Below are 230,686 nucleotides of genomic sequence, written 5' to 3' on the forward strand. Positions count from 1 at the left end.
GGTCACCGGTGACGATCTCGGGCGCACGCAGCAGCCGTTCCTCGACCGCTTGGCCCGTCTCCGGGCCGAACGGGGCCCTCGGGCGAACGATGTCGTGCGCGACGGCGGAGGGGCGGGGAAGGAGGGGGCGCCGGGATTCGGTAGGCTTGGTTCTCGTGTCAGACTCGCCAGCCATCACCGACGCCTCCGTCGAGGGCGCCGTCGATGCCGCCCTCGCGGCCATCGACCGGGCCACCACCGTCGCCGAGCTGAAGTCGGTGCGAGGCGAGCACATCGGTGAGGCATCGCCCCTGGCCCGGATGAACGCGGGGCTCCGCGATCTCCCGAACGACCAGAAGGCCGCGGCCGGCAAGCTCATGGGCGGGGCACGCGGTCGTGTCAACCAGGCCATCGCCGCTCGCGAACAGCAGCTGGCAGCGGCCGAGGAGGCCGCCCGGCTCGAGTCCGAGCGCATCGACGTCACAGCCCTGCCTCTCCGGCGTCGCCAGGGGTCCCGCCATCCGCTGAGCCTCTTGCAGGAGAAGATGGCCGACGTCTTCATCGGCATGGGATGGGAGCTCTCCGAGGGCCCCGAGCTCGAGCACGAGTGGTTCAACTTCGACGCGCTCAACTTCGATGCCGATCACCCGGCCCGCGCCATGCAAGACACGTTCTTCGTCGACCCGGTCGACCGGCACCTGCTGCTCCGCACCCACACCTCGCCGATCCAGATCCGCACCCTGCTCTCCAAAGACCTTCCGGTCTACAACGTCGCCCTCGGCCGCGTCTTCCGCACAGACGAGCTCGACGCGACGCACACTCCCGTCTTCACGCAGATCGAGGCCATCGCCATCGACAAGGGCCTGACCATGGCCAACCTGCGCGGCACCCTCGAGCACCTGGCGCGTCAGATGTTCGGCGCTGAGGCGCAGATCCGGCTGCGGCCCAACTTCTTCCCGTTCACCGAGCCGAGTGCCGAGATGGACGTCTGGCAGCCGCACGCCAAGGGGGCGCGCGCTGGGTCGAGTGGGGCGGGTGCGGCATGGTCAACCCGAACGTGCTGCGCGCGGCCGGCATCGATCCCGACGTCTATCAGGGCTTCGCCTTCGGCATGGGGGTCGAACGCACCCTGCAGTTCCGCAACGATCTGAACGACATGCGCGACATGGTCGAGGGCGACGTGCGCTTCAGCGAGCAGTTCGGGATGGTCGTCTGATGCGCATCCCCTCTCCTGGCTCGGCGAGTACGTCGATCTGCCCGAAGACGTCACGCTCGAGCACGTGCACGCGGCGCTCGTCAGCGTGGGCTTCGAAGAAGAAGACGTCCATCTCTCCGAGGTCACCGGTCCGCTCGTCGTCGGCCAGGTGCTCGAGTTCACGCCCGAGCCGCAGACCAACGGCAAGACGATCAACTGGTGCCGTATCGCCGTCGGCCCTCATCCCGACACCGACGAGGCCGACGTCCGGGGCATCGTGTGCGGCGCTCACAACTTCGGCGTCGGCGACAAGGTCGTCGTGAGCCTGCCCGGCGCGATCCTGCCCGGCCCGTTCCCGATCGCCGCTCGCAAGACGTACGGGCACGTGTCCGACGGCATGATGGCGTCGAGCCGCGAGCTCGGGCTGGGCGACGAACACGACGGCATCCTTCTCCTCAAAGACCTCGGGCTCGACCCCGTGGTCGGGGCCGACGCGATCCCGCTGCTGGGGCTCGACGACGCCGCCGTCGAGATCAACGTCACTCCTGATCGCGGCTATGCGCTGAGTATCCGGGGCGTCGCGCGCGAGTATTCGCACGCGACCGGCGCGGCCTTCCGCGATCCGGTGAGTGCTCAGGATCCCGAGACCCGACAGGGCTTCCGGGTCACCGTCGCCGACGAGGCACCCGTTCGCGGTCGTATCGGCGTCACCACCTTCACTACGGCGGTCGTTCGAGGCATCGATCCCACTCGGCCGACGCCTCCCGCCATGCGCTCGCGCCTGCAGCTCGCCGGGATCCGATCGATCTCGCTTCCGGTCGACATCACCAACTACGTGATGCTCGAGTTCGGTCAGCCCCTGCACGCCTACGATCTGGACACCGTCGCGGGCGGCTTCACGGTCCGCCGCGCCACCGCGGGGAGAAGCTCACGACGCTCGACGGGGCGGAGCGCACGCTCGACACCGAAGACCTCCTGATCACGGACGACGACGGTCCGATCGGACTCGCGGGCGTCATGGGCGGCGCCCGCACCGAGGTGAGTGCCTTCACCACCGACATCGTCCTCGAGGCGGCGACCTTCGAGGCCGTCAGCATCGCCCGCACGGCGCGCCGCCACAAGCTGCCGAGCGAGGCATCGCGTCGCTTCGAGCGCGGCGTCGACCCAGCTGTCGGCCGATTCGCGGCCGAGAGAGCCGTCCACCTGCTCGTCGAACTCGCCGGAGGCGTGGCCGACACGCTCGGCTCGTTCCTCGACGACTCCGTCGCACCCGGCCCGATCTTCCTTCCCGAGGGTCGCGCCGCGAGCCTCATCGGCGTCGACTACACGTCCGCCGAAGTCGAAGAGAGCCTCCTCGCCATCGGCGCGACCGTCGAGGCCGTGACCGATCCCGAGGCCGGCGACGGCTGGAACGTCACACCTCCGACCTGGCGAAGCGATCTCGTCCACTCGGCGGATCTCGTCGAAGAGGTCGCCCGCATCACGGGCTACGACCGCATCCCGTCCGTCCTGCCGGTTGCGCCCTCCGGCCGCGGCCTGACGCGCGAGCAGTCGCTGCGTCGAGCAGTCTCTTCCGGCCTCGCGGCGGCCGGTCTGACCGAGGTCTTCGCCTACCCGTTCGTCTCCACGGCTCGTAACGCCGCCTTCGCGCCCACGGTCGAGGTCTCCGGTCGCGTCGTGCCGGCCGAGCCGGTCCGCCTGGCCAACCCGCTCGACTCCGATGCTCCCGAGATGCGCATGTCGCTGATTCCCGGGCTGCTCGACACCGCGCGCCGCAACCTGTCCCGCGGGCTCGTCGACCTCGCGCTGTACGAGACGGGCTCCGTCTATTACACCGAGCCCGGCACAACCCTCGGCACCGACTTCATTCCGGTCGGGGCCGCGCGTCCCGGCGACGACGTCCTCGATCGTTTGGGCGAGAGCCTGCCCACGCAGCCGCGCCACCTCGCCATCGTCGCCACCGGCGCCAGCATCGACCGGCAGCCCGGCCAGGCGTCCGCAGCGGTCGACCTCGCCGACGTGCTCGACGACCTCCGAGTCGCCGCGCGCGGAGTGGCCGCCGAGATCACCGTGCGGCAGAGCCGTCACGCCTCGCTGCACCCCGGCCGGACGGCCGACGTGCTCGTGGGCGACGAGGTCATCGGTGTGGCAGGCGAGCTGCTTCCCGCCCTGGCCCTCGACCTCGACCTGCCTCGCACCGTCGTCGTGGCCGAGATCGATCTCGACCGGCTCATCGCGCTCGGCCGGGTCGATCCGGATCCTGCGCCCATTTCCGGCTTCCCCGCCGCGACACAAGATCTCTCCCTCGTCGTGGGCGTCGACGCGCCCGCCGGCGAAGTCCTCGACACCGTCGTCGTCGGTGCCGGCGAGCTGCTCGAGCACGCGCGCCTCGTCGACGACTACCGCGGTGAAGGCCTCGAAGACGGTTCGAAGTCCCTGACGTTCGCGCTGCGATTCCGCGCGACCGACCGCACCCTGACCGCGGCGGAGGCTTCCGAGGCGAAGCAGGGCGCCGTGCGCCTGGCCGGCGAGCGATTCGGGGCGACGCTCCGCGACTAGTGTCGCGCGGCGCCGCCGCCCCGATCCCGTCCAGCCGAACATTAGGGTAGAAGCATGCCTTTATCCGTCGCCGTCGCAGGCGCAAGCGGTTATGCCGGTGGAGAGCTCCTCAGAATCCTCGCCGCGCATCCAGAATTCGACGTGACGACCGTCACGGCGTTCACCAACGCCGGGGTGCCGCTCATCGCGGCCCAACCCCATCTGCGCTCCCTCGCGCACCTCACCCTCCTCGAGACCAACGCCGACAACCTCGCGGGCCACGACGTCGTCTTCCTGGCGCTCCCGCACGGAAAGTCGGGCGAGATCACGGCCCAGCTGCCCGACGACACCCTCGTCGTCGACTGCGGAGCCGATCACCGCCTGACCGACGAAGCCGATTGGGCTGCCTTCTACGGCGGCGAGTTCTACGGCGCGTGGACCTACGGCATGCCGGAGCTGATCCGCGCCGATGCCACGCGGCAGCGCACCGACATCGTCGGTACCAAGCGCATCGCGGTGCCCGGCTGCAACGTCACCGCCATCACGCTGGGGCTCGCCCCGGGGTCGAGGCCGGCTTGGTCGGGGTCGACGACATCGTCTCCGTCCTCGCCGTCGGGCCTTCGGGTGCGGGTAAGTCGCTCAAACCCCACCTGCTCGCCAGCGAGCTCATGGGGTCGGCCTCGGCCTACGGAATCGGCGGCACGCACCGCCACATCCCCGAGACGCAGCAGAACCTCCGGCTCGCCGGCGGCAGCGACGTCCGGCTCTCCTTCACCCCGGTGCTGGTGCCGATGTCGCGGGGGATCCTCGCGACCACCACGGCCAAGCTCGAGCCGGGAGTCACCGAGACCGACGTCCGTCGCGCCTGGGAGGCCGCCTACGCCGACGAGTCCTTCGTGCACGTCCTGCCCGCGGGGAGTACCCGCGGGTCGCCGACACCATCGGTGCGAACACCTGTCTCATTGGGGTGGCCGTCGATGAGGCCGCGGGTCGGGTGGTGGTCATCAGCGCGCTCGACAACCTCGTCAAGGGCACCGCGGGCGCGGCCGTCCAGTCGGCCAACATCGCGCTGGGGCTGCCCGAGACACTGGGCCTGACCGCGAACGGGGTGGCACCGTGAGCGTCACCGCGGCCAAGGGCTTCGTCGCCTCCGGTGTCGTCGCCGGCCTCAAGTCGACCGGTCTGCCCGACGTGGCGCTCGTCGTCAACCGGGGGCGCAGCGCTGCGGCGGCGGGCGTCTTCACGTCCAACCGCTCGAAGGCCAATCCCGTCATCTGGTCGCAGCAGGTCCTCGCCGACGGTGCGGCCCGGGCCGTGATCCTCAACTCCGGAGGGGCGAACTGCTTCACCGGAGCCTTCGGATTCCAGACCACGCACTCGACGGCCGAGACGGTCGCCGAAGCGCTCGACGTGTCGGCGGGCGACGTCGTCGTCTGCTCGACGGGGCTCATCGGCGTCGGCGACCAGGTCTTCCGAGACAAGGTGCTCGCAGGATCCCGCGCAGCGGCGTCCGAGCTGAGCCCCGACGGCGGGCTCGCTGCGGCGTCGGCCATCATGACGACCGATACCCATCCCAAGCAGGCGGTCGTCCAGGGTGACGGCTGGAGCGTCGGCGGCATGGCCAAGGGCGCGGGCATGCTCGCCCCGGGTCTCGCCACCATGCTGGTCGTGCTCACGACCGACGCCGACCTGCCGTCAGGCGCTCTCGACGCCGCGCTCCGCGAGGCGACGCGGGTCACGTTCGACCGGCTCGACTCCGACGGCTGCATGTCGACCAACGACACGGTGGTGCTGCTCGCCAGCGCCGAGTCGGGTGTCACCCCGACGCAAGCGGACTTCGCCCGAGCGGTCACTGCGCTCTGCGCCGATCTCGCCCGGCAGCTGCAAGGAGACGCCGAAGGGGCGTCGCACGACATCACCGTGGAGGTGATGGGTGCCGAGACCGAGGACGACGCGGTCGACGTCGGCCGTTCCCTGGCCCGCAGCAACCTGCTCATGGCAGCCGTGTTCGGCAACGACCCCAACTGGGGCCGGGTTCTCGCCGCGATCGGCACGACGAACGCCGTTTTCGATCCGTACGACGTCGACGTGTCGTTCAACGGCGTCCGGCTCTGCGCGAAGGGCGCTCCCGACCGCCCCGTGACCGACGTCGACATGACTCCGCGAGCGCTTCACATCCTGCTCGACCTTCACGCGGGGCCCGCGACGGCGACGATCCTGACCAACGATCTCACGCACGACTACGTGCACGAGAACAGCGCGTACTCGAGCTGAGGCGGGTGACGATGGATACCGAGCAGGCGATCGCGGCCGTCAAGGCTGCCACGCTCATCGAGTCGCTGCCGTGGCTCAAGAACTACGCCGACAAGGTCGTGGTCGTGAAATTCGGCGGGAACGCCATGATCAACGACGACCTCAAGCGTGCCTTCGCCGAAGACATGGTCTACCTGCTGCGGGTGGGGCTGCACCCTGTCGTCGTGCACGGCGGCGGCCCGCAGATCTCGGCCGCTCTCAAGGCGGCGGGGATCGAGTCGGAGTTCCGCGGCGGCTACCGGGTCACGACGACGGAGGCGATCTCGGTCGTCCGCGACGTCCTCGCCGGCGAGGTGAACGCCGAGATCGTCGACCTCATCAACCAGCACGGCGACCTCGCCCGCGGCGTCTTCAGCGACGGCACCGACGAGGCCAAGCTCTTCGAAGGTCACAGGCGCGGGGTCGAGATCGACGGCGAGACCTTCGATCTCGGACACGTCGGTGACATCACGGCGGTCGATCCGTCGCGGGTGCTCGCCGAGATCGAGGCAGGCCGGATCCCGGTCGTCTCGTCGATCGCCGTCAACGAGCTCGACGCCGACGCGGCCCTCAACGTCAACGCCGATGCCGCGGCCGCCGCTCTGGCAATCGCGCTCGACGCCTCCAAACTGGTCATGCTGACCGACGTGCCCGGGCTCTACGCCGACTGGCCCGACCGGTCGTCGCTCGTCGCCCTCATCTCGGTCGACGAGCTCACCGAGCTGCTCCCGCGGCTCGAGAGCGGCATGATCCCCAAGATGACCGCCTGCCTCGACGCCGTCGTGGCAGGAGTCGGGGGTGCGACCATCATCGATGGCCGGATCCCGCACTCCATCCTCCTCGAGATCTTCACCCAGCGCGGTGCGGGCACCGAGGTGGTACCCAATGGGAAGCCGAGCACCTACGTCCGGCTCAGTCCCGACGAGCAGAAGAAAGGACAGTCATGACCACGACCACCCAGACAACCGAAGGCACGTGGCAGCGCCGATTCGGTGACTCCATCATGAAATCCCTTTCGACGCCGAAGGTGATGCTCGCCCGTGGGGAGGGCTGCTCGGTCTGGGACGTCGACGGCAAGCGGTACCTCGACTTCCTCGCCGGAATCGCCGTGAACGCCCTCGGCCACGCGCACCCCGTGCTGGTCGACGCCGTGTCCAAGCAGGCCGCCACGCTCATCCACGTCTCCAACTACTTCGCCTCGCCCTCGCAGGTCGAGCTGGCCGAGCGGCTCAAGCGCATCACCGGCGCGGGCGACTCCGGCCGCGTGTACTACGGCAACTCGGGCGCCGAGGCGAACGAGGCCGCGTTCAAGCTGCTCCGGCTGAACCGCGGGCCCGACGGCAAGAAGACCCGGATCCTCGCTCTCCAGAGCTCGTTCCACGGGCGCACCATGGGTGCGCTCGCACTGACCGGCAAGCCTGCGCTCCGAGAGCCCTTCGAGCCGATGCTGCCCGGCGTCGAGCACATCGAGACGACCGTGGAGGCGCTCGAACAGGCCATCGACGATCGCGTCGCTGGCATCATCATCGAGCCGATCAAGGGGAGGCCGGCGTCGTCGACCTTCCGGAGGGTTTCCTGCAGGCCGCGCGGGATCTCACCGCGAAGCACGGGGCGCTGCTGATCCTCGACGAGATCCAGACGGGTGTCGGTCGCACGGGCTCGTGGTTCACGTTCCAGCAGTTCGGAATCGTTCCCGACGCGATCACGATCGCCAAGGGCATCGCGGGCGGCATTCCGATCGGTGCTCTCGTCACCTTCGGAAGCACCTCCGATCTCTTCGAGGCCGGCCAGCACGGCTCGACCTTCGGCGGCAACCCGTTCGCGACGACCGCTGCCAATGCGGTGCTCGGCGAGATCGAGGATTCCGATCTCGTCGCCAACGCCGAAAAACGCGGCCACCAGATCCGTGCGGCCATCGCGGCCATGGACTCGCCTCACGTGAAGGAGATCCGCGGTCGCGGGCTCCTCATCGGGGTGGGGCTCCACGAGCCGATCGCGGAGGAGATCTCGGCGAGGGCTCTCGCGGCGGGCCTGATCGTGAATGCCGCGAACGACTCCAGCATCCGGATCGCCCCGCCCCTGATCGTGGGTGACGCCGAGATCGCGGAGTTCACCGAGATCTTCGCGTCCGTCCTGAAGGGCCTCGCATGACCCGGCACTTTCTCCGCGACGACGACCTGAGCCCCGCCGAGCAGTCGGCCATCCTCGATCTCGCGGTCACGCTCAAGGCCGACCGGTACCAGGCGCGCCCGCTCGAGGGGCCGCAGACGGTCGCGGTGATCTTCGACAAGTCGTCGACGCGCACGCGGGTCTCGTTCGCGGTGGGCATCGCCGATCTCGGCGGCGTCCCGCTGATCATCGCGACGGCCTCCAGTCAGCTCGGCGGCAAGGAGACCCCGAGCGACACGGCTCGCGTGTTAGAACGTCAGGTGGCGGCCATCGTCTGGCGCACGTACGCGCAAGTCGGCCTCGAGCAGATGGCGGAGGGGGCGCTCGTCCCGGTCGTGAATGCGCTCAGCGACGACTTCCATCCCTGCCAGCTGCTCGCCGACCTGCTCACGATCCGCGAGCAGAAGGGCGATCTGAAGGGCCTCACCGTCGCATTCGTGGGAGACGGCCGCTGCAACATGGCGCAGTCCTACCTTCTGGCCGGAGCGACGGCGGGCATGCACGTGCGAATCGGCGCCCCCACCGAGTTCGCCCCCGACGCCGCCGTCGTCGCGGATGCGGAGCGCATCGCCTCGTCGACCGGCGGCTCGGCCCTCGTCGTGACCGACGCGGTCGAAGCCGTCAGCGGCGCCGACATCGTCGTCACCGACACCTGGGTCTCGATGGGCAAAGAAGACGAGAAGGCCCACCGTGTGGCGACCTTCGGTTCGTACAAGGTCGATCAGGCGCTGATGGCCCACGCCGACGACGAGGCCATCTTCCTGCACTGCTTGCCGGCCGATCGCGGCTACGAGGTCGAGGCCGACGTCATCGACGGTCCGCGCAGCGTCATCTGGGACGAAGCGGAGAACCGCCTCCACGCCCAGAAAGCCCTGCTCACCTGGCTGCTCTCGCACTAGCGAGAAGCCCCGCGGCGACGGCGAGACCCGTCGCCGCGGGGCTCCGGCAGCCCCACGAACTCGAAACACACGAACAAGGAGAAACATGGCGGAACGCGTGGTCCTGGCCTACTCGGGCGGACTCGACACCTCGGTCGGGATCGGCTGGCTTCACGACGCCACGGGCAAGGACGTCGTGGCGCTCGCCGTCGACGTCGGGCAGGGCGGCGAAGACATGGAAGACATCCGCCGGCGTGCCCTCGACTGCGGTGCGGTGGAGGCTGTCGTCGTCGACGCCCGCGACGAGTTCGCCGACGACTACCTGGTACCGGCCCTCAAAGCGAACGCGCTGTACCAGAAGCGATATCCGCTCGTGTCGGCGCTGAGCCGACCGGTCATCGCCAAGCACCTCGCGCGCGTCGCGAAAGAACTCGGCGCCGACTCGGTCGCCCACGGGTGCACCGGCAAGGGCAACGATCAGGTCCGCTTCGAGGCCGCCGTGGCGGCGCTCGCTCCCGAGCTGACCAGCATCGCCCCGGTCCGAGACCTGGCGCTGACCCGCGACAAGGCGATCGTCTACGCGAACGAGCACAACCTCCCGATCCGCCAGAGCGCGGCGAACCCGTACTCGATCGACAAGAACGTCTGGGGCCGCGCGGTCGAGACCGGCTTCCTCGAAGATCCGTGGAACGCACCCGTCGAAGACCTCTACGAGTACACGCAGGATCCCTCGGTTCCCCGCGAACCCGACGAGGTCACCGTGACCTTCCAGGCCGGCGTCCCCGTCGCGCTCGACGGCGTCGCCCACTCGGTCCTCAGCATCGTCGAGAAACTGAACGACCTCGCGGGCAAGCACGGTGTCGGCCGCATCGATGTCGTCGAAGACCGCCTGGTCGGCATCAAGAGCCGCGAGGTCTACGAGGCACCCGCGGCCATGGCCCTGATCGAAGCGCACGAGGCTCTCGAGAGCCTCACCCTGGAGCGCGACGTCAACCGCTACAAGCGGGGTGTCGAATCCGAATGGTCGAACCTCGTCTACGACGGCCTCTGGTTCTCCGGACTCAAGCGCTCCCTCGACGCCTTCATCGACGACACCCAGAAGTACGTCTCGGGCGACATCCGTCTCAGGCTGCACGGTGGCCGCGCGACGGTCACCGGCCAGAAGAGCGCGCAGAGCCTGTACGACTTCGAGCTCGCCACGTACGACACCGGCGACACCTTCGACCAGTCGCTGTCCAAGGGGTTCATCGAACTCTGGTCGCTGCCGTCGAAGATCTCCGCTCGCAGAGACCTGGTGCAGTGACCATGGCCGACATGCAAGGGTCCTCCCGGGCCGGCGAGGCGGGCTCCCTCTGGGGCGGGCGCTTCGCCTCCGGGCCGAGCCCCGAACTCGCCGCACTCAGCAAGTCGACGCAGTTCGACTGGCAGCTCGCTCCCTACGACATCGCAGGATCCCGCGCGCACGCCAAGGCGCTGTCGGCCGCCGGCTACCTCGATGAGTCCGAACTCGCCGGTATGCTGGCAGCCCTCGACACCCTCGAGCAGGGTGTCCTGGACGGCAGCCTGACCGCGGCCGAGACCGACGAGGACGTCCACTCCGCACTCGAACGCCACCTGATGTCGATCGCCGGACCCGAGCTGGGCGGCAAGCTCCGCGCCGGCCGCAGTCGCAACGACCAGATCGCCACGCTCGTCCGGATGTACCTGCGCGACCACGGTCGAGTCGTCGCCCGCCTGGTCACCGAGTTGATCGACGCCATCGCGGGGCAGGCCACCCGGCACGAGCACGCGGTCATGCCGGGCCGCACGCACCTCCAGCACGCCCAACCCGTGCTCCTGGCGCACCACCTCCTCGCCCACGCGTGGCCGCTGGTGCGCGACCTCGAGCGTCTTCGCGACTGGTCGGTGCGCGCGGGAGCCTCGCCCTACGGGGCCGGGGCTCTGGCGGGGTCGTCACTCGGTCTCGATCCTGCGCTCGTCGCTCGTGAGCTCGGCTTCGACCGCACCACCGAGAACTCGATCGACGCGACGGCGTCACGCGACGTGGTGGCGGAGTTCGCCTTCGTCACGGCTTCCATCGGAATCGACCTCTCACGGTTCGCCGAAGAGGTCATCCTCTGGAACACGCGCGAATTCGGGTTCGTCAAGCTGCACGACGGCTTCTCGACCGGATCGTCGATCATGCCGCAGAAGAAGAACCCCGACATCGCCGAGTTGGCCCGCGGAAAATCAGGCCGCATGATCGGCAACCTGACCGGCCTCCTGGCGACCTTCAAGGGCCTGCCCCTGGCCTACAACCGCGACCTGCAAGAAGACAAAGAACCCGTCTTCGACACCGTGACGCAGCTCGAGATGCTCTTGCCGGCCTTCACCGGAATGATCGCGACGCTCGAGTTCGACGAAGAGCGCCTCGCCGAGCTGGCGCCGCAGGGCTTCTCCCTCGCGACCGACGTCGCCGAGTGGCTGGTCAAGCAGGGCGTTCCGTTCCGCGATGCGCACGAGATCAGTGGTTCCCTGGTGCGCTTCTGCGAGGAGAATTCGCTCGACCTCGATCAGCCCACCGACGAGCAGTACCGCTCCGTGTCGGAGCACCTCACGCCTGGCATCCGGGCCGTGCTGACGGTGGAGGGTTCCATCGCCAGCCGCGACGGGGTGGGAGGCACCGCGCCCGTTCGAGTCGCCGAACAGCTGGCGGCGCTCACGGCCCGCGTCGCTAAGCTCGTAGCCCACTTCGACCCCGAAATGATGTGACGACATGGCCGACGATGCGAACAAGCCCCCGCGCCGCTACCCGTGGCTCCTGCCCCTCGTGATCGTGGTGGCGGTGGTCGTCGTGGTCGCGGCGATCGTCTACACCTTCGCGACGGGCCAGAAGTTCTTCTGACGCGATCTCCGTGACCGTGACCTCACCGCTCGACCGCCCCGTCCTCGAGGCGGCGCCCCTGCTGCTCGGTGCGGTGTTCCGGTCGGGTGAGGTCGCGGTGCGCATCACCGAGGTCGAGGCCTATCAGGGGCAGGGGCAAGACGCGGGATCGCATGCGCACCGGGGGAGAACCGCCAGGAACAACAGCCTGTGGGGGCCTCCCGGAACCCTCTACGTCTACCTGTCCTACGGGATTCACCGCTGTCTCAACCTCGTCTGCGGCCCGGAGGGCACCGCCTCGGGGATCCTCCTCCGCGGGGGCGAGGTGGTCGACGGGCTCGAGACGGCGCGCGCCAGGCGACCGACGGCTCGGCGCGACGTCGAGCTGGCGCGCGGCCCCGGCCGACTCGGGACGGCCCTCGGCGTGGAGCTCACCGACGACGGCTCGTCCATCGAGACACCGCCGTTCTCGCTGACCTTCCCGATCGCACGACCGGGCAGGATCACGACGTCCCCGCGGGTGGGAGTGTCCGGGCACGCAGGCACCGACGCCTACCCCTGGCGCTTCTTCCTCGACGGAGAACCGACGGTGTCGGCGTATCGAGCCGCGGCCCTCCGGCGCCCTCGCTAAAGTTGTCGGGTGACGAGTCAAACCACGGCCGACCTCCTGGCCACGCAGAGCAACGATTCCTCCTTCGAGAACGTCTGGGACGAAATCGTCTATCGCGGGCTCGTGCACGTTTCGACAGACGAAGGCGCTCTGCGCGAGCTGCTGGCGGGCCCGCCCATCACCTTCTACTGCGGATTCGATCCGACGGCGCCCAGCCTGCACCTCGGCAACCTGGTGCAGCTCCTCCTGCTTCGGCGACTTCAGCTCGCCGGTCACAAGCCGCTCGGGCTGGTCGGCGGTTCGACCGGGCTGATCGGTGATCCGCGTCCGACGGCCGAGCGCGTGTTGAAGACGCGCGAGCAGACGGCCGAGTGGGTCGACAAGATCCGCGTCCACGTCGAGAGGTACCTGTCGGCGGCGGGCGAGAACGGCCTTCGCGTGGTCAACAACCTGGACTGGACCGAACCTCTTTCCGCCATCGAGTTCCTGCGCGACATCGGCAAGAACTTCCGGGTCAACACGATGCTGAAGAAAGACGCGGTCTCGGCCCGACTCAACTCGGATGCCGGCATCAGCTACACCGAGTTCAGCTACCAGATCCTGCAGGGGCTCGACTACCGAGAGCTCTACCGCACGTTCGACTGCGTGCTCCAGACCGGGGGCAGCGACCAGTGGGGCAACCTGACCAGCGGCACCGAGTTGATCCGGCGGACGGAAGGCGTCACGGTTCACGCCATCGGGACGCCGCTGATCACGAACTCGGACGGCACGAAGTTCGGGAAGAGCGAGGGCAATGCCGTGTGGCTCGACGCCACCATGACATCGCCGTACGCGTTCTACCAGTTCTGGCTCAACCAGGAAGACACCGACGTGATCGACCGGCTCAAGGTGTTCACCTTCCTGTCGAGGGCCGAGATCGACGCGCTCGCGGTTCAGGTCGCAGAACGCCCGTTCGCGCGGGAGGCCCAGAAGCGTCTCGCCCTCGAAGTGACCTCGCTGGTGCACGGGACGGACGCGGCGCGGGCTGCCATCGACGCGTCGGCGGCGCTGTTCGGCCAGGGCGACCTCACCGTGTTGCCGGGCGACGTGCTCGAGGCGGCGATTGCCGAGCTTCCCCACGCCGATGTCGACGGTACGACGACGGTATCGCAGGCGCTCGTCGCGACCGGCCTGGTCGCCTCACTCGGCGCCGCTCGCCGGGCTGCGGCCGAAGGCGGCGTCTACGTCAACAACGAGCGGGTGTCGGACGACTCCGTGACGGTGGCGTCACTGGCGCTCGGCGGAAAGCACGCCGTCCTTCGCCGCGGCAAGAAGACGCTCGCCGGCGTGACCGTCGCATCCTGAGGCACTCTGGCCCTTCGCCGTCGCGGGCCCTGAGTCTCGGGCTCGAAGATCACGACACGCCCGGGATGGCGCAGCAATTTGGCAAGACCAGGATCCCCACGTAATGTTTCTTCTTGTCAGCCCAAAGGAACGGACGGGCCGCCTCGAAGAGCTAAGGCTCTTGGAGAGCAGCTAACCTTCCTCAAGTGGTGACACCTTCTCCCCACGGCCTCGCTTGCGAGCAGCAGTGGTTGTGAGTAGGATTGCAAGTCTTCACCCTCTCAGCTCGTCTGAGGTGCCGACGACCTTCAGGTCGGCGGAAGTCTAGTCACTCAGCGTTTTCAACGCGGTTTGACAGGGCCCGTTGGGGTGGATAAGGTTTGAAAGTTGCCTTCGGCGAAGATCACTTTTGTGGTTGGGTTTGGGGTGCGTTTGGTCCTTGAGAACTCAACAGCGTGCACATTGTCAAATGCCAATTTATACTCCGGCATTCGATTGGTCTTGTCTCCTTTGTGGGGGTGGGGTTGGTTGGGTGTTGGGTTTCTTTGAGATTGAAATGGACAACAATCGTCAGATTGATTTGTACCTTTTGGTCAGTATCAAACTTGCTGTCAGCTGCCTATTCCGGTGGTTGGTGGTGTTTTTCTTTTACGGAGAGTTTGATCCTGGCTCAGGACGAACGCTGGCGGCGTGCTTAACACATGCAAGTCGAACGATGATCTGGAGCTTGCTCCAGGGATTAGTGGCGAACGGGTGAGTAACACGTGAGTAACCTGCCCTTGACTCTGGGATAAGCGTTGGAAACGACGTCTAATACCGGATATGACCCCTGCTGGCATCGGCTGGGGGTGGAAAGATTGTTTGGTCAAGGATGGACTCGCGGCCTATCAGGTAGTTGGTGAGGTAATGGCTCACCAAGCCGACGACGGGTAGCCGGCCTGAGAGGGTGACCGGCCACACTGGGACTGAGACACGGCCCAGACTCCTACGGGAGGCAGCAGTGGGGAATATTGCACAATGGGCGAAAGCCTGATGCAGCAACGCCGCGTGAGGGATGACGGCCTTCGGGTTGTAAACCTCTTTTAGTAGGGAAGAAGGGAGCTTGCTCTTGACGGTACCTGCAGAAAAAGCACCGGCTAACTACGTGCCAGCAGCCGCGGTAATACGTAGGGTGCAAGCGTTGTCCGGAATTATTGGGCGTAAAGAGCTCGTAGGCGGTTTGTCGCGTCTGCTGTGAAATCTGGGGGCTCAACCCCCAGCCTGCAGTGGGTACGGGCAGACTAGAGTGCGGTAGGGGAGATTGGAATTCCTGGTGTAGCGGTGGAATGCGCAGATATCAGGAGGAACACCGATGGCGAAGGCAGATCTCTGGGCCGTTACTGACGCTGAGGAGCGAAAGCATGGGGAGCGAACAGGATTAGATACCCTGGTAGTCCATGCCGTAAACGTTGGGAACTAGATGTAGGGGCCATTCCACGGTTTCTGTGTCGCAGCTAACGCATTAAGTTCCCCGCCTGGGGAGTACGGCCGCAAGGCTAAAACTCAAAGGAATTGACGGGGGCCCGCACAAGCGGCGGAGCATGCGGATTAATTCGATGCAACGCGAAGAACCTTACCAAGGCTTGACATATACCGGAAACGTCCAGAGATGGTCGCCCCGCAAGGTCGGTATACAGGTGGTGCATGGTTGTCGTCAGCTCGTGTCGTGAGATGTTGGGTTAAGTCCCGCAACGAGCGCAACCCTCGTTCTATGTTGCCAGCACGTTATGGTGGGAACTCATAGGAGACTGCCGGGGTCAACTCGGAGGAAGGTGGGGATGACGTCAAATCATCATGCCCCTTATGTCTTGGGCTTCACGCATGCTACAATGGCCGATACAAAGGGCTGCAATACCGTAAGGTGGAGCGAATCCCAAAAAGTCGGTCTCAGTTCGGATTGAGGTCTGCAACTCGACCTCATGAAGTCGGAGTCGCTAGTAATCGCAGATCAGCAACGCTGCGGTGAATACGTTCCCGGGCCTTGTACACACCGCCCGTCAAGTCATGAAAGTCGGTAACACCCGAAGCCGGTGGCCCAACCCCTTGTGGGAGGGAGCTGTCGAAGGTGGGATCGGTAATTAGGACTAAGTCGTAACAAGGTAGCCGTACCGGAAGGTGCGGCTGGATCACCTCCTTTCTAAGGAGCATGTACTGCCCGGTCTGTCTACAGCCGGATGATGCAGTCAAGTCAGTCCACAGCGAATGTCTGTGGGTGGCGCTCATGGGTGGAACATTGACAGTGGCCTTCACACGAAGGCTTCGTGCTTAGTACAGCTCCTTTGGGGGTTCGGAACGGTTGCGGGGTCGGGTGGTGGGGGCGTGCACGTTGTTGGGTCCTGAGGGACCAAGCCGGCCGGCGCTCGAGTTATCGGGTGTGGGTGGTTGAACTCCTCTTGCGGACTTTGAGGTCGGGCATCACTTGCTCGGGTTTCTTGGTGTCGCCCGTTTTTTGAGAACTACACAGTGGACGCGAGCATCTTGGATGCGCTCTTTGAGTGTCATCCGAGTGCAATTTCTTCCCCAGTCGGTCTTTGGCCGGGTGGGGTAACGAGATAACACTGATATGCCGCGCGAATGGGTTCTGTCTTCGGATGGGGCCGTATTTGTCGTGGTTCTTTGTGGTCAAGTTTTTAAGAGCAAACGGTGGATGCCTTGGCATCTGGAGCCGAAGAAGGACGTAGAAATCTGCGATAAGCCTCGGGGAGCTGATAATCGAGCTGTGATCCGAGGGTCTCCGAATGGGGAAACCCCGCCAGGCGGCGTGCTGACCTGGTGACTCCCGCCTGAATATATAGGGCGGGTAGAGGGAACGTGGGGAAGTGAAACATCTCAGTACCCACAGGAAGAGAAAACAACAGTGATTCCGTGAGTAGTGGCGAGCGAAATCGGAAGAGGCTAAACCGGTCATGTGTGATAGACGGCGGTCGTTGCATGGTCGGGGTTGTGGGACGTGTTTTTCAAGTCTGCCGGCTTGGAGCAGTTACAGCGCATTATAGGCGAACCGCATTGAAAGGCGGGTCATAGAGGGTGCCAACCCCGTAGCCGAAATGGTGTTGCTGGCTGGATGCGTATCCCAAGTAGCACGGGGCCCGAGAAATCCCGTGTGAATCTGTCAGGACCACCTGATAAGCCTAAATACTCCCAGATGACCGATAGCGGACAAGTACCGTGAGGGAAAGGTGAAAAGTACCCCGGGAGGGGAGTGAAATAGTACCTGAAACCGTTTGCTTACAAACCGTTGGAGCCTCCTTAGTAGGGGTGACAGCGTGCCTTTTGAAGAATGAGCCTGCGAGTTAGCGATATGTGGCGAGGTTAACCCGTGAGGGGTAGCCGTAGCGAAAGCGAGTCTGAATAGGGCGATTCAGTCGCATGTCCTAGACCCGAAGCGAAGTGATCTATCCATGGCCAGGTTGAAGCGACGGTAAGACGTCGTGGAGGACCGAACCCACTTCAGTTGAAAATGGAGGGGATGAGCTGTGGATAGGGGTGAAAGGCCAATCAAACTTCGTGATAGCTGGTTCTCTCCGAAATGCATTTAGGTGCAGCGTTGCGTGTTTCTTGCCGGAGGTAGAGCTACTGGATGGCCGATGGGGCCCAAAAGCTTACTGACGTCAGCCAAACTCCGAATGCCGGTAAGTGAGAGCGCAGCAGTGAGACGGTGGGGGATAAGCTTCATCGTCGAGAGGGAAACAACCCAGACTACCAACTAAGGTCCCTAAGCGTGTGCTAAGTGGGAAAGGATGTGGAGTTGCAGAGACAACCAGGAGGTTGGCTTAGAAGCAGCCACCCTTGAAAGAGTGCGTAATAGCTCACTGGTCAAGTGATTCCGCGCCGACAATGTAACGGGGCTCAAGCACACCACCGAAGTTGTAGATTTCATATTTTAGACAAGCCTTCGTGGTTCAGTCGTATGGAGTGGTAGGAGAGCGTCGTGTGGCGAGTGAAGCGGCGGTGGAAACCAGTCGTGGACGCTACACGAGTGAGAATGCAGGCATGAGTAGCGAAAGACGGGTGAGAAACCCGTCCTCCGAAAGACCAAGGGTTCCAGGGCCAGGTTAATCCGCCCTGGGTAAGTCGGGACCTAAGGCGAGGCCGACAGGCGTAGTCGATGGACAACGGGTTGATATTCCCGTACCGGCGAAAAACCGCCCAAGCTAATCCAGTGGTGCTAAGAGTCCTAACCCGGCTGAGTGGATCCCTTCGGGGTGATGCCGGCCGGTCTAACGCTCGACCCCATGCTGGTGCGGTTAGCGTATTAACAGGTGTGACGCAGGAAGGTAGCTGAGCCAGGCGATGGTATCCGTAAGGTGAACCTGGTGTAAGGATGTAGGGCTGACGATAGGCAAATCCGTCGTCAATGCGCCTGAGATCCGATGCGTACCCCTCACGGGGGAATTCAGTGATCCTATGCTGCCGAGAAAAGCATCGACGCGAGGTTTTAGCCGCCCGTACCCCAAACCGACTCAGGTGGTCAGGTAGAGAATACCAAGGAGATCGAGAGAATCGTGGTTAAGGAACTCGGCAAAATGCCCCCGTAACTTCGGGAGAAGGGGGCCGGAACCGTGAACGGATTTACTCCGGGAGCGGGAAAGGCCGCAGAGACCAGTGGGAAGCGACTGTTTACTAAAAACACAGGTCCGTGCCAAGTCGCAAGACGATGTATACGGACTGACGCCTGCCCGGTGCTGGAAGGTTAAGAGGAAGGGTTAGCGTAAGCGAAGCTCAGAATTTAAGCCCCAGTAAACGGCGGTGGTAACTATAACCATCCTAAGGTAGCGAAATTCCTTGTCGGGTAAGTTCCGACCTGCACGAATGGCGTAACGACTTCCCAGCTGTCTCAACCGCGAACTCGGCGAAATTGCACTACGAGTAAAGATGCTCGTTACGCGCAGCAGGACGGAAAGACCCCGTGACCTTTACTACAGCTTGGTATTGGTGTTCGGAGTGGCTTGTGTAGGATAGGTGGGAGACTGTGAAGCTCGGACGCTAGTTCGGGTGGAGTCATTGTTGAAATACCACTCTGGTCACTTTGGATATCTAACTACGAACCGTGATCCGGTTCTGGGACAGTGCCTGGTGGGTAGTTTAACTGGGGCGGTTGCCTCCCAAAAAGTAACGGAGGCGCCCAAAGGTTCCCTCAACCTGGTTGGCAATCAGGTGTCGAGTGTAAGTGCACAAGGGAGCTTGACTGTGAGACTGACAAGTCGAGCAGGGACGAAAGTCGGGACTAGTGATCCGGCAGTGGCTTGTGGAAGCGCTGTCGCTCAACGGATAAAAGGTACCTCGGGGATAACAGGCTGATCTTGCCCAAGAGTCCATATCGACGGCATGGTTTGGCACCTCGATGTCGGCTCGTCGCATCCTGGGGCTGGAGTAGGTCCCAAGGGTTGGGCTGTTCGCCCATTAAAGCGGTACGCGAGCTGGGTTTAGAACGTCGTGAGACAGTTCGGTCCCTATCCGCTGCGCGCGTAGGAAATTTGAGAAGATCTATCCCTAGTACGAGAGGACCGGGATGGACGAACCTCTGGTGTGTCAGTTGTTCTGCCAAGGGCACCGCTGATTAGCTACGTTCGGAACGGATAACCGCTGAAAGCATCTAAGCGGGAAGCCGGCTTCGAGATGAGATTTCCATCCCCTTCGGGGGAGAGGCTCCCAGCTAGACTACTGGGTTGATAGGCCGGATGTGGAAGCGAGGACTAACGACTCGTGGAGCTGACCGGTACTAATAAGCCGATAACTTGACAACACCCCCAACCCCGTCGTTCTGCGGGTTGGCAGTGATGCTTGCGTCCACTCTGTGGTTCCCGAAACACGGTCGATGACTGGTTCGTGGAACAGATAATTCAATACTGAGCGAAAGCTCCGTGACATGACTTCAAGCCGGCAGACCCTGATGGGTATGTACTGCTTGACCTAGTGTTTCGGCGGCCATAGCGAGAGGGAAACGCCCGGTCACATTCCGAACCCGGAAGCTAAGACTCTCAGCGCCGATGGTACTGCAAGGGGGACCTTGTGGGAGAGTAGGACACCGCCGGACTCCATTTAGAAACACCAAGAAAGCCACCTCCAGAGGTGGCTTTCTTGCGTTAACGACCACGGCGGATCCTGCAGCCCTGGCTGTTAGGCTGGCTGCACAACACCACAGCAGGCCCCTCCGCGGGTGAGCGCCGGCCTTCGGGCGCGAGCAGCTCCCCGTGATTCCGGCACCCAGACTTTCCCCTAAGGAGTAACCCCGTGAGTGATCGCGACGACGACCAGCAGAAGCGTCCTCGACGCGACGACGACTCACGGGGCGACACCTCGCGGTCGTCGCGTGGCGGAAACGGGGCCGGCGATCGTTCGTCGGATGGCCGATCGGGTGGGCCTGGTTCCGGCGGCTCCCGCTCGGGCGGAGCCGGGCAAGGCCGGCGCGACGGTGACCGCGGCCCTGCCACACCCCGCGGAGACTCTCGCGACGCCTCCCGCGACGGTGGCTCCCGCGACGGTGCCCGGGGTGGTCGTCCGGCGCAGGGCGATCGTCCGTGGTCGAACGCCCCGCGAGGGGATCGCCCGCACGGCGGACGTCCCTCCGTCGACCGGCCGTACGGGGATCGCTCGCAGGGGGCCGTCCGCAGGGCGACCGACCCTCCGGCGGTCGTTCCCAGGGCGACCGTCCCGGCGGCAGCTTTACTCCTCGGGGGCGCGACGACCGCCAGCAGGGGGACCGGCGCCCGTACAGCGGCGGCGGCTCGGGTCGCGACCAGCGACCCGCCGACCGGGATGCGCGCGGCCAGAGTGACCGCTCGTGGAGCCCTCGGCCCCCGCGGGGCGGCTCCGACCGCCCGAACCGTCCGTGGCAGGAGCGCTCCGGCCAGGACCGACCCGGCGCCGGCCGCCCGAGTTCGGGGCGACCCACCGGAGACCGCAGCGGCTCGAGCCGCCCACCGCGTGGGGACGGCCCCTCGGGAGCCGACCGCCCCTTCCGCGGAGATCGCGACCGCGGCACGCGCCCCGACTCCGCACGCTCCGAAGGCCGCGCGCAGGGAGGGCGTCCGGCGGCTGGTCGACCGACGTCCGGTCGCCCCGACCGCGGTGCGCGCCCCGACGACCGGGGGAGTCGCGCAGGCAGGGACGCGCGCGACGGCGGCGGCCAGTGGGAGGATCGCGATCCGCTCGGCCTGCGCTCCGTGCGCCCTCGCCAGTTCGAGCCGCACCTGCCCGACGAGGTCGAGCCTCGACAGCTCGACAAGGTCGCCCGTGCCGAGCTGAAAACGCTGAGCAAGGAGAACGCCGACTTCGTGGCTCGCCACCTCATCATGGCCGGCGAACTGATCGACGACGATCCGCAGCTGGCGCACCAGCACGCACAGGCCGCCGGTCGTCGTGCGGGCAGGATCGCCGTGGTCCGCGAGACGATCGCGATCACCGCCTACGCGCTGGAGGATTACGCGCTGACCCTGCGCGAGCTGCGCACGTACCGTCGCATCTCCGGCCGCAACGACCAGTTGCCCCTGATGGTCGACAGCGAGCGCGGTCTCGAGCGGCCCGACCGGGCTCTCGAGCTCGGACGATCCGTCGATGCGGCGACCCTCGACGTTCCCGTCCGGGTGTCGCTGGCGATCGCCATGTCGGGCGCACGGCTCGACCTCGACCAGAAGGACGGCGCGCTTCGCGAGCTGGAGATCCCGCAGCTCGATCGCACCCGCGCCTTCAGCTACAGCCCCGACCTGTTCGACGCGTACGCCACCGTGCTCGAGGAGCTCGGACGCGAGACGGAGGCCGCCGAGTGGTACGGCCTCGCGCGTCGGGCGCGAGCGGCACTGAACACGTTGGACATCGAGGAGGACCGTGAAACTGTCGAGATCGTGGAAGAAGAAGTCGAAGGATTCGACGGAGACGACGTCGCCCTCGACGACGAGCTCGCCGGCGACGGCGACGTCGTCGAACCGGACGACTACGAGCCCGACGGCATCGAGCCCGACGGAGACGTCTCACCCCGCGACTGAGCCAGGCCGCCCGCTCGACGGCGTGGACGTGATCCTGGCGGACCTCGACGGGGTCGTCTACACCGGGAAGAACGCGATCCCCCACGCCGTCGACAGCCTGAACACGGCGGCCGAAGAGCACCGGATCGGCTACATCACCAACAACGCCTCGCGGACGGCCGACGTCGTCGCGACGCAGCTGACAGGTTTCGGGCTGACGGTCACCGGCGACGAGGTGGTGACGAGCCCGCAGGCGGCGGTGCGTCTGCTGGCGACCGTCGTCGATCCGGGTGCCACGATTCTGGTGATCGGCGGCGAGGGGCTCACCACGGTGGTCGAAGCGGCAGGATTCCGTCTCACGCGGTCCGCCGACGACGCTCCGGCCGCGGTGATCCAGGGCTTCGCACCCGAAGTCGGCTGGAAGGACCTCGCGGAGGCCTCCTACGCGCTGGCCGCCGACATCCCCTGGGTGGCGACGAACCAGGACTGGACCATCCCCCAGGAGCGAGGCATCGCGCCGGGCAACGGTACCCTCGTGTCCGCGGTCCACACGGCGGTCGGCAAGCTGCCCCTCGTCGCGGGCAAACCCGAGAAGGCCATCTTCGACGCAGCCGTCGAACGCTTCGGCGCGACCTCCCCGCTGTTCATCGGCGATCGGCTCGACACCGACATCGTCGGCGCGAACAAGGCCGGGATCCCGTCGGTGCTCGTGCTCACCGGCATCGACAGGGCCAAGCAGGTGCTGGCCGCGCCGGCGGACTCGCGGCCCAGATACATCCTCGGCGACCTCCGCGAACTGCACGAGGCGTACCCGGCGACGAGCGAGGCGCAGGATCGCGATGGAGCCACGATCTATACCGTCCGGCATGCGAAGGTCAAGCTGCACGGCAACGTCGTGAGCGTCGTCGACGCCGGAGCCTCGCCGGTCGATCTGCTGAGGGCGGGAGCCGCGGCGGTCTGGGGCAGCGGGCTGATGATCTACGGAATGGTCGTCGATCCGGCGCTGTACGAGTAGCGGCCTCCGGAGCCGCCACCGTGCTCCCGGCGGCTGTGGAGAGCCTGCGTCGCGTGTCGGTGGCAGCGGTTAGGGTGGACCGATCATGAGCGAAGAGAACGAAGTCGTCGACGGCCTGATCTCTCGGCTGACGGTGATCGACCAGCAGCCACTCGAGCGTCGAGCCGTGGCCTTCGCGCAGATCCACGACGAACTCCGCGCCGTCCTCGACGGCACGGGGGCCGACGGCGCCGGGCCGGGCGTCCCGTCGAGGCGCTGATGGCGGCTGCCGCGCCCGGCGACGCCGACGTCGCTCGACTCGACATCGCCCTGACCGTGCGGGGCCTCGCCCGTTCACGCACCCACGCTCATCGGCTCCTGGCCGACGGCCTCGTGACCGTCGACGGCAAGCCCGTGCTCAAGGCGTCCTTCCCGACGCGCGTCACCCAGACCATCGAGGTGGCCGGCATCGACCACTACGTCAGCCGGGCCGCCCACAAACTGATCGGCGCTCTCGACGCGTTCGGCATCGACCCCGACGGGCGCTCGGCCGTCGACGTGGGCGCCTCCACGGGCGGTTTCACCCAGGTTCTGCTCGAGCGTGGTGCCGCGTCGGTGATCGCGCTCGACGTGGGCCACGGGCAACTCGTTCCCAGGCTCCGAGGCGATGACCGGGTCACCGTCGTCGAGGGCGCCAACGCCCGCTATCTCACGCGAGAGGCGTTCCTCGCGTACTCGCCGTCCGCCGAGCGCGTCGACCTCGTCGTCGGCGATCTCTCCTTCATCTCGCTGACCCTGGTGCTGCCGGCGCTCGTGGCCGCCGTGGGGCCGACCGCCGATTTCGTGCTCCTGGTCAAGCCGCAGTTCGAAGTCGGTCGGCAGGGCATCCGCGAGGGCATCGTCCACGACGCCGGTCTCCGGTCCGACGCCGTCCAAACGGTGCTCTGGGCGGCGCACGATCTTGGGCTCGGCACGGTGGGCGTCATCCCCTCGCCCATCGTCGGCACGAACGGCAACCGGGAATACTGCGTGCATCTGGCGGTTCGGGACGGGGTGAATCCGACAGAATGGATCACACGGGTCGATGACATGACGAGAGGGTGAGCCACCATTCGCAACCACACGGTTCCGACGAGCGGGGTGCTCTTCCGATGAGTGCCGCGCGCCACATCCTGATCGTCTCCCACACCGGACGACGCGATTCCCTCGACGCCGCTCTCGAGGTGTGCAGCCTCCTCGCCGCCGTCGATCTCGTGCCGGTGCTGCCGCGAGACGAGTTCGACGACATGCGCGCCGCCGAGCCGACCTTCTCCGGGGTCGACGTTCTGGGCGAAGACGTCAAGGTCGACGACGTCGAGTCCGTGATCGTCCTCGGTGGCGACGGCACGATCCTGCGCGCCGCCGAACTCGTGCGCGGCACCCGCGCACCGATCGTCGGGGTCAACCTCGGGCACGTCGGTTTCCTCGCCGAGAGCGAGCGCGACGATCTCCACGACACCGTCCAGCGCGTCCTGTCGTTCGACTACGAGGTCGAGGAACGCTTCGCCCTGCAGGTCGCCGTGCTCGTGGACGGCGCCACGGTCTACGAGACGTGGGCCCTCAACGAGGCCACCGTCGAGAAGGCGGCTCGCGAGCGCATGCTCGAGGTCGTCATCGAGGTCGACGGGCGGCCGCTGTCGTCGTTCGGCTGCGACGGCGTCGTCATGTCGACCCCCACGGGCTCGACGGCCTACAACTTCTCTGCGGGCGGCCCCGTCGTCTGGCCCGAGGTCGAGGCGATGATCCTGGTTCCCCTCAGCGCGCACGCGCTCTTCGCCCGACCCCTGGTCGTGGGCCCCGACTCGTCGTTCGCGGTGGAGGTGCTGAGCCGGACCGACGGTTCCGGCGTGCTCTGGTGCGACGGTCGCCGCGCGCACACGCTCGAGCCGGGCGCGCGGGTCGTCGCCCGGCGCTCTTCCCAGCCGGTGCGCCTGGCACGCCTCCGTCGGGCACCGTTCACCGACCGACTCGTGGCCAAGTTCCACCTGCCCGTCACCGGCTGGCGCGGCCCTCAGGGCCCGCGGACCGACGCGCTGTGAGCCGCCCGTGATCGAAGACATCACCATTCGAGACCTCGGCGTCATCGGCCAGGCGACGCTCGACCTCGGCCCCGGCTTCACCGCCGTCACGGGCGAGACCGGCGCCGGCAAGACCATGGTCGTCTCCGCCCTCGGCCTCCTGCTCGGGCAGCGCGCCGACGGCGGCAGCGTCCGTTCCGGCAGCGCGCAGGCGGTCGTCGACGGCCGCTGGTCCGTGCCCGACGACGGCCCCGTCGCCGAGCGGGTCCGCGACGCGGGCGGCGACGTCGAAGACGGTGAGCTCTTCCTCAGCAGGATCGTCTCGGCCGAGGGCCGAAGCCGCGCCGTCGTCGGAGGGCGTACCGCGCCCGTCGGGGTGCTCGGCGACCTCGCCGACCATCTCGTCGTCGTGCACGGCCAGTCGGAGCAGATCCGGCTCCGGTCGGCATCGGCCCAGCGCGCCGCGGTCGACGCTCACGGCGGTTCGGGTCTCGCCGAGGCGCTGGGCGCGTACCGGGCGGCCTTCGACGCATGGAAGTCGGCCGAGACCGAGCTCGCCGAGATCACCGGCGACCGAGACGCGCGCGCGGCCGAGGCCGAGCGGCTGCGCGCGGCCATCGACGAGATCGAGGCGCTCGCACCCGTCGCCGGAGAAGATCTCGAGCTCGACGCCGCGGCAGAGAGGCTCAGCAATGTCGAAGACCTCCGGCTCGCCGCCGGGCTGGCCCACGAAGTGCTCTCGACCGATGCCATCGACGGCACGCGCGACGTTCTCGGCCTCGTCGACGAGGCCCGCCGTCAGATCGAGCGCGTCGCCCAGCACGACCCCGAGCTCGGCGCCATCGGCGACCTGCTGACCGAGGTGAGCCTCCAGGTGTCCGAGACCTCGGCACGCCTGTCGAGCTACCTCGGTTCGCTCGACGCCGACGTGTCGCGCGAACTCGAGTCGGTGCAAGAGAGGCGGTCCGCTCTCGGCTCCCTGGTGCGCAAGTACGGGCCGACCCTCGACGACGCCATCGACCTGCTCGACACCGGCTCGGCCAGGCTGATGGAGCTCGACGGCGACGACGACCGGGTCGAGGCGCTCGCCGCCGAGGCCGCAGCCCAGCACGAGGAGGCGCGGCGCAGAGCGGGCGTCCTCAGCGACCTGCGCCGAGCGTCCGGAGAGGATCTGTCCAGGCGGGTGACCGACGAACTCGCCGCGCTCGCCATGGCCGGCGCCGAGCTGGTCGTCGAGGTGGGTCCGCGCGACGACCTCGGGACGTCCGGCGCCGACACCGTCGAGCTCCTGCTCAAACCGCACTCGGGCAGCGAGCCGCGCCCGCTCGGCAAGGGGCGTCGGGCGGCGAGCTGTCCCGAGTCATGCTCGCGATCGAAGTCGTCATGGCGGCGTCGAGCGACGTCCCGACCTTCGTGTTCGACGAGGTCGACGCCGGTGTCGGCGGCTCGGCCGCCATCGAGATCGGTCGACGGCTCGCCCTCCTGGCCGAACGCGCCCAGGTGATCGTCGTGACGCACCTCGCGCAGGTCGCCGCTTTCGCGACGAACCATCTGCGCGTCGTCAAAGACGCGACAGGCGCCGTCACGGCGTCGAGCGTGCAGCAGCTCACCGGCGACGAACGGGTCGCCGAGATGGCCAGGCTGCTGTCCGGGCTGCCCGACAGCGAGAGCGGTCTGGAGCACGCCCGTGAGCTCCTCGAGCTGGCGACGACACGCGCGGGCACGCCCACCGATACACGCTTGTAACGCGAGACGCTTCGAGGTGAACGATGAGTGACGTAGGATGGAAGCCCGTGGTGGTCAATCAGAACTCGGTTCCCAGCGGCACGCGTGTCGGTCAAAACGACACATCGAAAGTCACGAAGCACATCTTCGTCACCGGCGGCGTCGTCTCCTCTCTCGGCAAAGGCCTCACGGCCGCCAGCCTCGGCAATCTGCTCACGGCGCGCGGGCTGCGGGTCGTCATGCAGAAGCTCGACCCGTACCTCAACGTCGATCCGGGCACGATGAACCCGTTCCAGCACGGTGAGGTCTTCGTCACCGACGACGGCGCCGAGACCGACCTCGACATCGGGCACTACGAGCGCTTCCTCGACATCAACCTGAACCAGGGCGCCAACGTCACGACCGGTCAGATCTACTCGACCGTCATCGCGAAGGAGCGCCGCGGCGAGTACCTCGGCGACACCGTCCAGGTCATCCCGCACATCACCGACGAGATCAAGCGTCGCATGCGCCTGCAGGCGTCCGACGAACCGCAACCGGACGTCATCATCACCGAGGTCGGCGGCACGGTCGGCGACATCGAGAGCCAGCCGTTCCTCGAATCGGCTCGCCAGGTGCGCCACGAGCTCGGCCGCAAGAACGTCTTCTTCGTGCACGTCTCGCTGGTTCCCTTCATGGGCGCCTCCGGCGAGCAGAAGACGAAGCCGACCCAGCACTCCGTCGCGGCCCTCCGCGCCATCGGCATCCAGCCGGACGCCCTGGTGCTCCGCAGTGATCGCCCCGTCACCGAGTCCAACCGTCGCAAGATCGCCCTCATGTGCGACGTCGATGAAGACGCCGTCGTGAACGCGCGCGACGTGCCGAGCATCTACGAGATCCCGGCCATGCTCAACGAGCAGGGGCTCGACGCCTACCTCATCGAGCACCTGGGTCTCGACAAGGCCGGCGCCGTCGACTGGAGCGGCTGGAGCCCGATCCTGTCCGCCGTCCACGACCCCAAGCACGAGGTGACCATCGGCCTGGTCGGCAAGTACATCGACCTGCCCGACGCCTACCTCAGCGTCACCGAGGCCCTGAAGGCCGGGGGCTTCGCCCAGCAGACGAAGGTCTCGCTGCGCTGGATCCCGTCCGACGACTGCGAGACTCCGGAGGGCGCCGCGAAGGCGCTCGGCGAGCTCGACGGCATCTGCGTGCCGGGCGGCTTCGGCATCCGCGGCATCGAGGGCAAGCTTGGCGCACTCCGCTTCGCTCGTGAGAACGGCGTCCCCGCCCTCGGCCTGTGCCTCGGGTTGCAGTGCATGGTGATCGAGTACGCCCGCAACAAGGTCGGCCTGAGCGACGCCTCGTCGTCCGAGTTCGACCCCGACACCGACTACCCCGTCATCGCGACGATGGCCGAGCAGGTCGAGATCATCGCCGACGGCGATCTCGGCGGCACCATGCGCCTCGGGCTGTACCCCGCCGCGCTCCTGCCCGGGTCGCTGGCCGCCGAGGTCTACGGTTCCGAGCTCGTCGAAGAGCGTCACCGTCACCGCTACGAGGTCAACAACCACTACCGCGAGCAGATCGCCGACGCCGGCATGGTCTTCTCGGGCACCTCGCCCGACGGCCACCTCGTCGAGTACGTCGAGCTCGACCGAGCGGAGCACCCCTACTACATCGGCACGCAGGCGCACCCCGAGCTGCGTTCGCGTCCGAATCACGCGCACCCGCTGTTCGCCGGCCTCGTCTCGGCCGCGCTCGAGCGCCAGAACGCGACGCGCCTGTTCGAGGTAGCCGACAGTGCCCGCTGAGTCGCAGGATCCCGTGTCCGGCCTTCTCCACGACGACGACTTCGACGTCACGATCACGTCGTCCGACGTCGTCTTCCAGGGCGCCGTCTGGAGCGTGAAGCGAGAAGCGTTCCAGTACGGCGACTCCACGATCAAGCGTGAGTTCGTCGCGCACACGGGAGCCGTCGCCGTCCTGGTGCAAGACGACGACGGGCGCGTCCTGATCATCAAGCAGTACCGGCATCCCGTGCGGTCGCGCGACTGGGAGCTCCCGGCCGGGCTGCTCGACATCCCCGGCGAAGAGCCGCTGGTGGCGGCGAAGCGCGAGCTCGCCGAAGAAGCCGATCTCGAGGCGTCCGACTGGCAGCCTCTCGTGACGTTCAACACGACGCCGGGCGGCAGCAACGAGCGCCTGTTCGTGTTCTCGGCGACCGGAGCCTCCGCGACGTCGGAGGCGTTCGAGCGGGAGGCCGAGGAGGCCGACATCGAGAAGCGCTGGGTCGAGCTCGACGACATCGTCACGGGCGTGCTCGAGGGGCGCCTGCACAACTCGATCCTGTCGATCGCCGCCCTGGCCCTGCAGGCCAAACGCTCTCGGTCCTAGTGCGCAACACGCCGCTCACGGTCGGTTCGAACGGCTGTGTGCGCATGACGAACCTCGCCGGGAAGGAGAGCGGAGCGAGACCGGGAGTCACGCTCTAGCCTGGGGCCATGACCTCTCTGGCCGACGCCGTGAGCCGCTATCTGCGGCACGTGACGGTCGAACGCGGGCTCTCCCCGCACACGGTGGCCGCGTATCGGCGCGACCTCGCGCTCTACGCGACGTTCCTCGAACAGCGCGGGGTGCAGGATCCTGCCGGGGTCACCGGTGCGGACGTCGCCGAGTTCCCGACGGCCTTGGCCACGCGCGAATCTCCCCTCGGGGCCTCGTCGATCGCGCGGGTGGTGTCGAGCGTCAAGGGGTTCCACCGCTTCGTCGCGGAGGAGGGCCTGGTCGACGACGACGTGACGACGACGACTCGACCACCCAAGCTTCCCGCGCGGCTTCCCAAGGCGATCTCGATCTCGCAGGTCGAGGCCCTGCTCGCGGCGACGGACGGTGACGAACCGACGCGGCTCCGCGACAAAGCACTGCTCGAGCTCCTGTACGCCACCGGTGCGCGCGTGTCGGAGGCGGTGTCGTTGAACGTCGACGACGTCATCGAGGGCGATGTCGTGCGACTCTTCGGCAAGGGCAACAAGCAGCGGATCGTCCCGCTCGGCAGCTATGCGCGCCGGGCCATCGACGCGTACCTGGTGCGCGTGCGGCCCCTCTTCTCCGCGCGGGGGAGCGCCACGCCCGCGCTCTTCCTCGGCACGCGCGGCGCGCGTGTCTCGCGGCAGAACGCGTGGCTCATCATCCAGGCCGCGGCGTCGCGCGCCGGCCTGCCGATGGAGGTCTCGCCGCACACCCTGCGCCATTCGTTCGCCACGCACCTGCTCGAGGGCGGCGCCGACGTCCGCGTCGTGCAGGAGCTCCTCGGCCACGCCTCCGTCGCGACCACCCAGATCTACACGCTCGTCACCGCCGACGCCCTCCGAGACGCGTACGGGCAGGCGCACCCGAGGGCCCGCTGGCGGCCGGGGGAGCGCGAGGCGCGCGCGGTCGACGAGGCCCGTGCTACCGAGGCCGGCGCGACAGCACCCACCGCCTGACGGAGCGAAACGAGACGGGCCGGAGGAGTGCCCGGGGCGGACGGACGCACGCCGGTACGATAGCGGGGTGAGTACGACGCCGAACCCGAGCACCGACGACCGCGCGGCACAGGCCCCGACGGCCCTGGGGCCGACCGGTCGACCCGTCACGCGTTTCCCCGTGCCCGCCGAGCTCGACAGCACGGGGCCGGCACGCATCATCTCCCTCTGCAACCAGAAGGGCGGCGTCGGCAAGACGACGACCACCATCAACCTGGGCGCATCCCTCGCCGAGTACGGCCGCAAGGTGCTCGCCGTCGACTTCGACCCGCAGGGCGCCCTCAGCGCAGGCCTCGGTGTCAAGACGCACGACGTCCCCACCATCTACGACCTCGTCATCGGCACCGTCAAAGACCCTCGCGAGGTCATCCAGGGCACGGGAGTTCCCGGGCTCGACGTGATCCCGGCGAACATCGACCTGTCGGCGGCCGAGGTGCATCTCGTCAACGAGGTCGCGCGCGAGCAGATCCTGGCGCGCGTTCTCCGCAAGGTCCGCGACGACTACGACGTGATCCTGATCGACTGCCAGCCGTCGCTCGGCATCCTGACCGTCAATGCGCTGACCGCTGCCCACGGCGTCCTCATCCCGCTCGAGTGCGAGTTCTTCGCGCTCCGCGGCGTCGCGCTGCTCGTCGAGACCATCGACAAGGTGCGCGATCGGCTCAACGAAGACATTCAGCTCGACGGGATCCTGCCGACCATGTACGACTCGCGCACGCTGCACAGCCGCGAGGTGCTCGAGCGGGTCGTCGACGCATTCGGCGACAGCGTTCTCGAGACGGTCATCACGCGCACCGTGAAGTTCCCCGACGCCTCCGTCGCGGCATCGCCGATCAACCAGTTCGCGCCGTCGCACCCGGCCGCCGAGGCCTACCGCCAGTTGGCGAGAGAGCTGATCGCCCGTGGCGCCGCAGCCTGACGCGTCCCGCGGCCTCGAGAGCGGCGTCGACGTCGCCGCCGACGTCGAGCCATCGACCGACACCTCCTTCACCGTCAGCCTGAGCAACTTCTCCGGCCCGTTCGACCTGCTCCTGTCGCTGATCACCAAGCGCGAGATGGACATCACCGAGATCGCCCTGAGCGCCGTCACCGACGAATTCCTGTCGTACCTGCGAGGCCTCGACTCCGATGAAGAGCTCGACAAGGCGAGCGAGTTCCTGGTCGTCGCCGCAACGCTCCTCGACCTCAAGGTCGCGGGCCTGCTGCCCCAGGGCGAGCTCGTCGACGCCGAAGACGTCGCCCTGCTCGAGGCGCGCGACCTCTTGTTCGCGCGACTGCTGCAGTACCGCGCGTTCAAGCAGGCCGCCGAGTGGTTCGCCACCCGAGGCGAGGCCGAGGGCGACCGTCACGCCCGCAGCGTCCGGCTCGAGCAGAAGTACCGCGTCTCGACACCCGAACTCGTCTGGACCCTGTCCGTCGACGACTTCGCCGCGCTCGCCGCGATGGCGATGACGCCGCGCGAGGTGCCGACCGTCGGGCTCGACCACCTGCACGCGCCGCTCGTCAGCATCCGTGAGCAGGCCGCGATCGTCGTCTCCATGCTGCGCCGCGGCGCCGTCATGAGCTTCCGCGAACTGGTCGACGGGATCGACGTGAAGGGCGTCGTCGTGGCGCGATTCCTCGCGATCCTGGAGCTCTATCGGGGCGCGTCCCTGAGCTTCGAGCAGCTCGAGCCGCTCGGCGAACTCAGTATTCGCTGGACCGCCGAACACTGGACCGAAGAGAACCTCGCCAACCTGGGGGCCGACTATGACGGATGAACAGGATCCCGGGGAGGGCGCGACCGGCGCTCCCTCGACGCCCCCACCCGGCGTGCCGATCGCACGCACCCTCGAGGCGATCCTGATGGTCGCCGACGAACCGCAGAGCCTCGTCTCGCTCGCCACCGCCATCGGTGCTCCCGTGCCCGCGGTCCGCCAGGCCGTGGAGACGCTCGTGGCCGACTTCGACGGCGTCGACGGCGGTGACGGGCAGCCTGGCATCCGCCGTGGCTTCGAGCTCCGCGAAGTCGGAGGCGGCTGGCGCTTCTACGTGCGCGAAGAATTCGACCCGATCGTCCGCGACTTCGTGCTCACGCAGAACCCCACGCGCCTCTCACAGGCCGCGCTCGAGACGCTCGCCGTGATCGCCTACAAGCAGCCGATCACCCGCGGAGCGATCGCTCAGATCCGGGCCGTCAACGTCGACAGCGTGGTCCGCACCCTCCTCGGCCGCGGTCTGATCACCGAGTCCTTCACCGACGCCGAGACCGGCGCGATCAACTACGAGACGACCGAGCTTCTGCTGACGCACCTCGGAATCAACTCCATCGACGAGCTGCCGCTGATCTCACCGCTGCTCTCCGATGGTTCAGGAGGCTTCGGCGATGGCAGCGAATAGCAACGACAAGGGCCCGCAGGATCCCGCGCCCTCCCAGGGCGAGCGCCTCCAGAAGGTCATGGCCGCGGCCGGTATCGCCAGCCGCCGGGTCTCCGAAGACCTGATCGCCGCGGGCCGCGTCACGGTCAACGGCGTCGTCGTCACCGAACCGGGCCGGCGCGTCGACCCCGCGGTGGATCAGGTGGTCGTCGACGGCCAGGCGGTCCAGCTCGACCCGTCGCGCCGCTACCTCATGCTCAACAAGCCCGTCGGCGTCGTGTCGTCGCTGCGCGACGAGCGCGGGCGCCCCGACCTCACCGAGTTCACGCGCCACTACGAGGAGCGACTGTTCAACGTCGGCCGCCTCGATGCGGAGACCAGCGGGCTCCTCATCCTCACCAACGACGGCGAGCTGGCTCACGTCCTCGCCCACCCGTCGTTCGGCGTGCTCAAGACGTACATCGCCAAGGTCGAGGGCTCGATCACCCCGGCGACGGTCAAGAAGCTCATCGCCGGCATCGAGCTCGACGACGGTGAGATCCACGCCGACTCCGCGCGCATCGTGGACCGCGGCTCCGGCAGCGCCGGTGGCACGAGCATCGTCGAGATCACCCTCCACTCCGGGCGCAACCGCATCGTCCGTCGCATGCTTGACGCCGTCGGGCACCCGGTCGTCGACCTGGTGCGCCGCCAGTTCGGCCCCCTGCACCTCGGCAGCCTCCGGATCGGCGAGGTCCGCGACCTGACCCGCGACGAGCTGGGCGAGATCCTGACCATCGCTCGCGATGCCGGGCTCGGTTCCGTCACGATCACGGCCGCCGTCCAGGAGTCGCAAGACGACACGGGAGTCGAACTCGTCGCGGATGTCGACGACGACGTCGCCGAGTCGGAGAAGGAGTACTACGACGAAGACGACGACGAGTACGAACCCGAACTCGACGCCCGGGACGAGAGCCGCCGCGGGCGTGCCGAAGGCGGCGACCGGGGCGGGCAGGATCGCCGCGTCCCCAAGAAGCAGTACGACAGCAACGGTGAGCGTCGCGTCGCCGTCAACGGCGATGTGACCGGTGGGCGGGCGGTCAAGGGCGACCAGGCCCCGAGCCGCCGCTCGCAGGTGCGGAAGCAGCAGGAGCAGCGCCGGCGCGGGAACGGCCGATGACGGCCGGCGAGCCGCGACGCATCGACGGGACCGTCCGCATCGTCGGCTCCGGCCTCCTGGGCGCGAGCATCGGCCTCGCTCTGAGGCGCCAGTCGGTCGACGTCATCCTCGACGACGTCTCGCCCGCGGCGCGGAACCTGGCCATCGACTACGGTGCCGGGCGCGCCCCGGCCGAGGGAGACGATCCTGCGCTGATCGTGGTCTGCGTCCCACCGGACGTCACCGCCGACATCGTCGAGCGCGAGCTCGCGGGCTACCCGAACGCCCTCGTCACCGACGTGGCCAGCGTGAAGGTCGCACCTCTCCGCGAACTCCGGCGGCGGGGAGCCGACGTCTCGCGCTACGTCGGCTCGCATCCCATGGCCGGGCGCGAGCGCGGTGGCCCGATCTCGGCGCGCGCCGACCTGTTCGTGGGCAGACCGTGGGTGATCGCCGGGCACGACGGCATCAGCTACAAGAAAGCGGCGCTGCTCGAAGACCTCATCCTCGACCTCGGCGCCACGCCGATCGAGATGGCCCCGGAAGAGCACGACGCCGGAGTCGCCGTCGTGTCCCACTCGCCGCAGGTGATCGCGTCGCTGATGGCCGCACGGCTGCGCGACGCCCCCGACGCGGCACTCGGCCTCGCCGGGCAGGGCGTTCGCGACGTGACCAGGATCGCCTCGAGCGATCCTGCCCTCTGGGTCCAGATCCTCGGGGCGAACGCCGCGACGGTCGTCGACGTCCTGCGGGCCTTCCGCGGAGACCTGGATCGCGTGATCGACGCGCTCGAAGCGCCCGCGGATCCCGGCGCCCTGCGCACCCTGGCCGAGAGCATCGGGGCCGGCAACGCGGGGTCGCCCGGCTTCCGGGCAAGCACGGGCAGTCGAAGGTGTTCGCGCAGGTCGTGGTGCTCGTCGACGACACCCCGGGCCAGCTCGGTCGCCTCCTCACCGAGATGGGTGAGATCGGCGTGAACCTCGAAGACCTGCGGCTCGAGCACTCGCCCGGGGCGCAGTTCGGCCTGGCCGAGGTGAGCGTCGTGCCCGAACACGAAGAACGATTGATCGACGACCTGATCCGGCGCGGCTGGACCATTGCAGGAGCGGCATGACGAACGACCCTCTCTTCCCGACGTCCCGAACACGGCGGAGGGCATCGCCGACTTCACGGGCGACCTCTACGACCGGTACCGCGCGAGCGATCTCTACAAGCCGGTCGTGGTCGCCGTCGACGGCCCGGCGGGCAGCGGCAAGTCGAGTGTGAGCCGTGCCGCGGCCAAGGCCCTCGGCTTCGACTACCAAGACACCGGGGCCGCGTACCGGGCCTTCGCTCTGCACGCCGTCCAGCAGAACGTCGATCTCGATGATCCTGCCGCTGTCGTGAAGACCCTGCCGACCTTCGCCTACGAGATCGGCATCGACCCCGACGACCACTACGTCAGGGTCGACGGCGTCGACGTGACGGACGAGATCCGGACGCCGCGCGTGACGGCGTCGGTGGCGCACGTGGCGAAGCTGCCGGAGGTGCGCCACTACCTCGTCGACCTGTTCCGGGGCATCATCGCGGGGACGTCGAAACCCGGCATCGTGACGGAGGGCCGCGACATCACGACCGTCGTCGCCCCGAACGCCCAGGTCAGGATCCTGCTCACCGCCTCGGAAGAGGCTAGAATGGCCAGGCGTTCCGCGGAGATCACGGGGCAGAGTGCCGAAGAAACAGCCCGGCAGCTGTCGAAACGAGACCAGCAGGACAGCAAGGTGGTCGATTTCATGACAGCCGCAGAAGGCGTCACGACTCTCGACTCCACCAATCTCGACTTCGATCAGACGGTTCAAGCCGTCGTCGAGCTCGTGCGTTCCATCGCCACGGCGCCTGTCGCCGAGGGCTGAGGGCCCGAGCCAGAACACTTAGAGGAGCCCACCGTGGCAAAAGAAGACGACTTCCCCGAGTTCGACGACTCGATGGCCGACCGCTTGGCGACCCTCGACGACGTCGACGCCGAACAACGCGCCAGCGCCCTCAAGCAGGGCCTCGGCGACTACGAGCTCGACGACGAAGACATCGACGTCCTCGAGGGTGCCGAATGGGACCCGAACGCCGTCACCTACTCGCCTGCGCTGCCCGTGCTGGCAATCGTCGGGCGCCCGAACGTCGGCAAGTCGCAGCTGGTCAACCGCATCATCGGTCGCCGCGAGGCCGTCGTCGAAGACAAGCCGGGCGTGACCCGTGACCGCGTCTCGTACAAGGCCGAGTGGGCCGGGCGCCGTTACACGATCGTCGACACCGGCGGGTGGGAGCCCGACGCCATCGGCATCGACGCCTCCGTCGCCATGCAGGCAGAGATCGCCGTCGACCTGGCCGACGCCGTGCTCTTCGTCGTCGACGTCAACGTGGGCGCCACCGCGACCGACGAGCACGTCGTCCGCATGCTGCGCGCCACCCACAAGCCCGTTCTGCTCGTCGCCAACAAGACCGACGACGACCGGAAGGCCATCGAGGCCGCCGAACTCTGGAGCCTCGGCCTCGGCGAGCCGTTCCCCGTCTCCGCCCTCCACGGGCGCGGCGTGGCCGACCTGCTCGACAAGGCCATGACCATGCTTCCCGCCGTGTCGAACGTCGCCAAGGAGGAGATCGGCGGCCCCCGCCGCGTCGCGATCCTGGGGCGCCCGAACGTCGGCAAGTCGTCGCTGCTCAACCGCGCCGCGGGCGAAGAGCGCGTCGTTGTCAACGAGATCGCCGGCACGACCCGCGACCCCGTCGACGAGCAGGTCGAGATCGGCGGCCGCATCTGGACCTTCGTCGACACCGCGGGCATCCGCAAGCGTGTCCACCTGCAGCAGGGCGCCGACTTCTACGCGTCGCTCCGCACGTCGGCCGCCCTCGAGAAGGCCGAGGTCGCCGTCGTCGTCCTCGACGTGACCGAGCAGATCTCGACGCAAGACCTCCGCATCATCGACCTCGTCCTCGAGTCGGGCCGGGCGCTGGTCCTGGCGTTCAACAAGTGGGACCTCCTCGACGACGACCGGCGACGCTACCTCGAGCGCGAGATCGAACAGGATCTCGACCATGTCAGCTGGGCGCCGCGGGTCAACATCTCCGCGAAGACCGGCCGACACCTGGAGCGCCTCGTCCCCGCACTCGAGCTCGCCCTCGAGTCGTGGGACACCCGCATCCCGACCGGCAAGTTCAACGCCCTGCTCGCCGAGCTCACGCAGGAGCACCCGCACCCCGTGCGCGGCGGCAAGCAACCCCGCATCCTGTTCGGCACCCAGGCGGCCAACCGCCCGCCGACGTTCGTGCTCTTCACGACCGGGTTCCTCGACCCGCAGTACCGGCGGTTCATCACTCGGCGTCTGCGCGAGATCTTCGGGTTCGAGGGGACGCCTATCACCGTCAACATGCGCGTGCGCGAGAAGCGCAAGCGTTCGTAGCTCGTGTCGTCGGCGCCGCAAGACGTTTCCCGGACAACGAGACCGGCCGCGGCCGGTCGAAGTGTCCGGGAAACGTCTTGCGGCAGGGCTCTGAGATAATCGGAGCATGGTCAACGCCGCGTCGACGCCGCCTCCGGGCACTCTCGGGGCGTTCGTAGACGGGCTGTTCCAGACGTTCCGGGTCGATCGGCTCGCGGGCGGACGCCAGCACTCCGTCGTCGCGCGCGAAGACAGGCGGGAGCACCCGCGCACCGTGCGCGCCTTCCAGCGCATCCGGTGGCTGCTGGTCGGCGAAACGGTCGTCGGCCTGACCGCCGTGGTGATCGCGGTCCTGCTCGCCCTCGACGGGGTGCCCGTTCCGTGGGCGGTGTGGTTCCGTTCGACGGTCGTGCTGCTGATCACGCTGTCGCTCTACGTGTTCGCCTGGCGGGCGCAGCTCGGCTACTCCTGGGCGTTCGCGCGGCTGCGTCTCTTCTCGCGGATCTTCCCGCTCGTCACGATCGTGGTGGCGAGCCTGCCCGGCCTCTACCCGTTCTGGATGGTCGTCGAGCAGTGGGTCTTCTCGGTGCTGATGGTGGGGATCGCCGTTGTGCTGTCGAGCGGGCACCTGCGGGCCGTGTTCCCGGCACCGCCGCGGCGGGTTGCTCGCTGAGTGCTGCTGCCCGGCGCGCGCTGCCGCTGCCGGCTCGCCGCGCGGTGGTCGTGCGCACAGGACGGCGTGTGCGGAAAGCGAGCGGCGTGTTGTGGACGACCACGGGGTTGGCCGGGCAGGGCCGGGCCGCCCGGGCCGGCGGAGCCGGCGGCTAGGCGGGCTCGCGCCGGGAGAGATGCACGGCGCCGGGAGCGACCTCGCGGCCGTCGGGGTCGACGAAGGCCAAGCGGAGGGCGGCGCCGGAGTCGGGGTCGGTGTAGGTGATCCGGGATCCTGCGTCGACCGGCCGGTGTTCGACGCCCCAGGCGTTGAGGGCAGCCAGCACCGCGGAGAGTTCGCGGCCCGCGTCGGTGAGCAGGTACTCCTCGCGCTCGCGCTCGCCGGGCTCGCGGTAGGTCTGCCGGGTCAGGACGCCGAACTCGACCAGCGACGCCAGCCGCGCCGTCAGGATGTCGGGGGAGACGCCGAGGTGCGACCGGAACTCGGAGAAGCGCGTGCGCCCCAGCATGGCGTCGCGGATCACGAGCAGCGCCCAGCGCTCGCCGAGCACGTCGAGGCTGCGGGCGATACCGCAGGTGGGATCGGGGCAGGATCGCGAGGTCATGTCGTTCAGTGTAGCTCAGTTGGGTTTTCCTATCCAGGGTGCTATCGTCGGGCGCATGCCAACTCAGAACCGCCTCGCCTTCTGGACCTGCGCCGCCGTCCTGGCCCTCGCGCTGTGGACGAGCGGCGCCGCCACACCGGTCTATCCGCTCTACTCGGCCGACTGGCACCTCACGCCCTTCCTGACGACGTCGATCTTCGCGGTGTACCCGCTCGTACTCGTCGTGGTCCTTCTCGTCTTCGGAGACCTGAGCGACGCCATCGGCCGTCGGGCGTCGATCCTGCTGGGGGTCGTCTCCTCGATCGTCGGCGTGCTGCTGTTCGCGTTCGCCCCGGACGTCGGCTGGGTGCTCGTCGGTCGGGCCTTCATGGGCCTCGGTGTCGGCCTCTCGCTCAGCCCGGCAACGGCCAAGATGATCGACATCGCGGGTCCGTCGAACTCGGCTCGCACCGGAGCCATCAGCACCGCGTCGACCGCCGTCGGCCTCGTGTTCGCCACGCTGCTCGGCGGGGCACTCGTGCAGTACGCGCCGTTCCCGCTGCACCTGACCTACTTCGTGCTGCTGGCCGTCGAACTCGTGGTGCTGGTGCTCGTGTGGCGGCTCGATCGCGACCGTGATCCTGCCGCGCGTCGCTGGAGACCGCGCGGCATCTCGGTGCCCCGTTCGCTCTGGGGAGCGGTCGCTGCGGCCGCCGTGTCGATCAGCGCGTCCTACGCGCTCGGAGCCGTCGTCCTCTCCCTGGGCGCCTCGATCGGCAAACAGCTGATCGGCAGCGACAACGCGTTCGTCACGGGGGCGATCATCGCCGTGTCGATGGTCGTCATCGGGGTGGTCGCGCTGGCATCGCGCAGGATCCCGCTCGTCGTCGCCCTGCCCATCGCGTTCGTGGCGACCGCCCTCGGCTTCACCTCCCTCGTCCTGGCTGCGTCGGCGCACTCGCTCGGACTGTTCCTGGCGTTCTGCGTGCTGGCCGGAATCGGCTACAGCCTCCTGTTCGCGGGCGGCCTCCAGATCGTCGGCCGGTTCGCGCCGGCCCACCACCGCGCGGGGACCCTGTCCGCCGTGTATCTGGTGGCCTACCTCGTGCAGGGCGGGACGGCTCTCTGGCTCGGCAGCGAGGCGACCGCCGGCGGCCTGGCGCACGCGGTCGACGTGGGCGCACCCGTGATCGTCGGGCTGGCGCTGCTCGCCCTGGTGTTCGTGGTGGTGCTGGTGCGGCCGCGGCGGGGCGCGCGCTCGGCGGCACCCGTGGCTGTCGAGTAGGGCCGGCGTCGTAGGGGGCTTCGTGTGCGTCGTGCCTGGTGGTGTGGCCGACGTGCCGTTGCGGCCGGGCGTCCGGCCGTCGTGCCGGGCGTCCTCCCGTCGTGCCGGGCTCGTTCCCGTCGTGCCGGGCTCGTTCCCGTCGTGCCGGGCGTCCTCCCGTCGTGCCGGGCTCGTTCCCGAAATCGAAGGGGATTCTGCTACGGGCTAGGCGTTCATGCGGATCCCGTGGGCGTCCAGCGAAAATCCCCTTCGATTTCGGGAGGGGGCCGGGATCGGGGTGACCGGGGCGCCGGGAGGGGGCCGGGATCGGGGGGACCGGGGCGCCGGGAGGGGGCCGGGATCGGGGTGACCGGGGCGCCGGCAGGGGGCGCGCGGGACGGGAAGCCCCGGGCGGGGTCAGGCGTGTGCGTCGAGGAAGGCCAGCGTCGACGTCCAGGCCTCGGCGGCGTAGCCGGCGTTGAAGGCGTGCGGGTTCTGGTCGTTGAAAAAGGCGTGGCCCGTGCCGGCGTAGACGACGGGGGTGAAGTCGACGCCGGCCGACTCCATGGCGGCCGTCACCTCGGGCAGCGAGGTGATGAGGCGCTCGTCCTCGTCGCCGTAGAACGCCAGGACCGGGGCCGAGATGCGCGCAAGGTCGGCCGACGCGGGCGGTGAACCGTAGAACGGGACCGCCGCCGCGATGCGGGGGTCGGCGGCGGCGAGGGCGAAGCTGTAGCTTCCGCCGAAGCAGAAGCCCGTGACCGCGAGGTGACCCGAGCATCCTGGGATCTCCTCGAGGTGGTCGAGGACCTTCTGGAGCGCGCCGACGGCCCACACCGCGAACTCGGGCGAGCGCATGGGCGCGGACGCCTCGCGCATGCGCGTCTGCGACTCGTTCTTGGCCTGGTCGTCGTCTCCCGCTCGGATGGCCATCAGTTCCTCGCCGAGAGCGGGCTGCATGCCGCCGCGGCTCAGCACGTCCGGTGCCGCAGCGACCCAGCCGGCAGCGGCGAAGCGGTCGGCCACGCTGCGGATCTGATCGACGAGACCCCAGATCTCGTGGATCACGACGAGGCCGCCCTTGACCGCGACGCCGTCGGGCGGCGTGGCGAGGTAGACGTCGAAGGGTCCGTCGTGGTCGAGCTGCAGAGTCGTTGACATAAGGGCAGTCAATCACTCCGTTCCGGCAGTGCCGTGATGTCGGAGGTGACCACTACCTTCGAGGCATGCCGACGCATCCCCTCGAGCCCCTGTCCGCCGACGAGATCGCCGGGGTGTCCGCGATCCTGCGCCGTGATCGGGCACTTCCGGGCACCTCGCGCTTCGTCTTCATCGAGACGTTCGACCCGCCGAAAGACGTGGTGCTCGCCTGGCAGCCGGGCGACGAGTGGGATCGCCAGGGTTTTGCGGTCCTCCGCGAGAGCGCCGAGCACAAGACCTACGAGGCCGTCGTGTCGTTGACGCACGACCGCGTGGTCTCCTACGAGCACATCGAAGGCGTGCAGCCGCCCATCACCGTCGAAGAGTTCGACCTGTCGGAGGCCCTCGTGCGGAACGACCCGCGCTGGCAGGCGGCCATGCGGCTTCGCGGCGTCGACGACTTCGACTCGGCGATGATCGACAAGTGGTCGTCGGGTTACACCGGCCCCGGCGATTCCGCCGAGCGTCGCCTGGCCCGGCTCCTGACCTTCGTGCGAGCTGGCCAGTACGACAACGGCTACGCGCACCCCGTCGAGGGGCTCATCGTGACCATCGACATGGACACCTGGGAGGTCCTCGAGGTCACCGACCACGGCGTCGTGCCGCTCCCGCCGACGACCGGCAACTTCGAAGAGGCCCTCTGGTCGAAAGACACCCAGTACCCGCCGCTGTCCGGCTCGCGAGAGCCGATGAAGCCGATCGAGATCACGCAGCCGCAGGGCTCCAGCGTCGAGCTCGACGGGCACTCGCTGTCGTGGGGCCCGTGGCGCCTGCAGATCGGCTACACGCCGAGGGAGGGCGTGATCCTGCAGGATGTCCGCTATCTCGACCACGGCAAGCTACGGCCGATCCTCTACCGCGGCTCCGTCTCCGAGATGTACGTGCCCTACGGTGACCCCGCCGCGACGCACTGGAACAAGAACGTCTTCGACGAGGGGGAGTACGGGCTCGGGGTGCTGGCGAACTCGCTCGAGCTCGGCTGCGACTGCGTGGGCGAGATCCTGTATCTCGATGCGGTGGTGAACGACCAGGAGGGCGGAGCGGTCACGATTCCGAACGGCATCTGCGTGCACGAAGAAGACGCCGGCATCGGCTGGAAGCACACCGAGTACCGCGACGGTCGCGGCGAGGTGCGCCGCAATCGTCGGCTCGTCATCTCGTTCTTCGTGACGGTCGGCAACTACGACTACGGCTTCTACTGGAACATCCACCTCGACGGCTCCATCGAGCTCGAGGTGAAGCTGACCGGCATCATCTCGACGGGAGCCCTGCAGCCGGGCGCCGTCGCACCCGGTGGCGAGCCCGGCTTCGGCACGCTGGTGGCTCCAGAGCTCTATGGGCCGCACCACCAGCACTTCTTCAGCGTCCGGCTCGACATGCAGGTCGACGGTCCGCGCAACAACGTCGACGAGCTGAACTCCGCCGCGGTGCCGGCCGGCCCGTCGAACCCGTGGGGCAGTGCATGGCAGGTGGCTCGAACCCGCCTCACCTCCGAGGCGGACGCCGCCCGCGACGCCTCGTCGTCGACCGCCCGGTCGTGGCTCGTCACCTCATCCGACACCGTCAACGGTGTGGGCGGCCGGCCTGGCTACCTCATCGAGCCGGGCACCGCGGCGCCGTTCTTCGCGCAGCCGGGGTCGCAGCAGCGCTCGCGCGGGGCCTTCGCGACGAAGCAGCTCTGGGTCACGGCCTACTCGCCGCGCGAGCGGTACGCGGCCGGCGAGTACATCGCGCAGCAGCCTGTCGACCAGGGCGTCTCCCGCTTCGTCGAGGGCGATCGCCCCCTCGTCGACGCCGACCTCGTCTGCTGGTACACGGTCGGGGTGCACCACGTGGTTCGCCCCGAAGACTGGCCGGTCATGCCGGTGGCCAAGGCCGGGTTCCATCTCAAGCCGGTCGGCTTCTTCGACGGCAACCCCATGCTCGACCTGGCTCCCGAGCCCCTGGGCGACCACTGCGCGCACCACAGCGAGGGCGGCCACGCGGCGCACGGGTAGGGAGCGGGGTGCGGGTGTCGGGGTGGGGCGTCGCTGGGGAGGCGCGTGATCGGTGGTGCGTCGTCGATGGGGGAGAAGGGGCAGGATCACGTCCCGTCGCGAGGAACCGCGGCCCGCGACTCCAACACCGCTGACCAGCCTCGGCGTCGGACGAGCTGCGCGGGATCGGTGCCGCCCAGCGAGAATGCCGCCAAGCGGGATGTCGCCCAGCACGCCATACGGTTGTCGCATGACGAGGCAGACGGAGCAGGCGTGGCGCACGACGAACCGAGAAGAGGTCTACCGGGGTCGTGTCCGGTTGGTCGATCACGCCGTGGAGTTCGCCGACGGCACCCGATCGCACTACGAGGTCGATGAGAGCATCCCGTTCGCCGTCGCTACCCTCGTCATCGACGGTGATGCGGTGATCCTGACCCGGCAGTATCGCTACCCGATCGACCGGTGGATCTACGACCTGCCCGGAGGCGCGGGAACAGACGGCGAAACTCCGGCGGAAGCCGCGAGTCGGGAGGTGGAGGAGGAGCTCGGGCTCGTCCCCAACGAGCTCGTGTCGCTGCACACCTTCTACGTGAACCCGGGCCGCGCTGCGTGGCCCGTGCACGTGTTCGTCCGCGACTCCGGAACGCGGAACGGCACGCCGGATCGCTCGGACCTCTCGGAGCAAGTCAGGCTCGTTCGATTGAGCGTGCGTGATCTGGACGCCGCGATCACGAGCGGTGAAGTTGTCGATCCGGCCCTGTTGGTGGCCCGTGCGGCCGCGGCGGTCCGGGGCTTCCTGCCGCCGTTGACCCCTGCGGCAGGCTAGGGCGAGCCTGCTCGAACCGGGAGCCGGGCACCTCGGCATCCTGCGCTGCCGCTAGTGGACGCTCGGCGCCTTCGTCAGGGTCACGAGCTTCTTGCCGCGCTGAGTCAGGTCGATCGTCTTGCCGTCGTTGGTGAACTTCGCGGTGTACTTCTCGGAGTACCCGGTCTCGGTGACCTGCAGCGTGTAGCCGCCGCCGTCAGCGGTGCCGATGATGTGGCACATGCCCGGCTCGGCGATGGCCGTGAACTTCCCGCTGCGGTAGAGCATGCTCGTGCAGTTGCCGTCGTCGCTGATCGTCTTGTTCGGTGTTCCGTCGGAGGCCTTCCAGACGCCGGCGATATCGGGATACCCGGTCGAGCAGCCTGTGAGGGCAAAGGCGCAGGATGCCACGGCGACCGCGACGAGAAGGCGTTTCACTTCTCCAGCCTACGACGGGCTCGAGCGCGCGCTTCGCGTCACTCCGCCCCGGCCCCTCACCCGCAACGGGACGCACTCGATGGTTCGTGGCGAGCCGTCGAGTCGGGTATGCTGTTCAGGTTGCCTCGGTCGGGGCAACACCAAGATCTGCCGGTTCTCCGGCGCGCAGCCTGGCTGCAGATCTCGGGCTGTGGCGCAGCTTGGTAGCGCACTTGACTGGGGGTCAAGGGGTCGCAGGTTCAAATCCTGTCAGCCCGACCAAATCATAAAAGGTCGCCCTCGGGCGGCCTTTTCTTTGGTCGCGCTGACGGACGCGGAGTTGCGCGTGGGCCGGGGTTCGGCTTCGGACCTCGAGACATCGGCCCACGGCGGCAGTCGCGATCCAGCCCAAGCCCGATTAACCCTGCCCGATGTGCCACGACGGCAAGAACAAGACGTCGCCCGACCAGCTCTGTTCGGACGTCATGTCCCTTCGGACGATCGCCGCGAGGATCCCGGGCATGACCTTCGACAGGACGAGTGAGCGGGGAGTTCGTCTGCCGAGCGCCAACCGGCACCGTATCCGAGGTGATCCATGGTCGTGAACCGCAGGTGCGTCAGCACCGCCGTCACTTCTTCTGACGACAGCCAGATGGGCGCGGAGAGCTGTGGCGAGATCGTCCGCCAGACATCCAGCTTTGTTCCTCTGAACGTTGGCTCGGCGAGGATGGCTCGAGCCACCGTCACTCGGTCGGCCAGGCCGTCAAGGTAGGAGGCCCACTGTTTTTCCACCTGATCGGAGAAGAGGGCGGTCAGTGTCCGGCCGATCACCGAGGACTTGGCCTGAAGGGCGCGGCGGTACTGCGCGATGAGCACGGGATCATCCAGGCCCTCGATGCTCTGATCGATCTTCGGGGGGACACCTCGATTTCGACGTGCCTTCCCTCGACCGCGGCTACGACGGCGCGACCCACGAGCCGAGCGAAGTCTTCCTCGGTTGCGTCGGGTGTGAAATCGCTGCGCACGTCGAATCTGATCCGCTCAGGCGCACGACCTGGAGACGAGGGGGCAGACACCGCCACCGCTGCTTCCATCCGACGCGCCACGTCGTCGGGCAGGTCACGAACAGCTCCGAGCATCTGGCCGACAACGCGCGACACCGCAACCCGATTGGCGACCGGGTCGGATTCGTACCAGGTCGATACGAGGAACGCGATGGATTCTGACAGGGCTGCCAGATAGGCCCGAGTATCGGCCGATGCGTTCCGCGCCTCGGCCTGATCGGCAGCTGACATCTCGTCGCGAACGAGACGCGCCATGGCTGATGGTCCGACCAGGCTCTCTCGTATGATCTGTTGCCGCGGGTCCGATGCGAGCTTCGAAAAGGTTCGGGTGAGGACGTCCTCCGCCCACTCGCGATCTGCTGGAGCGACCGCCGTGAACTCGGCTGCCGAGCGGTGTGCCAGCTCCTCGTTGGCGCGGCTCACAAGAGATTCGATTTGGACTCCGCGCAGATCTGTCACGTCTCCGATCGCATCGGCGAGATCGGAACCGCCGACGAGCCGCAGTGCAGCCTTCAGCAAGGTGATGCTTATTGCCGGCGAGTTTTTCCCGGGTAGTGCAGTCGACATTCATGGTCCCCTCTGTTCAGCCTTCCCCTGCGCATCACCATAAGGGAGCCTCATCGCGCCGCGTTGCCTCTGGGGCCCCTGCGTCGCGAACCAGACTGAGACGGTGTTCTCGGCAGCCAAGCGTGCCCCGCGCCCTGGCGCGAGCGTCAGGATCGTCGCTCAGGCGGATTTCGCACCGGCGCACCCGCCCACCGGCTCAGAGCGGCGGTGAGGCCGATGCCGGCCTCGGTGGGGTCGGTGGCTTCGGTCGCCCAGGCGATGATGCCGTCGGGCCGGACCAGCAGGCCGGTCAGCGTCCGATAGGCGTCGGGGCACGCGACTGTCGCTGCGTCCTCGATGACGGTCGACACGCGCTCCGGCCAGCCGTCCGCGATCCTGGTGAGGTTTCCCTTCAGGCGGTCGATCAGGACGAAGCTCGCGGTGTGGAAGTGGTCGGCGAGCCGGCCGCCGTCGGTGAGCGGCGCATCGCCGACGAGCCGGCCGACGAGCGCGTGGCAGGGCTCCACGCCCGTGGCGGCCTCCGGTGCGACGTCGTACCGTTGGGCGACGCCGACGGTCGCGAGGACCAGGTGGGTCGTCGTGGTCGTGTTCGACAGGAGATCCTGTTGCACGATGCGGCGCAGCTGGATCGTCTTGTCGTCGCCCCGCATCAGGGCGACCTGGGCGCGAGTCCAGTCCAGAACCTGAGCGCCGATGGGGTGTCGCTCGGTGGAGTAGCTGTCCAGCAGTCCCTCGGGCGCCCAGCCGTTGACGGTCGCAGCGAGTTTCCAGCCGAGGTTGATCGCGTCGCCGGCGCCGAGGTTGAGGCCCTGCCCGCTGAACGGCGAGTGCACGTGCGCCGCATCTCCGGCGAGGAGGACGCGGCCGGCGCGGTAGGTCGTGGCCTGTCGGGCGTTGTCGGTCCACCGGGTCGCAGAGCCGTGGATGGCGCGGACGGTGACGTCGCGACCGGTCACCAGTCGGATGCTGGCCTGGAGCTCCTCCGTCGTCACCGGCTCGTCACGGACCGCCCGGTCGGGGGCACCCGTGAATTGGACGGTGAGAATTCGGCCCGGGATGGGCCCGAGGCAGTACACCCCGGTGGGCGTGTGGTTCCAGCCCCGGCCGAGACCCTCGGTGCCTTCCAGATCGGCGATGGCCTGGTAGCCCGTGATCTCCGGGTCCGTGCCGACGAAATCGATGCCGGCCAGCCGGCGGATCCTGCTGCGCCCGCCGTCGGCCCCGACGACCCACGCGACGCGAATCGGGCAGCGACTGGTCGTGAGCGTCATCCCCGTCTCGTGCCCCTGGTCGTCGACGACGGACTGCATGCCCGTCACGTCGACGCCGCGCGCGACCTCGACTCCGAGGGCTGCGGCATGTGCTCCGAGCAGCGCTTCGACCTCGCTCTGTCGCACCATCGTGGAGCCGGCGGCCCCCGAGTGAGCGGCGATCTCGGGATCGGTCTGGTCGACGAGGTCGGGACGGAAGAACATCCCGGCGAAGTGACCCGTGCTGGGAAATGTGGGGCGTCCGTCGACTGCGGACGGACCGCCGGTCGGCGGCAGGGAGGTGCCGTTGGCGGCAGCGAACGCCCGGAGCTCCTCGAAGAACCGTTGTTGCGCGGCCTCTGCAGCCGGGCGCAGTCCACGACGGTCCAGGATCTCGGCCGTCGCCACAGTGATCGACCCCGCCTTGATCGTCGGATCTGGTGATTCGTGCCGGTCCAGCACGACGACGCTGACCCCGGCCGTGGCGAGCTCGGCCGCGACGAGGAGCCCGGTCGGCCCGGCGCCGATGACACCGACCTGGTAGTCGACGTCGGCGACCGCTTCGAGCGGAGGGATGCTGCTGTCGGACGTCACGGCGTCCTCCTCAAAAACTATCGGTGAATGGGAACTTCGCCATCATCAGCTATCACTGATAGTTTTGTCAAATGGTCAAAATCAATCGAGACGTCGTGATCGGTGAAGCGCTCGAACTGCTCGACGAGGTCGGCCTCGACGCCGTGAGCACGAGGCGGCTCGCTCAGCGGCTCGGTGTCGAGCAGCCCTCGCTGTATTGGCATTTCCGCAAGAAGAGCGACCTCCTCAGCGGGATGGCCCAGGCGGCGATGCTCGGGCATGCCGAGGCACCGCTCCCCGACGACTCCGACGAGTGGCAGGCGTGGTTCGTGGAGAACTACCGCAGCTTCCGGCTCACCCTCCTGCACCACCGAGACGGCGCGCGACTCCACGCCGGCCTCCTTCCCGGACAAGCCGACTACGAGCGGATCCTGCTCAAACAAGCCTTCCTGGTCGCGTCAGGAGTCCCGGTGAGAGACGCTCAGATGGCCATGCTCGCCGCGAGTCGCTTCACGGTGGGCAGCGTCCTCGAAGAACAGGCCGACCCCGAGAGCGACCTCGGAGAGCGAGCGGCCGTGGAGCTCGGGGCGCCCAGGATCGATCACGAATCAGCTTTCGAGGACGGGCTCAGGCTGATCGTCGAGGGCCTTCGCGCGCGGGTCGAGAAGGAACCGGGATAGTTCGGGGCGTCAGCCCTTGAGGCGCATCACGACCGCGGCGGCGATCTGGTCGACGACGTGCGGATATCGCCGGACGCCTTCTCCTGACGTCGCCGGGGTCAGGTCCGTTCGTCGCGCAGGATGCTGAAGATCTCGGAGTCTCGCCATCCCTCGGCGAGACGGTGGGTGTGGCGCAACCTGCCCTCGTAGGTCATGCCGATCCGGCGAAGGATTTTCGCCGAGGCACCATTGCGGGGGTCGCAGGTCGCTTCAACGCGTTCGACCCCGAGAGTGTCGAACGCCCGGGAGACGAGCAGCTCTCCGATGGCCGAACCGATGCCCCGCCCCCAGAGGGCGACGTCCACCGCGTACGAGATCTCTGCGCGATGGGAGCTGTGGATCCTGAGCTCGCCAAGACCGGTGACGAAACGGTGAGCATCCTCGGCAACCCAGATCCATCTCGACTGAGGGCGGGTCTCCCATGCCGAGAGGGCGTGGTCGACGAAGGCCGCGGTGTCTGCTTCGGTATTGGGCCCCCAGGGCTGAAACACGGAGGCTTTCGGGTTGGCGGCCCACTCGTGAATTCGCGGTGCGTCGGAGGGTCGAATCGGCCGCAACGTCAGGTCTTTCGCCTCGACGTGTTGCATGGCCCACAGCCTAGGCGCCCCAGGGATTCGGGGACGTACGAGCGCCGTCGGCGGAGCCGCCCGTAAACTCAGCCGGGTGATAACCGCGAGCGCCATCGTCTTCGATCTCGACGGAACCCTGTTCGACCATGCGACGTCGGCGCGGCGGGGCCTTCGCGCGTGGCTGGCGTCAGCGGGCGTCGAGTCGACCAGCGACCTGGAGGCCGCGTGGTTCGCCGCGGAAGCCAAGCATTTTCGGTCGTGGCGTGACGGGGTCGTCACGTGGAGCGAGCAGCGTCGCCTGCGGCTCCGGGAGTTCCTGCCCTTGATCGGCGACACTGCAGGCTCTGACGACGACCTCGACGCCGCCTTCGAAGACGGTTACCTTGCCGCGTATCAACGATCGTGGGTCGGGTTCGATGACGTGGACGAGGGTCTCTCCGAGCTCGCTGCCCTCGGGTTTCCTTTCGCCGTTCTGACGAACGGCAGTGAGCAGCAGCAGCGGGACAAGCTCGCGCACCTCGGCCTGCAGGATCGACTCGGCCCTCTCTTCACAGCGGAGAAGCTCGGTGTCGCCAAACCGAAACCCCAAGCGTTTCACGCGGTGTGCTCGGCGTTGGGCCTGCCGCCGCACGAGGTCCTCTACGTGGGCGACGAGTACGAGACCGATGTCGAGGCGTCCCGCGCGGCTGGGCTGCAGGCGATCCACCTCGACCGCACCGGACCTCGATCGTCTCCCAGCGACGATCGGGTCGAGACGCTGGCCGAACTGGCGCGCGTCGTCACCCGCGGGGATCTCCGGTAGAATGACCGAAAGAAATCCTCCACCGTTCGGTGGAGGTTTTTTTGTATGACGCCTTCCTCTTCGCTCACCATCTCCCTCGCCACCGAGTCGCACCGAGTCGTTCTCGAACGGCTCTGGACGATGTTCCGCCACGACATGTCGGCCTACTCCGGCACGCTCCCTGACGAGAACGGTGGATTTCGTCAGGAGCGACTCGACAACGCTCTGACCAGAGATGGGTGGGACGGCTACCTGATCGGTCTGAAGTCGCGGCCGGTGGGTCTCTGCATCGTTCGCCACGTGGGCTCAGCGGAGCAGATCATCAGCAGCTTCTTCCTCGTGAACCCGGCACGCCGCTCCGGCCATGGACGCGCCGCGGTCCGCGCCGTGATGAATCGGCACCGAGGGCACTGGGCTGTGGCGTTCCACGAGGCCAACACGGCAGCGGCCGCTTTCTGGCGAACCATCGCTGCCGAGGCCGATCCTGCTTGGACGATCGAGGAGGCCGATGCGCCGGGTCGCCCAGACCTGCCGCGCGACTCGTGGATCCGCTTCCGTGTCCTGTGACGGAAGCCTCACCATTCGGCCAGGATCACGTTGGTGCGGCATTCAACGGAGCCCGACCGTCAGGCTCAGAGGCGCCGTGTCCGGGTGGGTACCGCCTCTTCTGGAAGGGGCGCTACCCACCGGCGCGACCCACGGACTGAGGAACGCGGCCCGAGGACTCAGGAGGGTGGCCCGAGAACTCACGCCGCACTCAACCGAGGACGCTGGGCTGTCGCAGTCAAAGGGAGGTCGACTCTCCGCGAGTTGTTCGGCCCTCACACGAGGTCGACGGCGCGGAGGCGCTGGCCGACCGACCCTCGCAACGACACCAGAGTCAGCGCCCTGATCGTCAAGACATCCGCCTCGTGAACGTCTGCCGCGGGACCGATCGTGGCGTGCGGACGGTAGCCCCCATCCCAGGACGAAGGCGCGGCCGCCACGAAGCCCGGCATGCGTCGCAGCCGAGCTGCAAGCTCTTGGTGCACCTGATGGAAGACCGGGTGGGAGGCGAGGAGCACCGGGATGTCTCGTCCTGGGCCGAATCCGTCGCCCGGACCGAGGCCGACCGAGAAAGCGCCGACGTCGGCTGCTACCGACTCGAGTACCGTCGCCACCGAGGAGTCGTGCCCGTCATCGACGCGGAAGTTGCCCGCAACCGTGACGTGGACGGGCCAACGGTTTCGCTCGACGACAGCCGGGAGGTGCACCGGAGTCGCCACGATCACGAGCAGCCGGTCCGCTTCCACAAAACGAGACTAGCCGCCCGTTCCGGACGGACCGCGGGCCCGAACCGGGTTTCCCATCGAATTCGTCCCGAAGACGGATACCGCACCGCACTGCTCTCTGTCACGCTGACCACGTGCGGAGAAGAGTCGTCGTCGTCGCCGCGGCCGTGCTCCTGGTCGGCGGTGTCTCGGGGGCTCTTGTCCACCACCTTCGAGCACCGCGGGGCCCGATACCCGTAGCGTCCACCCCCGTGGCGACGGTGGCAGCGACGTACCTCGCCGCCGCGAAGAACCAGGACTGCGGTCTGACTCGCGCATTGGCTGCGAAGGACGGCACCTGGTCGTGGTGCAGCGACCCGCGCCTCCTGAGCTACACCGACGTCGGTCGTCCCTTTGCCGTGGGCAAGCACAGCTCACCGGTTCCGCAGGAGTGCGTCCGCTTCACGATGACGACCACCGGCAGCAGTGACGGCAGCATGCCGGTCGGCGAAGAGCCCTGGAGCCTCTGCTTCGTCCACGCGGCCGAGGGCTGGCGCCTCTACGACCAAGGGCAAGGGTGACGAAGCCAGGAAACCGTCCCCGAGCGCTCGGCTCATCGACTCGGAGCCGGCGATGCCTCGAGGTCCCGGAGTGCGCGGCGCTCGGGCATGGGACGCTAGCCGAATGACCACCGATGAAGACACGCAATCCTCGCCGCATGCGGCGCGAACTGTATGGCGTTCGTGATTCCTTGCACCGCGACTTCGGGTGGATCGACGGGATCGGATTCGCGCTCCTGGCCGACGAATGGATGGCCGCGCGGAAACCGGCATCGGCGCCTACGGCAGTCGATGACTGATTCGAGCGTAGGATCGCGTCACATCGGAGAGAAATCCACACGGGAGGGCTCGCATGCGATGGATAGCTGTCGGCAGACATGTCGCGGGCGTCGTCGTGTCCACCCTCGGTCATCTGGCCAGTGCAGTGACCGCTGCGCAATCCGGCGCCGTGCCGCCGACGGCCGGCGCGGATCCGACCTTCGCCAAGCGGGACGAGTACCGCCCGTAAAAGCCGCCGACGCAGTCTGATCGACGGAGAGGGTCCGCGCGGCAGCGGCGACCGCACCGCGCCCGCACTAGGCGTCGTCGACAGCGTTCCCGGCAGCACCTGGGAGCGAGTCCCCGGCCGCGTCCGCGCCCGCATCACCGCCATCCGCGTCCGCCACGGCCCGCGCCCGCACGTTGAGCACATGTTCGCGCATCGCTTCGGTCGCGGCCCCCGGCACGCCCGAGCGGAAGGCGGTGACGATGCGGCCGTGCTCGACCAGGGCCTCGGCGACGTCGATGTGGTGGCGCAGGACGGTCTGGCGCATGCGGTGCACGTGGGCGCTGAGGCTCTCGGAGAGCTCGAGCAGGAATCGGTTGCCGCAGTTCTCGAAGATGACGCGGTGGAAGGCCCAGTCGGCGTCGAAGTACTCGCGGAAGACGGACACCGGTACGTCGCCGGCCTCGGCGGCCCGGAGGAGGCGATCACCCAGGATCGCGTGGCGGTCTTCCGCCAGCGAGAGGGGCGTGAGCAGAGACGAGGCGGTGACGGCGGCTCGTTCGGCGGCACTCGTCTCGAGCACGAGTCGCGCGTCGAAGAGCTCTTCCATCTGGCCTCGGTCGAGCGGGGGAGCGACGCGGTAGCCCTTCAGGGCCTCGCGCGTCACGAGGCCGGTGCGCTCGAGCTGCACCAGCGCTTCGCGCACCGGCGTCGGCGAGAGCCGCAGGCGCTTGGCCAACGCGTCGATGGTCAGCCGCTCGCCCGGGGTCACGACGCCGTCGAGGATGAGATCGAGCAGGACCGCGTAGACCCGGTCGCGGAGCCCGCTGCGGTCGACGGTGGCGGAAACCGCGGAAACCGCGGAAACCGCGGAAGCCGCGGTAGCCGCAGAAACCGCGGAAGCCGCAGAAACCGCGGGAGCAGCAGGCGATACAGGGGTCTCTGGCATGGGTGACCACGGTACCGCGCCAGAGCGCGACACCGGCCGGACGCCGCCGGAACTCACGACGAACCTACTTCAGACTTCCGACGCTGAGCCCACCCTGCCAGTACCGCTGCAGCAGCAGGAACGACACCACGAGCGGGATGATCGAGATCAGCGAACCGACGACGATGAGGGGGAACAGCGGCGTGTCGGTCGCGCCGTTGGAGTTGGCGAGGCTCTGCCACTGGCCGATGCCGACCGTGACCGGGTAGAGCTTCTCGCTCGACAGCACCGTCAGCGGCAGGAAGTAGTTGTTCCAGGTGGCGACGACGCTGAGCAGGAGCACGGTCACCACCGCCGGCCGCAGCAGCGGCAGCGCGACCTGCACGAAGGTGCGGAGTTCGCCCGCTCCGTCGACCCGGGCGGCGTCGAGGAGCTCCGTCGGCACCGCGTCCGTCGCGTAGACCTGCATCAGGTAGACGCCGAACGGGCTCAGGAGCGAAGGCAGGATCACCGACCAGACGGTGTCGATGAGGTGGAACTGGGCCATGAGCAGGAAGGTCGGGATGACCAGCGCGGTGAGCGGCACCATGACCGACCCCAGGAGCAGGGCCAGCGAGATCCTGCGCCCTCGGAAAGCGAATTTGGCGAACCCGTAGCCGGCCAGGACGGCGAGCACGGTGGCTCCGACGCCGCCGGTCAGCGCGTAGAGGAACGAGTTGCCCAGCCAGCGCCAATAGATGCCGCCGTTGTACGTGAAGAGCTGTTTGACGTTGTCGAACAGGGCGAACGTCTTGTCGAACCAGAGCGCTCCGCCCGTGCCGGAGAAGAGGCCGTGAGAGTCCTTCGTGCTCGCGACGATGAGCCACCACAGCGGGAGCAGGAAGTAGACGATCAGGATCACGAGGAACGCGTGGGCGAGCACGTTGCGTCCTGCTCCGGGCCGCCCGCCTGCGGAGGAGGATCGGCGAGTGGTTCCGCGACGGGCGGCACGCGCCGGTGCGGCCTCCTGATCGCGGACGGGGCGGACGCTGGCAGTCGAGCTGGACATCAGAGGATCCTGCCTTTCTTACGAGTGGCGAAGAGGAAGATGTAGACGGCGATGAAGACCACCGCGCCGAGGGCGAACGACAGGGCCGACGCGTAGTTGAACTGCGTGTACGAGAAGGCCTGCGTGTAGGCGTAGATGTTGGGTGTGAACGACGGCGTGATGGCCCCGTTCGACGCGGCGGTCAAGATCTTCGGTTCGGTGAAGAACTGGAAGGTGCCGATGAGGGCGAACACCAGGATCAGCACGAGGGCCGAGGCGACCATCGGAACCTTGACCCGGATGGCGATCTGCCACGAGTTCGCCCCGTCGATCTCGGCCGCCTCGTAGATGCTCGAGTCGATGCCCCGGAGCGCCGCGTAGATGATGATCATGTAGTAGCCGGCCCACTGCCAGTTGACGACATTGATCAAGCCGCCGAAGACGTTCCGGCTGCTCAGGATGTTGGGCGCCGTCTGGTGGAAGACGGAGAACAGGTCGGTCAGCGGGCCGAACTGCGGGCTGTAGAGGAAGCCCCACATGAGCGCCCCGATCACCGCCGGTACGGCGTACGGGACGAAGATCATGAGCCGGGAGAAGTTCGCCAGCCTCGTCGTCAGCGAGTCCAGGACCAGCGCGGCCGCCAGCGACACCGCCATCTGAACGGGGATCAGCACGACCGAGAAGAGCAGGACGAAAGCGACGCCCCCGAGGAAGAGCGGGTCGGTGAAGGCCTGGGCGTAGTTGGCGAGCCCGTCGAACGAGGTGCCGGTGGCGAGCTTCTGGGTGAACAGGCTGAGGCCGAAGGCGTAGGCGAGGGGCGCCACCAGGAACGCCAGGAAGACGATCCCGAAGGGGGCGATGAACAACCAGCCGATCCACTGGCGCCTGCCGCTTCGGCCGGTCCTGACGCGGGCGGTGCCGGCGGAGGTCGTACGGACACGGATCGTCGTGCTCATTTCTTCACCTGGAATCCCTGGCCCTCGGCGTAGGCCACTGTGGTCGACTGCAGTTTCTCGAGCGCCGCGCCGACCGGCTTGCCGGCTGCGACGGCGATCATCGCCGTGGTGACCTGCGCGTAGTAGAACTGCTGGAACGGGCTGTAGACGGTGCCCTTGTACCCGGACGACGCCGGGATCCAGACCTCTTTGTTGGCCTGCTGGAAGGCGAAGAAGGGATCCTTCGCGGGGGCGAACCACTTCTGGCTCTGCGTCGGCACGTGCTGCGGGAAGTGCGCGCCGATGGTGGTCGGCGTCTCGTGCGCGAAGAGGTTGATGGCGACCTCCGCGGCGAGCTTCGGGTGCTTGCTCTGCGTGGTGACCGTGTAGGTCGACCCGCCCCAGTTGACCTGCGCGTCGTCGCCGGCGCTCCACTGGGGGAGCGGTGCCACCCGCCAGGGGCTGCCCTTGCCCGGTGCGAAGCCGTTTCCGGTGAGGTGGCCGGGCTCCCACGAGGGCGCGATCATCGTGGCGTACTTGCCGCCTCCGAGTCCTGCCGTGTAGTCGGTGGTCTGCTGGCCCGTCGTCCCGACCAGTTTCTCGTCCACCATCTTCTGCCAGAAGGTGAGGACCTTCTGCCAGGCCGCGTTGGCCGTGTCGATGGTGATGTCGGTGCGATTGGCGAGCGAGTACTCGAACGCCTTCGAGCCGGCCTGGTTCGCCAGCGCCTGCTGGAACTGCGGGGTGTCGCTCGGGAAGTCGGCCATCAGGGGCCGCCCGCGGCCTTGAGCTTCTGGGCGTCCTGCTCGAACTCGGCCCAGGTCGTGGGGATCGGCAGGTGGTATTTGTCGAAGATGTCCTTGCGGTACATCAGGGCGACCGGGCCGCCGTCGTCCGGGATGGCGTAGATGTCACCGTCGCTCGAGATGTCCTTCAGGGTTCCGGGGGAGAAGTCGCCGCGGACCTTCTCGGCTCCGTAGTCCGAGAGGTTGACGAGGGCGTGCCGGATCTCGAAGCTCGGCAGGTACTCCGTCTCGATCATGGCGACGTCGGGAGCCCCGCTCCCCGCGGCGATGGCGGTGTTGAGCTTGTTGTACTCGTCGGTTCCGGCGCCGACGTTGGCCACGCAGGCCTGGACGTCGTCGTGCGATTTGTTGAAGGCGTCCGAGGCCACGCCGATGGTCGGCGACCAGGCCCAGACGGTGATCTTCACGGCGTCCGGCTTGAAGATCGTGTTGCTGCAGGTCGCCTTCGAGTTGTACTGGCTGCCCGCCGAGGTCGCGCAGCCGGTCAGGGCGGCGACCGTGGCGATGACGGCCGCGAGTGCGATCGTCCGGTGGCGGGCCCGTGTGCGTCGAATGAGCACTGGTCGTCCTTTCCTCCGCGGAACGTCGTCGTTGCGACGCGGTGCGACCAGCATCGACGCGAGCCGACCACTTTGTCAAGGAAAGATTGTTAACAAAATTTGGGTCACGCGGGATCGCGTCGCCCCGACGCTGCGATCAGTCCGGGTCGCTCTCGTGATCGGCGAGGAGCCGGGAGAGCGTCCCCCGACGTGGTCGACGATCGCGTCGGCCGCCGCCCCGGGTCTCCGGCGACGAGGACGTCGCGGATCTGCCGGTGCTCGGCGTAGCCGACGGAGACGAAGTCGGGGTGGGAGCGGTTTCGCACCTGGAGGAAGAACGAGACCTGGCTGCGGATGTAGCGCCACGACCGCATCAAGCGGTCGTGGTCGGCCGCCTCGTACACCAGGTCGTGGAAGTCGAGGTCGAGGGCGACCGCCTCCGAGGCGGGAGCGTCGGGGGAGACGTGCTGCATGGCGTCCAGCACCTCGTTCATCCGAGCGAGGATCGCCGGTGTGATCCGGGTCGCGGCGCGCTCCATGGCGAGCTGCTCGAGAGCGATGCGAAGCGAGTAGACCTCTTCGATGTCGCGGCGCCGGAGCGTGGTCACGAAGGCTCCGCGGTGCCGGCGGAGCTCGATGAACCCCTCGTTCTCGAGCTGCTGGAAGGCCTCGCGGATCGGGCCGCGGCTCACGCCGAGGGCGTCGGCCAGCTCGCTCTCCTTCAGGTGCTCGCCCTCGCCGACCGCGCCCGAGGCGATCATGGCTCGCAGGGCGTCGACGACGTTCCGCGACAGGGCAGGGCTGGAGGCGAAAGTGATCTGGTCGGGCAGCGCCATCCTGGCTCCAAACAAAGATTGTTAACAATTATTCCTTGACAATGTCCCGGCGACGAGACGAGAGTCGATGCCACGAGGCTACCGCTGTCGCCATCCCGGAGGTGCTTTCACCCCGATGCCGAGTCGGTCCGCCTCGTTCCCAGGACCCCGACGGAGAGGACCACAATGACCATCGCAGAGGACAAGAACCCCGGGACGGCCATCGCTTCCGGCGTCCCGCAGTTCGCCCCGCACGACCCCGACGCGGCGCACGTGACATCGGCCCGGGTCGCGATCGACGCCGGCGCCGCGGGCACGGCGCTCGAGCCGATCTGGGAGAGCCTCGGCTACGACGAGATCAACTGGACCTACACGCCGACGGGCAAGACGCTGCTTCGCACGATCGGCGAGACGTCGAGCACGGGATTCCACGTCCGTCCGCACTACGTGTTCATCAGCGGCACCGGGTTCGGCCTGCCGCACTGGGGCAGCGGCAACGTCTACCACGAGGACGCAGAAGGCAACCCGGTCTACGACTTCGCCATCGTCGACGACACCTACGACGCGATCGTCGGCGCCGGACACCACGTGCTCGTCGAGCTCGGCTTCACGCCGCGCGACCTGCTTCCCGACCGCGCTCTCACCGAGCACACGATCATCGACAGCCCGACCGTGTACAGCGCGTACGAGGCCGGTCAGTGGTCGTACCCGCCGAAGGATCTGACGAAGTGGGGCGACCTCGTCGCAGCCCTCGCTCAGCACTCCGTCGAGCGCTACGGCGAGGCGGAGGTGTCGACCTGGCTCTGGGAGCTCTGGAACGAACCCGACATCTTCTACTGGCGGGGCACGCACCAGGAGTTCTGCGAGCTGTACGAAGCCACGGCCGCCGCGGTCCGGCGCGTTCTGCCGGACGCGAAGGTCGGCGGGCCGACGGTCACGGGTGGCCCCGACGGCGCCGAGTTCCTGCGCGGGTTCCTCGCCTTCGTCGAGGAACGAGAGCTGCCGATCGACTTCGTCTCGTTCCACACCAAGGGCTCGCACTTCACCCCGTGGCGCACCTACGGCGTGCTCGGCGCCGAGGCGCCCGAGAAGCAGTCGCCGTCGACCGGCAAGATGCTCTACGAGATGCGGACCCTGCTGAGGGTGATGGCCGAGTTCCCGCGCATCGCCTCGCTGCCGGCCATCGTGGACGAGTGCGACGCCGGTGTGCCGGCTCACTGGGGTGTCTACGACAACGCCAACTTCGCCTTCCAGAACACCGAGTACTACCCGGTGTTCCAGATCAACCTCATGAAGAAGATCCTGGACCTCAACGAGCAGGAGGTCGCCAGCGTCAACCGGGCGACGACCTGGAGCTTCTACTTCGAGGGCGAGCGGTACTTCGAGGGAACGCGGTCGTTCCTCACCGCGGGAGGCATCGAGAAGCCGTTCCTGAACGCGTATCGAGCGCTGGGCCGCCTCGGCGACCGACGACTTCCGGCGGTCTCCGATGCGGCCTGGCGCGTCGACGAGCTCGATGAGACCCTGACGTCCGGTGCTCCGGAGGAGGTCGACGCTCTCGCCTCCCGCGCGGACGACGGTCGGGTCGCCGCTCTCGTCTACCGGCACGCCGACGACCAGTACCTCCAGGACTCGCGCGAGGTCCCGGTCGCGGTCGCTTTCGCCGGACTCGCCGCCGGCTCGTACCGCCTCGAGCACTTCCGCATCGACGGCAGCCACAGCAACTCGCACACGGTGTGGCAAGAGCTGGGCAGCCCGCAGGATCCGACGCCCGAGCAGCTGAAGGCGATCCGCGCGCGCGAGGGGCTGGAGCTCCTCGAGGCGCCCTCGACCGTCACGCCGCAGGCCGGGTCGATCGAGGTGACCGTCTCGCTCCCGCTGACGGCCGTCTCGCTGCTGATCCTCACTCCCGAGGCGGCTCAGTGAGCGCGTCCGCCGACCCCGATACGGACGGCATCAGGATCGCCGACGGCGTCGTCGTGCCCCGGGTCGGCTTCGGCGTGTTCCAGATCCCGCCGGACGACGCGCAAGCGGCCGTCGAGGCCGCGCTCGAGGTGGGCTACCGCCACATCGACACCGCGGCCGCGTACAACAACGAGTCGGGTGTCGGAGCGGGCATCCGCGCGAGCGGGGTGCCGCGGGACGAGATCTTCGTCACGACGAAACTCCGCAACGGCGACCAGGGCCCGGACTCCACGCGACGCGCCGTCGAGCGGAGCAGGACCACTCTCGGGATCGACCGCATCGACCTCTACCTGATCCACTGGCCCTCGCCCGCCCGCGACCTGTACCGGCAGAGCTGGGCCGAGCTGGAGTCCGCCGTGAACGACGGCGAGGTCCGCGCCATCGGCGTCTCCAACTTCCTCGCCGAGCACCTCGAGCGCCTGCTGCAGGGCTGCTCGATCCCTCCCGCCCTGAATCAGCTGGAGATCCACCCGACCTACCAGCAGCGCGCCCTCCTCGAGTTCTGCGACAGCCACGGAATCGCGGTCGAGGCGTACAGCCCCTCGGGCAGGGCGCCGACCTCGGGGCGCCCGTCGTCGTCGACCTCGCCGGGAGGCTCGGTGCGAGCCCGGCGCAGGTGATCCTGGCCTGGCATCTCGCTCACGGTCGGATCGCGATCCCGAAGAGCGTTCGCAGGGATCGCATGGTCGAGAACCTCCGAGCGGCGTCCCTCCGACTGAGCGACGAGGACGTGAGAGCCATCGACGGCCTCGAGACAGGGGTCCGGATCGGCGGGGATCCTGCGACCTTCGAGATCACCCAGATCCGCTGACCCGCGGTCGGCGCCACAGCTTCATCAGAAGAGAGAACCGAACATGACAGCGTCATTCCCCACCACACCGACCGTCGTCGTCACCGGAGCGGCGTCGCCGCGCGGCATCGGCCGCGCGACGGCGACTCGTTTGGCCGGCCACGGCTGGAACGTCGGGCTGCTCGACCTCGACGGCGGCGCGTGCTCGGCGCTCGCCGCCGACCTGCACGAGCGCTTCGGGATCGCCGCCTACGGCGTCGGCGCGGACGTCGTCGACCGCGACGCGGTCCGCTCGGCTGTCGACGAGCTGGAGGCCGCGTTGCCGCCGCTCGTCGCCCTGGCCAACATCGCGGGCGTCAGCTCGCCCGTGCCCTACCTCGACCTCGATGCCGCCGAGTGGCACCGGGTGCTCAGCATCAACTTGGACGGCGTGCACAACGTCTCGCAGCGCGTGGCCGAGAGTCTCGTGCGGAACGGGGTCGGGCGGATCGTCAGCCTGTCGTCTGTCTCGGCGCAGCGGGGCGGCGGGACCTTCAGCAAGGCGCCCTACTCGGTCGCCAAGGCCGGGGTCATCGGCCTGATGCGGTCGCTGGCTCGCGAGCTGGGGAGTTCGGCGTCACGGCCAACGCGATCGCGCCCGGTCCGATCGACACCGACATCATGGGCGGCACCCTGACCGACGAGCGGAAGGCGGAGCTGGCGGAAGACCTCCTCATCCGGCGCGTCGGCACCGTGGACGACATCGGCGCGGCGATCGAGTTCCTCATCGGGGCCGAGTCGGGCTGGATCACCGGGCAGACCCTCAACGTCGACGGCGGCCTCTACATGCACTGAGGCTCCTCGTGATGCACGAAGAACCATCTTTCCTATAGGATCGAGGAGTCGATCGCCAACGGAGGACACGTGAGCCCACGCACCAACGACCAAGACTGGGATCCCGCGACCTGGTCGTCCGAGACCTGGCCCATCGCCACCTGCCTCCACGGGTTCGCACCGATCGACTCGCGGGGAGTCCCCCTCCACGACGCCGCGCCCGAGGTGTGGGACGACCTCTTCACCCAGATCGAAGACGTCGGCTTCACACTCGCCGAGATGGCCGACAGCCACATCCGGCCGGCCGACCTCGAGGCCACCAGGCGAGACGAACTCCTCTCCATCGCGGCCTCGCACGGAGTCGGCATCCCCTCCGTGCATCTCCAGCGACGGAGCGTCATCCAACCCGGGCACGAAGACGAGAACCTCGCCTACGCGCACCGCACCATCGACGGGGCGGCCGAGTGGGGCATGCAGGTCTTCTCGACGGGCCTGCACCAGCCGTTCAGCGAAGCCCAGCGTCGTGCGCTCTGGTTCTGGACCGCCGACGGACCGAAGGATCCCGCCGATCCCGACGTCTGGAACAGAGCGGTCGCCTCGATCCGCGAGCTCGGCAAGCACGCCGCCGACGTCGGGCTGCCGCTCGCACTCGAGATGTACGAAGACACCTATCTCGGCACGGCCGAGAGCGCCGTGCGCTTCGTCGAAGACGTGGGGCTCGACAACGTCGGCCTCAACCCCGACGTCGCCAACCTCATCCGCCTCCATCGCCCGGTCGAGAACTGGCGCGAGGTCTTCGAGGCGACGCTGCCCTACGCGAACTACCTGCACGTCAAGAACTACACGCGCGACGAGGCGGGCGACGGAAGCTGGGCCACGTCGGTCCCGTCCACGATGGAGACCGGGCTGATCAACTACCGGCAGGTGTTCCGCGAGGCCGTCCGGGTGGGGTTCCGGGGCATCATCATGACCGAGCAGTACGGCGGCGACAGCCTCGGCGTCTGCGCCACGAACCAGACCTACATCCGCGGCCTCCTCCCCACGGTGCCGCAACCCGCCGAGGCGTCGACGGCGCGCTGACGCGCCGCCGACGAATCGACCGAGAAAAGGAGAACCCGACGATGAGTTCACTCACGACAGCAGTGGTCGGATCCGGCTACATGGGCGGCGGGATCGCGCAGATGCTGGCGCTCTCCGGCGCTCACGTCGCTCTGGCCGACGTGTCGGCCGAGATCGCCTCGGCCAACTACGAGCGCCTGATCGACGAGGCCAGGCAGTTCGTCGCGGACGGACTCTTCCCGAGCGACGCCGTCGAGCGCATCGCATCCCTCGTCGAGCCCGCCGAATCGGTGGAGGCGGCCGTCGCCGACGCCGACTTCATCGAGGAGGCGGTGCCCGAGAAGATCGCCATCAAGCACGAGACCCTGCGGCGCATCAGCGCCGCCGCCCGGGCTGAAGCCGTGATCGGCTCCAACACGTCGACCATCCAGATCGGTGCTCTGGCCGAGGCCGTGCTCCGGCCCGAGCGCTTTCTCGGAGTCCATTTCTCGAATCCGGCGCCATTCATCCCGGGAGTCGAACTCATCCCGCACGAATCGACCGACGAGTCGGCGATCTCGCTCGCCGAGAACGTCGTCCGTGCCACGGGCAAGCAGACGGCGCGCGTGAACGACAGCGTCGGCTTCGTGCTGAACCGCCTGCAGTACGCGCTGTTCAGCGAGGCGACCGCGATCGTCGACGAGGGCATCGCCACGGCAGAGGACGTCGACACGATCGTGCGAACGACCTTCGGGTTCCGACTCCCCGTCTTCGGCCCGTTCGCGATCGCCGACATGGCAGGGCTCGACGTCTACGCCTTCTGCTACGAATCCCTGCAGACCCGGTGGCCGGAGCGCTTCGCGACGCCGCCGTCGCTTTCCGAGCACGTCGCCGCCGGGCACTTCGGCACGAAGACCGGTTCGGGCTACCTCGACGTTCCGGCCGACCGGACGGCGGAGCTGGTCGCCTACCGCAACCGCGCCTACGTCGCCATGGCCACGATGCTGGCGGAACTCGGGCCGGCGCCGATCGCCTGAGGCGTCCGGCCGTCGCACAGAATCAGCGGGTCGAGTCGAGCCGCGACCTCTCGCGCACCTTCTCGATGTGGACGCGCATGGCGTCGGCCGCCGCGCGCGGGCCGGCATCGAGGGCCGTGATGATGGCGCGGTGCTCGACGATCGCGTCGTCGGCATCGCTGATCCCCGTGTGCAGCGTCTGGCGCATCCGGTGCACGCGGGTCGAGATCGCCTCGGACATGTCGAGCAGGAACGGATTGGCCGTGGCTTCGAAGATGACGTGGTGGAAGTTCCAGTCGTCGGCGAAGTAGGTGCGGATCACTTCGACCGGAAGGTCTCCGAGCCCGGACGCGGCCTTGACCCTGGCGGCGGTCTCGGCATGGCGAGCGAGAGCCCGTTCGAGCAGTGGCGCGAGCGAGGCCGAGTGGACGGCGGCCAGCTCGGTCGCACCCCCTTCGAGAAGGGCTCGGGCGTCGAACAGGGCGTCGAGTTGCTCGGCGACGAGCGGGGGCGACACGCGGTAACCCTTGTTGGCGACGCGGGTGACCAGGCCGGTCCGCTCGAGCTGGACCAGCGCCTCGCGGACCGGCGTCGGCGAGACGCCGAGCTCGCGGGCGATCGAGTCGATGGACAGCCTCGTGCCCGGCTCGACCGTCGGGCCGAGGAGCACGTCGAGCACGCGGTCGTAGACGTGGTCCCGTAGGCCTCGACGCTCGAGGGAGCGGACGGCCGTGAGGGGGAAGAGGGGGTCGCTCATGACGCCCTCAGCCTATGCACCTCGTCCAGGATGCTCCGGACGGCAGACGGGTCGTGAGCGAATCGGCCGAGGAAGAGTCCGTCGACGTGCTCGTCGATCTCGGTGAGCAGACCCGGCCCCGCGCTGCCGCCGTAGACGACCGGCGAGCCGCCCCGGTCTGCGAGCTGCCCGAGGCGGTCGCGCAGCCCCTGGCAGACGAGGGCGACGTGCTCGGCGGGAGCGGGCGCCGGCCTGCCGATCGCCCAGACGGGCTCGTACGCGACCATCAGCGCGCCGGAGTGGCCCCGTTCGACGGCGAGCGACAGGGCCGAGTCGAGCTGGGCGAGGCAGACGGCCAGGGCTTCCTCGGGCGAGCCGTGCTCCTCCTCCCCGACGCACACCAGCGGCGTGAGACCCGCCCGGAAGGCCGCGGCCACCTTCTCGCTCACCACTTCCGGCGTCTCGCCGAACAGGCGTCGCCTCTCGGCGTGCCCGATCTCGGCGATGCTGCAACCGATCTCGGACAGCTCGACCCCGCTGACCTCGCCGGTGAAAGCACCGGCGTCGTCGGTGGCGAGGTCCTGCGCGCCGACCGCGACGATCGGCGACAGGATCTCGACGGCGCCGGCCAGGGACGGGAACGTCGGCAGCACGAAGAGCCGGGCCTCCCCGCTGCGGACGGCGTCGTGATCCTGAGCCAGCCGCCGGATCTCCCGGCACCACTCGAGCGTGCGGGCGTGACCGAAGTACATCTTCAGGCTCACGCCGATGACGGTCATCGGGAGGCCGTCACTTGGTCTCGTAGGCGCGGATCTCCTCGACCTTGTCGTTGGAGGCGCTCGACGGATCGAACTCGTAGGTGAGCCACTCGCGGACGTTGCGCCGCGCGACTTCGAGGCCGACGACGCGCTGGCCCTGGCAGAGCACCTGAGCGTCGTTCGACAGGATGCTCCGTTCGACCGAGTAGGCGTCGTGCGCCGTCACGGCACGGATGCCGGGGACCTTGTTCGCCGCGATGGCCACGCCGAGGCCCGTACCGCAGAACAGGACGGCGCGATCCGCTTCACCGGCGGCGACGAGCTCGGCGGCGTGGGTCGCGACGGTCGGGTAGTTCGTGCCGCCCGAAGCGTCGACGCCGACGTCGATCACACTGACCACGAGCTCGTTCGCCTCGAGGTCTTTCTTGACCGCCTCCTTGTAGTCGTATCCGGCGTCGTCCGAACCGATCACCAACCGCCACGTCGTCATGGTCTCTCCCTCTCGTCGTTCTCTTCGTCTGTCGTGGGTGTCACTCGGTCGAGGCGGCGAGCACCGCCTGGACGGAGCCGGCAAGGGCCGCGAACGAGACGGCGCCGGGATCGGGGATCCCACCGCCTTCTCGCCGTGCGTCTTCGCTCGCCCGAGCTTCGGCATCAGCGCTGCCGTCGACTCGGCTCCGCGCGTGGCGGCGTCCGTCGCGTCGGACCAGGCGCCGGCGAGGGTGCACCCTCCCCGACCCGCTGCGCCAGGGTGTCGGCGAAGGGGACGAGGGCGTCGACCATCGTCTTGTCGCCGAGTTCGGCGCCGCCGACGCGCATGACGGCGTGACGGCCCTCGTCGACTCCGGCGACGACCTGCGCGGCCGTGGGACGCGCCGTGTCGGAGAGCTGAGTCGCCAGACTGCGCAGGATCACGCCCCAGAGAGCACCCGAGGTGCCGCCGGCTCGGTCCGCCCAGGCGGCCGCGGCCCGTTCGAGGACCGTGCGCGCTCCGGCGCCCTCGGCGAGGGCCGCGCTCGCGGCTTCGCGCGCGGCGGACGCCCCGCGCCGCATGCCGATGCCGTGGTCGCCGTCGCCGGCGACCGAGTCGAGGTGGCCCCACTCGGCGGCCGATCGGTCGGCCGTGGCGTCGATCGCGGCGAGAACGGCTTCGATCCGCTCGGCCGCCCTGCGCGAGTCGGCCGACGCCTCGGGAACCGCGGCCCCGGTGTCGTCGAGAACGTCGGCATCGGGGGAGCGGTCGGCCGGGGGCAGAGCCGTGACGGAGCCGCGCCGGAACGCGGGGGTGTCTGCCGCCGCCGTCCAGAGACCCTCCAGTTCGTCGTCGACCCAGAGAAGGGTCAGCGAGGCGCCCGCCATGTCGAAGCTGGTGCAGAACTCGCCCACCTGCGGATCGACCAGCGTCACCCCGCGCTCGCCGAGAAGTAGCGCCAGGGAGCGGTAGACCACGAAGAGTTCCTCGCTCTTGACGGAACCGAGCCCGTTGAGGATCGGAACGCAACGTGCCCCGTCGATCGTGACGCCGTCCGGGATCTCTCCCGGCGACAGCAGGTGCTCCACGAAGAGCTCGGCGAGACCCTCGGCGGTCGGGATGTCCGTCTCGTCGATGCCGGGCTCACCGTGGATGCCGAGGCCCACGGCCATGCGGCCTTCGGGCACCGAGAACAGGGGTTCGTCGGCTCCGGGCAGCGTGCAGCCCGTGAAAGCCACCCCCATCGACCGCGTGCGCTCGTTGCCCTGGCGGGCGACGCGCTCGACCTCGTCGAGGCTCCGGCCCTCCTCGGCAGCGGCGCCCGCGATCTTGAACACCGTGAGGTCGCCGGCGATCCCGCGCCGGGTGTCGCGGGCGTCCGGTGGCGCGCTGAAGATGTCGTCGGTGACGAGGACCGTGCGGCAGTCGATGCCGTCCGCGCGGACCGCCTCCTGGGCGGCCGTGAAGTTGAGGACGTCTCCCGCGTAGTTGCCGTAGCTCAGCAGGACTCCGTCGCCGCGGTCGCTGGCTCGGATGACCGACTCGATCTGTGTCGTGGAGGGTGACGCGAACAGGTTGCCCATCGCCGCGCCGTGCGCGAGACCGGGCCCGACGAGGCCGGCGAAGGCGGGGTAGTGGCCGGAGCCGCCGCCGATGACGAGTGAGGGACCCGGCTCGGGTGACCGCGTCGAGCGGGTGACGCCACCGCGGACCTTCCTGACGTAGCCGGCGTTCGCGAGGGCGAAGCCGTCGATCATTTCGTCGACGAATCGCTGCGGGTCGTTCCAGAGACGTGTCACGTGTGCTCCTCCATTGGACCATCTGTGTCGTCGTAGATCCTACAGGATCGAGGAATCGAGTACATCGTCCAGACCGAATCGCGGCGGGGTCTTTACAGACGGAGAGAACAGGCTCATGATCGAGACATCCACTAGACAACGTTGTCTGCCGCTCATTCGGGGGTCGTTGACAACGCTGTCACCATTGAAAGGTCCTTTCTATGGCTGTTCGACCCCGGCGGCTCGCACTCGGTGTGACCGTCTCCGTCATCGCGGCGGGCGTCTTCGTGCCGGGGGTGGCGGCGCAAGCCGCGACCACCGCGTACGTGCAGAACCCCGCCTCTCTCGTCGATCCGATCATCGGCACCTCGGGTGCCGTCGACGACTTCCCCGGCGCCGACGTGCCCTTCGGCATGGTGCAGTGGAGCCCCGACACCCCGTCCAGGCCCGCGGGCGGAGGCTACGAGTACAACGACAAGAGCGTCACAGGCTTCAGCCTGACCCATGTCTCGGGCCCCGGGTGCGCCGCGTCGGGCGACATCCCGATCCTGCCCACGTCCGGCGCCATCGGTGCGGCGCCCGGCAACGCCACGCTGCCGCTCGACCACACCGCCGAGACGGCACAGGCGGGCTACTACAAGCTGGCCGCCTCCGGAATCACGACCGAGCTGACGAGCACGCAGCGCACCGGCGCCGCGCGCTTCACGTTCCCGAAGGCCGATCAGTCGAACCTGACGTTCAAACTCTCCGACAGCGCTGCCGGGTCCTCGAACACCCGGTTCCAGGTCGTCAGCCCCACCGAGGTGACCGGCTCGGTCACGAGCGGCAACTTCTGCGGAGCCACCGACACGTACACGGTGTACTTCGACATGACGTTCGACCAGCCGATCACCGGCTACGGCACCTACCAGAACTCGTCGGTGCAGTCGGGCGCGAAGTCGCTCGACGTGACGAAGAACCTGGCACCGCGCGTGAAGCAGCAGGCGACACCGCAGACGAAGTCGTCGAACGGTGTGACCCGCACGCGTCCTGACGTTCAGGGCAAGGCCACCCCGAGCGCCGGAGCGGCGGCGCCGAAGCAGAAGGCGGTCGTCTCACCTCCCGTGACCGGTTCGGACGGCGCCTACGTGAGCTTCGACACCGCGTCGAAGCAGGTCGTCCAGGCGAACGTCGGAATCTCCTACGTCGGAACGGCCGGAGCGAAGCTCAACCGGACCACGGAGAATCCTGCGTTCGCCTTCGACAAGACGCGCACGGCTGCCACCGCCTCGTGGAACTCGATGCTCTCGAAGATCCAGGTGGGCGGCGGTGACGTCGCTGCGCAGAAGACCTTCTACACGGCGATGTACCACTCGCTCCTGCACCCGAACATCTTCAGCGACACCAACGGGCAGTACGCCGGATTCGACGGGCAGACCCACAAGGCGGCGAAGGGACACGTCGAGTACGCCAACTACTCGGGCTGGGACATCTACCGCAGCCAGGTACAGCTCGCCGCCATGGTCGCGCCACAGGAGACCAGCGACTCCGTGCGCTCGATGCTCAACGAGTACGACCAGACCGGGCAGCTGCCGAAGTGGGCGCTGAACAACGGCGAGTCGTACGTCATGGTGGGTGACCCGTCCGATGCCATCATCGCCGACGCCTACGCCTTCGGTGCGCGCGACTTCAACACCGCCGCCGCGCTCACCGCGATGGAGACGGAGGCGACGACGCCGAACAACGTGCGGCCCGGCCTGACCGACTACCTCGACACGGGCTACCTGCCGCTCGACGGGTCGTACGGCTGCTGCAACTTCTACGGCGCCGTGTCGACGCAGCAGGAGTACAACACCGCCGATCACGCGATCTCGTCGTTCGCCTCGGCGCTCGGCAAGAAGTCGGTGGCGTCGACCTATGCCACGCGCGCGAACAACTGGCGGAACGTGTTCAACCCCGCGACGAACTACCTCGAGCCGAAACTGGCCTCCGGAGCGTACGCCGCCGGTTTCACCCCGACGTCGTCCAACGGGTTCGTCGAAGGGTCGAGCGCCCAGTACACGCCGATGGAGCCCTTCGACATCAAGGGTCTCGCGGCAGCAGCCGGCGGCAACACGGCCTGGATCGCGAAGCTGGACGCGCTGACCTCGACGATCAAGAACCCGACGGCCGCGAACGCGGACTTCGGCAACGAGCCCAGCATCGAGATCCCGTGGGAGTACGACTACGTCGGCGCCCCCTACAAGACGCAGTCGACGGTCCGCAGCATCCAGCAGCAGATCTTCACCAATGCGCCCGCGGGCATCGCCGGCAACGACGACCTCGGCACGATGAGCGCCTGGTACGTGTGGAGCGCCCTCGGGTTCTACCCCGAGACGCCCGGCACGACCGACCTGGCACTCGGCAGCCCGGTCTTCGCCAAGGCGGCCGTCCATCTCCCCTCTGGCAAGACGCTGACGGTCACCGCTCCGGCGGCCGCCACCGCCACGCCCTACGTGCAGTCGATGACCTCCGCCGCGACCGGGGCCTCTGCCGCGTCGTGGTCGAAGGCCTACCTCCAGCCGGGTCTCATCACCCGGGGCGGCAAGGTGAGCTTCGCGCTCGGCTCGACGCCGAACACGTCGTTCGCCTCGGCCGCTGCCGACGCACCGCCGTCGGACACGTCGGGGCTCGGCACGGCGCTCGGCTTCAGCAAGCAGGATGTCGTCGTCACGGCACCGGGTACCCCGGCCACCGTCACGATCGGCGCCCGCAACCTGACGGCCAAGGCGCAGTCGGTCTCGTGGACCGCGTCCGGCGACTCCGGCGTCTCGGTCGGCCCGGGTTCCGGTTCGCTGCTGCTCACGAAGAACGGTGATGCCACCGCAGCCGTCTCGGTCACCGCGCCCAAGGCGGAGGGCCGGTACCACGCGACCTTCAGCCTGCGGGACGCCACGGGCAACCCGCTTCCCAAGGTCGTCGTCGAGATCGACGTCGCGAAGCCCGGCTCGCTGTGGCCGTTCTACAACGACGCCGGGATCGCGTCCGACGGAGCGTCCACCTCGGGCAGCTTCGACGGCGAGGGCTGGTCGTACTCGCAGCAGGCGCTGGCCGCAGCGGGCGTGACCGCCGGATCCACGGTCTCCTCGAACGGTCTCGACTACACGATGCCGACACCGACCTCCGACGGGCTGGACAACATCCAGGCCGGGGGCCAGGTCATCCCGCTGGCCGGAACTCCGGGCGCGACCCGCTTCGGGATCCTGGGGGCCGCCGCCAACGGCAACCCGGGCTCGGAGGGCGACTACGTGATCACCTACACCGACGGCACCACCCAGACGCTGCGCCTCGGATTGAGCGACTGGACTCTCAACGGAGGAGCGCGACCGCGCCGGCCGACGGCAACGCGATCGCGGCGACGACCGCCTACCGAGACACGTCGTCCGGCGGCCGGGACACGGTCAAGGCCTACCTCTTCACCGCCGATGCAGCGCTGACCGCGGGCAAGACGGTGGCCAGCGTGACACTGCCGAGCACGGTCACGAACGGGGCGTCGCACGTGTTCGCCTTCTCGGTGGGAACACCGAAGGGCTGATCCGCGCGAGGTACGGCGGGCGGCTCGGATCCTGCGGGATCCGAGCCGTTCGCCGTGTCCGCCGCGCCACGGGACCGGCGATCGGTGGGGCCGGCTCAGCGGCCACCTGCGACGGCCGATCCGAGGTGCGGGACGACCGCGGACGCGAACGCATCGGCGACTCGAGCGGCGACGGTGTCGACGTCGTCGTCCCAGATCGCCTGGTTGAAGATCTCGACCTCGATGTCGCCGTCGTACCCGGTGGACAGCACCGCCTCCGTGATCCTGCCGAAGTCGATGACTCCGTCTCCCGGGTAGTGGCGCGCCAGCAGGACGTCGAGCGGGAGAGGCGTCTTCCAGTCGCAGACCTGGTAGCTCGCGATGCGCCCCGCGGCCCCGGCCCGGGCGACGTCGGCCTCGAGCGACGGATCCCACCAGACGTGGAAGGTGTCGACGACGACTCCGACGATCGCGGGATCGAAAGGCTCTGCGAGGTCGAGCGCCTGACCGAGCGTCGAGACGACGGCGCGGTCGGACGCGTACATCGGGTGCAGCGGTTCGACGGCGAGCGTCACGCCGACCGACGCCGCGTGGGGGGCGAGCTCGGCGAGCGCCTCGGCGACCGCGGCGCGAGCCCCGACGAGGTCTCGAGACCCCTCGGGCAGGCCGCCGACGACGAGTACCAGGGCGGGCGCGCCGATGGCCTCGGCCTCGTCGAGGGCACGGCGGTTGTCGTCGATCGACAGGCGGCGAGCGGCGGGGTCGGTGGCGGTGAAGAATCCGCCGCGGCAGAGGCTCGAGACCCGGAGGCCGGACTCGTGCACCAGGCGTGCGGCCGTGGCGAGCCCGACCTCCGCGATCGGCTCGCGCCAGAGCCCGATGCTCTGGTAGCCGGCCTGTACGGCGGCGTCCAGGGCGCGGGGCAGCGACGCGTACTTGATCGTCGCCTGGTTGAGGGAGAGCCGCGCGTGCGGAGTCGCGGAGGAGGCAGCTCGGCCGGTCGGGGTCATCGCGCCACCGCCGGCGGACGCGTGACACCCGAGAGGGTCAGCAGCTGGTGCCAGCGGGCGGCGGCCAGCTCGGGCCGTTCCAGGGCTCCACAGGCGTTGGCCAGGCGCGCGATCTCGGACAGGTGCGGAAGGCTGCGCGCGGCGTGCAGGCCGCCGACCATCGCCGGGCTCGCCTGGTGGCCGTTCAGCCAGGCCAGGAAGGCGACGCCGGTCTTGTAGTACTGCGTCGGCGCCGCGAAGACCTGCCGCGCGAGGGCCTCGGTCGGGCCGAGCGTCGCACGGTAGGCGGCGGCGTCGCCGCGGTCGAGGTGCTGGACGGCGGCGGAGGCCAGCGGGCCGAAGGCCGCGAACGCGCCGAGCAGGGCGTCGGAGTGCCGGATGACCCCGTCGTCGTCCGACTCGTCGTCGATGAGCCGGACGAAGTTGTAGTCGTCGCCCGTGAACATGGCCACGCCCTCCGGAAGCCGCGCACGCAGCCGCCGCTCCGCGCTCTCGTCGAGGAGCGACATCTTGATGCCGGCGACGCGGTCGCGGTTCTCCGAGATGATGCGGACGACCGTGTCGGCAGCGACGGTGTCCGCATCGCCCCCGAAGTAGCCGTCGAGGACGGCGTCGAAGGCGGCACCCAGCCAGTGGAGGACGACCGGCCCGGTCGCCCGCTCCAGCACGGCGCGATACACGCGTTCGTAGTCGGCGGGATCCTGCGCCGCTCGCGCCAGATGCCGGCTGGCCATCAGCACGACGCCGGCACCGGCGCCTTCGGCCACCTCGAGCTGCTCGACGTAGGCGTCGATCACGCGCTCGATCGGGACGACGTCGTCGTCGAGCTGGTCGGTGTTGACGCCGACGACCAGCCGGCCGGACACCGAGGCCGCCTCGGCCGCGCTGCGCTCGATGAGTTCGCGCGTGGCCGTCCAGTCGAGGCCCATGTTGCGCTGGGCGGTGTCCATGGCGTCGGCGACCCCGAGCCCCCACGACCAGAGGTGGCGGCGGAACGCGAGCGTGGCGTCCCAGTCGACGTCGGCGGGGCTGCCCGGTGTGTTGTCGGCGGCGACGCGGGGCACGACGTGGGCCGCCGCGTAGACGGTGCGGCTCGAGAGGGGCTGCGCGGCCGGGTCAGGTTCGGAGCCGCGGCGAGCTCGACGGAGGACGTCGAGCCGTCGGGGGAAAGCAGGAGCAGCTCGGTCATGCGCCGGCGGTGGTGAGGTCGTGGGGCAGGATCACCGGTGATCCGGAGTCGGGAGCCGTCAGGTCGATCCTGCGCCCCGTCTCGGAACTCCGCAGCCCCTCTTCGGCCAGTTGAAGCCCGCGCGCGCCGGCCCAGAAGTCGTAGGGGTGTTCGCCGTCGCCGACGACGTAGCGGAGGAAGTCCTCCCACTGCGTCTTGAAGCCGTTCTCGAACACCTCGTTGGTCGGAAGCTCCTGCCAGTCGCCGGAGTAGTCGTGGGTGTCGGGCAGATCGGGGTTCCAGGTGGGGCGGGGCGTCGCCACGCGCGGCTGCACCTTCGCGCCGAACAGGCCGACGACGGCGCTGCCGAGGGTGCCGTCGACCTGGAACTCGAGAAGCTCCGGTCGGTCGACCCGGACCGCCCACGACGAGTTGAGCTGCGCGGTGATCCCGCCCTCGAGCTGGAAGACGGCATAGGCGGCGTCGTCGGCGGTCGCGTCGTACCCCTCGCCGCGTTCGTCGACTCGCGCGGGGATGTGCGTGACGGCCTGCGCGTACACCGACTCGACGCGGCCGAAGAGGTTCTCGAGCACGTAGTTCCAGTGCGGGAACATGTCGACGATGATGCCGCCGCCGTCCTGCTTGCGGTAGTTCCAGCTCGGACGCTGGGCGTCCTGCCAGTCGCCTTCGAACACCCAGTAGCCGAACTCGCCGCGCACCGAGAGGATCCGGCCGAAGAAGCCGGAGTCGATCAGGCGCTTGAGCTTGCGGAGGCCGGGGAGGTAGAGCTTGTCGTGGACGACGCCGTGCTTGATGCCCCGCGCGTCGGCCAGGCGGGCGATCTCGACAGCGTCGGCGTAGCTCTCGGCGGTGGGCTTCTCGGTGTAGATGTGTTTGCCGGCCGCGATCGCCTTCGTGATGGCGGGGACACGCGCTTTGGTGACGAGGAAGTCGCTGTAGATCGACCAGCGGTCGTCGGCCAGGGCGGCGTCGAGGTCGGTGGTCCAGTGCTCGAGGCCGTGGCGCTCGGCGATCTCGCGGAGGGTCGCTTCGTTGCGGCCGACGAGGAGGGGCTCGACCTGCACCCGGGTTCCGTCGGAGAGCAGGACGCCGCCCTGCTCCCGGATGGCGAGGATCGATCGGACGAGGTGCTGGCGGTATCCCATGCGGCCGGTTGCGCCGTTCATGATCACGCCGATGGTCGGATTCGACACGGTGGCTCTCTTTCGAAGGACCCGCAGGAGGCTCGGAACGAGCCGGTCTCGGCGAGACCGCTCCGGTGCGGGAAAACGCTTACCCCGACAGTAGGACGAAACCGGCGGTGCCCGCAAGGCAGGACGTCTCGCCGAGGCGGACGGTGCGCGACTCAGCGTCGGGGTGTACTGGCGCGAACCACCACGGTCGTGGGAACGGCGTCGACGCTCGCCCGGTCGAAGTCGTCGCCGAGCGCGAGCCGCACCGCGCGCTCGCCGATGTCGACGAGGGGAGCCCGCACCGTCGTGAGCGCCGGAGTGACGTCGCGGACCGTGGGGATGTCGTCGAATCCGGCGACGGCGATGTCGCGACCCGGTTCGACTCCCGACTCGCGGAACGCCGCCATCGCTCCGAGCGCCATGACGTCGGTCACGGCGAAGACGAGTTCGATGTCGTCGAGCCCCCGCTCGAGCAGGCGCCGACCGGCGTCGTAGCCGCCGTCGCGCGTGAACTCGGTCTCGACGACCACGGTCTCGGAGTCCACTCCGGCGGCGAGCAGCCCGCGACGGAACCCGTCGACCCGGTCGAGCGAGGTCCGGACGTTGGCGGTGCCCGCGATCACGGCGAAGCGCCGGTAGCCGAAGCCCGCCATGGTCGTCGCCAGCTCGAAGGCGCCGTCGTCGTTGTCGAGCGACAGCGTGGCGAACGGGAGGTCGCGCTGGCTGATCATCACGACCCGGCCGCCGGACGCCTCGAACGACTGGAGCTCTCCGATCAGGGCGTCGCGAACCGCGGAACCCTGGCTCCGGCTGCCGGCGAGCAGGATGATGCGCGGACGCTGCCCGCGGAGCGTGCGCACGATCTCGAGTTCCCGCTCGGGCGAGCGGCCGGTGACCGCCATCGTGACGACGAGCCCGGACTCTTCTGCCACGCGCATCGCTCCGGCCGCGATCGAGGAGAAGTACGGGTCGGCGATGTCGCTGACGACGAGCCCGACGGTCATCGTCGATCCGCGCGCGACGGCCTGCGCCGACAGGTTCGGCGAGTAGTCGAGCTTGGCTGCGGCGGCGAGCACGCGGTCGCGGTAGGCGTCGGCGACCCTGCGGGTGCTGCCGTTGAGCGACCGGGACGCGGTGGCGAGCGAGACGCCGGCCTCGCGCGCGACGTCGTGGAGGGTGGCGGGGGCGGCCGGGCCGACCGGCGCGGGTGCGCCCGTCTTGTCGGCGGGATTCTCGACGGTGCTCACGAGCCCGACCCCGCCGGCGGGACGAGGAAGGCGGGACGCCAGGTGATCGTCAGCGCGAGAAAGGCGGGAACCAGGCCGAGGCCGATCAAGCCGAGCGTCGGCAGGCGCGAGAGCAGCAGGAGCCAGGTGGCCATCAGGATCACGCGCCCGGCTCCGGCCAGCGGGTGGAGCGTGAGGACGCCCCATCCCGCTCGCGCCAGTTCGCGGGGCCCGGCGTCGTCGGGCAGTCGAGGTGCGGCGGCGAGGATGGCGAGGTAGAGCGCCAGGGCGAGGCCGCCGAGGGGGAGCAGGATCACGAGGGCGGCGACTCCCGGAGCGCCTCCCGCGGAGGTCCAGAACAGAAGGGCGACGACGTACATCACGACGACCGCTGCGCCGACGACTCCGACGAGCCACAGGCGGCGGAACGCTGCGGCGAGATGCCTCGCGTAGAGCCGGGTGGGAGCGGGCCGCCCGTCGACCAGGACGTCGTGGAGCGTGCGCTGCAGCGCGGAGGTCGCCGGCCCCAGGGTCACCACTCCGAGCGACGTCACGAGCCAGAGCAGTTCGAGGAGCAGGACGTCGCCGACGGCCGTCGTGGCCGAGAAGACCCGGCCGCCGACCTGGGGGTGGGCGGCGGATGAGGAGATGGACGAGTTGCTCGTTCCACGATCGTGCCTTCCGTCGTCGCCGCGCGGATCGGCGGTGATTCGCCCATGGTAACCAGGACGATCCTCTCCGCGCGAGCAATCGGGAAACTGCTTTCCCGCGCGCCCTTGACCACCCGGCCGAAACGCACCTAGAGTCTGGATAGCGCTTTCCCAGTCGCTCGTCGTTCGTCAAAGGAGACAACAATGAAACGCAGTGCCATCTTCGGGGCCGTGGCCTCGGTAGTCGGTCTCACCGTCGTTCTGAGCGGCTGCTCGGCCGGCGGGTCGAACGGCCAGGCGGAAGGGGAGACCCCGCCAAGGCCACCGGCACCATCCGTGTCCTCACCCCGGCCTACCCGCCGAGCACCGAGGGGAAGGCCGCCTTCCAGGCCGTCGTCGACGACTTCCACAAGACGTATCCGAAGGTGAAGGTGCAGCCCGACCTGGCGACGTACGCCACCCTCAACGAGAAGATCTCGACCTCGATCGCCAGCGGATCCGGCTACGACGTCCTGGTCACCGGCGTCGGCTGGGTGCAGCCCTTCGCGGCGAAGAACGTCTTCGAAGACCTCGCCAACCACGGGGTGACCAAGAAGACTCTCGGTGACAAGACGACGCCGGCGATCACACCGGCGACGACCTACAACGGCAAGATCTACGCCTGGCCGCTGACCGCCGACGCGCGCGCCATCGCCTATCGCAAGAGCGCCTTCGTCAAGGCGGGCCTCGACCCCGACAAACCGCCGACCACGCTCGCGGGCATCAAGGAGGCGGCCGAGAAACTCACCATCCGCGACTCCAAGGGCAACATCACGCGCCCCGGGTTCGACTTCAACACCTCGCCGGGCAACTACCGCCAGGCCTTCGTCCAGCTGCTCGGCGCCGAGGGCAAAGACCTCTACGTCGACAACAAGCCGAACTTCGACAACGCTGCCGGCGTCAAGACGCTCGACTGGATGAAGAGCATGATCGGCAACGTCCAGAAGTTCGGTCAGCAGAACGCCGCGCAGAAGCCGATGACCTACACGGGAGAATCCGCGATGGGCTTCGTCGGCGGCAGCATCGACTGCTCGTCCGCCGGCGTCGGCAAGGCGAACTGCGACGACCTCGGCTACTTCCTCCTCGACGACAAGAGGCCGGTGGAGTACCTCGGCGGCAACCTCGCCTCGGTCGGTTCGACGAGCAAGGACAAGGACGCCGCCTGGGCCTTCATCAAGTCGATGAGCACCGACAAGGCGCTCGAGGCCCAGGCCAAGCTGAACAACCAGATCCCGGCGACGTCGAACGCGGCCGACTCCGAGATCGTGAAGTCGAACGACCTCAGCAAGTTCGTCGCGAAGAACCTCGACAAGGCGCTGTTCGAGGGCGGCATCCCGAACTGGCTCGAGGTGCGCAACAACTTCAACTCGTCCGTCGACGACGTCCTCCTCGGCAAGCGCGACGCCAAGGCCGTCCTCGACGAGTTGGCGCAGCAGTCGCGATGACGACCCTCACACAGAAGTCGCGGCCGGCGGGGCGGAGCATCCCGGCCCGCCGCCGCGGCTCGGTGCTGTCGCGGCAGCGCCGGGCCGGCTGGTGGATGATCGCCCCTGCGCTGCTGCACTCGCTGGTCTTCATCACGCTCCCGACACTCGCCGCCATCGGCCTGGCGTTCACCGACTACAGCTTCGGCGGCACCCCGCACTTCATCGGGGGCGGCAACTTCGCCGAGCTGTTCGGCGACGTCCGGTTCCAGGCGGCGCTCAAGAACACGATCCTGTACGTGATCGTCGTGGTGCCGGTCAGCATGGCCATCGCGCTGCTGGTGGCGATCGCCCTCAACCAGAAGATCCGCGGTCTCGGCGCGTTCCGCACGGCCTACTACATCCCGGTGGTCACCGCGACGGTGGCCGTCGGAACGGTGTGGCTCTGGATCTTCAACCCGGGTTCCGGCCTCGCGAACGGCGTCCTGTCGCTGCTCGGCCTGTCACCGGTCGGCTGGCTGACCGACCCCGGCCTCGCGCTGCCGTCGCTCATGGTCGTCGGCATCTGGCAGGGCCTCGGCTCGAAGATGATCATCTACCTGGCGGCGCTGCAGGGCGTCTCGCCGCAGCTCGTCGAGGCGGCGAACCTCGACGGCGCCGGGCGCTGGCAGGTGTTCCGCAACGTGACCTGGCCGGCGATCGCGCCCGCGCAGTTCTTCGTGCTCATCACGTCGATCGTCGGGACGTTCCAGGTCTTCGACCTCGTCTACGTCACCACCAAGGGCGGCCCGGGTCTCGCGACCAACGTGCTCGTCTTCGACGTCTACAACAACGCATTCCAGAGCCTCCGCCTGGGGTACGCGTCGGCCGAGACGGTCATCATGATGATCCTCATCGGCGCGTTCATCCTCATCGGACGCCGACTGCAGGGAGCGAACGCTCGTGACTAGTCAAGACACCCGCCTCACGGGGCGCAGGATCACCGCGGCTCCGCCCCGGAGCACCGACACCGCGACCGCGGCCAGTCGCGCGCGTCGTCCCAAGAAGAAGATCACCGTCGGCCGCGTGCTGCTCTACGTGGTGCTCACGGCGGGAGCGATCGCGATGATCGCGCCGTTCCTGTGGATGATCCTCACGGCCCTGAAGAGCGAGCTCGAGGTCTCGACCTTCCGTTGGCTGCCCGGCGAGTGGCGCTTCGGCAACTTCGTCGAGGCCATGCAGACAGCGCCGTTCCTCCGCTACTTCCGCAACAGCCTCCTGATTGCCGTCGGCGAGACCGCCGTGACGCTCGTGATCTGCACGATGGCCGGCTACGTCCTGTCGTCGATCCCGATCCGCGGCGCGAAGTTCTTCCTCGGGTACTTCATCACGCTGCTGATGATCCCGTTCCAGATCATCCTCGTGCCGCTGTTCATCATCGTGAAATCCATCCCGCTGTTCGGCGGCAACGACCTCCTGGGGCAGGGCGGCACCGGTTGGCTCAACTCGTGGTGGGGCCTCATCATCCCGCTCGCCGCGGCGCCGCTGTTCACCTTCCTGGCCCGGCAGTTCTACGTGTCGCTGCCGGCGGACCTGGCCGACGCGGCGCGGATGGACGGTGTCGGCGAGTTCGGCATCTTCCTGCGCATCATGACGCCCCTGGTGAAACCGGCCCTCATCACGATCGCCGTGTTTCAGATCGAGGCCGCGTGGAACGGGTTCCTGTGGCCCCTCATGATCACGAGCTCGGACGACCTCCGACCGCTGCAGCTGGGTCTGGCGATCTTCTCGCAGAACCCGGCCAGCATCCAGTGGCCGTACCTGATGGCCGGAACGACGCTCGCTACGCTGCCCATGGTGCTGCTCTTCGTCTTCGCGCAGAAGCGCTTCGTCGAGGGCATGGCCAGCGCGGGCCTGAAGGGATAGGAGAACGATGCCGAAACTCCGGCTCGCTTTCGCCATGCGCTCGGACGAGCTCGCGGCGACCGTGTTCAGCGACGAGGCGAAAGAGCGGCTGGCGGGCGTGACCGACCTCGTCCGCCCGGACGTCCTCACCGAGTTCGAGAGCGACGAGGCGCTCGCCGTGCTCGGGTCGATCGACGTCCTCGTCACAGGGTGGGGAGCCCCGTGATCGACGCGCGAGTGCTCGACGCGGCACCGCACCTGCGGCTGATCGCGCACTCCGCAGGCACCGTCAAGGGCCACCTCGACCGCGAGGTGTGGCGCCGGGACATCGCGGTGACGACGGCGGCGCAGGCGAACGGCGTTCCGGTGGCCGAGTACACGCTGGCTTTCATCCTGCTGTCGGCCAAAGGCGCCTTCCCGGCGGCCGCCGGCTTCCGGCGGCTGCACGACATGCGCGCCAAGGAGGCCATGCCCGCGCACGTCGGCAACCTCGGCAGCACGGTCGGCATCATCGGCGCCTCGCGCATCGGCCGGCTCGTGCTGGAGATGCTCCGGCCCTTCCACCACCGCGTGCTCATCGCCTCGCCCGACCTCACCCCCGACGAGGCGACCAGGATCGGAGGCACGCTCGTCCCGCTGGAGCGCCTGCTCGAGGAGAGCGACGTCGTGTCGCTCCACGCGCCGATCCTGCCCCAGACGATCGGGATGATCGGCCGCGAGCAGTTCGCCCGCATGAAGTCCGGGGCCACCTTCATCAACACCGCCCGCGGCGTGCTCGTCGACCACGACGCCCTCCGCGACGAGACGTCGAGCGGCCGCCTGTCGGCGATCATCGACGTCACCGATCCGGAGCCCCTCCCGCCCGACGACGTCCTCTACACGCTCGACAACGTGATCCTGACGCCTCACATCGCAGGATCGATGGGCAACGAGCTCCCGCTGATGGGCGACTCCGCCACGACCGAGGTCGAGCGGTTCGCGCACGGTGAACCCCTCGTGTACCCGGTGACACTCGACGACCTCGACAGGATGGCCTGACCATGACCCGACTCACCGCTTCGACGCTCGGCGCACCCGACGAGGACCTCGACGCCGTCGTCGACGCTCTCGCGCGCTCGCACGTGACCCACGTCGAGCTGCGCGTGAGCGGCGGCCAGATCGTCGATCCCGCCATGACGGCGCGCGAGGTGGCCGGGGTCCGGTCGCGATTCGACGCGGCCGGCATCTCGATCTCCGGGCTGGCGAGCTACGTCCGGATCGCGTCGGACGCCGGTGACGAGATGGTCGTCGGAGCGCTCGCCGAAGCCCTGCGGTTCGCCTCCGACCTCGGAGCGCCGGTCGTGCGCGTGTTCCCCGGGGCACCCACGCACCCGAGCGACTACTCGGCGGTTCCCCGCCTGCGCGAAGAGGCCGGCGTCGCCGACGAACGAGCGGTTCGGCGGCTCGACGCCGTGGCAGGGCTGGCGGGAGACCTCGGCGTCTCGCCCGTGCTCGAGACGCACGACTCCCACCCGCGAGGCGCCGACATCCTGCGGATCCTCGAGCGGGTCTCGGGGCCAATCGGCGCGGTGTGGGACCTCATGCACCCGTGGCGGGTCGGCGAACCCCTCGAGACCACCTGGGGGCTCCTGCAGCCCTGGATCGACGGGGATCGCGGCTCGGTCCAGGTGAAGGACGCGAACCTGCCGGGTGATGCCACCCCGGTCGAGATCGGTCGCGGCACCGTCCCCACCGCCGAATTCGGTGCCCTCCTCCACGGGGCGGAGTTCGACGGGACCGTGTGTCTCGAGTGGGAGCGCACCTGGTACCCCGAGGCTCTGCCGCTCAGCGACGCGCTGGTCTCCGCGCGCGCGTGGTTCGATCGATACTTCGAGGAAGGTGCCTGACATGACGGATCATCTGGACCGCCTGGCGGAGGACGACCTCCGGCTCGACTACAACGGCTGGCTCTTCTGGCGCGAGGCCGGCCCCGAGGCGCAGGATCGCCAACGCGCCCGGCAGCAGGACCTCCGCGTCCGCACCGGCGCCGTGATCGACGAGACCGCCTTCGTCTCCGACCTCGCGATGGTCGCTCCCGACACCTTCCGCATCGGGGCCCGCAGCTACATCGCCGCCCACGCCTACGTGACCGGCGACGTCACCTTCGGAGACGACTGCACGGTCAACGTCTTCACTGTGGTGCGCGGCCGGGTGCACCTCGGAGCCGGTGTCCGGATCGGCGCCCACACGTCGATCCTCGGGTTCAACCACTCGATGGACCCCGAGCTCCCGGTCTACCGGCAGCCCGTCACGGAGAAGGGGATCGTGATCGGCGACGACGTGTGGGTCGGCTCCAACGTCGTGATCCTGGACGGGGTCTCGGTCGGATCGCACGCGGTCGTCGCTGCGGGAGCGGTGGTGACCAAGGACGTCGCCGACTGGGCGATCGTCGCCGGCAACCCGGCGAGGGTCGTGCGCGACCGGCGCATTCCGAAGGGGACGAGCCCGTCGGCCGCCCGGTTCGACGCTCTCGCCGATCGGCTGGCGACGTTCGCCGACCGGGCGCGCGCCGAGGCGGACGCCGTCGTCGAGCGAAGCTGGGAGTCCTCCGGCGCAGCGCCGGACGGCACGCTCTCCGGGCGCTGGGTCGACGCTCCGGGGGCCGCTCCGGCCAGACGACCCCACGCCGACGCGGTCGAGATCAGCATGCTGCTCACGGGGCGCCCGCCGGTGCAGCTCGACCGGGACGAGCACATCAGGCGGTTGCGGTTCGGCCAGGATCCTGCGACCGGCCTCACTCCGGAGGTCGACGAGACGGGACGCCACACCGCGACCGCGACCTCCTACGAGAGCGGTGACGAGCAGTACCACGTGCTCAGCCTCGGCTACGCGCTCGACGTGCTCGGCAGCCGCCTGGAGCACCCCGTGCGAGCCGTCGCCGCGATGTCGCCGGACGACGTCCTCGCCTTCTGCGAGACGCGGCCGTGGCACGAGCAGGGGTGGTCGGCCGGTGCGGCCATCGACAGCCTCGGCACCGCACTGCTGTGGAACCTGCGCTACGGCGAGACCGACCCCACTGGTACCCGGCGCAGCGTCGACGCGCTGATCGGGTGGCTGACCACCCACGCCTCGCGAACGACCGGCCTGTGGTCGCAGGCGCGGCTCTCGGACGGTCTGCTGCAGCCCGTCAACGGGTTCTACCGGGCCTCGCGCGGGACGTTCGCGCAGTTCGGCGTTCCGATCCCGTACCCGGAGCGCGTCATCGACGAAGCTTTCGAGCAAGTCGCGGATCCGCGCCACTTCGGCCCCGGCCGCACGACGGCCTGCAACATGCTCGACGTCGCGCATCCGTTCTGGCTCGCGGTGCGGCAGACCGCCCACCGGCGGGACGAGATCCGCGAGTTCGCGGCCGCCGCCCTCGACCAGGCTCTCGTGCAGTGGGTGCCGGACGCGGGGTTCCCGTTCCGGTTCGCACCGTCGAGCGGGCCGACCGCCGTCGACCAGGTGCCCGGGTTCAAGGGCACCGAGATGTGGCTCTCGACCGTGTGGTACCTCGCGGACCTCGCCGGTGTCTCCGAGTCGCTCGGTTACCGGCCGACGGGAGTGCATCGCCCCGAGCCCGCCTGGGACCTCGCGCGAGGGGTGCCCGCGGTCTGACGCGTCGAGCAGCGCCGTCGAGCAGCGCTGTCGGCGGGCGCTGTCGGCGGGCCCGCGCGGTTCAGGAGCGGGAGGAGCGCTTCGAGCCATTCGCCGAACGTCTGCGCGCCTTCGTCGTGACAGCCCACCGGCAGCAGCGTCCCGTCGCGCAGGGCTCTGCCGAAACCGCCCGGCACCGGGATCTGCACGAGGCGTCCGCTGCTGCCCGTCCTCGCGACGTACCGCTCGACCATGTCGATCATCCGATGCTGCTCGGGGCCGGCGAGGTCTCGGACCCGCCCCTGCGGTTCTCCGACGGCGAGCTCCAGCAGGCGCTCCGCGACCTCCCGGGCCGCCACCGGCTGAGACCTCATCGACGGGATCAGGACGAACGGCCCGAAGCGGTACTGCCCGAAGACCTGGGCGGCGAACTCGTGGAACTGGGTGGCGCGCAGGATCGTCCACGGCACCGGCCCGGCCTCGACCCTCTCCTCCTGGGCGACCTTGCCGGCGTAGTAGCCGAACGGCGCCAGGTCGCTGCCGACGATGCCGAGGGCCAGGTGGTGGGCGACCCCCGCGTCCCGTTCGGCGTCGAGGAGGTTCCGGGTGACGGCGCCGAAGAACGCCCGCGACTTCGCGGACGACTGCGTCTGGACGCCCGTGACGTCGATGACGGCCGCGACGCCGTCGAGGGCAGCCGGCAACCCGGCCGCGCTGACGAGATCCGCGCCGGTCGAGCGGGACAGCACGACGACCTCGTGGCCGCGCTCTCGGGCAATGCCGGTGAGGTGGTTTCCGACGGTGCCGGTGCCTCCGGCGATGGCGATCTTCATCGGTGGTTCTCCTTCTGAGTGGTGGTTCGGCGACGGTGCGGTCGAGCGGCGGTCAGGCGGGCGGTCAGCCCTGCCACGCACCGAGCTTCTCGGGAGTGACCACGAGCCAGACGTCGGTCACCAGGCCCGCCTCGACGCGCAGGTTCGTGATGCCGTAGACCCGATCGCCGAGGCGCATCGAGTAGCCGAGGCCATCGGCCGTCGCCTCCTCGACGAAGTCCAGCGCAGCCTGTTTGGCGAGCACCCCGAGCACGAAGCGGGCGACGTTCGAGGGACCGTGGACGGGATTGATCGCGGCGCGCACGAGACCGCCGCCGTCGGACCTCAGCGTGACAGCAGGATCGAGCAGGGCCATGAGCGAGGCGAGATCGCCCTCGCGGCACGCCCTCCCGAATGCGGCGACGACGGCGTCGTGCTCCGAGCGCTCCACCGGCACCGCCCGTCCGTCCTGCACGCGACGGCGGCCCGAAGTCGCCAGCTGGCGGACCGCCGCGGGGCTCCGCCCGACGATCTCCGCGATCTCCGGGAACGGGACGGCGAAGACGTCGTGCAGGACGAAAGACACCCGTTCGGCGGGCGTCATCGCCTCGAGCACCACGAGGAGCGCCATGCTGACGGCGTCGTCGAGGGCGACGGCGTCGAGCGGGTCGGCCGCGACCGGAGTGCCGAGGAACAGGTCGGCCGGTACCGGTTCGGGCAGCCACTCGCCGACGTAGTTCTCGCGGCGCGCTCGGGCCGAACCGAGGACGTCCAGGCAGATCCTGCTGACCACGCGCGTCAGCCACGCCTGAGGGTTCTCGATGGCCGCCCGGTCTGCGTCGTCGAGGCGGTACCACCGGAAGTACCCCTCCTGGACGGCATCCTCGGCGTCGCCCAGGGTTCCCAGCATGCGGAACGCGAGGGCCATGAGCTGTCGTCGCTCACTCATCACCTCGGCCAAGTTCTCTCCATCGGTCGACACGCGTTCCTCCTCGGTGATCATCCCATCCCGTCGGGACCTCCTGGGAGACCGACGACACAGGCTCGAGCGGTGTGAGGTCCGGCCGACGACCGCCGTCGCCTCACAGTCCGGGATCCTGCGTCGTCGGTGTGTCGGAGGCGGATGACCGCCCCGTCACCTGAAAGGAAACCCATGACCACGGTCGACATCGGCACCACCTTCCCCGCGTCGTACAAGGCGATGTACGCGCTCAGCACCACGGCCGAGGAAGCGGCCACGACGGCCGGACTCGACCCCAAGCTCGTCGAGCTCGTCAAGATCCGCGCCTCCCAGATCAACGGCTGCGCGTTCTGCCTCCGGATGCACGTCCGCGACGCGATTCGCCACGGCGAGACGGCGGATCGGCTCGCGGTCGTCGCGGGCTGGTGGGAGTCGCAGTACTTCGACGCCGCCGAGCGCGCAGCCCTCGCGATCGCCGAGCGCGTCACGTCGATCTCCGAGAGTGGCGACGCCCACGAGTCGCCCGCCGAGGGTGCTCTCGACGACGCTCAGATCGCCGCGGTGACCTGGCTGACCATCGTGATCAACGCCTGGAACCGCATCGCGATCTCGAGCCACTACGCCGTAGCGCCCTGAGTCGCGGCTCTCCGGCGGCCGCACCCGGCCCCGCCCCGGGTACGGTCGACGCATGCCGACCACGCCCCTCGATCGATTCTTCGGCTGGCTCTTCGAGTTGTTCCCGGTGCGGGTCTTCCTGGCGTTCGGGAGCAAGAACGGGTTCGTCCTCGCGGCCGGACTGGCGTACCAGGCGCTGTTCGCCCTCTTCGCGGCCCTCTGGTCGGGATTCTCGGTCGCCGGGCTCGCACTGTCCGGGAGCCCTGAGCTCCGGGACTCCCTGTTCGACGTCATCAACACGTCGGTGCCGGGGCTGATCAAGTCGGGAAACGACGCGACCGGAGCGATCGACGCGACCAAGCTGCTGCACGCGGGCATCTTCGGTTTCACCGGGGCGGTCGCCGTCGTCGTCCTGGTCTTCACCGCCGTCGGCTTCCTGGGCTCGGCACGCGGATCGGTGCGGGCCATCTTCGGTGTTCCGCAGTCGACGGAGGATTTCTTCGTCCGGAAGGGGAAAGACCTCGTCCTCGGACTCCTGTTCGGGGTCGCCGTGCTGCTCTCGAGCGTGCTGTCGCTCATCAGCACCTCGTCCGTGCGGTTCCTGCTCGGCCTGCTGGGAGCGGACGTGTCGACGTTCGGCGGGACGATCCTGCTGCGCGGGGTCGGCCTCGTCATCGTCTTCGCCTTCGACACCGTCGTGCTGATGGGCCTGTTCAAGGTGCTGTCCGGCCTGTTCATCCCGCGTCGCCGCCTCGTCGCCGGCAGTCTGCTCGGGGCGGCGGCGCTCGGCGTGCTGAAGGCCGTCGGCGGAGTGCTCCTCGGCCACGCGACGACGAATCCGCTCCTGGCCTCCTTCGCGGTGATCGTCGGACTACTGATTTTCCTCAACCTCGTGTGCCAGGTCCTGCTCCTCACCGCCTCCTGGATCGCCGTGCAGATGGCGGCGGACGGCGTCCTCGCCGACCCCGTCGCCGAGCGGGCGCGCCTCGCGAAGCTCGAGGCGGAACGACAGGCACTGATCAGGAGCCGCGCCCTCCGCGCGCAGCCGCGGTGGGTGCGCGCTGCCTCGAAGCTCCGGGCTCGGCTGCCGCGCCGGCGCTGATCCTGTCCGCCGCGCCGGGCGGCCCCTCGACGAGGCCGCCGGCTTTCGACCGGTGGGCCCAGGCGCCGCCGGCATGACGATGACACGTTCGGCCGCGCCCTCCGTGTAGCTTGTCGCCATGCGTATCGTGAAGGGCCGCTACAAATTCCTCTACGTCGTGGCCTTCCTCCTCGGGCTCGGAGCGCTCACCGAGGTGTTTCAGCGAGCGGGGATACCCGGCGCCGTCGACTGGGTGGGCGCGCTGGGGTTTGCGCTCCTGACGGTGATCGCCGTCCGGATCTTCCGAGTCCCCGAAGAAGATGTTGCAGCGCCGCGCCCGCTCTGGCGCATGACCGGTCGTCCGACGGCGGGTTTCCTCCTGGGCGGCCTCAACGCCCTCAGCGCGGCGACGGTGATCTGGGCACTGGTCTACTCGCGCGTCGTCGAGAGGCCGTCCGTGGTCGCCGCCTCGTTCCCCGGCAGTGGCCTCACCGTGCAGATCGTGAGCGTGGTCGTCGAGGCGGCGCTCGCGGTCCTGTACCTGCGGTCGTCGTTCCGGCTGGCTCGCCGCGTGCCTGCGCCGTCCTGGGTGCGGTAGCGCACCGGCCGACCCGGGCGCGGTAGCGCGCGGGCACCGAGCGCGCGCGCCGACCGCCCCGCGCCCTCAGCTGAGATCGGCGGGAACCTCGTCGGGGGCGGCGCGCTTGCCGAGGCGACGGACGGCGAACGTCACGCCCCACAGCACGACGCCGATCGCGAGGAGTGCCCCGGCGATTCCGTACTGCTCCGCTCCGCGGCCGGACGACCAGGGCAGGACGAGCCAGAGGCAGGCCAGGATGCCGACGATCGGGAGGATCCTGCCCGCTCTGAAGTGGCCGTGCGGCACCCGGTCGCGACGCAGGACGAGAACGACGAGGTTCACGACGGCGAAGACGGCGAGCAGCAGCAGCGACGTCGTGCCGCCGAGTACCGCGACGATGGGCGACTCCGGCGACAGCGAGACGTAGCCGATGAGCAGGAGGCTGAGGCCGGTGGTGAACAGGATCGCGGTCCAGGGCGTCCGGTTGCGCGAGTGCACCTTCGACAGAAAACCAGGCAGGACGCCCTGCTTGCTCATCCCGTAGAGGAGGCGGCTCGCCATCATCATGTTGATGAGCGCCGAGTTGGCCACGGCGAACATCGAGATGAACGGAAGCAGCGCTCCGATCGGGAAGCCCGGCGCTGCGGTCTCGACCACCGTCACGAGCGGTGTCTCGTTGTCGGCCAGCTGACCGATCGGGACCACCGCGACGGCGCACAGCGACACGAGCACGTAGATGACGGCGGTGATGCCGAGACCGGTGAGCATGACGCGCGGGAAGATCCTGCTCGGATCCTTCGTCTCTTCGGCCATGTTGACGCTGTCCTCGAACCCGACCATCGCGAAAAAAGCCAGCGAGGTCGCGGCCGAGATGCTGAGCAGGAGGGCCTTGTCGCCCGGCGTCTCGAAGAGCACGACGCGCGAGAGGTCGGCGTTACCGCCCGCGATGGCCCAGAACCCGATCAGGATCACCAGGACGAGACCCGACAGCTCGACGAGCGTGAGGACCACGTTGGCCTTGACGCTCTCGCTGACGCCTCGGAAGTTGACGGCCATCACGAGCAGCATGAACCCCATCGCGACGAGCATGATCGTGCCGTTCCCGAGCTCGACCTCGATGCCTGCGGCGAGGTTGGCGGCGAAGGCGCGCGCGGCCGTCGAGGCCGACGTGATGCCCGAGCACATGACGATGAACGTCACCAGGAACGTGACGAAGTGGACGCCGAAAGCCTTGTGCACGTAAAGGGCGGCGCCCGCGGTCTGCGGATACTTCGTCACGAGTTCGAGGTACGAGAACGCCGTCACCAGGGCAACGCCGAACGCGATGAGGAAGGGAGCCACGCCGCACCACCCACTTCGGCGGCGACCTGCCCGGTCAGCGCGTAGACGCCGGTGCCGAGGATGTCGCCGACGATGAAGAGCAGGAGGAGCTTCGGCCCGATGGCCCGCTTCAGCTCGGTGGGCTGATCGGTGCCGGGTGTCGGGGTCGTCGTCGTCGATGCCATGGGAGCCTCCGTTGTCGTGACGTGCGGTGTCGGTCTGCGGTGGGTTCCCGTCATCCTGCCCGCTTCACCCGCTCTGCGTTAGAGGAGCGCAGGATCTTGCGCGGCACGTAACTATGCGCGTCGCGCAGCAACTCGGGTCATTCTCGGTCGGGGGCCCGGCTCGGTCGTACTATCGGGCTCAGCGGGCTCACCACCCCGCGGAACGGGTCGGGGCGGCATGTCGAACGAGACACGGACGGCGACGCGCGGCGTCAGCGGCAGGTTCGGCGTCAGCCGCTGGGTGTTCGGCCCCGCCGCCGTCATCGTGCTCGGGTTCGTGGTGTTCGCGCTCATCGCCCCCGGCAGACCGAGGCCGCGTTCGCCGCCCTGCAGGCGAACATCGTCCGCGACTTCAGCTGGTACTACGTGCTGGTCGCGGCGGCGTTCGTCGGCTTCGTGCTGTGGATCGGGTTCAGCCGCTTCGGCGACATCGTCCTCGGGAAGGACGAGGACAAGCCGGAGTTCTCGACCGTGTCGTGGTTCTCCCTCCTCTTCGCCGCGGGTATGGGCATCGGCCTCGTCTTCTACGGCGTCTCGGAACCCCTCAGCCACTTCGCCTCGCCGCGGCCCGGCGTGACCGGGACGCCGGCGCACCTCGCTCAGCAGGCCCTGACGCAGACCTTCCTGCACTGGGGGCTGCACGCGTGGGCCATCTACGTCGTCGTCGGGCTCGCGCTCGCCTACGCGATCCATCGCCGCGGGCGTCCCGTGTCGATCCGCTGGGCACTCGAACCCCTGCTGGGCACACGGGTGCGGGGCGGCTGGGGCAACGCCATCGACGTGATCGCCCTGGTCGGCACGCTGTTCGGCGTCGCGACCTCGCTCGGCCTCGGGGTGCTGCAGATCAACGCCGGGCTGGCGGCGATCGGGGTGCTCGAGAACTCGCTCGGTGTGCAGATCGTGTTGATCGTGGTCGTCACCCTGGTCGCGATCGTGTCGCTCGTGACGGGTGTGTCGAAGGGCATGAAGATCCTGTCGAACTTCAACCTGTTCCTGGCGGCCCTGCTACTCGTGTTCGTGCTCGCCGTCGGGCCGACGCAGTTCTTGCTGCGGGAGTTCGTCCAGACGATCGGCGACTACCTGCAGAACTTCGTCGGGCTCGCGTTCGACGTGAGCGCCTTCAGCGGAGCGCGCGGTGAGGCCTGGCAGGGGGCGTGGACCACGTTCTACTGGGGCTGGTGGATGTCGTGGGCACCGTTCGTCGGCATCTTCATCGCCCGCATCTCGAAGGGCCGTACGGTGCGGCAGTTCGTCTTCGGAGTGCTGCTGGTGCCGACGCTGCTGACGTTCCTCTGGTTCGCCATCCTCGGCGGCGCGGCCCTGCAGGCGCAGATGTCGGGGCGGGTGTCGCTCGTCGGCCCGCACGGGGGCGTGGACGTCGAAGGGGCGCTGTTCCAGCTCCTGGGCTCGCTCCCGGCCGGTACTGTCCTGATCGCCGGCGCGATCCTGTTGATCGGCGTCTTCTTCGTGACGTCGGCCGACTCGGGCGCCCTCGTCATGTCGATGATCGCGACCGGAGGGCAGCTCGAGCCGAAGGCGTGGATTCGCGTGTTCTTCGCCGGGGTGACGGCGCTCGTGGCGATCTCGCTGCTCGTGTCGGGCGGACTGACCGCTCTCAAGACGGCGGCGATCACGACCGCTCTGCCGTTCAGCGTGGTCATGATCCTCATGTGCTGGGCGACGGTGATCGCCTTCACCCGGGAGATCCGGGCCTACCGCGCCGCCGAGCGCGCGGTCCTGCTGGAGGAACTCACGGCGCACTACGAGCAGGAGGTCGAACGGCCGTCGCAGGTCGACCCGAGGACGGGCCCCATCGCGCTGCTGCGGAGGCGCTTGCGCCGCTGACGCGACGGCCGGTCGTCGCTCGTCGCGAGAGCGCGCAGGCTCAGCCGACGAGAGCCAGCGCGAAGGGCAGGACGGCGGGAGCCCCGGCGCGGCGAAGGGCCCGGCCGGCCACGGTGAGGCTCCAGCGGCTGTCGACCAGGTCGTCGACGAGCAGGACGGGGCCGCTCTGGCCGGCGAGGGCCTCGGCCAGCGAGGGGCTCACCTCGAACGCCTGCCACACGTCGGCGAGCCGATAGACGCTGTTGGCGCCGCCACGGGCGCGCCCGGTCGTGGAACCCGGGCCGGTGGCCGTGAGGGGCGGGAGCAGCGTCAGCCGCCCGACCGAGCTGAGCGCCTCGGCGAGCGAGGAGACGAGCTCGGGGTGGGAGGTCGACGGCATCGCGACGACCGCGGTCGGGCGCTCGGCCCACGGCCACTCCTTGAGGACGCGGACACAGCCGTCGAGAAGGCCCCGGGAGAGCGGGGCGTCGGGGGATCCGGCGGCGAACACCTCGCGGAGCGTCGTCCCCCAGCCCAGGTCGGTGAGGCGCGCCAAGGCGCGGCCCGACTCGACGCGCTCTTCGGGAGGGATCTTGCCCGTGAGCGAGACGCCGGCGCGGTCGGCGCCCGCGGGCCACTGCGCACGCGGCTCGACCTCGACGCCGACGCGGTCGAGAGCCGTGGTCGCGCGGCCGGCGGCTTCGGAGGCGACGTCGGTCGGGTACCAGACCCCGGCGCAGATGTCGCAGCGCCCGCAGGGGGCCGCGGCAGGATCGTCGAGGTCGGCCTGGAGGAGCTGCATGCGGCAGGTGGTGGCCGACTCGTAGCGGAGCATGGAGTCCTGTTCGGCGACGCGGGCCGCCGCGATGCGCTCGTAGCGCTCGCGGTCGTACCGCCAGGCCAGCCCGGTCGACACCCAGCCGCCCTGGACCTTCTGCACGGCGCCGTCGACGTCGAGCACCTTGAGCATCAGCTCGAGCGGCGTGCGCTTGAGGTCGACCCGCGCCTCGAGCGCGGGCGTGGAGAGCGGCGTGCCGGAGAGCTCGGCCAGGACGGCCTTCGCCCGCGACTCGGACGGCATCGACGCGGTGGCGAAGTACTGCCAGATGTCGGCGTCTTCGCGGCCCGGCAGCAGGAGGACGTCGGCGTTGTCGGTGGCGCGGCCGGCGCGGCCGATCTGCTGGTAGTAGGCCACGGGGGACGACGGGGCGCCGAGGTGCACGACGAAGCCGAGGTCGGGCTTGTCGAAACCCATGCCGAGGGCGCTGGTCGCCACCAGGGCCTTGAGGTCGTTCGTCTTGAGCCGCTGCTCGAGGACCTCGCGCTCTTCGGGGTCGGTGCGACCCGAGTACGCGGCGACCTCGTGGCCGGCTTCGCGAAGGAGCCGGGCGGTGTCGTCGGCGGCGGAGACGGTCAGCGTGTAGATGATGCCGCTGCCGGGGAGGCTCACGAGGTGCGACAGCAGCCAGCCGAGTCGCTCGCGACTCGTGGGGAGGGTCAGGACGCCCAGCCGGAGGGAGGCGCGGGCGAGGCTGCCCCGGATCGTGAGAACGGGCGTTCCTGAGCCGAGCTGCTCTTCGACGTCGGCGACGACGCGTTCGTTCGCGGTGGCCGTCGTCGCCAGCACGGGGATCTCGCCGGGCAGGGTGCGGATCAGTTCGGCCAGACGGCGGTAGTCGGGCCGGAAATCGTGGCCCCAGTCGGAGATGCAGTGGGCCTCGTCGACCACCAGCATTCCCATGGTGCGCATCAGCTCGGGCATCTGCTCGTCGCGGAAACGCGGGTTGTTCAGGCGCTCGGGTGAGACGAGGAGGACGTCGACCTGCCCCTGGGCGATCTGCCGCTGCACGTCGCCCCACTCGTGGGCGTTCGCCGAATTGACGGCGGCGGCGCGGACGCCCGCCCGGGCCGCCGCGGCCACCTGGTCACGCATCAGCGCCAGCAGCGGGCTCACGAGCAGGGTCGGGCCGGCGCCGCGACGGCGGATCAGAAGGGTCGCGATGAAGTACACGGCGGACTTGCCCCAGCCGGTGCGCTGGACGACGAGGGCCCGACGGCGATCGTCGACGAGGGCGCGGATCGCCTCGAGCTGACCGTCGTGGAACACCGCGTCGGCCCGGCCGGTGAGTGCTCGGAGGAGGTCGAGCGCTTCGGCGTCGAGGTCGGTGCTGGTCGTCGTCATGCGGCCACTCTGCCAGGCGCGGGTGACACCCAGCCCCGAGTTGACGCGGACCCGCTCCGGGCGGTAGACCGAACCTGCAGACCCGGACCCCGTCTGGACCGCGAGCGACGCCTCTCACGCGTCACCAGCTCGCGCGACCGGATCGGAACTCCGTGCGGGATCACCTCACCTCCCTCTTTCGCCCCTTCATGCGGCTGCGCCTTCGCCAGCGCGGCGCCCAGTTCCCGAACGTCCCGACCCCGCTCGATGCGCCGCAGGCGCACGTGGCCGGCCCGGACCCCGATCGCGTCCTCGTGTTCGGCACTCCGGCGACGATCGGGTCCGGCGTCCTGACGCACGCCCTGGGGCTCCTGGGCCACGTGGCCCGCGAGCTCTCCCGCCGCACCGGCCGCGGCGTGGACGTCGACCTCCACGCCGACGCCGACCTGCGGATCGAGACCGCGGTGCGCGCGACCGCCGGCCTGGACGTCTGGCGGTACGACGCGATCCTGCTCGTCCTCGGCGGAGCCGACGCCCTGCGGCTCACCCCGGTCGACGTCTGGCGCCGGGAACTCGGCGTGCTCCTCGGGGCGCTGGCGATGGAGAGCTCGGCGTCGACCCGGGTGTTCGTCGTCGGGATCCCGCCGCTGCTCGACGTCCCGACCTTCGGCGGACCGTTCGGCCGCGTGGGCGACCGGCACGCGCGCCTCCTGAACGCCGCGACGGCCGGAGTGTGCACCGCCTACGGCGCCGAGTTCGTCGCGCTCCCGGCGCAGGAGCCGACCGGCTCGCGGTACCGCGCCCCGGCCGACTACCGGGTGTGGGCATCGATCCTGGCCGAGCGGGTCGCGAGCGTGATGGCGGCCGAGACGCAGGATCGCGACGACCGCGCTTCGGTCGAACGGGCCGCCCCGATCGACATGGTCGCCATGTACCGCACGCTGCCCGACGAGACGGCCCGGGTCCGGCGCGACGAGGCGCAGCGGGAGGACGAACGCCAGGCTGCGCTCGACGCGCTCCGCATCCTCGACACGGCCCCGGAGGTGGCGCTCGACGCCGTCGTCGGGGCCGCCGCGTCGGCGTTCGGGACCCGGTACGCGGCGTTCACCCTGATCGACCACGACCGCCAGTGGGTGAAGAGCCGCATCGGATTCGACGACGTCGAGGGTGATGCGGTCGACGAACTGTGCGTCCGCACGATCCTGCGAGGATCCGCGCTCGTCGTACCCGACCTCGGCCGCGACTCGACGAATCGCGCGGCGGAGGAGCCGGGCAGGCTCCGGCAGTGCGCTTCTTCGCGGGACACCCGGTCGAGAGTCCTTCCGGGCATCGCATCGGCGTGCTGTGCGTCTTCGACCCGGAGCCGCGCGATCCGGGGTCGCTCGAGCAGACGCAGCTCGCCGCGTTCGCGCACGCGATCCAGGAGGAGATCTGGCGGCGCGGCACCGACTGACGAACCGTCGAGAGCACGCCTACTCGAGCAGGCCGCGGATGTCGTCGGCGGTGAGCGCCGCCCCGAACGCCTGCTCGTCGTCGTCCATCATCGCGTCGAAGAGCTTGGCCTTCTTCTCCTTGAGCTGCATCACCTTCTCTTCGATCGTGTCGTTGGCGATCATGCGGTACACGAAGACGCCGCGCGTCTGACCGATGCGGTGCGTGCGGTCGATCGCCTGCGCCTCGGACGCCGGATTCCACCACGGGTCGAGCAGGAAGACGTAGTCGGCCTCGGTGAGGTTCAGCCCGAAGCCGCCGGCCTTCAGGCTGATGAGGAAGACCGTGGAGGTTCCCGACTTGAAGCCGTCGATCACCTCGGAGCGGCGTCTGGTCGAGCCGTCGAGGTAGTCGTACGTGATGCCCTCTGCATCGAGGCGGGCGGCGACGAGACGCAGGTACGACGTGAACTGGCTGAAGACGAGGGCGCGGTGACCGCCGGCGATCACGTCGGCGAGCTCCTCGACGAGGACGTCGAGTTTCGACGACGGAACTCCGGCGTACGCCTCGTCGTCGACGAGCGTGGCGTCGAGGGCGAGCATCCGCAGGAGGGTGAGCGACCGGAAGACGATGAACCGGTTGCGGTCGAGGTCGTCGACGAGGTCGAGCAGTTTCATGCGCTCGCGCTGGAGGAACAGGTCGTACAGCTTGCGGTGCGCGGGTTCCAGGTCGACGCGGAGCAGCTGCTCCTGTTTCTCGGGCAGGTCGCTCGCAACCGTCTCTTTGGTGCGGCGGAGCATCAGCGGTCGGATTCGGGTGCGGAGCCGCGACAGCAGTTCGGGGCGGTCGTGCTGCGAGATCGGCTTGACGTACTCGTCGGTGAACCGCAGACCGGTCGACAGCAGGCCGGGGAGACCACGTGGAAGAGCGACCAGAGATCCATCAGGTCGTTCTCCATCGGCGTGCCCGTGATGGCGAGCTTGAAGGGCGCCCGGAGGTCGGCCGCGGCCTTGTGCGCCTTCGACTGGCGGTTCTTGATCATCTGCGCCTCGTCGAGCACGAGTCCGGCCCAGGCGACGGCCTGGTACTTGGCGAAGTCGATGCGGAACAGGGCGTACGACGTCACGACGACATCGACGTGGCCGGCGAGCTCGTCGAGGTTCAGGCGACCCTTCGCAGCCGTCGTCGTCACCGCCCGCACGCGAAGCTCGGGTGTGAAGCGGGCCGCCTCGGCCGCCCAGTTGGAGACGACGGAGGTGGGAGCGACGACCAGGAACGGGCCTCGGGAGGTCTGCGTGGTGTTTGCGGTGTTTGCGGTGTTCGTGGTGTGTGCGGTGTCCTCAGCGTTTGCGGTGTGTGGAGCGTTCGCGGCCCTCGCGTGCTCGAACAGCGCGAGCGTCTGCAGCGTCTTGCCGAGCCCCATGTCGTCGGCCAGGACGCCGCCGAGCCCGTGGTCGTGGAGGAAGGCCAGCCAGCGGAAGCCGTCGAGCTGGTACGGACGGAGGGTGGCCCTGACTCCGTCGGGCACCGGCGTCTCATCGAGACTGTCGCCGCGGGAGATGCGGAGGAGGCCGCCGACAGTGCGGCTCCAGGCCTCGCTCTGCCGGGTGGCGTCGGCGAGCTCTTCGAATTCCGACCAGAGACTGGCCTGGTAGCGGTTGAGGTGGAGTTCGCCGGTCTCCCATTCGTCGAGGGCGGTGGCCTCGGCGATGAGCCGCTTGAGCCCGTCGAAGATCGGCTGCCGGAGCGACAGGTACGACTTGTCGACGAGCAGCAGCTTGTCGCGCCCCTTCGACAGTGCCGTGAACAGCGGCGCGAACGGGATCGATCGCCCTTCGACGGTGACCAGGACGCCGAGGTCGAACCAGTCGCGCTTGTCCGTCTCGACGGTCGTCACCTCGAGGGTCGGCTCGGCGGTGAGCTCACGGTAGTCGGGGCGCTCGCCGACCTGCTCGACCCGGACGTCGTCGCGCGCTTCGAGAACGGGGAGGACGCGGTCGACGAACTCTGCGGAGTCGAGACCGTGCAGGGTGAGCGCGACCGGTGGGGCGCCGAGGTCGGCGATCAGCCCGGGCGGCAGCGGGTACGTGCCGAGCTTCTCGCGGCGGCCCGCGTCGAGCCACGACCAGGCGAGGTCGAGGCGATCGCCGGCGCCGAACGTCACCGTCAGGACGAGGACGGGCGGCAGGATCTCGGGAAGACTCACCGACGAATCGGTGCTGACGACCTCGACGACGCGCGACAGGCGCGGATAGAAGTCGCGAAGGAACTCCGCCGAGTCGGACGCGGGCACCTCGATCGGCTTCTGGGAGGTGACGAGAGCGCGTTGTTCGTCGGTGAGGGGACCGGTCGGAGCGAGGACCAGGTGCAGAGCGGGGCCGAAGCGCCAGGAGTAGACGCCGTGGTCGGCGATCACGCCGATGGAGGCGGCAGGATGTGCTCGGCCGTCGATCTGCACCGCCGCCGTGAGCTGCAGGTCGGCGGCGGCCGGCGCGGGAGTCTGCGGGTCGCGCGCGGCGTCTGCGGCTGCTTCGCGGGCGGCGTCGGCGGCCGCCGCGGCGACTGCGGCCGCTGCTCGCGCGCGGGGGCTCGTCGGGCGGTCGGTGGTAGTGGTGCTGGTGCTGGTGCTGGTGCTGGTGCTGGTGCCGGTGGTGGTGCTGGGCTGCGGCTGGCTGGCGGGCCCCGGGGCTGGCGGCGACGACTCGGCCTCTCCGGTCCGCTCTGCGGATGCCACGTCGATGGTGACGGCGGCGCGCTCGGCGACGACGACGTCGATCTCGCGCTTGCCGGTCACGAGCGTGATGCCGAGCCGTGCCCCCTCGGCCAACAGCGGCCAGAGCAGGGGCTGGCGAACTCGTCGAGGAAGAGCCACTCGGAGTCACCCGGCACGTAGGCGTCGCGCGCCGACTTGTGCAGCGCCTGGAACTGCCCGAACCAGCGGTGCTGCTCGGGGCTGGCGCCGAGGCGGTTGAGGGAGAAGGGCAGCGTTGTCCACGTGAGATCGCCGCGGACCCAGTTGCCGGTCGCGCTCTGCGTCACCGGCCGCACACCGAGCCGGAAGGTCGCTCCCGCGGCCGCGCTCGCCGCCGTCCCCGCGCGGGACTTCGGGGCGCCCCAGCGGGCGCTCTGCGACCGAGTTCGCTCGCGCAGTTCGAAGAGGAGCCCCATCGTTGTGGCCGGCGTGCGATCGCCGGCAGGAGACCCGGCGAGGGCGTCGAGAGCGTCCTTCCAATTCGAGGAGGCCGTCGAGGCGGAGCCGGTGCGCACCGGCTTCTGCTGTCGAGCGATGGTCTCGGCATTGCTCTGCAGCAGGACGGCCGCGACGTGCTTGCACTCGCTGCCGACATAGCAGGTACAGGAGCTGTCGGCGGGCCGCGCGTTGTCGCCGCGGGTGCGCGCCAGGAGGACGCTCGCCTCGTAGGGCTCGGGCTCGCTGCCCTGCACCATCCCCTCGAGCACGAGTGCGTCGGCGTCGAAGCGCACACCCGTCACCCGTCGCTCGCGAACGAGAGCTTTTGCACGATCGAAGGCCCCCGGCCCGACGAGCCGGATGACATCGGTCGCGTCGACGAGAGGAACGGCCGGCGGCATGCCTCCAGCTTGTCACGACCCCCCGACACCGGCGGCCCTGTGCTCCGCCCTGCCCCCACCCCGCCCCCGCCCCCACCCCGCCCTGCCCCCACCCCGCCCCCGCCCGCCGCCCCCTCGCGCCCGCCCCCTCCAGAAATCGAAGGGGATGTGCGCAGATGGCGACTGCCCATGCGGATCCGAGGGCCGTCGCGCAAAAATCCCCTTCGATTTCCGGAGGGTGGGACGGGACGGGGCGGGGCAGGAGGGAGGTGAGGGGACCGGGGATCAGCGGCGGCGGGCGTGCAGGACGGCGTCGGAGCCCGGGCGGGTGGGGTGGGGACGGGATTCGGCAGCGACGACGTCCCAGTCGGTGGGGGAGAGCAGGTCGACGAGTGCCTCCGCCGTGAAGAACAGGTCGGGGTCGAACGCCGGGCGCTCGCCGTCGGCGAAGACCGCCCCGTGGCCGGCGTCACCGTCGTGCGAGTCGCCGTCGGCGTCACCGTCGTGCGAGCCGCCGCCGGCGTCACCGTTGTGCGAGCCGCCGCCGTGCGCACCACCGTGCGAGTTGCCGCCGTGCGCACCAAAGCCATGCGCACCAGCACCGCGCGCAGCGACCCCGTGCACCGCAGCCCCGTGCACCGCAGCCCCGTGCGACGGCGCACCGTCCGGGACGCCGCGGTGCTCCGAGTCCGCGTGCCCGACGACGAGGAGCGTGCCGCCCGGGCGCACCGAGGCGGCGAGCGCGGTGACGAGGGCGCGCATGTCGGGCGAGGGCAGGTGCATGTACTGCGACGAGACGAGGTCGAAGCTGGAGGCGGGGGAGTCCACTCGAGCAGGTCGACGTGCTGCCACGTGATCCGGGCGACCGTGGCCGGATCGTGAGCGCCGGCCTCCTGCGCCCTCGCCAGGGCGACCGTCGACAGGTCGACGCCGGTCACGCTCCAGCCGCGTCCCGCCAGCCAGATCGCGTCGCCGCCCTCGCCGCTGCCGACGTCGAGGGCGGTGCCCGCTCGGAGGTCGGTGGCGACCGTGACCAGGTGCGGGTTGGGGCTGCCGCTCCAGAGCGGGGCGGTGCCGTAGAGGTCGTTCCAGAAGGCTTCGTCGAACACGGGGGAGGTCATGGGCTCAGCGTGACCGATCCGCGCGCGACGCGCCGAGCGTTTTTGCCGGGGTGGCAAGCCCGGAACCCGCAGCATTCGCCCGGCCTTCGGGCCTACTCTGGCGCCCATGACCCTGCGCCACGCCCCCGCCGCCGAAAGCGGCCGGGCGGCCGCACCTAGCGACGCACCCGGCGCGCGGGCGGCGCGCATCCTCGCCGGCGCGTCCGGCCTCGTGGCGCTCGCCGGGTTCCTCGCCGGTGCGGAGGTCGTGGCCGTGTTCGTCGGCGCCGGTTCGAGCCCGCTGGTGGGGGTCGGGTCGGCGGTGATCGACCTCGCCCCGCCCGGCGCGAAGACCACGATGGTGGGCTTGTTCGGCACGGGAGACAAGCTGGCCCTGTTCGCGCTGATGGGGATCCTGCTGGTTGTGATCGCAGCCGCTGCGGGGTTGCTCGAGCGCTCCCGCGCGCCCTGGGGCCGCAGCATCTTCGGTGTCGGAACCCTGCTGGCCGTCATCGCCGTCCGCACCCGCGCCGACGCGACCGATTTCGACATGGTGCCGAGCGTCGTCGGGGGCGTGGTCGCCGTCGTCCTGCTGCACGCGCTGATCGGGCGCCTGTTCCGGTGGCAGGCGGCTGCTGCCAACGCTGCCGCCGAGGCCCGCGGCGACGAGGTCGTGCAGCTCACTCCGCCGCTGCGGCAGACGCCCGTCGAACGTCGCGCGTTCCTGAGGCTGGGCCTCGTGTCGGCGGCCGCTTCGGTCGTCCTGGGCGCCGGGGCCCGCGTCATCAACGCCTCCGCCGTCAACGCCGCAGCCCTCCGGGGCGCGGTCCGTCTGCCGCGGGCTGCCGTGAAGGCGCCGGCGATCCCCGCCGGTTCCTCTCTGCGCATCGCCGGGCTCGCCCCGTACGTGACGCCCAACGCCGACTTCTACCGGATCGACACGGCGCTCTCCGTGCCCCAGGTCGATCCCACCACCTGGAAGCTCGAGATCACCGGTCTGGTCGACACCCCGCTGACGCTCACCTGGAAAGAACTGCTCGACCTCCCGCTCGTCGAGCACCTCGCCACCCTCAGTTGCGTCTCGAACGACGTCGGCGGCGACCTGATCGGCAACGCTCTCTGGCTCGGCTATCCGCTCCGTTCGCTGCTCGCCAAGGTCGGCGTTCACCAGGACGCCGACATGGTCCTCTCCCGGAGCATCGACGGCTTCACCGCCAGCACGCCGCTGTCGGTGCTGCAGGATCCCGGAACCCAGGCCCTTCTCGCGATCGGCATGAACGGCGAGCCGCTTCCGATCGAGCACGGCTTCCCGGTGCGCATGGTCGTGCCCGGCCTCTACGGATACGTCTCGGCGACCAAGTGGGTGACGTCGCTCCACGTGACGAGGTTCGCCGACGAGAAGGCCTACTGGACGACCCGCGGGTACACGGCGCGCGGCCCCGTCAAGCTCGAGTCGCGCATCGACACTCCGAGCCCCGGATCGACCGTCGCGCCGGGAAACGACGGAACGGTGCCTCTGGCCGGCGTGGCCTGGGAACCACACACGGGGATCGCCTCCGTCCACGTGCGGATCGACAGCGGCCAGTGGCGCGAGGCCACGCTCGCGAACTCGGTGTCGGACGACACCTGGCGGCAGTGGGTGTACCGCTGGCCGGTGACGTCTGGCACGCACCGGGTGCAGGTGCGGGCGACCTCCAAGGACGGCACGACGCAGCCCGCCAAGTACGTCTCGCCCGCGCCGAACGGAGCCGAGGGGTGGGACGAGATCTCGGTGACGGTTCGCCGCTAGCAGATTCGGCGGGCGGGTGAATACTGAGGTCATGACTGACCTGCAGCTCGACGAGCACTCCACCCCCGTCCGCGGAACGTCTCTCGCCTGGACCGAAGAGGGGCACGGCCCGACCGCGATCTGGGCCCACGGCCTCAGCTCGTCACGTGACGCGCAAGAGACGCAGGGCATGTTCGACTGGGCTCCGGTCGTCGCGTCGGGGCACCGGCTCGTCCGCTACGACGCCCGCGGGCACGGCCACTCGACGTTCACCGGCGCGTCGTCCGACTACGAGTGGAAGAACCTCGCGCACGATCTCCTGGCCCTCCTCGACGAGGTGGCACCGGGCGAGCGCGTGGCCGGCATCGGGTCGTCGATGGGAACGGCGACGCTGCTTCACGCCGCCGTCCTCGATCCTGATCGCTTCTCCGCTCTCGTCCTGACGAGCGCGCCGACCGCCTGGGAGACCCGGGCCGGGCAGGCCGGCGTGTACACCCAGCTGGCCGATCTCGTCGAGCAGCAGGGGGTGGCCGCCTTCGAGGCGATGATGGCCGATGCCCCCGAGCAGCCGCCGGTCTTCGCCGAGGTCGACATGCTCGGCGGCGAGCTCGGGGTCACCGCCGAGGCGATGCCGACGATCTTCCGTGGTGCGGCTCGCTCCGACCTGCCGTCAGCGACAGCGATCGCGGCGGTCGACGTTCCGACGCTGCTGCTGTCGTGGGCCGGCGACCCCGGGCACCCCGTCGTGACCGGTGCCCTGCTGGCGGAGTACCTCCCCGACGCCGCCCTGCGCGTCGCCGCGACCCCCGCTCAACTCGCCGCCTGGGGTGGCTACGCCGCCGACTTCCTAGCCTCGCGCTGAGGGTGTTCGGGGTTCGATGGCCGTTCGTCGTGCGCCCCTGACCGCCTCACCCGAAGACGAGCGTCGAGTTCTGCACGATTACGGGGCTGTCGGCCGGTCGCGCCCCGGCCTCACCAGAGCGTCTCGAACACGGGGAGGAAGGCCTTCCAGGCTTCGCGTCGCTTCCGCCGGGGATCCTGCTCGACGCGGTCTTCGGAATCGATGATGAGGGTCTCGCGATCCTGCTCGGAGTAGGCCGGCCACGACGCAGGGAGGGTGCCATCGGTGGCGAACCGGAGCCAGGCGAGGCGCATGCGCTGGCCGGCGGCCGCGTACTCCTCTCGCCCTCCGAGCGACGTCATGGTGCGGACCAGCGGCAGGTCGAAGCGGTCGAACAACGCGAACATCTCGACGCCGTGGGTCGCGTCCAGGCCGGCCAGGCGGAGGAGGCGCGGAGCGAAGTCGAAGCGGTACGCGTAGGTCGCCGCGTGGCGGGAGTGCCAGTCGGCGAGCACCGTGCTCGGGTACCAGAACCCGTAGTCGCCGCCGAAGTCGCGGGCGTCGCGACGCCGGTGGCCGAGCTCCGGGTAGACGTCGAGCATCGCCTGCTTGGCCGAGCCGGGGGCCCGCGCGAACATCGCGCCGATGCGCGGAGCCGTGGTCGGCAGGATGTCGAGCGGGCCCCGGAAGACGGCGCCCTCGCGCGCGTTCGAACCGATGATGAGCGGCACGTCGTTGCCGCGCCCCTCCCGGATGGCGCGCATCGGGTGCTCCGGCACGAAGTCGCCGTCGACCGTCGGAGCGAGGCAGAAGGTGCCGGGGTAGGCGTCGGGCGAGTCGCGCTGAAGCTCGGTGCACGCCGCGACGAGGTCGGCTGGATCGGAGGTCAGCAGGAGGTCGACGGCGTCCCGTTCGCTGTTCGACACGTCGACCGCGGAGGCTCGCCGGCGCAGGATCTCGACGAAGTCGCCCGCCCACTCCGCCGCCAGCCGGGCTCGGAAGACCGCGGACGGCGGCGAACTCTGGGCGATGGCACGCGCGAACAGGCCGCGCCCGGCCGGGATGCCGAGCAGCGTCGTCACCGCGCTCGCCCCCGCCGACTCGCCGAAGACCGTGACGTTGTCGGGGTCGCCGCCGAACGACGCGATGTTGCGCTGGACCCACTCGAGCAGCGCGACCTGGTCGCGCAGGCCGAGGTTGCTCTCGATCGGGCGCTCCGCGGTCGAGTAGCGGGTGAAATCGAGATAGCCGAGGGAGCCGAGGCGGTAGTTGAAGCTGACGTAGAGCGCCCGTCCGGTCAGGACGAAGCTCTCGCCCTGCCCGGAGAAGTCACGGGAGGATCCCGCGCTGTACCCGCCGCCGTGGATGAACACGAGCACGGGGAGCCTCTCGTCGTCGGGGCCGAGCGTGGGCGCCTGGACGTTGAGGGTGAGGCAGTCTTCGTCGGTCGTCGTGAGCGAGGGGCCGATCTGAGCGCGGCGTCGGATCGTCTGCGGGGCGATCGGGCCGAAGTCGGTCGCGTTGCGGATGCCGTCCCACGGCTCGACGGGCGCGGGGGCTCGGAAGCGGCGGTCGCCGGTCGGGGGTGCCGCGTACGGGATACCGCGCCACGCGCGGATGCCGCCGGAGCCGGCTGCCTCGGAGCCGGTGCGGAAGCCGCGGACGGTTCCGCCGGTGACGTCGACGATCAGGTCGGCGTCGGTTTCTGTGGGTGTGTCGGTGGTGCGCGGGGACTGGGCGCTTGTGGACATTCCTCTCCTTTTGCTCTCTCCAGCCAACGCCTGTTGCGGGGCCGATGTTCCCCGCCCGCGCGAAGAGCGGTCAGGCGCGAAGACCGGGTCGTGCGGGGAGGAGCGGTCAGGCGGGGAGATAGAGCTGGGCCGGCTTGCCGACGGTGCCGCGCGACACCCCCGCGACGGGACGAAGCAGCGGAAGCATCGCTCGGCGGAAGGCGTCTCGGAGGAGGGGGTGCCGGCGACGGCCTCGTGCACGCGGCGGAGCTGGGTGAGGGTGAACGGCTCCGGCGGGAGGAGGCCGGACGGGTCGGGTCGGACGGCGTAGTCGGTGCGGAGGGCCTCGGCAGCGGCGGCGATGATCTGCTCGTGCCCGAACGGGAGATCCGCCTCGGCGAGCGAGGCGACCGGGGCGATGCGTGTGCCGGCGGAGTCTTCCGGGAGGCTCGGGAACGGGACGGCGTCGAGGTGCGCGACGGACAGCACCCAGCCGCGCTCGTCGCGATCCGGGTCGTCGAAGACGTGGAGCTGACGGGGCGCCAGGCCGGTCACCCCCGCCTTGTCGCGGAGCGAGCGCAAGACGGCGTCCGACAGGCGCTCGCCCTCGTGGAGGAAGGTCCCCGGAAGCCGCCAGCCCTCGGTCGAGCGCTCGGCCCGGACCAGCAGGACGCCCAGCTCGGCGGCGGGCGTCACGGTCAGCACCGCCGTGTCGACGGCGACGGACGGGCGCGGGTAGTCGGCCAGGGTGAATCCTGTGGCGTCTCGATACAGGGGCATGACGATCAATTTACGCGAATGTGCACAAATCGGTCGCAGACGCGCTAGAGTGCATTTACGCGAAAGCGCGCAAATAGCAGGATCACCAGGCACCACCGCAGACGAGCAGGCAGGAGAACCGCATGAGCACACCACTCACCAGCGAACAGAGGGATCGCGCCGCGGGAGTCCTGCTCGGCACGGCCTGCGGCGACGCGCTCGGGGCCGGCTACGAGTTCGGGCCGCCGCTGTCCGACGGCACACTCGTTCGGATGCTCGGGGAGGAGCATTCGCGTGGGAGCCGGGCGAGTGGACCGACGACACGAGCATGGCGATTCCGCTGGCTCGCGCCGCGGCCCGCGGCGACCGGTTCGACGAACCGGAGGTGCTGGCCGGCATCACGCGCGAGTGGGTCGCCTGGGCGGACGACGCACCCGACGTCGGCACCCAGACGCGGCAGGTGCTCGGGCGCCTCGGGGGAGACGCGACCGAGCAGCGGGCGAGGGACGCCTCGCAGGCCGTGCACGCGAGCGCGGGCCGTTCCGGGGGAACGGCTCGCTCATGCGCACGGCCCCGCTGGTGCTCGCGTTCCTGGGGGAGGGACGCGAAGGGGCCCTCGCGCTCGCCGCGCGCCGGATCAGCGAGCTGACGCACTGGGAGACCGACGCGGGCGACGCCTGCGTCCTCTGGTGCCTCGCGATCCGGCACGCCGTTCTCAGCGGGGAGGCCGACCTCGGCGTGGGCATCGAGGGGCTGCCCGAGTCGCGCCGCGATCTCTGGGCCGAGCGGATTCGCGTGGCGGAGGCCTCGCAACCGCGCGACTTCGGCAGCAACGGCTGGGTCGTCGAGGCCCTCCAGGGGGCGTGGTCCGCGATCGTCGCGGCGACGACGTTGCAGGACGCCCTGGAACGAGCCGTCCGCGGAGGCCGTGACACCGACACCGTCGCGGCCATCGCCGGTGGCCTCGCCGGTGCGCTCTACGGCGCGTCGGGCGTGCCGTCCGAGTGGCGGGCCGTCGTCCACGGCTGGCCGGGCCTCACGGCCTCCGACCTCGACGCGCTCACTCTCGCCGCCCTCGCCGCCTGACCTCACCCCCGGGCCGAGACCGGGAGGATGTGGATTCCCCGGGGGCCGTACCTGCGGCGAGCCCGACCGACTACCTTCGAGAAATGAGCGCAGAGCTGACCCTCGGGGCGGAAGAAGAGCTGCACCTGATCGACCTCGAGACGAAGCGGCTGTCGGCGCGCGCTCCACAGCTGCTGTCGAAGCTGCCGGGCGATCGCTACGGGGCAGAGCTGCAGCGCACGACGGTCGAGACCAACGTGCCGGTCGTGACGAGCCTGAGCGATCTCCGCCGCGAGATCCTGCTGCTCCGGAAGGATCTCGTCGACGTCGCGAGCCAGAGCGACCTCGCCATCGCCGCGGCCGGCACCGCGCCCCGCTCGGAGTTCGCCGACTTCGAACTGACGACGACCGGCCGCTACGGCCGCATGCAGGAGCAGTACCGCCTCCTCGTCGACGAGCAGCTCATCTGCGGCCTCCAGGTGCACGTCGGCGTCAGCGACCGCGACCTCGCCGTTCAGATCGCCGGCCGCGTCGCACCGGTCCTGCCGGCCCTGCTCGCGCTCAGCGCCAGCTCACCGTTCTGGAACGGCCAGGACACCGGCTACGCGAGCATCCGCTCGATCATCTGGCAGCGCTGGCCCAGTGCCGGCGCGACCGGCCCCATGCGCAACGCCGCCGAGTACGACCGGATGGTGCAGGATCTGATCGGCTCGGGCGTGATCGCGGACGCCAAGATGGCCTACTTCGACATCCGCCCGTCGTCCCACGCGCCGACGCTCGAGCTCCGCACCTGCGACGCCTGCCCCATCGTCGACGACGCCGTCCTGATCGCCGGGCTCTTCCGGGCCGCCGTGCGCAAGGCCGAGATCGACATCGTGGACGGCAAGCGCGAGGTGGTGCGGGCGGCGCCGATCCACCGGGCCGCGATGTGGCAGGCGGCCCGCGGCGGCCTCGCCGGCGAACTGCTCGACCTGGGCGCCCACCCCGAGCGGCTCCCCGCGGCGCAGGCCGTCCGGCAGCTCGCCGCGGTGCTCCGCCCTCAGCTCGAAGAACTCGGTGACTGGAACGACGTCGAGGGCCTCCTCGAGCAGACTCTCGCCCGCGGCAACTCGGCCGACCGTCAGCGCGCCGCCTACGCCGAACGCGGCTGGCTCGACGACGTCGTCGACCTCGTCGTCAAAGAGACCCACGGCCCCGCCGCCGGAGATCTGCCGACGCTGCCGACCCTCACCGGCTACCGCTTCCGCGCCGGCGATGAGGCCATCGGCCCCGGGCTCCGCGCGCGCCCCGCCTACTCGGGCGTCGCCGAATTCTTCCGCAGCCTCGACGCCGCCGAGATCGAGCGGCGCTGCGAACGTCGCGACACGTTCGCCAGAGAGGCCGGGCTGAGCTTCGTGGTCGACGACGAACTGCGCGGCTTCGGTGTCGACCTCGTGCCCCGCATCGTCACCCACCACGAGTGGAAGCAGCTCGCCAAGGGCCTCACCCAGCGGGCCCGGGCGATCGAGTCGTTCCTCCAAGACGCCTACGGAACCCGCAGGATCGTCGCGGACGGCGTCCTCACCGAAGCGCAGGTCGTCGACGCGATGGGCTGGCGCGTCGAGGCCACCCTCCTGCCGAACGGCACCGTGCGCGCACCCGTTCAGGGCTTCGACCTCATCCGCAACGAGTTCGGCGGCTGGCGGGTGCTCGAAGACAACGTGCGCTCGCCCAGCGGCGCCGCCTACGCCGTCGCAGTCCGCACCCTGCTCGACCACGTCGTCCCGGAGGCTCCCCGGCCGGCCGGGTTGCTCGATCCTGCCTCGGTGTTCGAGCTCCTTCACGACACGCTTCTCGCGCACACGGGCGACTCCGGCGTGGCGGCCGTCTTCAGCGGAGGTCCGGAGAGCTCCGCCTGGTACGAGCACAGGGCGCTCGCGGAGGGGGCGAGACTGCTGCTCGTCACGGCGGACGACCTCGAGGTGCGGGATCAGCACGTCGTGGAACGCACAAGCGGCACGGTGATCGACGCGCTCTACCTGCGACTGGACGACGAGCTGCTCGACGTCCGCGCAGCGCACTCCGACGATCTCGGCGTCCGGATCATGGACGTCGCCTCGCGCGGCAACGTCTTCCTGGCCAACGCCCCGGGCAACGGCCTCGCCGACGACAAGGCGATGTACGTCGCCGTGCCCGACCTGATCGAGTACTACCTCGACGAGAAGCCGCTGCTCGAGTCGGTTCCGACCTACCGCCTGTCCGACGAGGCGGAGAAGCTGGCCGTGCTCGACCGCGTCGGGGAGCTCGTCACGAAACCCGTCGACGGAGAGGGCGGCGTCGGCGTCCTGATCGGCCCGAGCGCCCACGCCTCGGAGGTGGCGACGCGCCGGGCCGAGATCGCGAGGGATCCTGCCCGCTGGGTGGCGCAGGAGGTCGTCACGCTCTCGTCGCACCCGACGCTCACCCCGACGGGAATGGAGCCGCGCCACGTCGACCTCCGTGCCTTCGTCTATCTCACGGGCGTCGGCCCCACGCAGAGCCGACTCGCCGACTTCGCCCTGACGAGGGTGGCTCCCGAGGGCAGCATGGTCGTGAACTCGTCCCGGGGTGGTGGCGCCAAAGACACCTGGATCATCGGCCCCGAACCGGCGGAAGAGGGCAGCTGACATGTGCGGACTCGCAGGCGAACTCCGATTCGACGGCCGTGCCGCCGACGCGGCCGACCTCGCGAAGATGTCGGGCTGCCAGGTGCACCGGGGCCCCGACGGCGACGGACTCTGGACCAGGGGTCCGGTGGGGCTCGCCCACCGCCGTCTCTCGATCATCGATCTGAGCCCGGCCGGCGCCCAGCCGATGGTCGACGCCGAACTGGGGCTGACGATCGCCTACAACGGCATGATCTACAACTACCAGGGGCTCCGTGACGAGCTGCGCGCCGCGGGTCACCACTTCTTCTCGTCGTCCGACACCGAGGTGATCCTGAAGGCCTACGCCGAGTGGGGTCTGCGATTCGTCGACCACCTGCTCGGCATGTTCGCCATCGCGATCTGGGAGCATCGCACGGGCCGGCTGATCCTCGCCCGCGACCGGCTCGGCATCAAGCCCCTCTATTACACGCAGAACGCCTCGCGCCTCCGGTTCGCCTCGACCCTCCCGGCTCTGCTGGCCGGAGGCGGTGTCGACACGTCGATCGACCGCGACGCCCTCGCCGAGTACATGACCTTCCACTCGGTGGTGCCGGCGCCCCGGACGATCCTCAGCGGCGTCAAGAAGCTTGCTCCGGCGACCGTCCGCGTGGTCGAGCCCGACGGGGCCGCGCGCGACGAGACGTACTGGGAGCCGTCGTTCTCTCGGGATCCTGCACTCGCCTCCCTGACCCCGGAAGACTGGCAGGACGCCGTCCTCGACAGTCTCCGCACCGCGGTCAAGCGGCGCATGGTCGCCGACGTGCCCGTGGGCGTGCTGCTGTCGGGTGGCATCGACTCGAGCCTCGTCGTGGCCCTGCTCGCCGAAGCGGGTCAGCAGGATCTCGCGACCTTCAGCATCGGGTTCGACTCGGCCGGTGGAGAGTCGGGTGACGAGTTCGAGTACTCGTCGATCGTCGCCCGTGAGTTCGCGACGGATCACCACCGCATCCCCATCTCGTCCGACCGGCTGCTGCCCGGCATCGACGGAGCCATCGCCGCGATGAGCGAGCCGATGGTCAGCCACGACTGCGTGGCGTTCTACCTGCTGAGCCAGGAGGTGTCGCAGTCGGTCAAGGTCGTGCAGTCGGGTCAGGGGGCCGACGAGGTGCTCGGCGGCTACGACTGGTACCCGCCGCTGGCCTCCGTGCCGCGGAACCGTGCTGCCGCGGCCTACGCCGACGTGTTCTTCGACCGCCGCTGGCGAGAGATGCCGCGACTGCTGCGGCCCGAGTGGCTGGCCGACGACGACGTGCCGTCGGCGTTCGTGACGGCTCACTTCGCCCAGCCGGGCGCCGACACCGCGGTCGACGCGGCCCTGCGCCTCGACACGACGATCATGCTGACCGACGACCCGGTCAAGCGCGTCGACAACATGACGATGGCCTGGGGGCTCGAGGCGCGGGTGCCGTTCCTCGACCACGAGTTCGTCGAACTGGCCGGCCGGATCCCCCGGCGCTCAAGCTCGACGACGGCGGCAAGGGCGTGCTGAAGCGGGCGTCGCGCGGCATCGTCCCCGACGCCGTGATCGATCGCACGAAGGGGTACTTCCCGGTGCCGGCCATCCGGCAGCTCGAGGGGCCGTACCTGCAGAAGGTGCGTGACGCCCTGCTCGATCCTGCGGCCCGAGAGCGCGGGCTGTTCCACCCCGCTACCGTGGAATCGATGCTCGCGAACCCCAACGACGCCCGGACCACGCTCGGCTCCAACGCGCTCTGGCAGCTCGCCACGCTCGAGCTGTGGCTGCAGGCGCAGGGAGTCTCGTCGTGAGTTCGGCCCCCTCGTCCGTCGAGACGTCCCCCTCGTCGACGACCTGGTCGGAGCCTGGGGCTCGTGGGGTCCGACGATGACCCGCAACGCCCGCCGCGTCGCTTTCGTCAGCGACCGGTTCGGCACGCCCGAGGTGTTCGTGCAAGACGTCGTCGTCGACGCTGCGCCTCCCGTTCCCACGCGCATCCCCGTGAGCGACGATCCGGTCATCAGCGTCTCGTGGTCGGCCGACAGCGCCTGGCTGGCCGTCGCGGTCGCCACGGACGGCGGCGTGCGGCAGCAGGTCTGGGTGGTCCGGCCCGACGGCAGCGACGCGCAGAGAATCGCAGGATCACGAGACCAGCACGCCGAGCTGGGGCCCTGGTCGCGTTCCGGGCACCGGGTCGTCGTGACACTTCCGTCGACCGAGCCGGAGCAGCCCGCCCGCGCCTACCTCGTCGACCCGGAGACCGGCTCACGCGACGACCTCGCGGTCGGCGAGCTGATCCACATTCTCGACGTGTCGGTGGAGGAGCGCCTCGTCGTGCTCCGCGACGGCGGCCGCGGCCGCGAGTTCGTGGTCGTCGTCGATCGACTCACCGATGACGACCACCCCTCTTGACCGAACCGTGGGCGGGATCCGCGGAGACCGCCCTGATCCGCCCCTCGCCGGAGAGCGAGTCGAGCCCGCTGATCGCCTACCTGTCGACGGAGGCGGGTCTCGCCAGGCGCTCGCTGGTCGCGATGCCGATCGGTCCGCACGGCTGGCGCGGCACCTCCCGGGTGCTCGCGGGCCGAGACGACGCCGAGCTCGAAGCGCTGGACGCCGACGACGCCGGGCGACTGCTGCTGCTCGTCTGGAACGTGGCGGGCCGGAGCTCCGTGGAACTTCTCGACACCGCGTCCGGCGTCCGGTCCGAGGTCGAGGGAGTACCGGGATTCGTCGTCACCAACCCGGTGATCTCGCGCGACGGACGAAGCGTCCTGCTGACCGTGGAAGGCCCCGCCAGGCCCGCGAACTCTGGCGGCTCGACACCGTGTCGCGCTCGTGGTCGCGGGTGACCGCCGTGCCGTCGCTGCCCGAGGGCCTGGTCGAGCCGACGCTCGAGACGTTCGCCGCGCGTGACGGCCTGGATGTGACGGGGTGGCTCTACCGTGCCGGTTCGGGCTCCGCCGGCGGCGGCGCCGGTTCGGGCCGCGCCGTCGGGAGCGCCGGCTCGTCCGCGGGGCCTGCGCTCGTGCACCTCCACGGCGGCCCGGAGTCGCAGGAGCGCCCGACATTCTCGCCGCAGCACCAGGCGCTGGTTGCGGCGGGCATCACCGTGTTCGCCCCCAACATCCGCGGCTCGTCCGGCTTCGGCAAGGAGTTCGTGCACGCCGACGACCTCGAGAAGCGCTGGGCGGCGCACGACGACGTCGTCGACTGCGCGCGGTTCCTCGTCTCGACCGGCGTCGCCGATCCTGCCCGTATCGCCGTGACCGGACGCTCCTACGGCGGCTACGCCACCCTGGCGGCGCTCGCCTTCAGCCCCGACGTCTTCGCCTGCGGCATCGACATCTGCGGCATGAGCGACCTCGGAACCTTCTACCGCGACACCGAGCCCTGGATCGCCGCCGCCGCCACGACGAAGTACGGCCACCCCGTCGACGACGCCGAGCTGCTCGCGGCGCTGTCGCCGCTCGGTTCGGCGTCGTCGATCCGGGTGCCGCTGCTGGTGGTGCACGGCGAGCTCGACACCAACGTCCCGATCGGCGAAGCGCACCAGATCGTCGAGGCGCTGACGTCGCGCGGTGCCCCCGTCGAGTACCTCGAGCTCGACGGCGAAGGCCACGAGTACCGCCGCCTCGCTTCGCGTCGGAAGCTCATCGCGCGCCTGGTCTCTTTCACGCGGGCGTCGCTCGGGGTGTAGCCGAACACGCCGCCGCAGCAGAACGGCCGGCGCCGCCCTACGGTGCCAGCGTCACGCTGTCGAGGTCGACGTCGCCCGCGCCGCCGGAAGCCGCCGAGAGCAGAAGCTCCACGGCGTTCGAGCCGTAGGGCAGCTTCACCCAGACGGACGTCGTGCGCCAGCCGGTCGACTTCGGGAGGGTGAGCGTCGCAGCGGGCTTGCCGTTCACCACGAGCTGGCGGGTCGCGGATCCTGCCGGGGCCGCGTAGCGGATCGCGAGGCGGTGGAGTCCGGGGCGCGCGACGTTCGTCGGGAAGGTGACGCTCGAGGCCTCACCCCACCCCGAGACGTAGCCGCGGCCGGTGTACCCGGGGAGCGTCGACGAGTTCGCCACGCCCACGCGGCCGGCGTTCTCCGCCTCGTAGACGCCCGTGCCCGTGACCGCGCTCGACCGGTAGTCGGGGCGGGCCTGCTCCTGGATGGCCACCGATCCTGCAGCCGCGACGCTCTGCTGCGGGGTCGTGGTGATCGACGGGGCGGGCGACTGCCAGTCGGTGCCCGCGATCCCGGAGGCGTCGAGGTGGTTCGCCGCCTGCGAGCCGTTGAGTGTCAGGAGGCGCTCGTACTGCCGCTGGTGGGCGTCGTCGATGAGGTTGCGGATGCTCCGGGTCAGGATGGCCTTGAAGGCGCCGGTGTCGTTGTTGCCCTCGTCGAGGTAGGTCCCTGATTCGGTGAGGTTGGCGGCCGACCAGTCGACGGCCTGGCGGGCCTTCTTGAGGTAGGTCGAGTCGTGCGTCACGACGTAGAGCTGCGTCGCGGCATCGGCGAAGTCGCCCTGGTTGTAGGTGAAGTCGAAGTTGCGCAGGGTGTTGGTGCCGAGGATGTCGTCCCCGAGGTGTCCGTTCACGTTGAAGGTCTTGTCGAGCCACGCGAAGAGGCGCTTGGCCGTGTCGAGGTATTTCTTGTCGCCGGTGGCCTTGTAGAGGTTGACGGCTGTCGCGATCGCCGGGCCGTTGGTGGCGACGTTCTTCTGGTTGAGGTCGCCGTTGCCGACGTTGATGTTCTGCCACCAGATGCCGCCGCCGTACGTGGTGTCCTCGAACTGCGAAATGTAGCCGAAGATCGTCTCGGCCTCGGTCAGGAACCGCTTCTCCCCGGTGAGCTGATAGGCCCGGATGCTGCCCTGGGCCCACCAGCCCATGTCGTCGTTGAAGTCGTTCTTGCGGAAGTCGGGGTAGGCCTTCTGCCACCCGTCGAACACGGCGTCGATCATCTTGCGGCTGGCCGGGTCGTGCGAGCGCTCGTACTTGTCCATGACCATCTGCCAGTTCTGCGCCTCCCACCAGTAGTCCGAGTAGAGGCCGCCCTGCGGGCCGAACGCGTGCTCGGGATGGATCTTGTGGTCGCTGTACGTGTAGAAGTACTGCGCCTGCGGATCCCAGTACTGCTTGATGAACGAGTTGTACGAGGTGTCGGCCTGCCTGGGGGAGAGGGCGCTGGCCTTCGTGGTGGTCCCGAAGGCGCTGACTCCGACGAGGCCTGCGGTGAGCGTGGCCGTCGCGGCGAGGCCGGCGACGAGGCGTGATCGTTTCATGGGGTTGTCCCTAACTCGGCGTTGAGTGACACGCCTGCGTGACCACGCAGGCGCAAATAAACATAATCAAATGGCTTTCAAGCGATGAAAACCATATGAATATGCTTACCCCTCATCCGGGTGTCGCGCCAGCCGACGCGCAGGCGCGGTCGACTCCGCCAGGACGAACGCCGACGGCACCTCGATCTTCGCCACGGCGGTGCCGGTACCTCCGCCGATCTGCTCGAGCAGCCGCTGCACCGCTCGGCGGCCGAGCTCCGGCTGATCCTGCTCGACATGCGTGAAGCGGAACAACTCGCGGTCGGAGAACGCCGTCGGGTGGTCGAAGCACACGATCGATACGTCGTCGGGAACCGAGAGGCCGGCGCGCAAGCACGCCTCGCGGAGCATGACGGCGAGGTTGTACTCGGTGACCAGGTAGCCGGTGGTCGCAGGATCCGCCCGCACGAACCCGGTCAGCCGGTCGATCTCCGCTTCGACCTCCGCCCGCGGCGCCACCGAGCCGGGCAGCGTCGAGGTGAGGTCGGTGAGCTGCCGCGCGGCATCGAGCGGGACGTGCCGCACCGCGTGGGCGCGGACGTAGCCGCCGTGGCGCTCCGACGTCGTCGACACCTCGCTGGCCGAGGCCACGAACCCGAGGCGCGTGTGCCCGAGGTCGACGAGATACTCCGTGGCGCGCTGGGCCGAGGCCGCGTTGTCGGAGAAGACGGCCGACACCGGCACGTCGGCGTAACTCCGGTCGAGCACGACGACGGGGAACTCGCGCATGACCAGTTCGAGAGCGGCGGGCGGCAGGAACCGCGTCGTGCTCGGAAGCAGGATCAGCCCCGCGATCCCCGCCTCGACGAGCGCGCGGATCAGCTCGTTCTCGCGCTCGACGCTCCCGTTCGACGCCTTGACGACGACGTGCGTGTCGGCGCCGGCCTCGTCGAGGAGCCCCTCCAGCACCCGCGTGCCGAAGGTGTCGTCGAAACTGGTGACGACGCAGCCGATCAGGGTGGCGCCGCCGGGGGCGGGCGACCCCGAGGGGCAGGATCCGCGCTGACGACGAGGGTCCCCACGCGCGGGCGCCGGGTGATGTAGCCCTCCCGGCGCAGGAGGTCGAGCGCGTGCTTGACGGTGATCACGCTGACGTCGAAGCGCTCCGTCAGCTCGACCTCGGACGGCAGGCGCTCGCCGACGGCGGGCAGACCCGCGCGGATCTCGTCACGGAGAGCGTCGTACACCTGGCGGTAGAGCATCGGCGTTCCTCTCGCGCGGATCGAATAAGCATATTCAATCCCGGCGGCGGCGCGCAGCCGGATTCCGAGCGCCGGCGGAATGCGACCCCGACACCGGCCGGTCGCGCGTCAGACGCGCGTGAGGGGCGCCGTCGGCGTCGGATCGATTGCGGGTGCCGTGGGCCCGATCGGCAGGAGAGCGTCGGCGGGCTCTCGCGCCGACCGAACGAAGGCGATCCCGCCGAGGATCAGCGCACCGCCGACGAGCTGGGCGAACGACAGGTCTTCGCCGAGCAGGATCCAGGCGTACAGGGTTGCGGCGACGACCTCGAGCAGACCGGTGAAGGACGCCAGCCGCGAGCCGAGCATCTCGCTCGCCGTGATGTTGGTCGAGTACGCGACCGCCGTGGCGACCACGCCGACGATCAGCATCGGGATCCACCAGGCCACGGTCGAGCCGAAGAGCACGGTCGGTGCCGTCGAGACGGTGAACGGCACCAGGCCGGTCAGCCCGACGACGCCGAGCGCGATCCCGCCGAGAACGAGGCCGGCGGCCGCCAGCGCGACCGGAGGAAGATCGCCGCTCGAGTCGGCGGCGACCACGTAGTAGATGGCGCAGCCGACCATGGCGATGACGCCGAAGACGAGGCCGATCGGGTCGAGGTGGCCGCCGGCGGCAGGGCCGACCACGAGAACCAGCCCGGCCACGGCGACGACGGTGCCGACGATGACCACGACCTGGGGGACCTTGCGCGTTGTCACCCAGGTGAGACCGACGAGCAGGACGGGCGCCATGTACTCGAGCAGGATCGCGGTGCTCACCGGGATGTGCTCGATGGCCGAGAAGTACGCCAACTGGGTGCCGGCGACGCCGATCAGCGCCATCAGCAGCACCCGCCACTTCGCGCGCCAGAGCGACGCCCAGCGCCCGCGGAGCAGGATCACCGCGGCCGGCGTCAGCACGATCCCGCCGACGAGGGCCCGCACGGTGACCGCGGCGGCGGGGCTCCAGCCCGCCTCGAGGAGCGGCTTGATGAAGGCCCCCGACATGCCGAAGCTGAACGCTGCGACGACGGCGATGACGAGCCCGGCCGACGTGCCGGAACGGGGGCTGGTGGTCTTCATGGACTGACGATAACCTCGTCATGAGTAAGGAGTCAATTTGCATTTTGCCCCTGACACTGACGAGGCGCTGGCGTTCGCCGTCGCCCTGGCCAACACCGTCGCCGGAGCGAGCCGATCCGGGGTCGACGAGCTCCCCGATCCTGCCTCTCTCACGGCCCTCCTCGACGCCTACTCGTACACGGGCCGGTTCGATCGCGACGAGCAGGAGCTCGCAGCCGTCCGCGACACCCGCGACCTGCTGCGGTCGATCTTCTCGATGGACCGCGACTCGGCCGTGGCCGCCGTCAACGGCATGTTGCAGGACGCCAAGGCGCTCCCGCAGCTGGTCCGTCACGGCGCGTACGACTGGCACCTGCACGCGACCGAACCTCAGGCTCCGCTCGACGAGCGCGTCCGGGCCGAGATCGGGCTCGCCCTCGTCGACGTGCTCCGCTCCGACGAGCAGGGGCGGATGCGGCTCTGCGCCGCGCCCGACTGCGACGGCGTCTTCGTCGACCTGTCGCGGAACGGATCGAAGCGGTTCTGCAGCGTGCGGTGCGGCAACCGGATGAACATGGTCGCGTTCCGGTCGCGGGGTGGCGGCGACGGTGCGGGGGCTGGCGGTGTGGGCGCTGGCCGTGCGGGCGGCGACGGGGCGGGCGCTGGCGGTGTGGGTGTCGACGGTGCGGGCGCCGGCGGTGTGGGTGTCGATGGTGTGGGCGCTGGCCGTGCGAGCGGCGACGGTGCGGGCGCTGACGGTGCGGGGGCTGGCCGTGCGGGTGTCGACCGGAAATCAGTGGCGCACGCACAGACTCCGGGAAGACAATAGAGGAGCGCGGGGCGTCAGCCCGGTGCACGAAGGACCCAATGGAAGCCGTCAGTTACAGCGTGTCGATGGTGCTCTTCGTCGTGATCGTGGCGGAGACGGGTGTCAGCGTGCGCGCTCGACGAGCCGTCCGGGGGTCGCGGGAGCGCTACGTCGCCATGACCCAGCGCCGCATCCTCAGCTGGACCGTCAACATCGGCTTCGCCGTGCAGGGCGTCTTCGGCCTGATGCAAGGGCAGTCGTTCGCGTTCGTGAGCCTGCTGTTCGCGATCTACCTCTCGTACATGGAACTCAAGAACCACAAAGACGACGACGACTGGTTCAACGGCCGGATGAAGAAGATCTGGAAGGGCGTCAGGAGGCACCTCGCCGCCGTGTCGCGCCCGAAGGCTCCGGTCCGGATTCCGGCGCCGTCGCCTGTTTTCGGCTGAGGCTCGGTCGCGGCGGGTCGCGGGCGATGCGCAGTGCGGGGTGGGTGGCGCGCGGCGCGCAGTGGGTGGCGCGCGGCGCGCAGTGGGTGGCGCGCGGTGCGCGGTGCGCGGCGAGGCGGAGCGTCTCGCCGTGCCGGTCGGGCGTCGAGCGTGCTCAGCGTGCCGGTCAGGCGCTGAGCGCGCTCAGCCCGAGACCGCTGAGCACGGCGATGAGAACACCCCAGGTCACCATCGAGATCAGCTCCCAGGTGATGACCCTCGCGCACGGGATCCCGAAGCCGATCATCGCTGCCGACGAGAACTGCGTCGGGTGGCCGAGCAGGGCGACGCCGGGCACGCCGAACCGGTCGACCATGCGGCGCACGCGGCCCGGCCTCGCGGGCTCTTCGGCGGCGTTCCGGCGGGCTCGGTTCCGGATCCGCTGGGTCAGCAGGACGATCAGGATCATCGCGACGGCGTTCCCGGAGATGGCCGCGGTGACCGCCACGGCGGGGTGCAGTCCGATGGCGACGCCGATGAGGGTTCCCGTGTACGACTCCACGAACGGGATCATGGCGACGAGCGCGACCGCGAGCCACTGGAGCCACTCGGGGAAGGCCTGGGTGAAGTGCTGCAGATTCTCGATCATGACGCCCAGTCGACCGTGTGCCCCTGGGGCACGGTCAAGAACTTGACTGTGCCCCAGGGGCACGGTTTGTAATGCTTGGTGAGCCTGATCGGCATCGCGCACCTCGCGCGACAGCGCATCGGCAGGAGGAGATCATCGCGTGACCACGACCTGGGAGTACCAGATCCTCAAGCAGAAGCTCACGATGAAGGGCTTCGACTATCCCGCCATCGAGCAGCAGTTGAACGACCTCGGCAAAGACGGCTGGGAGGCGTTCGACACCGTCACCCCGAGCTTCGGCAACGGCCAGTCCATCGACATCGGCGTGCTCCTCAAGCGTCCGCGGCCGGCCGGGGCGTGATCCTGCGCGGCCGTCCCCGATGGTGACCGGCATGTGGAGCACCCGCCAGCTCGCCGACCTGGCCGGAACCACCGTGAAGGCCGTCCGGCACTATCACTCGATCGGCCTGCTCGACGAGCCCGTCCGCGCCGCCAACGGCTACAAGCAGTACGGCGCTCGCGACCTCGTGCGGCTGCTGCGCGTCCGGCGGCTCGTCGACCTCGGGATCCCACTGGCCCGCGTGGCCGACCTCATGGCCGTCGACGCCTCACCCGTCGAGGAACTGCGCGTCGTCGAGACCGAGCTCGCCGCTACGGTCGACCGGCTCGACCGCGTGCGGGCGGAACTCTCCGCCCTCGTCGAGCAGGGCGGAGCTCCCGACCTTCCTCACCCGTGGAGCGTCGCGGGCGCCGAACTCGGCGACGCCGACCGCGCGTTCCTGCTCGTGTCGTCGCGCGTGCTGACTCCGGCCGCCAAGGAAGCCCTCCGGGCGATGCTGCAGGATCACGAGCGCACCGCCGAGGATGTCGCCTTCGAGCGGCTTCCGGCCGAGGCGGACGAGGCCACGCGGCAGCAGCTCGCCGAGCGGTGGGCGCCGCAGGTCGAACGTCTCACGCGGAACTACGGGTGGATCGCCGAGCCGGCCGCGCTGGCAGCCAACGGCTCGCGGCACGGGGACGTGCTCGGTCGGTCGCTGGGCGAGCTGTACAACGCGGCGCAGCTCGACGTCCTCCTGCGGTTGTCGTTGCTGGTGAGGCGGGGTGAGGGCTGACGGTGTGCGGGCTCGCACCGCCGCGGGCGGGCCCGCCGGTGTGGGCGGGTTCGTGCGGCCGTGGGCGGGTCGGCGCCGACCCGCCGATGGCTGCGGGCGCCCCCGACGCGTGCCGGATGGCGGCGCGTGCCGGGTGGTGGCGCGTGCCGGGTGGTGGCGCGTGCCGGGTGGCGGTGTGGGCGGGTTCGTGCGGCTGTGGGCGGGTGCGCGCGCACCCGCCGACTGCCCCTGGTACCCGCCGACACGGCTCAGGCACGACCGGGTGCCCGCGCGAAACTGCCGTCGCAGCGCTGGCAGGCCGGGCGCTCGTCAGCGCGCGACGAGCAGAAGCTGGGCGAAACCGACTGCGGTCACCCCGGCCACGCTGCACGCGGCCACGGTGATGCCGGTCACGATGCGCTCGCGGTGACGCTCGGCCGCGCGGCGAAGGCGGCGGCTCTCGGTTTCGGCGGCGACCTCGGCGGTGATGAGGTCCGCCAGGATGCGGGCTTCTCGCTGCGCCGGCGCCGGAGTGGCGCTCGGCAGGACGGCGGCGTTCCGCGGAGCTGTGGGGAAGGCGACGATGCTCATGGGTCCCAGATCCTTCTGTGCGGCTGAGGTGATCACAGGATATTCGGAGCATTCCTCGTGAAGGTTTGGTCCGCTGATCCTGCACTCCGCCCGATGGAAGAGGCGAGCGAGCCTCTGGTTCGCGGCTGGGCGGCAGCCGTACAGTGGGCTATGGCAGTCCAGAATGCAACGATCGTGGCCGTTGTCGGCGAGGGATCCGCCGAAGTCATCACGGGTCTGAGCGCGCTGCGCGGGGTCGACGCCCTGAAGCTCGGCGAGGCCGACGCCGACGGCACGAAGCGCATCAGCGCCTCGCACGCGCCGTACGTCGTGCACGACGCCGACCCCTCGGCCACGTCGCGAGCGCCTGGGTGGAGTTCTACGACGATCGCGCCAGCCTGGGCACCCTCGAACTCGAGGTGTCGCTGGCGCTCTCCGCTTTCGCGGCGGGGGAGCGCGTCATGCCCGACTACTACGTCGTGCTCGACCCCGAGTCGATCGAGGGCACCTGGAGACACTGGTGGTTCGGGGCGCTGGGTTCGCATGCGCCGCGGCGGGTCGTTCCGCAGCCGTCTGCGCCCGGGGCCGTGCGGCGGTTGCTGCGGCAGCTGCCGCAGGCTCCGGGCTGGACGGCGCCGCGCGAGTGGTTGCCGGGATTGCCGTTCGTGGTGCCGGATCGGGTGGGGTTCGAGCACTAGGTGCTCGCGACGCCGGTTGCTCTGCGAGTCTCTGTCTCTGTTCGTCCGCGTCATTCCCTCGTCATCCGTCCTGACGAACTGGCACGTGAATCTGCTCGGCGCAGGCAGTTACAACACTCGTGTAGGTACCGTTATCTTCGCCACGCGGTGCTGCGGCGAGCCAAATCTTTCCTGGCTCGCGTTCGGGGACGAGATGTGTCGTCGCACTTCGGCGACTGCCCTACGGGGATTTGCTCCGCCTGAGCCGAGCCTGCTCCTGTTTCTGCAACGCCTCCGCCCGCACGAAAAAATCCGTCATCGTTCCCAGCTCCGCCACCGAATACCGACCCAACAACTCCCCGCCGCGCTCCACCAACGGCCGATGCAACTCCCAGGCCGTCGCCCGCAACGACTCCGTTGCAACGACAACGACTTTCCGCCCATCCTCCGGATGTGGCCTGCGCAGCGCGTGCCCAGCAGCAACCAGCCGATCAACCATCGTGGTGACGCTTCCGCTCGTCAGCCCAAGAGCAGCGCCCAACTCCGCCGGCGTCGCACCGGAAGCGAAGTCGAACATCAGCAGCTCGACGCACCGTGCGTCCGTCTGATTGATCCCCAGAGCGCGAGCGACCTCACGATCGAAGTCGTCGACCGACGCCTGGTAGCGACGCAGCGCCTCGCCGAATGCAGCAACAGCTTCACCCGTTTCTCTTGACAATCAAGACACCTTCCCGCAGGATCGAACTTGCTTGATTTTCAAGATAAACCACATATGGCGAGAAGCGGGAGCGACACAGTGAAAGTCATCATCATCGGTGGGGGAGTGGGCGGACCGATCCTGGCCCTCGCCCTGCAGCGGGCCGGCATCGAGTCGGAGGTCTTCGAGGCGCGAGAAGCGGAGGCGGAAGAGCGCGGCTCGTGGCTCAACTTCCAGGCGAACGGGATGGACGCGCTCCGTTCCATCGACGCCGCGGGCCCCCTCGAAGACGCTGGGTACGAGGTCGACACGATGTCCTTCGTCAACGGCAAGGGCCGCAGTCTCGGGCAGCTGCCGATGGCGGCGCGACGTCCGGACGGGCTCACGTCGCGGATGCTGTCTCGGGATGCACTCGCGCGAGGTCTCCGCACGCTGGCTGAGGAGCGCGGAGTCACGATGCACTACGGGCGCAAATTCGAGACGGCTCGACTTGATCCTGCGGGGGTTTGCGCTGTTTTCGACGATGGGTCGGAAGCGCGCGGCGACCTCCTGGTCGGGGCCGACGGCGTGTGGTCGAAGGTGCGGACACTCATCGATCCGCACGCGGCCATTCCGCGGTACGTGCCGGTGCTCAACACGGGTGGGTTCATTCCCGGGTTGACGGTCGATGTTCCCGAGAAGGAGTTCCGGATGCAGTTCGGCACGCGATGCTTCTTCGCGTGGATGCCCACGCCCGACGGCGGCACGGTCTGGTTCGCGAACCCGCCGCGGCGTCATGAGCCGGAACGCGGTGCGCTCGAGGCCATCGACGACGCTTCGTGGCGAGCTTTGCTACACGAGCTGATCGGGCAGGATCACGGTCCTGCGCACGAGATCATCGACGCGGCTCCGGGGCCCGTCGAAGCCTGGGCGACGTACGACCTGCCGACCGTTGCGCACTGGCACGACGGAGGCCGGATGGTGCTGCTCGGCGACGCTGCGCACGCGGTCGCGCCGTCGGCTGGACAGGGCGCGTCGATGGCGCTGGAGGATGCGGTGACGTTGGCTCGGTGTCTGCGGGATGTTCCGGGTGGGGTTTCCGGGCTGCCGGTGGCGCTCGCGCGGTACGAGGAGCTGCGGCGCGGCCGGACGGAAAAGATCGTCGCGCACGGGCACCGGTCGGCGAACGACAAGGCTGCGGGGCCGGTCGGGCGTGTCATCAGGGATGCGATGTTGCCGGTGATTTTTCGGCGAGCGTCGCGGGACGGTGGGGCGTCGATGATGTGGTTGCAGGGGAGTCATGTGGAGTTCGAGGAGCGCGTCGCTTTTTGACGTCGGACGTGCGCGCGATGACCACTGATGTTCGACGGGCCGAGTGCAGGTGGCCCAAAAGTGGGGGTAGCCACAAGCGAGGCTCAAGGTGGTGCCAGGTTGGATCCCTGCCTTAGGTTCAGATAACAACGAATGAGTGGGGGCGAACGATGGAGTTCGAAGAACGTCTCAATGCCATTGCGACAAAAGTACGCAATCAGCGTGAGGCAATCGTGACCGAGGAGGCGACGAAAAATGCTTTCGTGATGCCGTTCATTTCGTCGATTCTCGGATACGACGTCTTCAATCCTCTCGAGGTTGTGCCCGAGTTCACCGCGGATGTCGGGGTCAAAAAGGGCGAGAAAATCGACTACGCCATCATGCGCGGCGGCGAAGTTCAGATATTAATCGAATGCAAGAAGTCGACAGAGCCTCTGAAGATCGAACACGCTTCGCAGTTGTTCCGCTACTTCGCCGTGACCAATGCGCGCATCGCAGTCCTGACAAACGGTGAAGTGTATGAGTTCTATACCGATCTTGATGCGCCGAATCGCATGGATGCCAAGCCATTCCTCGTGCTTGATCTAGGCGACATCGACGATTCCCTGATTCCGTCACTGCAGAAGCTGAGCAAGGAAGTTTTTGATCTCGACTCGGTCATCAACGAGGCCGAAGAACTGAAGTACGTGGGATCACTCAAGCGGGCAATCGCAGCCGAGTTTCGCGAACCGGCAGATGACTTCATCCGCCTCTTCACCTCGCGAGTGTATGAGGGGTCAATCACCATGAAGGTCCGGGAGCAATTCACCGGGCTGGTTACAAAGGCATCGAAGCAATTCCTGAATGATCAGGTGAATGACCGACTGAAGACGGCCTTGGGTACTCCGGGTTTTGCTTCGACCACGAGTGAGATCGAGGCGAAGTCGGTGAGCAGCCATGAGGCGGCCGCGGACGATCTTGACCGGGACACGGAAATCGTCACAACGGCCGAAGAACTCATGGGGTACCAGATCGTGAAGGCAATCGCGTGCAGCGAGGTGAAGCCTGAGCGCGTGGCCCAACGAGACTCGAAATCGTATTTCGCAATCCTTCTCGATGACAACAACCGGAAGCCGATCGCGCGCTTGCATTTCAACGGTAAATCCACGAAGTACCTTGGGCTCTTCGATGCGGACAAGAACGAAACGCGCCATGCGATCGATTCGCTCGACGAGATCTACCAACATGCAGATAACATCCGGGCATCCATTCGCAGCTACGCCTGAAGCCCGATTGGAAGATCTTCAGCGGCTCGGGACTGGAGTCGTCACCGTTCCCCGTAGCGGACTACTTTCAACGCCGAGCCCAGGACCGACCGAGGTCACAAAGCAGTGTTCACTCTTGGAGCGCTGATCGCCGTTCTTGCGATGCCGCTCGGGAGGGGCGATCCGGCGCAAAGTGCCAGACTTACCCCGTGACCCTCGCCGACCTCCCCTGGATCTTTTCCGACCAACGCCCGCACGGCGTCCTCACGTACGACCACGACGACGTCGACTGGGTCGACGCTGAGGGCAAGTCGCCCCTCGGCGCCGTCCAGGATGTGGTTGTCGGAGCCGAGTTCGAGGTCAGTTTCGTCGTTCCCGGCAATGTCGAGCCGACGTCCGACCTGCTCGACTCGGCTCTGCCCGATCTGAACCTGCTGCTCGCCTACGAGTTCGGCGGAGCCCCGTCGGAGCTCATCGTCACGCCCTCCGTCGAGTCGTCCGAGAACGACATCACCGCGTCGTGGTCCGGAGACGGGCCGGTCGCCCTCGACGGCTTCGCAGACGCTGCTGCCGAATTGAAGTGGACCGACGAACAGGCGACGGAGGTCGAACGCTGGATCGGCTCGACCGTCGACCTGGCGCGACGCCTACAGTCTCACATCGAGCTGACGGCCGAGCGCATCGAGGACGACATCGCCCACGGCTTCACGGTCTCGATGCCCTTCGGTGACAACGAGAACATCGACGGCGGCTACATCGCCACCTTCCTGTTGCCGACCGACACCGAAGACGACGAACTCGACCCCGACGCGGTCAACGACCTCGGTCTCGACGGTGCCCGCGCGTGGGCTGCGGTCAGTACGCACTTCCCGGCGCAGTTCGTCATGGAGGCGTGCGGCTACTTCGGGTTCGACGTCGTCGAGTAGGGCGCCACCAGCAGGCGGCACAAATCGGGCCGCCGGCTTGAGCAGGCGCAGTTGCAAGGTGTCGATTTATCCCGCCACGTGAGACGCGAGCTGGGGTTCGCGCGTGGCCGAGCGAACGCCCCGGCGATCCAGGCGATAGAACAGGATCGTGATGGCCACGGCCACGAGAATCGCCACCGGCGCGCAACCTGGGCCGCCTTCGAATTCGACGCCGCCGCCCGGGCTCGAATCGACGGGGGTCGTCTCCAGGAGGAACGGAATCGTCAATGGAACGCCGGTCATCCAGACGATGACGAGTACCCCCAGCATGCTGTCGACGAGCAGGAGGGAGTCAGCACCGCGGCTCCCAGCAGAGACTGACACGCACTCCTCCACGCCGCGCGTCGCCGGCGCGCCGGACGCGACCGGGCAGCAGTCGAAGAAGGTGACGACGACGAGGACGGAGCCATCCCTCAAGTCTAGGTGGTTCAGAATGTCGTTCAGATATTTTAGCCGCCCCGAACGCGACAACCAGCCGCCCTCACTGTCAGAGGCCACCGCTAACGTCGTCTGCACGCCACGAACCACTGGGGGAGCACTTGTACGTCGATGCCGAGGGCGACCACGTCGTCACCAGCCCGTCCGATCTGAGCACGTGGGCGGCCTGCGAGTGGGCTTTCCTCCGGCGGCTCGATGCAAAGCTGGGCAGGATCGAGAGGGCGAAAGACGTGCCCGATGCGATGCTCGATCGCACTGCCGCGTTGGGCATCGCCCACGAAGTGCGCTACCTCAACCAGCTCCGCGAGCGGTACGGCACAGCGAACATCCTCGAGTTCGCCGACCGACCGGCTCCGGCAGAGTACGCGACGGCTGCAGCCGCCGCCCGCGACGCCATGCTGGCTCGAGTGCCCGTGCTGTACCAGGCCACGTTCTTCGACGGGTGGTTCCTCGGCTTCTCCGACTTCTTGATCCTGAACGATGCCGGCGACTACGAGGTCTACGACACCAAGCTCGCGCGGCACGCGAAGATCCCGGCCCTGCTGCAGCTCGCGGGGTACGCGGAGCAGATCGCCGCCCTTGGCATCCCCGTCGGCGACCGGGTGCACCTCGTGCTGGGCGACAACACCGTGAGCTCGCACGCCCTCAGCGACCTCCTTCCCGTCTACCGTGTGCAGCTGGCGCGGCTGCGGGCGGTGCTCGCCGACCGGCTCCTCGCGCCGTCACCGGTGCCCTGGGGCGACCCGCGATTCCTGGCGTGCGGCCGCTGCACGGCCTGCACCGAACAGGTCGAGGCTCACCGCGACCTCGTGCTCGTCGCGGGCATGCGGCTCGAGCAGAGGGCGAAGCTGCAGGAGGCTCAGATCACCACGATCGATGAACTCGCGTCGTCGGCCGGGCCGGTCGCCGGGCTGAGTTCCTCGACTCTGGCGAAGCTTCGCGCTCAGGCGCGCGTCCAGGTCGGCAGCGGCGAACTCCCGTTGGTCGAGGTCGTCGACCGGGAGGCGCTCTTCGCGATCCCGGCTCCGGACGCCGGAGACATCTTCTTCGACTTCGAAGGCGATCCGCTCTATACGGAGGGCGATCCGGCGCCGGGCGAGAAACGCGAGTGGGGGCTCGACTACCTCTTCGGGCTGGTCGAGTCCGACTCGACATTCGTGGCGTTCTGGGCACACGACTTCGCCGAGGAGCGAGTCGCTCTCCGCGACTTCCTGGCGTATCTGGCCGCACGGCGCGCGGCCTACCCCGACATGCACGTCTATCACTACGCGGCGTACGAGCGCACGCACCTGCTCTCCCTGGCCGCGCGGCATGCTCTCGGCGAGGAGCAGGTCGACGACCTCCTGCGCGACCACGTGCTGGTCGACCTCTACCCGATCGTGCGCAACGCGCTGATCATCGGCTCGCACAGCTACTCGCTGAAGAAGCTCGAGCCGCTGTACATGGGGTCCGTCGCGCGCGAGAGCGACGTCAAGACGGCCGCCGCGAGCATCGATGCGTACGTCGAAGCGATCACCGAGTTGCGCAACGGCGACCCCGCCGAAGGGCAGCGGCAACTCGACCAGGTCGCCGAGTACAACGAGTACGACTGCCTGTCGACACTGCGGCTCCGCGACTGGCTGCTGGCGCTCCTGCCGCCGTCCTCCCGAGAGCGACCAGAACCACCCGTGCCCGAAGAGCTCGTGCTGAACGAGCCCGACCCGGTATCCGTCGAGATGTCTGCTCTCGTGGCCGGTCTCGATCCTGCCGAGAGAACCTCCGAGCAGACGGCGCTCGCCCTCGGAGCCGCCGCCATCGACTACCACCGCCGCGAGAACAAGTCCTTCTGGCAAGAACACTTCGACCGGCTGACGGCACCGCTCGACGAATGGGCCGACACTCGTGGTGTCTTCGTCGTCGAGAGCGGCGAGGTCCTGCGCGACTGGTCGAAGCTGCCGAAGGCGAGAACGTGGTCGCGAGAAGTGCGTCTCTACGGCCAGCTCGCCCCCGGGAGCCGCCTCCGCGTGAGCAAGAACGCGGGGCCGTTCGCCCTCTACGAGCCGCCCGCGCCTGCGGCAGCACGACAGCTGAATCGTTTCTCTCGCTCAGCCGTGGCCGTGACGCTGGTGGAGGTCGACGACCTCGGCGAGTCGCTGGTCATTCGTGAACGGGTCGGCGACGAAGCCGACGCCTCCTCCGAACTGCCCGTGGCGCTGACACCGCCGCCGCCGCCGTTCGCGAAGCCGCAGCCGGAGGCGATCTCCGAGTGGGGTCGCGGAATCATCGACGTCCGGCCCACGATCAAGCCTGACGCAGCGTTCGATCTGCTGCGACGCGAGCCACCGCGCGGAGGAGTCATGCCCGTCGAGGGCACCGACACGATCGGCGCGGTCGTCACCACTCTGCTGGGCCTTGATCGCTCGTATCTGGCCGTACAGGGCCCTCCCGGCACCGGCAAGACCTACGTCGGTTCACACGTGATCGCGCGCCTCGTCACCGACCACGGGTGGAAGGTCGGCGTCGTCGGGCAGTCGCACGCGGTGGTGGAGAACGTGCTCGACGCCGTCATCGCCACGGGAGTGCCCGCGTCGCGCGTCGGAAAGGTACCCGCTGCCGACGCCTCGCCGGACGACACCGCCGTGGTCGAGTGGACCGTGATGAAGAACGACCAGATCCGCGGCTTCCTCTCCGAGCCGGGTGGCCGTGTGATCGGCGGCACAGCCTGGCTGTTCGCCAACGCGGACCGGATCGACAGGCTGGGGCTCGACCTGCTCGTGATCGACGAGGCGGGCCAGTTCTCGCTCGCCTCGACCATCGCGTCGTCGGTCGCAGCGTCCCGCCTGCTGCTGCTCGGCGACCCGCAGCAACTGCCCCAGGTGAGCCAGGGCATCCACCCCGAGCCCGTCGACGAATCGGCACTCGGCTGGCTGGCCGCCGGCCACGACGTCCTGCCGGCAGAGTTCGGCTACTTCCTCTCGCGGACGTGGCGCATGCACCCCGCCCTGACGCAGCCCGTGTCGCGCCTTTCGTACGCCGGAGCCCTGGAATCCCAGGCGGCATCTCGCACCCTGACCGACGTCGAACCCGGGCTTCACCCGGTGCCCGTCGTGCACACGGGCAACACCACATCGTCGGTTCTCGAAGCCGAACGTGTCGTGGCTCTCGCGGTGTCGATGATCGGTCGCCAGTGGACCGACGAAAACGGCTCGCGCCCCCTGACAGACGACGACGTCATCGTCGTAGCTCCCTACAACGCGCAAGCCGACCTGATCCGGGCCGGGCTCGACGACGCCGGGCTCACCGGAACCACGGTCGGCACCGTCGACAAGTTCCAAGGCCGCGAAGCCGTCGTCGCGATCGTGTCACTGGCCGCGTCGTCGGGCGCCGACATCCCGCGCGGGCTCGACTTCCTCCTGATGCCGAACCGGCTGAACGTGGCTCTGTCGCGCGCGAAGTGGGCGGCGTACCTCGTCTACTCGCCGGCCCTCGTCACAGGGATGCCGACGTCGGTCGCGGGGCTCGGGTTGCTGAGCGGGTTCATCGGGCTAGTGGGGGCCGACGGGTTCGAGAGCGCCGGAGACGCCGGCGTCGCGGTGATGTGACGCGGTTCGGCCGATTGCGTGCGCCGCGGCCGGCGCCCGTTCCGCGTCGGCTTGCCGCCTGCCGGCGACCAGACGACGATCGGCCGGGCGCTAGTCGGGCCCCGAGCGCAAACCCACGACCCACCGCGCACGCCACCACGGAAGTCAAGGGGAAGACACCGCCGCCGGCGGTCCCCTAAACTCCGGAACGATCAGGGCCCGCACCCGAAGATCCGGAGACTTGCAGTGCCCCACGACGACGCACAGCCGCGCCCGAACCACCCAGAGCCCTCGGGGCGTCACGAAACCGGGCCGCTGCGGGTACCGGGCTCCGCACACCGAAACTCCTGGCAGCGCGCCGGCGGAGGGCCGGTCGTGGTGGGCGCGATCCTGCTGGCCGTTGCCACCTGGATCGAGTACGTCGTGCTCGGGCCCGGCGCCCCGCTGGAAGTGTTCGTCCTCTTCCTGGTGCTCTTCGGCGCATCGATCGTGCTGTTCGCGGTCGCAGCCTTCGCGCTCGCGCACTACGGCATCGTCGGCACGTCACCCGGAGGCCGCTTCGCCCTTCGTGCCTACGGACTCTGCTGGGTGATCTCGCAGGCCGCATACCTCGCCTACAAGTACGTCCTCCCGCCCGCGACCTCGAATTTCTACGCGGTCCTGCTGTCGACCCTGTTTCTCGCACTGACCTTCGTGTTCGGGGTGGTCGCGGCCGCCTTCATCGCAGCACGCAGGATCGCGTGGGGTCCAGCCCGCTGGAGTCTCTTCGTCGCAATCGCGATCTCCGTCGGAGTCGGCCTTCTGACCTCCCGCTCCGACTCCCTGATCCTGCTCACCGTCTGGGAGACGATCTCCGCCCTCGGCCAAGTGTTCGTCGGCCTGACCTACTGGTTCGCTCGTGGTCGCGACCCCTGGATCAGCTGAGCCGTCCGCGTCGTCCGCGGGCGCAGCCCTGAACGGACGACGCCGACCCGGTCACGCCGCAGGGTGCCAGACGGCAATCCGGCTGCCGTGCGGATTGTCAGTGCATCCTCGTGTGTGCGTGGCCTGCGCCTTCGGTCGCGAAGACGTGCCGGGGTCGGCGGCCGGGCACGACCAGCGACGCGCGCGCTCGGTGAACTCCGAGCAGGATCAGCGCGCGCGACGGTGCATCGCGAGCAGCTCGCCGGTGCGCTGGGCGAGGACTGTCTGGCCGCGACGGGCCGAGAGGCTGAGGCGGGTGAGCGGGATCCTGCCCCCGAGCGCGAGGGCCTCGTCGCGCGGGAACGGGACGACGGAGCCCTGGCCGAACCGGTCGCGGAGCTCGGCGACGCCGCGCGTGGGACCGCGGGTGGCTCCGACCGGGCCGAGGGAGCCATTGGCGACGACGAGGAGGCGGGAGGTTCCGGCGGTGCCGAAGCGCGCGGCGGCGGTGCCGAGGAGACTGGCCGCCGAGGCGAGACCGGCGGGCGTGGACGAGGTCACGGCGATGACCAGGTCGTGGGGCGCCTCGAGGAGTCGACTCCGCCGGTGAAGGCGTGCGGCCCCAGGTCGTGAAGCGCCAAGGAGTCGTCGAGATCGGCGACGTCGTCTCCGTTGGTGAGTCGCACGCCGAGGTCTCCTCCGCTGTGGTCGTACAGGACGGGCGCGCCCTCCAGCGCGTGGCGCAGCGACTCGAACACCAGCGCGGCAATGGTGGTCGTTCCGGTGCCACCCGCCGTGCCCGCCAGGACGATCCGGACACCGCGGATCTCGCGGCGCGTGGGGAAATCGGTCACGACAAGCCCTCCGTCGGCGAATCCGGCGAACCGGTGTTGCCCGATGAACCGGCTGGGCCCGCAACGCCCGCAGCCTCGACGCCCGCAGCCGCGGCACCCGTCGGCTGGCCCGGCGACACGCGCACCGGCGCGGCGAAGTGCGCCACCTGGGCGACGAAGGCCCGCTCGCCGCGGCGCACGAACCGCCCTCGCCCGGGCACCATCGGCTCGGCATAGAGCTGCGGCAGGATCTGCCCCTCGCTGCGTTCGCCCGACATCAGGAACGTGCTGCCGCCCGTGTCGCGCAGCGCCTGGAGCGCGGGGTCGTAGAGCGCGCGCTGCAGCCCCGCCACCGGCCGCGCCAGGACGACGTGCAGCCGGAGGTCGCGGGCGGATGGCAGATAGGGCATCAGAGGACGAAGCGGCTCTGTGCCGCCGGAGGCCAGGATGTCGAGGTCGTCGGCGACGACGACGATCCGTGGGCCGCTCGAGCGGTCGGCGGAGCCTTGGCGCTTGGCCAGCTCTTCGGCGATCGCGGTCGACAGCTGTCGCGCTTCGATGGCGGACGACGCGTAGCCGCCGAGGTAGTCGTCGGGGCAGACGTCGCGGAGTGTGCCCCGGGCGTCCATCACCGCGATCACGAGCTCTTCGGGCGAATAGCGGTCGACGAGGCCCTCGGCGAGACCGCGGAGCAGCGTCGTCTTGCCCGAGCCGCCGTCACCGAAGACGGACAGGTGCTGGTCGGTGTGGGCCAGATCGACCAGCGCCGGCTGCATGGTGTCTTGCCGAAGGCCGATGGGCACGCGGTCGGGCTCCTCGAACGGGTCGGGCAGCTCGTCGGGTGCGTAGTCGGCGGGCAGCAGCCGGATCGGCGCGGCGCCGGGGCCGTTCCAGCTCTCGGACGCCCGCTCGGCCAACTGCGTGAGGGCGGCTGCGACCCCGTCGTCGTCGACGTCGTCCATGATCGGGAGCGCGATCTGGGCGAACAGTCGATCTTCGGTGACGACGCGACCCTTCTGCTCCGCCCGGATGGTCTGCGCGAGCTTGCGGTCGATCACCGAGTCGCTGGGGTCGTTCAACCTCAACTCGAGGCGTGTGCCGATGAGGGGCTGGAGGTTCATGCGGACCTCGTTCCAGCGGGTCAGCGACAGGATCACGTGGATGCCGAACGAGGAGCCGCGCGCCAAGAGCTCCGACAGGGCGGCGTCGAAGCGCTCGAACTCGTCGCGCACGGCGCCGTAGCCGTCGACGAGCAGGATCACGTCGGCGGACGGCAGCGAGGGCAGGTCACCGGCGGCGTGACGGGCTCGGAGCATGGCCAGCGAGTCGATGCCGTTGTCTCGGAATGCTCGTTCGCGCGACGCGAGCATGAGCTGCAGCTCTTCGAGCAGACGCTGGATGCGTGCGGGATCGGCGCGGGTGGCGACCCCGCCGACGTGGGGGAACGCTTCGATCCGGCTGAGCCCCCGCCCGACAGGTCGAGGCCGTACACCGACACCTGCCGCGGGGTCGTCGTGAGTGCGGTGGCCGCCGCCAGGGTGCGGAGAAACGTGGATCTGCCTGACTGCGGTGCGCCGATGATCGCCGCGTGGCCACCGCTCCGCGTGAGGTCGAGGTGCCACGGGCCCTGCCCCTGCTGGGAGGGGTCGTCGACGAGCCCGAGCGGCACGCGCAGCGCGTCGTCGAGCTCGCGCCGGTCGGAGACGACGCGCGAGAGCGCCAGCCGAGGAGGCAGCGGCGGCAGCCAGACCGGGCTCACCGTCCGCTGCGCCGAGCGGAGTCGGTCGACCGCTTCGTCGACGAGAGCCCGACCGACGGCGGGCCGCTCGAGCTCTTCTTCGGCAGAACCTTCGGCAGCGTCGCGCGAGGCGAGGGTGTTGAACACGGGCAGGATCAGTGGTTCGGGGCGTTCCCCGGGATCCTGCGCCGTGTTCGTGACCTGGTCGATGGGTGCCGACACGTATCCCGCACGGAAACGCTTGTAGATCGACGTGTCGACCTTGAGGTAGCCGTAACCGGGAATGGCCGGAAGATGGAAGGCGTCGGGCCGGTCGAGGATGGTGGACGACTCGGCCTCGGAGAAGGTGCGGAGCCCGATGCGATACGACAGGTAGGTGTCGAGCCCGCGGAGCTTGCCGGCCTCGATGCGCTGGCTCGAGAGCAGCAGGTGCACCCCGATGGAACGGCCGATGCGCCCGATGGTCATCAGGAGGTCGATGAACTCGGGCTCGGCCGTGAGGAGCTCGCCGAACTCGTCGATGACCAGCAGCAGGTGGGGGAGCGGAGGCAGGTCCGGTCGGGTCTGACGGAGTTCGCGGTAGTGGGTGATGGACGGTGAGCTGTCGGCGTCTCGGAGCACCCTCTGCCGGCGCACCACCTCGCCCGCGATCGAGGCGCGCGCCCGCTCGGTGAGGCCGGCGTCGTCTTGCAGGTTGTCGATGATGCCCGCGACGTGCGGCAACCCCGAGAAGGCGGCGAAGGCCGCACCGCCCTTGTAGTCGACGAGCACCATGCTGAGGTCTTCCGGCGAGTGAGACAGCCCGAGGCCGAGCACGAGGGTTCGCAGCATCTCGCTCTTGCCGGAGCCGGTCGCTCCGATGCAGATGCCGTGCGGGCCCATTCCGAGCTGAGCCGATTCTTTGAGGTCGAGCAGGATCGGCGCACCGAAGTCGTCGAGGCCGATCGGCACGCGCAGGAAGTCGCGTGGGGATCGCGGGGCCCACGCCGTCTCGGGCGAGACCGCCGTGACATCGTCGATGCCGAGCAGGTCGGTGACGCTGATGCCCTCGACCGACTCCGCCTCGTCCTGCGCCGTGAGGCTGAGCCGCAGGGGAGCGAGCGAGCGCGCGAGCGTCTCGAACAGCGACGTCGGAACCCTGTCGAGCCGGAGAGCCTCTTCGACGACCTCGCCGTTCTTCTCGACGCGGGCGTCGGTCACCGTGGCTGTTCCGCCGCTGGCCGTGACGCGGACGGTGACGTTCGACGGCTCGTGAAGGCGGTCGCTGAGAAGGTGCACGGCCGTGACCCGCAGGTCGGTGAGCTCGAGGTCGGCATCGGGGACCGGGAGACCGCTGGCCACGTGCCCGTAGTCGTCGATGAACACGATCAGTCGAGACTGCTCGGCCTGGTCGCTGGACCCGGCGCTCCGTTTGGCCGTCGCAGCGAACTGGGCTCGATCCGCGAGCTCCCCTCCGATCACCCGGAGCAGCGCTGTCGTGTCGGCGGCGATTCGTCGAGCGGGGATCGGGCCGTCGAGGAGATCGTCGTCGACGACGTGCGGCAGCAGGTCGAAGCCCTGCCACGCGGCAGCCGACTCTTCGGGGAAGGACGCCGCGAGGTGGACGTCGTCCGGCGAATGGAGCGCGGCGAGCTGCATCACGAGTGCGCGAGCGGCCGTCAGGACGTCGTCGCGATCCCCGATGATCGCGACGTGGCCGGCTCGGTCGAGGTCGACGGTGACGGGCATGCCCGCCACGGTGGAGTAGTGATCGACGACGGTCTGCGCTTCGCCCTGCATGATCGGGTCGAACGGCTGCACGGGATTCTCGTCGCGAGGAAGCGCGAGATCGAACCAGCGGACGTCACCGAGCCCCAGCCGGACGGCGAGGAAGTCGTCGTCGCCGCGTCGGCGTTCCCAGAGGCGAGCAGGATCACGGACCAGCTCGGGCAGCGCACCGGGCTCGGGGTTGAGCGTGGCACCCTTCGCGCGCACCTCGCGCGCGCGCTGCCGCATCCGGCCCCGCGTCTTCTCGAGGAAGTCGAGGTAGCGCTCGCGCTGGGTACGCCTGGTCCGCGCCGCATTGCCGCGCTGCGACAGGGTCATGCCGAGACCGCCGACCAGTGCGACGACCAGGACGAGGGCGCCGACGACCATGAACACGGGGTTCGCGTTGCGCAGCACCACGATCATGACGATCGACGAGAGCGACCCGACCACCGGCAGCAGGGTCTGGATCGGGATGCCTCCGACGGGGCCGTCCGTGAGCGCCGGCGGCGGAGCGAGCTGTTCCTCTTCTTCGGCTCGGAGCGGTCGACTGACGCGCGTCGGCCGGTGGACGAGTCGGCGGGTCATCCGGAGACCCCCTCGAAGAGACTGGTCGGGGCGACCCCCGCCGTGGGCCGCAGGGGCGGCATGAGTTCGGCAGCCAACCGCGTGTGAGCCATCCTCGAGCGCGTCGAGAGGCGTCCGCTGGCCACGGGGGCGGCTTCGGAGCGCCCAGGATCGAAGGGGACCCGGACGATCACGCAGCTGTCGTTCCAGCGCACCGCCTCGAGGGCGCGCCCCGCCGTGTGACCGAGATCGACTGCCGCCACGACCACGTGGGGGCGATTCTCGAGGTCGCGGAGAGCGGCGGTGACGGCGACGGCCTCTTCGAGGGACGAACGATCGGCGCGCGCGACGAGGCAGACCGTGTGGCTGCCCGCCGCGACGCCGCCGAGGTCGAGCTCGGGACGGCGGACGCCCCAGTCGGTGCAGACCACGTCGTAGAAGCGAGTGATCGGCGCAACCGGCGTGGCCCAGTCGGCTTCGGTCGCGGCGATGCCGGTCGGATCGGCGCGGACGTCGAGCGTGTAGAGGCCGCCCGCCGTCCGTTCGAGCGACGCCGACGCATCGGCGAAACTCGTCGGTCGCAGGCGGCGGGGGTCGATGTCTCGGCCGACCTCGGAGGCACGCCGACCGGGCAGACCGGACGATCGCGTGCCGCCGATCGCGTCGCGCGAGGCGTGTTCACGCGGGTCGGAGCCGGGGTCTCCAGCGGGTGCCGGGTCGTCGGAACCGGTCAGGCCCGCGTGCCAGAGCAGCGTGCGCCGACCGCCCGAGGCATTGACGCCGAGAACCGGGCCCTGACGCCGGTGAGCCAGAAGGCCGGCGACGTACGCGGCTACCGCGGACGCACCGGCTCCACCGGACAGTTGTGTGAAGGCGATGCGGTGGCTGAGAGCCAACGGGGCTCGGATGACACGGTCGGCGCGCTCGAATTCTCGGGCCCGGGCGGCGGTCGACGAGAAAACGGCCGTCGGGGCGGCGGCCACAGCGCTTCGGAACCTGCTCATCAGCTGAATGACCCGAGGAGCTCGCCGTAGACCCCGAAACTGCCCATCAGCAGCGGGATGAGGGCGATGACGGACACGGTCTCGAGCACGTTCCCGAAACGCCGGAAGGACGCCCTCTGGTGGCTTGCCGGCTGCGCCGTGACGAGGACGGCGACGACGACGGCGATGGCGGCGAGGCAGGCGGCGGCGAGGCCGGGCTCGCGGCCGAAACTCGTCACGCTCCCGTACAGCAGGGGTAGCAGGACGGCGAGCCAGAGGGGCCACGCTTGTGCTGCCAGGGGAAAGCGCGGGTGCGGAGCGTCGTGATGAGGGCGACGACGGCACCCAGCCCGAGGATCCACGGATCGGTGGTCAGCGTCGTGCCGAACAAAGCGGCACAGAGGGTGACTGCCACGGCGAACGTGGTCCAGGTCAGGGTGCGGTAGGCGTCGGCCACCGTCGACAGCACTCCGTCGCGGTCGGCCAGTCGGCCCGTCATCACCTGGTCGTCGAGACCCGTGAGCCCGGACGCGCTCATGGCGTACCAGGGAACGAGCCCGACGCCGATGACGGCGACGACCGAGACGATGGCAGCCGCTTCGGCGATCGCCAGGTGGCCCGCGATGAAGCCGAGGCCCAGCGCGAGGGCCAGCACGGAGCCGATGACTCCGACGCCGCTGCCCAGCGCGGCCGGACGGGAGCGTCGCCCGAGACCGAGGACGAGGAACAGGGAGAGCCAGGCGACGAGGAGCGCGGAGATGACGACCACCGACCACGTCGAGATGTCGTACTCGAGCCGGGAGGCGACGAACTGCTCTTTCGTCGCGACGATGCTTCCTCGGTCGCTCAGGACGAGAGAGAACAAGGGTTGCTGCAGCCACACGCCGACGGGCAGAGCGCACCCCAGCCCGACTCCGAGGAGCACGCGAGCCACGGCCCGCCGCCCGGCGAGGGCGAACCCGAGCCCAGCGAGCGAGGCGACGGCCCACACGACGATCGGGAGCGCGCCCAGCGACGGCGCCCGAAGCACCTGAAAGGAGGCGACCAGCAGCAGTGCGCCGATGGCGCCTGCGCCGAGTACCTGCCGGTGCTCAGCCGACCAGAGCCCCGCTCGCGACGACAGGGACTCGCTGACGGCGTCGGTCACGTCGCTCACCTCGGGAGGGGGCGGCGCCTCATCGAGGCGGAGGAGGCGCAGGATCTCGCCGTCGGAGACCGTCTGCTCTGCGGCCGACAGCGTCGCGTCGAGTTGCTCGCCCGTGAGACGGACCAGCGTAAGCGGGCGTGCGACCGAGGCCACCTGTTCGTCGAGGAGTTCCATCAGCCGGGGGATCAGAGCGCCGACGGACTCGTCGCTCGGAACGACGATCGTCGCGCGTTTGAGCGAGCCGACGATCGTCAGGCGCGTGAAATCGGTCATTTGGCGGTGGCTCCGGTCGATTCGGAGGTGGAGCCGCTCGTCGTGCTGGTGCTGCTTTGAGTGGCCTGAGCGTTGATGGCGTTGAGGACGAACGACGTGCCGACGCATCCCGCACAGATGACGGCGGCGAGGACCATGCTGCCGATCAGTCGGCGCACGTTGTCGTTGACGTCACGTCGCTCGGCGAGCTCACCGATCAGGAACGCGCCGCGGAGTCGAGCTCGGTGCGTCTTGACCGATTCGAGCAGGATCGCGTCGTTGTTCATGCCGCCCTTCTGTTCGTGCGGCATGCCGTCATGCCGGGCTCGGTAGTGTGCGGACGGAACGTGTCGCGCCCGCTCATGCCTGCTCTCCCGGGTGGATCTCGAGGGATCGTTCGCCCAGCTCCACGCGCCAGCCGACGGACGCGGCCGTGCGCAGCCCGGGGACCAGGGGGCGAACACCCCCGTCGGCGTCGACGATGGCGCTGCCGTTGGTCGTGTTGAGATCGGTGACCCAGAGGAGGCCGTCGCGCCAATCGAGCAGGGCGTGCGTGCGGGACAGGCTGCGTGAGAGATCAGGAAGGGCATGGACGGCCGTGCCACGCGCGTCGGTCTCTGGATTTCGTCCCACGAGGAGAGGGTGCCGGATGACCACCTCGTCGCCGGAGTCGAACACCAGGCGGGCGGAGACGTACGTCGGCCCCGAGACCTCGGCTGCGCTCGCCGCTCGAGCGCCATGTCGCCGGCGTCGAGGACCGACTCCCGATTGACCGGGCGAGCTTTCGACTTCGTTCCCGGTCGTCGGAGACGCAGGGCGTTCAGCGACGCTCGGGTTGACGCCCGTGGCCAAGCGCTGTTCGGCAAGGGCGACGGGGGCGTGGGCAGGAGTGAGGGGGTCGCGACCCCTGCGGAGGTCGGCGGTCAGAGAGGACCGTGGTCGCCAGCGGGCGATGCTGCTTGTGACAGTGGCGACCATGCCCGGTGGGAGGGCCGTGAGGTTGTCGACGTGACGCAGGTCGAGAAGGCGTAGCCCCAGGGTTCGCCCCGAGCGTCTAAGGGCGACGAGCTGGACGACGGCGACGGCTGCGGCCCCGACGACGGCGAGCAGGATCAGCGTGCCCAGAGAATCGACCTCGATCACCGAAGCTGCAAGGAGGGCGGCGCCGACGAGCAGAGCGGCCGTGTCGATCACCACGGCGAAGCGGCGCCGCGGAGCGGCTGCCTGAACGACGCCCGCGAGGAGGCCACCGGTCTGCGACAGAGCACCACCGCTCGCGGAGGGCAGCTGACGCGCGCCGCACGTGGTGCAGAACAGCTCGTCGGCGGGCAGGATCTGGGCGCACCGCGCGCAGCTGAGTGACCCCAGCAGTGCACCGCTCATGAACCCTCCCCGAACGTGTCGTCCCTGAGCCACCGATGTTAGTCGGCTCGACGGGCTCCTTTTCGTTGTCCACAGGTCGGGGACACGATGCTGACGGCAACCCGGGGGACAAAGTCCAGAGCGAGTTGCGATAGCTATAACGATCGCGCAGGATGGCAGGTGACCCCCGTTCCGGGGACACTCCAATGTCCTCGGTCCGGAGTAGAACAGGGGTCACACGACGAAGGGGAGATGCACCGTGAAGTTCGCGATGGGGGCCGACACGCTGGGCGTGCTGAGCAAGAAGACCGGAAGTGCCAACCAAGATCTCGGAGCGCAGGTGAAGTCGCTGCTCGCGGCTGCCGAACCGCTTCAGGGCAAGTTCAACGGTCAGGGCCGCGCAGCCTTCGACCGCTTCAAGTCGCAGTCCGACCAGGTGGCGAACGAGCTCAACGCATCGCTCGCCGCTGTCCTGCAGGGCATCGGGGGCATGAATACGTCGTTCGGGCAGGGCGACCAGCAGATGGCCGACGAGCAGTCCCAGGCGGCTGGGTCGGTCAACTTCGATGCGGCTCGCTTCGGCGGGGCCAAGTAAAGGGGAGACAGAATGTCCGGTAACCAGGCTGATCGCCGCGACTACGACGTCGCCGCTTCGCAAACGTCGCAAGACAATTTCAATCGCGTCGCGTCCCAACTCGAGGCGCTGATCGACCAGCGCGATGCCGACGTTCGCGCCGCCATGAGCGACTACCAGGCCGATGGCGTGTCCGACGAGTACCAGTCGAAAGAGCTGCGCTGGAAGAACGCCGCCGCCGAGGTCAAGCAGATCATCCAGACCCTGCGCACCTCGCTCGCCAGCAACGACGACACGGCCCAGGCGACGCTTCAGAAGGCGAAGTCGGCCGTCGACAACATCGGCTGACCCGTCCGGGTTGCGATCCGTTCCGTGGGGGTGAACTCATGACCTGGAAAGTCGATCCGAACGGTGTCAAAACCGTCCTCGGCAATGTGGAGTCCGCGAGCCAGCCAATCTTCGATTCGCTGGGCAAAATTGACGCCGAGGTGACCGGCGCTGCAAAGGGCGCCCAGTCGCAGATGATTCTGTCCGCACTGGGCGAGTTCTTCACGTCGATCGAGAAGTCCGTCACGACGATCGGCAATCGCGTGCCGGCCGCTTGCGACGGAGCGGCCGCCGCCACCATGGCCATCGTTCGCGGCGACGAGGAGATGGCTGCGACCGCCGAGCGCAACGCGCAGGCGTCCGCCCTCTCGGGGACCTTCACGGCGTTCGGTGGCGAGCGTTGAGCCTCATCGATCCATCGAAGCTTCCTGGCAAGGGTCTCGACGCGGAGGCAGTCGCGACGCACGCCGCGACGATCTCGACTCTGGCCACGAGCATCAGTGACGGCGGGGCGGCCACCCTGCGGGCGTGGCAGGCATTGCCGGCCTCGTACGAGTCAGACGGTGCCGATCACCTCTACGACGTCATGACTCCGGTCGGCACCGCCTCGACGACGGTCGGTGACGGCCTCACCTCGGTCTCGAACGCTTTGAAGGCCTATGCCGACACAGTCCGTCCGATCGAAGCCGACCTGAAGGCGCTCACCACAGAGGCGACCGCGTTCGTCGCGAAAGTCAAGAACTTCACTCCGCACGACGTCACGACGACCGACTTCTGGGTCAAGGCGAGCGGTGGCGTGATGGGCTTCATCGACCCGCCCAAGACCCACATCGACTCGTGGGACCAAGATCAGGGTCTCGTCGACAAGAACAACGCCCTGATCCGTCGAGGCGCCGAACTCACGGAACGCTGGCTCGAAGCCCAGCGCACGTGCGCGAACGCCATTCTGGCTGCGTCCGGCCAAGGCGTGTGCGCGGCCCCGGGTCAGGCCTCACCGGACCAGATCATGGCTCAGGCCGAGGCGATGCTCCCGTGGTCGGGCGACAAAGACATCCAGACACCGTGGGGATCGACGTCGAGCCGCAAAGAGTCCTGCGGTGAGAAGACGATGGGCTTTCCGGCGCACTTCGTCGGCGGCGTGTTCACGGGCGCGCTCGGGATGGTCAAGGGAGTCAGCTCCCTCGTGACCGGCTGGGACGGCAACGGCATTCCGTGGGAGGCCGAGCTGGCGGCCGGCTGGATCACGGGTCGCGGCGACCTCGCATCCGACGCCTGGAGTCGAGCTGGCAAGGGGTACGCGGGTGCGTGGCTGGGCATGGCGCACCTGGGGGTGTCGCTGGTGCCCGGCGCCGACTCCACTCTTCTCGCCCTCGGTCAGAGCCCCTGGGCGACTTCCTCGGGAAGGACACCCAGAAGAACCTCACCGACTGGGCGCACGACGACCAGACGGCACTTCTCGACACGGTCGGCGGCCTCGTCGGCCTGAAGCTCCCCGATCAGTGGTGGGACGCCAAGTCCTGGGACGGCTTCAACATCGCCCAGGCCTGGGTCGACGATCCCGGTGGGGCCGCGGGCTCGAGCGCCTTCAACATCGCGTCCTTCTTCGTGCCGGGTGCCGGCGAAGCCGGAGCCGGGGCACACGCGGCCGAGGCCGCGGGGAGCGTCGCCAAGGTCGGAGACCTCCTCGATGCCGCCGGCCACGTCAGCGGGTTCAGCAGCGACCTCGCTCACGGTTTCAGCGCGGCCGACCTCGCCAAGGTCGCCGACAAGGTCACCCTCACGGACGCCTCGCACGGTCTGGGCGACTTCCACGTCTCGCCGCTCGACTCGTCCGTGGGCAAACTCGACGCTTCGCTCGGCAAGACGATCGACGCCGCGGAGGCCCGGCTGGCCGACGTTCCCGCGCACCCGGCGCCCCTCACGCTCGAACGGATCCAGAGCGAGAGCTGGTCAGGCCACGACGCCCCCGCAGACATCGTTCCGCAGGGCGCGCACGCCGATGCACCTGCGGCCAGTGCGGCAGAGCACGCCACGGTACCCGAGCGAGAACTCGTCTCGGTCGGTTCCCCGTCGGAGCACGCGGTCGCCGGTGAGCACGGGGTGCCCGGCGAGCACGCGGCGCCCGGCGAGCACGGCACGACTCCGGGCGACGTCACGCGCGGCCCCTCGTCCGAGTACGGGAGCCCGAAGGACACCGGCGCGCTCGACACCGGCTCGACGAAGGCCGACCTCGGCCCGGGTGGTGGCGGTGAGAGCCACGTCCCGTCGGGCACGGACGGCGCCGGATCCGGCGCGCACGGCAGCTCCGGCACCGGGCACGGCAGCGGCGAGGGTTCCCCGCCGGCGAAGCCGGTCGTCCCGTCGAGAAGCCCGGTGACGACGGCAGCTCGATGCGCGATCCCGACCCCGCAGGCGGTACCGGCGACCACGCCCCCACGGACCCGGGCAACCCCGACCACGGCGGGCCAGACCAGAGCGGGCCAGACCAGAGCGGGCCAGACCAGAGCACGCCAGACCACGGCAACCCCGACCACAGCACGCCAGACCACGACACCACGGCCCCCGCTCACGATCCCGCTTACGTCCAAGCCGGCCACGACCTGGCGGAGCGGACCCACACCCACCTCGTCGAACTCGACTCGGGCACGAAGGGCAACTGGACCCACGAGCTCTATCACAAGAACGTCGAGGCCAACACGACCTACAGCATCGACGGCGGAAAGTACCTCTTCCAGACCGACGAGCACGCTCGGGTGGTCCACGCGGAAGGGCATCTGCACACCGTCGTCGACGCGGCGGACCGGGCGCGCCACAACGGCCAGCAGGTCAAGGCCGGCGGCGTCGACCGGCAGTGGTTCGACGACGGCGGGCACTTCTTCGGTACGGTGTTCGGTGGCCCGGGTGAAGGGGTCAACATCACAGCCCAGTGGAGCCACCTGAACCGCGGTTCGTTCCGCGATCTGGAAAGCTCGTGGGCCGACACGATCGATGAGGGTGGTGCCGTCCACGTCGAGATCGATGTGAAGTATCCGGGCGAGTCCCTGAGGCCGGAGGCCTACACGGTGTATCACCAGGTCGACGGCACTCCCGAATGGATCCGCACGCCGTTCGACAACGGCCCACCCGCCAAGTGAACCCCACTCGCGACGTGAACCCCACCCGCCGAGTGAGCCCCCACCGCCCGACTGAACCACACCGCCACGTGAACCGAGGAGACCCATCAGAATGAGTTCGGACACGCCCGGCGGTCGCGACGTTCCCGCACTCCAGGAAGAAGTCGCGCGGATCGCGGTCGGCGAGCTGGCTCGTGAAACCTGGGAGAGCGCGCGCTACTCCTTCCTGCAGGCCGGAAGCACGGGAAGTCTGACCAGCTACTTCGTCCGCGCCGACGGGTCGAAGGGCGGAGTCCGCGGCGGCGACGACCTCTTCCCCAAATGGGCCGAGCTGCGTGCGGCCATGGCAGGCCCCGACAAAGGCGCGTGGCTGTCGTCGGAGCTGAACCTCACGCGTGCCGGCGATTTCTCCTTCGACTTCAACTACGATCGTCGACCGATGGCGGGCCCCGTCGACGAGGTCCTCGCGCCCCCGGCAGGAAAACCTTCCGGCCCAGCGACGACTCGTGGGCGGAAGACCTCGCGAGGTTTCCGCGCTCGGCCGAATTCACGCCTCCGTGGCTGGCGGAGGTGGCCGCCGGTGAAGAGCCGATCGAGAACCCGTCGTCGAGCCCCTCCATCGAGAGGGCGATCGCGGCCTCCGTCGCGTGGCCCGAAGCCGAAGCCGCCCTGGCACCGGAGTGGGGCTGGCGCGACGTCTTCGCCTCCGTCTCCGACCACCTGGTGGAGCGCCTACGAAGCGGGGCGGGCTATGTCGCCATCCTCGCCGACGAGAGCAAGCGTGACCGCTGGCCTGCAGAGCTGGACGGTCTCTCGCAAGACGTCTATGCAGACGTCTACTCCGAGCTGCTCGAACGTCGGACGCTGGCAACTCTCATTCGCCTCTGGCAGTTCTACGCCTCCGTTCTCGGCAAGCCCAACCGGCCAGGAATCGACGACCTCGACCCGGACGCCCCGATCGGCCCCATCGGCGCGGACCTCCCCGAGGTCGCCGAATACCTGATGGATGACGTCGGCGACGTCCTGACCGCGGTCATCACCAAGCAGATCGTCGACCGCTTCGGCGTCGCGCCCGAATAGCTCTTCGGGCGCATCGCCGATCGGGCTCGCCGGCAGACCCGTGTATCAGCCGACCGGCGCCGCGCGATCCACGAGCACTCCGTCGAGCGACTCCGCCAGCGCGACGGCGACGGCGACGCCGCCGGCCTCCGCCGGGCCCCACGGAACGACGACGTCGGTCCACCAGAACCCCTCCGCCGGTGGAGTCGGGAGCGGGGGATGCGAGGGCAGGAGACGGTCGATCTCCGGACCGGACGTGATCCTGCGCGGGTGAAGCACCGTCACGAGCGGATCGAGCGCCCGCGTGTGGAACCGCGCCAGGAGGCCGCCCGAATCGAGAGTCAGCGACACCGGCTCGCCGGCGCTCGTCCCAGCCGCGCGGAAGGCGGCGTCGCCGGGCATTGCCGGCGACAGCAGCACGAATTCACGCGGCATCCGAGCCTCCTCCCAGCCGCAGTCCGGTGAGGAGTTCGAGTCGCTCGCGACCGAGCGAGTCGAGCAGCGGGTCGAGTCGCGGCCAGCCCGAGTCTCCGCGGCGGAGCGGAAGATCTCGGAATCCGTAGACGAGGGCCGGGACGCGCGGACGGCCCCCGCGACGGCGCCGAACTCCGCCGCCTGTTCGGCCGGGTCGAGGCCCAGCGCCCGGACCGCCGGGGCCCCGATGAGCAGGGCGACCGGCTCGGGATCCTGCCGCAGAAACGGCCGGGTCGTCAGGTCGCCGCGCCCCACCCGCGCGAAGATCGTGGCCACCAGGGGCAGCGCGGACGCGCACAACTCCAGCAGGATGCTCCGGCTCGCTTCGAACGCTCGCGTGACGTCCGCGGATCCCGGCTCCCCGACCCCGATGACGCCCGTGACGAGCTCTTCGACGCCCTGCTCGGTGCGCCGCGAGGTGATCGAGCCGCTGAACGGATGCTCGGGGGTGCCGGTGACCACGAGGCGCGTGTCGGCCGGCATGCGCGACCGGGCATATGCCGTCAGGACGCCTTTGTCCCAGGGGGCCTCGACGGGCTCGTGCGTGCCCCAGCCTCCCGGGGCCCGGGCGCCGCCGAGCGCCGCGAAGACCTCGGATGCGCGCCCGAGTCGGGTCTGCGCCGTCGGCCGGTGCCGGAGGGAGGCCGACACGACGAACTGCGTCTGGTCGGGCTGCTCCAACGCCAGGAAGCGCTGCGAGACCTCACCCGGACCGGGCGTGAGCGCGTCGGTGATGTCGGCCAGCTCGCGGCCCGTGATGCCGTTGCGGAAGTGACCGTCGCCGTCGCGGACCACCCATCGGCCGTCGGTTTCGGCGAGAACGTCGCGGTAGGCGTCGGTCAGGCGCGTCCACTCGTCGCTCACCAGGACGACGCGGAGGCCGGCGCGGGCCGCACGCACGAAGAGGTCGGCCTCGAGAGGCCCGAGGGCGACGACCTCGCTTCGCGTCTCGACGTGCACGAACGTGTCGTGCACCGCGTCGGCGAGCGGGTGGAACGGAGCCGTCACACGTGAAGGCTACTCGGTGTGCGGGGAGCAGAGCGCGCGCATCGCAGCGACGGTGTGCCGAACGGGTGCCGAGGATCCTGCCCATGCCAGGATTGGGCGAACGGACTCGGATCGGGGGAGCATGCCGCAGGGGATCGACGGACTCCGTCACATGCAGGCCAAGCAGCAGCACATCGTCGCCGACATCACGCGCTGGCTCGCCTCGGGGGCCTGGCAGACGGCGCGGTTCTCGTTCGCGCAGTGCTCGAGCCTCCACGACGCCAGGGGCTGATCCTCGAGGCCGACGGAACCCGCGTGACCGTCGCGGTGCCTCCGGCGCTGCAGGGAGACTTCCGAGAGCTACGCGCCATCATGGCAGCGCCCGAGACGGGCACCTGGTTGTCGACCGAGCTCGTGATGCAGCGCGACGGCGGCTTCGAGTGGGACTTCAACAACGACCGGCGTGTCTACTTCGGTGAGCCCGATCCGTTCATCCCGCCGCCCGAGGGCTGCGAGATCGTGCCCGCCGACTGGGTGTGGACGAGCGAACTGGCCCGCTTCCCGCGATCCGGCGCGAGCGTCGCCGCCTGGATGACGGAGTTGGACGAGCCGGACTACTCGGGCCGCCTCCCGGAGCGACTCGTCACCATCCTGAAGACGTTCGACGCCCTGCAGCCCGTGGCGGGAACCTTCTTCCACGGGTTGAGCGTGCCGATCCGTCCCACCGAGCCGTTCTTCTCGCGCGGAATCGTGCCGCTTTCTCGCGACATCCGGATCGCGACGGAGAATTTCTCGGTCCCGCAGCTCGCCGTCGTCGCCTGCCTCACCGGCCGCGACATCGAGCCCGCCTCGCAGTATCCCGAAGAGCACGAGGTCGTGATGCGGCCGAACACCTGGTACCGCCCGGTCGGCAGCCGTCACCTCGACCAGCCCGACCTCGATCTGATCGTCCTCGACGAGCTCGTCAGAGGACGCGCCCCTCGAACGTGGACGACTCAGCAGGTGGACGACCTGGTCGACTCGACGGCCCGCGTGGCCGAGGCGGCGAGCCGGATCGAGGAGGTCGAGATCACGACGCCGGGCAAGTTCGTCGACGAGATCTCGTAGCATCGCGGGGTGCGCGTGTCGTGCCTCCTGTCGCTGGCCAGCATCCCGGTCTTCGCGGGCCTGGTCGTGTGGCGGGCTTCGTGGCGGGCCTTCCCGGGAGGGACGCCGTAGGTCTCCCTGGCGCTCAGCGTCCTGCTGTTCGTCGTCTACGCCGTCGACGAGTCGGCAGCCCGTCACGGCCGACGGCGGGTGAGCGAACGCAAGCTGCTGCTCGTCGGAGCCGGACGGGGCTTCGGTACCCGGCGCGCGAGCTACTGCAGAGCCGCCACGACCTGCTCGGCGGCGGGCCAGTACTTCTCGTAGTGGTTCGGGTCGGCGTTGACCTGCACGTCGTGGGCCGCCAGCGTCGGGGTGAGGGTCTTCCAGCCGGGTATCCGCACCAGCTTGTCGAAGAAATGCGTCGCCGCCACGTACGGCGTCATCCGATCCGACAGGCTGCCCCAGGCGCCGTTGTCACGCTGCTGGAAGAGCCCTCGACTATCGGGCCCGGCCGTGTCGCCGTGGTCGATGTTGACGAGGCTCGACTCGCCCATGGCGGTCATGACGCCGATGGCCTGCGTGTGGGTGCCGATGCCCTGGGCGCGGGCCGCGTTGATGATGTGCGCGGCGTTGATCAGGCGATCCTGGCAGTAGCCGGCAACGGGGCCGGCCGGCACGAGGACGGTTCCGATCTGGACGGGCTCGGCCGCCGGGCAGCTCACGCTCGACCCGTTCGCGGCGGACCCGGCGGCCCCGGCCGCGTCGCCGATACGGCTGACGGCGCCGGAGGCCGCCAACACGATGGCGCTCACCAGGGCCACCACCAGCCCGATTCCGATCGCGACGCCGAACGACAGGGCGCGCGAGCGCCCGCTCGGCGACACCGCGCGGCGTCTGCGCGTTCCGCCGCGCCGTGCGGCGGCCGTGCGCCCGGAGGCGGAAAGACGCCTCTGGGTCGCGCCGCCCCGCGTCCGCCCGCTCCGGGTGCCGGCCCTGCCGGCTCGCGGGGACCCACCGCTTTTCGGGGGCTCGCGGGTCGGAGTCGGGCGGGTCGGCATCCTTCGAGGGTAGGCGATGCCGCCGACGAGGAGCCTCCACCGCCAGGGGGAATCGGTTCCTCCGCGGGGGTGAACGCCTCGGCGCGTGAACCCCGTCCGCGATTCCGCCGCCTGCGGGCTGCCGGCCGCCTGCGGGCTGCCGGCCGCCTGCAGGCTGCCGGCCGCCTGCGGGCAGCCGGCCGCCTGCGGGCAGCCGGCCGCGCGCCGGTTGCCTGCCGCGCTCAGGCACCCGGCGCAGGATGGTGCGATGACTCACGCACGCATCGAACCTGGGCCCGGCCAAGAATCCGTCTGGGACTACCCGCGGCCTCCGCGGGTCGAGCCGACCGCGGATCGCGTGGTCGTGCGACTCGGCGGGGAGACGATCGCCGACACCTCCGCGGCACTGCGGGTGCTCGAGACGAGTCACCCGCCCGTGTACTACCTGCCCGTGTCGTCCTTCGCCGCGGGAGTCCTGCATCCTGCGCCCGGGGCCAGCCTGTGCGAGTTCAAAGGGGCCGCGAACTACTACGACGTGACGGGCGGCGGCGTCACCGCACCGAAGGCCGCGTGGGGGTATCGGGCACCCTGGTCCGGCTTCGAGGCCCTGGCCGGGTACGTCGCCCTCTATCCCGGGGCGATGGACGCCTGCGAGGTCGCGGGAGAGAACGTCTCGGCGCAGGAGGGCGACTTCTACGGCGGCTGGATCACATCGCGAGTGGTCGGCCCGTTCAAGGGGGCGCCGGGCACCCTCGGTTGGTGACGCGCCCCGAAGTCGAGCGCGCCGAGCCGAAAGCTCAGCTGGCGCCGCGTGGGCTCAAAGCGCGCCGCGGACCTCCGCGGGCGTCGTGAAAGCTCAGCCGGCGGCGCCCTCGGCGTCGACCTCGGGTGCGGGAGCGCGGCGACCGAGTTCGATGACGGCGGCCGACGCGGCGAAGCCGCCGATGAGCGCGAAGAGCGTGCCGCCGACACCCCAGCTCTTGCGACCGATGACGGCGTCGAACGAGAGCTTGCCCGGCCCGGCTGCGATCACGCCGAGGGCGGCGATCAGCACGGCGTTGTACTCGTAGCCGCCGTCGCTGTTCCACGGACCGTTCTTGAGGTGCACGGTGCGGACCGCCGTGACCATGCTGCCGATCAGGCCTGCTGCGGCCAGAGGCGTCAGCGCGCCGAGGGCGACTCCGGCGCCGCCGGCCGTCTCGGTCGCGGCGGCCAGGAGCGCGTTGCGCTTCGCGGGCTGCAGGCCGATGCCGTGCATCATCTGGGTGACGCCTTCGATGCCGGGGCCGTTGAACGATCCGGTGAGTTTCTGGAGGCCGTGGCCGGCGAGGAGGCCGCCGACGGTGACGCGCAGGAGTGTTGTTCCGAGGCTCATGTCTCCGTTCTACGCCCGAAGGCCCGACCGTGGCTACTTCTCGACGCGTGTTGTCTGCGCGGCACCGCCTCGCGTCGCGCAGACCCGGCGGGCGGGCTCGGCCGGGACGTCGCGCAGACCTGGCGCCCGGACCCGGCAGGGAGAAGGATGGTCGGAGACACCCGACGAAGGAGACGGACATGACGACCGATACCTCACCCGTGGCCCGCGCCATGCGCGTGATCGACGCCGACCCCGAGCAGTGCTGGCGGGCCCTGACCGATCCCGACCTGGTGCGCGAGTACTTCTTCGGCACGACCGTCACGAGCGACTGGCAGGTGGGAAGCCCGATCACCTACTCCGGCGAGTTCGACGGCAAGCCGTACGAAGACCACGGGACCGTCCTCGAGGCCAACGAGCCTCTGCTCCTGGTGACCACCTTCTTCAGCCCGTCGAGCGGAAAGGCCGACGTCCCGGAGAACTACCAGCGCGTCACCTACAAGGTGCAGCCCATCGACGGGGGCTGCCGCGTCACCGTCGAGCAGACCAACAACGCCTCGGAGGAGGCCGCGGAGCACTCGTCGCAGAATTGGCAGGCCGTTCTCGACGGGCTCGCCACGGTGGCGCCCCAAGCCTGACGGCGGCGAAGAACGATCCGGGCAGGATCCCGCCCGCTCACGCCAGCAGGGCCCCGAGGTCGTACGCGGCCGGAACCTCGAGCTGCTCGAACGTGCACGAGCTCGCCTCGCGATCGGGTCGCCAGCGCTCGAACTGCACGGTGTGCCGGAAGCGGGAGCCCTCCATCTGGTCGTAGCGCACCTCGACGACCGCGGTCGGCGCGAGTTTCACGAACGAGGTGTCGCGGTTCGACGAGAATCGGTTGCGCTCGGTCTCGCCGGTGGCGGCCGACCCGTCGGACGACCGCACGACGAGCGGGGCGAGCTCGTCGATCAGCTCACGGCGGCGCGCCATCGTGAACGCCGAGATGCCCCCGACGTTCTGCAGCACCCCGTCCGAATCGTGGAGGCCGACGAGCAGGGAGCCGACGCCCTCGCCCGAGGCGTGGATGCGGTAGCCGAGCGCGACCACGTCGGCCGTCCTGTGGTGCTTGACCTTGAGCATCCTGCGCTTGCCCTCTTCGTAGACGCCGGCGCGCGGCTTCGCGACGACTCCGTCCAGCCCGGCCCCCTCGAATTCGACCAGCCAGCGGCGCGCGAGGTCGACGTCGTCAGTGGTCTGCCCGAGGTGGAGCGGGTCGGAGAACGCGGCCGCGAGATCGACGAGGGCCGCGCGTCGCTCGGAGAAGGCGACGCCGGTGAGGTCGAGGTCCGCGGCGGCGAGGAGGTCGAACGCGACGAACGAGGCGGGGGTCTCGACGGACAGCTTCGCGATGCGGGACGCGGCCGGGTGGATGCGGGCCGAGAGGGCCTCCCAGTCGAGCCGCTCGCCGGTGCCGGACGGCTGACGCAGGATGATCTCGCCATCGAGGACGCAGGATCCTGCGACCTGGTCCGCGATCGCCTCCACCAGCTCCGGGAAATAGCGCGTCAGCATCTTCGACCCGCGGCTGCCGATCTCGACCTGGCCGTCGTCGACGTAGACGAGGCCGCGGAAGCCGTCCCACTTCGGCTCGTACGACAGGCCGCCGTCGACGCTGTCGGGCTCCGGCACCGTGTCGACGGCCTTGGCGAGCATCGGCGACACGGGATTCTGCGCGCTGGGGATCATGACCAGAGTCTGGCCCGGCCGGGGCGTGGGTGCCCGCCACCGTGCACCCGGAGGGCTGCGGCGCTACGGTGAGGCATGGCGAGCGATGCAGCGGTGCTGACCGTCCCGGGGCCCGACGGCGACCGAGAGGTGCGGATCTCGAGTCCGTCGCGCGTCCTCTGGCCGGAGCTCGGCATCACCAAGCTCGACCTGGCGAACTACTTCGTCGCGGTCGGGCCGGCCTTCATCCGCGCCAACGGTGGGCGGCCCGTGTCGCTGCAGCGTTTCCCGGCGGGGGTCGACGGCGAGCAGTTCTTCTCCAAGAACCCGCCCCGCGGCACGCCCGACTACGTCCGCGCCGTCGATGTCACGTACCCGAGCGGTCGCGTGCACCCGCAGCTGGTGCTCGACGAGCCGGCCGCTGCGGTCTGGGGCGTGCAGATGAACACCGTCGTCTTCCACCCCTGGGCGTCTCGCGCCGACGCCCCCGACTTCCCCGACGAACTGCGGATCGACCTCGACCCGCAGCCGGGGACGACATTCCCCGACGTCATCGCCGCCGCCCTCGCGCTGCGCGACCTGCTCGACGAGTTCGGGCTGACGGCGTTCGTGAAGACCTCGGGCAACCGCGGGTTGCACGTGTTCGCGCCGATCGAGCCGTCGTTCGAGTTCCTCGACGTCCGGCACGGCGTCATCGCCGTCGCCCGAGAACTCGAACGACGGATGCCGGACGACGTCACCGCGGCCTGGTGGAAGGAAGAGCGCGGCGCACGGATCTTCCTGGACTTCAACCAGGCGAACCGGGATCGCACCATGGCCGGCGCCTACTCGCCGCGGGCGCTCGCCCGGGCCTCCGTCTCGACGCCGGTGGGCTGGGACGAGCTGGGGAGCGTGGATCCTGCGGCCCACACGATCCTGACGGTGCCCGAGCGTCTGAACACGGTCGGCGACCCGTGGGAGGCGTTGCACGAGGGGGCGGCGCCGTCGATCCAACCGCTGCTCGACCGCTGGGAGGCCGATGCCGAGTCGGGGCTCGGCGAGCTGCCGTTCCCGCCGGACTTCCCGAAGATGCCCGGCGAGCCCCCGCGCGTGCAGCCTTCCCGCGCGCGCAAGCCGTAGCCCTAGCGGAACAGGCGCTTTGACGCAGAACAGGCGATCCAGATCACCTGTTCCGCGTAAAAGCGCCTGTTCCCAGCACCACGCACGAAGGCGGGCGGGCTACTCGTCCTCGAGGAGCTGCGCGCGGTCGGCGAGGTAGGTCTCGAGCGGGCGGCGCTCGCCGGGGCCGGGCCCCCAGCGGAGGAGCAGGCGTTCGCCGTCGAACGACAGGGGGTCGGAGCCCTCGCCGAGCTCCGCGGGATCGTGGGCGATCTCGGTATAGCCGTAGTTGACGACGTCCCCCTCGACGAAGTCGCCGCGGCTCGCCGCCTGCCGATCGGCGCGGCGCTGCTCAACCGAGAGCGAGAGGTTCTGGGGCCAGCCCGTCGCTGTCGCGCGAGTGATCTTCCCGACGCTGTAGAGGCGCGCTCCGCGATCGAGCAGGATCACGCCGAGTCGCCAGGCGCGCCCGACCGGTTGCATCGAGGTCTGAGTCTTGAAGGGGCCGAAACCTCGCGGTTCCTTGACGACAGCCAGGGCCTCGTCACGGGCCTCCGCTCGATCGAGGCGGTCGATGGTCGCCCGCAGGGCGGAGCGGAGGAGGTCTGCCGGGTCGGCGCCGCCGTCGGCCACGACCTCAGGCCCAGAACGCGGCGACGGCGTCCGCAGCACCGGCCGCCTGCGCTCGGCCCGCCTCCGCCGACGGGACCCGGCTGCTGTCGGCCAGCGAGTTGGGGCCGAACGCCGCCAGGCTCACCTCGTCGGCGGTGAGGACGAGGACCTCGGAGGGAGCAGACCCGTCGGCGCCGGCTCTGAGAGAGGCGACGGCCGCGTCGAGCTGGGGGCCCATCGGGCTCGCGGGGTCTTCCGGTCCGCAGGCGAGGACGAGCACGCGGTCGTAGCCGGCGGCGACGTCGGCATTGGTCGCCGAGCGCATCCCGCCGTCGACGTAGGCGCGGCCGTCGATCGTCACCGGCGGGAACACCAGCGGCACGGAGCAGCTGGCCGCCACGGCGCGCGAGAGTTCCACGCCGCTGGCGCTGTCGAGGACGCGAAAGTCGCCGGTCTCGGCCTCGACGACGCACACGCCGAGGGGGCCTGCGGCCAGCCGTGCTCTTCCGGGAACTGCGCGGCGAGCTCCGCGAGCAGAGGCGAGTCGGGCGACCCCGCGGACAGCGCGACCGCTGCCCGGCCGAGCCGCGCCCTGGCATCCTGCGCGTCCTCGGCTCCCTGCAGGATCGTCGCGAGCTGCTCTCCGAGGGCGGCCATGTCGAACACCGGGGCGGTGGCAGCGTCGGCCCCGGGTCGGCCGGCGGCGTCGGTCGCTCGAGCATCGGCCGGCTGACGACCGTCGACACCGCCCTGCCCCTCGGCCTCCGTCTGCTGGTCGAACAGCCCGGGTGCCGCCGGGTCGATCTGGGCGCCGTACACGGCCTGGACCTGGCCGAAGCGCAGGATCGTTCCGGCGACGGAACCGGCGCTCGTCCCGACGACGAGATCCGCCGCGTCGACGTCGACACCCCGCTCGAGGAGTTCGGCGAGCATGCCGAGGTGCCACGCGATGCCGGCGACGCCTCCACCCCCGAGGACGAGAGCGCGGCGGGTGCGGGGCGTCGAGGCGTCGGTCATTCTCCGAGCTTATTCGCGAGCCGCCTGATTAGAGTTGTCGTCTCCCGCTCCTCCGACCCGAGAGACGCTCCATGAACGCTCGCACAGTCCTCCCCACCGTCGGCCTCGCCGCGCTCCTCGTCGCGGGGCTCGCCGGCTGCAGCCCGATCGGGCCGACCGAGTCGTCGTCGACGGCTGCAGCCCCGGCGTCGTCGGCTGCGGCCGCCCCCGCCACCGCTCCGGCCTCGTCGCAGACCAAGGGGCAGGCGTGCACCCTCCTCGCCTCGTCGATGGAGACCCTGTCGACGAAGCTGTCGTCGGAGTACACCTCGTTCACGAACGACCCGAAGGCGGCCGTCGCTGCGATCCAGGAGCTGTCGGCCACGTTCGCCGCCAACGTCCGGAAGGTCACCGAGCCCGGCGCCCTGGCGCTCGGGCAGAAGGCCGAGGCCGATCTCGCGACGTTCGTCACCGCCGCTCAGAAGGCCGTCGCGCACCCTGCCGCAGGCGTGGCCGCCGTGCAGAAGCAGGCGACCGCGCTGCAGAAAGACTTCACGCAGGTCGGCTCGTACTGCGCCTAGCGCCGCCGCACCTAGACCGCGGCGGGGGCCGAGAACGACGTGACGAGCTCGCGCTTGAGCACCTTGCCGCTCGCCCCGATCGGCAGCGCCTCGACCACGTGCACCACCCTCGGGTACTTGTAGGCGGCCAGGTGCTCCTTCGAGAAGGCCACGATCTCGGCGCAGTCGGCCGACGCGCCCGGGCGGAGGATGACGGCGGCGTGCACCTCCTGACCGTGCACGTCGTCGGCCACGCCGAAGACGGCGGCGTTCGCGATGCTCGCGTGCCTCATGAGGACGTCCTCGACCTCGCTCGGATACACGTTGTAGCCGTTTCGGACGATCATGTCCTTCTTGCGGTCGACGATGGTCACGACGCCCTCGTCGTCCTTGTGGCCGAGGTCACCGGTGTGGAACCAGCCGTCCACCATCGCGGCGTCCGTGGCCTCCGGGTTGCCCAGGTACCCCTTCATCAGGTTGTGCCCGCGCACGACGATCTCGCCGAGCTCACCGTGCGGCAAGAACTCGACGTGGTCTTCGACGTCGGGTCGGACGATCTCGACGTCGACGCCCCAGATCGGCTTGCCGATCGTGCCGGGCCGAGGGTTCGACAGCTCGTTGACCGTCGCCACCGGTGAGGTCTCCGTGAGGCCGTAGCCCTCCTGCACGACCGCGTCGAACGCCTCCTGGAAGCGCTCCAGCACCGCCACCGGGAGAGCGGACCCACCCGAGACCGCGTAGCGCAGCGGCGGCCGTGCGTCGGACGCCGCAGCGGCCGCCAGGAGTCCGATGTACATCGTCGGCACGGCGGTGAAGATCGTCGTCCCGGTGTCGACCATGAGCTGCAGGGCCTCGGCCGGGTCGAACTTGGGCAGCAGCACGATCGACGCCCCGCGCCGGAACACGGTGTTGAGCACCGAGGTCTGGCCGAAGGCGTGGAAGAAGGGCAGACCGCCGAAGACGACGTCGGAGCTCTGCATGTCGGTGCAGTCGAGCAGCTCGGCGCTCACCTGCTCGATCATCGCGAGGTGGGATCCGACAGCACCCTTGGGGTGACCGGTCGTGCCCGAGGTGTAGAGGATCGTCGCCGCGGCCAGCGGGTTGACCGACTCGTAGCGCTCGATCGGCGTCGCCTGGGCGGCCTCCACCTCGAGGCGCGAGATCGGGATCGGGGTCTCGGCTCCGAGGGGGAGCAGGACCGAGAGGAGCGGCACTCCGGCGCGGCCGGCAGCGGGAATGGCCTCGGCGAGCTGTGGAGCCGCGACGATGGCCAGCCGAGCGCCCGAGTCGCGGAGCACGTACTCGATCTCTTCCGCCTTGAAGAGCAGGTGGATCGGCACGACGATCGCGCCGAGCGACAGGACGGCGTAGTAGGCGCGGCAGAAGTCGGGCACGTTCGGGATGATCAGCGCCACGCGGTCGCCTGGGCCCACGCCGCGAGCACGGAGGGCGCCCGCGTAGGCGCGCGTCTCGTCCCAGAGCTGGCCGTACGTGGTCGTCTGGCCACGGAACTGCAGCGCCGGCCGGTCGCGGTGCCGGGTTGCGCTCTCGGACAGGATCGCGGCGATCGAGAGAGTACCGAGGCCGGGGCCGTCGAGGAGCTCCTGGGTGGTGAACGTCATTGTTCTTTCCTTTCATCGACAGTGACGAAGCGGGGGAAAAGCTGAGGCGCTAAGGCTGGGGAACGGCGAACGCCGTCTCGAGCGCGAGGCGGGTCCCGGCCGGTATCGGCACGGGACGGTGCGACTCGCCGTCGACGAAGACGGTCACGAACTCTCCGGTCGCGAGCTCCGCGTCGTCGGAGGCGCGGACGATCCGGGGCCGCCAGGTCACGCTCGTCCGGCCGAGCCGGCCGACGCCCAGCTCGACCGCGATCTCCTCCGGGAAGGACGCCGAGGCGCTGAACGAGCAGGACGAGGCGACGCAGTAGCCGAGGACGTCGTCGACGAGGGGCCGAAGACCCGCTTCCTCGATCATCCACGTGTTGATCACGGTGTCCATCGCGGCGTAGTAGACGGTGTTGTTGAGATGGCCGTACATGTCGTTGTCGTTCCAGCGCGTGGGCACGACTCGGCGATAGGACATCAGGACTCCCTCAGGACGTACTGGAAGGCGGCGCGGGCACGCTCGGCGCTGGGGCGCTCTCCGGTGATCAGGTCGGCGTAGGTGAACGACTCCGAGATGCGGACGAGGAGGTAGGCGAGGTCGTGGACGGACAGCTCGAACGTCATCCTGCCCGCCTCCTCTCGGCCGTCAGCATCGCCTCGACGACGGCGATGTAGCGGAGCTGGACCTGGCTCTCCTTCGTCGTCAGGACCCGGAGGGCTCTGGCGGGCTCCCGTTTCAGGAAGCCCTGGAAGGACGGCGCGGCGATCAGGGTGGCCACGAAGTCTCCCAGCACCGTCGTGATCCTGGCCGCACCCGTCGTCGCGGTGGCGCGCTCGATCCGGGTCAGGGTCGGCTCGGCCAGCGACCAGAGCACTTCGCTCACGAGGGCGTCGCGATTGCCGAGCCAGCGGAACAGCGAGGTGCGGTCGACGCCGAGCTGCGCGGCGAGCACGTTCATGTCGACGCGCTCGCCGGCGAGGAACGTGCGGCGGGCGAACACGAACGAGCGGACGGTGTCGGTGTGGTGCCCGGACGCGAGCCGACGGGACAGCTCGGACGGCACCCGGTCGACGGCAACGGTCGCCCACGCGGTGGGGGCGGCGGTCTGCATCGACATGCGAGCACTCTAAACGCTTTCCGAGAGCCCGTGCAACATTCTCAAGAATGATGCAAGATGGACTCAATCGGTTGTCACACGTCGATCAATGGAGCTCACACAATGACCACTGCCACGCCCACGGGCACCGCAACCCAGTACCTCACCAGCGACTTCTACTTCGCTCAAGACGCCCTGACCGCTCGCGAGAACGAGTCGATCCACGAGCTGCGTTCCTTCCTCGACGCCGAGGTGACGCCGATCATCGACGACTACTGGGAGCGCGCGGAATTCCCCATGCACCTCATCAAGCCGCTCGCCGACATCGGGGCGTACGGAGCGCTCTGGGAGGAGTCGCGCCAGTTCGAGAACTCGGCCAAGTACCGCGGCTGGGCCGCTCTCGAATCCGGACGCGCCGACGCGTCCGTGTCGACGTTCATCGGCGTCACGTCCGGCCTCGCGATGGGGTCCATCGGCGTCGGCGGCAGCCCCGAGCAGCGAGCCGAATGGCTGCCGAAGCTCGGCCGCGGCGAGATCGTCGGCGCGTTCGGCCTGACCGAGCCGTTGTCCGGATCCGACTCCGCCCGCGGCCTCCGCACCACGGCGACGCGCACCGGCGACTCGTGGACCTTGAACGGCTCCAAGCGCTGGATCGGCAACGCGACCTTCGCCGACGTCATCGTCATCTGGGCGCGCGACACCGCCGACAACCAGGTGAAGGGCTTCCTCGTCACGAGCGACACCCCCGGCTTCGTCGCCACCAAGATCGAGCACAAGCAGTCCCTCCGCGCCGTGCAGAACGCCGACATCACGCTCACCGACGTGGTCGTGCCCGAGGAGCGCCGCCTCCAGCGCGTGAACTCGTTCCGGGAGACAGCGCAGGTGCTGCTGCTGACGCGCGCCGACGTCGCGTGGCAGGCGATCGGCAACTCGATCGGGGCGTACGAGGCCGCTGTCGCCTACGTGAAGGAGCGCGAGCAGTTCGGCAAGAAGCTGTCGTCGTTCCAACTGGTGCAAGACCTGCTGTCACGCTGCCTGTCGAACATCTCCGCGTCGATCGCGCTCTGCATGCAGACGTCCGACCTGCTCGACCAGGGGCGTCAGACCGACGCCCACGCGTCGATGGCCAAGTCGTTCGCCACGTCGAAGATGCGCGAGACCGTCGGCTGGTGCCGCGAGGTCATGGGCGGCAACGGCATCGTCCTCGACTACGGGGTGGCCCGGCGGTTCGCCGACGCCGAGGCGATCTACTCGTTCGAGGGCACCCGCGAGATGAACTCGCTGATCGTCGGGCGCGCCATCACCGGCACCAGCGCCTTCGTCTCATGACCGAAGCCGTCATCGTCGCGACCTCCCGTACCCCGATCGGCCGCGCCTTCAAGGGATCCCTGCGCGACGTCCGCGCCGACGACCTCGCCGCCTTCGTCGTGCGCGACGTCCTCGACAGGGTGCCCGAGCTCGATCCTGCGACCATCGCCGACCTGATGATGGGGTGCGGGATGCCCGGCGGGGAGCAGGGCATGAACATCGCCCGCATCGTCGCCGTCGCGCTCGGCTACGACCACCTGCCCGGCACCACCGTGAACCGCTACTGCTCGTCGAGCCTGCAGACGACCCGCATGGCGTTCCACGCGATCAAGGCCGGAGAAGGCGACGTCTTCCTGTCGGCCGGCGTCGAGTCCGTGTCGCGTTCGACTCGCGGCTCGAGCGACTACATCCCGGGCGAGAAGCTCGAGAACCCGCTGTTCGACGAAGCCATCGCCCGCGCGGCGCAGCGCAAAGAGGAGGCGGAGGCGTCTGGCGCGACCCGCGTGACGACGACGAGCTCCCCGACCCGTACATCGCCATGGGCGAGACCGCCGAGAACGTCGCCGGGCTGAAGGGCGTCTCGCGCGCCGAGCAGGACGAATTCGCCGCGCTCAGTCAGAACCGCGCCGAACAGGCGATCGCCGACGGCTTCTGGGCTCGAGAGATCACGCCGTACACGCTTCCGGACGGCACGGTGGTGAGCGCCGACGACGGACCCCGCGCCGGCACGACCGTCGAGACGCTCTCCGGCCTGTCGCCCGTGTTCCGCCCCGACGGCACGGTCACGGCCGGCAACGCCTGTCCGCTGAACGACGGGGCCGCCGCCGTGGTCGTCATGAGCGACACCCGCGCGCGCGACCTCGGCCTGACACCGCTGGCGCGCATCGTCTCGACGGGCGTCACCGGTCTGAGCCCCGAGATCATGGGCCTGGGCCCGGTCGAGGCGTCGCGGCAGGCGCTGAGCCGAGCCGGGCTCACGATCGACGACATCGACCTCGTCGAGATCAACGAGGCGTTCGCCGCCCAGGTGATCCCGTCGGCACGCGAGCTCGGTGTCTCCTCCGACAAGCTCAACGTCTTCGGCGGCGCCATCGCCGTCGGCCACCCGTTCGGAATGACGGGCGCCAGGATCACGGGAACCCTGCTCAACGCACTCCGCACCCGCGACGCCCAGTTCGGACTCGAGACCATGTGCGTCGGCGGCGGTCAGGGCATGGCCATGGTCGTCGAGCGTCTCTCGTGACCACCGTCGTCCAGGGGTCGTGCTCGAGCGCAACGATGCCGAGAAACCCTTCGCAGGATCACACCCGCTCACGCTCTCGAGGCTGGAGCTGGACGATCCGGGGCCGGGCGAGATCCTGGTCCGCATCGAGGCCGCCGGTGTCTGCCACAGCGACCTGTCCGTGGTCGACGGCAACCGTCTCCGCCCGGTGCCGATGCTCCTCGGCCACGAGGCGGCAGGCATCGTGGAGGAGCTCGGCGCCGGAGTCGACGCTCTCGCGGTCGGCGACCGCGTCGTGATGACCTTCCTTCCGCGCTGCGGCGAGTGCGAGCACTGCCGCACCGACGGTCGTCTGCCCTGCAGCGTCGGCAGCGCGGCCAACAACGAGGGCTCCCTCGTGGGAGGAGGGACGCGTCTGCACCGCGACGGCGCTCCCGTCCACCACCACCTCGGCGTCTCCGCGTTCGCGACGCACGCCGTCGTGAGCACCACGTCGGTGGTCCGGGTCGACCCCGATGTGCCGGCCGACGTCGCGGCGCTGCTGGGCTGCGCCGTCCTGACCGGCGGCGGCGCCGTGCTCAACGCCGGCCGCCCCGCCCCCGCCGACGACGTCCTGGTGGTTGGACTCGGCGGTGTCGGCATGGCAGCCGTCCTCGTTGCCAGAGCGACCGGGCACCGGGTGATCGGCGTGGACGCTCTGCCGTCCAAGCTGTCGCTGGCGCTCGATCTCGGCGCCGACGCCGTCTACACGCCCGACGAGGCGCTCGAGAAGGTCGTCCGTGCGCCCGTCGTCATCGAGGCGGCAGGGCATCCCGCCGCTTTCGAGACGGCTTTCAAGCTGACGGCTGCGGGTGGCATCACCGTCACGGTCGGGCTGCCGCGACCTGACGCGCGCTCGTCGATCGCCCCGCTGACGCTCACCGCCGAGGCTCGCACGATCGTCGGAAGCTACCTGGGCTCGTCGGTGCCGGCCCGCGACATCCCGACCTACGTCGACCTCTGGCGTCAGGGCCGACTCCCGGTCGAGAAGCTCGTCTCGGCTCGCATCGGGCTCGACGGCCTCAACGAGGCGATGGACGCCCTGGCATCGGGCGAAGCCCTCCGTCAGCTCATCGTCTTCCCCCGACCACGTCCGCCTGAACCCGTGAAATCGGACATCGCTCCCGTCCGCGGACGAAAGCGATGTGCCGGGCCCCGGGGTCCGGCGACCGACCAGCTCGAACCGCACGCATCGAACGAAAGGAACCACCCATGGCAGAGCAACGAATCGCCATCGTCACCGGCGGAGGCCGCGGCATCGGCGCCGCCGTCGGCCGGAAGCTCTCGGCGGACGGCCTGGCCGTCGCCCTGCTCGACCTCAACGAGGAGGACGCCACGGCGACCGCCGCCGAGATCACCGCGGCCGGCGGACGGGCCATCGGCCTGAAAGTCGACGTCGCCGACGAGGAGGCGGTGGAGGCCGCCGTCGAGGACGTCGCCTCTCAGCTCGGCGCGCCGACGGTGCTGATCAACAACGCGGGCGTCCTGCGCGACAACCTCCTCTTCAAGATGAGCGTCTCCGACTGGGACACCGTCCTCGGCGTCCATCTCCGCGGTGCCTTCCTGATGAGCCGCGCCGTGCAGAGGTTCCAGGTCGAAGCGAAGTGGGGCAGGATCGTCAACCTCTCGTCGTCGTCAGCCCTCGGCAACCGCGGCCAGGCGAACTACTCGGCGGCCAAAGCGGGCATGCAGGGGTTCACCAAGACCCTCGCGATCGAGCTCGGACCGTTCGGGGTGACCGTCAACGCGATCGCACCCGGCTTCATCGAGACGGCCATGATCGAGCAGACCGCCGCCCGGATGAAGGTGTCGCTCGAGACATTCCTCGAAGAGGCCGCCAAGCAGATCGCCGTGCGGCGAGTCGGCCAGCCCGACGACGTGGCGGCCGCCGCCTCGTTCTTCTGCTCCGAGGGGGCCGGCTACGTCTCCGGGCAGGTCCTGTACGTGGCGGGCGGGCCGCTGTCGTGAGCGGGGGCCCGGTGGTCTTCGCCTCGCCCGCCGACCTCGTGGCCGACGGCGTGATCGGTACCGCGCTCGGCCCGTCGTCGTGGCTGAGCATCGACCAGGAACGTATCCAGGCGTTCGCAGACGCGACGGGCGACCAGCAGTGGATCCACACGGATCCTGCCCGCGCCGAAGGCGGCCCGTTCGGCGCCACGATCGCGCACGGCTACCTCACGCTGTCGCTGCTCCCGACGCTGACCGACGAGCTGCTGCGGGTCGACGGCAGCTCGGCGGCGATCAACTACGGCGCCGACAAGCTGCGCTTCGTGCAGCCCGTCGTCGTCGGGAGCCGAGTGCGTGCCGTCGGCTCCATCACATCGGCCGATGCAGGATCGTCCGGCGTCAAGCTGAGTTACCGGGTCACCGTCGAGATCGACGGCTCCGAGCGACCGGCGCTGGTCGTCGACACGATCACGCTCTTCGTCCCCGCCGGGTGACGGGGCCCGACGCGCCACCCATCCGGTGGCGCCCGGAGATTACAACGTTGTAGCCTTAAGGGGCACGCACCCGCCACGACCTCAAGGACGAGAGCCAATGACCACCGCCATCCCGCGCCCCGACTACCCCCGTCCCCAGTTCACCCGCGAGCAGTGGCTGAACCTCAACGGCCAGTGGCAGTTCGAGTTCGATCCGGGCGACTCCGGCTTCGAGCGAGGGCTGTCCGACGGTGGTCGGGCGCTCGGCCGCGAGATCACGGTCCCGTTCGCACCCGAGTCCGACCTGTCGGGCATCGGCGACGTCGACTTCCACAACGCCGTCTGGTATCGGCGCGAGGTCACGGTCCCGGGGAGTGGGCCGGCAGGATCCTGCTGCACTTCGGCGCGGTCGACCACGACACCACGGTCTGGGTCGACGGGCGCGAAGTCGGGCGCCACCGCGGCGGATTCACGAGCTTCACGTTCGACCTCACCGCCACGGCCGGGGTCCGCGCCGGCGACACCGTCGTCGTGACCCTGCGCGCCCGCGACTCGAAAGACCTCCCTCAGGCGCGCGGCAAGCAGTCGACCGAGTACGCCAACCACGATGCCGACTACACCCGCACGACCGGAATCTGGCAGACCGTCTGGCTCGAGCCGGTGCCCGAGATCGCCCTCAAGCGGCCGCGCATCACCCCCGACCTCGAGAGCGAGTCGTTCTCCGTCGAGGTCCCGCTGAGCAGCGGGCTCGCCGGGGGCGCGTGCGCGTCGTCGTCTCGGACGAGAACGGCAAGCTCGCCACCGAGGGCGCCCGCGCCGACCTCTCCCTGTCGCCGAGAGTCACCGTCCGCATCCCGGCCGACCGCGTGCGCGTGTGGTCGATCTCCGACCCGCACCTCTACGACGTCCGCATCGAACTCCTCGACGCCGACTCGCGCCTGGTCGACTCCGTCGGCAGCTACGCCGGCCTCCGGAGTGTTTCGATCGTGGGGCGCGCGATCCTGATCAACGGCGAGACCGTCTTTCAGCGGCTCGTGCTCGATCAGGGGCTGTACGCCGACGGCCTGCTGACGGCTCCGTCCGACGACGCCCTGGTCCGCGACATCCGGCTCAGCATGGAGGCGGGCTTCAACGGGGCGCGCCTGCACCAGAAGGTCTTCGAGGAGCGCTTCCTGTTCCACGCCGACCGGCTCGGCTACCTCGTCTGGGGCGAGTTCGGCGACTGGGGTTGCAAGACCACGGGGCCGAGCGACGACCGGCAGCAGCCGAACGCCAGCTACATCACGCAGTGGCTCGAGGCCCTCGAGCGCGACTACTCGCACCCGGCGATCATCGGCTGGTGCCCGCTCAACGAGACGCGCCAGCACATCTCCGACACGATCACGGTCCTCGACGACGTCATGCACGGGATGTTCCTGGCCACCAAGGCCATGGACACGTCCCGGCCCGTGCTCGACACCTCGGGCTACTCGCACCGCGTCTTCGAGACCGACGTCTACGACTCGCACAACTACGACCAGGTCCCGGCGACTTTCGCGGCCACCCTGGGGATGCTCGATCCTGCGACGAACACGGCCTTCCTCAACACGGAGGACGACCGCGACTTCCACCAGGAGGGCGTCACGCCCTGGAGCGTGCCCTACAACGGCCAGCCCTACTTCTGCAGCGAGTTCGGCGGCATCTGGTGGAACGCCGAGGCGGCCGCCGCGGCCGATGCCCCCGAACAGTCGGGCACGACGTCGTGGGGCTACGGCGTGAGAGTGCGCACCGTCGACGAGTTCTACGCCCGCTTCGAGGGCCTCGTCACCGCCCTGCTCGGCAACGAGCACATGTTCGGGTACTGCTACACGCAGCTGACCGATGTGTTCCAGGAGCAGAACGGTCTCTACGACTTCGATCGCGAAGACAAGTTCGACATCGAGCGGATCCGCGAGATCCAGACCCGCGTCGCTGCGATCGAGACGGCGGCCCGCGTGTCGGCGGCCCGGTAAACTCGGGGCGTGAAAGCCGTCGTCATCGAGAGTCTCGACGGGCCGAGTTCCGCCCGCCTCACCGAGTTCCCCGAACCGACGGGAAGCCACGAGCGCGCAGGCGGCCAGCGAGTCGTCGTCGACGTCCGGGCCGCCGGCCTGTCCGTAATCGACAACCTGCAGGCGCGCGGGGTCTACCAGTACCGCACGCCCCCGCCCTACGTGGTCGGAAGCGAGGTCGCCGGTGTCGTGAGCGAGGCGGATCCTGCGTCGGGATTCGCTCTCGGCGACCGAGTGGCCGGCATCGTCTTCTGGGGCGCGGCGGCCGAGAAGTGCCTCATCGCACCCGATTACTCGGTGAAGCTCCCCGATTCCGTCTCGTTCGCGGACGGGGCCGCGATCTACCTCAACTACTCGACGGCCTGGTTCGCGTACCACCGAGCCGAGGTGCGCGCAGGGCAGACGGTGCTGGTCCACGGCGCCGCGGGCGGCGTGGGCACGGCCGCCCTCGACCTCGCCGCGTCCTTCGGCGCGCGCGCCATCGCCGTCGTCTCCACGGAGGCGAAGGCCGAGGTCGCCCGTCGCGCGGGTGCCTGGGCCGTCGTCGCGAGCGGCGGCGACTGGCTCGCGGAGGTCCGGGAGCTCACCGAGGGGCGCGGCGTCGACGTCGTCTTCGACCCGGTCGGGGGCGACCGGTTCACCGACTCGCTCCGCTCGCTTCGGACCGGAGGCACCCTGGTCGTCATCGGTTTCGTCGGCGGCTCGATCCCGACGGTCAAGGTCAACCGCCTGCTGCTGCGCAATCTGCGAATCACCGGCATCTCGATGGACACGATGGACGACGAGTATCCCGGAACGCTCCGGATGGTCCGCGACGCCGTCCAAGACCTCCTCGCGGCCGGCCGGATCCACCCTCTCGTCGGGGCCACGTATCCGATGGCGCACACCCAGGAGGCGCTGCAGGCGCTGGAGGAGCGCTCGACGATCGGCAAGGTCGTGGTCGACGTTCCCTGAGGTATGGCAGGCGCTCACGAGCGAGCCGCGGTCGGCCGTGGGTGACCTCGGGCGCGGCGTGTGCCTGTCTGACCGGGCGCCTCGGTCGCCTACTCTGAAGTGTGGCTGACGCAGGAGACCAGACGATCGACAGCGGCGCTGCGGCGCCCGCGCACAGCCCCTACGCGCCGAGACACGCCAGGCGTCGACGGAAGCGCGTCCTGCCCTGGGTGGCCTTCGGGGTCGTCGCGATCCTGCTGATCGGTGGAGGCTACGGCTTCTACAACTATCAGCGCTTCGTCGGCGGGGTCACCAAGGTCGACGCGATTCCGGGCACTTCGGGTTCGGCCGCGCCGGCCGACGTCGACGGCAAGGCGCAGAACATCCTGCTCGTCGGCGACGACCACCGGCCCGCCGGCGTCACCGCGGAGCAGATGGCCGAGCTCGGCACCACCGACGACGGCGGCAGCCAGAACACCGACACGATGATCGTCATGCACATCGCCGGCGACGGGAAGACAGCGACGCTGATCTCGTTCCCGCGCGACTCGTACGTTCCCATCCCCGGGCACGGAAGCGACAAGCTCAACGCCGCGTTCTCTCTCGGCTCCGCGAACGGCGGGGGCGACGCCGGTGGGGCGCGCCTCCTGATCCAGACGATCCAGAACCTCTCCGGCCTCACGATCGACCACTACGTGCGCATCTCGCTGCTCGGCTTCTATCAGCTCGTCAAGGCGCTCGGCCCCGTGAACGTCTGCTTGAACAACGCGGTACAGGATCGCTTCTCGGGTATCGACCTGCCGGCCGGCCCGTCGACCCTCGACGCCAAGCAGGCCCTCGCCTTCGTGCGGCAGCGCCACGGACTTCCGCGCGGCGATCTCGATCGCCAGGTGCGGCAGCAGTACTTCCTGACGACCGAGGCGCGGCAGATCGTCTCCGCCGGCACACTCCTCAACCCGGTGAAGCTCGGGAACGTCATCAAGGCCGTGTCGAACTCGATGCAGGCCGACTCGGGGCTCAACTTCCTCACGCTGGCCAACCAGCTCAAGAACCTCCGACCCGACGAGATCAAGTCCGCCACGATTCCGGTGACGGGCACGCCGACGATCACGGTCAACGGAGCACCCCTGTCGATCGTGTCGGTCGACACGGTCGGCATGCCCGCGTTCATCCAGGGCCTGGTCGGGCCCCCGCAGGCCTACCTCGACGCCAAGGCCGCTCAGCCGGCGGCGACGACTGTCACCGTGGTCAACGGCAGCGGTGTCCAGGGGCTGCCGAGGCGGCGACCACGGCGCTGGCCGGCCTCGGCTTCACCACGGGCCCCGCAGGATCCACGGTCCAGACGACGCAGACGCTGGTCGAGTACCCCGCGGGTCAGGAAGCCGGCGCGAAAGCCGTCGCAGCCCGCGTGCCCGGGGCCACGGCGGTGCGGACCGGCTCGGTGAGCGGCATCACCGTCGTGCTCGGCACCGACGGTCGCCACGTGGCGACGCCGTCGACCGCGCCTGCCACCACGACTCCGCCGGCCGCTGGCGCCCGACGCCGACCCCGACGTCGTCGACCGGGGCCGACGTGCACAGCTACACGAAGTCGTCCTGCATCAACTGACGCCGGCGTCCGCGCGTTCCTGCTGCAGAATCGCGGCGATGCGTTCGCGCAGCAACTGCTTCGAGACCTTGCCGGTCGGCGTCATCGGCAGCGCGTCGACGGCTTCGATCCGCTCGGGGTGCTTCTGCACGGCGATCTTCTTCGACTTCAAGAATTCGCCCAGCTCGGCGAGCGTCGGCACCTCGTGGCCGGGCTCGGCGACGACGAAGGCGCAGGCGCGTTCGCCGAGGCGCGGGTCGGGCATCGCGACGACGGCGACGTCGCGAACAGCGTCGTGCGTGATCAGCAGGTCTTCGACCTCGCGGCTTCCGATGTTGATGCCGCCGCGGATGATGATGTCCTTGATGCGGCCGGTGATGCGCACGAACCCGTCGGCGTCCATGTGACCGAGGTCACCCGACCGCGAGAAGCCGTCGGGGGTGAACAGGGCTTCGGTCTGGGCAGGGTTCTCGTAGTAGCCGACCATGTGCGAGGGGCCGCGATAGGCGACGTCGCCGTCTTCTCCTCGAGCCACCTCGGATCCTGCGGAATCGACCACCCGGATCTCGGCGTCGGGAAGCGCACGGCCGTCGGACAGGACCGACTTTTCGGGTGCGTCTTCGGGGGCGCAGAGCGCCGTCGTCAGGTTCTCCGAGCGGCCGTAGAGGCTCAGCACGCTGAGGCTGCCGAACATGGTGCGCGCGCCCTGCACGATGGCACCCGGGATCGGGGATCCGGCGCAGATCCAGTACTTCATGCCGGACATGTCGTGGACGCCCGGTTCGTAGGTCTGCATGACCGTGGCCAGGAACGTGGTCGAGGTGACCGTCATGGTGCAGTGGTTGTCGCGGATGCGGTCGAGGCCGGAGGAGGGATCCCAGGTGGCCATGAAGTGCGTGCCGCCGCCGACGAGCAGCGGCACCATGAAGCCGGTGACGAGTCCGGTCGTGTGGCTCACCGGAGACGGGTTGAAGAAGACGTCGTCCTCGGTCACGTGCAGCCGGTCGACGAGGGCCTTGCTGCCGGCGTAGTAGGTGTTGAAGGTGTGGATGCAGCCCTTGGGTCGAGACGTCGTGCCCGAGGTGTAGACGATCACGAAGGCGTCGTCGGGGCCGACTCCCGCGCCCAGCTCGTCCTCGAGAGCGTCCAGGTCGCCGTCGACGAGAAGGCTCGAGTAGTCGAGCGCGGCACCGAGATCGCTGTCTTCTGCCGGTCGCAGGATCACGGCGTGCTCGAGGGTCTCGATCTCGTCCAGCAGTTCGAGGTAGAGCTCACGGTGGCTGAACTTGTGGAAGAAGTCGGGCCCGATGATGGCCTTGGCAGAGGAGTTGCGGAGATTGAAGCCGACCTCGTCGTGTCGGAAGATCGGCATGATGGGCAGCAGGATCGCGCCGAGCCGCGACAGCGCGACCGTCACGACGGTGAATTCGGCCCAGTTGGGCAGCTGCACCGCGACGCGGTCGCCGCGCTGGATACCGAGGCGCCGGAGTCCCGCCGCCAGCCGAACCCCGCGCTCGTACATCTCTGCGTACGTGAGGCTGAGGTCGCCGTCGGTGACGAAGACCTTGTCGCCGTATTCGGGAAGCCGGTCGGCGAGGAGCTGGTACAGCACGCGCTCCTGCCAGTCGCCCGCCTCGTAGTAGGTGCCGATGTCGTCGGCGGAGTAGGGACCGAAGGGCTCGATGGTCGTCGTCCCGGTCGCGGTGAACTGCGTCACGTTTCTCCTTCTCGAGGTCTTGGAGGAGAAGGTCGGGCGCCACATCACTATGGTGAACGGGCTGTGAGCCCGGCACATCTTCGCTGAGTGTTAAATTACCAGCGTGTCGTCATCTCCGCGTCAAGACCCGTACTCCTCTTCGTTGCTCGCTGGATCCCGGGTGCTCATCACGGGCGGCGGCTCCGGCCTGGGGCTGGCGATCGCGGGTTCGATCGTGGCCCACGGTGGGTCGGTGCTGCTCTGGGGCCGTCGCCCGGCGGTGCTGGCCGAGGCGGTGTCGGGGTTGGAAGCCGTCCGCGCCGGGAGCGCCGCGTCCGACGTGGTCGACGTCCGCGACGCGGAGGCGGTCGAGCACGCCGTCTCGCGCGCCTTCGACTCCGCACCCGTGACCGGCTTGGTCAACGGCGCCGCCGCCAACTTCATCGCCCCGACCGAGTCGTTGAGTTCGCGAGCGTTCCAGGCCGTCACCTCCACCGTCATGAACGGCTCGTTCTTCACCACGCACGCCCTCGCGAAGCGCTGGATCGCCTCCGGCTCGGGCGGTTCGGTCGTCTCCCTGCTCACGACGTGGGTCGACACCGGTTCGGCGTTCGTCGTCCCCTCGGCCATGGCGAAAGCCGCGGTGAATGCCATGACGATGTCGCTGGCCGTCGAGTGGGCCCGCTTCGGCATCCGTCTGAACGCCGTCGCGTCCGGCCCCATCCCGACCGATTTCGCCTGGGACGTCCTCGACCCCGGATCGTCCGACGTCGTCGGTGCGACGGACGTCCGCGGCATCCCGGCCGGAAGGCACGGAACCCCCGTCGAGCTGGCGAACCTGGCGATGTTCCTCCTCTCTGACGCCTGCGACTTCCTCACCGGCGAGACCGTCGCCATGGACGGCGGACAGCGCCTGGCCGGCCCCGGCACGTTCGCCGGTCTGACCGCCCTCGCCCCCGACGACTGGTCCGCGATCCGCGCGCGTGCCAAGGCCGCCGCCGCCGCCACCAAGGCCGCCCAAACCCCATCCCCCTGACCCCGTCCCCCTGACCCCGTCCCGCCCCGGGGGAGAACCTCCTCTCCCAACACGTTTTCCCTCTCGGTGAATTCACTCCAGGGCGAAACCAGACCCGTCTCGGCCCGCGATTTGCCTCCCGCGTGAATTCACCGGCAGGCAAAACGAGCCCCGTCTCGAGCCGGCGGTTTCCCTGGCGGTGAATTCCCTTCGGGGCGAAGTGAGACGAGCTGGGTGCCCTGGTTTCGCTCGGGGGTGAATTCACGCCGGGGCGAAACTAGGCACGTTCGGAGGTGGGGGTTTCCCCCTGGGTGAATTCACTCGGAGGGAAAGCCTGTGCGGGGAGGAGGTGCTTCTGCCGGCGGAGTCGCAATCGGAGCCGGAACCGGAGCAGGGCGGGAGCAGGCGCGCGATGAGGGCATGGCCGGGCGGGAGCAGGGGGAGGGCGGGAACGAGGGGAGGACGGGAGCAGGGGGAGGGGCGGGAGCAGGGGGAGGGGCGTGAACGAGCGGAGGGACGGGAACGAGGGGAGGGGCGGGAGCAGGGGGAGGAGAGGGGCGGGATCGGGGGCGGGGGCGGGGCTACAAGCCGGCGGAGCGACGCGCGGCGGCGAGGAATGCGGTGACGTGGGCGGGATCGGCGTAGTAGGGGTCGCCGTCGTCGGTCTCGAAGCGGCGGCGGCTGTACTCGTAGAGCACCGCGAGCTTCCAGTTGGCGAGGGCGATGTACCAGCCGGGGTCTCTCTGCGGGATGCCTCGGACCGAGAAATAGCGGGCGGACAGCTCGGCTGCCGAGGGGAAGCCGGGCGCCTGGGTGGCGCGACCCAGGGCTTGGACGGGAGTCAGGTCGCGACCAGGCTCGGCCCAGCTCGCGAGGAGGTAGCCGAGGTCGACGAGGGGGTCGCCGACGGTGGCGAGCTCCCAGTCCAGCACGGCGACCAGGCGCGGCTCGTCGGTGCCGAGCATCAGGTTGCCGAGGCGGTAGTCGCCGTGGACGATCGCGTGCGCGGACTCGGGCGGGGCGTGCTCGATCAGCCACGCGTCGACGTCGGCGAAGGCGGACGGCGGCACGCCGGACGGGTCGGCCACGAGTCGGGCGAGCCGGTTTCGCTGCCGGAGGTTGGCTCCTCCGGGCGACCGGGCACTCCCGTCGCCTGCCAGTCGATGCCGTGGAGCCCGGCGAGCCCGTCGACGACGGCGAAGCCGAGGTCGTGGCGCAACTCGGGCGTGCTCCAACCCGCCGGCAGCGTCTCGGTGACGACCTCGCCCCGTTCGAGCGACATGACGAAGAACGGTACGTCGAACACCTCGCCGGCCTCACCCGTCGCGAGGACGGCCGGGACGGGAACACCGCCCGCGCGCCCGACGGCGGCGAGCGTGGCGGCTTCCCGCAGGACGTCGTTGACGCCCGGCGGCAGCGGCGGGGAGGGGGACGCCGGATCACGACGCTTCGCGCTCCGTCGCTCGCCCGGTACGTGAGGTTGGCATGACCGTCGCCGATCCTGGTCAGGGTGACGGACGGCCCGGTCAAGCTGCGGGCCGCGAGGAACGTCCCGAGCGCTGCGACCTCCCCGTCGTCGGGAGTGGGATTCACGAGCGGTCGGCCAGTCGCGAGCGGAGCGCCACCTCGAACGACGCCGTCTCGCCGGCCGAGGTGAGGGTGCGCTTGCCGATGCGATCGTCTCGAGCGGGGTCGGCGAGATCCTGCGCCAGTTCGATCGCCGTGGAGAGCAGGATGCCGGGCTCGAGCACGCGATCGGCCAGCCCGATGCGCAGTGCCTCGTCTGCCGACACCGAGCGCCCGGTGAACGACAGCTCGGCGGCCAGTCCTGGTCCGACCAGCCGCGAGAGCATCCACGAGGTGCCGAGCTCTCCGACGGAGAAGCCGACGCGGGCGAAGGCGGCGCTGAAGCTCGCCGTGTCGGCGACGAGGCGGAAGTCGGCCGCGAGCGCGAGCGAGAGGCCGCCGCCCGCCGCTGCGCCGTTGACGGCGGCGACGACCGGGATCGGCAGGGCGTGGAAAGCCGCCACCGCCCCCGAGGCCGTGTCTTCGATGTCGAGGAACTCCTGCACGGTGGTCTGGAGCAGGCCCGGCAGCTCGGCGAGATCGTAGCCCGCCGAGAAGGCACGGTCGCCAGCGCCGGTGAGGACGAGCGCGCGGCTCCCGTCGCGGGCGACGACCCGGGCAGCCTCGCCGAGGGCACGGAAGGTCTCGTGCGTGACGGCGTTCATTCGCTCCGGCCGGTCGAGCGTGAGCACGCTGACGTCGCCCTCGTGCCGGTCGAGCCGCAGCCCGTTCCATGACGGGGTGCTCATCGGTTCGTGAAGCGCGCCGGCCGCTTCTCGACGAACGCGGCGAGGGCTTCCGCCATGTCCTCCGTGCGGGTGAGCAGCGTCTGGCCGCGATTCTCGAGTTCGAGCGCGGCCTGGTACGACGGCACCTCGAGGTTGGCCTGGAGCGCGCGCTTGGAGAGCCGGACGCCGGCCGGGGAGTTGCGGGTGATCTGCTCGGCCAGGGCGACGGCCTCGCCGAGGAGCTCGTCCGCCCCGACCACGCGGTTGACCAGGCGCATCGACAGAGCCTCGTCGGCGCGGATGGTGCGGCCGGTGAGCGCGATGTCGGCGGCGTGCGCCGGACCGACGAGGCGCGGTAAGAGCCAGGAGGCTCCCAGATCGCCGGCCGACAGCCCGATCTTCGAGAAGGAGGCGACGAAGCTCGCGTTCTCGGACGCGAGCCGGATGTCGGCGGCCAGAGCAAGCGACAGTCCACCCCCGGCTGCGGGGCCGTTGACGGCGGCGATGACGGGGATCCGGATGTTGCGGACCGCCTGCAGGGCGTCGGCTGCGCGCTCCTGCAGGTCGAGCATCTGCTTCGGGGTGAGCGAGGTCAGATCTCCGGCGAGGTCGAGATCGTAACCGGAGCAGAACCCCGGCCCGCGCCGGTCAGGATCACGACTCGCGCGGTGTCGTCTCGGGCGAGGTCGCGGCCCAGGTGCTCCAGGTCGTCGAACATCTGAGCCGTCATGGCGTTGAGCCGATTCGGGCGATCGAGGACGACCAGATCGACGCCGTCGGTCGGCCTCGAGACGGCGATGTCGCTCATTCCGCGGCCTCGTCGGTCGTCGCACCCGCCGCAGCCGCCGCAGCCGCCACGTCGGCCGCGGTGAGGGTCTGCTCGGCGCCGACGGCGTCCGGCAGCAGCACTACCTGAGCGGCGTAGGCGAGACCGGCCCCGAAGCCGAACTGGAGGGCGATCTGCCCGCCGTGCGCGCGACCCTCGCGGAGCAGCCGCTCCGTGGCGAGCGGAACGGAGGCACCGGACGTGTTGCCGGTGTCGACGATGTCGGTGGCGATCACCACGTCGTCGCGGAGCCCGAGCTTCTGGGCCATCCCGTCGACGATGCGGAGATTCGCCTGGTGCGGGATGAAGACGTCGATGTCTTCCGGACGCAGCCCCGCCGCCTCGATCGCCCGAGCGGCCATCTTCGGCATCTCCGTGACAGCCCAGCGGTACACGCTCGGCCCCTCCTGCCTCGCTGTCGGCCAGTCGATCTTCTCGTCGGGGGAGGCGTTCTTGTAGTCGAGCCAGGTGTGCGTCATCGTGATCGCGTCCGAGTGCGAACCGTCCGAGCCCCAGATGGTGGGGCCGATGCCCGGGACGTCGGAGGGGCCGACCAGCGCGGCTCCGGCGCCGTCGCCGATGATGAACGAGATCGACCGGTCGGTGGGGTCGGCGTAGTCGGAGAGTTTCTCCGCGCCGATCACCAGGACGTACTTCGCGAGGCCCGAACGGATCATCCCGTCGGCCTGGCCGATCCCGTAGCAGTAGCCCGCGCATCCGGCATTGACGTCGTAGGCCGCCGCACTCGGTGAGGCGCCGATGCGGTTCGCGACGATCGGGGCCATGCCCGGAGTGGGCTGCATCCACGACACGGTCGAGATGATCACGACGTCGATGAGAGCAGGATCCACGCCCGCGGCCTCGACGGCGGAGCGCCCGGCGCCCTCCGCGAGATCCTGCACGAGCACGCCCTGGGAGGCACGGCGTCTGCTCACGATGCCCGTGCGTCGCTGGATCCACTCGTCGGACGAGTCGATCGGCCCGACGAGATCGTCGTTGGGGACGACGTACTCGCCCCGCACGCCGCCGACGGCGAGGATTCGGGAGAAGGTGGACGGTTCAGCACTCCGCAGGGTCGGGGACACAGGGCTCCTTGTCGTTCGGGGCGCCGTGCTCGTGGCCGAAGCCCGACTGTCGAGCTTAGTCTCGCAGGGCTGACGACGCCGCCGACCCCGGCCCGATGCGCCGAGGGACGAGCTAGTCTTGTCCGGACAATAGGACACGTTAAGGGGAACGCATGCGAATCGGCTTGGTGGGCTACGGCGTCGGAGGACGATACTTTCACGCGCCCTTCATCCGGGCGGCCGAGGGCGTCGACCTGGTGGGGGTGGTCGCTCGATCGGCCGCCAAGAAGGCCGAAGTCGCAGCCGACCTCCCGGGCGTTCCGACCTACGACTCCCTGGCCGACCTGCTCGCTTCCGGCGGCGTCGACGCGGTCACCATCACGACGCCGCCCCAGACCCGGCGAGAGCTGGTTCTCGAAGCGCTGGCGGGCGGGGTCCACGTCGTGGCCGACAAGCCGTTCGCTCCGTCTGCAACCGCCGCTCAGGAGCTCGCCGACGCGGCCGACGCAGCCGGACTCGTCCTGAGCGTCTATCACAACCGTCGTTTCGACGCGGACATCCGCACCCTCGCCGCCGTCATCGCGAACGGCGAGCTCGGAGGGCTCTGGCGCGTCCACTCGCGCTTCGATCTCGACGACCCCGGCACCCTCGAAGCGGGTGAGACGGGCGGCATGCTCCGCGACATGGGCACGCACGTCGTCGACCAGATGATGTGGCTGCTCGGCGACGTCGCCGAGGTGAGCGCCGAGCTCGACTTCGTCGACCTGCCCGAGGGGCGCACCGATGCGAGTTTCGTCGTGACGCTGAAGCACACCTCGGGCGTCACGTCCTACGTGTCGTCGTCGAAGGTCAACCACCTGTCGGCCCGCACTCTGCGTGCCTACGGCGCCCTCGGGAGCTATGAGGCCTCGGGGACCGACGTCCAGGCGCAGGCGATCTTCGCGGGGCGGCGGCCCATCGACGACCGCGCGGGCTGGGGCTACGACGACGAGGCGCACTGGGGCACGCTGGCGACGGGCACAGGATCGCGGCGGGTCCCGTCCGAGAAGGGCGCCTACTTCGAGTTCTACGAGCGGTTCGCATCGGCCGTGGCCGGTGAGGGGCTCCCTCACCGGCCACCGCCGGCGTGAAGACGCTCGCGGTGCTCGATGCCGCCCGCCTCAGCGCGCTCGAGGGCGGCTGGCGCCGGCCCCGTTAGTCGGCGACGTCGATCAGGACCTTGCCGACCACGCTGTCCTGCACGGCCCGGTGTGCGGCGGAGGTCTCGGCGAGCGGGAAGCGGACCAGCGGCAGCCCGGCGGCCTCGCCGACCGGGAGAGCCCCGGCGATCAGTGCCTCGGTGATGTCTTCGGCCGCGGCCCGGAGCTGTTCCGCGCCCACGGTGTAGAGCAGGACGAACTGGTACCGGGTGTTCTTCGACATGTTGGGTCGCACCGAGAGCTCGGCGGTCGATCCGGCATCGTCGGCGTACATCGAGACGACCGCTCGTGGGCCGACGACCGCGGCGTCGAGCTCGGCGTTCTGCACGATCGACACCTCGACGACGATGTCGACGCCGTTCGGGGCGATCGCCTGGATCACCTCGGCGGCATCCTCGGTGCGGTAGTTCACGAGGTGGTGAGCCCCGGCCGTCCGTGCCAGCGCGGCCTTCTCGTCGCTCGACACCGTCGAGATGACGGTGGCTCCCGCCCACCGCGCGAGCTGGATCGCGGCGTGTCCGACGGCTCCGGCGCCGCCCGCGACGAGCACGACCTTACCGGCGAGTGCCCCGGCGGAGAGCCGTTCGGGGCCGCCCTCGAGGACGGTGAGAGCGCGATGGGCGGTCATGGCGGGCACGCCGAGCGACGCCCCGACGTCGAAGCTCACGCCGTGCGGCAGGGCGACGACGTGCGCAGCGTCGACGGTCGCGAATTCCTGGGCGGTGCCCGACGGGCGCTGGTACGCCGAGAGGTAGAGCCAGACCCGGTCGCCGACGCCGAGGTGGCCGACGCCCTGGCCCACGGCATCGACGACGCCGGCGCCGTCCTGGTTCGGGGTGACCTCGGGGAAGGCCGGATCGGTGTTGGTCCGCGACTTCCAGTCGGTCGGATTGACTCCCGAGACGACGAGCCGGACGCGGACTTCGCCCGGCCCGGGCTCGACGGGGTCACGGTCGACGAGCTGCAGGACGTCGGGGGAGCCTTTGTGCGTGTAGACGATGGATCTCATGTCACCAGTCAACTACCGGTGGCGAACATCCTGCCCTCGGGGTCGAGCCGGGTCAGCAGTCGGGCGCTGATCCGGCCCAGCTGTGACACCTGCTCCGGTGTCAGCGCGTCGATCACGGCCTGCCGGACAGTGGCGACATGACCGGGAGCCGCGTGGACGACCTTCGACCAGCCCACCGGCGTGAGAGTCGCGTTCGTGGCCCGACGGTCTTCGGCGCACGGGCTGCGGTCGACGAAGCCCTGGTCTTCGAGGCGGGACACGACCCGGGACAGCCGGGGGAGCGTGGCGTTGGTGCGCGCCGCGAGGGCGGTCATGCGCAGCGTGCGGTCGGGCGCCTCGGAGAGCATCGCCAGCACGAAGTACTCGAAGTGCGTGAGCTTCTCGTCGCGATCGAGCTGGGAGTCGAGGACGCCGGGCAGCAGCTCGAGCACGGCGGCGAAGCGCACCCAGGACTCGCGCTCGTGATCGCTCAGCCAGCGAGGTTCGCTCTCGGTCATCGGCTCAGTCTACCGAATGGTTGTTAGTACAAGTAAATCAGCTCTCTAGGGTGGCCGGGTGGAGGATCGGTTTCGCGTCGACGGCAGCGACCTCGGCGTCGACCGACGGCGGTCGCTCGCGACCCTCGGCCCCGACGGGGCTCTCGACGCCACGGTGGTCGCGGCAGGCGTCCCGTCGCTCGTCGCAGAGTGGGCGACGGTACCGCCCCGGATCCTGCTCGCTCGTGTCCCGCTGGGGTTCGACGGCGAGCGGTTCGGGGCGACCGTCGACCAGGCCCTGCTCGACGACCTGATGCTCGACGAGGGGTTCGCCCTCTTGGCGCTAAGTTCGCGCTTCGACCTGCGCGGCCGGCTGACCGTGCACGCGGGCGACCGTCTCCGCTTCGTCGGCGAGGTCGACACGCCCTGGGCGCCCGAGCCGGTGAGTCTCGACGTCTCGCTCGGGTTCGGCGGCCGCCGCCCCGCCGCCCTCTGAGGGAGGCCTACGCCGCCAGGAGCTGCAGGGTGTCAATGACGCGGTTCGAGAAGCCCCACTCGTTGTCGTACCAGGCGACGACCTTGACGTGCTTGCCGTCGACCCGCGTCAGAGCGGAGTCGAAGACGGCCGACGCCGGCCGGCCCGTGATGTCGCTCGACACGAGCGGCTCGTCGGAGTAGTCCAGGATGCCGGCGAGGGCTCCCGTCGCGGCAGAACGGTAGGCCGCGAGCACCTGTTCGCGCGTCACGTCGCGGGCGACGGTCGCATTGAGCTCCACGATCGAGCCGACCGGCACGGGCACGCGGATCGAGTCGCCTGACAGCTTCCCGTCGAGCTGCGGCAGGACGAGGCCGATCGCCTTCGCGGCTCCGGTGGTGGTCGGCACGATGTTGACCCCGGCGGCTCGCGCACGGCGGAGGTCGCGGTGCGGACCGTCCTGGAGGTTCTGCTCCTGCGTGTAGGCGTGCACGGTCGTCATGAACGCGTGCTCGATGCCGGCCAGGTCGTCGAGCACGGCTGCGAGCGGTGCCAAGGCGTTCGTCGTGCACGAGGCGTTCGACACGATGACGTGCTGAGCAGGATCGTAGTCACCCGTGTTGACCCCGTAAGCGAGGGTGACGTCCGCCCCGTCGGCGGGAGCGCTGACGAGCACGCGTGCTGCGCCGGCTTCGAGGTGCGCGCGGGCGGCGCCGGCCCCGGTGAAGCGCCCGGTCGACTCGAGGACGAGCTCGACACCGAGCTCGCGCCAGGGCAGGTTCGCAGGATCCCGCTCGGCCAGCACCTGAACGCGCCGGCCGTTCACGACGAGGACGTCGCCGTCGACCTCGACGGTTCCGTCGAAGCGGCCGAGCGACGAGTCGTAGCGGAGCAGGTGGGCGAGGGTCTCGGGTGCGGTGAGGTCGTTCACGGCAACGACCTCGAGGTCGGTCTCGCGCTGGAGGAGTGCGCGAAGGCTGTTGCGTCCGATGCGGCCGAAGCCGTTGATGGCGATGCGAGTCATGGAGGGGTCCTTTCGGTTCGTGTCCATGCTCGTCAACCTCGCCGTCGTCCGGAAGTGGCTCGAACGACAGCGTGCACAAGGATCACGCCAATCAGGACGGTGAGGTGGGCGAGGAGAAGGTGCGGCGGTACTCCGTCGGTGACGTGCCCAGGATGCGATGGAAGTGGAGGCGCAGGTTCGCGTCGCTCCCGAGCCCCACCCGGGCCGCGATCTGCTCGACGCCGAGGTCGCTGCGCTCGAGCAGCTCGCGCGCCAGATCCACCCGGGCCCGGAGTACCCACTGCATGGGCGTGTAGCCGGTGTCCTCGACGAAGCGGCGCGAGAAGGTGCGCGGCGACACCCGGGCGTTCCGGGCGAGGGACTCGAGCGTGAGCGCCTCCGCGAGATGCCCGAGCGCCCACTCGCGAGTCGATGCGAAGAGGTCGCCCAGTGGCTCGGGCACGCTGCGCGGCACGTACTGGGCCTGACCGCCGCTGCGGTAGGGCGCAGCCACGAGCCGGCGCGCCACGTGGTTCGAGAGCGCGACGCCGTGGTCGCGGCGCACGAGGTGCAGGCAGAGGTCGATTCCCGAGGCGGCGCCGGCCGAGGTGAGCACGTTCCCCTCGTCGACGAAGAGCACGTTCTCGTCGACCCGCACCAGCGGATTGCGTTCGGACAGGACGCGCGTGTAGTGCCAGTGCGTCGTCGCCCGCTTCCCGTCGAGCAGTCCGGCCTGCGCCAGGGCGAACGCGCCGGTCGAGATGGCCGCGATCCTGGTGCCTCGCTGGTGGGCCGCGATGAGGGCGTCGACGACGACCTGCGGAGCCTCCGTGTCAGCGGGCGAGCGGTAGCCGGGCACGAAGATCGTGTCGGCCCGGTCGAACGCCTCGAGTCCGTCGGCGACGTGGTACGAGAGACCGTCGCCTCCGGTCACGGGACCGGGTTTGGCCCCGCAGACGTGCACCTCGTACGGCATGCTCGGCCGGTTCGAGAAGACCTGCGCGGGGATGCCGACGTCGAGCGGCTTGGCGCCGTCGAGAACCAGGACGACGACGCGGTGCAGGGCAGGATCCATGCGGCCATCTTCGCAGGCGTGCTCATGGCGTCAGGGGCAGGACGCCAGCACGCGCGCCATCGCGGCGCGTTCCGAGCCGGTCACCCAGAGGTGGTACTTCGCCTTCACCTGGATCTGCCGGGTGACGTACGCGCAGTGGTAGCCGGTGCTCTCGGGGAGCCAGTAGGCGGCATCCTGCGAACCCTTGCGGTCATTCGAGGCCCCGTCGACGGCGAGCAGCTCGAGGGGGTCGTTGGCGAGCAGGATCCGCTGGGCTCTGGAGAGCTGCTGAGCACCGGTTCGCCAGGAATCGGCCAGCGCGACCACGTGGTCGATCTGCACGAGCTCGGACGTGCGCTCGCCCTTGACGAAGTCCACGCGAGCGCCCGAATACGGCGAGACGAGCGTGCCCGAGAGCACCTTGCAGTTCGCCGCGCGACGGATGCCCTGGAGATCGCGAGCCAGGATGTCGTTGCGCGTGTCGCAGCCGTTGCGGTCGACGTCGTCCCAGGCGTCGCCGAAGTCGCCGACGCGGTCGTAGCCGGCCGCGCTGGCCCAGGGCTTCGTCTCGAGCCCCGCCAGGGCTGCGCGCGCGGCTGCCGCAGCCACCGGCGCCGTGGCGACGGCCACCGGCGCAGTCGGTGCGGCGACGGTGCGCGACGAGCCGGGCGGGTCGAAGGCGCTGTCCGTGCCGAAGCCGGCGAGGTTGCGCGAGGCAGCCAGGGCGCCGAAGATCAGGATCACGCCGACGACGACGATCGCAGCGACAGGAGAGCGGCGGTGGCGGCGACGCCTCATCGGGAGGGGCGGGGACAACCGGACAGCATGCCTCTATTCTGCCCGTACCCAGCGCGTGTTCAGCGCACGAGACCGCGGGGCGCTGGGATCGATCGGCGCCCGTTCGGTCGAGGGCGGCCTAGTGGATGGTCACCATCGGCACGTGGTGCCGCATGCCGAGGTGGAGACTCAGCTGCCCGCGGCGAGCCAGCGCCACCCCGGCGACGACGGCTGCGAGGGCGGGCATGCCCCCGACACGAGCATCCCGACGTGCACGCCGAAGGTGGAGACGATCCACCCCATCAGCGGGCCGCCGATGGCCTGGCCGCCGAGCAGCACGAGCACGTAGAGCGACATCACGCGGCCGCGGACTCCGATGTTCGACGACATCTGCACGAGGGAGTTCGACGCCGTCTGGAACAGCAGCGACGACATGCCGACCGTGATGAGCAGGATCGCGAACGGCCAGATCGACGGCATCAATCCGGTGGTGGCCTGCAGAAGCCCGGTGATGCCGACGCCCACGACGACCGTCCGGAGGCGGATGTTCGCCCGCCGCGTGGAGAGGAGCGCGCCCGTGAGCGCACCGACGGCGATCATGGAGTTGAACAGGCCGTAGCCGCCGGCTCCGACGTGGAAGATCGAGTGCGCGTAGGTCGCCAGCAGCACCGGCATGGTCAGCCCGAACACGGCGAACACGGCGACGAGGAACACCGGCCAGATGATGGTCGGCTTGCCGACGGCGTAGGCGAGGCCGGCGCGAAGCTGCCCGGGGGCGCGCGGCGGAGGAGCCATTCTGGTCATCTGCGAGGTGCGGAGCATCGAGAGCATGACGACCACGAGGAGGCAGGCGGCGCCGTTGACCACGAACGCCCACCCGGCGCCGACGGCCAACAGGAGAGCCCCGGCGATGGCCGGCCCGATCATGCCGCCGAGCTGGAAGACCGACGAGTTGATGCTGATGGCGTTGCGGAGGTTCTTCTGGCCGACGAGCTCGGTGACGATCACCTGGCGCGCCGGGTTGTCGATCACCGTGACGAGGCCGGTGACGAAGGCGATCGCCCACACCATCCACGCTTCGACGCTGCCGCTCAGGGTGAGCACGGCGAGACCGATCGACAGGACCGCGAAGGTCGACTGGGTGATCATCATCAGCATGCGCTTGGAGAAGCGGTCGACGATCACGCCGCCGAAGAGACCGAAGAACAGCATCGGGGCGAACTGCATGGCGACGGTGATGCCGACGGCGGTCGCGCTGCCGGTCAGCTCGAGGACGAGCCAGTCTTGAGCGACCTTCTGCATCCAGGTCGCGGTCATCGCGATCAGGTTGCCCGAGGTCCAGATGCGGAAGTTGGGCACCGAGAGGGCGATGAAGGTGTGACGCCAGGGCGGTCGCTCGGCGACGATGGTAAGGGGTTCTGTGGGCGGGAAGGGAACGGGGATGGAAGCGGTCGGCGTCGACGTGGTCACGCGGGAATGTCCTGAGGTCGTGTGCGAGAAGAGTTCTCCTTCCACGGTAGGGCTGCCGGTCGCATTTCGTTCCCGAATGGGGCTTATCAGTGCCATTGGGTTCTGTAATACTTGCCCCATGTACGATCCGACTCTCCTGCGCACGTTCCTCGTCGTCGCCGAGACGCACAGCTTCACGCACGCGGCCACCCGGCTCGGCATCAGCCAGCCGACGGTGAGCCAGCACGTCTCCAAGCTCGAGAAGGCAGCGGGCAGGATGCTCGTGGCCCGCGACACCCGAGAGGTCGCCCTCACCGACAACGGCGACGCCATGGCGGGCTTCGCGCGGACCATCCTCGCGGCACACGCGTCGGCCGAGAGCTACTTCTCGGGATCGGCGATGGCGGGGCGGTTGCGCTTCGGAGCGGCGGACGACCTCGCGATCACGCAGCTGCCGCGGATCCTGCGCCATTTCCGTCAGCTCTACCCGCAGATCAATCTCGAGCTCACGGTCAACCAGAGCATGCCGCTGCGCCGGCGTCTCGCCTCCGGCCACCTCGATCTGATCTTCGTCAAACAGAACGCCGGCGAGTACGAAGACGGCACTCGCGTGGCCGGCGACCCGATGGTCTGGATGGCGCAGGAGCGCATGCGGCTCGAGCCCGACCAGCCGGTTCCCCTGATCACGTACCAGGCGCCGAGCCTCTCGCGGCAGATGGCCATCGACGCGCTCGAGGCAGCCGGTCGCACCTGGCGGATCACCTGCAACACTCGCGACGTCAACGGCATTCTGGCGGCGGTCCGGGCCGGGATCGGCATCGCGGTGTTCCCCTACTCGCTCATCCCGAACGACCTGGTCAAGGTGTCGGTGCGTTTCGGGCTCCCCGACCTCGGCGACGTCGACTACGTGCTCGTCGCCAATCCGAGCGCGGCGCGAGAGCCCGTCGAGGCGCTCACCTCCGCCATCCTGAGCCGAGGTGTCAGCCGCGCGGAGTGACGCGAGGCCACCGCGGCCTCAGCCGAGGGGTGCAGGATGCAACACATGACCTTCTCGAAGCACACGGCGATCGCGACCGGCCTCACTCTCCTGTTGGGCGGCTCCGGTTCGATCCACTTCGCTCGTCCGCAGACGTTCGACCCGATCGTGCCGCGCTCGCTGCCGGGGAGCCCCGCACCTGGACCTATCTCTCCGGCGCGGCCGAAGTGGTGACCGCCGCTGCGATCGCGATGCCGCGGACCCGGCGCCTCGGGGGAACCCTCGCGGCACTGCTGTTCGTCGCGGTGTTCCCCGCCAACGTCCGGATGGCGCGCTCGTACCTGCGCAGCTCGAAGACGACTGCGCGACAGAAGGCCGTCGCGGTCGTCCGTCTCCCGCTCCAGATCCCCCTCGTCCTCGCGGGCCTCGCCCTCCGTCGCGGCTGACCGCGCCGGGCCCCACCCGACCGGGGTGACGGCTGTGGCATTCTTGACGGACGCCGAACGTGGGGGTCTTTCATGAATACCGTTCGCAGTCTTGGAGCGGTGGCGAGTCTCGCCCTCCTGACCGTCGTGGGACTGAGCGCGTGCTCCGGTGCGGAGGCAACCGCTGCCCCGACGGTGACGAAGACCGTCACCGTGCAGACCCCGGCGCCGAAGCCGACGATCCTGCCGGGCGACCGAGACTCCAGCGCCGCCTCCGCGTGCGGCCAGTTCAGTGGATTCCTGAACGTCGAGGAGATCGCCGCCTTCCATGCGAAGAACGGCTCCCTGTCGACGGCGACGGAGGGCGCCATCCTCGAGACCCTCGTCCCCGGGCTGACGGGAGTCGGCTCGTCCGACAGCGGCGTCCAGGCGGCGGCGCAGGCGATCTCGTCGGCCGTCGCGGCGAAGAACACGACGGCTCCCGGTCTCCCGTTCGACCCGAACGCGCCCGCCTACCTCGCTGCCGTGGACAAGCTGACGCTGGCGTACAAGGACGCAGGCACGATCATGACGAGCTATGCCGATCCGTCGATGGGCGGCTGACCGCGACTGAACCGCGTCAGGCGGCGTCGACCTCGAGGAGCGCGACGCGCTCGGGGATCGACTCCTGAGCCTGGAGCCCGACGACGCTCAGCACCCCGCCCGAGAACCGCAGACCCGCCGCCGCGAAAGCCTGGCACCCGAATGCCGGCACGTACGGCGGCGGGATCTGGGCCTGGCCCCGAGTCCTGATCTCGCCTCGGGGTACATCGAGGGTACGACACCTCGGGCGTTTTTCGCCCGGCGTACGGCTGCCTCACAGCGGTGAGCGGATCGCCTATGCTGTGGGTTTGCCGTCCTGACCCTACGGAGAAGCCTGATGACCTCCACCGCCGAGACCGGCGTCCTCCCTCTCGTCGACCGTTTCTTCGAGATCACGAAGCGAGGCTCCACCTGGGGGCGGGAGGTGCGCGGGGGCCTCGTGACGTTCGTCACCATGGCCTACATCGTGATCCTGAACCCGCTCATCCTCGGCGGATTCTCCGGCGATCAGGCGGCGAAGGACGTCGCCGGCCACTGGTTGCAGAACGCCCAGGTGGGCGCCGTGACCGCGTTGACCGCCGGTGTGATGACGATCCTGTTCGGGGTGATCGCGCGCCTGCCGTTCGGGCTCGCCGCGGGCCTCGGCATCAACTCCTTCCTGGCGGTCAGCGTCGTCAAAGACGTCACCTGGCCCGAGGCCATGGGCCTCGTCGTGATCGAGGGCCTGGTGATCGTCGTGCTGGCGGCCACCGGCCTGCGCACCCTCATCTTCAAGGCCGTCCCGCAGGCGCTCAAGACGGCGATCACGGTCGGGATCGGCCTCTTCATCGCGTTCATCGGTCTGGTCGACGCCGGGTTCGTGCGGTCGAGCGGCACGGCTTCGCCCCCGGTCCAACTGGGCGACGCCGGCTCGATCGAGACCCTGCCCACCATCGTGTTCGTCATCGGGCTCATCATCATCGGTGTGCTCGTCGCCAGGCGGGCGAAGGCGGCGATCCTGATCGGCATAGTGGTCACGACGATCATCGCCGTCATCCTCAACGCGATCTTCAAGGTTCCGGAATCGCTCGGAACCAACCCCGCCGGCTGGAACCTCAACGCGCCGGTGCTGCCGTCGGGCATCGTGTCGCTGCCCGACCTGTCGCTCGTCGGGCACTTCGACTTCGGAGCGTTCGGCAGGATCGGCGGTGTCGCGGCCACCATGCTCGTGTTCACACTCGTCTTCACCAACTTCTTCGACGCGATGGGCACCATGACGGGCCTGGCGCGCCAGGCGGACGTCGCCCACCCCGACGGAACCTTCCCGCGGCTTCGGCCCGCGCTGATCGTCGAGGGCATCGGAGCGGTCGCCGGCGGTGCGTCGAGCGGATCGTCGAACACGGTCTTCGTCGAGTCGGCCGCCGGCATCGGCGAGGGCGCCCGCACGGGGCTGGCCTCCGTCGTGACCGGTGTGCTCTTCCTGCTGGCGATGTTCTTCACGCCCTCACGCAGGTGGTGCCGCTCGAGGTCGCTGCAGCGTCCCTGGTCGTCGTCGGCGCCCTGATGGTGTCGCAGATCAAGGACATCGACTGGAGCGACTTCTCGGTCGCCCTGCCGGTGTTCCTGACGGTGATCGTCATGCCGCTGACCTACTCGATCTCGAACGGCATCGGCGCCGGCTTCATCAGCTGGGTGCTGGTGCGCTCGCTCTCCGGCAAGGCGCGCGAGATCAGCCCGCTGCTCTGGATCGTGGCCGTCGGATTCCTCGTCTACTTCGCGCGCGGCCCGATCCAGTCGTTCCTCGGCTGACCCCTCCGTCGCGCGCAACACGCCGCTCACGTCGACCCGCGGCGGTGATTTGCGCGCCTTCGACGACTCGCGTCGGTAGCGTCGGGGAATGAGCCTCGGACCCGTCACGTTCCCGAACGGTCTGCCTGCCGCGCGACTCGGCCTCGGCACCTGGTTGATGGGGAGGATCCTGCCCGCCGCGACACCGAGCTCGACGCCCTGCGGGCCGGCCTCGACGCCGGGATGACGCTCGTCGACACGGCCGAGATGTACGGCTCCGGCGCCGCCGAGACCCTCGTCGGCGAGGCGATCTCGGGTCGGCGCGACGAGGTGTTCCTGGTCAGCAAGGTGCTTCCGAGCAACGCCTCGCGGCGCGGCACCATCGAGGCCTGCCACGCCTCGCTCGAGCGCCTCGGCACCGATCGACTCGACCTGTACCTGCTGCACTGGCGCGGCCGCTTCCCGCTCCAGGAGACCGTCGCGGCGCTCGAGGAGCTCGTCCGGGAGGGCGCCATCCGCGGCTGGGGAGTCAGCAACTTCGACGTGCACGACCTCGACGAACTCGCCCAGTGCCCCGGCGGCGCCGGCCTCCAGGTCAACCAGGTGCTCTACAACCTCGCTCGTCGAGGCCCGGAATTCGCACTGCTTCCGCACCAGCGCTCGGCGGGCGTGCCTCTCATGGCGTACTCGCCGGTCGATCACGGGGAACTCCTCGACGACACCACCCTCGACGAGATCGCCGAGGGCAAGGGCGTCACGCCCGCTCAGCTCGCGCTGGCCTGGGTGCTGCAGGCGCTCCCGGACGGCTTCGTCGCGGTCAAGGCGTCGAGCCGCGAACACGTCGAGCAGAACGCCGCCGCTCGCGACGTCGTCTTCAGCGACGACGAACGGGCGGCTCTCGACGCCGCGTTCCCGGCGCCGAGCCGCGCGACGCCGCTGGAGATGCTCTAGAGCGTGTCTCTCACGTCACCGCGGGTCGTGTGCGCCCTGGATCGCGCGATCTGCGGCCCCGTCCGAGACCCGCCCCAGCCGTCGGAGGAGGCGACTGCCCGGTCCTGCCCGCTCTTGCTCGGCCCGGCTACCCGAACGTGAACGAGTAGGCGGACAGCCCGGGCGACAGGTCGATGGTCACGGTGCCGGTGCGGACGGACGCCCGGTCGACGACCGGATAGATGTTCGGGGCCCCGAGACGCTCAACGTCGAGGTCTTGCCGCCGGACGTCACGGTCAGCGTGCCGGTGCCGCCCACGTCGAGGTAGACCTTCGACGCCGTGTACGCGAGCGAGATGCCCGATCCCGACTCGCTCGTGAGGTCTTCGTCGGCGGCCTTCCAGGTGCCGTCGAGGGCAAAGGTGTTCGCCGCCACTCCCGTGGGCGCGGTGAATGTCGTCGTGCCGTTCGTCAGCGGCGTCGAACCGGAGTAGTTGCTGGCGCGCTTGGTGCCGAGATACGTCTCCGGCGTCTGATTCGCATCGGTCGGCGTCGTGTCGTCGACCTTCGTCTTCGCAGGGAGGGCGACGGCAGGATCGGCGGACTTCAGCAGGTCGCGGATCATGCCCTCGATCCCGGGGTAGTCGCCCTCGCCGATGGAGACGTGACGGATCTTCCCGGTCGAATCGATCAGGTAATCGGCCGGCCACGAGGTGTTGTTGTAGGCGTTCCAGGTCGAGTAGTCGTTGTCCTGGGCGACCGGGTAGGTGATGCCGAGCCGCTTCGCACCCGCGACGACGTTCGCGTGGACGTGCTCGAACGCGTACTCGGGGGTGTGCACGCCGATCACGACGAAGCCGTGGGGCGAGTACGTCTTGTACCACTGCTCGACGTGCTGGATCGCCCGCTGGCAGTTGATGCACGAGTACGCCCAGAAGTCGACCAGCACGACCTTGCCCCTGAGGGAGGCGAGTGTCACGGGAGAATCGTCGCTGGTGTCGAACCACCCGTCCAGGCCGGTCAGCTTCGGCGCCGGACCGCACTCGCGCAGGGTCTTCGGGGTGACGTACGAGGCCTCCGCCTGACACGACGCCAGCTTGGCCGTCGTGGTCGTCGAGCCGCCCGACAGGGCTGTGCCGGCGTTCGCGGTGCCTTCGAGGTCGTGGTTGAGAGCGGCCGTGTAGTCGGGGATCGCGCGCTGGATCGCGTCCGTCGCGTTGAACGCCAGGGCGACTGCCAGCGCGAGCACGACGACGCCGGCACCGACCCGGATGGCCCGCTGGCGGATGCGGAACGCCTTCACCCGCTCGGCCACCCCGCGGCCGGCGAGGGCGAAGAAGAGCAGCGGAGCGGCCGTGCCGACGGCGAACGCGACGGTCAGGACGACGGTGGACAGGCCGATCCTGCCCGTCGCTCCGGCGACCGTGATGGCGGCGAGCACGGGGCCGGCGCACGGGACGTAGACGGCGCCCAGTGTGAGCCCGAGCAGGAACCCGCCGCGCTCGGTGCCGACCTGGCGCTGCGGAACCCACGAGAACGGCTTCTCGAGCAGGTGTTGGAAGCGGGGCACGATCATGCCGATTCCGAGGAGGATCAGGGCGGCGAGGCCGATCCATCGGATGATGTCCTCCGGAATCGGAAGGGCGCTCAGGACGAGCGTGCCGAGCAGCGTGAACAGGCTGAAGCTGATGGCGAGGCCCAGCACGACGAGGAAGGGGCGGCGCCCGGGACCGGCGCCGTCGGGACGTGCGCCCTGGGCGCCGCCGGAGAGGAAGATCACGGTCAGGACCGGCAGGATGCACGGAGAGATGCCGGTGATGAGCCCACCGACCAGGCCGAGGAAGATCAGCGTGATCACCCGTGAACACTAGGCGGTCGACCCCGTCGAGTTGCTGAGACTCCGCGCTCGAGACGGCGGGGATGGAGGCTGAGCGTTCTCGCAGAGTGAGAACGCCGGGAGGGCGGCTCGGCGGCGCCGGTCGCAGAATGAGGCCATGCGAATCGATGACGCTTCGACACTCACCCGACCCTCCGCCGATCCGGCACCGGTCCCCGCCCAACCTGCCTCGGCCCCGCCTGCCCCGGCTCCGCCCCGCGAACCCGGCGTCGTCACGGTCGAGAAGACCCTCGCGATCCTGGAGGCCGTCGCCGAACGCGGGGGCGCGACCGCCCGCGAGGTGTCAGAGGCGCTCGGCTTCCCGCTGCCGACGGTCTACCGGCTGCTGCAGGCTCTCGTCCAGAGCGACTACCTCGTCCACCTCACCGGGCAGCACCGGTTCGAGCTCGGCTACAAGCTCGATCGCCTGGGGGTCTCGTTGCACCGGCAGATCGGCATCCCGACCAGCGTGCGCACCGAGATCGGACGGCTGCACACCCTCTCGCAGACAGCCGCGTACTTCGCGGTCTACCGCGGAGCCGACGTCGTCGTGGCCTACGTCGTCGACTCGCCCGACCACCCGCGACTCACGCCGCTGAACTTCGGGTTCCACGAGGCGACGCACGCCACCGCGTTCGGCAAGATCATGCTCGCGGGCATGTCGAGCGAGCAGCGCGACCAGTATCTCGACGTCCACGAGCTGACGCGGCTGACGGCGACCACGAAGACCCGGCGGCAGGATCTCTACGCCGAACTCGCGCAGGTCGCCACCTCGGGCGTCGCCTGGGAGATCGAGGAGTTCGTGCCCGGCATGACCTGCGCCGCCGTCGGCGTGCGCAACGGGGCCGGCATGATCATCGGATCGGTCGCCATCAGCGCCCCGTCCGCCGAGCTGTCGGAGAGACGCCAGCGCGACATCGAGCGGCACCTCCGCGACGCGTCCAACCAGGTGAGCCGCTACTACCGTTCGGGCGCCCTGCGGCGCGCGAACACCGCCACCCTCTGATCCTGCCGGCCCGCCCGCCCGCCTGCCCCGCCCGCACCGCAGAAATCGAAGGGGATTCTCGCCCGGTGGCACCGCGTTCGCACAGAACGGTGGCCGGAGGCGAGAATCCCCTTCGATTTCGGGCGGGCTACTTCACTTCGAACCAGGGCGCGATGACGGCGCGCGCCAGGGTGTGCCCCGACATGGTGAAGCCGAGGAAGGCGGGCGTCGCGCCGGCGTCGAGGCCCAGGCTGTCGACATCGAGGGCGTGGATCCCGATGAAGTACGTGTGCTTGCCGTGGCCGGCCGGGGGAGCAGCGCCGAGGTAGTGGGCGAGGCTTCCGTCGTTCTTCAGCTGCAGTGCGCCCGCGGGCAAGCCGGAGCCCGCCGCGTCTCCGGCTCCCGTCGAGAGCGACGTGACGGACGCGGGGATGTCGGCGACGGCCCAGTGCCAGAAACCGGCGCCGGTCGGGGCGTCGGGGTCGTACACGGTGATGGCGAAGCTCTTCGTCTCGGGCGGGAAGCCCGACCAGCTCAGCTGAGGGCTCACGTCTTCGCCGCCGGCTCCGAAGATGCCGCTGACCTGCGGGGTGGGCAGTTCGGCGCCGTCCGTGACGTCGGTCGAGGTGACCTCGAACGCCGGGACCTGGGCGATGTCGTCGTACGGGGAAGTGGTCATGGTGTCTCCTTCTCGAGGGGTGTCTCCAGACAACACCTGTCTGGCGAGCGAATGGTTCAGATTCCGTCGTGGGCGAGCTGGTCGGCGATGTACTCCGCCTGCCGGATCGCGAGCGCGACGATGGTGAGGGTCGGGTTGGCGGCAGCGCTGGACGTGAAGACCGATCCGTCGCTGACGAACAGGTTGGGCACGTCGTGCGACCGGCCCCATCGGTCGACCACGCCGTCCTCCGCCTTGTCGCTCATGCGAGCCGTGCCGAGGTTGTGGGTGGACGGGTACGGAGGCGTTCGGTGCGACGACACCGAGCCGACCGCGTCGTAGAGAAGCTCGGCCTGCTTGTAGCCGTGGCTCCGCATGGCGATGTCGTTCGGGTGATCGTCGACGTGCACGTTCGGCACCGGCAGTCCGTTCTTGTCGGTGACGCTCGGGTTCAGCGTGATCCGGTTGCTCTCCTGCGGCAGGTCTTCGCCCACGATCCATAGTCCGGCGGTACGTAGGTACCCGTCGATGATCTTCGTGAATTCGCGACCCCAGGATCCCGGCTCGGCGAAGCTGGCGAGGAACGCCGGGCCCAGCGAGATGGTCTCCAGGTAGTACCCGCCGGCGAACCCGCGATCCGGATCGTGACGCGACTCGTCGGCGATCACACCGGCCATCGTCTCGCCGCGGTACATGCGCACGGGGTTCTCGAACTGCGCGTAGACCGAGCCGGTCATGTGCCGCATGTAGTTGCGGCCGACCTGTCCGGAGGAGTTCGCGAGACCGTCGGGGAACATCGGGCTCGCCGACTGCAGCAGCAGGCGGGGTGTCTCGATCGAATTGCCCGCCACGCAGACGAGGGCTGCCGCCTGGCGATGCAGGTCGCCGTTCTCGTCGAGGTAGAGGACCGCGTCGACGCGGCCGGTCTGGTCGTGGGTGATCTGCACGACGTGGGAGTCGGCGCGGAGGTCGAGCAGCCCGGTCGCGAGCGCCCGGGGGATCTCGCGCACGAGCGTCGACCACTTCGACTTGTTCTTGTCGCCCTGGAAGTTGAAGCCGTCCTGGATGGAGGCCGGGCGACCGTCGTACTCCTCCGCGTTCGTGGCGTACGGCCCGGTCGAGTAGTGCTTGTAGCCGACCCGCTCGGCGCCGTTGGCGAACACCTTGTAGTTGTTGTTCGCCGGCAGAGGCTTGCGGCCGTGGACGTGCGTCGATCCCATGGCGATCTCGGCCCGGTCGTAGAACGGCTCCAGCTCGGCCAGTGTGATCGGCCAGTCGAGCAGATTCGCGCCCTCGAGGCGGCCGTAGGTCGAGCGGATCGCGAACTCGTGCGCCTTGAAGCGCGGCGTCGCGCCCGACCAGTGCGTGGTGGTGCCGCCGACGGCCTTCACGATCCAGGTGGGGAGATTGGGGAAGTCGCGGGCGATGCGCCAGGATCCGCTCGTGGTGCGCGGATCCAGCCAGGCCATCTGGTTGAACGCCTCCCACTCGTTGTTCGTGTAGTCGTCGTTGGTCAGGTACGGGCCGGCCTCGAGGACGACGCAGGGGATTCCCTTCGCCGTGAGTTCGTAGGCGAGCGTCCCGCCGCCCGCGCCCGATCCGATGATGACGACCGTCTCGTGATCCTGCTCGATCGGTTTGCCGTGCCGGGTCATTTCGTGGCCTCCGAGTGCTGGAGCTGGCCCTGGCGGGCGTCGGTCGCGCCGGGCTGGGTGCTCGTGTCGGCGCTGGTGGACGCGGCGCTCTGGCCGCCGCCGTGCGTGGCCGCGTGCGGGGGAGCGAGCGGCACGGAACGAGCGATCTCGACGATCGGTTCGCCGGTGTACGTCTCGATGCGAGGATCGGGCAGCCAGTCGAGGTCGTTGAAGCCGCGGTCGATGTAGCCGCCCTTGTCGACGGACGGACCCTCGTAGCCGACGGCGTCCCAGACCTCGGGGTCGTCGTAGAGGTTCAGGACGGTGGTGCGCCGGATGAAGCCGAAGAACTCCGTCGTCTCGATTCGCCGGAGCACGCTCGTGGCGGCGTCCTCGTCGAGCTGTCGGAAGTCGCCGCCGGCGAGGTGCGCCAGCGTCAGCAGCCCCTGGGTGAGGGAGACGCGGAACCAGGTCGACTCCTCGGCGGCTTTGAGGATCGTGTCGGCGGTGCGCTCGTAGGGGCCGTCCGGGAAGGAGTCGTGGGGGAACGCGACGCGGATCACGCGGATCAGGGTCGAGCGAGCCTCCTCGGTGAGGGCGGTGTCGTTCAACGACGGGTACTTGGCGGGAAAAGCCATTTCAGAGCTCCTTTGCTCGTGTTCGTTTCGTGTCGGGCCGCGCTACGGGACGAGGATGCCGCGGCCGACGAGGCGGCCGGCCTCGAGATCGGCGATGGCGTCGTTGACGGCTTCGAGCGGGTAGGTCTGCGTGTGCAGCTTCACCCGGCCCTGCGCCGTGAGCGCCATGAGTTCGACGAGGTCGCTGTAGGTGCCGACGAGGTTGCCGACGACGCTGATCTCGCGGGAGATGATCTCGATCGTGTCGAGCTCGACCCGCCCTCCGTAGCCGATGACGTAGTGCGAGCCGCCGTTGTGGATGAGCTTCGGGGCGAGCTTCTCGGCGCCCTTCTCTCCGACGAAGTCGAACGCGATGTGCGCTCCGCCTCCCGTGATGTCCAGCACCTGCTTCTCGACGCTCGCGTCGTCCGTGGCCAGCACCGTGTGGTGCGCGCCGAGTTCCTTCGCGAGCTCGAGCGCCTTCTCGCTGCGGTCCACGACGGTGATCTCGGCGCTCGTGACGGCCGCCAGCGACTGGATGCCGATGTGCCCGAGGCCGCCCGCGCCCTGGACCACCGCGTGCGATCCGGGGAACAGCTGGGGCGCCGCCTTGCGGACCGCGTGATACGCCGTCAGCCCGGCGTCGGCGAGAGCTGCGACGTCCTTCGGCTCGAGCCCCTGATCGAGTTTCACGACGGCGCGCGCGTTCGTCTTCAGGCGCTCGGCCATGCCCCCGTCGACGTTCAGGCCGGGGAACGTGGCGTTCTCACAGTGAGAGTCCTGACCGACGCGGCAGGCGGGGCACAGGCCGCAGCTGGTGAGCGGGTGCATGATCACCGTGTCGCCCACCTGCACGTTCGTCACGGCGCTGCCGACCTCGCGCACCCAGCCGGCGTTCTCGTGCCCGAGGATGTACGGCAGCGACGGATGCTGGATGGCTTCCCACTGCCCCTCGATGATGTGCAGGTCGGTGCGGCACAGACCCGCCGCCCCCACGTCGACGATCACGTCCCACGGGCCGCTCACGGTCGGCTCCGGCACGCTGTCGAGTGTCGGTGCCAGGTCGTATTCGTGCAGTTGGACAGCCTTCACTGGGTCCTCCTCGTCGAGGTTCGTGCGTTGGTGACACTATGGTCGCCCGCGCTGGCCGGCGGCTCCACGCCCGTTCTCGCTCCGCGAGAACGTTCCGGCCCACTTCGTGCCGCCGGCCCCCGACCCGCGCTCGCGCGAGATGGCCGAATCTGTCGGGTCCGCCCCGGGCGCCCGACAGGTTCGGCCATCTCGCGACGCGGTACCGCTGTGGACGGGGCCGCACCCTGTGGAGTGCGCCTCGCGCCCTGTGGACGGGCGGTAAAACGGAGGGCAGGATCCGCCACCGTTGCCTCATGAAGCCCGCGTCGCTCCCTCGCTCGCTCCGCCACGAACCGTTCCTGGTCGCCGACGCCGTTCCCGTCGTCGGCGCCGAGCGGCTGCGTCGCCGAGACCTCGGTGCGCCGACCCGTGGGCTCAGGATCCCCGGCGCGTCCGCCGACCGGGGCGCCCTGACGCCGTTCGCCTTCTCTCTCCTCCTGGGAGACCATCAGCACTTCAGTCATCTGACGGCGGCGGCCCTCTGGGGCCTACCGGCCCCGCGGTCGTCCCTTCTCCACACGACGACGGTGGGTGACGGTTCGGTGACACGCCGGCGGCAGGTCGTCGGGCATCGGGTCACGCCGCGTCTCGCCGACATCGACGTCGTCCACGGCCTGCCCGTGAGTTCGCGACTCGCCTGCTGGGCCGAGTGCTCGACGATCCTGCCCCTCGACGACCTCGTCGTGTTGGGCGATGCGTTGATCGTCCTGAGAGGCCGCGACTCGGCGGGGTTCAGCCTGCCGGGATTCCACACCGTGGACGATCTCGAACGGGCCGTTCGACGGCGAGCCGGATCACGAGGCGCTCGAAGGCTCCGGAGCGCCCTCGCTCTCGTCCGGGTCGGAGCGGAATCGCCGCGCGAGACGCGGCTTCGGCTCCAACTGGCTCGTGAAGGGATCCGCACACCGATGTTGAACTGCGAGATCCACGACGCCTCGGGGGCCTTCGTCGCCCGGCCCGACATGGTCTTCGGTCGCGAACGCGTCTGCGTCGAGTACGACGGAGATCACCACCGCACCGACCGCTCGACCTACCGTGACGACAAGCGTCGTCGCGAGGCGCTCGCCGACGACGATTGGCACACCCTGTACGTGTCCGACGACGACCTCGGAGGCGAGCTCTGGGTCGCATTCGTCCGCCGTCTCCGGCGCGCGCTCCTCCGCGGAGAGATCCAGCGTCAGAGAAGGGCGGCCGGGGACCGCGGTCCCGGGTGACGTCCGTTGCACGCTCGTCGGCGCGCCTGAGATGGCCCGTTCTGTCGCCCCAGCCGAAGCCGGCCGACAGAACGGGCCATCTCACGCTCCGCGCACGCGCACGCGCACGCGCACGCGCATGCGCACGCTCACGCCCACGCTCCGCGCACGCACCGCGCCCTACCAGTCGTGGACCGTGCCGTCCGCCAGCCGGTTGTAGGGCAGGTACGCCTTCTCGTAGGGGTACTTGCCGGCCTCGTCGGCGTCGAGGGTCACGCCGAGGCCAGGCTTGTCGCCGGGGTGGAGCATGCCGTCGTTCCAGGTGAAGCTCTGCTGGAAGACGGCGTCGGTCTTGGCGCCGTGCTTCATGTACTCCTGGATCCCGAAGTTGTGGATCGACAGGCCGAGGTGCATCGCGGCGGCCATCCCGACGGGCGAGATGTCGGTCGGCCCGTGCATGCCCGACTTGATCTGGTATTGCGCTGCGTACTCCAGCACCTTCTTCAGGTGGCTGATCCCACCCGTGTGCGTGACCGCGCTGCGGACGTAGTCGATGAGCTGCTCGCGGATGATCTGCTGGTAGTCCCACACCGTGTTGAAGATCTCCCCGATCGCCAGCGGCGTGGTGGTGTGCTGGCGGACCAGCCTCAGCGCTTCCGGGTTCTCCGCCGGCGTGACGTCCTCCAGCCAGAACAGGTCGTAGGGCTCGAGGCTCTTGCCGAGCGCTGCCGCCTGGATCGGGGTCATGCGGTGGTGTCCGTCGTGCAGCAGCGGGATCTCCGGCCCGAACTCGTTGCGCACCGCTTCGAACACCGTCGGCACGTGGCGGAGGTACGAGCGGGTGTCCCAGTCCTCCTCGTTGGGCAGTGCCCCGCGCTGGGCGGGTTCGTGGTCGTAGCGGACGCCCTTGTTGGCTTCGAAGGTCGCGTTCGACGCGATGCCGTAGATCGACTTGAGGCCGGGAACGCCTGTCTGGACGCGGATCGCCTTGTAGCCCTGCGAGAGGTGCGAGCGGATCGAGTCGAACAGCTCGGGCAGGTCCTTGCCGGACGCGTGGCCATAGGTCAGCAATCCCGTGCGGGAGGCGCCTCCGAGCAGCTGGTAGAGGGGCATGCCGGCCGCCTTGGCCTTGATGTCCCAGAGGGCGACGTCGACGGCGGCGATCGCGGCCATCGTGACCGGGCCCCGGCGCCAGTACGCCGAGCGGTACAGGAACTGCCACATGTCCTCGATCCGGTGCGCGTCTTTGCCGATGAGCAGGGGCACCACGTGCTCGGACAGGTACGCGACCACGGCCAGCTCGCGCCCGTTGAGGGTCGCGTCGCCCAGGCCGGTGAGCCCGTCGTCGGTGGTGAGTTTGAGGGTGACGAAGTTGCGGTCGGGGCTGGTGACGATGACTTCGGCTCTGTCGATGATCATGCGGGGACTCCGGTGGTGGTTGGGGTAGGGGCGGACGACGGCAGCTGCAGGATCCGCTCGGCCGCGGCCGTGACGGCTGCTTCGACGGCGGCGTCGCGGTCGAGGCCGGGGGCCACGAGGGCCAGCACGTCCGACACCGTCGCGGAGGGCGGGAGGCTCGCGGCGGCCGCATCCGAGACGAGCGACCGCTGCCTGGTGACGTGCAGCCACCACGCGGCGAGGGCCGTCGCCGCGCCGTCGCCGATGGGCTCTCCGCGCGCGAGGCGTCGGCGCAGCGGGTCGACGACGCGCACCGGCAGCTTGACCGAGCCGTCGGAGGCGATCTGCCGCAGGCGGTGGCGGATCCGGGGGTTCTCGAAGCGTTCCTGCAGCGACGCCCGCGCCTGGGCGATCTCGGCCGCGGGCAGCGGCAGCTCTCTGGCGGCCTCGTCCCACAGTCGTTCGAGCGGCTCGGTGCAGCGCGGGTCGCGCATCGCCTCGTCGATGGTCTCGTGACCGAGGTGAAGGCCGAGGTAGGCCAGCAGCGAGTGCCCGGCGTTGAGGAGCCAGAGCTTGCGCTGCTCGTAGGGCTCGAGGTCGTCGACGAAGTGCGCTCCGGCCGTCTCCCAGGCGGGTCTGCCCGCCGGGAAGTCGCCCGAGAGAACCCACTCGGCGAACGGCTCGGCGACGACGACGGCCGCGTCGTCGAAGCCGGTGAGGGCGAGCGCGTCGGCGCGGTCGCCCTCGGTCGTCGCCGGGGTGATGCGGTCGACCATCGACGACACGAACGAGACGGTGCTCAGGATCCACGCGGCGAGGGCAGGATCCGCGGCCTCCGCCAGCGACATCACGACGTCGCGCACCACCCGCCCGTTGTCCGTGAGGTTGTCGCAGCAGACCACTGCCAGCGGCCCGCCCGAGGCGTCGCGGCGGGCCCGAAGGCCGTCGAGCAGCCGGCCGGGCGCCGTCGTGCAGGCGGTGTCCGAGAGGCCGTCGCGGAGGAGGGCGAGGTCGCCGCGGACCACCGGCGACTCGACGTCGATCCCACCGTCGGCGGCGCGGTGGTACGCGGCCTCCGTGACCGTGAGGGTGACGACGCCCGTGCGCGGGTCGGCCAGCGCCTCGCGCCAGCGGGCGGTGTCGGCGCCGTCGTGCGCCTCGATGACGGCGTCGATGAACTCGGCGGTGTCACCGTCCGCGGCGCGCGTGATCAGCGTGTAGACGGCGTTCTGCCGGGCGAGGAGCTCGGCCTGGTCGGGGCGGCGGCCGGTGAACGCGGCGATGCCCCACGGCTCCTCGTCGGAAGCGACGTGCTGCGTGTACCAGGCCTGGTGCGAGCGGTGGAACGCTCCGAGACCGAGGTGCACGATGCCGGGTCGGCGTTCGTCGCGGACGTGATCCTGCGCGGGGGTCAGCGCTCCGATCCCGACCAGCGGCGGACCACCCGCGTCGCCGGACGCCTCGGCACCGTCACGCATCGACGCCCACCAGCGTCCTCAGGTAGGCGAGGTTGTCGCGGGTGCGCTCCTCGAGGGGAGGTCGGTCGAGAAGTCTTCGAGGGTCACCCATCCGTCGTACCCGTGTTCGCGGAGATCGGTGAGGTACTGACCCACGTCGGCCTGTCCGTCGCGGAGCGGCGCCCACTCGTGTCGCCACCGCAGGCTTCCGGCGGGCGTCCGCTCGCCGTCGGTCACCCAGCGCGCGTTCTTCACGTGGACGTGGGCGAGGTAGTCGCCGAGCAGCTCGAACGCTGCGGTGTGGCGCTCTCGTCCCTCGATGACGAGGTTGCCGAGGTCGTGGATGACGCCCACGTGCTCCGGATCGAGCCCCTCGAGCAGGCGGCGCGCGGCCGACGCCGAGGGGGTGATGGTCTCGTGGTGGAGTTCGACGAGCGCCTTGATGCCGAGGGAGGCCGCGAGGGACGCCGCCCACGCGACGTCCTCGCGCGTGCGCTCGAACAATGCCGGGTAGGCCTCCGCGGTGTCCGAGCGGGGCATGGCGACACGCGCCTGCGGGGCGCCGAGGGCCGCGGTGGCTCGCAGCACGCGCTCCACGTCGTCGCGTTCGTCCGCTCGGGCGTAGCCGGCGACGCCGGACATCTCGAGGCCCGCGTCGCGCGTGAGCGCGGCGATGCCGGCGACTTCGCCCTCGATGCCGGCGAGGGGGAGCGTGGCGAGGTTCCCCGCCCAGAAGCCGGGCTCGCCGGTCGAGGAGGGCTGCTGGTCGAGGAGGCGCCACTCGATTCCGTCCCAGCCCTGGCCGGCCAGGGCGGTGATCGCCTGCGCCGGGGTCCAGTCGGGCGTGGACGCGGTGAACACGGAGAACTTCATGAGCGCACCCCCACGGTGACGTCCTGGTCGTCGATGGCACCGGTGAGCACGTCCTCGACGAGGACGGAGCGACCCAGCGTGGCCGAGACGTAGACCGCCTTGACCGTCGCGAGCGACAGGAGGGCGTCGTCGACCGTGACTCCCGGAGGGGTTCCGGTCTGCACGGCTCGCGAGATGTCGTCGTACTGCCTGGCGTGGCCGCGCAGGAAGTGGTCCTCTTCGACCGGACCGCCGACGAGCTGGTCGTCGGCCACGAGGCCGGCGGCCTGGTTCGCCGTGTCGAGGGCGGCCTGCAGGCCGGTCTCGGCTCCGGGTTCGGCGACGTGGAAGTACTCGAGTCGATCGTCGGTGACGACACCCGAGCCGCTGTCGCCGTGCACCTGGATCCGCGTGGTCAGGCCCGGATACGCGGCCGTCGTCGCGTGGATGACAGCGAGCGCTCCCGACTCGAAGCGGACGGTCGCGACGGCGACGTCCTCGACCTCGATGCGGTCGTGGGCGATCAGTCCGGTCTGCGCGCTGACCTCGACGGGCCGACCGAGCATCCAGACCAGCAGGTCGACGCTGTGCACGCCCTGGTTCATCACGGCGCCCCCGCCGTCGAGGGCCCAGGTGCCGCGCCAGTCACCGGAGTCGTAGTAGCCCTGACTCCGCCACCAGGCCACAGAGGCCAGCCCCGACGAGATCCTGCCGAAGCGCCCGGCGTGCGCGGCCTCGGCGACGACGCGGTTTGCAGGATCGAAGCGGTGCTGACTGATCACCGACACGAGGAGTCCGCGCGACGCGGCGGATGCCGCGAGCTCGGACATCCGTCGACCGCTGACGACACTGACGTCGAGAGGCTTCTCGATGACGACGTGCCGGCCGGCCGCGACCGCGGTCTCGGCGAGTTGAACGTGCAGTCCGCTGGGGGAGCAGACGACGACGATGTCGATCTCCGTCGACGCGAGCGCCTCCTCCAGAGTCGACGTGGTCACGGGGCGAGCGTCGCCGGAGGCTGCGACCTCGTCGGCGAGGGCGACCGCGGCGGGCAGCACCGAGTCGACGGCGGCCGTCACGGTGAAGTCGGGGTGCGTGACGAGGACCCGCGCGTGGTGACGCCCGATGACGCCGCAGCCGACGACGGCCGCTTTCAGGGGTGTGGTGGTCATGAGGTCTGGACTCCGATTCGGTCGGTGAGGGTGGCGAAGGCGCGGGCAGCTCGACCGAATTCGGCCGGCCCGGAGAATCCGCCCAGGGAGTTGGTGTCGGCGAGGTGCGGTTCGAGTGACGCGAAGCCGTCGTAACCGCGGTCGCGCAGGGCCGTGACGGTCTCGAGGAGTTGGCCGTCGCCGAACCCGGCGGGCACGACCTGGCCGGTGGCGGCGACGGCGTCCTTCACCTGCAGGTAGTCGACGTACTCGTGAAGCAGCGGCCACGCCTCGGTGAACGGCTTGACGCCGCACTGCACGAAGTTCGCGTTGTCCCAGGCGAGACGGAGCGCCGCGGATCCGACGGACTCGACGATGTCGAGCACCCGCGAGGGAACGTCGCCGTAGATCTCCTTCTCGTTCTCGTGGAGCAGGATCACGCCCTCCCGCTCGGCGAGATCGGCCAGCGCGCGCATCCTGGTCAGGACCTCGTCGCGGATGAGGGCAGGATCCTGCCCTTCGCCCGGGTAGAACGAGAAGATCCGCACGTAGTCGCTGGCCAGCGCGTGGGCGGCGTCGATCGCCTTCGCCAGGCGCGCCACCTCGTGCTCGACCGGCAGTGTCACGGGCACCTTGCCGATCGGCGACGCGATGGCCGACACGCCGGTCTCCCGGCGATCGAGGACCGCCTTCAACTCGGTCAGCTGCGACGGCGTGAAGTCGACGACGTTGGTGCCCCAGGCGCCGCGCACCTCGATGTGGCGGGCGCCGAGGAGTTGAGGACGGCGGTCTGGACGACGGGGTCGTCGTCGATCTCGTCGCCGAACCCCGAGAGGGTCCAGGTGAGAGTCTGCGTTGCTGTGGTCATTTGACGCCTCCTGCTGTCAGGCCACCGACGAGGTAGCGCTGGAAGATGAGATAGAGCACGACGACCGGGACCGCGCACACCAGGGCCGCGGCCATCATCTGCCCGTACACCGGCAGTGCGCCACCCTCCTGGGTCGCACCGAAGACCTGGAGGGCCACGGCGGCCGTCCGGCTCTCGGGGTTGGTCATGATCGACGAGAAGAGCACGTCGTTCCAGCCGAGCAGGAACGCGAAGATGCCGGACACCACGATCCCCGGCCACGACAGCGGCACGACGATCCGGGTGAGGATCCGCCACGACGACGCGCCGTCGATCCTGGCCGCCTCCTCGAGTTCGCGCGGCAGTCCGCGCAGGTAGGTCACCATCACCCAGGTCGAGAACGGCAGAGCGAACGTCAGGTAGGTGATGAACAGGCCCCACCGGGTGCCGATGATCTGCACGCCCGTGTAGGACGCCGCGCTCGAGAACAGCACGAACACCGGCAGGAGCAGCAGGGTTCCGGGAATGGACTGCAGGGCCAGCAGGGCCCGCAGGAAGGTGAGGCGCCCGCGGAACTGGAAGCGGACCAGGACGTAGGCGGTCGCGACGGCGAGGAAGGCGCAGACCACGGCGACGGATCCTGCGACCACGACGCTGTTGGCCAGGCCCCGGCCGAGCGCGACCGTGGTCCAGATCTTCGAGTAGTTCGCCAGGGTGAACTCGGTCGGGAGGAAGGCGCCGTTCGCCACCGCGATGTCCGAGTTGACGGAGGCGAACAGGATGTAGACCACCGGAACCAGGACGAACACCATCAGCACGACCAGGATCACGACGAGCAGCGGCTTCGGGAGCAGCCGCGTGACGTCGGCGCTGCGGCTTCCGGCGGGGGTGCGTTTCGTGCGGGATGCGGTCACGGCGCTCATCGGGCGGCCTCCGTTTCGGTGACGACCTTCTCGTCTCCGCTGTCGAGCCGGACCGCTCGCAGGTAGACGAAGAGCGGGATGGCGACGATCACCAGCGAGCAGATCGCCATGGCCGCGCTGAGGCCGAACCGGAAGCTCTGGAAGCTCGCGATGTAGGTCAGAACGGGCATCACCTGCACAGCGTCCGGCGTCGGGACCCCGAACAGCACGAACGGCAGGGTGAAGTTGTTGATGTTGTGCAGGATCGCGATGATGATGGCCAGCGAGATCGGCCCCTTCAGGTAGGGGAAGATCACGTAGCGCAGTTTCGCCCACCAAAGGGCTCCGTCGATCGCGGCCGCCTCGTGCACCTCGGTCTCCACACTCTGCAGGCCGGAGAGCGCGAGCAGGTAAATGAACGGCCAGGACGACCAGATGGCGACGAAGACGAGGGCCCAGTAGCTCTTCGGCCCGTTCAGCCAGAGGCCGCCGTCGATGCCGAAGACGCTCAGAGCGTGGTTCGCGATGCCCGAGGGCTGCAGGATCGTGCGCCACACGGTGGCGACGACGAACGCCGGGAGCACGTAGGGGATCAGGAAGATCGACCGCACGACGGCCCTGCCGCGGAAGGCGTTCTGGGTCGCGATGGCAGCCACGACGCCGATCGGCAGAGTGATCGCCGTGACGATCAGCGCGAAACTGGCGCTGATCCCGATCGAGCGGAGCAGTGACGACTGGGTCAGCGCCTCGACGAAGTTGCCGAGGCCGACGAACGGGGCCGACAGCCACGAGCGCAACGTGTACTGGTCGAGGTCGAGCAGGGCGATGACCACCCCGAGGACGAGCGGGATGACGATGACGAGGGCCATCAGGATTCCGCCGGGGAGCAGCATCCAGAGCGGGCGGCCCCGGGTGTCGAGGCGGCGGCGGCGCGGCGGCTTCGACGTGCGGCCGCCGACGGGCGGGACTGCACGGCCGAGGGCCGCGGAGTCCTGCCGCTCGGTGGTGGACGGGGTGGTCACGGCGGTCGCCTACTTCGCCCTCGACAGAGCCGACTCCGCGGCCTTCTGGGCCGTGGCGAGTCGCTTGTCGATCTCACTCGACGAGATGGAGCCGCTCTTCAGCGACGGGATGCTCTGCACGGTGACGTCGGTGAGCGCGAGCTGCACGTCGCCCCAGGCGCCCGAGAACGGGGTCGAGACCGACTTGTTGGCGGCGGCGACGATCGGCTGGAGCGATGCGTCGTCCTTCTCGAGGGCGGCGGCGGCGGCGGCGTTCGTCGGGAGCTGGCCGAAGGTCGTGTAGAAGTCCTCCTGTTCCTTCTGCGCCGTGACCTGCTTGATGTAGGCGAAGGCGAGATCCTGGTTCTTCGAGTAGTTGGCGACCACGAGGTTGTCGCCCGAGAGGATCGACGCGGCGTCCTTGCCGTCGCTCGGCCGCGAGGTCTCGCCCGGCGGCACGGTCGGCATCAGCGCGTAGGCGTACTTGCCCTTGACGGACGACTTGTCGAGCGTGTTCTTCGACGTCGCCGTGGTCATCGGGAAATAGGCGGCCTTGCCGGCGGCGAAGGCTGCGAGCGCCTGCGCGTTGTTCCAGCCGACCGCCGACGGGTCTACGACGCCGTCGGAGGTGACCCAGCCGTAGTACGCCTTGTAGGCGGCTTTCATCGTGGCGGTGTCGATCGTCGCCTTCTTGCCGTCGACGATCGGGTTCCCGGCCTGATTCGCCATGGCCCAGACGAACTTCCAGACGTCGAAGCCGTCGGCGTAGCCGGTGGCGATGCCGTAGGTGCCGTTCGAGGTCAGCTTCTTGGCCTGCTCGGCGAACTCGTCCCAGCTGGTGGCCGGTTTGCTGATGCCCGCGGCCTTCAGGAGGTCCTTGTTGTACGCCATGACGAACGGGCGGCTCGCGAACGGGACACCGATCTCGTCGCTCTTCGACGGGCCGGAGATCCCGAGGCTGGCCGGTACGAAGCGGTCGCGACCACCGACCTCTTTCCACTCCTTGTCGCTCAGCTTCACGAAGGCCTTCGTCGAGTACGCGGTCGGCGTGAACGTCGTGCCGATCGAGTAGACGTCGGGGCCCTGCCCGGAGACGACGGAGGTCTGGATCTTCGTGAGCTCCTCGTTGGCCGAGGCGTAGGTGTCGAACTTCAGCGTGGCTCCGGTGGACTTCTTGAAGGCCGCGGCCTGGTCTTTCTGCCACTGCTTCTGCTGGGTGGGGTAGAGGGTGTCGACGCCCGTGAGGACGTTGAGGGTCTTGCCCGAGCCGTCGACGTTGCCGGAGGAGTCGGTGGACGACCCTCCCGAGGCGGAGCAGCCGGTCAGGACGAGCGCGACGGCGGCGAGGCCCGCTGCGGCGGCGCTGAGAGTGCGTGTCTTCATCTGTTTCCTCCTTGAAACGGTGAACTGGCACGAGACTAGGAGCATGGCAAATTAGCGACAATTATTTGCCACTAATTTGCCAAACCCGTAACGTCTTGACACAGGAGGGGATCAATGACCGACACCGCCCCGCGTCGCAAAGCAGCGACCATCACCGACGTGGCCGCTCTCAGCGGCGTCGCCCCGTCGACCGTCTCGAGGGCGCTGACCACCCCCGACCGCGTCAACGCCGTGACCCGTGCCCGCATCGAGGCGGCCGCCGACGAGATCGGCTACGTCTCGTCGCGGGGGACGTCCCAGGCCGCGACGAGCCGAACGCGGACCGTCGCCGTCCTCGTCTCCGACATCACGAACCCGTTCTACTTCGGCATCATCCGGGGCACGCAGCAGCAGCTCAAGGCCGCCGGCTACCGGCAACTCCTCGTCGACACCGAGGAGTCGGGCGAACTGGAGGCCGCGACCCTCGAGTCCCTGGGCTCGAACGCGGTCGGCGCCGTCGTCACGGCCTCGCGGTTGCCCGACGCCGATCTCGCGGCGTACTCCCGCGGCATGCCCCTGGTCGCCATCAACCGGCGGCCGGAGGGGGTGCCCAACGTGCTGATCGATACCCCCGGCGGTGTCGAGCAGGCTCTGGAGCACCTCTTCTCCCTCGGGCACCGCGACATCGTCTACGTCTCGGGCCCCGTCACCTCCTGGTCGAACGAGCGCCGCTGGAAGGCGCTCGAGCGCGCCGGCGAGCGTCTCGGCGCCGTGCCTCACCGGGTGGGGCCGTTCACGCCGACCACCGGGGCCGGTGTCGTCGCGGCCGACGTCGCCGTCACCTCGGGCGCGACGGCGTGCATCGTCTTCAACGACCTCATCGCCATCGGCATGCTCGCCCGCCTCCGCGAGCGCGGAGTCGACGTGCCAGGCGACATCAGCATCGTCGGCTGCGACGACATCTTCGGCGCCGACTTCTGCAATCCGCCGCTGACCACCCTGCACGCGCCGATCGAGCGCGCCGGCCGCGTCGCCGTCTCGATGCTGCTCGCCCGGCTCGCCCAGACGGCGCCCGACCAGGTGCAGCGCAACTCCGTGCTCCTTCCGACCACCCTCACCGTCCGGTCGACGACCGGACCCGTATTGCACTCTCCCCGAAAGGCAGGACGATGACGTCCCTCGCTCCCCACCCCGACCGACTGCTGCCGGCCGACCCCGCGACCCTCGACCTCGCCAGGCAGCTCTACGCCTCGGTGAAGGACGCGCCGATCCTCTCGCCGCACGGGCACGTCGACGCCGAACTGCTCCTCGACGACCAGCCGTTCGGCGATCCTGCCGCCCTCCTCATCACACCCGATCACTACGTCCTCCGCCTGCTGCACGCGTCGGGGGTGCCCCTCGAGCAGCTCGGCGTCGCGCCGCGCGACGGAGCCTCAGCGGTCGCCGAAGGCCGCGAGGTCTGGCGCGCCCTGGCCAGCCACTGGGACGTCTTCCTCGGCACGCCCGTCCGCTACTGGTTCGAGACCGAGCTGCACGACGTCTTCGGACTCGCCGAGCACCCCTCTGCCGCGAACGCCGATGCGCAGTACGACCAGCTCGCCGCCGCACTCGCCACCCCCTCGATGCGACCGCGAGCGCTGTTCGAACGGTTCCGGATCGAGGTGCTGGCGACCACCGACGATCCTGCGTCCGATCTCGCCGCGCACGCGGCCCTGCGCGACGACCCGTCCTTCACCGGGCGAGTGCTGCCCACCTTCCGGGCCGACAGCTACTACGACCCCGCCAGGCCGGAGTGGCGGGAATCGCTGTCCCGGCTCGGCGAGGTGTCGGGGATCGACACGACCACGCACGCCGGGCTGCTGGAGGCGCTCCGGTCACGGCGCGAACACTTCATCCGACACGGGGCGACCGCCTCCGACACGGGAGTCCCCGACGCGGGTTCCGAGCCCCTCGATCCTGCCGACGCCGCTCGCATCCACCAGGCCGCGCTCCGCGGGCCCGTCTCTGCCGCGGACGCCGCCGCCTACCGGCACACGATGCTGTTCGAGAGCGCGCGAATGGCGGCGGACGACGGGCTGGTGATGCAACTGCACCCCGGAATCCTGCGCAACCACCACCGACCGACCCTCGAGCGCTTCGGGCCCGATGTCGGGCACGACCTCCCGCTCATCCGGTCGTCGTACACCGAGCCGCTGCGGCCCATCCTCGAGGCGTTCGGAACGCACCCCACGTTCCGCATGGTGCTCTTCACCGTCGACGAGACGGCGTTCACCCGTGAGATCGGGCCGTTGGCCGGCTTCTACCCTCGGTGTTCGCCGGGGCGCCGTGGTGGTTCATCGACACTCCCGCCGCCATCCGCCGCTACCGCGAGGCCGTCACCGACTCGGTCGGCTTCACGAAGACGTCCGGGTTCATCGACGACACCCGGGCCTTCTGCTCGATCCCCGCCCGCCACGACATGTCGCGTCGGGTGGACGCCGGCTACCTCGCCTCGCTCGTCGTGACCCACCAGATCAGCGAGGACGACGCCCACCGGGTGGCGCACGACCTCGTCGACACGATCCCGCGCGCGACCTTCCGCCTCTGACGCCCCTCGTCGTGCGCAACTCGCCGCTCACGGTCCCCTCCGGGCGTCGTGTGCGCACGACGACGAGGCGGCGCGACCAGGGCAGCGGCGTGTCGGGGCGCCGCGACGACGCGGGGGAGCGACGATCAGCGGATGGAACCCGTGAAGGTCGACGCTCGAAAGGGCGCATCGAAGCTCCGCATGGTCGTGATGTTCGCCGCCGGCCTCGTCGCGGGCGGCATCGCGGCGCTCGCCGGGCTCGCCACCATCTCGCTCGTCATCGGCTGGATCGTCGCCTGCCTGGTCTACCTGCTCTGGGTCTACTCGATCGTGTTCCGCTTCGACGGCGACAGCACGCGGAAGCACGCGCTCGCCGAAGACCCGTCGCGGAGCACCTCGCAGATCCTGCTGATCCTCGCCAGCCTCGCGAGCCTCGGCATCGTCGGATTCACCGTCATCGAGGCGAGCAAGGCGACCGGCCTCCGGGCCGACGGCCTCGCGGGGCTGGCCGTCGCGAGCGTGGCGCTGTCCTGGTTCCTGATCCACACCCTCTACATGCTCCGGTACGCGGTGCTCTACTACCAGGGCGACGAGGGCGGGATCGACTTCAACCAGAAGGAGCCGCCCGACTACCACGACTTCGCCTACCTCGCCTTCGATCTCGGCATGACGTACCAGGTCAGCGACACGACCGTGTCGAACCGGATCATCCGGCACCTCGTCACGCGCCACTGCCTGCTGTCGTACCTGTTCGGAACCGTCATCCTGGCGACGCTGATCAATCTGGTGGCCGGCCTCGGCGGCTGAGGATCAGTGCGGCGTGAGCGCTCACAACGCGAGTAGCGTCTCTCGAGGCGACGCATCGACGCGTCCCACGACAGGAGCAGCACTCGCATGGAATTCAGGTATCTCGGCAACTCCGGACTCAAGATCTCCGAACTCACCTACGGCAACTGGCTGACCCACGGCTCGCAGGTCGAGAACGACACGGCGGCCGCGTGTGTCCGGGCAGCCCTCGACGTGGGCATCTCGACCTTCGACACCGCCGACGTCTACGCCAACACCCAGGCGGAGACCGTCCTGGGTGAAGCGCTGAAGGGAGAGCGGCGCGAGTCGCTCGAGATCTTCACGAAGGTCTACGGCCCGACCGGGCCCAAGGGCCACAACGACACCGGCCTCAGCCGCAAGCACATCACCGAGTCGATCAACGGGTCACTGAAGCGGCTCCAGACCGACTACGTCGACCTGTACCAGGCGCACCGCTACGACCTCGAGACCCCGCTCGAAGAGACCATGCAGGCCTTCGCCGACCTGGTCCGCCAGGGCAAGGTCCTCTACATCGGCGTGTCGGAGTGGAACGCCCAGCAGCTCCGCGACGGAGCCGCTCTCGCCACAGAGCTGGGCATCCAGCTCATCTCGAACCAGCCCGAGTACTCCCTGCTCTGGCGGGTCATCGAAGAGGAGGTCGTGCCGGCGTCGAAGGAGCTCGGCATCTCGCAGATCGTCTGGTCGCCGATCGCGCAGGGCGTGCTGACCGGGAAGTACAAGAAGGGCCAGGAACTGCCCGCAGGATCGAGGGCGACCGACCAGAAGGGCGGCGCCGGCTCGATTGCGCGCTGGCTCTCCGACGACGTGCTCGACGCGGTCGCGCAGCTCGAGCCGGTCGCCTCCGACCTCGGCCTCACTCGCGCGCAGCTCTCGCTCGCCTGGGTGCTGCACAACGACAACGTCGCCTCGGCGATCATCGGTGCTTCGCGGCCCGAGCAGGTCGAGTCGAACGCCGCGGCCTCGGGGGTCAGGCTCGACGCCGACGTCGTCGACCGCATCGAAGGCATCTTCGCGGGCCTGGCCGAGACGGACCCGGCCAAGACGCAGCTGCCCGCCGGCCGCGAGGTCTAGGGATCGTCTCTCACGGCACCTCCGGCAGATCAGGAGACACGCCCCGGCTCTCGCGTCGTCGACCGGACGAGATCCGCCCCGCCTTCTCGGGCGTCGGGCGGATTTCGTGCACCCGAGGGGCCGTCGGCGCCCCGTTCGCTCAGAGGCGCAGCTTGAAGCCGACGTGCGAGCCGGTGAAGCCGAGCCGCTCGTAGAAGCGGTGGGCGTCGACTCGCGCGCTGTCGGAGGTGAGCTGGACGAGGGCCGCGCCCTGTTCTCTGGCCGAAGCGACGGCCCAGCGCATCATGGCCGCGCCGATGCCGTGGCTGCGGCGGTCCGCGCGGACTCGGACGGCCTCGATCTGCAGACGCGTGGCGCCCTGTCGGGCCAGCCCCGGAATGAGCGTGAGCTGCATGGTCCCGACGACGACGCCCTCCTCGTCGACCGCGACGAGCAGCTGCTGGGCCAAATCGCGGTCGATCGCCTCGAACGCGCGCTCGTACGCCGGACGGTCCTCCGCCCTGGCCCGGTCGCCGCGCGAGGCGCTGATCGGATCGTCGGCGAGGAGCTGCAGGATCGCGTCGAGGTCGTCCGCCGTGGCCCGCCGCAGGAGGTGGTCGCCGCCACGCGTGGGAAGCACCCTGCTCGGCTCGCTCACCGGGTGAGGAGGCTCAGGACGAAGAAGGGACCGTCGTCGTCGTGCTGGATGGCGGCGCTCCCGGTGAAGTGGGCGAAGTCGCCCGTGCCGGTTCCGGGCACGATGTTGCCGAACTGCCCCGAGTCGCTCGGCGTCTGCATGGCGCCGTGGTGCACGGTGAACGCCCCGGACCGCCCGTCGTCGAGGGTGCCCTCGATGCGCTCGACGGCGACGTACCCGCGCCCGGTCTCCTCCTCGCCGGAGCTGAGGAAGACGAGGTCGCTCCGGCCGACGAGGCCCTTCGTGAAGGTCTTGTGCATCGCGAGACCGGACGCCCATCCGCCGACCACGCCGGGCAGCTCGATCGGTGTCGCCGCCGTGACGTCGAAGCGGGCGGTCAGGGTCTCCACGATGTCCATGCGACCACCGTACTTGACGCCCTGCCGCCGGCGAACGACCTGCCGATCGCCCGCCGATCGCCCGCCCGAGGTCGGCGGTGGATGGCAGGATCAGCCTCATGGACGCCGACACTCTCGCCAACATCATCCAGGTGGTCGCCACGCTCATCGCCCTGGTCGGCCTGGCGGTGTCGTTCGTGTTCTCCTGGCAGGGCCAGAAGCTCCAGAAGCAGCAGGCGATCGAGTCGGCGGCCGAGGCGGCGGAGTCGAACAGGGCCGCGCAGGCCGCCGCCCAGCGCGCCGCGGCGTCCGCGGCCCTCACCATCGACGACCTGGCGCGCATCGCCGTCGCGCTCGAGAAACTCGCCGCCGAGCGGCCCGCGGCGACGTCCCCGGGCGGACGGTTCGAGGCGAAGGCGGCACCGGCGGCACCGGTCGCGGCCGTCTGGCGGCTCACGCACGGCGGCGGCGACGACTACCGGCTCGCCAACGTGGGCACGGCTGCGGCCTTCGACGTCTGGGTCGGCGGCGCAGCTTCCTCGACGGTCCACACGGCCTGGACCCGGGGGCGCGGGTCCCCGCCGGCAGCGCCGTCAGTTTCCGCGCGGCCGTGCGCCCGACCACGGTCGACTCGACGATCACGGTGACCTGGGCCTCGACGCCCGGCGCCGCCGAGCGGTCGTCGTGGCGGTACCCGCTGCCCGGTGCGTGATCCTGCCCAGCTCTGCCCCTGCCCAGCTCTGCCCCTGCCGCAAAACGTCTCACGGACAAATCACCTGGCCGCGGCCGGTCGATTCGTCCGTGAGACGTCTTGAGGCGGAGGTTGCCTAGGCCGGAACGGTCGCTGCTTCGAGCCGGGCGAACTCGTCGTCGCTCAGCTTGATCGAGGCCGCCGTCGCCGAGTCCATGATCGACTGCGGTCGGGACGACCCCGGGATCGGCACCACGGTCGACGACTTCGCGAGCTCCCAGGCGAGACACACCACCTGGGGGACAGCCGCCTCGCATTGGCGATCTCGGCGAACACCGTGTGGTTGGTCCCGAGATCTCCCGCATTCGAGATGCCCCCGAGCGGACTCCACGGCAAGAACGCGATGCTCATCTCGTCGCACAGTTCGAGCTCCGCGGTCGACGACAGGAACGCCGGTGAGAACTGGTTCTGGACCGACACGAGGCGGTCGTCCAGGAGCTCGTTGGCCTGCCTGATCTGGTCGACGTCGGCGTTGGAGATGCCCGCCATCCGGATCACGCCCTCGTCGAGCAGCTCGACGAGCGCCCCGATCGAGTCGGCATACGGCACCTTGGGATCGGGTCGATAAAACTGGTAGAGCCCGATCGAGTCGACGCCGAGGCGTTTCGCGGAGGCCTTGGCGGCCTCCTTGAGGTGCGCGGGGCTGCCGTCCTGACCCCAGGGGCCCCTGCCGCCCGGGGCGTCGTGGATCCGCGTGTGGCCGCCCTTGGTCGCGACCAGGATCTCGTCGGTGTTGCCGTGCCAGTCATGCAGCGCCTTGGCGATGAGGAGCTCGTTGTGCCCCTCGTCGTCGGGCTTTCCGCCGAGGCTGTAGGCGTCGGCCGTGTCGATGAGGGTGATGCCCGCCTCGAGCGCGGCGTGGATCGTCGCGATGGCGCGCTTCTCGTCGGGGCGACCCTCGATCGACAGAGGCATTCCGCCCAGGCCGATCGCGCTGACGGTGACGTCGCCGATGGTACGTGTCTTCATTGATCCGTCTTTCGTCGGGGGCGGTGGGCGAGCAGGATGCTCGTGGTCACCACGCGTAATCCTCCGGAGCCGGCTTGTGGCCGGGGAACAGCGCGTCGAGCCGGTCGAGCGCACTCTGGTCGAGCGTGATATCGACCGACGCCACCGCCGAGTCCCACTGTTCCATGGTTCGCGGACCGGTGATGGGGCCGGTCACGCCTGGCTGGTGCAGGAGCCAGGCCAGCGCGAGTTCTCCCGGGGCGTGGCCGAGTTCTTTGGCGAGGTTCTCGTACGACTCGAGCTGGTCGCGGTGCGCGTCGACGAACTCCTTCGAGCGTCCGGTCAGGCGGCGCTTGCCCTCCTGTTCCTTGCCGACGATCCCGCCGAGGATGCCGCCGTTCAGGGGCGACCACGGGATGACGCCGAGGCCGTAGTGGATCGCGGCCGGGATCACTTCGAGCTCGACCTCGCGCTTGACCAGGTTGTAGATCGACTGCTCGGAGACGAGCCCGGTGAAGTGGCGTGCCTTCGCTGCCTCCTGCGCCTGGGCGATGTGCCAGCCGCCGAAGTTGCTCGAGCCGACGTAGGTGATCTTGCCCTGGGCGACCGCGACCTCGATCGCCTGCCAGATCTCGTCCCAGGGGGTCGCCCGGTCGACGTGGTGGAACTGGATGAGGTCGATGTGATCGGTCTGGAGCCGGGTCAGGCTCGCGTCGATCGCCTGGCGGATGTTGAGGGCCGAGAGTTTGCCCTGGTTGGGCCAGTCGCCCATATCGCCGTAGAGCTTGGTGGCGAGCACGGTCTTCTCGCGCCGTCCGTTTCCCGTGGCGAACCAGCGGCCGATGATGCTCTCGGTCGCTCCCTTGCCGACCGAGCCGCCGTAGCCGTTGGCCGTGTCGAAGAAGTTGACGCCCACCTCGTGGGCTTTGTCCATGATGGCGTGCGAGTCCTCTTCGCTGGTCTCCGGCCCGAAGTTCATGGTACCGAGGATGGCTCGAGAAACGGACAGCCCTGTGCGTCCCAAATGCGTATATTCCATGGGTTCCTGTCTAGACCCTCTGGCAGGTGAGCGCTAACGCTTTCAGGAAGCCGCTGTCATTTGCCAGGGCATTCCCGTCTGCCCTGCGTACCATCGGCGCATGTCGCTGCACGAGGAGGACCATCCCGCGCACCACCACCGTCTCCGCAACACGCGGATCGCACGGCGGGCGCGCCTCTTCCGCGCGCGACTCAACGGGTATCCGCGGCTCCGTCTCGCCTACAAGATCGCGATCGGCGTGTTCGGCATCGCCGTCGTCATCGCGGGGCTGATCCTGATCCCGCTTCCCGGGCCGGGCTGGCTGATCGTCTTCCTCGGCCTCGCGATCCTCGGCACGGAGTTTCCGGCGGCCCATCGGCTCAACATGTGGGTCCAGCGGAAGGTCCGCGGTGCGATCGCCTGGTTCCAGGAGCGCCGCCACCGTCGCGCCGCCGCCCGCGCGCAGCGGGCAGCTCCCGGCCGCTGACCTCAGCCTTCGGTCGAGGTCGGGACTCCCGGTGCCTCTCCCGTCGACGCGTCGACGAATCCGCGAATCCAGCCGCCCTCCACCTCGCGCACCTCGACGGCGCCGCCCTGCCACGTGGCGGGGTTCTGCTTCGCGATCGCGAGCGCCGCTTCCAGATCGGGCGCCTCGATGATCCCGAGACCCGCGATGACCTCCCGCGTCTCGGTGTACGGCCCGTCGCTGACCATGCCGCCGCGGACCGTACGGATGTGTTCCCGAGGCGTGAGCGCGAACGCCGCGACCATCGATCCTGCGCGGATCAGGTCGGCGGAGTGCCGATCGTGTTCGGCGAGGTCTTCGGGCGACGGAGTCTCTCGGCCGCCGTAGATCAGGATCGCGTACTGGGTCATGGTGTCTCCGATCGGACTCCGGTGACGTCCACCGGTACTCCTCCGTCGAACGTGCCGTTGCGAAATCGACAGAAGCGGCAGGATCAGACGTCGGCCGACGCCTCGTTTCCCCACGACGTGATCTCGCGGGGCACACCGAGCTCGTGCGACCCCTCGGGCTCGAGCACCTCGATGGCGCGCACGCGGTCGGCGACGGCGCCGCCGGTCGACGCGATCCACGAGCCGACGAGGATGCTGTCGTCGACGCTCGAGTGCACGGCCACGCCGGCGATGTCGAACAGACCGTAGGCGGGCTCGGCGAACGTGACCCGCACGAGGTCTCCGTGCGACACCGACGCGTAGGTGGCCGGCGCTGCGGCGAGGGCCTCCTCGGCGGACGTGCGCTCGGCCGAGTGGTAGGTGCGCAGCAGCTGCAAGAACTTCTGCGGCTTCTTGTTCGAGTCGAGCGGGTGGCTGCCGAGGGCGAAGGCCGCCATCGACTGCGAGTACGTCGCCAGACCGCGCACGGCGAAGACGCCGTAGCGCTCCGTCGCGAACGTCGCCACGACGGCGTCTTCGGGCTGGAGATCGGCGAGGAACGCCGTCAGAGCCTTCACATTGCGTTTGGCCGGGGAGTGAGGTCGTCGTCTGCCACACAGGCGACCCTACCGCCCGCCATCCTGCGCCCCTCTTCATCGGATCCGTCCCGGATCTTCACGGCTCGGGCAGCCGGGATTCCCAGCCCGGTGCCGGTATTCTCACTCCACACATGACCGAGAGCCCTGCCGCCGCCACCCCCTACGAGGTGCTGGGGGTCAGTGCTGCCGCGACGCAGGAGGAGCTCCGGAAGGCCTATCGCAGGCTCGCCCGCGAGACCCACCCCGACCTCGGCGGAACACCGGAGCGTTTTCGCCAGGTGCAGCTCGCCTGGGAGCGCATCGGTACTCCCGAAGACCGCGCGCGCTACGACAGCGTGAGCTCTCGCGCATCCGGCCCGAGCGGCAGCGCCCGCTTCTCCACCGACGAACCGACGACCGTCTGGGCTCCGACGCCGCCTCGCAGGCGTCCCGAGTCCAAACCACGGGCCCGCGCCTTCGGCCACCCCGGCGGCCAGGAGCGCCTTCGCTACCTCGAACTGATCCGCGAGTGGGTCGGGCTCGGCGACGAGATCGACGACCCGTACGATCCCGCGCTCGTGCGTTCGGCTCCCCTGAGATCCGCAGGATCCTCGCCAAGGCGATCGCCGAAGAGTCGACGGCCAAGGCTGTGCTCGAGCTCGGCATCGCGTACACGATCTGGAGCAACGTCGCCGCCGGGCGCGAGCCCGAGCTCGACCACGTGGTCCTCGCGCCGACCGGCCTCTACGCGATCAACTCCGAAGACTGGGGCTCGCCCATCCGCCTGGTCAAGGGCGAGGTCGAAGGCGCGGGGCTCCGGTCGGGTGAGCAACCAGCCAAGACCCTCGCGCGCAGCGCTCGAGCGTTCCAGAAGTCGACGCGCGTGCCGTTCGCGGCCCAACTGATGGTGGTACCAGACGAACACCTCGACGACGCGATCGAGCCGGTGAGCCGCGGGCGGCGCAACGCCGCGTTCGCCGTCCGGCGCTCGATCCTGCCCCACGTCCTCCGCGGCGGCCTCACCGGCGACCAGACGCCGCAGGTCGACGTCTTCGAGATCCGCGCCCGCCTCCAGCAGAGCGTCCGGTTCGTCTGACGCGACCCGGTTCCGCTCGGCGGCCCACCGTGCCATGCTGTCCGCATGCTCACAACGGCGCACGCATTCAACGGCTTCAGCGTGAAAGACATCGACGAGGCCGAGGCTTTTTACCACGGGGTGCTGGGCTTCACCGTGTCGAAGAACGACATGGGCATCCTCGATCTCACGCTGCCCGGCGGCGCCACGACGATCCTCTATCCGAAGGACGACCACGTCCCGGCGACGTTCACCGTCCTGAACATCGAGGTGAAAGACATCGACGCGGCCGTCGCGGAGCTGGCCGAGGCGGGGGTGACCCTCGAGAACTACGGCGGCTATGCCGACGAACGCGGAATCATGCGCGGCAAGTCGGTCGGGATGGGGCCCGACATCGCGTGGTTCCTCGACCCGTCCGGCAACATCCTGTCGGTGCTCTCCGCCTGAGGGTGCACCCGGCACCGGTATCCTTGACGGGTTCCGATGTGCAGGAGGTCACCGTGAGCGACGACGAACCCGAGCGACCCGCTCGGCCCGTCACCTCGATGTCCCTTCGCGCCGAGAAGCTCCGCGTCACGATGGCGCGAGCGGCGGGCGCCAAACTCGAGAGCGACCCCGGGCTGTCCGCGCTGCCGAAGCCGCGCGACCCCGAGCTCGTCAACCGATTCGCCATCGCGGGATTCGTCATCGGACTCGCTGCTCTCTTCCTCGATGCGTTCTTCGTCCCCTCCGTCGTGGCCCTGGTCTTCTGCTTCCTCGGGTTGCAGCGCGCCCGGGTCCTGGTCGGTCGCGGGAAAGAGCCGTTCGGGCGCCGCCGGGCACTCTGGGGGATCGGCTTCGCGCTGTTCGGCGCCGCCGGCATCGCCTACTCGCTCTGGATCAGGCCTCTGTTCTGATCGCTGCGGGAGCCTCCCGGCCGGTCGAGCCGAGACCCCGGGCGACATCTGTCGCTCGCTCCGGGCAAGACGTGGCAAGCTCGACAGCGTGACCATTCACGGACCAGCCGACGGCTGGGTGATCGCGCCCGACGGCCGGAAGTTCTGGGGCAGGGCCGGCGCGGCGGGCCTGCTGGTCATCGATCCGAGCCGCGGCGTGCTGCTGCAGCACCGCGCCGTCTGGAGCCACTTCGGAGACACCTGGGGCATCCCCGGCGGCGCCCGCCAGTTCGACGAGTCGGCTGTCGACGGAGCCCTCCGGGAGAGCGCCGAAGAAGCCGCAGTGCCCCCGTCGGCACTTCGCCTGCTGTTCTCGTCCGTCGTCGATCTCGACATCTGGTCGTACACCACGATCGTCGCGCGAGCCGAAACGCCCTTCGAGCCGGTCATCGCCGACCGCGAGAGCGAGGCGCTCGCCTGGGTCCCGCTGGCCGAGGTCGACGCTCTCCCGCTGCACCCCGGCTTCGCGGCGTCCTGGTCTCGCCTCGGTCCGCTCGCTCAGCGCCCGCTCCACCTCGTCGTCGACTCGGCGAACGTCGTCGGCTCGAGGCCCGACGGCTGGTGGCGCGACCGGGCCGGCGCCACGGCGCGTCTGAGCGCCGAACTCGACGCACTGGCGCTCTCCGGCGTCCCGGCCGACGCCGTCGGCGACCACGACGGCCGCGTCGCCACCTGGTGGCCGGACGTCACCCTGGTAGTCGAAGGGCAGGCGAAGGCCGTGCAGGATCCCGCCCGCGGCTCCCGGCTCCGGCTCGTCCGCGCCCCGGCCGACGGCGACTCCGCCATCGTCGCCGAGGTGGCGTCGCTGGCCGCGCCCGGGCCCGCGGCGCCGCACGTCGTCGTGGTGACGGCCGATCGCGAGTTGACCGCCCGCGTGACGGCGCTCGGGGCGACCGTCGTCGGTCCCTCGATCCTGCGCTCGCTCCTGCCCTGAACCGTCCGCGTTCGAAGCCCCGGGCGCGGCGACGCCCCCTCGCTGCGGGGCGAGGGGGCGTCGTGGCTGCGAGGCGCTGACCGCTACGCGGCGGGACCGGAGCCGAGCGTCACGGTGACGGTGTGGCTGGCCCCTTCGGCGTCGGTGTAGGTGACCGTCACGGAGTCGCCGACCTTGTGCGACTGGATCGCGTCGGTGAGGGCGGTGGAGTCGGCGACGGCGGTTCCGCCGACAGCCGTGATGGTGTCGCCCGCGACGAGACCGGCCTTGGCAGCGGCGCTGCCGGACACGGTGCCCGCGATGGTGACTCCCGAGGTGGTCGTGCCGGTCCCGGTGCCCGTCGAGGAGATCTGCGCGCCGAGGAAGGCGGGCAGACCGATCGTGATCGTGCTGGAGGACTCGCCGGCGAGGATCTTGTCGGCGATGCTCAGCGCGCTGGCGATCGGGATGGCGTAGCCGGTGACGTCCGTGGTGCCGGACGACGCAGCCGTGACGATGCCGACGACTTTTCCGTCGGCGTTGCGGAGGGCCCGCCGGAGTCGCCGGAGACGACGTCCGCGCTGATCTCGATCAGGTTGGTCAGCGACTCCGTGCCCGAGCCGGACTCGCTCTGCACGGTGATCGACTGTTTGGTCGCCGTGACGGTGCCCTTGGCCGTGACCAGGCTGCCGGTTCCCTCGGCGTTGCCGGTGGAGTGGATCGAATCGCCGGTCGCGACCTTCGCGGTCTTGCCGAACGAGACCGGGGTGAGGCCGGACGCGCCCTGCAGCTTCAGGACCGCGACGTCGTGGGTGGAGTCGGTGCCGACCACGTCGGCGGTGTAGGTCTTGCCGGTCGAGACGACGGTGACCTGGATGCTCGTGGCGCCCTGGACGACGTGGTTGTTCGTCAGGATCTCGCCGTTCGAGGTCATGATCATGCCCGTGCCAGCCGATTTGGAGGACTCGTCGTAGTCGAGCGTCGAGACGATCGTCACGAGGCCCTGCTTCTCGGTCGCCGTCGCGGCGGTGGCGTCGCTCGGCACCGTCCCGGTGCCGGAGCTCGACCCCGATCCGCCCTGCGTGCCGCCGAAGGTGCCCGTACCGCCCTGGCCGTAGCCGTAGGTGCCACCGGACGATCCTGATCCGCCCGACCCGTTGGGGATCTGGAGCGTCTGGCTCTGACCGGCGGCGGACGCGGCCTGCTCACCGGTCGCGTGACCGAGGGCGAAGGCGCCGCCACCGGCTGCTCCGGCGATGATGACTCCGGCCGCGACGGCGCCGGTGATGGTCATCCAGCGCTTCGGACGGCGTTTCGGCTGCGCGAAGGCGGGCGGCACCTGGCCGTACCCGTAGGGAGCCTGGCCGCCGTAGGGCTGCTGATTCGCGTAGGGCTGCTGACCGCCGTACGGCTGCTGGCCCGCGTAGGGCGGCTGGCCCGCGGCCGCGGGGCCGACGCCGTAGGGAGTCTGGCCGGGGTACGGCGTCTGGCCGGCCGGCTGACCGGGAACGATGGGGCGGCCGTACGGGTCGTACGCCTGCTGGGCGCCGTTCTGCAGGTACTGCTGGGCGCCGTACTGGGTCGCATAGCCGTCCTGCCCCATCTGAGCGGCAGGATCCTGCTCGCTCCGGTTCGCGGATCCGGCTGAGGTTCCGTCGGCGGGCGTGCCGGAGACGTAGTGCGCCGGCGTCGGGCCGGTGCGGTGGGGGAGCGTGTGGGCCGTGGGCTGTTCGCTGCCCTGGTCGGCGGCCGCGGGGTACTCGCGGGTGGGCTGCTCGGCACCGTCCTGCTCGGCCTGCACGACACCGGAAGGCTCGGCGGTGGGCTGCGGAACGGTCGGCTGGGCGTCCTGGGCCGCGAACTCTTCGGTGGCGGCGTTCTGCGCAGCTTCGTGAGCCGCAGTGGACGACGGTGTCGTGCGCTCGTCGCCAGTGTCCTGGGGCTCGGGGGCACCGGGAGTGGTGTTGCTGCTGTCGTTCATGATTGCCTTTCTGGGGCTGGTGGTGACGTAGAACCCATCAAAGGCGGCAAGTCATGGAAATCCCTATGACGACTCTGAGCGCCTGTGGTGAAGAGTGAAATAACCACCTTGGAACACCGCCTTCGACAAATCGGTTCCTAAGGCGGGTAACGATTCCGCTACGCTTGGACGCCACAGGAGGTCACGATGGCAGAGCCAGCCACACCGTCGCACGGGGCGCATGCGAACGGTCACGACGACGCCCGCCACGAGGTCGAGACGACCCTCAGCTTCAACGAGGAGTTCCAGGCTCAACTCGCGGCGCTCGAGGGTGGCGTCTCCGCCGACGAGCGCGAGGCGGTCGGCGCGCTTCCGTCGGGTTCCGCGCTGCTCGTCGTGCGCCGCGGTCCCAACATCGGCGCTCGCTTCCTGCTCGACGCCGATGTCACCGTCGCGGGCCGGCACCCCGATGCGGGCATCTTCCTCGACGACGTCACGGTGAGCCGCCGGCACGCCGAGTTCCATCGGCACGGCACGTCGTTCAGCGTCAAAGACCTCGGGTCGCTCAACGGCACCTACTTCGACGGTGTCCGCATCGACGAAGCCCTTCTCAGCGATGGCGCCGAGGTCCAGGTGGGCAAGTTCCGTCTCACCTTCTACGCGTCACGAGTCGATCTCGCGAACCTGGCGATCAAGTAGTGCCCCGCGCACTGGCCCGGGCGTCCCACGCCCCGGGTTCCTCTGATCTGTTGACCATCGGTCAGGTGCTCGCGCGACTGAAGCCCGAGTTCCCCGATCTGTCGAACTCCAAGCTGCGGTTCCTCGAAGAGCGTCAGTTGGTCACGCCCGTCCGCACCGAGTCCGGGTATCGCAAGTTCTCCGCCGAAGACGTCGAGAGACTCCGTTTCATCCTGGCGCTGCAGCGCGACCACTACCTGCCGCTGAAGGTCATTCGTCAGCACCTCGACGACCTCGACGCCGGCCGTCCCTCGACGCTGCCGAGCGGTGCCGCTCCGTCGTCGATGCTGACCGGTGCTCGCCGCCTGGGTCGCGACGAGCTCATCGCCGAGGCCGGTGCCACGCCCGCGCTGCTCGACGACGCCATCGGCACGTCGCTCGTGCCGGCGGCCGAGTTCTACGGCGACGACCACGTCAAGGTCGTCTCGGCCCTGGTCGAACTGAAGAAGTCGGGCATCGAGCCGCGCCACCTGCGCGCCTTCCGGGCAGCCGCCGAGCGCGAACTTGGCCTCATCGAGAGCGCGGTCGCACCGGTTTCCCGTCGCCGCGACGCGGCCGGCCGTGCCCGCGTCGCCGAACTGGCGCGCGAGATCTCCGACCAGCTCGAAATCGTCCGTTCGAGTCTCATTCGCTCGGCGCTCGGCCGCCTCGACACGTAGACTGCCGTCAGTCACCGAAGACGTTCGTCTCCTGTCGGCGCAATTGCTCGACACGCCGAAATGACGAGTCGAATGTCGCTCGGTACGGCCGGGGTTGTCGGTACCGTTGACCTCGGAACAACCATCAACCCGGTGTTGAACCTTAAGGTTCAGCGGAATCACGGCGGGGATTGGCAGACAGCTTGGAAGGCACGTCATGAGTGAAGCAGGATCCCCCGAGGGAGCCCTCGAGAACGAATCCCGTGCCGCCGTTCCCGCCTACGGCGAAGAGGTCCTCTTCACCGACGGCATGGTCGAACTCGAAGACGACCACGGCTACCGCGGCACCGCCGCCGCGCGGGCCGCCGGCATCAGCTACCGCCAGCTCGACTACTGGGCCCGCACCGGCCTGGTCGAGCCCACCGTCCGCGGCGCCTCCGGCTCCGGCACCCAGCGCCTCTACGGCTTCCGCGACATCCTGGTCCTCAAACTGGTCAAGCGTCTCCTCGACACCGGCATCTCCCTGCAGCAGATCCGCACCGCGGTCAACCAACTTCGCGAGTCGGGCGTCAACGACCTGGCTCAGACCACGCTCATGAGCGACGGCGCCTCCGTCTATCTCTGCACGTCCAACGACGAGGTCATCGACCTCGTGTCGCGCGGCCAGGGCGTCTTCGGCATCGCCGTCGGCAAGGTGCTTCGCGAGGTCGAGCACAGCCTGGTCGAGCTCGACTCGACCCCCGCGGCAGACCCCTCCGACGAACTCGCAGCCCGTCGCCGCGTCGGCTGACACCTTCTGCCTGCACCGTCCGCGGGGCAACTACGCCGCAACGCGTTTTGCGGACAATGCCGCCTGCCGCGGCAAGTGGAATTGTCCGCAAAACGCGTTACGGCAGCGCTCGACGGCGCTGGGGTGAGAGGACCTTCCGCTAGCGGACGGCAGGCTCCGCGTAGTCGCCGATCTTCGCGGTCCGCATGATGCGCTCGAGGAGCTGGTCGAAGTTGCGCGCCATCTCCTGGGCGGACTCGCCGGGCCACACGTGCAGCGGCTTGGCTGCACCCTGCGCCTGCTGGAGCGAGGTGCGCTCGGGCAGCTGGGGCGACAGCACCAGCGGGCCGAACATGTCACGGAGCTCTTTGATGCGGAACTGATGCTCGAGCGACTGCACGCGGGCGCGGTTCACGATGATGCCGAGCGGCTGCAGCCGCGGGGAGAGGCCGCGCCGGATCTCCTCGATGGCGCGAAGGGCGCGATCGGCCGCGGCCACGGAGAACAGCCCGGGCTCGGTGACGACGGTCACGCGGTCGGAGGCCGCCCACGCGGTGCGCGTCAGCGCGTTGAGCGACGGGGCGCAGTCGATGAGGACGAGATCGTAATCGGCCTCGACGTTGGCGAGGGCCTCTTCGAGCTTCCAGATGTCGCGGATCGACGGGTGCGGCCCGTCGAAGTTGATCGCCGACGGGCTGCCGATCATGACGTCGATCTTGCCGGTACGGCCCTTCGTCCAGCCGGAGGGAGCGATGGCCGCGCGGACCGTCTTCTCCTTCGGGGACGCCAGGACGTCCGCGACGTTCAGGTGACCCGCGACGTTGATGTCGAGACCCGTGGAGACGTCGGACTGCGGATCGAGATCGACCACGAGGGTACGAAGACCCTTGGCGAAGGCCGCCGACGTGAGTCCGAGCGTCACGGTCGTCTTGCCGACGCCGCCTTTGAGAGAGCTGACGCTGAGTACATGCACGAAGAAGACGATACCTTCACTACTGTTAAAGCACCTAAAGAAGGGCTCTCCTGTCGTGTTCACAAAGATCCTCGTCGCGAACCGCGGAGAGATCGCGATCCGGGCGTTCCGGGCTGCTTTCGAACTCGGTGCTCGCACCGTCGCCGTGTACCCATGGGAAGACCGCAACTCGATGCACCGGCTCAAGGCCGACGAGGCCTATCAGATCGGCGAGGTCGGACACCCCGTCCGTGCCTATCTGGATGTGCAGGAGATCATCAGGGTCGCGGTCGAGTCCGGGGCCGACGCCATCTACCCCGGATACGGCTTTCTCTCGGAGAACCCCGAGCTCGCCGAGGCCGCGGCGAAGGCCGGCATCACGTTCATCGGTCCCGGGCAGCACGTCCTCGAGATGGCCGGCAACAAGGTCACGGCCAAAGAGATGGCGATCGCCGCCGGGGTCCCCGTGCTCAAATCGACGCCGGCGAGCCGCGACATCGACGAGCTCGTCGCCGGTGCGGCCGAGGTGGGCTTCCCCGTCTTCGCCAAGGCCGTGGCCGGCGGCGGCGGGCGCGGCATGCGGCGCGTCGACGCTCCCGACGACCTTCGCGCGGCTCTCGAAGCAGCCATGCGCGAGGCCGACAGCGCCTTCGGCGACCCCACCATGTTCATCGAGCAGGCCGTCGTCCGCCCGAGGCACATCGAGGTGCAGATCCTGGCCGACTCGACCGGCGAGACCGTGCACCTGTTCGAGCGCGACTGCTCGGTGCAGCGTCGCCACCAGAAGGTCGTCGAGATCGCCCCCGCGCCGAACCTCGACGAGGGCATCCGTCAGGCGATGTACCGCGATGCGATCGCCTTCGCGAAGTCGATCGGCTACGTCAACGCGGGCACCGTCGAGTTCTTGCTCGACACGGCGGGCGAGCGCGCGGGTCAGCACGTCTTCATCGAGATGAATCCGCGCATCCAGGTCGAGCACACCGTGACCGAAGAGGTCACCGACGTCGACCTCGTCCTCTCGCAGATGCGCATCGCGTCCGGACAGACCCTCGCCGAGCTCGGACTCACGCAGCCCGACATCCGGCTTCGCGGCGCCGCCCTCCAGACCCGCATCACGACCGAAGACCCCGCGGCGGGATTCCGCCCCGACACCGGTCGCATCACGACCTACCGCTCGCCGGGCGGTTCGGGCATCCGCCTCGACGGCGGCACGATCAACCCCGGCACCCAGATCAGTCCGCACTTCGACTCGATGCTCGTCAAGATGACGGCGCGCGGGCGCGACTTCCCCGCGGCGGTCACGCGGGCGAAGCGAGGTCTGGCGGAGTTCCGCATCCGCGGCGTGTCCACCAACATCCCGTTCCTCCAGGCCGTTCTCGACGACCCGTCGTTCGCGGCCGGCGACCTCAGCACCGCCTTCATCGAGGAGCGCCCCGAGCTGTTCGAGGGTCACGTGTCGAAAGACCGCGGCACGAAGATCCTCACCTGGCTGGCCGACGTGACCGTCAACCAGCCGAACGGTCGAGGGGAGGGCGCGATCGATCCTGCTCTGAAACTGCCCTCGATCGATCTGAGGGAGCCGGCTCCGGCCGGATCCCGCCAGCGACTGCTCGAACTCGGCCCGAAGGGCTTCGCCTCGGCGCTGCGGCAGCAGACAGCGCTCGCGGTCACCGAGACCACCATGCGCGACGCCCACCAGTCTCTCCTCGCCACCCGGGTGCGGTCGAAAGACCTGCTGGCGGCCGCGCCCTACGTGGCGCGCCTCACGCCCGAGCTCCTGAGCGTCGAGGCCTGGGGCGGCGCGACGTACGACGTCGCTCTGCGCTTCCTCGGCGAGGACCCTTGGCAGCGCCTGGCGAGCCTTCGCGAAGCGTTGCCGAACGTCGCGATCCAGATGCTTCTCCGCGGCCGGAACACCGTCGGCTACACGCCGTACCCGACCGAGGTCACCGACGCCTTCGTCAAGGAGGCAGCAGCCACCGGCGTCGACATCTTCCGGATCTTCGACGCTCTGAACGACGTGTCGCAGATGCGGCCCGCGATCGACTCCGTGCTCGAGACCGGAACGACTGTCGCCGAGGTGGCGCTCTGCTACACCGCCGATCTCCTCGACCCGAACGAGACGCTCTACACCCTCGACTACTACTTGCAGCTTGCCGAGCAGATCGTCGAGGCGGGCGCACACGTCATCGCCATCAAAGACATGGCGGGGCTGTTGCGCGCCGGTGCGGCCGAGAAGCTCGTCACCGCCCTTCGCGAGCGGTTCGACCTTCCCGTCCACGTCCACACGCACGACACCGCCGGCGGCCAGCTCGCGACACTGCTCGCAGCCTCACGCGCGGGGGCCGACGCCGTCGACGTCGCCAGCGCTCCGATGGCGGGCACGACGTCGCAGCCGTCCGCCTCGGCTCTGGTGGCCTCCCTCGTGCACACCGAGCGCGATCCTGGTCTCTCGCTCCGAGCCGTCTCCGACCTCGAGCCGTACTGGGAGGCCGTGCGCCGCGTCTACAAGCCGTTCGAGTCGGGTCTGCCCGGCCCGACCGGTCGCGTGTACAAGCACGAGATCCCCGGCGGCCAGTTGTCGAACCTCCGCCAGCAGGCGATCTCGCTGGGGCTCGGCGACCAGTTCGAGAAGGTCGAAGACTGGTACGCCGCGGCGAACCAGATCCTCGGGCGCCCACCGAAGGTGACGCCGTCGTCGAAGGTGGTCGGCGACCTCGCGCTGCAGCTCGCCGCGGCCGGCGCCGACCCCGGAGACTTCGAGGCCAACCCCGACAAGTACGACATCCCCGACTCCGTCATCGGCTTCATGGCGGGAGAACTGGGCGATCTGCCCGGCGGTTGGCCCGAACCGTTCCGCAGCAAGGTGCTGGCCGGGCGCGACGTCAAGATCGGCGTGGAGCCCGTCGATCCTGCCGATCTGGCCGTTCTCGCCGTCCCGGGTCGCGAGCGTCAGGTGACGCTGAACCGTCTGCTCTTCGCCGGGCCGACCAAGCAGTACCAGCAGGTGGTCGACACCTACGGAGACCTCTCGGTCGTCGCCACGCCCGACTACCTCTACGGCCTGCAGCAGGGCGTGGAGCACACCGTGCCGGTGTCGAAGGGCGTCAATCTCTACATCGGGCTCGAGGCGATCGGCGAGGCCGACGAGAAGGGCGTGCGCACCGTGATGACCACGCTCAACGGTCAGCTGCGCCCGGTCTTCATCCGGGATCGCTCGATCGAGGTGTCGCAGAAGGCCGCCGAGAAGGCCGACCGAACGGCGCCCGGCGAGATCGCCGCACCGTTCTCGGGCGTCGTCACGCTCAAGGTCGCCGTGGGCGACCGGGTCGAGGCCGGCGCCGCGGTGGCGACCATCGAAGCGATGAAGATGGAAGCGGCCATCACCAGCCCCGTCTCGGGGACGGTGGCTCGACTCGCGATCCCGGCGACGCAGCAGGTCGACGCCGGCGACCTCCTGCTCATCGTTCAGTAATTTCGTTCCCTCTCCCGAAATCGAAGGGGATTTTCGCTTGATGCCCGCGTCCAGCCAGTACGCACGGGCGTCTGCCGAAAATCCCCTTCGATTTCGGGTACAGCAGCAGCACGACCATCCCACCTCAGCAACAGGAGTTCCCGCGTGACCGACCGACCCATCCGCCTGTTCGGCGACCCGATCCTGCGCTCACCCTCCGACCCGGTGAAACTGGGCGCTCCCGGCAACGAAGGACTCGTGCACGATCTGATCGACACCGTCACCCTGCCGGGTCGTGCCGGGGTCGCCGCCTGCCAGATCGGTGTCGGCCTGCGCGCCTTCAGCTACAACGTCGACGGCCAGATCGGCTACGTGCTCAACCCCGAGGTCGTCGAGCTGGGCGGCGAGCCCGAGCTCGTCGACGAGGGGTGCCTGTCGGTGCCCGGCTTCTACTTCCCGCGTCTGCGCTACCCGTTCGCGCGGGTCGTCGGCGTCGACCTCGAGGGCAACCGCGTCGAGCTGCAGGGCGAGGGGCTGATGGCCCAGGCGCTCCAGCACGAGACCGACCATCTCGACGGTCAGCTCTACGTGATGGGGCTGGAGCCCGAGGTCAAGCGCGACGCCATGCGGCAGATCCGCGAGAGCGACTGGTTCTAGCGCGGCACTTCCGCGTCGATCCGCTGATTCAGCGTCGATCCAGCCTCTCGTGCGGATCGACGTCGACCGGGTCGATCGACGGAGCGGACTCCGGGAGCGGAGGCTGCGAGAGGGTGACCTCGGAGTCGACGACCGGCGTGAGCACCAGGTCGCGATCGGCCAGCACCAACCGGCCGTCGTCCAGCGTGCCGAACTGGCCTGTCGCCAGCCACCCGTCGTCGCCGGCAGCCTTCACGCCGACCCCGCGAAGCGCGATCGAGCCGTCGCTTCCGACCGCCACCGACACCCCGTCGAGCGGCGCGCCCACGCCACCGACCGGGCGGTCGAAGGGATCGCTCGGGCGCTCCAGCGTCGCCAGGCCCGTCGTGAGGAGGGTGCCGTACCCCTCGAGCGCTCGGACGTCGAGCGAGCGCATGATGTGCCGTAGCCGCGGCGCCAGCGAGGTCTCGTCGGCGATCGATACGACAGTGCGCAACTGCCCGCCCACGGCCTTGCGCAGACCGCGGTAGACCAGCGCGTCAGCCAGAGCGAAGCGCGTCTTGAGGCCGCGCGGCACCGTGCCGGAGCCGACGGCGATCGAGTGGTCGACGGCGACCTCGAGCCCCTGCCGCAGAGCGCTCGCACGCCCCGTCGACTCGGCGCGGTCGTGCGCGGCTTCGTCGATGAGCGCGAGAGCCGCGGGGGAAGCGACCAGAAGGGTCGGGCGGAACGACGCCATCGTCTCGATCAGGCGAGCAGGATCCGACAGGTGGCCGAGTCGGGTGCCGGTGGCGACGGCCACGAGGGTGCTCACGCGGGCGTGCACGTCGGTGGCCGGCAGGATCTGCAGCGTGGAGGCCCCGGCGCCGGTCTCTTCGTCGAGGACGGCGGCGATCGCGAGAGCGCGAGCCGTGAGAGCGCGGTGGCTGACGGTGACCAGCTCGGTGGCCCCGTCGGACGCTGTGCTCTTCAGGATCGCCGCGGCGGTGTCGGCCGTGACCTGTGCCGCGAGATCGTCGAGGGTCGAGTCGGCGACGGAGCGCCCGAGCCCGGCCAGCTTGTCGAGGTCGCCGAGTCCGATCTGCCAGACGTCGGAGACCAGGGGAGGTCGCCGTGCACCTCGTCGATCCGGGCGAAGTCGCGGGGGACTCGACGACGACGGCCTGAACGCGCGCCTCGTCGAGCAGCGCCATGAGATCGGACTGCGAGGCGTCGGCCGAGAGCGGCACGACGGCGACACCGATCGAGGCGGCGGCGAAGTCGATGAGCGTCGCCTCGAAACGGGTGGAGCAGAGCACCGCCAGGGCGTCGCCCGGGTGCAGCTCTGCGGCGAGGAACCCGCGGGCGAGCGAGCGTACGCGATCGTGGAACTCGCCGGCGGTGAGGTCGAACCAGCCGCCGAACGAGTCGGGGATGGCGAAGACGAGGGCATCAGGATCACGAGCGACACTGGCGACCAGAAGATCGGTCGTCGTCGGGTCTTCCGTCGCGGATTCGGCCACGGTCCTCCCCTTTCGAGTCGCTTGCAGGTCCGCCCACTGTACCGAAAGGGGGCGACGCCCCCGTGGACTGCCGCCCGCAGTGTCGACGGTAGAGTGGATGCTCGTGCAGGCCATCGGAATCGACATCGGCGGAACGAAGATCGCTGGCGGCGTGGTCACCGAACTCGGTGAGATCGTCGCGGAGCGTCGCGTGCCGACCCCCACGAGCAGCGACTCCGAAGCCATCGTCACAGCCGTCGTCGCGATGATCCGCGAGCTGCAGGAGATCGCGCCGAAAGACGGCGGTGACGTCGTCGCCGCCGGCGTGGCGGCTCCGGGCTTCATCGATGCCGCCCAGTCGACCGTCTACTACACGCCGAACATCCCGTGGCGGAACGAGCCCCTCCGCGCCCGGTTGAACGCCGAGCTCGACCTCCACATCACGATCGACAACGACGCGAACGCCGCAGGCTGGGCCGAGTTCCGCTTCGGCGCGGGTCGCCTCGCCAGCGACATGACGATGCTGACGATCGGCACGGGCGTCGGCGGCGCCATCGTCACCGAAGACCGGCTCTTCCGCGGCGGTTTCGGCACCGGCGGCGAGCTGGGCCACATGCGGGTCGTCCCCGACGGCCTGCTCTGCGGGTGCGGCGCGCACGGCTGCATCGAGCAGTACGGCTCGGGCCGCGCCCTGCTCCGCATGGCGAACGAGGTGGCGGATCGCGGCGGGGCGACCGGACACGGGCTGGCCGATCTGCGCGCAAGCAAGGGCGAGCTCACGGGTCACGACGTCTCCTCCTCCTGATGGCCGGTGACTCGGGCGCTCTCGAGGCCCTCCGGGAGCTCGGCTCGTGGCTCGGGCAGGCCTGCGCGTCGCTGAGCGTCGTGCTCGACCCGCAGCTTTTCGTCTTCGGCGGCGGGGTGGCGCAGGCGGGCGAGCTGCTTCTCGCTCCCATCCGCGAGGCCTACCTCGATCACCTCCCTGCTCGCGGCTTCCACCCCGAGCCCGACTTCGTCATCGCGGAGCTCGTCAACGACGCCGGTGTCGTCGGCGCGGCCGACCTCGCGCGCGTCCACGCCAAGGCCGTCTGACCGAGACCCGGCGTCCGGTTAGACTTCGACAGCTGACGCGAAGGAGACGCCGTTGTTCTACTGGATCATGAAGACGTTCCTCTTTCGTCCGATCCTGCTCTCCATCTTCCGCCCCTGGGTCGTCGGCAAAGAGAACGTCCCCGACGAGGGCGCCGTCATCTTCGCGAGCAACCACCTGTCGTTCGTCGACTCGGTGTTCCTCCCTCTCGTGCTCGAACGCCGCATCTCGTTCCTCGCGAAAAGCGACTACTTCACCGGGCGTGGCCTGCGCGGCACGTTGACGAAGGTCTTCATGACGGCCACCGGCCAGTTGCCCATCGACCGTTCCGGCGGGAAGGCCTCCGAGGCCTCGCTGCTCACCGGTCTCGGCGTCCTGGCCAAAGGGGAACAGCTCGGTATCTACCCCGAGGGCACCCGGAGCCCCGACGGGCGGCTCTACCGCGGCCGTACCGGTGTCGCCCGGATGATCCTGGAGGGCCGGGTCAAGGTGATCCCGGTCGCCATGATCGACACGCAGAAGGTCATGCTCACCGGCTCCAAGCGTCCGCATCTGCATCGCATCGGAGTGGTCTTCGGCAGCCCGCTCGACTTCAGCCGGTTCGAGGGACTGGAAGGCGATCGGTTCATTCTCCGCTCCATCACCGACGAGATCATGCACGAATTGAACAAGCTCGGTGGGCAGGAATATGTGGACGTCTACGCGTCTTCGGTCAAAGAGAGACGGGCTCTTCTTTCGCGATAAGCTCGCTCTTCGTGGCCGCCCGGCCATGATTTCCGACGTTATCTCGATGAGGACCACGTGCTCCAGACCGATTTCCCAGTCATCTCCGCCGATCCCGATGTGATCGCAGGGCTGGACTATTGGCGCACCCTCCCCATCAAGCAGCAACCCGAGTGGCCGGATCACGCGAGCGTCGAAGCAGCCTCCGCCGAGATCGCCACCTTCCCGCCGCTCGTCTTCGCGGGTGAGGTCGACACGTTGCGCGAGCGGCTGGCCGCGGCCGCGGCGGGCAAGGCGTTCCTGCTCCAGGGCGGAGACTGCGCCGAGACGTTCGCCGACGCCACCGCCGACAACATCCGAAACCGGGTGAAGACGATCCTGCAGATGGCCGTCGTGCTGACCTACGGCGCCTCCGTGCCCGTGATCAAGATGGGGCGCATGGCCGGCCAGTTCGCCAAGCCGCGCTCCAGCGACATGGAGACCCGCGACGGCGTCACCCTGCCGGCCTACCGGGGCGACATCATCAACGGATACGACTTCACGCCCGAGTCGCGCCAGCCGGATCCCGCGCGACTCGTCAAGGGCTACCACACCTCGGCCTCGACGCTGAACCTCATCCGCGCCTTCACGCAGGGCGGGTTCGCCGACCTCCGCCAGGTGCACTCCTGGAACAAGGGCTTCGCGTCGAACCCGGCCAACGTCATGTACGAGCACCTCGCGAAAGAGATCGACAAGGCGGTGCGCTTCATGGAGGCCGCGGGCGCCGACTTCGACGAGATGAAGCGGGCCGAGTTCTACACCTGCCACGAGGCGCTCCTGATGGACTACGAGCGCCCGATGACCCGGATCGACTCGCGCACCGGCACGCCGTACACGCTGTCGAGCCACTTCGTCTGGATCGGGGAGCGCACGCGCGACCTCGACGGCGCCCACGTCGACTTCCTGTCGCGGGTGCGTAATCCGATCGGCGTGAAGCTCGGTCCGACGACGTCGCCCGACGACATGCTGCGCCTGATCGACAAGCTGGACCCCGACCGCGAACCGGGCCGACTGACCTTCGTCACGCGGATGGGCGCCGGCAAGATCCGCGATGCCCTGCCGCCCCTGCTCGAGGCGATCAAGAAGTCGGACGCGACGCCGCTCTGGGTGTCCGATCCGATGCACGGCAACGGGATGACCACGCCGACCGGCTACAAGACGCGCCGCTTCGAGGAGATCGTCGACGAGGTCAAGGGCTTCTTCGAGGCGCATCGCGATGCCGGGACCCACCCGGGTGGCATCCACATCGAGCTCACCGGCGACGACGTCACCGAGTGCCTCGGCGGCTCGGAGCACATCGACGAGGCCACTCTCGCGACGCGCTACGAGAGCCTGTGCGACCCGCGTCTGAACCACATGCAGTCGCTCGAGCTGGCGTTCCTGGTGGCCGAAGAGCTCTCGGCAGCCCAGGCCTGATCGGCTCGCCGGTGCGACCCGCTCAGCCGATGCTGAGCGGGTTGTATTTGAGCGTGATCGTGTCGCCCTTGAACGCGCTCGCCTGACCGGCAGGATCCTGCGTCGACACCGTCAGCAGGTTCTTCCAGCCGACTGCGGCGACGGCCTTGCAGGCGAACGTCGTGCAGTCTTTGTAGGTCACCTTGAGCCCGAGGTTCTGCAGGGTCTTCTCGGCGTTCGCGACGGTCTTGCCGGTCACGTCGGGCACGGTGATCGGTGTCGGGCCCTTCGACACGACGAGATCGATCGTCGAGCCGGAGACGACGGCGCCGTCGCCCGACGCCCCCTGCCGGATCACGTTGCCGTTGGCGACCGAGTCGCTGTACTCACTGCTCGACTCGACGCCCTTCAGTCCCACGCCGGTGAGGGTCGCCTGCGCGGCGGACAGCGACTGGCCGGTGACGTCGGGGATCGGACCGAGCGAGACCGTGAGCGTGATCGGCCGACGTTCGGGGTAGGTCGTGGCCGTGCCGAGGTCGACGGTGCTGCCAGCGGTGTTCTTGCCGGCGACGGAGAGCACGACGCCTTTCGCGTGTGAATCGAACCGGTAGCTCGACTCGCCGACGCTGAACTTCGACAGCGCCTTCTTGGCGGCGTCTTCCTGTTGGCCGACCACCTTGGGCAGAGGCAGGATCCGGGGCCCCTGCGAGACCACGAGCTGGACGGCTGATCCCTTGTGCACGGTGGCACCGCCGCGGGGTTTCGTGCCGGTGACCTGACCGGCGGCGACGACCGCGTCGTACGTCTTGGCCTGCGTGGCGGAGACCGTGAATCCGTCGGCCTTCAATCGGGCCGTGGCGTCGGCGACGCTGGTGTTCGAGACGGTCGGAACCGACGCCTGGGCGCCGGGGCCGGTGCTGAACCAGGTCGCCGCTCCGCCGACGACCAGAGCGAGGACGATGACCACCACGAGCCACACGAAGCCGCGCTTTCGCCGCGCTGCCGCCTTGCGGCCGAGGGCCTGCGCGTTGCTCGAGCCGGTGGGCGTGATGGGACCGGTGCGGTGCCGGGCCTTCTGGAGGACCATCGTCTCGCCGGTCGAGCCGATGACGCCGGTCGCCGCGGTCGTTCCCTGCCCGGCTGCCGGCGGAACCGGAGCCATGGCGCGGGGGAGCACCATCGTCTTCGAGGTTCCGGCCGTGGCGTCGCCGCGCTGCAGGTCGTAGAGGTGCTCGAGCATGGCTCTGGCGTCGCGCGGGCGCTGCTCGGGGTCGCGAGCGGTCGCCCAGAGGACGAGCTCGTCGAGCTCGGGCGGCACGCGCGGGTTGACCGCCGAGGGCATCGGCACCGTGTCGTTCGCGTGCTGATACGCGATCTGCATCGGCTGGTCGCCCTTGTAGGGCTGCTCGCCCGTCAGCATCTCGTAGAGCATGATGCCGAGCGCGTAGATGTCGCTGCGCGTGTCGGCGATGCCGCGGGTGACGAGTTCGGGGAGAGGTAGGCGATCGTGCCGAGGAGTGCCGCCCCGGTCGCGGTGTTGGCGCTGGCCGCTCTCGCGAGCCCGAAGTCGCCGATCTTGATGCGGCCGTCGTCGGCGAGGAGGACGTTCTCGGGTTTGAGGTCGCGGTGGACGATCCCCGACTTGTGGGCGGCCGCGAGCCCCGCGAGCACGGCCTCGAGGATGTCGGTCGCCTGGTCGGGAGTCAGCACCTTGTGCTCCTGCAGCAGCTCGCGGAGCGTGATGCCGGGAAGGTATTCCATCACCAGGTAGGCCGACTCGTCGTCCTGCCCCTGGTCGAAGACGTTGACGACGTTCGGATGCGCGAGGCGCGCGGCCGAGCGGGCCTCCTGGATGAACCGTTCTTTGAAGTTCTCGTCGTCCGCGAGGTGGCCGTGCATGATCTTGACGGCGACGGGGCGTTCGAGCCGGAGGTCGGAGGCGAGGTAGACCGTCGCCATGCCGCCGCGGGCGATGCGTGAGCGGACCTGGTATCGGCCGTCGATGAGCCGGCCGATCATCGGGTCAGTCTGGTTGGCGCTCACCCGACGAATTTTACGGTCGCGGGGCCGAGAGGTCGCCCGGACTCACCGGGCCGCACCAAACCGTTACACGGTGAGAGGCGGCTCTAGAGGCCGGCGAGCCAGGTGCGCGCCGAGCGCTCCCACTTGGCGTAGCCGTTGGGGTAGGCCGAGACCTGCACGGCCTGGGCGGCCTGGGTCACCGTCATCCGAGACCAGCCGCTGATGTCGAGGAGCCCGCGGGTCGTCCCCGCGTTGGGATTCTTCGAGCCTCCGAAGAACAGGCGCGCCGCGTGGGTCGTGTCGAGGAGCTGGCTCCGGGAGCCCCAGCCCATGCTCGGCCGCTGTTGGAACAGTCCGACGGAGTCGCGGTCGCCCGAGCTGAGGTTGTAGAGGCTCGACTCCTGGGCGGCGGCGGCGAGAGCGATCACGATGCCGTAGTCGCTGACTCCGAGGGAGCGGCCCACTCGGATGATGGTCCGGGCGTTGCCCTGCTGCTCGGCGTCGAGCGACGACGTGGGGATCGATGCCCCGGTGGTCGAACCGGACGACACGGCCGAGGACCCGCCGGTCGAGGCCGACACCACGGTGGTGGCACCAGGGATGGTGAGCTTCTTGCCCGCGTAGATCGTGCTGGTCCAGCTCAGGTGGTTGGCTGCGAGCAGCTTGTCGACGGTCGTCGAGTGCGCCTTCGCGATGGACGACAGGGTGTCGCCGGCCTTGATCGTGTACGTCGAGCCGGCTGAGGAGGCGCTCTTCGTCGGCGCGGGAGCCGCGGCGACCGTCTTCACCGGTGTCGAGGCGGAGGAGCCGGGGATCGACAGCTTCTGCCCCGGGTAGATGATGCTCGACCAGCTGAGCCCGTTGGCCGTCAGCAGCGACTGCGTCGACACGTGGTGGCGGCTGGCGATCGAGGAGAGGGTGTCGCCGCGGACGATGGTGTAGCTCGAGGCCCTGGTGGGTGCGGCCGCGGCGGTCTTCGCGGGTGCGGCGATCCTCGCTGTGGTGAGGTGGAGCGTCTGCCCGGGGTAGATGGTCGACTTCCAGCTGAGGCCGTTCAGAGCAAGGACGGACGCCGTGGACAATCCGTAGCGACCGGCGATCGACGAGACGGTGTCGCCCGTCTTGACCTTGTACGTGGTCGGCGCGGAAGCCGTGTCGATGGTGGCGGCCGTGAGCTCGGCGTCGGGCTGGGCCGCACGCTTCGCCATGATGGCCGACAGGTCGATCGTGTTCGTGTCGTCGGGGCTGACGCCCGGCTTCTTGGGATGCGGCTGGACGTGGTCGGCCGCGAAGATCGGACCGGTGGCGCCCGCGGTCACGACCATCGAGGACGCCAGCACGATCGGCACCGTGCCGAGCATGCTGCGCCCGATGCGGTAGGCGGCGCTGCGGTTCGAGTTCTGATCCTGTGAGGTCATGTGGAGCGTCCCGGGGGTTGTGGTCGAGCGGCGACTGCGGAGTTCTGCGGCGTGTCAGCGACCTCCACGCTGGCACACATGTATAGGCAAGTCAATTAACGAGGCTGGTGTGACTGGTGTGACTGGGGCCCCAAAGCGGGGGAGGTGACGCTCGGCTCCAGGTCCGTGGCACAGTAATGGGGTGACTGATCTCTCCACGCGTCCCTGGTTCCCCACCACGACCTGGCTCACCCTTCCCGACGCGGCAGAGCGCCTCGGCACGACGGCGAGCCGTGTTCGCCGCCTGCTCGACGAGCACATCCTGGTCGCCACGCGCGTCGACGACGTCCGGAAGATCCCCGAGGCGTTCATCGTCGACGGCGAGCCGATGCACGAGCTCCGAGGCACGTTGACCGTCCTCCACGACAACGCCTTCACCGACGACGAGGCGCTCGACTGGCTGCTCTCCGACGAAGAATCGCTCGGGACGAGTCCCGTCGCGGCCCTGCTGGCCGGCCGCAAGGCCGAGGTGCGTCGCGTCGCCCAGTCCCTGTTGTAAGGCTGCGTTCTCTGCGACCGCTACGCGGAGCGGGCCGTCACGGTGTCGGCGAGCTGCGAGAGCTGCGATCGGGCGCTCTTCGCCAGGGGCGCGTTCTCGATGGCGTCCTTCGCGCGCGACACCTGATCGCTGATCGACTCCTCCAGGGCGTCCACCGCACCCGACTCGCGAATGGTGGCCTGCAGGATCGCGATCTGGTCGTCATCCAGCTCCGGGTCGCCCAGGAGCTCGTCCAGCAGTCGCACCGCGTTCCCGGGCAGCGACGCTCTCGCGGTCGCGATCAGGACCGTGCGCTTTCCTTCGCGCAGGTCGTCGCCGGCCGGCTTGCCCGTGATCGAGGGGTCGCCGAAGACTCCGAGCAGATCGTCGCGCAGCTGGTAGGCGATGCCGAGGGGGAGTCCGAACCGTCGCAGGGAGTCGAGGTGCGCGGCCTGACCGCCCGCCATCGCGGCTCCGATCGTGAGAGGCGCCTCCACCGAGTATTTCGCGGACTTGTAGACGATCACCCGCTGGGCCCGCGACAGGAGCTGGTCGTCGGGGACGCTGCCCCACGCGTTCTCCTCCAGGATGTCGAGGTACTGGCCCGCGGTCACCTCGGTGCGCATGCGGTTGAATTCGCGCCGCGCCGCCCGGGCCGCGTCGCGCGATGGCAGCGAGTCGAACGCCTCGGAGACGAGCTCGTCACTCCACGAGAGCAGCAGGTCGCCGAACAGGAGCGCTGCCGACGTACCGAAGGACTCGGGGTCGGACAGCCAGGCGCCGTCGCGGTGAAGCCCTTCGAACCGCCGGTGGGCTGCCGGCAGGCCGCGTCGGGTGTCGGAGTTGTCCATGATGTCGTCGTGGACGAGGGCCGCGGCGTGGAAGAACTCCAGCCCTGCGGACGCCGTCATGACGGAAGCGAGCTCGGCCTTGTCGGGCCCGGCGGCGAGCGGGTCGAACGACGACTCGATCGCCGCGACGGACTGCCAGCCCCAGTAGCAGAACAGGGCGCGGAATCGCTTGCCGCCCTGCAGG

General features: G+C 69.4%; 194 protein-coding genes, 1 tRNA gene, 3 rRNA genes and 36 pseudogenes (1 of these 234 running past the window's edge). 131 read left to right on the forward strand and 103 right to left on the reverse strand.

Annotated elements, in window-relative coordinates; translation table 11 throughout:
- Positions 1-155 precede the first annotated feature (155 nt).
- The 32 genes and pseudogenes from pheS to QUE79_RS11825 all read left to right on the forward strand — a co-directional run bounded on the left by pheS (position 156) and on the right by QUE79_RS11825 (position 37,714).
- Positions 156-1,195 (forward strand): annotated as a pseudogene (gene pheS, locus QUE79_RS11670) (phenylalanine--tRNA ligase subunit alpha).
- Positions 1,196-1,232: 37 nt separating this feature from the next.
- Positions 1,233-3,733: pseudogene (gene pheT, locus QUE79_RS11675) on the forward strand (phenylalanine--tRNA ligase subunit beta).
- 54 nt (positions 3,734-3,787) lie between these two features.
- Positions 3,788-4,832 (forward strand): annotated as a pseudogene (argC, locus tag QUE79_RS11680) (N-acetyl-gamma-glutamyl-phosphate reductase).
- Positions 4,829-5,986, forward strand: a complete 1,158-nt coding sequence (argJ, locus tag QUE79_RS11685; protein WP_286343276.1) for a bifunctional glutamate N-acetyltransferase/amino-acid acetyltransferase ArgJ — start codon at positions 4,829-4,831, stop codon at positions 5,984-5,986. The pseudogene argC and the gene argJ overlap by 4 nt, the downstream one beginning before the upstream one ends.
- An 11-nt stretch (positions 5,987-5,997) precedes the next feature.
- Positions 5,998-6,951 carry an acetylglutamate kinase gene (gene argB / locus QUE79_RS11690; protein ID WP_286343277.1) on the forward strand — a complete coding sequence of 318 codons (954 nt, stop codon included), beginning with the start codon at positions 5,998-6,000 and terminating at the stop codon, positions 6,949-6,951.
- Positions 6,948-8,155: pseudogene (locus tag QUE79_RS11695) on the forward strand (acetylornithine transaminase). The gene argB and the pseudogene QUE79_RS11695 overlap by 4 nt, the downstream one beginning before the upstream one ends.
- Entirely contained in the window at positions 8,152-9,072 is a 921-nt protein-coding gene (argF, locus tag QUE79_RS11700) for an ornithine carbamoyltransferase (RefSeq protein WP_286343278.1), read from the forward strand. The pseudogene QUE79_RS11695 and the gene argF overlap by 4 nt, the downstream one beginning before the upstream one ends.
- Before the next feature lie 85 nt (positions 9,073-9,157).
- Positions 9,158-10,354: an argininosuccinate synthase gene (locus tag QUE79_RS11705; protein WP_286343279.1), complete on the forward strand. Its 1,197-nt coding sequence runs from the start codon at positions 9,158-9,160 to the stop codon at positions 10,352-10,354.
- An 11-nt stretch (positions 10,355-10,365) separates the two neighbouring features.
- Complete coding sequence (gene argH / locus QUE79_RS11710) at positions 10,366-11,802, forward strand: argininosuccinate lyase (RefSeq protein ID WP_286346701.1); 1,437 nt, start codon at positions 10,366-10,368, stop codon at positions 11,800-11,802.
- A 4-nt stretch (positions 11,803-11,806) separates the two neighbouring features.
- The gene (locus QUE79_RS11715) at positions 11,807-11,935 is read left to right on the forward strand and encodes a hypothetical protein (protein ID WP_286343280.1); all 129 of its coding nucleotides are present in this window, start codon (positions 11,807-11,809) and stop codon (positions 11,933-11,935) included.
- A 10-nt stretch (positions 11,936-11,945) separates the two neighbouring features.
- Positions 11,946-12,545, forward strand: coding sequence for a DNA-3-methyladenine glycosylase (locus tag QUE79_RS11720; RefSeq protein WP_286343281.1), 600 nt, complete (start codon positions 11,946-11,948; stop codon positions 12,543-12,545).
- A 9-nt stretch (positions 12,546-12,554) separates the two neighbouring features.
- On the forward strand, positions 12,555-13,868 hold the full coding sequence (tyrS, locus tag QUE79_RS11725) for a tyrosine--tRNA ligase (RefSeq protein ID WP_286343282.1): 1,314 nt from the start codon (positions 12,555-12,557) through the stop codon (positions 13,866-13,868).
- A 626-nt stretch (positions 13,869-14,494) separates the two neighbouring features.
- A 16S ribosomal RNA gene (locus QUE79_RS11730) occupies positions 14,495-16,023 on the forward strand.
- Between the two features lie 483 nt (positions 16,024-16,506).
- A 23S ribosomal RNA gene (locus QUE79_RS11735) occupies positions 16,507-19,632 on the forward strand.
- Positions 19,633-19,806: 174 nt separating this feature from the next.
- A 5S ribosomal RNA gene (gene rrf / locus QUE79_RS11740) occupies positions 19,807-19,923 on the forward strand.
- Together the 16S, 23S and 5S rRNA genes form the textbook arrangement of a ribosomal RNA operon.
- A 1,129-nt stretch (positions 19,924-21,052) precedes the next feature.
- Positions 21,053-21,871 carry a hypothetical protein gene (locus QUE79_RS11745; protein WP_286343283.1) on the forward strand — a complete coding sequence of 273 codons (819 nt, stop codon included), beginning with the start codon at positions 21,053-21,055 and terminating at the stop codon, positions 21,869-21,871.
- Positions 21,872-21,899: 28 nt separating this feature from the next.
- On the forward strand, positions 21,900-22,865 hold the full coding sequence (locus QUE79_RS11750; RefSeq protein ID WP_434010993.1) for an HAD-IIA family hydrolase: 966 nt from the start codon (positions 21,900-21,902) through the stop codon (positions 22,863-22,865).
- Between the two features lie 85 nt (positions 22,866-22,950).
- Entirely contained in the window at positions 22,951-23,124 is a 174-nt protein-coding gene (locus QUE79_RS11755; RefSeq protein WP_286343285.1) for a hypothetical protein, read from the forward strand.
- Positions 23,124-23,948 carry a TlyA family RNA methyltransferase gene (locus QUE79_RS11760; RefSeq protein WP_286343286.1) on the forward strand — a complete coding sequence of 275 codons (825 nt, stop codon included), beginning with the start codon at positions 23,124-23,126 and terminating at the stop codon, positions 23,946-23,948. The genes QUE79_RS11755 and QUE79_RS11760 overlap by 1 nt, the downstream gene beginning before the upstream one ends.
- Positions 23,949-23,995: 47 nt before the next feature.
- Positions 23,996-24,922: an NAD kinase gene (locus tag QUE79_RS11765; protein ID WP_286343287.1), complete on the forward strand. Its 927-nt coding sequence runs from the start codon at positions 23,996-23,998 to the stop codon at positions 24,920-24,922.
- 7 nt (positions 24,923-24,929) lie between these two features.
- Positions 24,930-26,647: pseudogene (gene recN / locus QUE79_RS11770) on the forward strand (DNA repair protein RecN).
- A 23-nt stretch (positions 26,648-26,670) separates the two neighbouring features.
- Positions 26,671-28,419: a CTP synthase gene (pyrG, locus tag QUE79_RS11775; RefSeq protein WP_434010994.1), complete on the forward strand. Its 1,749-nt coding sequence runs from the start codon at positions 26,671-26,673 to the stop codon at positions 28,417-28,419.
- A 13-nt stretch (positions 28,420-28,432) separates the two neighbouring features.
- Positions 28,433-29,002, forward strand: a complete 570-nt coding sequence (locus QUE79_RS11780; RefSeq protein ID WP_286343288.1) for an NUDIX domain-containing protein — start codon at positions 28,433-28,435, stop codon at positions 29,000-29,002.
- A 107-nt stretch (positions 29,003-29,109) separates the two neighbouring features.
- Positions 29,110-30,093, forward strand: coding sequence for a site-specific tyrosine recombinase XerD (gene xerD, locus QUE79_RS11785; protein ID WP_286343289.1), 984 nt, complete (start codon positions 29,110-29,112; stop codon positions 30,091-30,093).
- Positions 30,094-30,160: 67 nt separating this feature from the next.
- On the forward strand, positions 30,161-31,051 hold the full coding sequence (locus tag QUE79_RS11790; RefSeq protein ID WP_286343290.1) for a ParA family protein: 891 nt from the start codon (positions 30,161-30,163) through the stop codon (positions 31,049-31,051).
- Positions 31,035-31,892: a segregation and condensation protein A gene (locus tag QUE79_RS11795; RefSeq protein ID WP_434010995.1), complete on the forward strand. Its 858-nt coding sequence runs from the start codon at positions 31,035-31,037 to the stop codon at positions 31,890-31,892. The genes QUE79_RS11790 and QUE79_RS11795 overlap by 17 nt, the downstream gene beginning before the upstream one ends.
- Positions 31,882-32,511 carry an SMC-Scp complex subunit ScpB gene (gene scpB, locus QUE79_RS11800; protein WP_286343291.1) on the forward strand — a complete coding sequence of 210 codons (630 nt, stop codon included), beginning with the start codon at positions 31,882-31,884 and terminating at the stop codon, positions 32,509-32,511. Before QUE79_RS11795 ends, scpB begins: the two co-directional genes overlap by 11 nt.
- A pseudogene (locus tag QUE79_RS11805) lies at positions 32,498-33,280 on the forward strand (pseudouridine synthase); the annotation flags it as partial. The gene scpB and the pseudogene QUE79_RS11805, both read left to right, overlap by 14 nt.
- Positions 33,281-33,645: 365 nt before the next feature.
- Positions 33,646-34,742 (forward strand): annotated as a pseudogene (locus QUE79_RS11810) (prephenate dehydrogenase).
- A gap of 106 nt (positions 34,743-34,848) precedes the next feature.
- On the forward strand, positions 34,849-35,520 hold the full coding sequence (gene cmk, locus QUE79_RS11815) for a (d)CMP kinase (protein ID WP_286346704.1): 672 nt from the start codon (positions 34,849-34,851) through the stop codon (positions 35,518-35,520).
- A 72-nt stretch (positions 35,521-35,592) separates the two neighbouring features.
- Complete coding sequence (gene der / locus QUE79_RS11820) at positions 35,593-37,062, forward strand: ribosome biogenesis GTPase Der (protein WP_286346705.1); 1,470 nt, start codon at positions 35,593-35,595, stop codon at positions 37,060-37,062.
- A 106-nt stretch (positions 37,063-37,168) separates the two neighbouring features.
- The gene (locus QUE79_RS11825) at positions 37,169-37,714 is read left to right on the forward strand and encodes a hypothetical protein (RefSeq protein WP_286343292.1); all 546 of its coding nucleotides are present in this window, start codon (positions 37,169-37,171) and stop codon (positions 37,712-37,714) included.
- A 151-nt stretch (positions 37,715-37,865) separates the two neighbouring features.
- On the opposite strand, the gene QUE79_RS11830 is transcribed toward QUE79_RS11825, so the two are convergent.
- Entirely contained in the window at positions 37,866-38,318 is a 453-nt protein-coding gene (locus QUE79_RS11830; RefSeq protein WP_286343293.1) for a winged helix-turn-helix transcriptional regulator, read from the reverse strand.
- Between the two features lie 55 nt (positions 38,319-38,373).
- On the opposite strand from QUE79_RS11830, the gene QUE79_RS11835 reads away from it, so the two are divergent.
- On the forward strand, positions 38,374-39,582 hold the full coding sequence (locus QUE79_RS11835) for an MFS transporter (protein WP_286343294.1): 1,209 nt from the start codon (positions 38,374-38,376) through the stop codon (positions 39,580-39,582).
- A gap of 396 nt (positions 39,583-39,978) precedes the next feature.
- Here QUE79_RS11835 and QUE79_RS11840 read toward each other — a convergent pair whose 3' ends face one another.
- Positions 39,979-40,722, reverse strand: a complete 744-nt coding sequence (locus QUE79_RS11840) for a dienelactone hydrolase family protein (protein WP_286343295.1) — start codon at positions 40,720-40,722, stop codon at positions 39,979-39,981.
- 65 nt (positions 40,723-40,787) lie between these two features.
- On the opposite strand from QUE79_RS11840, the gene QUE79_RS11845 reads away from it, so the two are divergent.
- Both QUE79_RS11845 and QUE79_RS11850 read left to right on the forward strand, forming a co-directional pair.
- Positions 40,788-42,758, forward strand: coding sequence for a primary-amine oxidase (locus tag QUE79_RS11845; RefSeq protein WP_286343296.1), 1,971 nt, complete (start codon positions 40,788-40,790; stop codon positions 42,756-42,758).
- A gap of 229 nt (positions 42,759-42,987) precedes the next feature.
- Entirely contained in the window at positions 42,988-43,563 is a 576-nt protein-coding gene (locus tag QUE79_RS11850) for an NUDIX hydrolase (RefSeq protein WP_286343297.1), read from the forward strand.
- A 51-nt stretch (positions 43,564-43,614) separates the two neighbouring features.
- On the opposite strand, the gene QUE79_RS11855 is transcribed toward QUE79_RS11850, so the two are convergent.
- Positions 43,615-43,980: a hypothetical protein gene (locus QUE79_RS11855; protein WP_286343298.1), complete on the reverse strand. Its 366-nt coding sequence runs from the start codon at positions 43,978-43,980 to the stop codon at positions 43,615-43,617.
- A 184-nt stretch (positions 43,981-44,164) separates the two neighbouring features.
- On the opposite strand from QUE79_RS11855, the gene QUE79_RS11860 reads away from it, so the two are divergent.
- A tRNA-Pro gene (locus tag QUE79_RS11860) sits at positions 44,165-44,241 on the forward strand.
- Positions 44,242-44,786: 545 nt separating this feature from the next.
- Here the strand turns inward: QUE79_RS11860 and QUE79_RS11865 are convergent.
- Both QUE79_RS11865 and QUE79_RS11870 read right to left on the reverse strand, forming a co-directional pair.
- Complete coding sequence (locus QUE79_RS11865; protein WP_286343299.1) at positions 44,787-45,590, reverse strand: hypothetical protein; 804 nt, start codon at positions 45,588-45,590, stop codon at positions 44,787-44,789.
- A 146-nt stretch (positions 45,591-45,736) separates the two neighbouring features.
- Positions 45,737-47,434, reverse strand: coding sequence for an FAD-dependent monooxygenase (locus QUE79_RS11870; RefSeq protein ID WP_286343300.1), 1,698 nt, complete (start codon positions 47,432-47,434; stop codon positions 45,737-45,739).
- 71 nt (positions 47,435-47,505) lie between these two features.
- Here QUE79_RS11870 and QUE79_RS11875 point away from each other — a divergent pair, with 71 nt between their 5' ends.
- Positions 47,506-48,093, forward strand: coding sequence for a TetR/AcrR family transcriptional regulator C-terminal domain-containing protein (locus QUE79_RS11875; RefSeq protein ID WP_286343301.1), 588 nt, complete (start codon positions 47,506-47,508; stop codon positions 48,091-48,093).
- Positions 48,094-48,191: 98 nt separating this feature from the next.
- Here the strand turns inward: QUE79_RS11875 and QUE79_RS11880 are convergent, their stop codons facing one another.
- The gene (locus QUE79_RS11880; protein ID WP_286343302.1) at positions 48,192-48,719 is read right to left on the reverse strand and encodes a GNAT family N-acetyltransferase; all 528 of its coding nucleotides are present in this window, start codon (positions 48,717-48,719) and stop codon (positions 48,192-48,194) included.
- Positions 48,720-48,795: 76 nt separating this feature from the next.
- Here QUE79_RS11880 and QUE79_RS11885 point away from each other — a divergent pair, with 76 nt between their 5' ends.
- Positions 48,796-49,503: an HAD family hydrolase gene (locus QUE79_RS11885; protein ID WP_286343303.1), complete on the forward strand. Its 708-nt coding sequence runs from the start codon at positions 48,796-48,798 to the stop codon at positions 49,501-49,503.
- 45 nt (positions 49,504-49,548) lie between these two features.
- Positions 49,549-50,049: a GNAT family N-acetyltransferase gene (locus QUE79_RS11890; protein WP_286343304.1), complete on the forward strand. Its 501-nt coding sequence runs from the start codon at positions 49,549-49,551 to the stop codon at positions 50,047-50,049.
- A 254-nt stretch (positions 50,050-50,303) separates the two neighbouring features.
- Here QUE79_RS11890 and QUE79_RS11895 read toward each other — a convergent pair whose 3' ends face one another.
- Positions 50,304-50,774, reverse strand: coding sequence for a 2'-5' RNA ligase family protein (locus QUE79_RS11895; protein WP_286343305.1), 471 nt, complete (start codon positions 50,772-50,774; stop codon positions 50,304-50,306).
- Between the two features lie 230 nt (positions 50,775-51,004).
- On the opposite strand from QUE79_RS11895, the gene QUE79_RS11900 reads away from it, so the two are divergent.
- Positions 51,005-51,313 (forward strand): hypothetical protein, encoded by a 309-nt coding sequence (locus QUE79_RS11900; protein WP_286343306.1) that lies wholly within the window; start codon positions 51,005-51,007, stop codon positions 51,311-51,313.
- 554 nt (positions 51,314-51,867) lie between these two features.
- Here the strand turns inward: QUE79_RS11900 and QUE79_RS11905 are convergent.
- The 6 genes from QUE79_RS11905 to QUE79_RS11930 all read right to left on the reverse strand — a co-directional run bounded on the left by QUE79_RS11905 (position 51,868) and on the right by QUE79_RS11930 (position 56,847).
- On the reverse strand, positions 51,868-52,725 hold the full coding sequence (locus tag QUE79_RS11905; protein WP_286343307.1) for a GntR family transcriptional regulator: 858 nt from the start codon (positions 52,723-52,725) through the stop codon (positions 51,868-51,870).
- Between the two features lie 64 nt (positions 52,726-52,789).
- Positions 52,790-53,752, reverse strand: coding sequence for a carbohydrate ABC transporter permease (locus QUE79_RS11910; RefSeq protein WP_286343308.1), 963 nt, complete (start codon positions 53,750-53,752; stop codon positions 52,790-52,792).
- The gene (locus QUE79_RS11915; protein ID WP_286343309.1) at positions 53,752-54,687 is read right to left on the reverse strand and encodes a carbohydrate ABC transporter permease; all 936 of its coding nucleotides are present in this window, start codon (positions 54,685-54,687) and stop codon (positions 53,752-53,754) included. Before QUE79_RS11915 ends, QUE79_RS11910 begins: the two co-directional genes overlap by 1 nt.
- Positions 54,684-55,433: a type 2 periplasmic-binding domain-containing protein gene (locus QUE79_RS11920; protein WP_286343310.1), complete on the reverse strand. Its 750-nt coding sequence runs from the start codon at positions 55,431-55,433 to the stop codon at positions 54,684-54,686. Before QUE79_RS11920 ends, QUE79_RS11915 begins: the two co-directional genes overlap by 4 nt.
- On the reverse strand, positions 55,433-56,032 hold the full coding sequence (locus tag QUE79_RS11925) for an ABC transporter substrate-binding protein (RefSeq protein WP_286343311.1): 600 nt from the start codon (positions 56,030-56,032) through the stop codon (positions 55,433-55,435). The genes QUE79_RS11920 and QUE79_RS11925 overlap by 1 nt, the downstream gene beginning before the upstream one ends.
- Before the next feature lie 104 nt (positions 56,033-56,136).
- Entirely contained in the window at positions 56,137-56,847 is a 711-nt protein-coding gene (locus QUE79_RS11930) for a GntR family transcriptional regulator (protein ID WP_286343312.1), read from the reverse strand.
- Between the two features lie 165 nt (positions 56,848-57,012).
- On the opposite strand from QUE79_RS11930, the gene QUE79_RS11935 reads away from it, so the two are divergent.
- The 5 genes and pseudogenes from QUE79_RS11935 to QUE79_RS11955 all read left to right on the forward strand — a co-directional run bounded on the left by QUE79_RS11935 (position 57,013) and on the right by QUE79_RS11955 (position 62,469).
- Entirely contained in the window at positions 57,013-58,752 is a 1,740-nt protein-coding gene (locus QUE79_RS11935; protein WP_286343313.1) for a GH39 family glycosyl hydrolase, read from the forward strand.
- Positions 58,749-59,602 (forward strand): annotated as a pseudogene (locus QUE79_RS11940) (aldo/keto reductase). Before QUE79_RS11935 ends, QUE79_RS11940 begins: the two are co-directional and overlap by 4 nt.
- 43 nt (positions 59,603-59,645) lie before the next feature.
- A pseudogene (locus QUE79_RS11945) lies at positions 59,646-60,415 on the forward strand (SDR family NAD(P)-dependent oxidoreductase).
- 69 nt (positions 60,416-60,484) lie between these two features.
- Positions 60,485-61,474: a sugar phosphate isomerase/epimerase family protein gene (locus QUE79_RS11950; RefSeq protein ID WP_286343314.1), complete on the forward strand. Its 990-nt coding sequence runs from the start codon at positions 60,485-60,487 to the stop codon at positions 61,472-61,474.
- A 41-nt stretch (positions 61,475-61,515) separates the two neighbouring features.
- Positions 61,516-62,469, forward strand: coding sequence for a 3-hydroxyacyl-CoA dehydrogenase family protein (locus QUE79_RS11955; protein WP_286343315.1), 954 nt, complete (start codon positions 61,516-61,518; stop codon positions 62,467-62,469).
- Positions 62,470-62,491: 22 nt separating this feature from the next.
- Here the strand turns inward: QUE79_RS11955 and QUE79_RS11960 are convergent, their stop codons facing one another.
- From QUE79_RS11960 to QUE79_RS11975, 4 genes are all read right to left on the reverse strand, one after another.
- A complete protein-coding gene (locus QUE79_RS11960) occupies positions 62,492-63,205 on the reverse strand; it encodes a GntR family transcriptional regulator (protein ID WP_286343316.1) in 714 nt (237 codons plus the stop codon).
- Positions 63,202-63,963 (reverse strand): triose-phosphate isomerase family protein, encoded by a 762-nt coding sequence (locus QUE79_RS11965; protein WP_286343317.1) that lies wholly within the window; start codon positions 63,961-63,963, stop codon positions 63,202-63,204. Before QUE79_RS11965 ends, QUE79_RS11960 begins: the two co-directional genes overlap by 4 nt.
- Positions 63,964-63,973: 10 nt before the next feature.
- Positions 63,974-64,432 (reverse strand): ribose-5-phosphate isomerase, encoded by a 459-nt coding sequence (locus tag QUE79_RS11970; RefSeq protein ID WP_286343318.1) that lies wholly within the window; start codon positions 64,430-64,432, stop codon positions 63,974-63,976.
- Positions 64,433-64,596: 164 nt separating this feature from the next.
- Positions 64,597-66,213 (reverse strand): dihydroxyacetone kinase family protein, encoded by a 1,617-nt coding sequence (locus QUE79_RS11975; protein WP_434010996.1) that lies wholly within the window; start codon positions 66,211-66,213, stop codon positions 64,597-64,599.
- Between the two features lie 200 nt (positions 66,214-66,413).
- Here QUE79_RS11975 and QUE79_RS11980 point away from each other — a divergent pair, with 200 nt between their 5' ends.
- The gene (locus QUE79_RS11980) at positions 66,414-69,647 is read left to right on the forward strand and encodes a GH92 family glycosyl hydrolase (RefSeq protein WP_286343319.1); all 3,234 of its coding nucleotides are present in this window, start codon (positions 66,414-66,416) and stop codon (positions 69,645-69,647) included.
- Between the two features lie 193 nt (positions 69,648-69,840).
- On the opposite strand, the gene QUE79_RS11985 is transcribed toward QUE79_RS11980, so the two are convergent.
- The 5 genes and pseudogenes from QUE79_RS11985 to QUE79_RS12005 form a co-directional block, all read right to left on the reverse strand.
- Complete coding sequence (locus tag QUE79_RS11985) at positions 69,841-70,734, reverse strand: sugar phosphate isomerase/epimerase family protein (RefSeq protein WP_286343320.1); 894 nt, start codon at positions 70,732-70,734, stop codon at positions 69,841-69,843.
- Positions 70,731-71,923 (reverse strand): annotated as a pseudogene (locus QUE79_RS11990) (dihydrodipicolinate synthase family protein). The gene QUE79_RS11985 and the pseudogene QUE79_RS11990 overlap by 4 nt, the downstream one beginning before the upstream one ends.
- The gene (locus QUE79_RS11995) at positions 71,920-73,089 is read right to left on the reverse strand and encodes a Gfo/Idh/MocA family protein (RefSeq protein ID WP_286346706.1); all 1,170 of its coding nucleotides are present in this window, start codon (positions 73,087-73,089) and stop codon (positions 71,920-71,922) included. Before QUE79_RS11995 ends, QUE79_RS11990 begins: the two are co-directional and overlap by 4 nt.
- 179 nt (positions 73,090-73,268) lie before the next feature.
- Positions 73,269-74,342, reverse strand: coding sequence for a LacI family DNA-binding transcriptional regulator (locus tag QUE79_RS12000; protein WP_286343321.1), 1,074 nt, complete (start codon positions 74,340-74,342; stop codon positions 73,269-73,271).
- Positions 74,339-75,133 (reverse strand): DUF624 domain-containing protein, encoded by a 795-nt coding sequence (locus tag QUE79_RS12005; protein WP_350271697.1) that lies wholly within the window; start codon positions 75,131-75,133, stop codon positions 74,339-74,341. The genes QUE79_RS12000 and QUE79_RS12005 overlap by 4 nt, the downstream gene beginning before the upstream one ends.
- A 170-nt stretch (positions 75,134-75,303) precedes the next feature.
- On the opposite strand from QUE79_RS12005, the gene QUE79_RS12010 reads away from it, so the two are divergent.
- The 7 genes from QUE79_RS12010 to QUE79_RS12040 are packed head-to-tail and all read left to right on the forward strand — an operon-like array spanning position 75,304 to position 81,954.
- Positions 75,304-76,455: an extracellular solute-binding protein gene (locus tag QUE79_RS12010; RefSeq protein WP_286346708.1), complete on the forward strand. Its 1,152-nt coding sequence runs from the start codon at positions 75,304-75,306 to the stop codon at positions 76,453-76,455.
- Positions 76,452-77,384, forward strand: a complete 933-nt coding sequence (locus QUE79_RS12015; protein ID WP_286343322.1) for a carbohydrate ABC transporter permease — start codon at positions 76,452-76,454, stop codon at positions 77,382-77,384. The genes QUE79_RS12010 and QUE79_RS12015 overlap by 4 nt, the downstream gene beginning before the upstream one ends.
- Positions 77,377-78,339, forward strand: coding sequence for a carbohydrate ABC transporter permease (locus QUE79_RS12020; RefSeq protein ID WP_286343323.1), 963 nt, complete (start codon positions 77,377-77,379; stop codon positions 78,337-78,339). Before QUE79_RS12015 ends, QUE79_RS12020 begins: the two co-directional genes overlap by 8 nt.
- 7 nt (positions 78,340-78,346) lie before the next feature.
- Positions 78,347-78,544: a hypothetical protein gene (locus tag QUE79_RS12025; protein WP_286343324.1), complete on the forward strand. Its 198-nt coding sequence runs from the start codon at positions 78,347-78,349 to the stop codon at positions 78,542-78,544.
- A complete protein-coding gene (locus QUE79_RS12030; RefSeq protein WP_286343325.1) occupies positions 78,541-79,356 on the forward strand; it encodes a hydroxyacid dehydrogenase in 816 nt (271 codons plus the stop codon). Before QUE79_RS12025 ends, QUE79_RS12030 begins: the two co-directional genes overlap by 4 nt.
- A gap of 2 nt (positions 79,357-79,358) precedes the next feature.
- Positions 79,359-80,204: a sugar phosphate isomerase/epimerase family protein gene (locus QUE79_RS12035; RefSeq protein WP_286343326.1), complete on the forward strand. Its 846-nt coding sequence runs from the start codon at positions 79,359-79,361 to the stop codon at positions 80,202-80,204.
- Position 80,205: 1 nt separating this feature from the next.
- Positions 80,206-81,954 carry an acyltransferase gene (locus tag QUE79_RS12040; protein ID WP_286343327.1) on the forward strand — a complete coding sequence of 583 codons (1,749 nt, stop codon included), beginning with the start codon at positions 80,206-80,208 and terminating at the stop codon, positions 81,952-81,954.
- Here QUE79_RS12040 and QUE79_RS12045 read toward each other — a convergent pair.
- Together QUE79_RS12045 and sigJ are read right to left on the reverse strand one after the other, a co-directional pair.
- Complete coding sequence (locus QUE79_RS12045; protein ID WP_286343328.1) at positions 81,885-82,766, reverse strand: SDR family oxidoreductase; 882 nt, start codon at positions 82,764-82,766, stop codon at positions 81,885-81,887. The genes QUE79_RS12040 and QUE79_RS12045 overlap by 70 nt on opposite strands.
- A gap of 64 nt (positions 82,767-82,830) precedes the next feature.
- Complete coding sequence (sigJ, locus tag QUE79_RS12050) at positions 82,831-83,727, reverse strand: RNA polymerase sigma factor SigJ (RefSeq protein WP_286343329.1); 897 nt, start codon at positions 83,725-83,727, stop codon at positions 82,831-82,833.
- Between the two features lie 171 nt (positions 83,728-83,898).
- Here sigJ and QUE79_RS12055 point away from each other — a divergent pair, with 171 nt between their 5' ends.
- The 3 genes from QUE79_RS12055 (at position 83,899) to QUE79_RS12065 (ending at position 86,000) form a co-directional block, all read left to right on the forward strand.
- A complete protein-coding gene (locus tag QUE79_RS12055; protein WP_286343330.1) occupies positions 83,899-84,342 on the forward strand; it encodes a carboxymuconolactone decarboxylase family protein in 444 nt (147 codons plus the stop codon).
- A gap of 52 nt (positions 84,343-84,394) precedes the next feature.
- On the forward strand, positions 84,395-85,423 hold the full coding sequence (locus QUE79_RS12060; RefSeq protein WP_286343331.1) for a YihY/virulence factor BrkB family protein: 1,029 nt from the start codon (positions 84,395-84,397) through the stop codon (positions 85,421-85,423).
- 118 nt (positions 85,424-85,541) lie between these two features.
- Entirely contained in the window at positions 85,542-86,000 is a 459-nt protein-coding gene (locus QUE79_RS12065; RefSeq protein ID WP_286343332.1) for a hypothetical protein, read from the forward strand.
- A gap of 66 nt (positions 86,001-86,066) precedes the next feature.
- On the opposite strand, the pseudogene QUE79_RS12070 reads toward QUE79_RS12065, so the two are convergent.
- A pseudogene (locus tag QUE79_RS12070) lies at positions 86,067-87,487 on the reverse strand (APC family permease).
- Between the two features lie 378 nt (positions 87,488-87,865).
- Between QUE79_RS12070 and QUE79_RS12075 the strand changes: the two are divergent.
- Complete coding sequence (locus QUE79_RS12075) at positions 87,866-89,371, forward strand: BCCT family transporter (protein ID WP_434011056.1); 1,506 nt, start codon at positions 87,866-87,868, stop codon at positions 89,369-89,371.
- A gap of 40 nt (positions 89,372-89,411) precedes the next feature.
- Here QUE79_RS12075 and QUE79_RS12080 read toward each other — a convergent pair whose 3' ends face one another.
- The 3 genes from QUE79_RS12080 to QUE79_RS12090 form a co-directional block, all read right to left on the reverse strand.
- On the reverse strand, positions 89,412-91,532 hold the full coding sequence (locus tag QUE79_RS12080) for a RecQ family ATP-dependent DNA helicase (protein WP_286343333.1): 2,121 nt from the start codon (positions 91,530-91,532) through the stop codon (positions 89,412-89,414).
- Positions 91,529-92,212 (reverse strand): hypothetical protein, encoded by a 684-nt coding sequence (locus tag QUE79_RS12085; protein ID WP_286343334.1) that lies wholly within the window; start codon positions 92,210-92,212, stop codon positions 91,529-91,531. The genes QUE79_RS12080 and QUE79_RS12085 overlap by 4 nt, the downstream gene beginning before the upstream one ends.
- 110 nt (positions 92,213-92,322) lie before the next feature.
- Positions 92,323-92,658, reverse strand: a complete 336-nt coding sequence (locus QUE79_RS12090; protein WP_286343335.1) for a hypothetical protein — start codon at positions 92,656-92,658, stop codon at positions 92,323-92,325.
- 138 nt (positions 92,659-92,796) lie between these two features.
- Here QUE79_RS12090 and QUE79_RS12095 point away from each other — a divergent pair, with 138 nt between their 5' ends.
- Complete coding sequence (locus QUE79_RS12095; protein WP_286343336.1) at positions 92,797-92,964, forward strand: hypothetical protein; 168 nt, start codon at positions 92,797-92,799, stop codon at positions 92,962-92,964.
- 19 nt (positions 92,965-92,983) lie between these two features.
- Here QUE79_RS12095 and QUE79_RS12100 read toward each other — a convergent pair whose 3' ends face one another.
- The 5 genes and pseudogenes from QUE79_RS12100 to QUE79_RS25550 form a co-directional block, all read right to left on the reverse strand.
- Complete coding sequence (locus QUE79_RS12100; protein ID WP_350271698.1) at positions 92,984-93,619, reverse strand: DEAD/DEAH box helicase; 636 nt, start codon at positions 93,617-93,619, stop codon at positions 92,984-92,986.
- Between the two features lie 45 nt (positions 93,620-93,664).
- Positions 93,665-95,814: pseudogene (locus QUE79_RS12105) on the reverse strand (DEAD/DEAH box helicase); the annotation flags it as partial.
- The gene (locus tag QUE79_RS12110) at positions 95,733-96,533 is read right to left on the reverse strand and encodes an SWIM zinc finger family protein (RefSeq protein ID WP_286346865.1); all 801 of its coding nucleotides are present in this window, start codon (positions 96,531-96,533) and stop codon (positions 95,733-95,735) included. The pseudogene QUE79_RS12105 and the gene QUE79_RS12110, both read right to left, overlap by 82 nt.
- Positions 96,534-96,797: 264 nt before the next feature.
- Positions 96,798-97,340: a hypothetical protein gene (locus QUE79_RS12115; protein ID WP_286346866.1), complete on the reverse strand. Its 543-nt coding sequence runs from the start codon at positions 97,338-97,340 to the stop codon at positions 96,798-96,800.
- 50 nt (positions 97,341-97,390) lie between these two features.
- Positions 97,391-97,822: pseudogene (locus tag QUE79_RS25550) on the reverse strand (class I SAM-dependent methyltransferase); the annotation flags it as partial.
- Between QUE79_RS25550 and QUE79_RS12125 the strand changes: the two are divergent.
- Both QUE79_RS12125 and QUE79_RS12130 read left to right on the forward strand, forming a co-directional pair.
- Positions 97,740-99,401 carry a molybdopterin-dependent oxidoreductase gene (locus tag QUE79_RS12125; RefSeq protein ID WP_286343338.1) on the forward strand — a complete coding sequence of 554 codons (1,662 nt, stop codon included), beginning with the start codon at positions 97,740-97,742 and terminating at the stop codon, positions 99,399-99,401. The pseudogene QUE79_RS25550 and the gene QUE79_RS12125 overlap by 83 nt on opposite strands.
- A 31-nt stretch (positions 99,402-99,432) precedes the next feature.
- Positions 99,433-100,242 carry an alpha/beta fold hydrolase gene (locus QUE79_RS12130; RefSeq protein ID WP_286343339.1) on the forward strand — a complete coding sequence of 270 codons (810 nt, stop codon included), beginning with the start codon at positions 99,433-99,435 and terminating at the stop codon, positions 100,240-100,242.
- 110 nt (positions 100,243-100,352) lie between these two features.
- On the opposite strand, the gene QUE79_RS12135 is transcribed toward QUE79_RS12130, so the two are convergent.
- Complete coding sequence (locus QUE79_RS12135) at positions 100,353-102,731, reverse strand: carboxylesterase family protein (RefSeq protein ID WP_286343340.1); 2,379 nt, start codon at positions 102,729-102,731, stop codon at positions 100,353-100,355.
- A 122-nt stretch (positions 102,732-102,853) separates the two neighbouring features.
- Here QUE79_RS12135 and QUE79_RS26315 point away from each other — a divergent pair.
- The 7 genes and pseudogenes from QUE79_RS26315 to QUE79_RS12170 all read left to right on the forward strand — a co-directional run.
- Positions 102,854-102,913 (forward strand): annotated as a pseudogene (locus QUE79_RS26315) (hypothetical protein); the annotation flags it as partial.
- Positions 102,914-103,038: 125 nt separating this feature from the next.
- A pseudogene (locus tag QUE79_RS25555) lies at positions 103,039-103,796 on the forward strand (ADP-ribosylglycohydrolase family protein).
- Positions 103,797-103,879: 83 nt separating this feature from the next.
- Entirely contained in the window at positions 103,880-106,420 is a 2,541-nt protein-coding gene (locus tag QUE79_RS12150; protein ID WP_286343343.1) for a carboxylate--amine ligase/circularly permuted type 2 ATP-grasp protein, read from the forward strand.
- Between the two features lies 1 nt (position 106,421).
- Positions 106,422-108,208: pseudogene (locus QUE79_RS12155) on the forward strand (N-acetylglutaminylglutamine amidotransferase).
- 76 nt (positions 108,209-108,284) lie between these two features.
- Complete coding sequence (locus QUE79_RS12160; protein WP_286343344.1) at positions 108,285-108,809, forward strand: TolB family protein; 525 nt, start codon at positions 108,285-108,287, stop codon at positions 108,807-108,809.
- A complete protein-coding gene (locus QUE79_RS12165; protein ID WP_286343345.1) occupies positions 108,806-109,249 on the forward strand; it encodes a hypothetical protein in 444 nt (147 codons plus the stop codon). Before QUE79_RS12160 ends, QUE79_RS12165 begins: the two co-directional genes overlap by 4 nt.
- Complete coding sequence (locus QUE79_RS12170; RefSeq protein ID WP_286343346.1) at positions 109,246-110,097, forward strand: alpha/beta hydrolase family protein; 852 nt, start codon at positions 109,246-109,248, stop codon at positions 110,095-110,097. The genes QUE79_RS12165 and QUE79_RS12170 overlap by 4 nt, the downstream gene beginning before the upstream one ends.
- A 37-nt stretch (positions 110,098-110,134) precedes the next feature.
- Here the strand turns inward: QUE79_RS12170 and QUE79_RS12175 are convergent, their stop codons facing one another.
- The 4 genes from QUE79_RS12175 to QUE79_RS12190 all read right to left on the reverse strand — a co-directional run bounded on the left by QUE79_RS12175 (position 110,135) and on the right by QUE79_RS12190 (position 114,015).
- Entirely contained in the window at positions 110,135-111,670 is a 1,536-nt protein-coding gene (locus QUE79_RS12175) for a glycoside hydrolase family 76 protein (protein WP_286343347.1), read from the reverse strand.
- A gap of 105 nt (positions 111,671-111,775) precedes the next feature.
- Positions 111,776-112,666 (reverse strand): LacI family DNA-binding transcriptional regulator, encoded by an 891-nt coding sequence (locus tag QUE79_RS12180; protein WP_350271699.1) that lies wholly within the window; start codon positions 112,664-112,666, stop codon positions 111,776-111,778.
- A complete protein-coding gene (locus QUE79_RS12185) occupies positions 112,663-112,911 on the reverse strand; it encodes a winged helix-turn-helix domain-containing protein (RefSeq protein WP_286343348.1) in 249 nt (82 codons plus the stop codon). Before QUE79_RS12185 ends, QUE79_RS12180 begins: the two co-directional genes overlap by 4 nt.
- A gap of 108 nt (positions 112,912-113,019) precedes the next feature.
- Positions 113,020-114,015 (reverse strand): EamA family transporter, encoded by a 996-nt coding sequence (locus QUE79_RS12190; protein WP_286343349.1) that lies wholly within the window; start codon positions 114,013-114,015, stop codon positions 113,020-113,022.
- Positions 114,016-114,052: 37 nt separating this feature from the next.
- Between QUE79_RS12190 and QUE79_RS12195 the strand changes: the two genes are divergently transcribed.
- Together QUE79_RS12195 and QUE79_RS12200 are read left to right on the forward strand one after the other, a co-directional pair.
- On the forward strand, positions 114,053-114,823 hold the full coding sequence (locus QUE79_RS12195) for a CGNR zinc finger domain-containing protein (RefSeq protein WP_350271535.1): 771 nt from the start codon (positions 114,053-114,055) through the stop codon (positions 114,821-114,823).
- Between the two features lie 38 nt (positions 114,824-114,861).
- Positions 114,862-115,251 carry a hypothetical protein gene (locus QUE79_RS12200; protein ID WP_286343350.1) on the forward strand — a complete coding sequence of 130 codons (390 nt, stop codon included), beginning with the start codon at positions 114,862-114,864 and terminating at the stop codon, positions 115,249-115,251.
- Between the two features lie 166 nt (positions 115,252-115,417).
- Here the strand turns inward: QUE79_RS12200 and QUE79_RS12205 are convergent, their stop codons facing one another.
- Entirely contained in the window at positions 115,418-115,879 is a 462-nt protein-coding gene (locus QUE79_RS12205) for a hypothetical protein (protein WP_286343351.1), read from the reverse strand.
- A 139-nt stretch (positions 115,880-116,018) separates the two neighbouring features.
- On the opposite strand from QUE79_RS12205, the gene QUE79_RS12210 reads away from it, so the two are divergent.
- Together QUE79_RS12210 and QUE79_RS12215 are read left to right on the forward strand one after the other, a co-directional pair.
- Positions 116,019-116,219, forward strand: a complete 201-nt coding sequence (locus QUE79_RS12210; protein ID WP_286343352.1) for a DUF4177 domain-containing protein — start codon at positions 116,019-116,021, stop codon at positions 116,217-116,219.
- Between the two features lie 31 nt (positions 116,220-116,250).
- Complete coding sequence (locus QUE79_RS12215) at positions 116,251-116,970, forward strand: MerR family transcriptional regulator (RefSeq protein ID WP_286343353.1); 720 nt, start codon at positions 116,251-116,253, stop codon at positions 116,968-116,970.
- Positions 116,971-117,279: 309 nt separating this feature from the next.
- On the opposite strand, the gene QUE79_RS12220 is transcribed toward QUE79_RS12215, so the two are convergent.
- Positions 117,280-117,540, reverse strand: coding sequence for a hypothetical protein (locus QUE79_RS12220; RefSeq protein WP_286343354.1), 261 nt, complete (start codon positions 117,538-117,540; stop codon positions 117,280-117,282).
- Between the two features lie 350 nt (positions 117,541-117,890).
- Between QUE79_RS12220 and QUE79_RS12225 the strand changes: the two genes are divergently transcribed.
- Positions 117,891-118,217, forward strand: coding sequence for a hypothetical protein (locus tag QUE79_RS12225; protein ID WP_286343355.1), 327 nt, complete (start codon positions 117,891-117,893; stop codon positions 118,215-118,217).
- Between the two features lie 220 nt (positions 118,218-118,437).
- On the opposite strand, the gene QUE79_RS12230 is transcribed toward QUE79_RS12225, so the two are convergent.
- A complete protein-coding gene (locus QUE79_RS12230; RefSeq protein WP_286343356.1) occupies positions 118,438-118,914 on the reverse strand; it encodes a MarR family winged helix-turn-helix transcriptional regulator in 477 nt (158 codons plus the stop codon).
- 27 nt (positions 118,915-118,941) lie between these two features.
- On the opposite strand from QUE79_RS12230, the gene QUE79_RS12235 reads away from it, so the two are divergent.
- The 3 genes from QUE79_RS12235 (at position 118,942) to QUE79_RS12245 (ending at position 122,353) form a co-directional block, all read left to right on the forward strand.
- A complete protein-coding gene (locus QUE79_RS12235) occupies positions 118,942-120,204 on the forward strand; it encodes an FAD-dependent oxidoreductase (RefSeq protein WP_286343357.1) in 1,263 nt (420 codons plus the stop codon).
- A gap of 149 nt (positions 120,205-120,353) precedes the next feature.
- Positions 120,354-121,448, forward strand: a complete 1,095-nt coding sequence (locus QUE79_RS12240; protein ID WP_286343358.1) for a type I restriction endonuclease — start codon at positions 120,354-120,356, stop codon at positions 121,446-121,448.
- A gap of 188 nt (positions 121,449-121,636) precedes the next feature.
- Positions 121,637-122,353 (forward strand): hypothetical protein, encoded by a 717-nt coding sequence (locus QUE79_RS12245; protein WP_286343359.1) that lies wholly within the window; start codon positions 121,637-121,639, stop codon positions 122,351-122,353.
- Positions 122,354-122,419: 66 nt separating this feature from the next.
- Here the strand turns inward: QUE79_RS12245 and QUE79_RS12250 are convergent, their stop codons facing one another.
- Entirely contained in the window at positions 122,420-122,908 is a 489-nt protein-coding gene (locus QUE79_RS12250) for a hypothetical protein (RefSeq protein WP_286343360.1), read from the reverse strand.
- Positions 122,909-122,931: 23 nt separating this feature from the next.
- On the opposite strand from QUE79_RS12250, the gene QUE79_RS12255 reads away from it, so the two are divergent.
- On the forward strand, positions 122,932-126,411 hold the full coding sequence (locus QUE79_RS12255) for a TM0106 family RecB-like putative nuclease (protein WP_286343361.1): 3,480 nt from the start codon (positions 122,932-122,934) through the stop codon (positions 126,409-126,411).
- A gap of 354 nt (positions 126,412-126,765) precedes the next feature.
- On the forward strand, positions 126,766-127,314 hold the full coding sequence (locus QUE79_RS12260) for a hypothetical protein (RefSeq protein WP_286343362.1): 549 nt from the start codon (positions 126,766-126,768) through the stop codon (positions 127,312-127,314).
- 207 nt (positions 127,315-127,521) lie between these two features.
- On the opposite strand, the gene QUE79_RS12265 is transcribed toward QUE79_RS12260, so the two are convergent.
- The 9 genes and pseudogenes from QUE79_RS12265 to QUE79_RS12305 all read right to left on the reverse strand — a co-directional run bounded on the left by QUE79_RS12265 (position 127,522) and on the right by QUE79_RS12305 (position 135,942).
- Positions 127,522-127,854, reverse strand: a complete 333-nt coding sequence (locus QUE79_RS12265) for a hypothetical protein (RefSeq protein ID WP_286343363.1) — start codon at positions 127,852-127,854, stop codon at positions 127,522-127,524.
- Positions 127,851-128,147, reverse strand: coding sequence for a hypothetical protein (locus QUE79_RS12270; RefSeq protein ID WP_286343364.1), 297 nt, complete (start codon positions 128,145-128,147; stop codon positions 127,851-127,853). Before QUE79_RS12270 ends, QUE79_RS12265 begins: the two co-directional genes overlap by 4 nt.
- Positions 128,144-129,748: a type VII secretion protein EccCb gene (eccCb, locus tag QUE79_RS12275; RefSeq protein ID WP_286343365.1), complete on the reverse strand. Its 1,605-nt coding sequence runs from the start codon at positions 129,746-129,748 to the stop codon at positions 128,144-128,146. The genes QUE79_RS12270 and eccCb overlap by 4 nt, the downstream gene beginning before the upstream one ends.
- Positions 129,652-132,198, reverse strand: a pseudogene (gene eccCa / locus QUE79_RS12280) (type VII secretion protein EccCa); the annotation flags it as partial. The gene eccCb and the pseudogene eccCa, both read right to left, overlap by 97 nt.
- On the reverse strand, positions 132,195-133,181 hold the full coding sequence (locus QUE79_RS12285; RefSeq protein WP_286343366.1) for a P-loop NTPase family protein: 987 nt from the start codon (positions 133,179-133,181) through the stop codon (positions 132,195-132,197). The pseudogene eccCa and the gene QUE79_RS12285, both read right to left, overlap by 4 nt.
- Positions 133,181-133,459: a hypothetical protein gene (locus QUE79_RS12290; RefSeq protein WP_491018490.1), complete on the reverse strand. Its 279-nt coding sequence runs from the start codon at positions 133,457-133,459 to the stop codon at positions 133,181-133,183. The genes QUE79_RS12285 and QUE79_RS12290 overlap by 1 nt, the downstream gene beginning before the upstream one ends.
- On the reverse strand, positions 133,396-134,580 hold the full coding sequence (locus QUE79_RS12295; protein ID WP_286343368.1) for an EsaB/YukD family protein: 1,185 nt from the start codon (positions 134,578-134,580) through the stop codon (positions 133,396-133,398). Before QUE79_RS12295 ends, QUE79_RS12290 begins: the two co-directional genes overlap by 64 nt.
- Positions 134,577-134,870, reverse strand: a complete 294-nt coding sequence (locus QUE79_RS12300; RefSeq protein ID WP_286343369.1) for a hypothetical protein — start codon at positions 134,868-134,870, stop codon at positions 134,577-134,579. The genes QUE79_RS12295 and QUE79_RS12300 overlap by 4 nt, the downstream gene beginning before the upstream one ends.
- Before the next feature lie 49 nt (positions 134,871-134,919).
- Positions 134,920-135,942 (reverse strand): FHA domain-containing protein, encoded by a 1,023-nt coding sequence (locus QUE79_RS12305; protein WP_286343370.1) that lies wholly within the window; start codon positions 135,940-135,942, stop codon positions 134,920-134,922.
- Between the two features lie 238 nt (positions 135,943-136,180).
- On the opposite strand from QUE79_RS12305, the gene QUE79_RS12310 reads away from it, so the two are divergent.
- Genes QUE79_RS12310 through QUE79_RS12325 form a run of 4 tightly spaced genes read left to right on the forward strand, consistent with a single transcriptional unit; the run spans position 136,181 to position 138,308 of the window.
- The gene (locus QUE79_RS12310; protein WP_286343371.1) at positions 136,181-136,516 is read left to right on the forward strand and encodes a WXG100 family type VII secretion target; all 336 of its coding nucleotides are present in this window, start codon (positions 136,181-136,183) and stop codon (positions 136,514-136,516) included.
- 12 nt (positions 136,517-136,528) lie between these two features.
- A complete protein-coding gene (locus QUE79_RS12315; RefSeq protein WP_286343372.1) occupies positions 136,529-136,843 on the forward strand; it encodes a pore-forming ESAT-6 family protein in 315 nt (104 codons plus the stop codon).
- Between the two features lie 38 nt (positions 136,844-136,881).
- Complete coding sequence (locus QUE79_RS12320; RefSeq protein WP_286343373.1) at positions 136,882-137,226, forward strand: DUF6507 family protein; 345 nt, start codon at positions 136,882-136,884, stop codon at positions 137,224-137,226.
- Complete coding sequence (locus QUE79_RS12325) at positions 137,223-138,308, forward strand: hypothetical protein (protein WP_286343374.1); 1,086 nt, start codon at positions 137,223-137,225, stop codon at positions 138,306-138,308. Before QUE79_RS12320 ends, QUE79_RS12325 begins: the two co-directional genes overlap by 4 nt.
- A 464-nt stretch (positions 138,309-138,772) precedes the next feature.
- On the opposite strand, the gene QUE79_RS12330 is transcribed toward QUE79_RS12325, so the two are convergent.
- A complete protein-coding gene (locus QUE79_RS12330) occupies positions 138,773-139,141 on the reverse strand; it encodes a hypothetical protein (protein ID WP_286343375.1) in 369 nt (122 codons plus the stop codon).
- 71 nt (positions 139,142-139,212) lie between these two features.
- Between QUE79_RS12330 and QUE79_RS12335 the strand changes: the two genes are divergently transcribed.
- The gene (locus QUE79_RS12335; RefSeq protein ID WP_286343376.1) at positions 139,213-139,956 is read left to right on the forward strand and encodes a DNA/RNA non-specific endonuclease; all 744 of its coding nucleotides are present in this window, start codon (positions 139,213-139,215) and stop codon (positions 139,954-139,956) included.
- A 549-nt stretch (positions 139,957-140,505) separates the two neighbouring features.
- Positions 140,506-141,015 (forward strand): hypothetical protein, encoded by a 510-nt coding sequence (locus QUE79_RS12340; protein WP_286343377.1) that lies wholly within the window; start codon positions 140,506-140,508, stop codon positions 141,013-141,015.
- 45 nt (positions 141,016-141,060) lie between these two features.
- Here QUE79_RS12340 and QUE79_RS12345 read toward each other — a convergent pair whose 3' ends face one another.
- Positions 141,061-142,476, reverse strand: coding sequence for a DUF6177 family protein (locus QUE79_RS12345; protein WP_286343378.1), 1,416 nt, complete (start codon positions 142,474-142,476; stop codon positions 141,061-141,063).
- A gap of 121 nt (positions 142,477-142,597) precedes the next feature.
- Here QUE79_RS12345 and QUE79_RS12350 point away from each other — a divergent pair, with 121 nt between their 5' ends.
- The 3 genes from QUE79_RS12350 (at position 142,598) to QUE79_RS25560 (ending at position 143,865) form a co-directional block, all read left to right on the forward strand.
- Positions 142,598-142,747 carry a hypothetical protein gene (locus QUE79_RS12350; protein WP_286343379.1) on the forward strand — a complete coding sequence of 50 codons (150 nt, stop codon included), beginning with the start codon at positions 142,598-142,600 and terminating at the stop codon, positions 142,745-142,747.
- On the forward strand, positions 142,717-143,562 hold the full coding sequence (locus tag QUE79_RS12355; RefSeq protein WP_286343380.1) for a hypothetical protein: 846 nt from the start codon (positions 142,717-142,719) through the stop codon (positions 143,560-143,562). The genes QUE79_RS12350 and QUE79_RS12355 overlap by 31 nt, the downstream gene beginning before the upstream one ends.
- Positions 143,563-143,697: 135 nt before the next feature.
- Positions 143,698-143,865, forward strand: coding sequence for a DUF1294 domain-containing protein (locus QUE79_RS25560; protein WP_350271700.1), 168 nt, complete (start codon positions 143,698-143,700; stop codon positions 143,863-143,865).
- Here the strand turns inward: QUE79_RS25560 and QUE79_RS12360 are convergent.
- A complete protein-coding gene (locus tag QUE79_RS12360) occupies positions 143,814-144,425 on the reverse strand; it encodes a hypothetical protein (RefSeq protein ID WP_286343381.1) in 612 nt (203 codons plus the stop codon). The two genes, QUE79_RS25560 and QUE79_RS12360, sit on opposite strands and share 52 nt — an antisense overlap.
- A 421-nt stretch (positions 144,426-144,846) precedes the next feature.
- Between QUE79_RS12360 and QUE79_RS12365 the strand changes: the two genes are divergently transcribed.
- Positions 144,847-145,341, forward strand: coding sequence for a DUF427 domain-containing protein (locus tag QUE79_RS12365; RefSeq protein ID WP_286343382.1), 495 nt, complete (start codon positions 144,847-144,849; stop codon positions 145,339-145,341).
- Positions 145,342-145,434: 93 nt separating this feature from the next.
- Here the strand turns inward: QUE79_RS12365 and QUE79_RS12370 are convergent, their stop codons facing one another.
- Entirely contained in the window at positions 145,435-145,953 is a 519-nt protein-coding gene (locus tag QUE79_RS12370; protein ID WP_286343383.1) for a DoxX family protein, read from the reverse strand.
- A 179-nt stretch (positions 145,954-146,132) separates the two neighbouring features.
- Between QUE79_RS12370 and QUE79_RS12375 the strand changes: the two genes are divergently transcribed.
- On the forward strand, positions 146,133-146,570 hold the full coding sequence (locus tag QUE79_RS12375; protein ID WP_286343384.1) for an SRPBCC domain-containing protein: 438 nt from the start codon (positions 146,133-146,135) through the stop codon (positions 146,568-146,570).
- A gap of 37 nt (positions 146,571-146,607) precedes the next feature.
- Here QUE79_RS12375 and QUE79_RS12380 read toward each other — a convergent pair whose 3' ends face one another.
- Positions 146,608-147,660, reverse strand: coding sequence for an ATP-dependent DNA ligase (locus QUE79_RS12380; RefSeq protein WP_286343385.1), 1,053 nt, complete (start codon positions 147,658-147,660; stop codon positions 146,608-146,610).
- A 75-nt stretch (positions 147,661-147,735) separates the two neighbouring features.
- Here QUE79_RS12380 and ligD point away from each other — a divergent pair, with 75 nt between their 5' ends.
- Positions 147,736-148,758: a non-homologous end-joining DNA ligase gene (gene ligD, locus QUE79_RS12385; RefSeq protein WP_286343386.1), complete on the forward strand. Its 1,023-nt coding sequence runs from the start codon at positions 147,736-147,738 to the stop codon at positions 148,756-148,758.
- A 99-nt stretch (positions 148,759-148,857) separates the two neighbouring features.
- Here ligD and QUE79_RS12390 read toward each other — a convergent pair whose 3' ends face one another.
- Genes QUE79_RS12390 through QUE79_RS12400 form a run of 3 tightly spaced genes read right to left on the reverse strand, consistent with a single transcriptional unit; the run spans position 148,858 to position 150,366 of the window.
- On the reverse strand, positions 148,858-149,370 hold the full coding sequence (locus QUE79_RS12390; RefSeq protein WP_286343387.1) for a hypothetical protein: 513 nt from the start codon (positions 149,368-149,370) through the stop codon (positions 148,858-148,860).
- A gap of 4 nt (positions 149,371-149,374) precedes the next feature.
- Positions 149,375-149,824 (reverse strand): patatin-like phospholipase family protein, encoded by a 450-nt coding sequence (locus QUE79_RS12395; RefSeq protein WP_350271536.1) that lies wholly within the window; start codon positions 149,822-149,824, stop codon positions 149,375-149,377.
- Positions 149,707-150,366, reverse strand: coding sequence for a patatin-like phospholipase family protein (locus QUE79_RS12400; protein ID WP_286343389.1), 660 nt, complete (start codon positions 150,364-150,366; stop codon positions 149,707-149,709). The genes QUE79_RS12395 and QUE79_RS12400 overlap by 118 nt, the downstream gene beginning before the upstream one ends.
- Positions 150,367-150,437: 71 nt before the next feature.
- On the opposite strand from QUE79_RS12400, the gene QUE79_RS12405 reads away from it, so the two are divergent.
- Positions 150,438-150,926 (forward strand): hypothetical protein, encoded by a 489-nt coding sequence (locus QUE79_RS12405; protein ID WP_286343390.1) that lies wholly within the window; start codon positions 150,438-150,440, stop codon positions 150,924-150,926.
- Positions 150,927-150,937: 11 nt separating this feature from the next.
- Here the strand turns inward: QUE79_RS12405 and QUE79_RS12410 are convergent, their stop codons facing one another.
- The 3 genes and pseudogenes from QUE79_RS12410 to QUE79_RS12425 form a co-directional block, all read right to left on the reverse strand.
- Positions 150,938-152,527, reverse strand: coding sequence for a long-chain-fatty-acid--CoA ligase (locus tag QUE79_RS12410; RefSeq protein WP_286343391.1), 1,590 nt, complete (start codon positions 152,525-152,527; stop codon positions 150,938-150,940).
- Positions 152,528-152,576: 49 nt separating this feature from the next.
- Complete coding sequence (locus QUE79_RS12415; RefSeq protein ID WP_286343392.1) at positions 152,577-152,990, reverse strand: acyl-CoA thioesterase; 414 nt, start codon at positions 152,988-152,990, stop codon at positions 152,577-152,579.
- Positions 152,990-153,630 (reverse strand): annotated as a pseudogene (locus QUE79_RS12425) (QsdR family transcriptional regulator). Before QUE79_RS12425 ends, QUE79_RS12415 begins: the two are co-directional and overlap by 1 nt.
- 102 nt (positions 153,631-153,732) lie before the next feature.
- Between QUE79_RS12425 and QUE79_RS12430 the strand changes: the two are divergent.
- The 10 genes and pseudogenes from QUE79_RS12430 to QUE79_RS12470 all read left to right on the forward strand — a co-directional run.
- Positions 153,733-154,938 carry an acyl-CoA dehydrogenase family protein gene (locus QUE79_RS12430; protein ID WP_286343395.1) on the forward strand — a complete coding sequence of 402 codons (1,206 nt, stop codon included), beginning with the start codon at positions 153,733-153,735 and terminating at the stop codon, positions 154,936-154,938.
- Positions 154,935-156,160: pseudogene (locus tag QUE79_RS12435) on the forward strand (acetyl-CoA C-acetyltransferase). Before QUE79_RS12430 ends, QUE79_RS12435 begins: the two are co-directional and overlap by 4 nt.
- Before the next feature lie 19 nt (positions 156,161-156,179).
- Positions 156,180-157,259 (forward strand): annotated as a pseudogene (locus QUE79_RS12440) (alcohol dehydrogenase catalytic domain-containing protein); the annotation flags it as partial.
- Positions 157,260-157,390: 131 nt separating this feature from the next.
- Positions 157,391-158,146 (forward strand): 3-oxoacyl-ACP reductase FabG, encoded by a 756-nt coding sequence (fabG, locus tag QUE79_RS12445; RefSeq protein ID WP_286343396.1) that lies wholly within the window; start codon positions 157,391-157,393, stop codon positions 158,144-158,146.
- Entirely contained in the window at positions 158,143-158,619 is a 477-nt protein-coding gene (locus QUE79_RS12450; RefSeq protein ID WP_286343397.1) for a MaoC family dehydratase, read from the forward strand. The genes fabG and QUE79_RS12450 overlap by 4 nt, the downstream gene beginning before the upstream one ends.
- Before the next feature lie 174 nt (positions 158,620-158,793).
- Positions 158,794-159,192, forward strand: a pseudogene (locus tag QUE79_RS25565) (sugar-binding domain-containing protein); the annotation flags it as partial.
- A gap of 167 nt (positions 159,193-159,359) precedes the next feature.
- Positions 159,360-160,589 (forward strand): glycoside hydrolase family 2 TIM barrel-domain containing protein, encoded by a 1,230-nt coding sequence (locus QUE79_RS12455; protein ID WP_350271537.1) that lies wholly within the window; start codon positions 159,360-159,362, stop codon positions 160,587-160,589.
- Positions 160,590-160,598: 9 nt separating this feature from the next.
- Entirely contained in the window at positions 160,599-161,582 is a 984-nt protein-coding gene (locus QUE79_RS12460) for an NADPH:quinone oxidoreductase family protein (protein WP_286343398.1), read from the forward strand.
- A gap of 209 nt (positions 161,583-161,791) precedes the next feature.
- Positions 161,792-162,619, forward strand: a pseudogene (locus QUE79_RS26320) (LCP family protein); the annotation flags it as partial.
- Positions 162,620-162,855: 236 nt separating this feature from the next.
- Positions 162,856-162,975: pseudogene (locus QUE79_RS12470) on the forward strand (hypothetical protein); the annotation flags it as partial.
- 186 nt (positions 162,976-163,161) lie between these two features.
- Here QUE79_RS12470 and QUE79_RS12475 read toward each other — a convergent pair.
- Positions 163,162-164,865, reverse strand: coding sequence for an AMP-binding protein (locus tag QUE79_RS12475; protein WP_286343399.1), 1,704 nt, complete (start codon positions 164,863-164,865; stop codon positions 163,162-163,164).
- Positions 164,866-164,968: 103 nt separating this feature from the next.
- Between QUE79_RS12475 and QUE79_RS12480 the strand changes: the two genes are divergently transcribed.
- Positions 164,969-165,880: an SDR family oxidoreductase gene (locus QUE79_RS12480; protein WP_286343400.1), complete on the forward strand. Its 912-nt coding sequence runs from the start codon at positions 164,969-164,971 to the stop codon at positions 165,878-165,880.
- Positions 165,881-166,440: 560 nt separating this feature from the next.
- Here the strand turns inward: QUE79_RS12480 and QUE79_RS26165 are convergent.
- The 5 genes and pseudogenes from QUE79_RS26165 to QUE79_RS12510 form a co-directional block, all read right to left on the reverse strand.
- A pseudogene (locus QUE79_RS26165) lies at positions 166,441-167,561 on the reverse strand (phosphotransferase family protein).
- On the reverse strand, positions 167,449-168,174 hold the full coding sequence (locus QUE79_RS12495; RefSeq protein ID WP_286343402.1) for an enoyl-CoA hydratase/isomerase family protein: 726 nt from the start codon (positions 168,172-168,174) through the stop codon (positions 167,449-167,451). Before QUE79_RS12495 ends, QUE79_RS26165 begins: the two are co-directional and overlap by 113 nt.
- Entirely contained in the window at positions 168,171-168,749 is a 579-nt protein-coding gene (locus QUE79_RS12500) for an enoyl-CoA hydratase/isomerase family protein (protein ID WP_286346712.1), read from the reverse strand. The genes QUE79_RS12495 and QUE79_RS12500 overlap by 4 nt, the downstream gene beginning before the upstream one ends.
- Complete coding sequence (locus tag QUE79_RS12505; RefSeq protein ID WP_286346867.1) at positions 168,746-168,961, reverse strand: enoyl-CoA hydratase/isomerase family protein; 216 nt, start codon at positions 168,959-168,961, stop codon at positions 168,746-168,748. Before QUE79_RS12505 ends, QUE79_RS12500 begins: the two co-directional genes overlap by 4 nt.
- Positions 168,958-170,064, reverse strand: a complete 1,107-nt coding sequence (locus QUE79_RS12510; RefSeq protein ID WP_286343403.1) for a beta-ketoacyl-ACP synthase III — start codon at positions 170,062-170,064, stop codon at positions 168,958-168,960. Before QUE79_RS12510 ends, QUE79_RS12505 begins: the two co-directional genes overlap by 4 nt.
- A gap of 152 nt (positions 170,065-170,216) precedes the next feature.
- On the opposite strand from QUE79_RS12510, the gene QUE79_RS12515 reads away from it, so the two are divergent.
- Complete coding sequence (locus tag QUE79_RS12515) at positions 170,217-171,173, forward strand: Gfo/Idh/MocA family protein (RefSeq protein WP_350271538.1); 957 nt, start codon at positions 170,217-170,219, stop codon at positions 171,171-171,173.
- A 64-nt stretch (positions 171,174-171,237) separates the two neighbouring features.
- On the opposite strand, the gene QUE79_RS12520 is transcribed toward QUE79_RS12515, so the two are convergent.
- The gene (locus QUE79_RS12520; protein ID WP_286343404.1) at positions 171,238-172,251 is read right to left on the reverse strand and encodes an NADPH:quinone reductase; all 1,014 of its coding nucleotides are present in this window, start codon (positions 172,249-172,251) and stop codon (positions 171,238-171,240) included.
- An 8-nt stretch (positions 172,252-172,259) separates the two neighbouring features.
- The gene (locus QUE79_RS12525) at positions 172,260-172,748 is read right to left on the reverse strand and encodes a MarR family winged helix-turn-helix transcriptional regulator (protein ID WP_286343405.1); all 489 of its coding nucleotides are present in this window, start codon (positions 172,746-172,748) and stop codon (positions 172,260-172,262) included.
- A gap of 58 nt (positions 172,749-172,806) precedes the next feature.
- Between QUE79_RS12525 and QUE79_RS12530 the strand changes: the two genes are divergently transcribed.
- Positions 172,807-173,223, forward strand: coding sequence for a hypothetical protein (locus QUE79_RS12530; RefSeq protein WP_286343406.1), 417 nt, complete (start codon positions 172,807-172,809; stop codon positions 173,221-173,223).
- A 7-nt stretch (positions 173,224-173,230) separates the two neighbouring features.
- Here the strand turns inward: QUE79_RS12530 and gap are convergent, their stop codons facing one another.
- From gap to QUE79_RS12550, 4 genes and pseudogenes are all read right to left on the reverse strand, one after another.
- Complete coding sequence (gap, locus tag QUE79_RS12535; protein ID WP_286343407.1) at positions 173,231-174,226, reverse strand: type I glyceraldehyde-3-phosphate dehydrogenase; 996 nt, start codon at positions 174,224-174,226, stop codon at positions 173,231-173,233.
- Between the two features lie 91 nt (positions 174,227-174,317).
- Positions 174,318-175,280: a GlxA family transcriptional regulator gene (locus QUE79_RS12540; RefSeq protein WP_286343408.1), complete on the reverse strand. Its 963-nt coding sequence runs from the start codon at positions 175,278-175,280 to the stop codon at positions 174,318-174,320.
- A 30-nt stretch (positions 175,281-175,310) separates the two neighbouring features.
- Positions 175,311-176,075 carry an HNH endonuclease family protein gene (locus QUE79_RS12545; RefSeq protein ID WP_286343409.1) on the reverse strand — a complete coding sequence of 255 codons (765 nt, stop codon included), beginning with the start codon at positions 176,073-176,075 and terminating at the stop codon, positions 175,311-175,313.
- Between the two features lie 100 nt (positions 176,076-176,175).
- Positions 176,176-177,506, reverse strand: a pseudogene (locus QUE79_RS12550) (MFS transporter).
- Positions 177,507-177,624: 118 nt separating this feature from the next.
- Here QUE79_RS12550 and QUE79_RS12555 point away from each other — a divergent pair.
- The 3 genes and pseudogenes from QUE79_RS12555 to QUE79_RS12565 all read left to right on the forward strand — a co-directional run bounded on the left by QUE79_RS12555 (position 177,625) and on the right by QUE79_RS12565 (position 179,489).
- Positions 177,625-178,482 carry a LysR substrate-binding domain-containing protein gene (locus tag QUE79_RS12555; RefSeq protein WP_286343411.1) on the forward strand — a complete coding sequence of 286 codons (858 nt, stop codon included), beginning with the start codon at positions 177,625-177,627 and terminating at the stop codon, positions 178,480-178,482.
- A gap of 45 nt (positions 178,483-178,527) precedes the next feature.
- Positions 178,528-178,907 (forward strand): annotated as a pseudogene (locus QUE79_RS26325) (DoxX family protein).
- 99 nt (positions 178,908-179,006) lie between these two features.
- Positions 179,007-179,489, forward strand: coding sequence for a hypothetical protein (locus QUE79_RS12565; protein WP_286343412.1), 483 nt, complete (start codon positions 179,007-179,009; stop codon positions 179,487-179,489).
- 16 nt (positions 179,490-179,505) lie between these two features.
- Here QUE79_RS12565 and QUE79_RS12570 read toward each other — a convergent pair whose 3' ends face one another.
- Entirely contained in the window at positions 179,506-179,640 is a 135-nt protein-coding gene (locus QUE79_RS12570) for a hypothetical protein (protein ID WP_286343413.1), read from the reverse strand.
- Positions 179,641-179,805: 165 nt separating this feature from the next.
- Between QUE79_RS12570 and QUE79_RS12575 the strand changes: the two are divergent.
- The 3 genes and pseudogenes from QUE79_RS12575 to QUE79_RS12585 all read left to right on the forward strand — a co-directional run bounded on the left by QUE79_RS12575 (position 179,806) and on the right by QUE79_RS12585 (position 182,186).
- A pseudogene (locus tag QUE79_RS12575) lies at positions 179,806-181,256 on the forward strand (NCS2 family permease).
- Positions 181,257-181,344: 88 nt separating this feature from the next.
- Entirely contained in the window at positions 181,345-181,482 is a 138-nt protein-coding gene (locus QUE79_RS12580) for a hypothetical protein (RefSeq protein ID WP_286343414.1), read from the forward strand.
- A complete protein-coding gene (locus QUE79_RS12585) occupies positions 181,455-182,186 on the forward strand; it encodes an aldo/keto reductase (protein WP_350271702.1) in 732 nt (243 codons plus the stop codon). Before QUE79_RS12580 ends, QUE79_RS12585 begins: the two co-directional genes overlap by 28 nt.
- 127 nt (positions 182,187-182,313) lie before the next feature.
- On the opposite strand, the pseudogene QUE79_RS12595 reads toward QUE79_RS12585, so the two are convergent.
- Positions 182,314-184,022 (reverse strand): annotated as a pseudogene (locus tag QUE79_RS12595) (cytochrome c biogenesis protein DipZ).
- A gap of 136 nt (positions 184,023-184,158) precedes the next feature.
- Here QUE79_RS12595 and QUE79_RS12600 point away from each other — a divergent pair.
- Entirely contained in the window at positions 184,159-185,046 is an 888-nt protein-coding gene (locus tag QUE79_RS12600; RefSeq protein WP_286343416.1) for an IclR family transcriptional regulator, read from the forward strand.
- A gap of 127 nt (positions 185,047-185,173) precedes the next feature.
- On the opposite strand, the gene QUE79_RS12605 is transcribed toward QUE79_RS12600, so the two are convergent.
- From QUE79_RS12605 to QUE79_RS12620, 4 genes are read right to left on the reverse strand one after another with little or no spacing between them, the layout of a single operon-like run.
- Positions 185,174-185,704 carry a YbhB/YbcL family Raf kinase inhibitor-like protein gene (locus QUE79_RS12605; protein ID WP_286343417.1) on the reverse strand — a complete coding sequence of 177 codons (531 nt, stop codon included), beginning with the start codon at positions 185,702-185,704 and terminating at the stop codon, positions 185,174-185,176.
- 56 nt (positions 185,705-185,760) lie between these two features.
- Positions 185,761-187,338, reverse strand: a complete 1,578-nt coding sequence (locus QUE79_RS12610) for a GMC family oxidoreductase (protein ID WP_286343418.1) — start codon at positions 187,336-187,338, stop codon at positions 185,761-185,763.
- On the reverse strand, positions 187,335-187,955 hold the full coding sequence (locus tag QUE79_RS12615) for a hypothetical protein (RefSeq protein ID WP_286343419.1): 621 nt from the start codon (positions 187,953-187,955) through the stop codon (positions 187,335-187,337). The genes QUE79_RS12610 and QUE79_RS12615 overlap by 4 nt, the downstream gene beginning before the upstream one ends.
- A 42-nt stretch (positions 187,956-187,997) precedes the next feature.
- Positions 187,998-189,026 carry an NAD(P)-dependent alcohol dehydrogenase gene (locus QUE79_RS12620; protein WP_286343420.1) on the reverse strand — a complete coding sequence of 343 codons (1,029 nt, stop codon included), beginning with the start codon at positions 189,024-189,026 and terminating at the stop codon, positions 187,998-188,000.
- A gap of 293 nt (positions 189,027-189,319) precedes the next feature.
- On the opposite strand from QUE79_RS12620, the gene QUE79_RS12625 reads away from it, so the two are divergent.
- Positions 189,320-190,279, forward strand: coding sequence for a hypothetical protein (locus tag QUE79_RS12625; RefSeq protein WP_286343421.1), 960 nt, complete (start codon positions 189,320-189,322; stop codon positions 190,277-190,279).
- Positions 190,280-190,438: 159 nt separating this feature from the next.
- On the opposite strand, the gene manD is transcribed toward QUE79_RS12625, so the two are convergent.
- The 8 genes and pseudogenes from manD to QUE79_RS12665 form a co-directional block, all read right to left on the reverse strand.
- Positions 190,439-191,677, reverse strand: coding sequence for a D-mannonate dehydratase ManD (gene manD, locus QUE79_RS12630; RefSeq protein ID WP_286343422.1), 1,239 nt, complete (start codon positions 191,675-191,677; stop codon positions 190,439-190,441).
- Entirely contained in the window at positions 191,674-193,134 is a 1,461-nt protein-coding gene (locus QUE79_RS12635) for a mannitol dehydrogenase family protein (protein ID WP_286343423.1), read from the reverse strand. The genes manD and QUE79_RS12635 overlap by 4 nt, the downstream gene beginning before the upstream one ends.
- Positions 193,127-193,986: pseudogene (locus QUE79_RS12640) on the reverse strand (sugar phosphate isomerase/epimerase family protein). The gene QUE79_RS12635 and the pseudogene QUE79_RS12640 overlap by 8 nt, the downstream one beginning before the upstream one ends.
- On the reverse strand, positions 193,983-195,137 hold the full coding sequence (locus QUE79_RS12645) for a Gfo/Idh/MocA family protein (protein WP_286343424.1): 1,155 nt from the start codon (positions 195,135-195,137) through the stop codon (positions 193,983-193,985). The pseudogene QUE79_RS12640 and the gene QUE79_RS12645 overlap by 4 nt, the downstream one beginning before the upstream one ends.
- Positions 195,134-195,984: pseudogene (locus tag QUE79_RS12650) on the reverse strand (sugar phosphate isomerase/epimerase family protein). The gene QUE79_RS12645 and the pseudogene QUE79_RS12650 overlap by 4 nt, the downstream one beginning before the upstream one ends.
- Positions 195,981-196,886, reverse strand: a complete 906-nt coding sequence (locus QUE79_RS12655) for a carbohydrate ABC transporter permease (RefSeq protein ID WP_286343425.1) — start codon at positions 196,884-196,886, stop codon at positions 195,981-195,983. The pseudogene QUE79_RS12650 and the gene QUE79_RS12655 overlap by 4 nt, the downstream one beginning before the upstream one ends.
- Entirely contained in the window at positions 196,883-197,887 is a 1,005-nt protein-coding gene (locus tag QUE79_RS12660; RefSeq protein ID WP_286343426.1) for a carbohydrate ABC transporter permease, read from the reverse strand. The genes QUE79_RS12655 and QUE79_RS12660 overlap by 4 nt, the downstream gene beginning before the upstream one ends.
- A gap of 9 nt (positions 197,888-197,896) precedes the next feature.
- Positions 197,897-199,249, reverse strand: a complete 1,353-nt coding sequence (locus QUE79_RS12665) for an ABC transporter substrate-binding protein (RefSeq protein ID WP_286343427.1) — start codon at positions 199,247-199,249, stop codon at positions 197,897-197,899.
- A gap of 114 nt (positions 199,250-199,363) precedes the next feature.
- Here QUE79_RS12665 and QUE79_RS12670 point away from each other — a divergent pair, with 114 nt between their 5' ends.
- From QUE79_RS12670 to QUE79_RS12685, 4 genes and pseudogenes are all read left to right on the forward strand, one after another.
- Complete coding sequence (locus QUE79_RS12670) at positions 199,364-200,401, forward strand: LacI family DNA-binding transcriptional regulator (RefSeq protein ID WP_286343428.1); 1,038 nt, start codon at positions 199,364-199,366, stop codon at positions 200,399-200,401.
- Positions 200,398-201,815 (forward strand): annotated as a pseudogene (gene uxaC / locus QUE79_RS12675) (glucuronate isomerase). The gene QUE79_RS12670 and the pseudogene uxaC overlap by 4 nt, the downstream one beginning before the upstream one ends.
- Positions 201,816-201,947: 132 nt before the next feature.
- Positions 201,948-202,601 (forward strand): DUF1345 domain-containing protein, encoded by a 654-nt coding sequence (locus QUE79_RS12680; RefSeq protein WP_286343429.1) that lies wholly within the window; start codon positions 201,948-201,950, stop codon positions 202,599-202,601.
- Positions 202,602-202,688: 87 nt separating this feature from the next.
- Positions 202,689-203,693: an aldo/keto reductase family protein gene (locus QUE79_RS12685; RefSeq protein ID WP_286343430.1), complete on the forward strand. Its 1,005-nt coding sequence runs from the start codon at positions 202,689-202,691 to the stop codon at positions 203,691-203,693.
- Positions 203,694-203,832: 139 nt separating this feature from the next.
- On the opposite strand, the gene QUE79_RS12690 is transcribed toward QUE79_RS12685, so the two are convergent.
- Positions 203,833-204,330, reverse strand: a complete 498-nt coding sequence (locus QUE79_RS12690) for a GNAT family N-acetyltransferase (protein WP_286343431.1) — start codon at positions 204,328-204,330, stop codon at positions 203,833-203,835.
- A complete protein-coding gene (locus QUE79_RS12695) occupies positions 204,327-204,728 on the reverse strand; it encodes a DUF3224 domain-containing protein (protein ID WP_286343432.1) in 402 nt (133 codons plus the stop codon). Before QUE79_RS12695 ends, QUE79_RS12690 begins: the two co-directional genes overlap by 4 nt.
- Before the next feature lie 98 nt (positions 204,729-204,826).
- Between QUE79_RS12695 and QUE79_RS12700 the strand changes: the two genes are divergently transcribed.
- Positions 204,827-205,354: a hypothetical protein gene (locus QUE79_RS12700; protein WP_286343433.1), complete on the forward strand. Its 528-nt coding sequence runs from the start codon at positions 204,827-204,829 to the stop codon at positions 205,352-205,354.
- Between the two features lie 180 nt (positions 205,355-205,534).
- Here the strand turns inward: QUE79_RS12700 and QUE79_RS12705 are convergent.
- Positions 205,535-206,427 (reverse strand): annotated as a pseudogene (locus QUE79_RS12705) (aldo/keto reductase).
- 46 nt (positions 206,428-206,473) lie between these two features.
- Positions 206,474-207,445, reverse strand: a complete 972-nt coding sequence (locus QUE79_RS12710) for an aldo/keto reductase (RefSeq protein WP_286343434.1) — start codon at positions 207,443-207,445, stop codon at positions 206,474-206,476.
- A gap of 100 nt (positions 207,446-207,545) precedes the next feature.
- Here QUE79_RS12710 and QUE79_RS12715 point away from each other — a divergent pair, with 100 nt between their 5' ends.
- On the forward strand, positions 207,546-207,911 hold the full coding sequence (locus QUE79_RS12715; RefSeq protein WP_286343435.1) for a TIGR02611 family protein: 366 nt from the start codon (positions 207,546-207,548) through the stop codon (positions 207,909-207,911).
- A 2-nt stretch (positions 207,912-207,913) separates the two neighbouring features.
- Here QUE79_RS12715 and QUE79_RS12720 read toward each other — a convergent pair whose 3' ends face one another.
- Both QUE79_RS12720 and QUE79_RS12725 read right to left on the reverse strand, forming a co-directional pair.
- On the reverse strand, positions 207,914-208,300 hold the full coding sequence (locus QUE79_RS12720) for a YciI family protein (RefSeq protein ID WP_286343436.1): 387 nt from the start codon (positions 208,298-208,300) through the stop codon (positions 207,914-207,916).
- Positions 208,301-208,383: 83 nt separating this feature from the next.
- Positions 208,384-208,896: a hypothetical protein gene (locus tag QUE79_RS12725; protein WP_286343437.1), complete on the reverse strand. Its 513-nt coding sequence runs from the start codon at positions 208,894-208,896 to the stop codon at positions 208,384-208,386.
- Between the two features lie 152 nt (positions 208,897-209,048).
- Here QUE79_RS12725 and QUE79_RS12730 point away from each other — a divergent pair.
- The 5 genes and pseudogenes from QUE79_RS12730 to QUE79_RS12750 form a co-directional block, all read left to right on the forward strand.
- Positions 209,049-209,189 (forward strand): annotated as a pseudogene (locus QUE79_RS12730) (DnaJ domain-containing protein); the annotation flags it as partial.
- 236 nt (positions 209,190-209,425) lie between these two features.
- Positions 209,426-209,992 (forward strand): nuclease-related domain-containing protein, encoded by a 567-nt coding sequence (locus tag QUE79_RS12735; RefSeq protein ID WP_286343438.1) that lies wholly within the window; start codon positions 209,426-209,428, stop codon positions 209,990-209,992.
- Between the two features lie 45 nt (positions 209,993-210,037).
- Positions 210,038-210,418 (forward strand): VOC family protein, encoded by a 381-nt coding sequence (locus QUE79_RS12740; RefSeq protein ID WP_286343439.1) that lies wholly within the window; start codon positions 210,038-210,040, stop codon positions 210,416-210,418.
- Between the two features lie 53 nt (positions 210,419-210,471).
- Complete coding sequence (locus QUE79_RS12745; RefSeq protein WP_286343440.1) at positions 210,472-210,867, forward strand: hypothetical protein; 396 nt, start codon at positions 210,472-210,474, stop codon at positions 210,865-210,867.
- A gap of 88 nt (positions 210,868-210,955) precedes the next feature.
- A complete protein-coding gene (locus QUE79_RS12750) occupies positions 210,956-211,840 on the forward strand; it encodes an NUDIX domain-containing protein (RefSeq protein ID WP_286343441.1) in 885 nt (294 codons plus the stop codon).
- Between the two features lie 83 nt (positions 211,841-211,923).
- Here QUE79_RS12750 and QUE79_RS12755 read toward each other — a convergent pair whose 3' ends face one another.
- Complete coding sequence (locus QUE79_RS12755) at positions 211,924-212,337, reverse strand: PDZ domain-containing protein (RefSeq protein WP_350271703.1); 414 nt, start codon at positions 212,335-212,337, stop codon at positions 211,924-211,926.
- Complete coding sequence (locus QUE79_RS12760; protein WP_286343442.1) at positions 212,268-213,800, reverse strand: trypsin-like peptidase domain-containing protein; 1,533 nt, start codon at positions 213,798-213,800, stop codon at positions 212,268-212,270. Before QUE79_RS12760 ends, QUE79_RS12755 begins: the two co-directional genes overlap by 70 nt.
- Before the next feature lie 186 nt (positions 213,801-213,986).
- Here QUE79_RS12760 and QUE79_RS12765 point away from each other — a divergent pair, with 186 nt between their 5' ends.
- From QUE79_RS12765 to QUE79_RS12775, 3 genes are all read left to right on the forward strand, one after another.
- Complete coding sequence (locus QUE79_RS12765; protein WP_286343443.1) at positions 213,987-214,478, forward strand: FHA domain-containing protein; 492 nt, start codon at positions 213,987-213,989, stop codon at positions 214,476-214,478.
- Positions 214,478-215,176: a transcriptional regulator FtsR gene (ftsR, locus tag QUE79_RS12770; protein ID WP_286343444.1), complete on the forward strand. Its 699-nt coding sequence runs from the start codon at positions 214,478-214,480 to the stop codon at positions 215,174-215,176. The genes QUE79_RS12765 and ftsR overlap by 1 nt, the downstream gene beginning before the upstream one ends.
- Before the next feature lie 289 nt (positions 215,177-215,465).
- Positions 215,466-215,945 carry a MerR family transcriptional regulator gene (locus QUE79_RS12775; protein WP_286346715.1) on the forward strand — a complete coding sequence of 160 codons (480 nt, stop codon included), beginning with the start codon at positions 215,466-215,468 and terminating at the stop codon, positions 215,943-215,945.
- A gap of 139 nt (positions 215,946-216,084) precedes the next feature.
- On the opposite strand, the gene QUE79_RS12780 is transcribed toward QUE79_RS12775, so the two are convergent.
- Positions 216,085-216,897, reverse strand: coding sequence for a ParA family protein (locus tag QUE79_RS12780; RefSeq protein WP_286343445.1), 813 nt, complete (start codon positions 216,895-216,897; stop codon positions 216,085-216,087).
- Positions 216,898-216,952: 55 nt separating this feature from the next.
- On the opposite strand from QUE79_RS12780, the gene QUE79_RS12785 reads away from it, so the two are divergent.
- Together QUE79_RS12785 and QUE79_RS12790 are read left to right on the forward strand one after the other, a co-directional pair.
- The gene (locus QUE79_RS12785) at positions 216,953-220,351 is read left to right on the forward strand and encodes a pyruvate carboxylase (RefSeq protein WP_286343446.1); all 3,399 of its coding nucleotides are present in this window, start codon (positions 216,953-216,955) and stop codon (positions 220,349-220,351) included.
- A 144-nt stretch (positions 220,352-220,495) separates the two neighbouring features.
- Entirely contained in the window at positions 220,496-220,987 is a 492-nt protein-coding gene (locus QUE79_RS12790; RefSeq protein ID WP_286343447.1) for a peptide deformylase, read from the forward strand.
- Positions 220,988-221,015: 28 nt separating this feature from the next.
- Here QUE79_RS12790 and QUE79_RS12795 read toward each other — a convergent pair whose 3' ends face one another.
- Together QUE79_RS12795 and QUE79_RS25580 are read right to left on the reverse strand one after the other, a co-directional pair.
- Entirely contained in the window at positions 221,016-222,206 is a 1,191-nt protein-coding gene (locus QUE79_RS12795) for an AMP-binding protein (protein ID WP_286343448.1), read from the reverse strand.
- A pseudogene (locus QUE79_RS25580) lies at positions 222,151-222,594 on the reverse strand (AMP-binding protein); the annotation flags it as partial. The pseudogene QUE79_RS25580 and the gene QUE79_RS12795, both read right to left, overlap by 56 nt.
- On the opposite strand from QUE79_RS25580, the pseudogene QUE79_RS12800 reads away from it, so the two are divergent.
- The 3 genes and pseudogenes from QUE79_RS12800 (at position 222,572) to QUE79_RS12810 (ending at position 225,715) form a co-directional block, all read left to right on the forward strand.
- Positions 222,572-223,539, forward strand: a pseudogene (locus QUE79_RS12800) (ROK family glucokinase). The pseudogenes QUE79_RS25580 and QUE79_RS12800 overlap by 23 nt on opposite strands.
- A 52-nt stretch (positions 223,540-223,591) precedes the next feature.
- Complete coding sequence (locus tag QUE79_RS12805; RefSeq protein ID WP_286343449.1) at positions 223,592-224,281, forward strand: lysophospholipid acyltransferase family protein; 690 nt, start codon at positions 223,592-223,594, stop codon at positions 224,279-224,281.
- 99 nt (positions 224,282-224,380) lie between these two features.
- Entirely contained in the window at positions 224,381-225,715 is a 1,335-nt protein-coding gene (locus tag QUE79_RS12810) for a class II 3-deoxy-7-phosphoheptulonate synthase (RefSeq protein WP_286346716.1), read from the forward strand.
- Between the two features lie 22 nt (positions 225,716-225,737).
- On the opposite strand, the gene QUE79_RS26170 is transcribed toward QUE79_RS12810, so the two are convergent.
- The 3 genes and pseudogenes from QUE79_RS26170 to QUE79_RS12825 all read right to left on the reverse strand — a co-directional run bounded on the left by QUE79_RS26170 (position 225,738) and on the right by QUE79_RS12825 (position 229,134).
- Positions 225,738-226,370 (reverse strand): PASTA domain-containing protein, encoded by a 633-nt coding sequence (locus QUE79_RS26170; RefSeq protein WP_434011057.1) that lies wholly within the window; start codon positions 226,368-226,370, stop codon positions 225,738-225,740.
- A gap of 3 nt (positions 226,371-226,373) precedes the next feature.
- Positions 226,374-227,737 (reverse strand): annotated as a pseudogene (pknB, locus tag QUE79_RS26175) (Stk1 family PASTA domain-containing Ser/Thr kinase); the annotation flags it as partial.
- A gap of 83 nt (positions 227,738-227,820) precedes the next feature.
- The gene (locus QUE79_RS12825) at positions 227,821-229,134 is read right to left on the reverse strand and encodes a LysM peptidoglycan-binding domain-containing protein (protein WP_286343452.1); all 1,314 of its coding nucleotides are present in this window, start codon (positions 229,132-229,134) and stop codon (positions 227,821-227,823) included.
- 181 nt (positions 229,135-229,315) lie between these two features.
- On the opposite strand from QUE79_RS12825, the gene QUE79_RS12830 reads away from it, so the two are divergent.
- Positions 229,316-229,672, forward strand: coding sequence for an Rv2175c family DNA-binding protein (locus QUE79_RS12830; protein ID WP_286343453.1), 357 nt, complete (start codon positions 229,316-229,318; stop codon positions 229,670-229,672).
- A 20-nt stretch (positions 229,673-229,692) separates the two neighbouring features.
- Here QUE79_RS12830 and QUE79_RS12835 read toward each other — a convergent pair whose 3' ends face one another.
- Positions 229,693-230,686: the 3' portion of a polyprenyl synthetase family protein gene (locus QUE79_RS12835; RefSeq protein ID WP_286343454.1), read on the reverse strand. 128 nt of this gene lie beyond the right edge of the window; only the last 994 of its 1,122 coding nucleotides appear in the window; its start codon lies beyond the right edge, outside the window — the gene reads right to left on this strand; its stop codon occupies positions 229,693-229,695.

Origin of the sequence: Frondihabitans sucicola, from assembly GCF_030296615.1 — a bacterium.
GTDB lineage: Bacteria > Actinomycetota > Actinomycetes > Actinomycetales > Microbacteriaceae > Frondihabitans > Frondihabitans sucicola.

Coding starts and splice junctions, on each gene's coding strand:
- argB (WP_286343277.1), top strand. CDS start 5,998: ATGGATACCGAGCAGGCGATCGCGGCCGTCAAGGCTGCCACGCTCATC.
- argF (WP_286343278.1), top strand. CDS start 8,152: ATGACCCGGCACTTTCTCCGCGACGACGACCTGAGCCCCGCCGAGCAG.
- QUE79_RS11705 (WP_286343279.1), top strand. CDS start 9,158: ATGGCGGAACGCGTGGTCCTGGCCTACTCGGGCGGACTCGACACCTCG.
- argH (WP_286346701.1), top strand. CDS start 10,366: ATGCAAGGGTCCTCCCGGGCCGGCGAGGCGGGCTCCCTCTGGGGCGGG.
- QUE79_RS11715 (WP_286343280.1), top strand. CDS start 11,807: ATGGCCGACGATGCGAACAAGCCCCCGCGCCGCTACCCGTGGCTCCTG.
- QUE79_RS11755 (WP_286343285.1), top strand. CDS start 22,951: ATGAGCGAAGAGAACGAAGTCGTCGACGGCCTGATCTCTCGGCTGACG.
- QUE79_RS11760 (WP_286343286.1), top strand. CDS start 23,124: ATGGCGGCTGCCGCGCCCGGCGACGCCGACGTCGCTCGACTCGACATC.
- QUE79_RS11765 (WP_286343287.1), top strand. CDS start 23,996: ATGAGTGCCGCGCGCCACATCCTGATCGTCTCCCACACCGGACGACGC.
- pyrG (WP_434010994.1), top strand. CDS start 26,671: ATGAGTGACGTAGGATGGAAGCCCGTGGTGGTCAATCAGAACTCGGTT.
- xerD (WP_286343289.1), top strand. CDS start 29,110: ATGACCTCTCTGGCCGACGCCGTGAGCCGCTATCTGCGGCACGTGACG.
- scpB (WP_286343291.1), top strand. CDS start 31,882: ATGACGGATGAACAGGATCCCGGGGAGGGCGCGACCGGCGCTCCCTCG.
- der (WP_286346705.1), top strand. CDS start 35,593: ATGGCCGACCGCTTGGCGACCCTCGACGACGTCGACGCCGAACAACGC.
- QUE79_RS11825 (WP_286343292.1), top strand. CDS start 37,169: ATGGTCAACGCCGCGTCGACGCCGCCTCCGGGCACTCTCGGGGCGTTC.
- QUE79_RS11830 (WP_286343293.1), bottom strand. CDS start 38,318: ATGACCTCGCGATCCTGCCCCGATCCCACCTGCGGTATCGCCCGCAGC.
- QUE79_RS11835 (WP_286343294.1), top strand. CDS start 38,374: ATGCCAACTCAGAACCGCCTCGCCTTCTGGACCTGCGCCGCCGTCCTG.
- QUE79_RS11840 (WP_286343295.1), bottom strand. CDS start 40,722: ATGTCAACGACTCTGCAGCTCGACCACGACGGACCCTTCGACGTCTAC.
- QUE79_RS11845 (WP_286343296.1), top strand. CDS start 40,788: ATGCCGACGCATCCCCTCGAGCCCCTGTCCGCCGACGAGATCGCCGGG.
- QUE79_RS11850 (WP_286343297.1), top strand. CDS start 42,988: ATGACGAGGCAGACGGAGCAGGCGTGGCGCACGACGAACCGAGAAGAG.
- QUE79_RS11865 (WP_286343299.1), bottom strand. CDS start 45,590: ATGTCGACTGCACTACCCGGGAAAAACTCGCCGGCAATAAGCATCACC.
- QUE79_RS11875 (WP_286343301.1), top strand. CDS start 47,506: ATGGTCAAAATCAATCGAGACGTCGTGATCGGTGAAGCGCTCGAACTG.
- QUE79_RS11880 (WP_286343302.1), bottom strand. CDS start 48,719: ATGCAACACGTCGAGGCGAAAGACCTGACGTTGCGGCCGATTCGACCC.
- QUE79_RS11890 (WP_286343304.1), top strand. CDS start 49,549: ATGACGCCTTCCTCTTCGCTCACCATCTCCCTCGCCACCGAGTCGCAC.
- QUE79_RS11905 (WP_286343307.1), bottom strand. CDS start 52,725: ATGCCAGAGACCCCTGTATCGCCTGCTGCTCCCGCGGTTTCTGCGGCT.
- QUE79_RS11910 (WP_286343308.1), bottom strand. CDS start 53,752: ATGTCCAGCTCGACTGCCAGCGTCCGCCCCGTCCGCGATCAGGAGGCC.
- QUE79_RS11915 (WP_286343309.1), bottom strand. CDS start 54,687: ATGAGCACGACGATCCGTGTCCGTACGACCTCCGCCGGCACCGCCCGC.
- QUE79_RS11920 (WP_286343310.1), bottom strand. CDS start 55,433: ATGGCCGACTTCCCGAGCGACACCCCGCAGTTCCAGCAGGCGCTGGCG.
- QUE79_RS11930 (WP_286343312.1), bottom strand. CDS start 56,847: ATGGCGCTGCCCGACCAGATCACTTTCGCCTCCAGCCCTGCCCTGTCG.
- QUE79_RS11935 (WP_286343313.1), top strand. CDS start 57,013: ATGACCATCGCAGAGGACAAGAACCCCGGGACGGCCATCGCTTCCGGC.
- QUE79_RS11955 (WP_286343315.1), top strand. CDS start 61,516: ATGAGTTCACTCACGACAGCAGTGGTCGGATCCGGCTACATGGGCGGC.
- QUE79_RS11960 (WP_286343316.1), bottom strand. CDS start 63,205: ATGAGCGACCCCCTCTTCCCCCTCACGGCCGTCCGCTCCCTCGAGCGT.
- QUE79_RS11965 (WP_286343317.1), bottom strand. CDS start 63,963: ATGACCGTCATCGGCGTGAGCCTGAAGATGTACTTCGGTCACGCCCGC.
- QUE79_RS11970 (WP_286343318.1), bottom strand. CDS start 64,432: ATGACGACGTGGCGGTTGGTGATCGGTTCGGACGACGCCGGATACGAC.
- QUE79_RS11980 (WP_286343319.1), top strand. CDS start 66,414: ATGGCTGTTCGACCCCGGCGGCTCGCACTCGGTGTGACCGTCTCCGTC.
- QUE79_RS11985 (WP_286343320.1), bottom strand. CDS start 70,734: ATGACCCCGACCGGCCGAGCTGCCTCCTCCGCGACTCCGCACGCGCGG.
- QUE79_RS11995 (WP_286346706.1), bottom strand. CDS start 73,089: ATGAACGGCGCAACCGGCCGCATGGGATACCGCCAGCACCTCGTCCGA.
- QUE79_RS12015 (WP_286343322.1), top strand. CDS start 76,452: ATGACGACCCTCACACAGAAGTCGCGGCCGGCGGGGCGGAGCATCCCG.
- QUE79_RS12025 (WP_286343324.1), top strand. CDS start 78,347: ATGCCGAAACTCCGGCTCGCTTTCGCCATGCGCTCGGACGAGCTCGCG.
- QUE79_RS12035 (WP_286343326.1), top strand. CDS start 79,359: ATGACCCGACTCACCGCTTCGACGCTCGGCGCACCCGACGAGGACCTC.
- QUE79_RS12040 (WP_286343327.1), top strand. CDS start 80,206: ATGACGGATCATCTGGACCGCCTGGCGGAGGACGACCTCCGGCTCGAC.
- QUE79_RS12045 (WP_286343328.1), bottom strand. CDS start 82,766: ATGAAGATCGCCATCGCCGGAGGCACCGGCACCGTCGGAAACCACCTC.
- QUE79_RS12055 (WP_286343330.1), top strand. CDS start 83,899: ATGACCACGGTCGACATCGGCACCACCTTCCCCGCGTCGTACAAGGCG.
- QUE79_RS12060 (WP_286343331.1), top strand. CDS start 84,395: ATGCCGACCACGCCCCTCGATCGATTCTTCGGCTGGCTCTTCGAGTTG.
- QUE79_RS12065 (WP_286343332.1), top strand. CDS start 85,542: ATGCGTATCGTGAAGGGCCGCTACAAATTCCTCTACGTCGTGGCCTTC.
- QUE79_RS12080 (WP_286343333.1), bottom strand. CDS start 91,532: ATGACGACGACCAGCACCGACCTCGACGCCGAAGCGCTCGACCTCCTC.
- QUE79_RS12090 (WP_286343335.1), bottom strand. CDS start 92,658: ATGCGGCTCTTCACCCACTGGCGGTCGTGGTCGATCAGGGTGAACGCC.
- QUE79_RS12100 (WP_350271698.1), bottom strand. CDS start 93,619: ATGAAACTGCTCGACCTCGTCGACGACCTCGACCGCAACCGGTTCATC.
- QUE79_RS12110 (WP_286346865.1), bottom strand. CDS start 96,533: ATGCCGCCGGCCGTTCCTCTCGTCGACGCGACCGATGTCATCCGGCTC.
- QUE79_RS12125 (WP_286343338.1), top strand. CDS start 97,740: ATGACCCTGCGCCACGCCCCCGCCGCCGAAAGCGGCCGGGCGGCCGCA.
- QUE79_RS12130 (WP_286343339.1), top strand. CDS start 99,433: ATGACTGACCTGCAGCTCGACGAGCACTCCACCCCCGTCCGCGGAACG.
- QUE79_RS12135 (WP_286343340.1), bottom strand. CDS start 102,731: ATGCCCCTGTATCGAGACGCCACAGGATTCACCCTGGCCGACTACCCG.
- QUE79_RS12150 (WP_286343343.1), top strand. CDS start 103,880: ATGAGCGCAGAGCTGACCCTCGGGGCGGAAGAAGAGCTGCACCTGATC.
- QUE79_RS12160 (WP_286343344.1), top strand. CDS start 108,285: ATGACCCGCAACGCCCGCCGCGTCGCTTTCGTCAGCGACCGGTTCGGC.
- QUE79_RS12175 (WP_286343347.1), bottom strand. CDS start 111,670: ATGAAACGATCACGCCTCGTCGCCGGCCTCGCCGCGACGGCCACGCTC.
- QUE79_RS12185 (WP_286343348.1), bottom strand. CDS start 112,911: ATGCTCTACCGCCAGGTGTACGACGCTCTCCGTGACGAGATCCGCGCG.
- QUE79_RS12190 (WP_286343349.1), bottom strand. CDS start 114,015: ATGAAGACCACCAGCCCCCGTTCCGGCACGTCGGCCGGGCTCGTCATC.
- QUE79_RS12200 (WP_286343350.1), top strand. CDS start 114,862: ATGGAAGCCGTCAGTTACAGCGTGTCGATGGTGCTCTTCGTCGTGATC.
- QUE79_RS12205 (WP_286343351.1), bottom strand. CDS start 115,879: ATGATCGAGAATCTGCAGCACTTCACCCAGGCCTTCCCCGAGTGGCTC.
- QUE79_RS12215 (WP_286343353.1), top strand. CDS start 116,251: ATGTGGAGCACCCGCCAGCTCGCCGACCTGGCCGGAACCACCGTGAAG.
- QUE79_RS12220 (WP_286343354.1), bottom strand. CDS start 117,540: ATGAGCATCGTCGCCTTCCCCACAGCTCCGCGGAACGCCGCCGTCCTG.
- QUE79_RS12240 (WP_286343358.1), top strand. CDS start 120,354: ATGGAGTTCGAAGAACGTCTCAATGCCATTGCGACAAAAGTACGCAAT.
- QUE79_RS12285 (WP_286343366.1), bottom strand. CDS start 133,181: ATGAGCAGGTTCCGAAGCGCTGTGGCCGCCGCCCCGACGGCCGTTTTC.
- QUE79_RS12295 (WP_286343368.1), bottom strand. CDS start 134,580: ATGACCGATTTCACGCGCCTGACGATCGTCGGCTCGCTCAAACGCGCG.
- QUE79_RS12300 (WP_286343369.1), bottom strand. CDS start 134,870: ATGCCGCACGAACAGAAGGGCGGCATGAACAACGACGCGATCCTGCTC.
- QUE79_RS12305 (WP_286343370.1), bottom strand. CDS start 135,942: ATGAGCGGTGCACTGCTGGGGTCACTCAGCTGCGCGCGGTGCGCCCAG.
- QUE79_RS12315 (WP_286343372.1), top strand. CDS start 136,529: ATGTCCGGTAACCAGGCTGATCGCCGCGACTACGACGTCGCCGCTTCG.
- QUE79_RS12320 (WP_286343373.1), top strand. CDS start 136,882: ATGACCTGGAAAGTCGATCCGAACGGTGTCAAAACCGTCCTCGGCAAT.
- QUE79_RS12335 (WP_286343376.1), top strand. CDS start 139,213: ATGCGCGATCCCGACCCCGCAGGCGGTACCGGCGACCACGCCCCCACG.
- QUE79_RS12350 (WP_286343379.1), top strand. CDS start 142,598: ATGCCGCAGGGGATCGACGGACTCCGTCACATGCAGGCCAAGCAGCAG.
- QUE79_RS12365 (WP_286343382.1), top strand. CDS start 144,847: ATGACTCACGCACGCATCGAACCTGGGCCCGGCCAAGAATCCGTCTGG.
- QUE79_RS12370 (WP_286343383.1), bottom strand. CDS start 145,953: ATGAGCCTCGGAACAACACTCCTGCGCGTCACCGTCGGCGGCCTCCTC.
- QUE79_RS12375 (WP_286343384.1), top strand. CDS start 146,133: ATGACGACCGATACCTCACCCGTGGCCCGCGCCATGCGCGTGATCGAC.
- QUE79_RS12380 (WP_286343385.1), bottom strand. CDS start 147,660: ATGATCCCCAGCGCGCAGAATCCCGTGTCGCCGATGCTCGCCAAGGCC.
- ligD (WP_286343386.1), top strand. CDS start 147,736: ATGGCGAGCGATGCAGCGGTGCTGACCGTCCCGGGGCCCGACGGCGAC.
- QUE79_RS12400 (WP_286343389.1), bottom strand. CDS start 150,366: ATGACCGACGCCTCGACGCCCCGCACCCGCCGCGCTCTCGTCCTCGGG.
- QUE79_RS12405 (WP_286343390.1), top strand. CDS start 150,438: ATGAACGCTCGCACAGTCCTCCCCACCGTCGGCCTCGCCGCGCTCCTC.
- QUE79_RS12410 (WP_286343391.1), bottom strand. CDS start 152,527: ATGACGTTCACCACCCAGGAGCTCCTCGACGGCCCCGGCCTCGGTACT.
- QUE79_RS12415 (WP_286343392.1), bottom strand. CDS start 152,990: ATGTCCTATCGCCGAGTCGTGCCCACGCGCTGGAACGACAACGACATG.
- QUE79_RS12430 (WP_286343395.1), top strand. CDS start 153,733: ATGACCACTGCCACGCCCACGGGCACCGCAACCCAGTACCTCACCAGC.
- fabG (WP_286343396.1), top strand. CDS start 157,391: ATGGCAGAGCAACGAATCGCCATCGTCACCGGCGGAGGCCGCGGCATC.
- QUE79_RS12495 (WP_286343402.1), bottom strand. CDS start 168,174: ATGAGCACCCCGTCATGGAACGGGCTGCGGCTCGACCGGCACGAGGGC.
- QUE79_RS12505 (WP_286346867.1), bottom strand. CDS start 168,961: ATGAGCGACATCGCCGTCTCGAGGCCGACCGACGGCGTCGATCTGGTC.
- QUE79_RS12515 (WP_350271538.1), top strand. CDS start 170,217: ATGCGAATCGGCTTGGTGGGCTACGGCGTCGGAGGACGATACTTTCAC.
- QUE79_RS12520 (WP_286343404.1), bottom strand. CDS start 172,251: ATGAGATCCATCGTCTACACGCACAAAGGCTCCCCCGACGTCCTGCAG.
- QUE79_RS12525 (WP_286343405.1), bottom strand. CDS start 172,748: ATGACCGAGAGCGAACCTCGCTGGCTGAGCGATCACGAGCGCGAGTCC.
- gap (WP_286343407.1), bottom strand. CDS start 174,226: ATGACTCGCATCGCCATCAACGGCTTCGGCCGCATCGGACGCAACAGC.
- QUE79_RS12540 (WP_286343408.1), bottom strand. CDS start 175,280: ATGGATCCTGCCCTGCACCGCGTCGTCGTCCTGGTTCTCGACGGCGCC.
- QUE79_RS12555 (WP_286343411.1), top strand. CDS start 177,625: ATGTACGATCCGACTCTCCTGCGCACGTTCCTCGTCGTCGCCGAGACG.
- QUE79_RS12580 (WP_286343414.1), top strand. CDS start 181,345: ATGAGCCTCGGACCCGTCACGTTCCCGAACGGTCTGCCTGCCGCGCGA.
- QUE79_RS12600 (WP_286343416.1), top strand. CDS start 184,159: ATGCGAATCGATGACGCTTCGACACTCACCCGACCCTCCGCCGATCCG.
- QUE79_RS12605 (WP_286343417.1), bottom strand. CDS start 185,704: ATGACCACTTCCCCGTACGACGACATCGCCCAGGTCCCGGCGTTCGAG.
- QUE79_RS12610 (WP_286343418.1), bottom strand. CDS start 187,338: ATGACCCGGCACGGCAAACCGATCGAGCAGGATCACGAGACGGTCGTC.
- QUE79_RS12615 (WP_286343419.1), bottom strand. CDS start 187,955: ATGGCTTTTCCCGCCAAGTACCCGTCGTTGAACGACACCGCCCTCACC.
- QUE79_RS12625 (WP_286343421.1), top strand. CDS start 189,320: ATGAAGCCCGCGTCGCTCCCTCGCTCGCTCCGCCACGAACCGTTCCTG.
- manD (WP_286343422.1), bottom strand. CDS start 191,677: ATGATCATCGACAGAGCCGAAGTCATCGTCACCAGCCCCGACCGCAAC.
- QUE79_RS12635 (WP_286343423.1), bottom strand. CDS start 193,134: ATGCGTGACGGTGCCGAGGCGTCCGGCGACGCGGGTGGTCCGCCGCTG.
- QUE79_RS12645 (WP_286343424.1), bottom strand. CDS start 195,137: ATGACCACCACACCCCTGAAAGCGGCCGTCGTCGGCTGCGGCGTCATC.
- QUE79_RS12655 (WP_286343425.1), bottom strand. CDS start 196,886: ATGAGCGCCGTGACCGCATCCCGCACGAAACGCACCCCCGCCGGAAGC.
- QUE79_RS12665 (WP_286343427.1), bottom strand. CDS start 199,249: ATGAAGACACGCACTCTCAGCGCCGCCGCAGCGGGCCTCGCCGCCGTC.
- QUE79_RS12670 (WP_286343428.1), top strand. CDS start 199,364: ATGACCGACACCGCCCCGCGTCGCAAAGCAGCGACCATCACCGACGTG.
- QUE79_RS12680 (WP_286343429.1), top strand. CDS start 201,948: ATGGAACCCGTGAAGGTCGACGCTCGAAAGGGCGCATCGAAGCTCCGC.
- QUE79_RS12685 (WP_286343430.1), top strand. CDS start 202,689: ATGGAATTCAGGTATCTCGGCAACTCCGGACTCAAGATCTCCGAACTC.
- QUE79_RS12695 (WP_286343432.1), bottom strand. CDS start 204,728: ATGGACATCGTGGAGACCCTGACCGCCCGCTTCGACGTCACGGCGGCG.
- QUE79_RS12700 (WP_286343433.1), top strand. CDS start 204,827: ATGGACGCCGACACTCTCGCCAACATCATCCAGGTGGTCGCCACGCTC.
- QUE79_RS12710 (WP_286343434.1), bottom strand. CDS start 207,445: ATGGAATATACGCATTTGGGACGCACAGGGCTGTCCGTTTCTCGAGCC.
- QUE79_RS12715 (WP_286343435.1), top strand. CDS start 207,546: ATGTCGCTGCACGAGGAGGACCATCCCGCGCACCACCACCGTCTCCGC.
- QUE79_RS12720 (WP_286343436.1), bottom strand. CDS start 208,300: ATGACCCAGTACGCGATCCTGATCTACGGCGGCCGAGAGACTCCGTCG.
- QUE79_RS12740 (WP_286343439.1), top strand. CDS start 210,038: ATGCTCACAACGGCGCACGCATTCAACGGCTTCAGCGTGAAAGACATC.
- QUE79_RS12760 (WP_286343442.1), bottom strand. CDS start 213,800: ATGAACGACAGCAGCAACACCACTCCCGGTGCCCCCGAGCCCCAGGAC.
- QUE79_RS12765 (WP_286343443.1), top strand. CDS start 213,987: ATGGCAGAGCCAGCCACACCGTCGCACGGGGCGCATGCGAACGGTCAC.
- QUE79_RS12775 (WP_286346715.1), top strand. CDS start 215,466: ATGGTCGAACTCGAAGACGACCACGGCTACCGCGGCACCGCCGCCGCG.
- QUE79_RS12825 (WP_286343452.1), bottom strand. CDS start 229,134: ATGACCTCACAGGATCAGAACTCGAACCGCAGCGCCGCCTACCGCATC.